Source organism: Mammaliicoccus sp. F-M27 (assembly GCF_022387115.1).
Lineage (GTDB): Bacteria > Bacillota > Bacilli > Staphylococcales > Staphylococcaceae > Mammaliicoccus > Mammaliicoccus vitulinus.
In genome coordinates, this window is sequence record NZ_JAJNIE010000002.1 from 230,685 (window position 1) to 402,632 (window position 171,948).

A 171,948-nucleotide genomic window follows, 5' to 3' on the forward strand; every position below is an offset into this window, starting at 1 on the left:
TATCTTTATCAACATATTGTGGTTTATTAAGGTTAAATTTATGAATTGGAGCAATCAAACCATCTAATCCATTGATATTAGATAAATAGAATTCTACAGAATAACTTGCTAGAACATCGTCAGCATCAAGGAACATCACATATGGCGTTTCTACATTATCCAATGCAACATTTCTAGCATGCGCGTGCCCATGATTATTTTCTAATTTTATAAAATTAATTTCTTTATCGAAATCACTAATTTCTTCTTCTATGATTCTCGTTGAAGAGTCTGTTGAACCATCATCAACTATAATTAAATTAAAATTTTGATTTCTTTGGTTTTTAAGACTGTTTATACAATCACTAATATGTTCTTCGTTATTATAATAAGTAATAATAATAGATAATTTATTCAATTCATATCTCTCCATTTTTCACTTGAATTAAGTCTTCAATTCATTTATTAATTCTTGATAATTCTTTATTGCACATTCTAAGCTAAATCTATCACTTAATTTTACATCTTTCATTTGTTTATTACTAGCATTTTCCATTGCTATAGCTAGTTCATCTATATTATTTTTTTCTACAAGTATACCATTTTGATGATTATCAATTAGTTCGCTAGAACCATATTTAATATTATAAGAGATTACAGGGCAGCCATAATTGATGCTTTCCATTACCGTTAACCCAAAACCTTCAAATTTACTAGTTAGAATGGATGCAATAGATTTTTCGAAAACCTCTTTAGGCTTGTCAGTATATCCTTTAAATTCAATATATTCTTCAACACCTAATTCTGACGATAATTTTTTCAACTCATCTACTTCACCTTGCTCATCTTTCCCATAAATCATAAGTTTAGTATCGTAACCTTTTTTAATGTATATACTGAAAGCTCGTATAATATGGTTAACTTGCTTTTCTTTTGAAATTCTACCGATATAACAAAATTGATTCTCTTTTCCAAAATTTTTATTAGTCCTAATTGTTTCTACAAAGTGTGGAATCACTTTGAATTTTTCTTTTTCTATTTCAAACTCTGATAATATATCATTTTTCTGATAATCAGTTAAAACAATGTATTTATCGATAACTTCTTTACTATTGAATGCAAGCTTATATGAATTTCTAATATTATCATCAGTAAAATGCGTACTGTGAAACACTAAAACTCTTTTTAGGTCTTTTTCACAGTCAATTAAAGGTTTATCTAATAATCTAGCATCATTAAAAACGATATTACCATCTTCAAACACATGATTAAAGTAATATGTGAACATATCCTTCTCTGACTTAAAATATTTATATGGCTGATTATTTTTCAGTAAAATAATATATATTAATGTAGTTTTTTTAGAATCAGCGTAATACTTCTTTAAATATATACTTCCATTTTTATCATAAAATTCTTCATATAATTTCACATCGTTATTTATAGAAAAGTTTGTAATTCTATGTAGATTACCATTTTTAGTATATTCACGTCTCTCGATTCTCTTTTTAGATAATGGAGACATATAATCTTCAAATCTTAAAACATTTGTGTTTTCATAAAACTTTCTATATAAAACGTATTCATCATCTCTGTAGTATCTTACAATACTATCTTTAATTTCTTCTTTTAGACCAGGGATTTTTACACTAGTCGTTTTGACTTTTTTACTGAATATTGTTTTTGTTGGAATTTTTTCTAATAATTTATTACCTGATAACCATTCATAAAGATTCTTAATTACTAATTTTTCCGTTATGATCTCTCTTTGCTTAAATTCTTCATATACATATAAATAATGAGGATTATAATTTGTAACATGAATCGTTGACTTTTCATTCAAATTTTCTTCTAAGAACTTAAGTCTGTATAATAAAGACTTTGTTCTACCACCATGAACTAAAGGTAAAGTTGAAGTAATAGTATGTATCAAAGATATCTCCCCTTTTACAAATCTATATTTTATATTCCAAATGGAAACTGATTGTAAAAAAACCTCACTCAAATAGAGTGAGATTTTGATATATTAAGCTAATTGAATGTTAATTCTCTACAATTAGTATTCCACATTTATCCATATAATTCAACATTTAAATTTTATAAAACTCTTATCTTTCCTACATTACATCAACATTTGTGGATTGATATCAATCTCCAATGATAATTTGTCCTTCAAATATTGCTCATGGTAATAATCGTCTAGATATCTCAAAGCTGTTAATAAGTCTGGTTCGTTTTTGAATTTTATAAGAATTTGGAATCTATGTTGATTGTTTATTCTTGATAACGGGCTTGGTGACGGTCCTAATACAAAGGATTGTGTTGTGACCTGTTGTACAAGTATTCCGTGAATATGCTTGGATGCTTGTAATACTTTTCTTTTATCGAAATGACTAATTGTTAAATTTACAAGATAGTAATATGGTGGATATTTACCGACTTGTCTAAATTTCATCTCTTTTTGATAAAATGATAAGAAGTCATTTTTCGTAACGTCTAGAATTGCGTAATGATCAGGGTTGTACGTTTGAATCATTACTTCTCCTTGTTTTTCGTGTCTGCCTGCTCTACCTGCTACTTGTGTTAACAATTGGAATGTCTTCTCACTTGATCTAAAGTCTGGCAAGTTTAGCATTGTATCTGCATTAAGCACGCCTACTAACGTGATGTTTTCAAAGTCTAAACCTTTCGCAATCATTTGTGTACCTAATAAAATATTGGCTTCTTGATTACCAAAAGCTGTTAGCAGTCTTTCATGTGCACCCTTTTTAGAAGTTGTATCGACATCCATTCTAATCACTTTAGCACGGTCAAAAGTTTCATAAATAATTTCTTCGACTTTTTGAGTACCTACACCCATTTGTCGAATATGTTCACTTTCACAACTCGGACATTTTTGTGGCATTGCTTCACTATACCCACAATAATGGCATTTCAAGTCATCATGTGTCTTATGATATGTTAAAGAAATATCACAGTTTGGACATTGTGGCACGTGTCCACAATCTCTACATAATACGAATGACGAATGCCCTCTTCTATTTAAAAAGAGAACAATTTGCTCACCTTTATCAATTCTCTCTTGGATTGCTTCAGTTAAATCCTTCGAGAACATTGATCTATTGCCTTCTTGCAATTCTTCTCTCATATCGATCAATTCAATTTCCGGCATTTTTTGTTGATTTACGCGATCTGGCAATCCTAGATATTGATATACATTTCTTTCAGCTCGAGCAAAAGTTTCTAAACTAGGTGTCGCTGACCCTAATACTACTGGACAATTATGGTATTCACTTCGCCATATAGCGATTTCTCTAGCATGGTACCTCGGATAATCTTCTTGTTTATATGTTGCTTCATGTTCTTCATCTATAATAATGAGACCTAGTTTTTCAAATGGTGCAAAGACACTTGATCTAGCACCTACTGAAACACTTGCTTTACCATCTCTAATCTTTTGCCATTCATCATACTTTTCACCTTTGGATAGTCCTGAATGTAACACTGCTACTTCATCGCCAAAGCGCGCTTTAAAACGATTGACCATTTGTGGTGTTAACGCGATTTCAGGTACAAGCATGATTGCTTGTTCACCCTTTTTCAACACATTTTCAATGGTTTGCAAATAAACTTCTGTTTTACCTGAGCCTGTTACACCATGTAATAAGAAAGTCTTAGATTCATGCGCTTTAACCGCTTCATCAATTTGAGTAAACGCATCTTGCTGAGCTTCAGTTAAAGCTTTATTATGTTCTTTTTCAAATATACGATGTTCATATGGGTCTCTATTTACAATTGCTTCGAATTTTTCTAGAACTTGATTTCTAACTAGCGTATTTATACTAGAATTAGAAAAACCTTCTTCTTTTAAAGTTTTTAACATGACATCTTCATGTCTATGTTCAATTAAATAATTGATGATATCTAATTGTTTTTCTTTTTTACGTAAAGATTCAATGATTTCATCTAATCTGTCTGTCGGTAACAGTCTTACACATGTTGCGTATTTTCTCGTTAATTGTTGCCCAACGATTGTATCTTTCGTTAATGCTTCAGATTTCACATACCCTTCAAGTTCAGCTACAATTTGAAAGTTTTGTGCTTGATCAAAAGTTAAAATGCCATCTTTATTAAAATGATTTAAGTATTCAGCTGGAATAGCTTCTGGGTCATTTACACAATAGACCTTTTGATATTTAGCTTTAACAGCACTTGGCAACATTATTTCTAAAGCGGAAATGCGTCTAACAAGATGAAAATTAGACATCCATTCGCTTAATTCAATTAATTCTGCAGTTAATTCTGGTTTAAAATCTTTCACTCTAATAAGTGATTTCAATTTAGATTCATCAATATCACTTGATAATTCCTCACTGATGCCAATAACAAATCCTTGAATTTTTCTTGGACCAAAAGGTACTTCAACTCTAACGCCAACTTTAACAATATCTTCAATATCTTGGGGGATGATATAATCGAAAATTTTGTCGACATTTTTAGCTGGAATATCCACTACAACATTTGCAATCAATCTTCCCACCTACTAGTGATTTCATTTAATATTTTAAACGCTATTTTTTGTTTTGATTCTTTAGCTAAAGGTACACGATCTCCGTTTGCAAAAAACATTTCTACTTCATTGTCTGCTGATCTAAATCCAATTTCTTGGTTCGCTACATGATTAGCAACGATGACATCAGCATTTTTCTTTTTCAGTTTACCCATAGCATAAGCTTCAACATTATCTGTTTCGGCAGCGAATCCAACTAAATATTGTTGTTCTTTATGTTCCCCTAAATATTTCAATATATCTGTTGTTCTTTTAAAAGTAAGCTCTAAATCGCCGTCTTTCTTTTTCATTTTGTTATCTGACTTTTCAACGGGTGTATAATCTGCAACAGCCGCCGCTTTAATAATCATATCCATATCATGCATTCTCGCTTTTACTGCTTGAAACATTTCTTCAGCGCTTGAAACTTGAATAAACTCTAACCCTGTTGGTTGCGTTAAATTTGTCTCACCGCTGACTAATATGACATTTGCCCCTAAATCTCTTGCTGCTTCCGCTAAAGCATATCCCATTTTACCGCTTGAACGATTTGTGAAATATCTTACTGCATCTACTTTTTCTACTGTCGGACCAGCTGTAACTAAAACATTTTTCCCTTGAAGTGCGAAGGTTTGTGGATTTTTTTGTTCTTTAAAATAATCATCTATAATTGTTAATATCGTAATGGGTTCTTCCATTCTACCTTTTGCAACATAACCACATGCTAAATAACCCTCTCCGGGTGCAATAAATTTATATCCATAACTTCTTAAACGTGACATATTTTCAACGGTTGCAGGGTGCTCAAGCATATGCACGTTCATAGCAGGTGCAATAAATACTGGAGCAGTTGTTGCAAGTAAAGTGGAAGTCACCATATTATCAGCAAGACCATTTGCTAACTTGCTAATTGTATTTGCTGTAGCTGGTGCGATTATGACAGCGTCTGCCCAGTCAGCTAACGTTATATGTTGAATTTCACTTACATCTTTTTCATCAAAAGTATCTGTATAAACATGATTACGACTAATTGCTTGAAAAGCTAATGGTGTAACAAATTGTTGTGCATGCTCTGTTAACATCACGCGAACACAATAACCATTTTGAGTTAGTTTACTCGTTAAATCTATAGCTTTATAGGCAGCTATCCCACCCGTTACAGCTAGAAGTATATTCTTCATTTGTGTACTCCTCCGATAAATTCGATTCTTAATCTTAATATTTATTATACATCCTTTAAAATAGACTGTCATGAATCTAAATTACATCATTTCATTTAAATAAAAAAAGACCTTTTATGAATGGTTATAATTCCCATTCATAAAAGGTCTTCAGTAAATAATGATCATTAGTCTTCTAGTTTAGCATACACTTTATGTGCTGCGATTTCTTCGAGTGCTTGACCTACATTTTTAAGCGAACGATATTCATCTAATAATAAACTATCAGGATGTTCTTGCAATTCGCGTGCTCTTTTAGCTGCAGTTGTTACAACTAAATATTTAGAATTAATACTGTCTTTTAATTCATTTTGTGGTGGATATAACATTATTTCTTTGCCTCCAATATCATTTTTCTATAGCGTGCTTCAACTCGTTCTCTTTTTAAATGTTCTGCTTCTACGATTGATTGAATACGTGCTTTAGCTAATTCAACTTCATCGTTCACAACAACATAATCGTAAAGATTCATCATTTCTACTTCTTTACGTGCTTCTAAAATACGATTTTTAATGATTTCATCTGACTCAGTACCGCGTCCGACCAATCTTTCTTTCAAATGTTCTAAACTCGGCGGTGCTAAGAAAATAAATAATGCCTCAGGAAATTTCTTTCTAACCTGTTTAGCACCTTCAACTTCGATTTCTAAAAATACATCATAACCTTTATCCATCGTATCTCTTACATATTGTACTGGCGTACCATAGTAATTACCTACATACTCAGCATACTCTATAAATTGATCATCAGCAATTAAAGCTTCGAATTCTTCTCTAGATTTAAAGAAATAATCTAAACCATCTGTTTCACCTTGGCGCATCTTTCTCGTTGTCATAGAGATAGAATATTTAAAATCAGTACTTGGATCATCAAAGATTGATTTACGTACCGTTCCTTTACCAACTCCAGATGGGCCAGAGAGCACTATCAGTAACCCTTTTTCAATGTTCATGTCAAACGACCTTTCCTAATGAATACTAACGATTTATTATCATTTTGTTTTTTATATCTTACCATATTTCATTTCTATATGGCTAGAGAGGTTGTAAAGATTAAACAGAATTATACTCATTTAACCCCTAACATGTTACAATAAATTGACTTTTGATAAAGGTGGAAATGCAAATGGCTTTTGATGGCTTATTTACAAGAAAGATTGTTGAAGATATTCAATCGCTCGTTACAGGGCGAATTCATAAAATTACTGAACCAAGTTCAGATACAATTATTTTAACAATTCGAAGTGAAAGAAAAAACAAACAATTATTATTATCGACACATGCTAATTTTAGTCGATTTCATTTAACTACAGAAAAATATGACAATCCATTTGATCCACCAATGTTTTTAAGAGTGTTACGAAAACATTTAGATGGTGGTATTGTACAAAGTATTACGCAAATTGGAAACGATAGATTAGTAGAAATTGATATTCATTCAAGAGATGAAATTGGTGATCTAAGAAAACGTACTATTATATTAGAAATTATGGGCAGACATAGTAACATCATTTTAGTTGATGGAGAGCGTAAAATTATTGATGGTTTTAAACACCATACGCCTAATACGAATACTGCTCGTACAATTATGCCTGGGTTCAAATATGAATATCCACCTACTGTAAAAAAACTTAATCCTTTTGAAGTAGAGGATATTAATAAATATATTGATTTTAATTCAGGAAAAATAGACCGACAATTATTACAACAGTTTGAAGGATTTAGTCCACTTATAACAAAAGAGATTGTTTCTAGAAGATCGTTTATGAATCAAGAAACATTAGTAGAATCTTTTAATGAAGTGATGAACGAAGTAAAACAATCACCTAAACCTGTTATATATCGTGATGATTCAATAGGTAAAGAAACTTTTTATTTCATGCCGTTACACTCATACGGAAATGGTTATATGACATTTGACACGATTCATGAATGTTTAGATCGATTTTATGAATCACGTGGCGAAAGAGAACGCGTAAAACAACGTGCACTTGACTTAGTGAAAATAGTTGATCAGCATTTACAAAAAAATCGTCATAAATTAGAAAAATTAATTAATGAAAAAGAAGCTGCGCGTACTAAAGACGAACAACAATTATATGGTGAATTAATCACAGCCAATATGTATCAAATTAAACAAGGTGATAAAACTTTAGAAACAATCAATTATTATAATAATGAACCTATATCCGTACCTTTGAATCCAACTAAATCACCTTCAATGAATGCGCAGTCTTATTACAAACAATATAATAGACTTAAGACAAGAGAAATTGAATTAAAAAAACAAATCAAACTTACTCAGTCTAATATTTTATATTTCGAGTCTTTAGAGCAACAACTTGCGCATATATCTGTAGAAGATATAGATGATATAAGAGAAGAATTAGAAGATCAAGGTTTTGTCAAAAAACGTAAAAGTAAGAAAAAGAAAAAATCAAACAAAATTACAATTACGACATTCATTTCATCGGATGGCCAAACGATATTACTTGGTAAAAATAATAAACAAAATGATTATTTAACACATCGAGTAGCTCGAAAAAATCAATTATGGTTCCATACGAAAGATATTCCAGGTTCACACGTTGTCATTCAAGAAGATGAGCCAACACAAACAACAATAGAAGAAGCGGCAATGATTGCTGCATATTATTCTAAAGCAAGTCAATCTGGCCAAATACCTGTAGACTATACTGCTGTCAAAAACGTCCACAAACCAAGTGGCGCGAAACCAGGTTTTGTAACATATGACAACCAAACAACACTTTACGTCACAACAGATTATGACGATATTAAAAAATTATTAAAATAATAAAATAAATCACCCAAACCGTTAGATTCATTTTCGGATTGGGTGATTTTTATTTTGTAAAGTGCATGCTTACCTATATGCATATCTATTGTTGTTCAGGTAATGCTAATTGGAAATTAACGCCATATTTATCTTGTACCCATGCAAATTCTCTAAAAGTTGGTGGTAATTCAGTTTTTGGCATAAGAATAGCGCCACCTGATTTTAATTTTGAATAAAGATTGTCCATTTCTATCGCTGATTCACATGTTACATATAACGACATTGCTGGATTCATTTCAATTTCTACACCATTAAGTTAATCTTTTTACTACATGATAAATAAACATAAAAAAACACCCTACCTAGTTTCCGCTAGATAGGGTTTTACAATATAGCATGTGACTTGATTTTTCGGTAATCTAGTCTAGCAGTATATAGATTATACTACGTTATGTGGTAGTAAGATATGTGAATTTAAGAGAATGTACCCCATGCTGCACCGACTCTATTTCCTTTGCCGTCTGATTTACCGATTGGCATGTAAACTGTTTTGCCACTATGCACTTCCCAACTAATCCAAATATATCCCTCGTAGTCTTGGACCTCATCATAATTAACTGATTGGTTATATTCTAATGCACCAGCTACTGGATTGTGAATACTTGGTCCTGTGTATCTCGTTACAATACCTTGTGTGGCTTTACATGTGAATGTACCTTTTTCTGCTTTGTACAATATACCCCACTTATTCTTTTTATAGCCGTTAACTTTTTTAATTCCTTTTTTCTTAGCTGGTTTAACTTTCTGTTTTTCAGTAGGAATTGTTGTTCTGTCTGGCACATCATTACTTGCAGGACTACCAGCTTTTAGTGACGGATCATTGTAATACTTTTTAATCTCTTTAATGAAGTAATCTTTTAATTGATTCACAACTGATAATGGTGCAGCACCTTGAGTTACTGGATTCCAACCTGCGTGCAACGTCATTGAACGATGTGGACATGCTGTTGGTACAAACTCACAATGAAGTCTAACTGTTGAGCGATTAACTGGTAATCCATAATACAGCATATCAGTAGCTGCTTTTTTAAATGTCGCTTGTTCATTAGCCATAAAGTCTTTATTACTAGCGTTCATTGATTCGTTGACTTCATAACCGATATATCCATTATTGCCGTCTGGACTAGCTGTATGCCACGCTACACTATAGGTATCAATAGCACGCCAAACTGTGTGACGGTCGATGTAATAGTGTGCTATGCCAGCCTCATAACGTGCTACAGATGCGTTGCGTAAGTTATTGTAATCTTGTTTAGCGGATGAGTTGCCTGCAGTATTATGAATAACAACGCCTTTAACGCCACCACTACGCTTAGCCATGTTGTAATTAATCGTGTGATTGATTGTTTCTATTTTAGTAGACTTCTTGCTTGCGCCTTTTTCAGCATCTTCATATGGTGGTCGAATGACACCTATAAAGTTAGTGTATTCATGATCCTCAATAAACGCTGCTGGGCTACCTGTTGTCAAACTCTCGTTATACCAGTTCTGGTCAATACTGTTAAAATATTTACCGTTTGCTTCTGTAACAATGCCTGTATGACCATACTCTCCACCAAAAACAAATATATCTCCAGGTTGCGGTATTTGATTTTTACCTTTGATAACTTGGAAACCTTTAGGAAACTTAAAATCAATGAAGTCTTTAGCGTTACCAGTCGGATGCACGCCCCAATGTTCTTTAGTAAATGCGATGACAAAATCTGCACATTGCGAGCCGTGTTCCTTATCCATATCTAATCGTTTACCAATATTCTTAACTGCCCATTTAACGCCATCTTGTTTTTTCACTTATAAATCACTCCTTTTATATAGTAAAAAAGCCGACTAATTAGCCGACTTTATTTCATGCCTTTTTGTTTCAACATTTCTTCTTGTTTCTTAGCTTTATCAGTTACGATAAATGTATTCTTATACACACCATAGAATGTTAATGCTATTGGTATGCCTGTATTAAGCACGTTTACCCACGCATCAACCTTATGTGGATTAATCCATTCAGCACTTATTCCAGATGCGTTTAACGCTAAATATAAAGCTCCTAAGAAACCACCGACTAATGCAATGAACTGTTTAGCTTTATCTTTATCCATTGTTATCCTCCTTAAATTAAAAAGACTACCATGATCGGTAGTCTAATTATTTTTCTTCTTCTATTCCTACGCCTCACTTATGAAATACAATGTGTTGTTATCTTTAGTTGCTAGTTGGTTGTATTCATCTCTTGTGTAAATTTTAGGACTAGCTAGCACAGAATCTCCTTTGTCCCCTTTATCTCCCTTATCGCCAGTAGCGCCACGCTCACCAGTATCACCCTTAATACCTTGAATACCTTGAATACCTTGAATACCTTGCTCGCCTTTGTCCCCTTTGTCGCCCTTAGCGCCTTGCTCACCAGTATCGCCTTTTTCGCCTTTGAACATAGCTTTATTAGCAATTAACACTTGTTCGATTTTATCGCCAATTAAATCAATATTAATTTCTCTTGCAATACGCTCGTCAATACCACTACTTAAAATGGTAAAACTAAAATCTGCGGCATGAATTAATTGCGTTTCACTTTTTAGCCTTAATGTTGCTCTAACTATGCCCACATGTTTAATAACATTTTCTCTAATTTTGTATTCAAACTGTCCTTGATTTTCTGTTGATATATCTACAGGTTCATTAATGAATATTGAACCATCTTTCATAAACAAACTTAATATAGGTGTTAGTCCAGTATCAACTAGGTTAATTGGTTCATTATTGTGTTCAATGTAAAAACATATAGATGCACTGTTCTCATCGTCTGAATAGAATTGAGCACCACTGTCCCCTAAATTTACATGTTTAGCTGAAATCTTTATTTTTATGTCTTTATTTTTATATATCGCCATGTTGAACCTACCTTCTTTTAAATTTTGAAAGACTACCAATTGGTAGCCTTAATACTATTCTTCTTCCCATGACCATTCTTCTGTTGCCATGATTTCTTGTGCTTCACTTGTTTCTACAATTTGTACTTTATCATTAGTTTCTAAATCGTGTACTAAAATTTCAGCATATTCTAAATGACAAATCGTTTTAGTACCGTCTTTCGACTTACGCCAGTACTCTGTGTTGTACCCTAACTTTTGGAAAAATTCTAAATCTGCAATAACAAATTTCATATTATAACCCCCATCTTTCTTTTTCTAATTTATAGTTGTGTTGAACTTCTTGGTCTGTGAGTATACGGTCATATATCTTGATTGATTTCAAAGAGCTTTTATTAGTATCGTTATATGCCTTAGCAATATTTAATTCGTTTAAAAAATTAGATATATTTGAATTTATTGTACCTGATAGTAAATTAACTTTATTACCATCAACATAAACGTTTTGAGTCATATCAGTACCACCAGTTAAAGTAACTGTTATATGTTTATTTAATTCAGAAATGGAATAATAAGTATGTTGAGTTGTAGTGTCATTTGCAATATGGACATCTAACATCCCTCCATGTATTAATACTGACATTTGTTTAAGGTTTGCATCCCTTAAATACACTAGGTATTGCCAATTTTTTGATTTATCTATATCTCCTATATTCAATTCAATACTTATATCTTTAGAATTTCTTTTAATGCTATTTACACTCGTTATATGGTCATCAACACCATCGAACTTTAAACCTTTATCGCTATACCCACTTTCTGAGGTAAAGTTAAAATTTTTAAGTGTAGCATCGTTATTATTTCCACTAATATCTTTTAGTGTGTCTTTATACTGACTATTATTACTTGTGGCTTTCATATCATAATAAAGCATTAAACCATCTTTAACTGGATTAGGATATAACAACTTATTACCTTGATAGATGAACGGGATGTTTTTATCCCCTAATTTAACTTGTGTCATATTCCTACACCTCACTTATAAAATATAATGTATTACTATCTTTAGTTGATAATTGATTGTATTCATCTCTCGTGTACATTTTAGGAGGGACTACAAACTTATCTTTATTGCTTAGTACAGTATTTCTAACCATATCCTCTAAAACATCAACATGTATCTCTTTCCCGATTGCACCCGTAACACCACTATCTTTAATAACAAAGTAGAAATTAGCAACATGTACAGACTCTATACTATTTTCTAGGAATAATTTACAGTCCATTTTACCTTCGTGTCTAATGACATAATCAGATACTTTATACTGGATTAATCCTTGTTCAGCTAAGATTATTTCTATTGGTTCTTTCGTGAATATACTACCATCTTTAGCGTATAAATCTAATCGTGGTAGCATATCAGTATTACTAAAGTTAATAGGCACGCCCTGTTGATTTTTTATGCTAATTCTAATTGATGCTGTGCCATTATCTTCTGTGTAAAAATTAACGTTGATATTACCTAATTCAGCGTCTCGTTCATTAATATTTGTTTCTATGTCTTTATTTTTATAAATTGCCATTTAACCACTCCTTAGAAAAATATTTGTGCGAATCCTAAAGCCCCAACAATAACAGTTCCTAATGTACCGATTATTGCGACCCATAATTGCACATTACCTCGTTTACGATCCGATACTGAATGTTCAATATTATCTACACGTTTAGTAGTTGTTTCAACACTAAACTCTACATTTTTAATACGATCATTATATCCGTCCATCTTTTCATCAATTGATTCTAAAATACGGTTTGTTTTCTTGCTCGTTTCAGTTAATGCTTGTGTACTAATTGACAGGGTGTTTATAGTGAGTTTTAAATCATTGTGCATTTCCATGTGTTTGCTATCAACATCTTTAATACGACCCGTTAGCTTGCTTATATCAGCTATATGGTCAGTTTTTAATACATATCTATTTTCGTCTGGCATAAATCTCAGCACCCCCGAAAAACGCAATCACACCACATATTGCAGACAACGTGGCGAATTGCATAGGTGTTAGCCAATTAATTGCATTGAATAAACCTGCGCTTGTCATCATTAAATACATAAATGAACATGTCACGCCTCCTAAAAACAATACCCAATGAAAAAGGCGATTACGTTTAGGCATCAACCAACTTGAATAAATCAAAAATAAACTTGATATAGCCATCAATATCCCCCATATCCAAATAGGCATAACTTGATGTAAGGCTTTATAAAATTCCGAATCCTTTAATACTGCTTCTTGTTCAATTGCGAAGAATAAACCACGCCATAAGCTGAATACACCTAAGCCAAACAGTAATGTACTTGAAATAATTTCAGGTAAGGACATTTTGTTCATACAACACCCACTCTCTGTAATTTATTTGTCTATATAAAAAGACACTGAAATTAATCAGTGCCTTGTGTTTTATTCCAGATATTTTTCACCTGTGATTAATGCATATTCTTCTTTGTCGATGACTTCCATATCAACAAACCATTTTATCTGTTCGTTAGTATAACAACCCCAACCGTACATCGTTTTAATATCTTCAAACTTCGGGAATAACATTTCCATCTAAATTCTCCCCTTTTATATTTTCTATTTCTTGCTTTACTTCTAAAATCTGTTGAAATAAATCGGCATTTTGTTGTGACACTTGCATAACCATCATATTAGCTTGAACTAACTGTACTTGCATTTCAGCGAACATTTTACGAAGTTCTTCGTCATTACTAGGTTTTTCGGTGATTGGTGGTAAAATAGGTTGTTCTTCGTACTCTGTATAGTTTTCGTTTAACACTATTTGTTCGTTTGAATATCTATACTTATTAGGTTTGAAATCATCTATAAAATTACTAGGTACAATATCATCATTAATTTCAATACTGTTATCAATGTTACCGATGATTGCATAAGATAAAATTAACTCATTATCCACTTTTATTTTCATTAATATACACCTACAATTTCTCTGTATTCAATAGCATTAGAATTTGAAATACCTGTGTTTGTTTCTGGTAAATATGTGTGGTTATGTCTAACACTCAATTGCGTTGTATTAATTACATCTAATGCAGTTTCAAAAAACCTCGATGCACCACCATCTGCATCAGAAAGGTTAAAATCTTGAATAACGATTCTTTCCATCCCTTCAACAAATCTTGATGTATTTTTAGTACCGCCAATGCTGTAATAAACAACATATAACATTTTATAATTGGTATATGGCTCTAATAAATCTATCACCGTACCTTTTTCGCTTACGTTACCTTTCCACAAACTTTTAAAATTGGCGTTTAATTTATCATCAAAATAAGTAATAGCATTATTATATGCAGTATCTGATTTTAATTGTGCGCCATTTTGCGTTTCCATATCTTGCGTTAAATCATGCAACCCTTCCCATGTTCCATTAACTTTTTGTATGCTATATATTTTGTATGATCCTACTGGCGTGAAAACTAATTGTCCGTTGTCAACGTTAGTAAAATTAGCTGTTATATAACCGTACGGTGTTTCGTCAATTGGTCCATTAGTAGAACTGTTAATATAATACAATCCCGATTTAGTGATTGTTTCACCGACATTCATGAAGTCAATTGTTTCAATTTGTATACTGTGCCCTTCATCATCAGTAACGGAATGTTTTTGCCATTCTGTTGTATCTGCATCTTTAACATACCCTCCAGCAATAACGTCACTATTGAATTGGTTTATCTTACCGTCAATGTCGTCACGTATTTGAGTTAGGTTAGTAACGTATTGTGTACCTTCTGTTGTAATTTCTCCTAACTTATTAGTAGCCAAAGTGTTTAGTTCGTTCAAACTACTTGTCTTTGCGATGCTAATATCTGATAACCCTTCATCTTTTGCTTGTATAATTTTAGCAACGTAGTCCTCTGCGTTCGCTATTGCTTGTTCTATATCATACGCACGTTGTTTCAATTGTTCTTCTAATTCGTCAAATTCAATGATGTAATTAAGTTTTGTTTCACCATCAAAATCATACGCCAACGATTCCTCGATCACAAAACTAAATATGCGTTCAGCTACAATCGCTTGTGTTTCAGTCGTTGATTTTCTTGCAACATACACTTGAGCAGTAACTTTTCCAGATAAAGTTATAATATCATTTGGTACTTGTACGGATATTTTCCCGTTCATACCATCTGTTATTTCTAATGGCAAACGTATTTTTAAACCTTTTGAATGAATAAATACAATGCTTGAAGTAATGTTATCATTGCCAAGTAATAAAGGTTTGTTGTTTTGTGTAACGATAAATTCAAATATAGAAGTATTACGATCAGCAGTAGAAAAAGCAACATTTAAGTCACTTCTAATTTGCTTAAAAGGTGTTGTTTCTAATACGAGTTTAGCTTTTTTGTTTGGTGCAGCATTAAAATTTACCATTCATTTATGCCTCCCCTTTAGTTTCTTTTTTGAAGATGTTGTTTGCAGAACTTACGTTATAGTACCCAATGTACGTTGAGTCACCGAACAAACGAACAGTGCCACTACCACCATTATTAAATGCTACGAAGTTCGTTAACACTGTACCGTATATAGCAAATGAGTTCGAACTTCCCCAGAAGTCATTACCCTCTATACGACCATTTCGGCAATCATGAACATATAAACCACCACGATTTACTTCATCGCTTGTTTGTAAATTAGCGTTCAATATTTTATTGTGTGTTAGGTAGACGAAGCTAGAATTTTGAACATACATTCCGTTTCTGCCTGTACTGTTTATCGTGTTGTTAGTAATGTTTAAATGATTGGTTTTCATAGCATATCCAGTATGTTGTGATTCATTAATAAATATGCCTTCTGTTTTTATATTCTCGATATAATTGTTATCAATAAACACATTGTGACTTGCTGCAATATTCATGCCGCGATAACTGTAAGCCATATTATTTCCTTTAATATGAATGTGACGACATAAGTTCATCACAATATTTTGACCTTGATCGTTGTTATCACATTTAAATGTATTATCATTTATTCTGATATTGCCTACATAACCAATGCTACCGTTATGTTCTTCACCGTATACACCAACCGCAGTCTTTTTATAATTCTTAAATACATTATCTTTAATCGTGTAAATATCTCCACCTTGCGATTGTTTACTAGGTACACCATTTACATCGTTGGCACTACTCGTATTACCTTTAACGGATGAAATACGAATACATTCGCTATTGTTTTCGAATGTATTACCAGACATTTCAACATTATTCCATTTGAAAGGTTTGATACCGATTGTACAATTTTCAAATGTATTATTAGTGATTTTGATATTCTCTTGATATATATTATGAACACTTGCATGATTTCCAATAGCGACATCAAAGCCACCAGCCAAATTAGATGGTTTAAATGTACAACCAGTTATCACGACATTCTTACAAGGTGTTCCGTCCCAAACACCAGGACCGCCTACGCCACCACGCATAATTTCACTTAGTTGTATTGCCTCTTTTTCTTTTGCAGTGCTAGGTAATAAGTTCTTATGACCTTCAAATACACAATTAATAATTCGTAGATTATTTACGCCATTTATATCTAACACATGATATGTTAGGTTATTTCTGAATTTAACGTTTGTGAATGAAATATTGTCAGCATGTCTGATGTTAATCATGTTTGCCGACTCAACGGGATATTTACTCAATTGTTCTAAGTTGTTATCTAACGTACCACCTTTTATATGAATATTACTTGGTCCGTCATATCCTGAATAAGACTCGTTATTTCTTCCGTAATCAAAAAGAACACCCGTTGCACCTCGTAAGATGACCGCGTGTTCGTCCATTTTGATTGTTGTATTTCCAGATATAGAGACACGTTTATTGATTAAATACGTCCCATTTTTGATGATTAATGTACCAGCTTGAGCGTTGCCTATTTCATCTAAAGCTTGTTGTAGTAAAACGTCAACACCAACATTCCCTGTCTTATCTGGATTGTATGTGTCAAAGTTGATTTCAACGAACTTCTTATTAACGCCTTCTATTGTTTCATTTACGTTATTGAAATCATGCAATAATCGTTCTGATAATAATCCATGACTACCACCATCAATCGATACACGACTATCCGTAACTTCTTTTACACCGTCACCGTCAACGCCTGTTACTAAGTTTTCTATTTGAGATAGTCGATAAGTTAACAGTTTGTCTAGCGTCGTATTACCATGCGTTATTTGTGTACTATTGTGTGCGTTATTTTCAGTTGTGCGGTGTTTAATATTTTGTTTAAGAATTTCGTTATGACCATGTTCTATCTTTGTGTAGTTGTCTATATTTTGGCGTCTGAACGATTGATCTAATTTATTACTTAAATTTTTTCTAAATTCAAATTTAACACCTCCTAATTATTTAAAAAACTAACTTCTTGATATATATAATCTCCTGTAGTCCAACCGCTGTCAGAATCGTTAGGGTAAAATGTCATTGTGCCATTCGCTTTAATAAACACCTGTACAGGTAGTCGTGCAGTACTCGTTCTCAATGTGAATGATTGAGCGTTGCGTATTAATCCACTAGGCAAATTAACGACTGCACCGCTTGAGATGTTGCGCATATTAAATCTTATATAAAATGTTTCGACACCTAATAAGTTGATAATACGATACGCACAAACAAAACCATTGTATTCACTTGTCATGAACTGTGTATTTTTTTGTATAGGTTCATCAACATCATATTCAATCCACCCTGTATCGCTAAACTCTATTTCTGGTACATTATCAAACACAACATTTTCTACATATTCATCCAAACCGACCACGCCATTTACATGCGTTTGTGGATATTCATAGTCTCCAGTCATTTGATTGCGTTTTGTGACGATTGGTATTTCAATCTCAGCCATCAATTATCACACTCCCTACAATTGGTTCTTCAAAGTATCTATCAGCGTTATATATATTATTAATATTCGCTCTATTGATTGCTTTATTTACATTTTTGATACGGTTATTGATTACTTGCTGAATTTTGATAATATCCGTCTTATTATTAGAGAAACCAATTTCGTCTGGTACATTCATATAAGGATGCGCCTTTTTCAGACTCACAACCTTAACAGACGTATCAAATTCCATTGGTTCATGTATAAACCAGACTTCATCACGTTCGAACACTTTTTCTGTATCAATGTAGTTCGTTGTGAGTTCGACTTCTGGTTCGTCATTTAATTGTGATTTCAATAAATTCGTTAGTTCAGTTTCGCTCGTTATCTTATCGTCAAATACGTCTGGTGCTTGTCTATGACCAAACACACTGTAATTAGGTGATTTATAACTCGTTAACGTATGATAGACGTCTGTGCCTTTTAAAACAGCTGTTAAATTCAATGTTGTGGACTTTTCGGTTCCAACATACATGACTGGCGCGGTTTTATATTCTTTAACGTTCGGATCAGCACCCCGATGTACTGCTTTGAAAATATGTGTGCCTTTCTTCAAGTTCTTCGCAATCACAATCGATTCAGAACGTGCAGTGTGGCTATAACAACTATAGCGCCCTATATAATCCCCATCTAAATAAACATCAAGTAAACCACCACGAGATAGTTTTTTAAGTGACCATATTAACGTTTCGTTACCCCATTTACAGTTGAACGTCTTTTCATAACTAGCACCGATGACTTGCGTGCGCCATGTGCCTTCCTTGAAAAAAGTACCGTTATATTTTAAATTTGGTGGCTTGATTGGGTTATAGTTTTTAGTTTCAGTTTTATTCTTTTTCTTACCATAACCTTTAACATAAGTTTTTAAGTCGTTTGTATTAACCGATACGTCTACTTCGTCATTGTTCAATTGATAGCGAATAACTAACTCTGATTGTTTATAAAACGTTTCTTCATCATAAATATAAATTTTCTTGTTATCAGCGAACATGATATAGTTGAACGTTTCAGCACCTTCGACTAAAAACTCGATGCCGTTTTTGTCGCCTAAATCATCAATTACTTTAGTATCTGGAAAATACCCTTTGACCTCATAGGTATAGCCTAGCTTGTTGCCACGAAAGCCAAAGTCTAAATATTCTCGCAAAGTGTATTGAAGTTCTTGCTCTGTTTCATCTTCTGAATTAAGTTCTTCGTTTACGATATCCTTGCTAATATAATGGTTCTGAAATTCATACATGATATGGTGTGCAGTAACATCGTTTGTATGAATGTTACCAGTCATTTTAGGATTGGTATTTTTGATAACATAGGTTTGTCCTTCGTATTCAATAAAACTTTCGTTTTGTAACATGTTGTAAATGTCTTTATTGTGACTCGTCATGTATGCGGTGAATGATACTGTACGACTATTATTGCGTTCATATTCATAACTAAATGACTCATAATAGAAATCAAGCAACAATTCCGACATGACGTTTTTTAAATCAGTGACAATAATATCCATATGAACACCTACCTATAAATAAATGGGAAAATAAATTCAATTTCTGCACCAGTTATATCCCCCCACGTTTCAAATTTGTTGATACCAGGCGCTAATGTAATCAAACCATGATTAGTTGACCGTCCACACCTTATTTTCTCCATATTCACATGTAAAAACGGATAACCACCTTCCAACGTTAACGGCGTGCTTTTCGTAATTGCTTTTGTGTATTTGAATATATCACCAGTTGTTGTATTAACTAAATCAAAACCGTTAGGTGCATTAATTCGAATAATTATTTTTAACTTGTGTCTCATACGTGGATTAATAATGTCGTTCGAACCATTTAAAATTTCGAATTTAGCCCTCTTATGACTATATGAAGTATTTTCATCTGGTAATAATCCACTTTCAAATTGCCAGTTATCACTCATTAAACTAAATTGGTCAGTGTCATATAAAGATTCGGAATAACCTTTGTATACATTAAAAGTTATTTCGAACTCTCCGAACTTATGACCAATGTCTGTTATTGAATTTTCTTCACAGTACACCGCATACTTTTTAGCTGGCATATCAGAATGAACAATATAATAAGGAGTGCGTTTGAATAACACACCCCTCAATTTTTGTTTTAACAACTTGTAATCTTGTGTATCTACACCTCTATAAAAGAAGCGCAAGGTAAGACTGAAAGGACCAAACGAAGCAGGTCCTAACATAACACCATCCGTACCTTGTGATTCAACCGAATTTACTTTTAATTCAACACCTTCTTCATTGGCATCTAGGAATATAAGTCCATCCATATCAGTCAAAACAGTTGTTGAATCATCATCGAACATTTTTACCCATTTTTCCATTAAGTTAATCCTCCTCCCATTTGATAAGAAAGTTGACGAGAGCGAAAGGCTTGTTGCCTACTTACATCACGTTCACCCATTACTGGTTTGTCTGCGATGCTTTGATTACTCAACGCTATCTTAGTTAAGATGTTAATTTGTTCTTGTTGTTGTTCGATTTGTTTAGCAAGCATTTGTAATATTTCTGCATCTTGATTATTACCAACGTTGCTTGGCATACTCATTTGGTTAGGTCGTTTATTACTTGAACCTTTGCCTTGAATTTTATTTGCTGCGATTGCTAACATCTTCATAGCGTCAGTTTTCTTGGATGGATCAGTTGGAATAACAAACTCTGGATATCCACCTTCAGCAAGATTATACATACCACTTTGATTAATAAGTCCACCAGTAGCGTAACCATGACCACGACCTATAACGCTTAGTAGTCCGCCTTTACCGTATCGTGATTTAGAGTAGTTCATACCAGCTACAAGGTTATGAATCGGATTGAATATGTTACTCATTCCATTTCCTTTGTAAGCGTTGAAAGTGCCTGGTTTAACTTGTACAAGACCTTGCGCTCTACCGTCTGCTAATCCATCAGTACCACCAATAGCTTTAGGATTACCACCAGATTCAGTTTGAATTTGTTTCATCCATGCGTCAATATATTTCTTAGTAACGGGTAGGTTAGCTATTTTTAATGCAGTTCTTACGTTATTTAGTAAGCCGCCACCACCAGATGAACCACCTTTACTTTTAAGGAATGCGACTGGATCTTTAGTGTTACTATTCGTCAAAGCATTTGATGCTGGATCTTCAATTTGAGTGTGTAAATGAGCGCCTGTTGTATTTGCCCCACTGTTACCAGTTCGAGCAAATGTATCACCCTGTTTTACACGACCTGTTTTAAGAACATCGCTTAAATGCAGATAATACTGTGCAATTTTACCGTTGAGTAATTGGGCTACTGTTCCCCCACCAACATCGTATTGTTTTCTTACAATACCACTTGTTGGCGCTTGTATTTTTTCGTTAATATGAGGTGTATCAATACCATAGTGACGACCACCATTGATTGATAAAGGATAGCCTGCCAATGGTTTATTTGGACTATATCCGTAACTAATACCATGTTTTAAGATACTAGAACCGTCAACATTACCATATCCACCAGCATCATCAAACCAACTCATAACTTTCTTAACTAAACCTTTTTTAAGTCCAGCAAAGCCATGTTTCATAAAGCTTCCATATACACCTTTGATACCAGAGAAATTAACGCCAAATTTATCAAGTGTCATTTGCACTAATTTACCAGGATTCTCAACGTAATCCCATACTTCTTTAGCTTTAGCAGCGCCTTCACCTGCTAATTCTCCACCTTTTTTAGATACCGTTTTAACAGTTGCATCTGTACTAGCTTTAAGTACATTTTTAACGTTATTCATACCTTGCATAAATGCGGAAGGTTTTTTCTTTTTACTTTTCGTTCCAGAACCTGCACTAAATTTAGGTATATTACTAAACATTTTTTGGGTATCTTTACCGTTGATTACTTCCATACCTTTTCTAAGTGGTAAGACAACGTTACGACCTTTAGGTGCATACATTGATCCGTCTTTGTCTCTAATTAATTCTTGGTGACCATTAGAACCCTTACCATTGCCGCGCCCTTTATCATTGACCATAGCTAAGGTGCTTTCTTGTAATTGCCCTTTAGAGTTTGTTCTAACGCCATTACTACCACCAGTACCAGTAGATAATCGTTGTATTTTATCTTTGATTAGTTTCTTATCCATGATTTTTTTAGATAGCCAGTTAACACCATCAATCATTTTGTTAAGTCCACCAATAGCACCGTTAGCAATGCCGTTTCCGACTTTGGTTGCTAAACTCTTGAAACCACTTACTGAGTCTCCTAAGAAACCTTTTAATTTATTTATCCAGGACTTACCTTTGTCGTGCATAGCTTTGAAACCATTAACAACATTATCTCTTGCGCCATGAGCTAAACTCGTAACTCTATTCTTAATACTCGTGAATAAGTTTTTAGAAGTATTTAATAATTTGTTTAATATATTTCGAACACTATTAAACATACCAGAAAACTTATTACGAACATTATTCCAAATGGATTGTGCTATTTTAGTAATACTGTTCCTTAAAGCCGACCATAAATTCCGTGACCACTTACTCAAGTTTGAGAAGATTGTTCGTGTTGTTTTTGATAGTCCGTTGAATTTATTTCTGATATTGTTCCAAATAATCTGCGCTAGTTTAGTAATTGCATTTTTTAGGCTAGTCCATAAATTACGACTCCACTTAGATAAGTTTGTAAATATGTTGCGTGTTGATTTGAATAAACCACTAAATTTAGTACGAACGTTAGTCCAAATACCCTGTGCAAATTTAGTTATTGCATTTCTTAACGCAGTCCATAAATTACGTGAGAATTTAGAAAGGTTAGTGAAAATTCCACGCACCGACTTGAACATACCAGTGAACTTAGTACGAACTGCGTTCCAAATTCCTTGTGCGGATTTAGAAATGAAGTTTCTGATGAATGTCCACCCTTTAGCAACCACACCACGTAAAGCTACGAGTCCGACTTTAACAACTTTGAGTATTTTACCAACAAACCATAATTGAACTAGATTCCACGCCAATTGCACTGCGCCTCTTAGTATTTGCACAATACCTTGCCATACGCCTTTCCAGTTACCTGTGAGTAAGGCAGAGAATACTTTAACAACACCTAGTATAATATTCAAAGCGCCTTGTATAACACCTTTGATATTGTTCCATATAGAAACGACTAACATTTTTATAGCTGGCCATAACAATTTCATCAAGTTCCATATCAATGTCATAATTGGCTTGATTACATATGACCAAATGAATTTAAAGACTGTCGATATAACGTTTCCTATCGTTTTGACGGCTTGCGTTATTTCAGCACCATTCTTAGACCAGAACGCACTAATTTGCGATCCAATTGAAACTGCAAAGTTTTTAACTGCGTTAACTACTTGGAAGAATATAGTTTTAACTTTTGTAGCAAAATTCGTCAATCCTACAACTACGTTCGGTGGTAATATCTTACTTAGTGTTATTACGCCATCTTGACCGTTGCCTTGAAATAGTTGGAAGAAACCTTTGACAATACTACCTATTCTTATAAACGTTTGTTTAACGCCGTTTAAAGCTCTATTTACGACATTTCTAAATGTTTCTGAATTCTTGTAGGCAATCACAAATGCAGCACCTAATGCTACTATTCCTGCAACTACCCAACCGACTGGACCGGATAGTAACGTTATTGCACTACCTAACATTGGGAATTTAGTGGTTAGAAACGTTATAAGTCCACCAGCTTTTGCTACAGCAGCAAGGAATGGTGCTAAATAAGTCATTGCACTTCCTAAAACGCTAATGAAAGCGCCAAACACAAATACTAATGGACCAATAGCGGCAGCTAATGTAGCTAATACCACCATCGTAATTTGCATACCTCTCGACATACCATTCAGTTTTTCAACTAGCCAGGTTATCGTGTCAGCTAACTTCCTCAATACTGGTGCAAAGATGTTACCGATAATAATTCCAGCAGACTCAAAAGCACCACTTAATTGTTCGAGTGATCCTTTTAAATTATCTTTCATTCTATCTGCAGCTTTCTTACTTGCGCCATCCGAATTTTTTAATTCATTACTGAATTTCTTGATTTTACTAGGACCTGCATCAATTAAAGTTAAGAATCCACTCGCTGCTTCTGTTCCTACTATTTGAGAAACAGTCGCCAGTTTTTGTTCTTTCGACATACCTTGCATACCATTTTTAAATTGTTCGATTAGTTTAGGCATGCCAACAAAGTTGCCTTTGCTATCTGATAAACTAATGCCCATTTCTTCCATAACTTTAGCGCTAGCTTTTGTAGGCTTAGCTAATTTAATGAATGAAGCACGTAACGCAGTACCAGCTTGTGAACCTTCCAAACCTGCGTCTGACATAATGCCAATTGCAGACGAAGTATCTTCTAACGATACGCCTAACGATTTAGCTGGAGGACCAGCGTATTTTAAGGCATCACCCATGTAACTAATATCTGCTGCTGACTTGTTCGCTGCCATTGCTAGTAAATCGGCTACATGACTAGAGTCTTTAGCTTCTAATCCAAAAGCGTTTAATGATGATGCCATGATAGTAGCAGTTTCTGCCATATCTGCACCACTTGCTTCAGATGCCGAAATAACACTAGGCATAGCTTTCATTATTTCTTGAGCGTTGAACCCTAACGCCGCTAATTCTTCCATACCCTGTGCTACTTCACCTGCTGACTTACTCGTTTTTGCACCTAAATCAACTGCTTGGTCACTCATAGCCTTAAGTTCACCTTTGCTCGATTCAGCAATTGCACCAACTCGTGACATCTGTCCTTCAAAGTCTGCCGCAGTTTTTACAGCTAAACCGAAGCCACCAACGATAGGTGCAGTCACGTACATTGACATGTTACGCCCTACGCCTTTCATAGCGTTACCAGCATTTGTAAGTTTAGGTCCCATTGACTCAAATTGCTTACTTACTTTGCCCCATCCACTACTTGCTACACGTTGCGCCTCTCTAGCTTCTTTCTGAAAATCTTTAAACTCTTGAGCAGTCTGTCCTAATTCTTTTTGGAGATAGTTTTGTGTATCAGCTTGCTTACTTATTTCTTGCCTTAACTCTTGAGCACGCTTACTATTATGTCCTTGTTCTTTTGATACTAATTCATATTGCGTTTTTAAATCTTTTAAATTCTTCTTAGACAAATTCAAAGCGCCATCGAGTTCACGAACTCTATTCTTATAAGAAGTCATACTTTTTTCACTATTAATGAAATTATTTCGACTTAATTTTAAATCTGAACTCAACCCTCTGAAGCTTCTTTTGATTTCAGATAGCTTGCGATCAATACCCATATCATTTAAGCCAATATCAATCTGCAAACCTCTAATTCTTTCCGCCATTTCCTCACCTGCCTTCTTTTACAAATTAAGTGAAAGCATTTAACACTTACATAATTAAGTAAATGCAGAAATCATTGACTCCTGTTTCTTAACCGATTTATTTTCTTGCGACAAATCGTCCATGACAAAGTTGAACGGTAAATCCAATACATCACTGATAGATAAATCGCCGTTCTTCGTCATATCCTTAACAACTTTTTTGAGGTTGTTTTTATGGTCGTCCCAAGTTTTTATTTCAACGTTTTCTAAATCAGTTTCGCTAATTCCTTTTTTCTAGCATCGTCCATAGCACCACTAGCGATAAACTCAATTTGTTGTTGAAGCGTTTCAGTTGCATCTGGTGCATGTAGTCCGTTTCTTAAATCTTTTGCAGTGAATTGTTTGTTATAAATTTTTACGATCATATCAAGCATAATATCCATGTTTTCTTTTTCTGATTTATCTTCTAAACCACTCATTACGTCCGTTGCTTCATATACTAAATTGAATGGAATAAATGCTGGTGTGATATATGTGTCATATTTGATTTCGCCTTTTTCGTCTACTTCTTTAACTAATCGGATAAAATTACGTTTCATGTTTAATTACCTCTTTCTTAATTTGTTTTATTTTTTCTTTATTTTGCAAAATAAAAAAGGGGACATTTAGCCCCCTTTATTTGATTATTCTTCTATCTTCTTGATTAACACTTTACCTTGCTTGTTATCTGTCGTTGATAATTCAAGCAAACGATCATGACTTACTTTTTTGTTGGCAGGCTTTGGAAATGTATCGCCTACGTTATATGCCTTGCTTTTGTCCTGTAAATCTTCAAAATAATTAACAACTTCATATTTATCTTTCTTTACAGTTTTTTTAGTCATAATTAAGCACCTGCGCCTTCAGGTTCGCCAGCTTCTGGATGTGCAGTACCAAATACTTTATTCCAAATCGCATCACGCATAACTGTTGAACCTTTTTCGTCATGTCCTAAAATCATTGTTTGAGGTGTTTCAAACCCATCAACGTCAGCTTGCATAAACTCACCAGTTGAAGCATCTTGTGAGAACTCAACACCATCCTCTTTTGTTGCACCAGATAATTCTGGGAATGTGAACATACCTTTAGGTAAGCCAACATATTCAACTGCGCCAGACTCCATAGTTTTAGCAAACACAACAGCTACATATGGTGGTGTATCATTACCAACACCGACGATGCCATCTTCCGATTTAGATAAGCCAAATAATGAAACTCTATCTTCTAATGGAAGTTTGTGGAATGTTGATTCAACTTCAACTGTTCCGTTAGCTACTGCCATTTCTGCTACTACGTTATCACCGTATGCTTTTTCAATTGATTGTTCTTTAGATACTGAAATTTCTTGTAAGAATTTAACACGTTCTGGTTCAGTTCCACCTTGTACGCCTTCTTCACCATGAACTTTGTAATAAAAACCTGTTAACCCTGTAAATGAGTTATAACTTTTCTCTGCCATTTATCTTCACTCCTATAATTTGTAGTATTTTTTTCCTTCGAATCTTCTAGTTCCTCTGTAAATCTGAAAATCTTTTATATACTCTGGTTTTGCAGAACTTGACTGAACAAAACCCATTTCTTTTCTTAACGTTCTTTCAATTGCATGTGTTAAATTAGTGCATAAAAAGCGAGCATTTCTACCTGTTTGGTGTTTTACAAAAACATCAATTTGGTAAAAATACTCATGTGTTAAATTGTCGTTATCCGCAAAGTCTTTTGGAGTTGGTTCATCTAATGGATCTATTACTATAAACGTATCTTCTATACTTTGTGCTTCTGGATATTCGAAAAACTTAATGTTCTTCATTGCTACGTTGTTTGTTATAAACTCGTTTTTTTTGAGCGCTTCGTATATTTCCATCGTTACATCTGGCAATACTTCCATTATTTCATCAACTCCCTTTGCAATAACATCTTGACTGTACGTGTGTACGTGTCTTGGAATTCTCTAAGCGCATTATCAATAGCACCTTTACCTTTAGGGTTAACCCATTTACCTGATCTGTCATAGTGACCAAATTCGTTTAAGTGGATAATTCGATAACGGTCTTTAGGACCACGCCAATGTACTTTAACTGTACGAACGCCACCTATCCACTCTGGTTTAGATAGTTTGATTTCATCTACCGTTGCCCCTGTATCTTTAAAGGTTGCCATGTCACGCTTTAACTTACCTATAAAGGCGTTACCACCAACTATTAATGATTGGTCAATAATTTTATTCGTTTTCTTTCGTCCTAATTTGCGTTCAAGTTGAGTTTCTAACTCTTTCAAACCTTGTAGTTTTACCGTCATCTTTTCAACTCCCCAACGATTTTCAGTTCCTTTTCTTCCTCGTCTAATAAAATATCTTTTATTTCATAAAAACCATAGTCATAAAAAGGATGTCTTATTTTAAACTTTTCGTTAGTTTTAGGGATATATTCACCGTTAGTGTCTAAAATTTTGATAGTAACTAAATCATTCGAACGCGTTGATTGGACGACCTCAATATCTTTTGTTGATGAACTGTACACATTAGCGTAAGATTCAAAAACCTTAACTTCCGAATCATTATCCGCTTCTGGTCCTTCATTAGATATACGATAAAATTCAACAATCTTATTTCGAGTTCCAGTATTAACGCGTTTATGCTTGAAGTTGTGACGTATCACTGTCATCACTTCCAATCTCTGATAACTCAATACCTAATGAATGGATTTGGTGTACAAAACGTTCGTCAAAGTATTCAATAGCATCGTGGTAGGCGTATCTTGTACGTTCAATAACAAGTTCTTTACCACGTATATTCTCATCTAAATTAAAATGACCACATTTATATTGAATATCTGCGTGAGATTGATTCAATAACGATGTGATCATAATATCCTCTGAACTATGCGTGATTCTTAATCTTTGTTTAAAGTCTTGCAAAATCTCGTTGGTGATCATAATTTAACACCTCCGAATTAAGCACCTGCGCCATCATCAACTGGCGTTTCACCGATCGCTAAGTCATAGATAGCAGATACATTATTATCTTCTGGCATACCGTGTGCGAAGTGTTTAGAAATATAAACATCACAATCTTCTAATGCTAACGTTTGGTCATATGATTTAATTTCAACATTACCAGTGTGAACAGCAGTGTAACGTGAACCAACAACTGAAATTACTTTGTTTGCATCCACAAATTCTGAAGCTACAACATTAATGTTAAATGGTAATGAAGTTACCCATGAGCCGTTTTGTGTTTGGATAGTGTGTTGCGCTTGTACTAAGAATTGGTCAGCAGGGTTAACTACTAACGTAACTTGTCCAGCAACGTTTACGTTCTTACCATTTTCTTTTGTTGAGTGGAACGTCATCACATTTGCTAACTCACGAGCAGTCGTTTGTGCATCTTTGAAAGTTAGTGAGCCTTTTGATGCTTTGTCAGTTACGCCTGTAATGTTTCCATCCTCATCTTTAGTAAGGTCTTTAGTTAAACCGACTGGTTGGTTTACAGCAGAACCTCCACCTTTTACAACGCCTTCTTCAATTTTTAAACCAATTGCTTCAGCTAATTGTAAACGTACAAAACGTTCAACCCATTCAGGACCGAATTGTTTTAAGTCTTTTGGTACGATTGCGAAAGCTGTTAATTTGTTTTGTGAGAAGTTAACTTCACTGAAATTAGCAGAAATTTGACCTTGAATCTTACCGAAGATTTCTCCCCAAACTGCTTGTCCGTCTGGATCAGCAAGAATTAAGCGTGTGTTGATACCACTAATATTAAAATTAATTTTAGATAATAACGGACGTTCCGTTTGCATATCTTCAAATACACGCTCAACAGTTGTTTCTGGTAATAATTCTTTCTTTTTGAAACCATCGTAATCCGCATCATCTTCTACTAAGTTAGTAAAGAATTGACGTTCTTTCGCAGTTAATACATTGTTGCCACGAGCGATTTTAACATTTAAATCATTGTTAGCGTCTGCACTTTCTTTTTTAGCCATATTGATAATATCAGCTTTTAATGCTTCAGAATAAGCAGCCATATATTCACCTTGCTTAGCTTCTACTACCTCTGATTCTGCACCCTCACGAGCTGCGACTAAATACTCATTGCGTAAATTTTCTACCTTCTCATTTAGAGAATCTTTAAATTGAATTGCCATAGTATTATTCCTCCTATAAATACCTAATTTGTTTAGGTTTTTCGTTTTTAATTTGTTTTAATAATTCATCATATTTATTTTGTAATTCTTCATATGATTGTTTGTCCGTATTGTCTTTAGCGTCTTTAGGTGTTTCAACCATCTCTTTAAGCATTTTAGGTACGTTTTTAAAGCGATTAACTTGTTCTTTATTAATTGATGCTACAGCTTGGACTGGCTCGTCTATGACGTCTACAAGCCCTAATTCGTATGCTTCACTTGCAGTTAACCAACTTTCATCGTCCATTAATGCTTTGAGATATTCTCTATCTAGTTCTGGGTTTTTTGCGATATACGAGTTGATTACTGATTCATTAATCTTTTCTAAGTCATCAGCCATCTTTCTCATATCGTTAGCATTGCCTATAGATACACTCATTGCGTTGTGTATCATCAGCATACTATTTGAAGGCATTATTACCTTATCACCAGACATTGCGATTACAGAAGCTATAGAAGCCGCTAAACCGTCAATATGAACTGTTACACTTGCTTTATGTTGTCGTAACATATTAAAAATCGCTACACCATCATAAACAGATCCACCAGGTGAATTTATGTGAACATTCAAATTGTCAACTTCGCCTAATTCTTTTATAGCGTTTCTGAATGATACAGCAGACGTATCAACGTCACTAGCACGCCAATCATCTGGCACAACTTCGCCATAAATATCAATGCGAGCTTCATTATTCGGTAACTCGATTACATTAAAAAATGTTTTTTCATTCGTCATTATTCTTTCTCACCACCTTCCACTGCATCTACACTTTGGTAGTTTTTAGTTATGAGGTATTTATCGAGTTCTGGATCATCTGCTTTTTCTTCTCCGAGTTTTACTCTTATTTCGTTACGTGTAAATGTCCCACTCGCTACCAACTTATCAATAGACTCTGCACGTTCAAAGACAGATTCCGTAGACATCGGTTGGAAGAAAATACCTTCACCTTTAATAATTTTTTCTTTCTCAAAAAACTTGATATTAAATTCATCCGTTATTTGTTTAAGGATAGGATTAACACCAAATCTCATGAAGTTTTTAGTCGCTTCTTTGGTATCTGCCATATCGCCTTTTATTAATACCGTTGGAATGTTTAAGGCAGCGGCCACTTTCTCGATATATCCATTTAAAACTTTATCTATATCATCTGTAGACGTTTTAACGCTACTTGTCGAATGTTCTTTATACTCCATGCCATCTTGTAAAGGAACAATAGCAAGTGAGTTGTTTCTAAACTGTGACGTTAATTTATCAACATAGCTTTGAACACGTTTCGTTTGTTCTTCTGATTTACCACCAATCATTTTAATTGGCATAGTTGCCCTAATTTGATTAGCGTGCATTTGATAATCAACTAAACGACCAAACAAGCTGCCGTAATCATCAAATAAACCATTTATAATGCCCGACATTTCTTCGTTAGAATATTCTAAGTAAATAACTTCACTCATTTTAAAAGTTCTATTAAACTCGAAGTCTTTCACAATGACATGCTTAAACATATTTTCATATACAGCATATTCAACTTGTTCGAAATCATCGGCGATTATAAATTCATCATCGTCAGACTTGATAATTAAAACTTCATTGTCATAAATCAATTTATAAACAACGTTTTGCCAAAATCTTGTAGAGTTCATATTTTTGTTAGCTTGATGATTCAACAAAAAAACAAGGTTATCATTCAACTTTTTATCAGTTGATATAACTTCGAATTTACTTTGACTTATTGTATTAGCAATCTTGTTGATACATATTTGTATAGCTAACTTTTTCAAGTGTATTCTACTGAAATTATCTTCGATTAAATCTAAATCATAAGACCAATCCAACATTTTATTTCTATTAAAAACTGAATCTAAGAATCCCATATTTTATTTCACACCTCCTTCTAGTCCTAAAAAACAATCTCATCTAACATGAAATCGCCGTAATCCATTTCTAATATTTCAGCCGCCTTATACATTGCGTTCACAAATGCCATGAAACCATCTGTCTTACGTTTATGTTGGTCTTTCTTAACGTATTCTTTTAAACCGTCTGGCTTTATTTGCACTAACACGTTCCATGTATACCATCGCATGAGAGGATTATCGCCATATATAATACGATTGTTAGCGAAAGCATCTTCTATTCTAGGCGCTAATAAACCATGTATTGATCTAGGACGTCTGATAATCTCTATTTCAAAACCTTCTGCTTCAAATAATGGTCTTAAGAACTCCATTTTGTAGTTATCTGCAACAATTAAATTAATGCCGTATATTTCTCGCATTTGAACAAACCAGTTAACTACGATGTTAGGGTTTATTGTAGGACCATCTAATATTGTTAAGTGACCTTGTTCAGCCCACTCATAAATCGGCGGGTTTAATTTAGCCTTAACCAAATATTCTTCTAGTGCAAAGGAGTGTGTTTTCCAAATGTATTCATTTGTTTCATTATCTTTAAATAAAATGCCACACGCTGCAAAGTCCCTTACACTTGCGTAATCTATCGCAAATACACCAGGCATACGTGTGACATCTGGAATTGGTCTATTAGTTGCTTCAAGTTCTGCTTCTGTACAAACTGACTTCTGTAAATCTTCTTCAGGATAGTTCATACGCTTCGTAACGAATTCTTCTCTATTAGAAGGATTTTCAGGTAACTCGTCATACTCTTTCTTAACTTCACTCATTAATGTACGTGCATAACGTGATAACGGCTTGTGGAACATTGGGTTAGCTTTTTGCCACATGTTCACGTCATCAATTTCTTTTGTATCATCTACACGACATATGAACGGGAAGAATCTAATGAGTTCATTTTTATTTTCACCTTCGAGAATGTTTTTGGATCGTTCTTTCAACGTGTCCATGAAACCACCACGAGTAAAGCCGTCTGTTCCGATATAAAATGTTCTGCCCCATTCAACTTTTCCAAGTCCACCACGTTTGACGTTAACCATTTTTGCGTTTTCGTATATATGCACCTCATCAAAGATGATACAACCCTCACGACCACCATCTTTTGTTTTAGCGTTCGATGTGTTGAATTTCAAAATCGATTTAGTAGTTAAGTCTTTTATTTCTGTTTTAGATAAATAAAACGGTGCATCTGGTGTGTTTTGTGTAACAAACAAATCTTGTTCGTCAATCATGTCATACACTTCATTGAATGAAGTTTTAGCTTGATCTTCTGAATTGGCTACAATTGTAATATCATACTTTTTAATGCCATGATATTTCGTCTGCATGAAATTACTTAGTGCGCTAATCAAACCATTCTTACCACCACCACGACCTAAAGTCCAAAAGTGTTCGGTAAACAAAGGTTCAATATATTCTTCTTCTAAATCTTCATCATAAAATTTGATGTATAAGAATACGAAAGCGATTAAGAATTTTTGAAATGGTTGCAATGGAAAGAAGTATTTTTCAGTATAAGCAATCGCATTATTAATCATTTCTTCATTGAAAAACAATCTTTCATCAGTCAGTATTTGTTTTTCAATAAATGCGATTAATAAAATGCGTTCTTGATTTAGAATGATTCTTCCTGACTTCCACGCTTTAATGTAATCATCAACATAAGTGTTTAATATCACAATAAATCACGAGGACTCTTTATTTCCTCAACCACTTCTGCTTTATCAAAGCCAAACGATTTTTCAATCGCTAATAACGATGTACTGATCTTATTCTTTTCCGCAACTGCTGGATTAGCTTTCAAGAACGTCTGGGAGGCATTTACGGTTTCAACCATCGTGCCATGTTCTTCAATGTTTTCATCCAACTTATAAAAAATATTGAGTAAATTAATATATCGCTCGACTTTCTCAAGTTGCACTGGATTATCTTTTTCGATTTTTGTTAGTAGATAATCTCTTATTTTCTTCTCGTTTTCCATATATACCCCCCTGACGTATACTTTTTATACCTATCTTGTTTGATTTAACACCCATTCACCGTTTAATTAGAAATTTTATTTTTGCAATTTCTTTTCCCGGGGGATATTATTTTTTTAAAAATTTACTTTTTATTTTTATACAAATTATTTTTTTAAAAAAGTTTTTTATTTTAAAATTATTTACCAACGCTCATCATTCATATACCACTCATTCTTTTTACTTTGGAAACGATCATGCTTCTTGTTATGGCATCTAATACATAAAGTTTGTAAGTTATTACTATCTAACTTTAAATGTGGATGCGTTTCAATCTCTTTAATGTGATCTATCTCCAATAGCTTTCTACCATCTTCACGCTGTTCGTATATAGTGAACTCGCCATTAGCTTTACAATGAACACATTCATATCCATCACGTTCGAGTATCTCTTTACGCTTCATACGCCACGCTTTAGTACGATAGAACTTTAACCTATTAGCTTTGATAGTGTAATCATCTTCGAATAACTTCATCATCTATTACTCCTCACTATGAGTTAGGCTCATCAGTCCAGATACATTACAACCATAATGGATCACATACCTTTCAGCTTGAGTAAGCAAAACAAAAAGGACCATACTCGATTGAGTACAGTCCGTTGATAGGTTATAGATATTAGATTACTTGTATATAAAAAGGAGATGATTGAGTATGGTTAATTGTTATCTATAACCTTTCTATGCTACTAATATAACTAACTTTATTGCGCAATTCACTAATATGGCAATTGCGTTTAGTCAAAGTGTATCCAACCAATACGTTCAGCAGTATCTCTCATGATCTGGTTACGCATACGAATAACTGAATACTGACTTAGCACTTTGTCATCTTCTCTACGCTTAGTTAACTCATGCGCTATATCTCCCCACTCGTATATAAGTAAGTCCTTCTCCCAATATCTAAAGTCAATGATACCTTTTTGTTCTGGTGTAGCTTTCTTATACACGTCCTCAATCGCTTGTATAGTAGCTTGTAAGTTACGGTACTTCATATCTTGATGTAGCTTAACTACTTCACTCTCTACTGGGTTACTCGGTATGTTTGATTTACCTCCACCTTGATTAGTATCTTCAGGTTGGTATAGTAATTCATATCGTCTATATAACAATTGTCCTTTTAAGTTCTCGTAGTTTATCCAAAATTGTTCAAGTTTTGGGATATCTTCTTTACCTAGTTTCATGTGAGTCCTCCTCATTCTGCATATCCTTAATCACGATCATTACAATCAATTCATCGTTACGCTCTATCAAGTCTTTATTTAGTTTAAGCATCCACATTGAATTAATGGCTAGTATGATTGATATAATTATCCATAATGTCATCTACTCACTCCCTATAATGTATTCACAAACGCTAAGCACTGTTCTTGTCCCATATACTTATCTTCTGCATGCTCTCTGTTGTCGATAATTGTCGGCACAGTCATGATTAAAAATCTCATCGCTAGTTCTGGTGTTTTTTCTGCATCTATATATTCTATCTCTATATCCTTCTTACTCAACGCATCTTTTACCTGCGGACACTTTGTACAGTGTGAAGTCGTGAACATGTATAATTTACTCATTTTATTATTCCTCCATTAATTTTCTGTTATCGCCATAATAATTAGCGCTAATACGATCACTACAAATATTGTTGCTGCAATTAACATTAGTAACGCCCCATTCCCGTAAACCATGTCTCTGCTTCTTTATACTTATCTGATTCATAATCTATTGGTGCATCTACGCTATCGTTCACACTCGCATACTTATATGACCTCTTAACGTATGTGTATAATGCTAATACTGATATTGATAATGTGATTAATATTAGTTTCATTTCCACTCACTCCTTATTTAGTATCTGCTTAACTCGTTCTAGGATATCTAGGTGACTTCCGCCACCCTTATCCTTACAAGTCTGCTTGCTTGATAAAACTTCCATCTTTACTCATAACTCCTGTTCTATCTTTAATCTCTCCATACGCTTGTTCTAAGCACTCCTGTAAACTCATACCATTTTGTTGAGCCAATATAACCAATGTAACGATAACGTCTCCTATACCATCTCTAAGTTCGTCTATATCATTCCTACACAACGCTGCTGCAACCTCGCCCATTTCTTCTGAACTCTTAGCATATTGTGTAAAACCATTACCTTTATCTAGTCCTTTATCTATTGACCATTGCTCAACTTGTTTAATTAACTGATCCATTTTTTCATTCTCCTCATTCATTGATTTATTCTTTGTTCTCTATATTTAGTTTTTACTTTCGATAATCTTTACAATAACTGCCGATGCACCTGCTGCTACTAACGGAATTGTTTTCTTTGCAATATCTGTTGCACCTTCTCTGATTATTTTTACAGTTGTTGGGTTAATTTTCGCCATCGTTCCCACTCCTATTCATTTGTAAGTCATATAACACATTGCCAAACTCATTCGTTGCATCTCGACTATCCATTTCAGAAAGTTCTTTTGCTAATTCTTGCTGTGCTTTGAATGATATTAGTCCTTGTTCACCATTGTGTAACTTGATATATGTTTTAATTTTACTTTCTTTATGATCTTTCCATATTTTTTCATAATTCACTTTAGCCATTCTGATCACGTTCCTTATCAATCACATTTAGTGGTTTCTTTTGTTTGTGTACTTCAATTCTATTTTCGATTCTGTTAATAATTATTGAAAAGCCATCAAAATCATCATCTTGTAAATAATCTTCTATTTCTTCTCTATTTATTGAAAATAATTGTTGTCCGTCTTGGTACATAAATGATTTAACTTCTTTCATGAGTATCAGCCTCCAACTCATCTGTATTAACACCAATATCATCTAACATATGTTGGTACTGAATATATCTAGCACTAGCATTGATAGCTAACTTACCCTTGATTAATCTAGCGAATACTTTTAACACTCTGCGATAATTTGATACATCTTCGATAAGTGAATCACGCTCACGCTTATACTGAATACTTTCTGCGACTGCTTCTTTTAACCCAGCCGTTAACTTGTCATGCGCTGTTTTATAATGATCGAGTTGTTTCTCTAACTCTGCGATTGATTCTCTTGTGTGTTTGATTGTGACCATTCAGTTAGCCTCCTTAACATCTTCATTTTCTTCTTGTGATATGTTTCTTATGTGATTGCATAATAATTTCGGTATTATTGAACGCTCAACAGAACTCTTTAATCCTTGTGTCCCCGTCCTACTTCCTCTAGGCGCTGAAACGTGACAAGGTTGTCCGTTTTTACACATAGCTTTAAAGTTTGGGTTAGGGTGATTAGTCCATATATCTGTTGGTTTCATTCGGGTATCGCCATATTGGCAATATGTTACTGTATATCTCGTTAATCCTTGCATGAAGTCCATTTTTCTTAATCCACCACGTGGGTTTTCGATAAACCAATATTTAGGCTGCAACTCTTGTATTAATCTCAATACATTTTTATTAGTTATGTCACAAAATTTAGCGTAATCTGATTTAGGTAATAAATTCCCTGTAACTTCATCTCTTGTTCTATGGTGTGATATTCCAGCTATTGAATAACTTGTACAGTCGGGTGATGCCCATATCACATCAGGTCTACCAAATTTATCTAATACTTCATCAGCAGTTAATTGTGAAATATCAGCATATAAATCTATATTTTTATGTTTTTTATCCCATTCAACACTAAAAACTTGATGTCCTTCTTCTTCAAATGATTTTCCTACCGATCTAGTACCAGCGAATAATTCTAAAATCTTCATGTGCGTCCCCCTTATACTTCAAATATGTCCATTTGTAGATTTAACTCTTGTTCTAACAATAATCCCTTATCTGCTTTAAATTGATTCAATTGACTATCCGTTAATATATGCTCTTGTTTAACAAATGGTGTCTGTGGCATACCTAGTAAAGTGTTCGTAACTTCACCAGGTATCACAGTAAACATTTTGCGTCCTTCTACGTTATATAGGTTGTATTTATCAAGTAGTCCCATTCACTCACTCATCTCCAATTCATCTACTGGTATTTTCACTGCTATTAACGAACCTTCACACTTTTTACGTTTAATCAACAAGTTCATATATGCCGTTGTTGCTAGGCGTTGTACTGTCAGAACCGTTACACCCATTTTCTCTGCACATTCTTCAGCTGTACCATGACAAATGATGTCATCACCTTTATACACAACATACTCAAATAGTTGTCCTTTCTTAGGTCTTGCCATAATCTACACCTCGCTTCTCAATCTGTTGGCAAATGATGTGTTTTCTTCCACATATTTTCTCTGTTTCTTAGTTAACGGTAAGCCTTGACGCATCATTGAAATAATATCGCTCTCACGTTCTTCAATTTGTATTTGTTCCATCGTTTTCCCTTTAGGTCTATTATTGTTATAAGGATTATCCTTAACTGCTGGTGTAATGATTGCTTCTTCCCATGACCAACCCTTATTAATGCGAGAATAAAAACCACTGTATGTTACTTTCGCTTTATGCTTATGTTCTTGATAATAATAAGATGATGATTTACTAAACTTTTCGCCATATTTATCGTTAATCATTTGGAAAATCATATCTTCTTCTGCCGTACGCTCTTTATCTCTCAACGTTATATATATTTTATATAGCATTGATGTACTGCTAGTTGGATTGATTTTGAACCCCATTATGCCCACCCCTTAAAATATGAGTAAAATAACTCATTATAATATTTACTGCGTGGTACTGGTTTGCTTTCAGCCTTCTTATAATTAACTTTCTTAGTTTTCTTTTCTGACCAGTCAATCACTGGTGCGTAATGTGCTTTTCTACCGTACATTTTCCATCTTCTCCTTAATCAACCCATAATATTTCTGGTTCGAGATTTTTTATTTTTCCATCTATTAGGTCGTACATTTTGTTCTCCGCAAGGTTTTGTACATACTGTTCCGCATCTTCTGTTGTATTAGCAGGTACTTGCATTTCAACACGTATTGTAGCTGTGGTATTTACTACTACATTTTTATATTTTCGTTCCACTGGATCACTCCTTAGCTTTCTTGCGTTCTCGTCTAACCTTTTTCAACTCGTCATAGTCTATCCAGTCTTTGCCTGTATACTTAGGTGCTTTACATATCCACGTAAGTTCTACGTCTTGATATTTGTATCTGAATAACTTAGCTTTTAATTTAGCTGTTTCAGTTGCCATTCCTTTTACGTCTATGACTTCGATTAGTTCACCATTCTTCCATAATGCAAAATCTGCTATATATTCTGTTTTACGCTGCTTATCTAATTTAGGTATCAACTCATATCTTGGCTGTACCTCTATTCGGTCAAACTTGCCTACGTTGATTTGTTTCTCTAGGAATTTGTAAAATTCACATTCAACCGTGCTATCAAACGTTATCCCGTTATATTCAACTTTCTTAGCGTTGTATTTACTCAAGTTTTCCACCCTTTAACATTTTATTTAGACGCTCATCCACCGACACCCACGAGTCTTTTAGGTGGTATTTAGCATTGAAGCTATCCATTCCCATGTTGTGCTGCGTCTGATGATGCGAATGGCATAATGCCAACACTTTGTTATCTGTATGATCTATTTTTCGTCTGTTCCGTCCTCTACCGACTGCGTGATAATGTGCGAGTTCTGAATTGGGTTTCCCGCATATCACACACTTTCGATGCACCGTAGCTAGATACAAGAACGTTTGGTCATTTTTCATCAAGTCGCTTGTCTTATAATTCAGTGGTATGTCATTTTGAAACACCCACGCAGTTATTACATCAATTAGTTCGCTAGCTATATGTCTTGTCGTATCTGTTAAACTAATTGGTTCATATCCTTTTATCATTTCTAAGTAGAATTGAAATTGTTGTCTTAAATCTCCTTGTGGTTGACCAGTGAATAAGTAAATGTCATTCAGTAATGCAAATATCTTCTTACGTTGTTGTATCGTTATTTTCTTGCCGTCTATCACTTCTAAGCTCACATCTAACGGATAACCGTTATCTATCATACGCAACGAATCGCTATCTAACGCAACGTTGCGTACAACTACATCAAAACTATTATTATTGTTCTTGTATTTGTCTATATACATCATCAAAATCAACTCTTTCAGCTATATAAGGGTTGCCAGATTTGTCGAAAATATTTATACCTTTATTAAAATGCTCGCTAATGTAATTGTGTCTCTGTCCTAAATATCCACTTGCTAATCGTTGATTTAGAAAGTACTTTTCTTCACCATTTAATGTATTAATTAATTTGATTCTTTTTGAACTTTTATTCAAATTATTTCTATGCGCATGAAGATTGTTTTCAGCGATTGTACACCACTCTAAATTCTCTGATTTATTATCACTAGGGTTACCATTTATATGATTTATACAATCTTTATTAGGTACTTTTGGTATAAATGCTGATGCAACTAATCTGTGTATAAAAAAATCATGTGTTTTTCCGTCTTTCCACAAACTAACTCTTTTGTGTTTTCTTTTTATGTCTTTTCCTTTTAATATTTTTTCTTTTAATAACCTTGATGTCCCGTCACTTCTTTTGGTTTTATAAGTTAATCTTTTAACCCTTCCATGATCACTAACTTCATAAATACCTTCGTAGCCCACAACATCTTTCCAAATTTCTGTCATATAATCACCTCATCAAAATGGTAAATCATTTTTATTCACTTCTGGTTCTGAATTAGCGAATGGACTAGTAGCTTGTTGTTTAGGCGCTGCCTGTCCTTGATTGCTACCTTTTTTCTCAACGAATGTTATATCTCTTACAACTAAATCATTCGTATACACCTTTTGACCTTGTTTATTATCATAGCTACCTGACTGCCAACGCCCACTTATTCCGATTTTGTTACCTTTACTAAAGTGTTTTGATAGCATTGTTGCTTTATTTCCAAATGCGATGCAAGGGATGAAATCACTCTCATATTCACCTGTTTGCTTATCTTTGAATTGTCTTTGTACTGCCACCATAAAACTCGCTACGTTACCTTCTTGTCCTTTTAATTCAATATCTTTCACTAGATTACCCATAATATTTACACTATTCATTTTGTCATTTCTCCATTTCGTCATATATTTTATTTTTTACTTCATCGTAATTGTCTAGCTCATTTATTAGTCCGTTACCGATCATTTCTTTCATTGTTACGCCAAACTTTAAGTAGTAACCTTTCACAAGTGGATTTCTCTCGTTCTTATATAGATTTCTAGCGAGTTCTAAAGCTCTTTCTACCGTAAACACCTTACGCATCTAAGAACCTCTGTATAGGCTTGTAGAAGTCTAGTTTGACTGTTCCTACTTGACCATCTTTATTTTTAGCTACAATACACTCAACCTCTGATTTACCAAACGAGTCAGGAACTTCTGGTTGGTTGTAGTAATCATCACGATAAAGTAGCATAATCACATCGCCATCTTGTTCAAGTCCTCCCGCTTCTTTTAAGTCAGACATCATAGGTCGTTTGTCATTTCTATGTTCCACGCCCCTACTTAATTGTGCTAATGCAATGATGATTGCGTTCGTTTCTTTCGCTAGTATTTTTAATTCTCTTGAGATTGTTTCCACTTCTAATCGTCTATCTTTAAAGTTTCCATCAGCCTTCATAAGCTGAACATAGTCAATGATTACTACATTCTGTTTGTCGTTATTCGATATAATGTTTCTAATCTTCTGTGGCGTTATATTATTGTTATCTAATATTTTGAAATCTAATTTTTCATATATACCTATCTGGTCAATCACTTTTTCAATATCTTCATCAGTTAATAAGTCGGCATTTTTAAACTTATGAAGCTGAACCTTCGATAATGATGAAAGTAATCTGTCGGTTATTTTGCGCTCGTTCGTTTCGAGTGAAACAAATGTTACTGCACATCCACTGATAGCGAAGTTAGTACCTAAATTTATCGCTAAAGCAGTCTTACCAGCGCTTGGCCTTGCGCCAATCATATTTAACTGTCCTGGTTGGAATCCGTCGATCAATGAATCTAAGTTGTTGAATCCAGTTTTTAATATATTCGGTTTCGTATTTCCCATTAAGTCGTCCATAACGCTTAATAGAGTATCTTTTTTGCCATCCTTTTCTTTTATAACCAATTCGTCCATAGACTTCATTACATCGTCCATATGAGCTTTATTTTGCAAATTAGGACTATTCTTATATAATTCTATCGCTTTGATTCGTTCTCTTTGCTTATACGCTTCTAAAACATCATGTTGATATTGGTCAAAGAATACTTTTGCGATTAAATCTTCATCAAGTAACATCCTTACTCTTTCTGGACTAATGAAGTCATTAGGATGTGCTTTAGCTTTAGCGTACAATCCATGCTTATCAGCTTTGCCTTCACGTTTGAAATATTGAATACATAGTTTTAACTCGTAATCTTCAAACATATCTTCTGTTAAAGCTAATTTGGTATATAAGTCTGGATATTGGATTAAAGAGGCGATAACTAAATCTTCGTTATTCATCATTGTCACCTGCCTTTAACCTAGCCATCATCTGTTGCATACGTTTTAAATTTTCTTCTCTACGCTTACGTTTTTCTGGGTCTTTCATTTCTTCTTGCACGATTTGTTTATCTCTCTCAATTTTCTTTTTATAATCATCTGCAGGATTATATTCATCTTTAACTAAGAAATCACTTATGGTTGGTGGATATTTATTGTTTTCAATATATTTATTTAATTTATACTTAGTTTTTTCGTAGTTACCTTTTTCTACAATATCTATCCATGTAATAGCTTTTTCTTTAGTAAAATTAATGTTGTTGAATACCGTTGCGATTAACTTAACTATTTCGTTAGCTTCTTCTCTGGTCATTACAACACCTCATCAAATAACTTTTCTTCATCATTAGGATTACGATTAGATGGTTTAGTTTTTTCATCTTGATTAAGATATTTATCAAAGTTAGATCCTCTAAATAATGTTGATGGTTGTAAATAACTTTTCATCTTGTCATCATTAATCCATTCATTAGTTTTTATATCTATTACTTTCATAAAGTCATCTAACTTATATCCTTCATTGAATCTAGCTTTTATTAGTTTTCTATTAGATACAGATTTATAACTAAACCTCTTATTAACTTTCTTATTAAGGTATTCAATAATGGTTTTATAAGGTGTTGCGTCAGATTCATCTGACATATTAATATTCTCTGTAGTAATCTCTGTAGTAATCTCTGTTAAGGATTTGCTAGTTTCTTCACTATCCATTGTTAAGTTTCTTAACTTTCCATTGTTAAGTTTCTTAACTATCCAGTCTTGTAGCGTGTTCAAGTCTATTTTGTAGTGTAAAGTTGGTGCGCCATTAGCTTTTTTAAGTGCTGTATCGACTATATTTAACTCTTTTAATTTATCGGTAGATCTTCTGACTTGATACTTCGATAAATGCAATTCTTCTTCCCACTCTTTATACGATTTGTAAAAATAACCATCATTTCTTTTTGTTCTATCCGACCAATAAACCATTTGATTTAATAAAGCCGCTGTCGGATAATCTTTAGTTATTTCTAAATAGATTACTGGTATTGGGATAACATTACTTTGACCACTAAATTTAGTTATTATTGAAGCTATATAATTTCTATTGCTTGCCATCAATTATCACCTCGTTTGCTATCAATCAACACATTCAATTGCTTAATCATTGGATTAATTTGTGCCTCCGTTATTGAGTCATAATCAGTTATTTTCAGCCATTGCATAACTTTCTGTTCGCTTGCATCATCGCCACCAATTTCAACTGCTTGTTTGATTTTGTCTTGCAAGTCTTTAATGTGTTCTAGCTTAGCTTTAGGTGACTCTGGCATTTCTTCACCGTTATAAATGTAGAGTCCTAATCCATGTAGTGCTGCTGCTTTAACAAAACAACGCTTATGAGCTTTATTGATGTCAAATGTAGTTGCAGAACCTTTTGGTAACGATTTGTTCTTAAAGTCTAATACTGGCAGTAATTCAGTTTCAGTTTTACCTTTGACAGTCACGGATACTTGTACAAAATATCCTTCTGGTGTAGCAAGATATGGTACAAAAACTTGTTCGTTTGCGATGTCTGGATGTGGGAATGTGTGAGTTTCTATTTTGTAGTCTGGATCAACTGATTTTAGTTGTTGATGCGCCCATGACCATGACAGATAACTCAACCCGTTCTTCTTCTCTATGTGTTCATTTACGTTCATTTCGTTTAATTGATTAAATAATGATTCAGTCAATTTCCATTTCCTCCTCTATGTCTATATCGACGTGTGTATGCTTTATAACGCTATGGTTAGTTAAGTCGATAGATAAGTCCTCTATACCTGTAAACGCTCGAGCATCGCCTTTATATGTCGAATACTTAATAGTTGGCACGTTACTTGTTGGTTTGTTCGTCACCCATAGATATTCTTCTTTGAATTTGATTAGATATGTGATAGTCTCTTTGCGTTTCTCACTCATCTGTAATCAACCTTTCACCAGTGATGACATCTTTCATATACTCGAATGTGCGCATTATATGTGCATCACTATGCCATTCGTAAATTGTGAGTGACTTGTTATGGTAATCATATCTATCATCAAAATGTGCAACGATTATTCCAAACTGTCCGTCATCAAAAATCTTAGTCATAACATCAACTTCTGAGTCGGAATAAATTTGCTTAATGATTAGATCCGATGCTAAATTTGCTAATCTACTTTTATCCATACTTGACGACCTCCTGTATTTAGTTGTATTCTTTAAGTAATTAAATTTAGTAATATTTTCGACTCTTACTGTCTGCAAACAGTAGGAGTTTTTATATTGTTAATTGAAAATTTTCTTCCATACCATACTTAACTAAGAATTTTTGTTTGTTCATTATTTCGCTTTTAGCAACGAATGATGACAAACGTTTAACTTCATCAACAATTAGTACATAAGGCTCGTTGAACCATTCAACGATTGGATAAATTGATTCATCACTTTCGACAGTTCCGACTTGCGTGCAAACTTCATTATCAAAAATTAATTCATTTTCTAAATTACGATTAATTGAAATTACTTTCATATTATTACTCCTCCATTTCCTTCAAACTTTCGTCCCACATTGCAAACGCTATGCCTGTTACTAACCACATCAATAATGAATGTTCAACTGGTGTTGTACTGAACGATGCTATGATGAAGAACTCGACTACTACTAACAATGTAAGCATCGGATATTTTAATATGTTCCAAGTTGTTGTCATTTCTTATCCCTCCTTGTATTCCAGATTAGTAGCACTTGCTCGATGATTTCTTTATCCGTTACGACAAACCCTTTTGTCTCAAATGGTGTGCCGTCTTTACGAAAACATTCAACTTTGTAATCTTTCATGGTAATCACTCCTTATCATTAAGAAATTTATTAATGAAATATTGTTGACCTTTTCCAGTAATCTTTGTTGTTCTAGTAATTTGACTTGAACCGTCTGGGTTATTAATTGTTCTCTTTTTGATATCCATGATTTCTAAATCAGCGCTTCTTTGTGTTGGTAAGTTGTAATTCTCACCTTTTTGTTTAATGAGATAACCGTTATCTCTTAACCACTCGAATAATCGGTTTTGTCCAATATCTACACCATTTTGTTTAAGTAATTTTGCTAACTCTCCTACGAGAATGGAACTCGTGCTTCCTGCTACTGAATCAGCGAATAACACTTTCGGTTTGTCACGTTCAATTTGTAGCTGTAATTGTTTGTTTGTGTTGTTTGCGATTTTTAATGCTCGTTGCATTATCATTTCAGGACTATTCCATGCTTTTTCAATTTGAATGAAATACTGTCTGGCTTGTTTACCTTTTTCGCTTCTTTGGATCATTGCTATTTCTTTTGCTGTATCTAAAGTTAGTGCGTGGTCTGTCACGAATTGAAAACCACCATTTGCGATTGGACAATTTTGTCCAACTGTAGAATAATCAACATTTTTTTCGAAACCATACTCACTCATTCTTTCGAACCATTTCTTATAAGGTGTTTTAACTTCTAAAGCTCTGTGCAACTCTCGACCACTTACTGCGATTTCTCCGTTCTCTTTCTCTTGAATATTGAACATTTGCCCAATGGCATTTTTAGTTTGCAAATCTTGCATCCTGCTTCCTCCTGTTCTCTCATCAGCACCCACATACAACATTTAGTTATCGCAATGACCATTTAATGTATTTTGGTGTGGCTCATATCATCGCCGACTCTCGCTCGTAAATGCTCTATGTGAGTGCTGAATTTGTTTTACTTATTAATGTAATTCGGTTTTTCCGAATCGACACCTAAAAAAATATTTGCTACTTTAATATCTAACGCTACTGCTAATTTCTCAACTGTGGAATATTTAGCGTTGTGTAAGTTCGCTACGTCTTTTTCATAGTTGATGATCGTGCGTTCTGTAACGCCTGTCATTTCTGATAGTTTACTTTGACTGTAACCTCTTAACGCTCTCCACTGTCTTAATGTCAAAACTGTTTGCTCGTTCATTTCTGTATCACCTCGCTTGTCTTGATTACTATATTACATTACGGCTTTTCCGAAGTCAAGACTTTTATATCATTTTTTCCGAAAATTAATTTCGGTAAAACTGTTTTCTTTTTCATGCTTTAGTGTATAATATAGGTATAAACTAATTAGGAGTGATGAAAAATGTTCAGTGAGAATCTAAAATATTTGCGACAGAAACATAATATGGAACAAATCGACTTAGCGCATAAGTTAGGAAGAAAGAGTGCATCCAGTATTAGTGAATGGGAAAAAGGAAAATATACACCTAAGATGAAAACCCTAACTGAAATCTCTACATTATTTAATGTGAACATTGATGATTTAATGACGAAAGATTTACGATTAGATAACGATAGTTACAAACCAACTACGATTGCAGCACATCTTGATGGAGAAGTTGATGACCTTAATGAAGATGAAATGCAAAAAGTATTAGAATATGTGAAATTTTTGAAATCACAACAAGGGAAATAGCATCACTTCGGTGGTGTTTAATATAAATATAAAAAAACGGGGGAATACGTTATGGCAAAGAAAAATTATACTGATGTAGCTTTAAACAAAGATAATGAAAAATGGTTTAACAAAATTGAGGAGTTAAGTATACAATTACAAAATGAAAAAATATCTAAACGTGAAAAAAAGAAAATAGAGAAAGAAATCGAACAGAATAAAAAATATATTATCAAGAGTGATTTTTGGTTTAAAAAAGCAGAGTCTTTTGAAAAAAATGGGGAAATGTTAAAACAAACTGGTAAGTCTATGCAAAAAGTTGGATTAAAAACTACTGCTATTGTTTGGACACCCGCTCTATTTGCTGGGTACAAAGTATACCAAAATATCAAAGGTAGCACTGAAACACCTGAACAAGATTTGATTGAATTAATAAAACGTTGTGAAAAAGATTATAAAGATGGAAAAATTGATGAACGAACTATGAAAGAGTATATTGTCAAATTTACTCAAGAAGAATATAGAGCGTAACCTCATACTATGTGGGGCTTTCTTATAAGGAGGAATAAACTTGAAAACCGCATTGTATTTAAGAGTATCCACGCAAGAACAAGCTACTACTGGATATAGCATTACAGGACAAGAGGATAAGCTACGAGCCTATGCTAAGGCTAAAGGGTTCGGTAATATCAAAGTATTTACTGATGCTGGTTATAGTGGATCTAATACTAAGAGACCAGCGCTAGATTTATTGATCAAAGAAGTTGAGCAGGGTAAAATATCTAACATATTGATTTATAAATTGGATAGATTGAGTAGATCACAAAAAGATACACTGTATCTAATTGAAGAAAAATTCTTGAAGAATGATGTAGCACTTATCAGCTTATCGGAATCGTTCGATACTTCTACCCCATTTGGTCGTGCAATGGTCGGTATGCTATCTGTATTTGCTCAATTAGAGCGTGAGAACATAAAAGAACGTATGATAATGGGTAGAGAACAAAGGCTTAAAAAAGGCTTATGGCATGGCGCTGGTGGTGGATCAGGTAAGGTGGCGGGATATGATTATAAAGATGGTAAACTTGTCATCAATGAATACGAAGCATTGTTCGTTAGACGTATGTTTCAGTTGTATGTTGAAGGCGAAGGCTACTTCAACATATATAAAAAGTTGAGCAAGGAAATGCCAGGTGTTATCAAAGATCCTAGCAACATTAGTAAGCTACTTAAAAACTCAGTTTATATAGGTATGATAGATTACAACAGTAAAACGTATAAAGGCATACACGAACCAATAATTGACGAGCATACATTTAATACTGTACAAAAGTTAAGACAAACTAGGACGGTTAATAGGGATATGAGCATAACACGTTACCTATTACCTAAACTGTTGAAGTGTGGATATTGTGGCGAGAATATGATTGGTAAGACGGGATCTAAGAAAAAAGACGGAACTTACTACACTTATTATTGTTGCTATTCAAAAGAAATTAAGCGAAGAAAAAAAGTTATTAATAGTAACTTCAGTCATGAATGTGAATCGGTCTATCACACTGCGCAATTAGTCGAGGATAAAGTGATTAATGAAGTGAAGAAATTAGACTCAACGAAGATTATTCGTGATTACGAAACTAAAAATGACGACCATATAATATATGAAAAGCAAATTAAAGATATTGATACTAAGATTGAAAAGTTGATGAATCTATATATTGATAGCAACATTGATAAGAAAACGTTAGATGTTAAACACAAAGAATTAGGAGATGAAAAATGTCTTATTGAAAAAACAATGCGTGATTCTACAGTAGATGTTAATAAAGAAGTAGTATTGAAGCATCTAAGTAATTTTAAAGATATTGACTGGGTAGATGACCGTGAAGCATTGAAAAACTCGCTACACATACTGATTAAAGACATACGCATATATAATGATTCTATGAAGGTAAACTTTAATATCTAATATGTAGTAACAAGACTAACCATTACTTTGATCAATCGCCATAAAGATTTGTCCATTTATTTTAAAAATAGAATGTTGTACTGTACCTGGCTCTCCAGGTCCATCCTCGCCATATTTAACCATAGTTAAAATTTCACTGTCTTGAAAAATGGATGTATAAAAGTTAATAGCTTCTTCTGCTTCACCATTAAACATTAAAAAGGTCGTTATTTTTGGTATCATATAATGAACACTCCAATATCATATTTTAAAAATTTCTTATATCTTATATCTTTTAGTATAATCGTAATAAGAGCCAAAGACAAAGGAGAGATTTTATGTCATTTTCATTATTGTTACCTATCGTCATCATGCTCGCTGTTATTATAATCGGGTATGTCTTCATTAAACTATTTATGGACTAGTGTTATACAAAAAGCCACGATGCAAAATCAAATTTTGCATCGTGGCTTTTAATTATTTTATTTAATAGCTTATAAATCGATTCCGAACAACCAAGGTACCATAAACATCACGAAGCCAACGATAATAACACAACTGATTAAGTTTAACCAAAATCCTGTTGTACCCATTTCTCGTATCGTCACTTTATCTGTGCCGAATACAATTGCGTTTGGAGGCGTACCTACTGGTAACATAAACGCACAGTTTGCTGCCATTGCAGCTGGAATCATTAATGCTAAAGGATGCACATTTATACCTACTGCTATTGTAGCTAATATCGGTAATATCATTGTAGCAGTAGCTGTATTGGATGTGATTTCTGTTAGGAATAATACAAATAACGTTACAATAGAGATGATTAAAATAATATTTATGCCTTCTAATCCAGAAATTTGTTTACCCATCCATTTGTCTAATCCACTTTCTGTAATAGCTGATGCTAAAGCTAAACCTCCACCGAATAGTAACAAAATACCCCATGGTAAGTCTTTAGCAATTGACCAATCTAAAATTCTAGCAAATTTTCTTCTAGCCGGTATTAAGAATAATATAACAGCTATAAACATAGATATCGTTCCGTCTTTAACTAATTCCGTAAAAGGTAACTGTGTTAATAAGAATTCTCTTGATACCCATAAAAATGCAGCTAAACAGAATAATGTAAATACAACTTTTTCTTCATATGTTGTTTTACCTAATGCCTCTAATTCTCGCGTAATAATTTTTTTACCGCCGGGCAATTCTTTCATATCATGTTTAAACATAACAAAATTTAAATATGCCCAAGTAATTGCTAATAGTATGATGACAGTTGGCACACCCATTATCATCCATTGCCCGAAACCTATTTCTTCACCAAATATTTTTTCATACTGACCTTTTAAAATAATTAAAGGAGGTGTTCCTATTAAAGTTCCAAGCCCACCTATCGTACCAGCATAACCAATACCTAAAACAAGTGATTTTTCAAATTGAGTTAAACTATGGTTTTCATTTCCATTGGCTGTAAGCTCATTAGCCTCTTTAATAATCGCCATACCAATTGGAATCATAATCATAACAGCCGCTGTATTTGATACAAACATTGAAAGTGCACCAGTTGCAATCATAAAGCCTAGTAAAATCCTACCAGTACTTGTACCTATACTTTTAATAATGACAAGTGCAATTCTCGTATGTAAATTCCATCTTTCCATCGCAATCGCAATAATAAACCCACCGAGGAATAAGAATATAATATCATTTCCATAAGCGCTAGATACTGTTTCACTATCCATCACGCCCCCTAATGGAAATAAGAATAAAGGCATTAAACTCGTAGCGGGAATTGGAATAGCTTCTGTTATCCACCATACTGCAATCCATAAAGTAGCTGCCATAACATATACACCAGTTTGACTTAATCCATCTGCCTTGAAAAATAGCAATATTACTAAAAATAGTAAAGGTCCTAATATCAATCCAATTAATTGAGCTGTATTATAAGCTTTCAATTCAGGATCCGGCTTATTTTGAGACTTTAATGCATCAGATGAAAAGAATTTCAACATCTCTTTAGTTCTTCCACTTTCTTTCCAAAGCTGTTCAGTAATTTTTTTCTTTTTATTACGCATATTATTACGCCCCCTTTAGTGTATTTGTTAACATTTTAACAAAGTTTATACAAAAGTAGTACTATTTTCTGAATATTCTATAATAATTATTAATAAAATCACTAAATTATTTCAAATAATAATATAACAAAAAAGGCTGAGACAATTTATTGTCCCAACCTCATACTTAAGGAAATTTCAGCAAAGCTTTCCTATAGTGTCATGTGTTAATTTTGATGCTTTTGATCTTCAAAGAACCCTTTTTTCTCGAGTTCTTTTTTAATGCTTTTAAATATATTTTTGTCATCTAAATCATATCTTCTTTGTCTATTAACATTCGTATTATTTGAGTATCCAGTGCGTTCATACAAATTATGATCTCTTACTTTATAGTGATTAAAGTCAGTCGTTTTTTCAGAATCTTTTTTTAGAAAATCATTAATATGTCCCCATTTTTGTATCTGCTCTTCTTTTTCTTCTGCAGATAGTTTATGTTGGCTTTTCATAAAGACCCCCCTTATCTTGACTTTATTATAAAGTATCTTTCCACGCTTTTAAAGTTTTTATATCTTTATTTTGGATATACCCTTCTTTTTCAGCAACAGAAATAAGTTCATCATAATTTGATAGTGTATAGAAAGGAACATCAATTGATTTGAATGCTTCTTCTGCTTTTTTGATGCCATATGTAAAGATTGCGAAGACGCCTACAACTTCTGCACCATCTTCTACTAAAGCTTCTACAGCATTAATTGATGAGCCACCTGTAGAAATTAAATCTTCAATTACAACTACTTTTTTCCCTTTGCTTACAGCACCTTCGATTTGATTACCTTTACCATGGCCTTTACTTTTAGATCTCACATAACTCATCGGCAATCCTAATTGATCTGCTATGAATGCAGCATGTGGAATACCTGCTGTTGCCGTTCCTGAAATAATTTCAACATCTTGTGCATATTCTTTAATTAATTCAATAAGTTCTTTATAAATCGTTTCTCTTATTTCTGGATAAGCTAAAGTGACCCTATTATCACAATAAATTGGTGACTTAATGCCAGAACTCCAAGTATACGGATTTTCAGGTGATAGTGTAACAGCTTTAATTTCTAATAGTGATTGCGCAATATTTTGTGTCATATATTATCCTTCCCATCTTTGTAATATTTCATGATATCGTGAAACTGGATTTTGATGCTGAGTGATAGAACGCCCAACTACTATATGTGTTGATCCAAAGCTTTTAGCATCTTCCGGTGTCGTTACTCTTTGTTGATCGTGCGTTTTGTCAGATTCTAAACGTATACCAGGTGTTACTTTTAAAAATGCTTTTCCGATATGTTCTTTAATAAGGTTTGATTCTAAAGGTGAACAAACGACACCATCTAAGCCAGCTTGTTGCGTCATTTTGGCAAAATGAACGACAGAATCTTCTACTGATGTTTGGATGTTTTGCTCATTTCGCATTTGTTCTTCAGTCGTTGATGTTAATTGTGTAACAGCGATTAATTTGGCTTCTGGATTTGTTGAACGTAATCCTTCAAGTCCTGCTTCCATCATTTTCACGCCGCCAGCTGCATGTACGTTTATTAGATCAATATTATATTTACCTAACCCTTTTAAAGCGCCTTTTACTGTATTAGGAATATCATGTAGTTTTAAATCGAGAAAGATATCATGACCTCTATCTTTAATCATTTTTAAAGTTTCAGGACCATTTTGTAAATAGAGTTCCATTCCTACTTTCACAAAAAGGGGCTCGTCGAATAAATCTAGAAACTGTTCAACTTCTTCTAGAGTTGCAAAGTCTAAAGCGATAATTGGTGAATTTTTCATTTATTTCACAACTCCTTGTTGATTGTAAGTTCTTCCTTTAAGTTCAGTAATGTGTTGCACGCCAAGTTGATCGAGTAATGTTGGCAATTCATCTATAATATCTTTACAAACAGTAGGATTTTCGAAATTAGCTGTACCTACAGCGACTGCATCTGCCCCAACTGATATATAATCTATGACATCTTGAGCAGTTCTTACACCACCCATTGCGATGATTGGTATATCAACGTTTTGGCTAACTTCATAAACCATTCTCAACGCTACAGGTTTAATTGCAGGACCGCTTAATCCTCCAATTATATTGCTTATGATTGGCTTACCAGTCTTAGCATCTATTCTTAAACCAACTAATGTGTTGATCATCGTAATACCGTCTGCATACTCTGCAATTGCTTTAGCCATTTCAACGATATTCGTAACATTTGGTGATAATTTCACATATACCGGAACTTCTGAAACTGCTTTGACTTTTCTTGTTAACTCACGTGCTACTTCTGGTACTGTACCAAATTGTATGCCACCTTCTTTAACGTTCGGGCATGAAATATTCAATTCTAGTGCATGAACATTTGGCGCTTGTGAAATATGTTTAGCTACATAAACATATTCTTCTTCAGTTGAACCAGCTACGTTTGCAATAATCGGTACATCGAATTGTTCTAAAAATTTCAGTTCATGTTCTATTATATGCTGTACACCTGGATTCTGTAGACCTATCGCATTAATCATACCACTAGCTGTTTCAGCAACTCGAGGTGCTTCATTACCATATCTAGAATGTTGCGTTGCTGCCTTAATCATAATAGAACCGAGTTCAGACAAATCATAAAATTGGCTGAACTCTTTTCCAAATGCAAAGCACCCACTTGCTGGCATAACCGGATTTTTCAAATTCAAACCTGGCAAAGTTACATTTAATCTACTCATATGATCACAGCTCCTTTTTCAAATACTGGTCCATCTGTGCATACTTTAACATAACCCGCTTCATCATCAGTATGACAAACGCAAGCATAACAAGCGCCAATACCACAGCCCATGCGTTCTTCAAGTGAAATATAACCTTTAACATCACTTAATTGCTCTGTTAAAGCTTTAAGCATTGCTTTTGGTCCACAGCTATAAAAAATGTCGAAGGGTGTTTCGATATGATCAATAACAGTTGTAACAAATCCTTTAGTACCTAAGCTGCCGTCCACAGTTGCAATATACGTCTCACCTAGTGCATTAAATTCATCAATATAGAAAGCATCTTTATCACTTTGGAATCCTAACACATGAATTGTCTTTATACCTCTTTGATTCAGCTGTTTGGATAATTCATAAAGTGGTGGCACACCAATACCGCCTCCTACTAATAAAGCAGTATTTTGTGCTTCTTCTACAGGAAATCCATTACCTAACGGTGCAATTACATCAATTGGATCACCTGATTTCAAAGTAGAAATCATTTCAGTACCATGACCTTCTCTTCTAAAAAGCATCGTGAAAGTGCCTTCTTCACGATTCACTTCGCAAATGGATATAGGTCTTCTCAACATATGTTCAGTACCTGTACCAGCTTTAATATGAACAAACTGTCCTGGTTTTTTCATGTTTTTCGTAAGATCTCCATGTACTTTCAATTCGAAGATGGCGTCTGCTATTTGATTGTTAGATACAACTGTCATTAATTTGGACATCATAATCCCCCTCTACATTTGTTCCGTTTTAAATGTCATGCTTTCAATCACATCTGCTAAAGCATTAGCAGTATCTAATGAAGTTAAGCAAGGTATGCCGTTCTCAACCGATTCTCTTCTAATTTGGAAACCATCTCTTTCGTATAATTTCCCTTTCGTCATCGTATTCACAACGATTTGAACTTCACCTTTTTGAATGACGGATAGTAAATCGTGTTCTCCACCAATTTTACCTACAGTGTATACTGGAACGCCTTGTTCTTTAAAGTATTTAGCTGTGCCTGATGTACCAAAAATGCGATAACCAATTTCATGGAATCTTTTCGCAACCATTAAAGCTTCTGCTTTATCTTTATCGCTTACTGTAAATAATGCTGTACCTGTATCTTGTACTTTTAACCCACTAGCTGTTAAACCTTTGTATAACGCTTTTTCTAAAGTGCTATCTTTACCCATCACTTCACCAGTTGATTTCATTTCAGGTCCTAAAGTGATATCAACATTTTTAAGTTTACTAAAGCTGAATACCGGTGCTTTAACATACACGCCTTCTTTATATGGTACTAATCCACTTTCATAACCTTGTTCTTTTAATGAAATGTTAACAATGGATTTTGTAGCAATTTTAGCCATTGGAATATCTGTTATTTTGCTTAAGAAAGGTACCGTTCTACTTGCTCTTGGGTTTACTTCTAGTACAAACACTTCACCTTTAGAAAGTACAAACTGAATATTGATGAGACCAATGATGTTTAAACCTTTAGCTAATTTTGTTGTGTAATCTACTAATAAATCGATTTCCTCATCCGTTAAAGTTTGAGGTGGATAAACAGCTATTGAGTCACCTGAATGTACGCCGGCTCTTTCAATATGTTCCATAATACCTGGTATAACAACCGTTTCTCCATCTGATATTGCATCTACTTCGATTTCTTTACCCGTTAAGTAACGGTCAATTAACACTGGATGTTCTGGACTAGCTTTAACAGCTTGTTCCATATAATTTCTCAATTCTGGTTCTGCATAAACAATTTCCATCGCTCTTCCACCAAGTACATATGAAGGTCTGACTACAACTGGATATCCTATAGCATTGGCATTATCAATTGCTTCTTGAACTGAAGTCGCTGTTTTCCCTAGTGGTTGAGGTACATCTATTTTTTGTAATAATGCTTCGAATTCTTTTCTATCTTCTGCTCTGTTTAAATCTTCAAGCGTTGTTCCAAGAATTTTAACACCTTTTTTAGAAATTTTGTCTGCCAAATTGATAGCTGTTTGTCCACCAAATTGTACAACTACGCCTTTAGGTTGTTCATGGTTAATGATACTCATAACATCTTCTTCAGTAAGTGGTTCAAAGTATAATTTATCTGATATAGAGAAGTCAGTAGATACTGTTTCAGGATTATTATTAATAATAATCGCTTCGTATCCAGCTTCTTGTATAGCCCAAACTGCATGGACTGTAGCATAATCAAATTCCACACCTTGTCCAATACGTATCGGTCCTGATCCAAGCACAATAATTTTTTCTTTCTCTGTAACTACAGATTCATTTTCTTGTTCATAAGTACCGTAAAAGTATGGTGTTTCAGATTCAAATTCTGCAGCACAAGTGTCTACTGTTTTATAAACAGGGTTGAGGCCATTTTCTTGTCTTAAGTCATAAATTTCACGCTCTGATTGTTCCCATCTATGTGCAATCACTTTATCACTAAATCCATATTGTTTAGCCCATTGTAACGCTTCTAGGTTGCCTTTATTGTCTTTTAAGCCGTGTTCAATATCGATAATATGTTTGAATTTATTTAAGAAGAAATAATCAATTTGAGTTAATTCATGAATTCTTTCTAAAGATGTTCCGCGTCTAATCGCTTCCCCTATAAAGAACAATCTTTCATCATCTTGTGCTTTAATTCTTTCTTCAATAAAATCAAGTTCAAATTCGTCACCATTTGGTAATCCTAAATGATGCACGCCATACTCTAATGAACGAATAGCTTTTAGTAGTGATTCTTCGTATGTTCTACCTATTGCCATTACTTCACCAGTAGCTTTCATTTGTGTCCCTAAAACACGTTCCCCTTTTTCGAATTTATCGAATGGGAATCTTGGGATTTTAGAAACAACATAGTCTAATGCAGGTTCAAACGCTGCGTAAGAAGTCCCAGTAACTGGGTTTAACATTTCATCTAAAGTCATGCCAATTGCAATTTTAGCTGCTAACTTAGCGATTGGATAACCTGTTGCTTTCGAAGCCAATGCTGACGATCTTGATACACGTGGATTTACTTCGATAATATAATAGTCTAGAGAATGTGGGTCTAATGCGAGTTGTACGTTACACCCACCTTCAATTTTTAATGCGCGAATAATTTTTAAAGACACATCTCTTAACATTTGATACTCGACATCAGATAACGTCTGGCTTGGCGCAACTACAATTGAGTCACCAGTATGAATACCTACAGGGTCAATGTTTTCCATATTACAAACAACGATTGCATTATCATTTTTATCTCTCATCACTTCATATTCTATTTCTTTAAATCCTGCGATTGATTTTTCTAATAAACATTGTGTAACAGGGCTGTATTTCAAACCATTTTGAACAATTTCTCGCAGTTCTTTCTCATCATTACAAATTCCGCCACCTGTTCCACCCATAGTAAATGCTGGTCTAACAATAAGTGGGTAGCCGATTTTATTAGCGAAGTTTAAAGCGCCTTCTAAATCATTTACGATATCACTTTCTGGTACTGGTTCATTAAGCTCATTCATGAGTGTACGGAATAAGTCTCTGTCTTCCGCTTGTTCAATTGAAGTAAGTTGTGTACCTAATAAACGCACATTATTTTCTTCTAATACGCCATTTTCATGTAATTCAATTGCCATGTTTAAACCAGTTTGTCCACCTAACGTTGGAAGTAATGCATCTGGTTGTTCTTTACGAATAATACGACTTACAAAGTCTAGCGTTAATGGCTCAATGTAAACTGTATCAGCTATTTCTGTATCAGTCATAATTGTTGCTGGATTAGAGTTCACTAAAATAACTTTATAACCTTCTTCTTTTAGTGCTAGGCATGCTTGAGTTCCTGCATAGTCAAATTCTGCAGCTTGTCCGATGATGATTGGACCTGAACCAATTACTAGGATGGATTTAATATCTGTTTGTTTAGGCATTGATTGTACGCTCCTTCGCTTTATGTAATTTAATCATTTCAATAAATTCATCGAATAAATAGTTTGAATCGTGCGGTCCAGGTGATGCTTCTGGATGATATTGCACTGAAAATGCTGGATATTTTTTATGTCTGAGTCCTTCAATAGATTTATCATTTAATGCTATATGTGTTACTTCTAAATCTGTGTTAGCGATTGAATCTTCATCTATTGCATAACCATGGTTTTGACTTGTTAAATCAACTTTACCAGTTTCTAAATTTTGTACTGGATGATTCGCACCTCTATGTCCAAATTTCATTTTATATGAAGTTGCACCTTGAGATAGTGCAAATAGTTGATGGCCTAAACAAATTCCGAAAAATGGTATTTTTCCTACTAATTTCTCGATTGTTTGTATCGTTTCTTGAACACTCTCTGGATTTCCTGGACCGTTAGAAACCATGATACCGTCTGGGGAAATATTCATAATTTCTTCTATAGAAGTTTGATACGGTACCACTGTCACATCGCATCCTCTTCTATTTAATTCTCTCACGATATTTTCTTTTTTACCGTAATCTATGAGTACGATTTTATAACCGTCACCTGTAGAAATATAAGGTCTAACTGAAGATACTTGTGCTACTTCATCAGTTGGCAACGGCTCTGAATTTAAACGTTGAACTAATGTATCAATTTCATCCACGTTGTCTGTGAAACCTGCTTTAAGCACGCCAAACTTTCTAATTTTACGCGTTAAACTTCTTGTGTCTACACCTGAAATACCAGGTATATGGTAGAATTTCAATGTTTCATCTAATGATTTCGTCGATCTAAAATTACTTGGATAGTCACATGCTTCTCTCACCACTACACCATTTAAAGTCGGACTTAATGATTCAAAATCATCTCTATTAATGCCGTAATTACCAATAAGAGGATACGTAAACGTAATGATTTGCCCAGTATAAGATGGGTCTGAAATCGTTTCTTGATAGCCTGTCATAGCAGTATTAAATACAATTTCACCTACAGTTAAATCATCTGAACCTAACGTATATCCTGTATAAGTCGTACCATCTTCTAATACTAAGTAACGTTTGTTTTTCATTTTATATTTCCTCCTTATAGACGATTTTACCATTACAAATTGTTAAAATCGGATAACCTGACACGACCTCTCCAATAAATGGGGTATTACTACTTTTAGAAGCAAATTCCTCAGCAAGTATTGGTCTTTCTGTTTCTAAATCAATAATTGTTATATCAGCGTAACTTCCTTCTTCTAAACGACCATACGGTAAGTTGAAAGTATCGCTCGGTTTAGTTGTTAAGAATGCTACAAGTTGTTCTAAAGTGAATTTACCTGTTTTAACGAAGTGTGTATAAAGTAATTGGAAAGCTGTTTCACTGCCCACTATACCAAATGGTGCGTCAATCATTGAAACTTCTTTTTCTTCTTTAGCATGTGGTGCATGATCTGTCGCAATACAATCAATTGTTCCATCCAGTAAACCTTCTATTAATGCATCTCTATCTTCTTTTGCTCTTAACGGTGGATTCATTTTATAAATCGCATCGTCTCCAGGTACATCTTCTTCAGTAAGCAATACGTGATGAGGTGTAACTTCAGCCGTTACTTTAATACCAGCTTTTTTAGCATCTCTTATGACTCTTACACTTTCCTTAGTAGAAACATGACAAACATGATAATGACAGTTCGCAGCTTCTGCTAATAATACATCTCGTGCTATTTGAACTGCTTCGCAAATTGATGGAATGCCTGGTATATTTAATGCTTCACTGCGTTTACCTTCATGCATCGCGCCACCATATATTAATGAATTATCTTCACAATGTGCAACAATTGCTTTATCAATTTTAGCCGCTTCTTTCATTGCTTCATACATCATAGATGCAGTTTGAACACCTACACCATCATCTGTAAATTGGAACATGCCTCTATCTTTTAAAGCTTTAAAATCAACATGTTCTTTACCCGCTTGTCTTACTGTAATCGATGCATAAGGTAACACTCTTACAACAGCATGTTCATCTATAATGTTATGCAAACGGTCTAAATGTTCAACTGAATCAGGTACTGGTTTCGTATTTGGCATAGGACATACCGTCGTAAACCCACCTCTTGCTGCTGCTTTTGTTCCTGTTTCAATTGTTTCTTTATGCTCTCCACCAGGTTCTCTCAAATGTACATGCACATCTACAAATCCTGCAGAAATAAAATGTCCTTTCGCATCAATTGTTTCTTGATTTGTAACTTCAATATAATCATCTATTCGTTTAACTTTACCGTCTTCGATTTCAATTTCTTTGTTAATGAGTTGACCTTCTGATAAGATTTTTCCATTTTTGATTATAAGTGACATTTTACTTTTTCCTCCTTGTGATTAAGTACATCATATATACATGCCATTCTAATGAACACGCCATTCTCCATTTGCTTAAATATTCTTGATTTTGAACTTTCTACTAATGAACTATCTATCTCAACACCTCTATTAACAGGTGCTGGATGCATGACAATCGCTTGTTCAGGCAGTTTTTCATATCTCTCCATTGTTAAACCGTACGCTTCATGATATTTTTCAGTGCTAAATGTTGCACCTGATTCGTGTCTTTCATTTTGTACTCTCAATAACATACATACATCAACTTCTTCTATTACATCATCAATGTTAACATATGGGACATTTGAGAAGTCTGATTTCCACTGATCTGGTGCAGAGAACACGACTTCTGCACCTAACTTCGTTAAAGCTTCTGCATTACTTCTTGCTACTCTTGAGTTTTTAATATCTCCTGAAATAAGTATTTTTAAGCCTTCAAAGTAACCATATTCTTCATAAATAGTCATAATATCTAGTAAGCATTGAGTTGGATGTTGTCCACTACCATCTCCTCCATTTAATACTGGAATATTAAGCCCTTCTAAAGAATCATAATAGGCATTTTCACTATGTCTAATGACGAGTGCATCTACACCAATTGATTCTAATGTTTTGCACGTATCATATAAAGATTCTCCCTTTTGAACTGAAGAAGTACTTGTTTCAAAAGGTATAACTTCTAATCCTAACTTTCTTTCAGCCATTTCAAAACTACATTTCGTCCTAGTGGAATTTTCAAAGAATAAATTCGCGACCGTCATGCCTTTTTCAAATGGTTTAACACCATTTTCTTTAATATTTTGTGCTTTTGTAATGATGTTCATGATGTCATCTTTAGTTAGATCAGTCATAGTTAATAAATTTTTCAAGTGACACGCCTCCTGAGCATTATTTTATTTTCTTAGGCAATATAACATTGAGCAAGATACCCACTGTTGCAGCTAAAGCCATACCTTCAATGTTTAAATGAATGCCGATACCTGTGAAGTCTAAATGTGCTTTACCAATTCCTAATACTAGAATTACTGAAGCTATAATCAAATTTCTATTATCACCGAAATCGATGTTGTTCTCTACTAACATTCTTAAACCGCTTGATGCAATAATACCGAATAACAGAATGGATACACCACCCATTACTGGTGTAGGGATTGTAGAAATCATAGCTGTAAACTTACCTACAAATCCTAAAATTAAAGCAAGTGTGGCTGCACCACCAATTACCCAAATACTATAAATTCTTGTTATAGCTAATACGCCAATGTTCTCACCGTATGTCGTACTCGGTGGTCCACCGATAATTGAAGACACCATTGTGGATACACCATCACCGATTAATGATCGATGTAAGCCTGGATCTTTAAAAAAGTTTTTTCCAACAATTTTATTGATAACAATTTGGTGGCCAATGTGCTCACTAACTGTTACGAAAACAATTGGTAACATGATTAATATAAGTCCCCATTGTATAGATGGTGTGTAATCATGAAATGGCACGTAAATGTCAGGCATTTGTATCCATTTAGCTTTTGAAATTGGACTCAAATCTATAATTCCGAATAATAATGATGATATATATCCAACAATTATCCCAATAAGTACTGGAATAATTGATAAGAAACCTTTAAAGAATACCGAGACAATTATTGTTGTTATTAATGTTATAAGCGCTACTGTAATGTAAACACCACTATAGCCTTCCATTGCATTAGAATCTGTATACATTGCCATATTAACCGCAACTGGTGCTAAACCAAGTCCGATTACCATAATAACTGGTCCAACTACAACTGGTGGTAATAAGTTTAACAACCAATTTGTTCCTGTTATTTTAATAATGATGCCAATAATGACATAAAGCACACCACTCATAAATAGTGCGACCAACATTTCACCTAAGTCATGTGTCTTAAGTCCCACGATTATAGGTGTTATAAAAGCAAAGCTTGATCCGAGATATGCAGGTATTTTACCTTTCGTAATCAAAATATAAAGCAATGTTCCAAGTCCTGAAGCGATAAGTGCTGCTGAAACAGGCAATCCTGTTAAAAATGGTACAAGTACCGTTGCTCCAAACATTGCAAACAAGTGTTGCGAGCTTAAGAAAAACCATTGCGATGCTTTTGGTTTTTCATTTACATCAAGTATTGGCTCGACGGTGCGTTCAAACATTTCTTCGTTGTGTGACATTTTCATTCTCCTATTCAAAAAAAGATCCCTTCACAAGATATGCAAAGGGATCTATGGGTACAGTGACACCTATCGTAATAGATGTATCCTGTCTCATATAAACTCCTTTGCCAGTCTCTCGTACTGATTTAAAAGGATTTATTTAATTTAATTTTACAGCTGTTTGATTATCGAATTCTTCTAGTTCTACAACAATTGATTCATTAGAAGATGTTGGTACGTTTTTACCAACATAATCAGCTCTAATTGGAAGCTCTCTATGGCCTCTATCAACTAAGGTAGCTAGACTTATTTTTCGTGGTCTCGCATGATCTAATATAGCATCTAATGAAGCTCTGACAGTTCTACCCGTGTACAAGACATCATCAACAATAATGACATGCTTATCATTAATATCAACATCGATATTAAATGATTTCACTTTAATTGCATCATGCTGATTTTGAACATCATCGCGATAATGTGTCACATCAATTTCACCTGTTGGCACTTGAACTTGTTCAATCGCTTCGATTTTTTTCTCGATTCTATTCGCAAGAAATACGCCTCTTGTCTTAACACCTAACAAGACGATATCTTTAGTACCTTTATTCTTCTCAAGTATTTCATGTGACATTCTTGTTAATGCTCTATTTATAGCAGCATCATCCATGATTAACCTTTCAGCCATATTCAATCTCCTTCCACAAAAAAATACTCACGTCTTTAGAAGACATGAGTATATACTGGTACCTATAAATAGGTCCACACGTACATATTAAGTCTTCTCAGCCTCTCTGGACTGTCTGTTAAAGACGATTTAATTGTTAAACCTATACTATCGTTTTTTTCTGTTGATGTCAAAGTTTATATTGAATTAATTAAGTATTTTTACACGTTCGATTTATTTTTTATCTTCGTGCTTTCTTAATTTTTCTAATATTGTTGCAAAGTATTCAGGTAGTGGTGCTTCTTTTTCGATATATTCACCTGTGACTGGATGCTCAAAACCTAATAAACCTGCATGAAGTGCTTGACCGTCTATATTCATCGTCTTTTTAGGTCCATATTTTGGATCGCCGACCAATGGGAAGCCAATATGTTTCATATGAACTCTAATTTGATGAGTACGGCCAGTTTCTAACTGACAATTTACTAATGTATATTTTTCGAATTTATCAATAACATTAAAATGTGTCACTGCTTCTTTACCATCATCTACAATAGCCATTTCTTGACGTTCTCTAGGATTTCTTCCTATTGGAGCTTCAATCGTTCCAAATTCATGTGGTATATTTCCGTGAACGAGCGCAGTATACTCTCTTGTCACCGTTTTATTAACTAATTGTTCAACAAGGCCTCTATGAGCAATGTCATTTTTAGCAATCATTAATAAACCTGAAGTATCTTTATCGATACGATGAACAATTCCTGGTCTAATTTCACCATTAATTCCAGACAAATCATTAATAACATGCATTAAACCATTTACTAAAGTGCCTGTATAATGTCCTGGTGCTGGATGAACGACCATGCCTTTAGGTTTGTATACTACCGCTACATCTTTGTCCTCATAATATACTTCAATACCTAAATCTTCTGCAACGATGTCTACTTCTTCGATGACTTTTTCAGTAGCAACGATTACGTCGTTTAATTTTGTTTTGTAGTTAGCTTTAATAACACTGCCATTTACTTCAACTAAACCTAATCTAATCCAGTCTTGAATTTGGTTCCTAGACCAATCTGGGTTTAATTCAGGTAATAACTTATCTATTCTAACGCCTTTTTCACTATCTTTTTCAATCTTAAATTCAAATGTATTCAAGCTTTTTCCTCCTTACCTTCAAATAAAATCACAATGATTAGTACAATTACGCCTATTGTCAAAGCAGCATCTGCTACATTAAATATCGGAAAATTATAACTAAAGATATATGTATCAATAAAATCAACAACTTCGCCTCTAAATAAACGGTCTATAAAATTACCAATAGATCCTGCAATTAATAAACTTAAACCAAGTTGTATAACAGGTTGACCATATCCTTCATTTTTAAAGAACATAAATAAAATAACAAGTACAACAACAGTAACGATATAAAACAACCACATTTTTCCTTGTAAAATCCCCCAAGCAGCACCTTGGTTTCTATGAGACGTTATATATATAGCATTACTGATTACTTTTATAGAGTCACCAACTTCTAATGATTTAACAATTAAAAGCTTAGTAAATTGATCAATTGCTATTAATAATATAATAAAAGTACTCCATATCGGTATATTGTAACCTTTACGCATCTATATTTCACTCCAATCTTGATTATTTTACCACATAATACGACTGGAATGTTAATTTCATAAACAATGAAAAGCACAAATCAACTCATTTTGATTTGTGCTTTTCTGAATTCTTATACTAATGTTTTAACAACTGATTGACAACGTGGGCATAGATGATCAAGTTCACCAACTGAACCTAATTCATCTGAGTAATTCCAACAACGTTGACATTTTTCTCCGTCAGCATGTTCAACTTTTACTTTAACATATTCGTAAGCTTCACCGTCTGTTAATTCATCAACTACATCAACTTTTGATACGATAAATAGTTGTTGTAAGTCTTGGAACTGACTTAAGAATTCTACAGTATTAAAGTCTTCTGAATTTGAAAGTGTGATATGCGCTTCTAATGATTTACCAATAACTTTTTCGTTACGCGCAACTTCTAAAGCTCTGTTCACATCATCTCTTACTTTCATAAGTTTAGACCATTTTTCAACTAAATCAATATCAACTTCATGTGGATTAGGCATATTCGTTAAATGAACACTTTCTTCTTCTACGTGTGGAATATGTCCCCAAATCTCATCAGCAGTATGTGGAATAATAGGTGCTAACACTTTAGTTAACTTCACTAATGTTTCGTTTAACACGGTTTGCATACTACGACGTTTCAATGAATCAACTTCTTCGATATATAAAATATCTTTACCATAATCTAAGTAGAAGTTACTTAATTCTACGTTAATAAAGTTTTGAATATCTTGGTAAATATCTAAGTAATCAAATGCTTCATAATGAGATAACGTTCTACCAATAAATTGATTTAATCTGTTATGCATATATTGATCAATTTCAAGCATGTCTTCATATTTAACGCTATCTGTAGCAGGATTGAAATCACTCACATTACCTAGTAAGAAACGGAACGTATTTCTAATTTTACGATATACGTCAGAAGTTTGTTTTAAGATGTCATTTGAGATACGTACATCTGCTAAGTAATCTACACTACTTACCCATAATCTAGCAATATCGGCACCCATTTGCTTAACAATTTTATCTGGCACGATAACGTTACCAAGAGATTTACTCATTTTCTTACCTTCTCCATCCATAACGAAACCATGTGATAGTAACATTTTATATGGAGAAATACCTTTAGTTGCTACAGATGTTGTAATTGAAGAGTTGAACCAACCTCTATATTGGTCACTACCTTCTAAATAAATATCTGCTGGGTATGATAATTCAGGACGTGTTTCTAGAACACCTCTATGTGTTGATCCTGAATCAAACCAAACGTCCATAATGTCTGTTTCTTTAGTGAATGCTCCATTTGGACTACCTTCGTGTGTAAATCCTTCAGGTAATAAATCTTTTGCATCTCTTTCAAACCAAATGTTTGAACCATGCTCTTCAAATAGATTTGCAACATGATTAATTGTTTCGTCTGTCATGATGATATCGCCATTTTCAGCATAGAATACTGGTAATGGTACACCCCATACTCTTTGACGCGAGATAACCCATTCTCCTCTATCTCTAATCATGTTATATAATCTCGTTTTACCCCAATCAATTTTGAACTTCGTATCATCAATTGCATCTAAAATATCTTGTCTTACTTTGCTGATAGATGCAAACCATTGTTCTGTTGCTCTAAAGATAACTGGTTTTTTAGTACGCCAGTCATGAGGGTATGAATGTTTAAAGAATGAAAGTTTTAATAGTGCGCCAACTTCATCTAATTTTTCAGTAATTGTTTTGTTTGCTTTATCGTAAAATTGTCCTTCGAATTCACCAGCTTCTTCAGTGAATACACCTTTGTCATCAATAGGACTAATAACGTCTAAACCATACTTTTGTCCTACAACATAGTCATCTTCACCATGTCCAGGTGCTGTGTGAACACAACCTGTACCAGCATCAGTTGTAACATGGTCACCTAGAATTAATAATGATGTTCTATCGATAAATGGATGTTGAGCTGTTACATACTCTAATTCAGAACCGCTAAATTCTTTCTCTCTGACGATTGTTTCTTTATTCCATTCTAACGCTTCACAAACTGTATCTAATAAAGCTTCTGCAACAACATATTTTTTACCTTCAACGTTTACTTGAACATAATTTAATGTTGGATTTACAGCAATTGCAACGTTAGATGGGATTGTCCAAGGTGTAGTTGTCCAAATAACAAACGCTGCATCTTCATCAACGATTCCTTTACCATCGACTACATTAAATGCTACATATATTGAAGGAGATTTTTTATCTTGATATTCAATTTCTGCTTCTGCTAATGAAGATTCACTTGAAGGAGACCAATATACTGGTTTTTTCCCTTTATAGATTAATCCTTTGGCAGCCATTTCACCAAACACTCTAATTTGAGCTGCTTCGAATTCAGGTTTCAAAGTAATGTATGGGTTATCCCAATCACCATTAACGCCTAAACGTCTGAAGTCTGCTTTTTGTAATTCAATTTGCTCTAATGCAAACTCTTTACATTTTTCACGGAACTCCGCTATAGACATTTCTTTTCTTTTAACACCTTTGTTCGTTAAAGCTTGCTCTATTGGTAAACCGTGTGTATCCCAACCAGGAACGTATGGTGCATAATAACCAGACATTGATTTTTGTCTAACGATGATGTCTTTCAAAATTTTATTTAAGGCATGTCCCATATGTAAATTACCATTTGCATATGGTGGTCCATCATGAAGAATAAATGGTGTATTCCCTTTATTTTTCTCTAAAATTTTATTAAATAGGTCTTTCTCTTTCCACTCTTCTTGAATTTGTGGTTCTTTGTTTGGCAAACCACCTCTCATTGGAAAACTTGTTTTAGGCATTAGTAACGTATCTTTGTAATCCATAAGTCTTAATCTCCTTCATCATTTAAATTAAAATAAAAAACTCTAAGTTGAAATAATAGGGACGACTTTAATCGCGGTACCACCCTCATTAACTCAACTTAGAGTTCACTCATCAACAATATATCATTTTGTAAACAGGTGATACCTAAAGATTTGAATTCATTAGGCTCTCACTATCCCTAATTCGCTTAGCAATTCATTATTCTTTAGACGTATCCTCTTCACTTTTAACTGATTGATTATTTATCTGTTCTTGATTATTTTCTTCTTCTTTATTCAAAATGTCAATATTTTCTTCAGTAACTTTTTGTTGATCGACATCATAATTCAGTAAATAATCCCAATCTTCAGTTTTCAATAAATCTAATTGCGCTTCTACTAACATGCGGAAACGAGAGCGGAACACTTTAGATTGACGTTTCATATCTTCAGTTTGGAAACTGATATGACGCGCTTTTTGAAGTGCATCGTTAATGATTTGATCAGAACGACCTTCTGCTTCTTTAACAATAGCATCTGCTCTCAAAATAGCCGTATGCTTTGTTTCTTCGCCTGCTTTTTGTGCTTGTAATAACGCTTCAGATATTGTATTTTCAACCGCTTTGAAACGGTTGATATTTTCATCTTTATCATTTATTAAAGTTTGTAATTGTTCTTTATCAGCTTTTAACTTTTCAATTTCATTACTTAAAGTCTGTAAGTATTCACGTACTTCTGTTTCATCTAATCCTTTATGGACTCTACTGAATTCTTTTTGTTTGATTTCTTCAGGGGTAAATGCCATAAGTTTTCCTCCTCAGCACTATTTAAACAAAGTTCGATAAGTTATTCTTATCTTGCCTTTTTTAGACTCTCCATTGTTTGCTATGATCAAAGCTCGACCGTATCCTTTAATAGATAATAAGTCATTCTCTTCGACTGTAAAGTCTACTGATTCAATTTCTCTATGATTCACTTTAACACGTTTACCTTCGATAAGCTTTTTACTTATCGTTCTACTTGTGTTTGTAATATGTTTAATGATTACATCAAGTCTCATCGCGCTAACTGTTATATCATGAGTAATCCAATTCTCACTTGATTGTATCATATTTCCGAATGGAATAGAACTCAATTTGATTCCAGCGCCTTTAATCTTTGTTAATTCCATCATAATATATGATTCAAATCTTTTTGTCAAAACAAACTGTATGCGATCATTGACAATAATATCGCCAAGTTGGTTTCTATCTATCCCAAGAGACATAATAGTTCCTAAAACATTTCTGTGCGTCAGTTTAACAAACTTAGAAGGATATGTAAGTTCAATCAGAACAATTTCATAATCTTCTTCTGTTGGAACAAAATAATCTGGCGCAATGATTGCACGTTTTCTTTCTAATTTATCATCCCCACCAAAATAATGTACGTTCAGCTCGTCAAATCCTCCAACGATCGTTTGCAAAATATATTGTTCTCTAGGGTCTAAAAAATCTGTTAATACATGTTGGTAATTTCTTTCAGCGATTTCACATTTATTTAAAAATAAATCAATTTCTTCTTTTTCTTCTTTTCTAAAGTGTTGATATATATCCATTTTTACACCTCTAATTATATAAAAAATAGGATGTGACATTTCGTCTCACCCTACTGTCATTCATTGTTCATTTATAAAATAGGTACTACAGGCACAATCATATTAAATATATTGATTAAACCGACATAGAATAAACTCAAAGTAATAAATGCCACTATTGAAGATATATCTAACATACCTAAAGGTGGAATGATTTTTCTGAATGGTTCTAAAAACGGTTCATATATTTTCCCTAAAAATTGTCCAAATGCGCCTTCTCTAACACCTGGTAACCAAGATGTAAGGAAATAAACGATCATACCATATTGATAAATTTTAACTATAAATAATACAAATCCTAAAATTGTACTTAATAATCCACTATCCATATCTTATTTCCTCTATTCTTGATAAGGTTCAACTTGCTCTAATTGTTCAGTTATAGATCCTGCTACTTCAACGTTATCAGGTGTACATAAGAAAATATCAGTACCAACTCTTCTAATGTCGCCACCTATAGCATAAACAGTACCACTTAAGAAATCTATAATTCTTTTAGCAGATACTTTATCAATGCGCTGTAAATTTACTAATGTCGTTCTTCTGTTTTTTAACTCATCAGCGATATCTTGTGTATCAGAAAACACTCTCGGTTCAAATAAGCACATTTTAGAACTTTGCGCAAAATCCATATTACCACTCATGCTAACCACATTCGTTTGAGATGAATTTGTACGTTTTTCAGTCATGGCCTCTTTCCTTTCAGGTTTTTTAAAATCACGTGAACGCTGTGATTGATATCTTGTTGTATTTGTTTTTTGTGTAGGTATACTTTGAATAGATTGTTGATTCGTTTTTTTGTCTTGAGTTGATGGTTCTTGTTGTGGTGTTTTGCTTTGTTCTCTCTCGGGTTCTTCGTAAACTTCTTCTTCTTCGTCAACTACGAAGAAACCTTTAAATACATCTTTAATTGCCATAATTTACACTCCTATTCACCAACTAATTTAGTCCCAATTCTTACGTATGAAGCACCTTCTAAAATTGCTTCGTTAAAATCATTACTCATACCCATAGATAATTCTGTACATGGCGCATGTGCTAAATTTAGTAACTGCACTTTATCTTTTATTGTTCTTAGTTGATTAAAATATTGTCTTAATTTTGATTTATCTTCAGTCAAAGGTGCCATAGTCATTAAACCAACTATCTCAATATGTTTAAAAGTTTCAAGTTCTTTAATAAATGGAATCACTTCTTCAGGTGAAATACCATGCTTAGATTCTTCACCAGAAACATTCACTTGAACAAAACATTTTACAACATGATTAGCACGTTTATCAATTTCTTTAGCTAATTTTATTCTATCTAACGCATGTAAATAATCAATTTCATTGATTATTTCTTTAACTTTTCTTGTTTGTAATGAACCAATAAAGTGCATTACAGCATCATCAGGTAGATGTTTTTTCTTCTCTAAGAAACCTTCTATTCTATTCTCACCAAAATTTTTCAATCCAGCTTGATAAGCTTCTATAGCTCGGTCTATTGTAACATATTTTGTCACAACAATCACTTGAGGTGTCGTTTCGAATGCTGATTCTTTACTACTATTACAAATTTGTGAATTTATATCGATCAAATTTTCTTTTACTGATTTCAAAGTTTTACCTACTTTCTGCCAATAAATGCTAACATTCTACCGGTCTTACCTTTTTCTACCCTATATGAAAAGAATAAATCTGTTTCACTTGCAGTACAATGGTTCGTTTTAACAATATGCTTCGGACTGATGCCGTAATGAATAGCTAACAACTCGTTAGCAAGCTTTAAATCAATACCGTATTTATCATGTCCTCTTTGTTCTGTATATAAATGAGCGTCTATAGGTAAAGTTGTGAATTTATTATAAATATCTTCATTTATTTCATAACTATTAGAAGTAGATGGACCAATAACGATTCTTAAATCGGATTTATCTCCCTTAAATTTAGCAATCATTTCTTTTAATATTTCAGAATAAGTCCCTCTCCAACCAGCGTGACAAATACCAACATACTCATTTTTAATATCATACAAATAAATAGGCACACAATCAGCAAAACACATTGTTAATAGTAAATCAGATTCATAAGTATATAGTCCATCAATACCATCCAGTTCATTTGTTAATTCATTAATATTTTTACCTTTATCTGTTGAAAATACTTCTTGTACTTTGTTTTCATGTGTTTGAATTGGAAAGACCCAATTTTCACGACTGAAATCAATTTCATCAGCTAATATGCTTTGGTGTTTTGTAACATTTTCTGGCTTGTCATCTATATAACGTGCCATATTGAAAGCATTCTCCGGATATAAACTATAACCATCTCGACGTGTTGTTATGCCAAGTGTTATATCAGATCTGTCATCGATGTCATATGCCAAATAATGTTTATGCTGACTAAATATCTCTTTCATTTCATCTCTCCTAACAAAAAAAGTCACCAGGACTTAGCCTGATGACTTTTTAAGTTCATTTATCGTCTAGAGCGTCTAGAACGTCTATCTTCTCTATTTCGAATGAAACTTGGAATATCACTATCATCAGTTGATTCATTTGCTGATTTATTTTCAAATGAAGCTGTTCTACCTAGTGATTCCCCTTCTTCTCTTTTAGAAGTAGGTTCTTCTGTAGTTCCACCAAATGCTCCACCAGTTTGAGGTTTGCGAGCACTAGAAGGTTTGTCATTGAAACCAGTAGCAATTACAGTAACGACTAATTCGTCTTGTAATTCTGGGTTAATAACTGTACCAAATATCATATTCACATCTTCATCTGCTGCGTCTTGTACAATATCTGCTGCTTCTTGAGCTTCAAATAGTGATAATGACTCTCCACCAGTAATGTTCATTAAGACACCTTGAGCACCAACTATAGATGTTTCTAATAACGGTGAAGAAATTGCTTTTTTAGCAGCTTCGATTGCTCTGTTTTCACCTGAAGATACACCGATACCCATTAATGCTGAACCTTGGTTAGACATAATTGTCTTAACGTCTGCAAAGTCTAAGTTAACTTCACCTGATACAGCGATTAAATCTGAGATACCTTGTACACCTTGGCGTAATACGTTATCTGCTTCTTTGAACGCTTCCATCATAGGCGTTGATTTATCAACGATATCTAATAAGCGGTCATTTGGTATAACGATTAGCGTATCTACTGCAGCTTTCATAGATTCTACACCAGCAGCAGCTTGAGTTTGACGTTTACGACCTTCAAAGCTAAATGGACGTGTTACAACACCAACTGTTAAAGCGCCCATTTCTTTAGCGATTTTAGCAACTACAGGTGCCGCACCTGTACCAGTTCCGCCACCCATACCAGCAGTAACGAATACCATATCAGCACCTTGGATCGCATCTTCTATTTGTTCACGTGATTCTTCAGCAGCTTTTTTCCCGATTTCTGGGTTAGCTCCTGCGCCAAGTCCACGCGTTAATTTTTCACCAATTTGAATTTTAGATGAAGCTTTTGATAAATTTAAAGCTTGACCATCTGTATTAATAGAAATAAATTCTACATTATTCATACCGTGATCTATCATACGGTTAACAGCGTTATTACCTCCGCCACCAACACCAATTACTTTTAAAGTAGCTAAATGATTAAATCCTTGCTCAAATTCTAACATTTATTATCCTCCTAATCTTTATGACCCATCAATCAAATAACGATTTCATTAATTTTTTAAATACACTAGGCTTCTCTTCTTGACTATCCGATTCATAATCAGCTTCGGAGTAATTGTCTGTACCAGAATTTGAAGCTTTTGCGTCATTATTTTTATCTTTGTTTGTTTTTTTCTTAAACCATTGTTCATATGGTTTAGCTTTAGTTTCTTGATTTACATCTTCGTATGTTTCTTCTTCAACATTATCGATATCATAATTATTCATTGTAACATAATCTAGTAGCTCATCAAAGTTTATTCCACTAGATATTGTAGATATACTAGAAGTAAATTCAGGTTTACGTATACCCATTTGTGACGGTGTATGTACACGTACTTTTTCATTGACCATATCTTGTAATAGTTCTTTAATTCCAAGTAGGTTTGAAGTACCTCCAGTCACAATAAATCCACCATTAACATTTGTTATACCCATGTCTTGTAGTAAATCGAATATTTCAAAGAATATTTCTTCTACTCTAGATTCGATAATTTCACTAAGCTCTTTTTGAGTAAATTGTGCGTGACCATCTTCATTGACTTGCTCAACGCTAAAAACATCTTGGTCTGATGCAGAATCATAAAATGCATGTCCATATTGTTGTTTAATCTTCTCAGCGTTGTCATATGTAGTATTTAACGATTTTGCGATATCTGTTGTAATACTTCTACCTGCCATCTCAATCGTATCAGCATCAACAAGATTTCCTCTTTCATAGAAACCTACTTGAGTTAAATCTTCACCTATATCAATTACACAAGCACCTAGTTCTACTTCAGTTGGCGATAGTATAGATTGATAATTATAAGCATCTGAAAATACTTCTAAAACATCTACTCCACATGATTCAACACATTTAATTATATTGATTAAAAGTGATTTTGATGTTGCAATAACGCCTGCCTCTACTTTTAATGATTGAGTTGCTACCATTTCTTTAGGGTCAGACACTTCATGCAAATCATCGACAATAAATTTCATTGGAAATACGCCGATCACTTCAGTTTCTGGAACGTCATTTAAATCTCTAATCCCGTCTAATACTGATTCAATATGACTTCCATTTATTTCAGTTTCTGTTCCTTCAAAAGGTATTTCAAATTTCTCGTCGTATATTTCTGTATTCACGATAGGCATTTTCAAAAATACTTCTTTAATGTCTACACCAGAAGCAATCGCTGCTTTTTTGATTGTATCTTTAATTGCTTGTTTAGCAATATCAAAATCATCAATACAACCATTTCTTATACCATTCGTATACGTTTGCCCTGTACCTATCACGTTAATGCCATTATGAAACTTTTCTCCTACTATTACTTTTACACTCGATGAACCTATATCTAAACTGATATAATAATGTTCCTCCATCGATAGGCACCTCCTCTAACACATGATAATCAAATTTACACTATTATTAGTTTACATGATAGATGATTTAATGTGAACTAATTATAGGTTTATTTATTGATTTTTTTACTTATTCTTCCGATTTCTCAGATGATTTTGATTCTTCACCTGATTTATCCAATTCTTTAGATAAATCTTGCAGCGCTTTGTCTAATTTTTTTTGTTCAGTTTGAGTATTTTCGTCTTGTTCAGACTCTTTTTCAGAACGTTCTTTTTGTTGTTCTTTTGATTCATAAGGTAAAAACGTCACGCCAACTTGCAAATCTACAAATCCAGGTATTTTTAGCGCTCCAGAGTTATCTCTTTCTAATTTATCAGAAATACTCGGATAATAGTTAATTTTGCTCGCGAAAGTTTGAATATCTCCAACAACTTCGACATTATCTGTCATAAACAACTGTATTCTATTTTCATTATTTTCACCTGGTTTATAATTCACTTCTGAAATCATCGCTTTAACTCTAGGTTTAACTTTCTTTAATTCAGGAATTAATTTTTCTAATTTTTTCGAACTAAAATCATTTAAAATAGGAACATCAATTGGTAAATCAGTCGATAATTTTTTCATAGTTGATCCATTTTCTAACAAAGGCGTATATCCTTTTTTACTTTTAATCAAACCAATTGGTTCATACTCTTTCACTTCAACGGTTAAATCATTTGGGAAGTGTCTTTTAATTTTAACACTTTTAACACCTTCGATTTTTTCTACTTTTGTTGTCATATCACTTTTTGACAAATTATAAATTCTAGAATCAGATTGAATATTCAAGGCTTTTTCAATATCTTTTTTTGCTACGATTTCTTCGCCTTTAATATCAACTTGATCAACTTTACTTATATCTGTAAACATATAAATAACAATCAAAATGACAAGGAGTATAACACCTATGAATACACCTAATTGAATTTGACGTCTACGTTTTCTTTTTTTTCTTATAATATTCAAACGTTCGTCTTCAGTAGTCGTTTCAAATTGCAATATATCCTCATTATTATCAGAACTTTTATTCACGGTTGTCACTCCTTTTTATACAATTTCTAAAAAGTTGGTAAATGTTTTTGGAAACTTTCGATGAATTCTTCACCACGCGCTTCAAACGTATCATATTGGTCCCAACTCGCACATGCAGGCGATAATAATACAACATCATTTGACTGGATATAATCTTGTATCTTATCGACAGCATCTTTCACATCATTTGCTTGTATAACTTCTTTACCTTGACTTGCACCTAATGTTTTAAGCTTGGTTTTTGTTTCTCCAAAAGTAACCATCAATCGAACATTGTCCATATAAGGTATCAAATCGTCAAAATCATTACCTCGATCCAAGCCTCCACACAACCATATAATTGGAGAATTAAAGGCACTCAAAGCAAATCGAGTAGCTAAAGTATTCGTTGCTTTAGAGTCATTATAATATTTATTTCCTCGATTATTACCAACATATTGTAGTCTATGCTTAATACCAGAGAATGTTGTTAATGTATGAACAATAGATTTAACATCTACTCCAGATAATAAAGCAGCTAGAACAGCTACAAGTACATTTTCTAAATTATGTTTACCCGGTAAAACAATATCATTCTTATGAATAATTCTGACATCTTTATAAACGACGTAATCATCTTCTATATAAATACCATCAACTTGTTGTTGAGTAGAGAAATAAAGAATTTTAGATTTTATGTCATCTTTATTGATGAGATGTCTTTGCTCATAATTAAAGATTAAATAATCATCTTCAGATTGATTTTTAAAAATATTCTTTTTAGCATTTTGATACTCTTCCAAATTACCGTGATAATCTAAATGAGCAGAATATATATTCGTAACAATTGCAATATGAGGTCTGTAATTAATCGTTCCTAAAAGTTGGAATGATGATAATTCGGTTATGAGGTAATCGTCTTTTGTAACTTCTTGTGCTACTTTCGATGCAACTACACCAATATTCCCAGAAACTTGTCCATTAACTTTACTATTTCCAAACATGTCCCCTATTAAAGAAGTCACAGTTGTTTTCCCGTTCGTTCCCGTAATACCGATAATAGGTGCTTCAGAAATATAATAACTCAATTCAACTTCTGTAATGATATCTAACCCTTTATTAACTGCTTCTTGTAATAAAGGAATACTATATGGAATACCTGGATTCTTAACCACTAACGGATTATTATCCAGTAAACTAATTGGATGCTCTCCGCTAATCACGTCAATACCTTGGTTAATCAATTCAAGCGCGTGAGGATCAGAAGTTAAATCTTTACCATCATTCACAGTGACATTTGCACCTAGTTTATGGCATAATTTCGCACTTTCATACCCACTCTTAGCTAAACCTAATATGAGTACATCTTTTCCTTTTAATACATCATATTCCTTCATATCACATTACTCCAATCCATAAACCAATTGCACCTGTAATGATACCTGTAGCCCAGAATACTAAGACAATCTTCCATTCACTCCAACCAACTAGTTCAAAGTGATGATGCAATGGACTCATTTTAAATATTCTCTTACCTGTAAGTTTATATGATGTAACTTGTAACATTACTGACAATGTTTCAATTACAAATACTAAACCTATCAATAACAAAGTGATTTCTTGATTAAGCATAATTGAAATTGTCGCAAAAATACCACCTAATGCTAAACTTCCTGTATCTCCCATAAATACTTTTGCTGGATATTTATTATAAATTAAAAATCCAATCAAGCTTGCTAACATGACTAAACAGAATAAACCTATTTCTGGTTTATCTAAGATAAACGATAAAACTGCATAAAAACCAAATGCAATGATAGATAAACCTGTTGATAGGCCATCCAATCCATCTGTTAAGTTTACAGCATTACTGAATCCAACTTGCCAGAACACAATAAATATTATGTAAAAGATAGATAAAGGTAATGACCAATCGGTAAATGGTATATTGATTGCAGTTTCAAAATCATAATTCGGTAAAATAACGCTCACAATATAAAATATAATCGCAATCGCAATTTGCGCGAAGAATTTTTGTTTACTTGTTAAGCCTTGATTATTTTTTTTAACGACAATAATATAGTCGTCTATAAAACCAATTAAACCGAATCCAATTGTTACAAATAGCAATAGAATAAGTGGACCTACTTGTTCTACATAAAATAATGCAATGATTGTAACAATAATAGTTGAAAGTAAAAATGTTAACCCACCCATTGTTGGTGTGCCTGTTTTTTTCATATGACTCTTTGGTCCTTCTTCTCTTATACTCTGACCAAACTTTAATTTTTTAAGTGTTGGAATTAAAACTGGCACGAGTATCAAAGTCAATAAAAACGCAATGACAGGTAGCGTAAAATTCATAATTGTTCACCTTTTCTTTTATTTTTTTATCGGGAATCTAGTGATTTTATGAATCACTAGATTTCTCTTCTTTACTATCATCTTTACTTTCCTTTGTATCTTTAGAAGCATCTTCTTCTGGTACTTGCCCTATAGAATCATCACCATTTGGATGATTATTCGAAAGTGTGAATTTCACTTTTGTACCAGCTTTAATCGTTTGATTTCCTTCTATTGATTGTTCAGACACATAACCAGAACCCTCTGTTTCCACATCGATTCCAGTAGCTTCTTGTAGTTTCAAGAGATCACGTTTAGTCCATTTCTCAGTATCTGGCATCGTCATTTCTCCGTCAGTAACAAGCAAGATTCTTTCTTTGTCTTGAACATTTTTTCCTTTAAGAGGCAATTGTTTCTTAACTTTTTGACCATTGCCGATGACAATTGGTTCTAATTTCTTACCTTTAATTGCATCAGTTGCTTTTTGAATACTCATGTTGACCACATCCGGAACTTCTGACGATTTATCCTTAGTCTTTCCTTCTGTTTCTTCAACATCTAAATATTTCAATGTGTTTTCCATAATAGGATTAAACCCTCTTGAAACACCGTATTCATATGCTTCTAAGTCACGCTTTTGCGCCAATGACATACCTGCATAAACAACTACTTCTGGATCTTTTGCAGGTGCGTAACCCATGAAACTAACAAAATAAGGGTTTGCGCCATTAACATAACCACCATTTTTTGTATCTGGAACTTGAGCAGTACCCGTTTTACCTGCTACACGATAGCCATCAATTTGGTAATTTGTTGCGTGGCTTTCTTTACTATTTACGACTTTATCTAATTCATCCATTGTTTTTTGAGCAGTATCTTTAGAAATTGGATTGCCGACGACTTTTTTATCGCCTTTTTTAATTGTTTCATTATTTTCTTTATTTTGAATTGATTGTACATAATAAGGTTCTAACATATTACCTTGATTTAATATTGCTGTTTCAGCTTGCAACATTTGTACTGGTGTTACAGTAGTTGATTGTCCGAATGCAGATGTCTTTCTTTGAAGTTCATTGTCAAACGCAATATTACCTGGCGCTTCACTATCGAACAAGCCTCCTGTTTTCTTACCGAAACCAAACTTTTCATAGTAAGCTTTCGCTTTATCTTCTCCAACTAAATCTTGTAATTTCATCATGAGTGTATTAGCTGAATAAGTAAATCCAGTAGTCATAGGTATATTGCCCCAACCATCATCGTTCCAATCGTAAATTTTAAATCCATCAATTTCTCTATGACCAGATTTGAATTTTTTCTTAGGTTCAAACTTACCTTCTTCAATTGCTGCAGCAAGTCCATATGTCTTAAATGTAGAACCTGGTTCATATGTATTTTGATATAAATCATTCGCCCATTTTTTACCAAAATCTTTTTTTGTATCCGGATTAAATGTTGGACGTTGACTATAACCTAATATTTCTCCAGTCTTTGCATCCATTACGACAGCAAATAAGTCTTTAGGTTTATATCGATCATCCATTTCATTAAGTGCATTTTCAACGAATACTTGAATATTAGAGTCTAAAGTCAAGTGCACGTCATCACCATTTTTAGCTTTAATACTGTTTTCACTGTTTGGTACGAGCATGCCCCATATATCTTGTTTATATGAATTTTTACCTTTTTTACCACTTAAATAACTATCAAACACTTTTTCAGCACCTGCAACGCCTTTTAATTGGTTTGTTTCTTGGTCTTTATCTGCTAGACCAATAAGATGAGATGCAAAGTTTCCATTAGGATAAAATCTTTTTTTCTCAGTTTCAAATGTAAGACCAGGTAATTTTAATTTTTCAATTTGCGTTTTTTGTTTATATGTTAAATCTTTACCTTTTTGTCCAAACTCAACTTGAAAGGCTTTTTTTGTCTTAAGTTTACTTAATATGTCTTTTTCATCCATATCAATGATTTTAGATAACGCTTTAGCAGTTTTTTCTTTATCTTTAACATGCCTTGGCTTATCGCTACCTTCACTCATTTTTTTATCTAAAATTGCTACTAATTTATAGCTATCTGTATCTTCAGCTAAAACTTTCCCATTTCTATCATAAATTTTTCCACGTTCTGGCTCTGCAACTGATTGTCTTAAATATTTTTCACTGGCCCTGTAAGTTAAATCTTCACCAGCAGAGTGTCCGCTGATCATTAAATATGAATATCTTACAGCCAATATAAAAAAGAGCAGTCCGAAAAAGCTTACTAAGAGGACTGCTCCTATTTTATTTTTCTTTATTTTAATTTTTGGCATCACTACGCACTACCTTTACATTGTCATTATTCAACTTTAGACCGTAGTCTTCAGCTTTTTCGTAGATGCGCTCGTATGACGATTGTTTCATAGATTCCGTCTTCAAATCACTATTAGTTGTTTGTTGTTGTTCAATTTTACTGTCTAATTCTGCAATTTGAGTCTTATTGTTATACGCATCCATTTTTAAAGATAGCATATAAATACTTATCAACGCAATCATAGTTATTAATGATATGTATACGACTTTTTCGATTCTAGATATACCTACAACTTTGGTCCTTGTAACTTTTTTCTTCTTCGGTTCGAGTTGTGGCTCTTGCCACTCATTTGGATATATTCTTTCTACTGCCATTCAATTGCCACTCCTCTGCTTACTTCAAAATTTCTGCTACTCTTAACTTCGCACTTCTTGCTCGTTTGTTTTGCTCAAGTTCTTGATCATCAGAAATAATTGGTTTTCTATTTACTCGTTTCAATTTCGGCTTGTACTCTTCCGGTATAACCGGCAATCCCCTTGGTACATCTGGTCCTTTTTCATATTCTTGAAAGACTTGTTTACACAAACGATCTTCTAAAGAATGGAACGTAATTACCGAGATTCTTCCGCCAACTTTCACGTGTTGTATTGCAGCTTCAATTGATGTTTCAAAAGCACCTAATTCATCATTCACTGCAATTCTCACTGCTTGGAAGACACGTTTTGCTGGATGTCCACCTTTTCTACGTTTAGCAGCTGGAATACCTTGTTTAATTAAATCCACTAATTCGAAAGTCGTTTCTATAGGTACTTGTTCTCTTCTTGCTTCAATCTTTCTAGCTATTTGTTTAGAAAACTTCTCTTCACCATATCTAAAAAAGATTCTCACAAGTTGTTCATATGACCATTCGTTTATCACTTCATAAGCAGATAATGATTGTGATTGATCCATTCTCATATCTAACTTAGCATCATAGTGATAACTAAAACCTCGTTCAGGTGTATCGAGTTGTGGACTAGATACGCCTAGGTCATATAGTACGCCATCTACTTCACTAATATGTAATTCTTCTAATATATGTTCTAAATTTCTAAAGTTGTCTTGTACAAAAATTATTTTATGCAAGTGATCTTTTAAAATCTCTTTAGCATGCTCTAGCGCTGTTTCATCTTGATCGATTGCAATCAGTCGACCTTCGTCACTCAATTGTTCAACCAGGTATAAACTATGCCCAGCTCCACCTAATGTACAATCAACGTATGTACCATCGGGTTTAATATCTAGCTTGTCTACTGTTTCTTTTAATAGTACGGATACGTGATGAAACATTTAATTCACTCCTAAAAATCAAAATCAATGAGATCTTCCGCAATGTCCTCAAAATTGTCTTCAGATTCATCATAAAAATCATTCCACGTAGCTCTATCCCAAATTTCAATTCTATTAGAAACACCAATTACAGTACATTCTTTACTTAAATTAGCGTAACTTCTTAAATTTTGAGGAATATTAATACGTCCTTGTTTGTCTAACTCCACTTCAATAGCACCTGAGAAGAACATTCTCATAAATTTACGGGCATCTTTTTTTGTAATGGGTAAGGTTTTGAGTTTTTCTTCAATGCGCGCCCACTCTTCAAGAGTGTAGCCAAACAAGCATTTGTCTAGGCCTCTAGTGATAATAAAACGTTCGTTCAAATCATATCTGAATTTAGAAGGCACAATTATACGACCTTTTATATCCAATTGATGTTGATATTCACCCATGAACATTTTATTTCACCTCACCTTATTTATAATTTACCACATTCCCCCACAATCCTCCACTATTTATGCAAGTTTTCTTAAACTTTGTGTAAATAGTTAAAAAAACACCCAATTTACGATTTCGTAAATTGGGTGCTAAACATTGATTTGACTATAGTTCAAGCGTGATATGTTCAAAAGTGTAACGAAGTGGTGGATAAGTGGAGGGACTGAACATAGTAATCCCAAATTGATTCATTAATTGGATAGGATTCCACACTCTTTCTTGTAGTCCGTGGTGGGGATGTAATGTATTCTCCACTATTTCAAAATGTCTCATACTAATTTCGTTTTCTCTTTCTACATTTAACATGTATCTATCTATCAAATACTGGTATTGATGCTGATGAATCTGGTTGTTCTTTTCGACTAATTTTCTGTTTTGATAATTATCACCAATTTGATTGATAAGCTTTTGATGGAAACTTGATTGAACTACTTTTATTTCTTCAATTTCTCTCAATACTTCATCAGACGCTTTTTCTCTAATAAACTTATCTTTGTCATCTTTAATACCGTTTATCAACAGGTTATCTAAATCCAGTTCGTAAGTATCTATACACTTCTTGCTTTCTTGAGTAAGATAACTAATACGCATTCTCGGCGTAACGATAGGCATTTCAATATTTAACGTTTTAAATACCTCTTTAAGTTCGCCCCAATATATAATTTCACTTGGGCCACCAATAAAGCTTAACGTATTAAATAAATATTCTTCCATTAAAGGTCTTGTGACAACGTTATTAGAAAATCTTTCAGGATGTTTTTCCAACACACTGATTAATTCATCTTTGCTAAAAGTTATATCCGTATCCTTGCTTAAATAATATTTTTCATTTTCATACATAAGCAATTGTCTTTTCTGATTGTAGTCATAAAACAAATGTACGTTACTATCTGTTAAAATCATACGTTTTTTAATAACATTAGCAAATTGATCTTGCGTGTTACGGAAGGCATTATCTATCTCTTCACGTTTTTCGATTATTTCTTTAAATAATGGTATCTCGATTGTTCTTAATTTTGAATAGCTCGCATCAATTAATAATAAACCATGCTCTTTAAACACTTCATTCGTCATAACCTTAAAGATATCGCTCCATGAATCAGATGCTTCTATCGCATCCGTAACCATTTCTTTAACAGCCTTTGAATGATTTGTTTCCCCTATAGCACTAAACATATCGCTTAAAGCATCCATGACAAGTTCTTTATCGAACTGATACTGAGACACGCTTTTTTCAGGAGGTTCTAAAGTGCTGTATTTCACTTTGTTTAACTGCCTAGAAACACGGTCATAAGCAAAAGTATGATTTATTTCATCAAAATCATGATCCTCTCCTGCTATCCAAAAAACTGGCACAACTGTTGTGTTTAATTTTTCACTTTGTTCATTCGCTAAAATTATTATAGAAATAATTTTATGGAAAGTATAAAGCGGCCCAGTAAATAAACCTGCTTGTTGACCACCAATTATAACTTTGTGACCATTTCTTAAATTCTCAATATTCTTAAGCTGTGCTTCTGTCAGTTCTAAGTCAGACATATAACTATGAATCACTTCTGACAATGCTTTTTCTCTACCATTAGAATTTAATTTAGCACGTCTTTCAAATTCAGATTGTTCTCCAGGTTTATATTCATAAAAATTCAAAATTTCATCGCTTTGATTTGTATATCTATCTATAAAGCTATTTTGTTGATCAATTACAGTCTTCTTACAGTCCATACGAGTCTTTCTCCTTCAAAATTAATTACTACCAATAGTATAAAGATTGTAGTTAAATAAAACAATCTAACGGCTTATAATTTAAAATTTTATCTAAATGAAGTATAATTGAGAAAAGAGCAAGGGGGATTATCATGGCTAAAGTAGTACATTTACAAATTAATTACAAGACTGAAGAAGCATTTGAACAATTCCGTAACTTCGGTAACGAAGGTTTATATATGGTTGAAGAACTAAAAGGAAAAATGATAGATGCTAGTTCAGATTCACCATTTTATGGTATTTACGTTGGGGACAAGTTAGTAGCGCGAATGTGTTTATATAAACAAGTTGAAATCGAAAAAACTTACTTCCCACAATTTAATGATTACCTTATATTATGGAAACTTGAAGTAATTAGAGATTATCAAGACAGAGGATATGGTAATCAGTTATTAGATTATGCTAAGAGTTTCAAGTTACCTATCAAATGTATCGCTCGTAACCAATCTAAAGACTTTTTCTTGAAGCATGGTTTCCAAGATATAGAACAACAAAACCAATCTGGCGAAGATATTGTCATTTGGACTCCAGATAATTAATAGCTTAAAAAACAAAAAGCAGAGAAGACACTTTTAAAGTGTCTTCTCTGCTTTTTTGATAAACAATGCATCTTTAATTAAGATCGCAGCAAAGTATATGCAATTACGAAAACTAACATCATAATGATTGCTATTGCATGTGTCTTCTTGAACATGTACATAATTGCTAAATATTCTCTAATATATGCATTAGGATAGAAATAAGACTTTGAAGATCCACCTGTTACAGTCGCATTGATATTTAGTTTCTTAGATAAAAACGCCGCTCTCAATATATGAAAATGATTCGACACAATTGTAGCAATTGCTCCTTTTTTATACTCGTCCATTACCTTCATTGAAAAAACTAAATTTTCTTCGGTATTTGTAGACGCATCTTCCATTATAATCTCTTCATTTCGAATACCTTGATCGACTAAGTATCTTCTCATTGCTTCCGCTTCACTAATTATTTCATCGGGTCCTTGCCCACCACTTACGATAATCATTGTATCTAAACTTTTCTTTTTCAATTTAATAGCTTTGTCTAGTCTCGCTTGTAATAACGGTGTCACTTTTTCACCAATGATACCTGCACCTAGAACTATGATAAAGTCACCCTTTTTTCTTTTAGCTACACCGCTTAATATCCAAGAGTATAAGTTATGAAGGATGAAGAATAAATTTAAATAATAAAACAAACATGAAATGACAATAACGATAAGCCCATTTAAATCGTCAACTAAGAAATGTGGTTTAAAGATAATAATTAAAAAGTTAATAAGAATAAATGTGCCATAACCTAAGACAATCATGTTCGTGACGAATCTGCCTTCGTTTGCAATCTTCTTCTTTATATTCAAAAGTGACAAGAGCATGACGACAATGACAATTAAAGCATAAATGATATTTGACATTAAAAGATAAATAATATTCATATGCAAATTTAAAAATGGAATTAAAACTTCTACAACAATGCTGGTAAATAAACTTACAAGAAAAATCCCAAGCAAAAAAACGTTCTTATATTGCCTAAAGTCTACAATATAACTAATGATGAGCAACATTAAAAAGAATAATGTAATGAACATGATTGTCACCTCCTAATATATTATTTCAACAATAAAAGTATATCATCATCGTGAATATTATACATATTTAATTATTTTCAGAATTTTCAAAATAAATATTGAATTAGGTCAACACAGCTGATATAATATTTCACATTACCAATATACATACAGGAGGCAATTTATCATGGAAAACAAAAGTTCAAGAAAATCAGCAGCGGTTGAGACATTAGATGAAGGTGAATCCCCATTTGGTCATCAGTTTGGCAATAAAATGTTAATCATGTCATATGATTCATCCAAAGGTTGGTCTTCTCCACATATTAAACCTTATGCGCCCATTACAATTTCTCCAAGTGCACAATGCCTTCATTATGGACAAACAGTATTCGAAGATATGAAAGCATATATTATTAAACATTCAATACATATATTTAAGCCTCAAGAACATTTAGAAAAATTCAACCTTTCTTTAAAAAGAATAGAAATGCCAGAAGTAGAAGTAGAAAGTGTATTATTAGGGTTAAATCAATTACTCAATCAAGAACAACAACTATTTGAAGAAAATCATAATCATTCAATTTACATTAGGACATTTATGTATGCATCCGAAAGTAAGCTAGGCGTTAGCAAATCTGAAACTTACGAGTTTATAGCATTCTTATCACCATTAACTTCAAGTACAAAATGCCATATCCCAGAGCCTATTAAAGTTTATGTTGAAGATAACTATGTTAAATCCGTTCCTGGAGGCGCGGGATACACTCAGTATGGAGGCAATTACGCCTCAACATATGCAGCTACGTCAATGGCGACACAGCTAGGATATGATCAAGTATTGTGGTTAGATGGAATCAATAGAAGCTATATAGAAGATATAGGTAATATGAATGTATTTTTCGTCATCAATCAGCAAATCATAACACCTGAATTAAATGGTAGTATCGTTCCAGGAGTTACACGCCAGTCAATAATAGAACTCGCAAGAGAACTCGGATATCAAATAGAAGAACGTAAAATAGGCATTGAAGAAATAAGTGAGCGCTACAAAGAAGGATCATTAACAGAAATATTTTGTACAGATACTTTACATTCACTAACACCAGTAAGTGAAGTTAAATATAAAAGTGATACATTAATTATAAATAATCATAAGACCGGACCGATCACACAACATTTATTTAAAACTTATAGCTTCATACAAAATAAAACACTGCCTGACATACGTAACTGGAATTATTCAATACAACGAGAACCTACAACAATATAAAAACAAAACACTCTATCCGAAATTTCAAATTTCGGATAGAGTGTTTTGTATATTATTTATAGTTTTTTATAACTCTAACGATTATAGCTACCGTTGGAAATAGCATTAACACTAAAACGATATAATAAATATTAACAACAGCATTCTCCCATGACATTGAAACAATAAATCCAAGTGCCATTAATAAAATTAAAATTACAATATTCATAACCATGCTTATGATAAGTTCTTTAAAACTAGATTTGCTTTTATAATCGAATATTTGCTTCCAAAAATTTATATATGTCATCAGTAATCCTCCATTTTTTCAAAGAATATAATCATTTAGATTTATTAAAAATCCGTCATAATAAAATTAAAAATATCCAAAACTGTATTACTAAAAATCCTGTCATTAATATTAATTAATATACTAATGCGCAAGTGCAATAACTTAGATTGACTTTTTTAGTCGAACGTTCATTTTCAATACGCTATAGACATTTTCACCTCTTTATTTTATTGTATTTTAACTCTAAAGTAGCACTTGAAAATACATTTTATTACATTTATTCATTTATATCAATAGTATTTATTAAAAATCTTAAAAATACTAAATTATATAAAGTTTTTATATACAATTGTATTTATTGGTATTTATGTAAAGGTTCAAAATAGCTTATTAACTTTAAAGTTCTTAACTGATCACTCAACCCTGCTCCACCCTCGTTCATATTTCCCTTTAACTGTTTTAGACTAAATCATTTATTTCATATTGTGTTTGCTTTGAATTTAATAGACATATTGTTATCATGAGCTTGAGGTGAGACAAATGCATACAGATAACAAAAAAGAACTTGAATTCAACATTTTCAATATTGATATAAAAGTTGTTACATTTTATAAGTTCCTATATCAAGTTAACGATATAATCCTTGCAATGTTCTTTATAGTGGGTAGTTTCCTATTCTTTAATGAATCTACTACTTTTGCTGGCACTGTTTTATTTGTTATTGGTAGTTTTCAAATGCTAATTCGTCCTTTAATTGCGATATCAAGAGATATTCATATTAGTAAAATCAAAAAAATAAATAAATTAATATGCAACTATACTTAACTACTCATCATAAATCGGACTATTTTGACACGCATTAGACACTTTATAAGGCTTTGAATTCGGATTGGATTGTGGGGATAAAATAAAAAAATACCACCCATTGATATGAGTGGTTAACATTACTAATAATGCATATATAATCATTATTTTTTAGTCTAATTAGAATCAAATGCCCATTCAAAAAAAGATAAGCAAGATAACTAAAAACAGAAATGATTATGTTCTTAGACCAATCTATTTCATCACCAACGATTATATTTAGTAATGTTAATAATAAAAACATGAGCGCTGCGTAAGCAATACCTTTTAATATATTCTTCATTTTTAAAACCTACTTTTCAAACTTTTTATCTACACTTAATGAACAAGATACTTCTATATAACCTATATTAGTTAATAGACCAGGTACACTTCCTTTAATACCTAATTTAGTTAATTTTATCCTTAATTCTGTATATTGCTTTTGTCGTTTCTGCCTCTGCAGTTACCACCAAATCTAGCAACTCGTCAGTTGCTACTATTCCAGAATCATTAAATGCAACTCTTTCAGTATTTTTCATTTCGTTTAATGCTTTTTCTTTTCTTAGCTCTGCTAATTCTTGCTACAACTTTTCATTCTCACATTCTGTTTTTTGGTCTTTATTCATTTTTGCTAACTTTTTGGCTTCTTCAACCGCATCTTGGACTTTTTTGTCTGTATTTTTCTTTTCTTTTGCTAGTCGACGTTCGATAATTTCATCAACTTTTTTCTGTTGTTCTGGTGTAAAAGTTACTTCTTCTTGCTTGTCTTGTTCATCTTTAGAATCATTATTATCATTGGTATTTTCGTTTGTTCCTTCTTGATTGGAAAAGAATTGTAAATTAAGCTTAAGTTTATTTTTTTCCATAAAATATACCTCCATTTATAGTCCGTCGACTCTATATTCCATACAAGCTTTTAAAGTCATCAGCACGTTTTGGACATAAAAAATAGCCATTACATTGTTGTAATAGCTTAAAAAAGTGTATAAAAATAGCGCCATAACCATTAATTTTCGGTTAGGTGCTTAATCTAAAGTTTCAATCGACTTTATTTTGCTTTCATCGAAGTCATATAATTGAAATCCAGTAGCCAAATGTATAGAAGGTTCCCCACTGTTATTAACTATTTCATCATCGTAATCTGTAACTTCACCAATAAATTGTTTTCCATTCGTCAATTCTATTCGTACCTTTTTTCCCACATAAGTCCATAGTTTCATAACTTATCCTCCTTTTCGTACGGTACAATATGAGTTCCAGTTTTTGAGTAGTGCACCTTTTAACGCCGTAAGTACGTTTTGGACATAAAAACACCCCGAATGTTAGGTTTTTACTCTAACTTTCGGGGTGCAGTACACAATTAAGGTGGGTTTTGTTATTAATAAAAACCAAAAACTTTCCCTGCTACCCCCAAAATAGCGATAAGTGTTCCAATAAACCATTTCATTTGTGTGTTCTTCATTTCAGAAATTTGAAGTTTTATTTTATCTTCTATTTTCATAGGTAGGTCATCTATTTTATGGTTTAGATTATCGAATTTATCGTCGATTCTTTTCTCGAACTGTTCAAATTCTTTTCTACTTATATATTCATTCATATTTAACACCTCATTTGAACTTATACTACCTGCACTATATTGATGAAAATCTAATCCACTAGCCTTTGATAATTCTTTTAAATCTTTTGTTATTCTTTCGTCCCTATTTTCTAATTTAAATTTATCAAGTCTACTAATTTTTTCGTTCGCCATTTTCTAGATTACCTTTCATAACATTAAAGTATGCATTAGATGTATTATCTTCAATAGTTAACTTAATAGAATGAATACCCTCTTTTTCGAATCTCAAATTATTAAAGCGAGCATTAGTTTCAAAGACATTTAAGTGTTTTTTATCTCCATTCTCTTCATCCATCTTTTTCTTATCAATTTTTACAGTAGTATTAAAAATAATTTTATCATCAGGATCTATTAACTCAAATTGTAAAGTATAAGTTTTTATTTCATCTATACCTATTATCCCAAATGATACATCAAAAGAATAGTTATTAGGTAATACTTCTAAATTCAAATATGACATAGGGCTATCTATAACCAAATTACCACTTGGATTATTAAAAACTTCTACTGATGGAACTACCCATGCTACTTTTGCCATGATTTTACACCCCTTTTCAGTATAATTAAATATATATTACTATAAAATTTAATTGTGCAAAATATAGAACGTGAATCGAACAACCATCTATTCATTTAGGTGGGGTAAATTAAAAACTTTTACCTTCACGATAATAATCTAAATCCGTCAAATAAATCCGTTTTAATATTTCATCTTCATATGAAATTTAAGGGTATTCTTTTTCAGTTTGAATAACTAATTGCATAAATTCATGTTCAGTAGAAAAATTGGCTTTGAAGATAATTCTATTGCACCATATGCATTAAGACATACACATACATGTTACTTATTAAGTAAGTACATTCCAATCGAATACATTAGTAATAGTATCTACTTCACTTTTATTTTTTACACCAAAAGCTAAATGATTCAATCCAATCCTTTTTCTGTGATAACCGTATTCTTTATATTCTTCTTCTACTTTAACGAATACTATATAAACATCATTTAGTTTTAAACTAAATCCATTTTCCCATTCTTAATATAATTGGTATCCTAATATTTTTAATAACTCTTCATATTAATTAGTTTATATATAAAACCCCATCACTCAAAGTGACAGGGCAAATTATGAAGTTCTAAATAAATCATTTATTCAATTTTAAGAAAATGATGTAAAATAAAACTAATATTGCAAAACCAACCACAAAAAGAAAAATCGATAAATAAAAATTATAGTCGTGTAATAAACCACTTGAAATAATAAAAATAGTTCCTAATACTAAACAAATTGAAAATATATATGCTATTTTATTTTTATTTTCTGGTCGCACCTTTTCATGATCGATTGATGCAATAATTTTTAAGTTTTTAGAGTATGCGACATATATTGCCATTAAAATAGATACTAAAAAGCAACTAATAGAGATTACTATATCAAACATAATCAGTTAATCCTCCTTTTTACTGAATATACGTAGTTTTGCTTTATTCCTATATTATATACAATAGACATAAAAATAACCCTACCTAGTTTCTACTAAGTAGAGTTTAATAATAGAACTATTTATTTTAGTTATATGATATATCCTTTAATATAATACCCACATGTTCATCAATATAATTAGTCTTTTGTTGCAACTTATAAATTTCGATTTCTTTATCTTTATTTAACATATTAAAAATAAAGCACCCACAACTTAATGTAGGTGCTTTAAACAGGTTTAAGGATAGTTTGGTCCAGTTACCAAATATAACAAGCTATATCTATATATAAAGAAATCCCGTTGCACCATCGTTACGAATAACGAGATACAACGGGATATTGGTAATTTACGTCCTGGGAGGGAGTTTAATACTCTTTATAACCATTGAAATGACAACGTTCGTTAAATTATTGGGGACTATATGGGGATTAAAAGTATTTTACATAACTCGAAAATATGTTATAATATACTTGTAGGAATATCCTACACAATAGTTTTAGGGATAAGCAGCCGTTAGAATCTATGATAATTGAATTGCTATAGACCGTTGGGTACACGGTAAAATTTACCCAAATAACCTATAAATACCTAATTTGTTTAGGTGTTTCGTTTTTAGTTTGCTTTAATAAGAAAAGGGCGTCCCTTAATTGGGGCACCCTTTTTATTTATGTTATTTTAGTTGTAGCAAAAATAGTAAGTGTTTCATTCTTACCATTATCATTTGAAACTGATTTTATATCATATTTTTTATTCTTGTATTTAATAGTCATCATCGTATTTATACCTTCTCTATATCGTATGATAAAGCGTATAGGTTGTTCGTTAGCCGTCAATTGATACAGATCAAACTCTGTACCTTTCAAAGTCTTAATATCCGTCCACGGTTTCGCAATAACAACTTCTTCTGTGTCGCCTGCTTCTGGTCCTTCGCTTTCTCTTAATTCTGTAATTTCAATTCTATTATTAAAATGATATGCCATTATATCCCCTCTTTTCTGTGTTACTCAAAGCGATTTCTAGGCAAGTTAGCCTATAACTACCCACATAAAAGTATTTCGAGGCGTCAGAATCACAATGAGCAACGTGTATTTTTGACCTGCGTACCCAATATGACAACGCAGGCATTACATAGCCCTTAAAAACTGTTCGAAGTTATCAAACAATCCTACATAAGCATCTAATAATGAAGCTGTACCATCAATTCGACGTTTAGGAGATTGATTTTTAATCGGTACAATATTTCCATTTCTATCAGTTTCCACACCTGTGTTCGTTAAGCACCATTTCAGAATAGGGTGATTATTGTAATTAATTTTCTTCTTCTGCAAGTCTGCACCCATATTTTGCATTGGTAAACTTAACGTTCTAGCACCCTGTTGCGTTCTAATCATCTTAAAGCCGTACGCTTCCATTTCATCTACCCAATACCTAGCAGAATAATTATCGTAATATATCCACAGTGGCGTTATATCGTACTCGTTAAGCATTTCAAGAAACCAATCTGTAATGTCTGAATAATCTATCGTGTTACCACTACATAACCTTAAATAGCCTTGTTCGTGCCATTTATCGTATGGTATTTTATCTTCTTGAACACGCTTTTGCAGGTTATCATGTGGTAGCCAATACATCTGATGCACATACCTAATTTCAGTTTCTGGATCTACAAATAATAATGTGGCACAACTTAAATCCGTAGTTATGGATAAATCAGCACCACCAATGGCATAAGTGCCTGCGAAGTCTTTAATATCGAATGTATCTTCATTGTTAATATCTTCAAAAGTTAGCCATGCACTATTTGTTATTTCTCTTATATTGAAGTCCTTAGTCAAGATTCCCGTTAAATCACTTGGATTATTCTTAGCTCTAGCAACTTTACGCTCTAAATCTTCAACTCGCTTAGATATACCTAGTGCAGGGTTTGCCTTTTGCCATCTATCAGCCATTTTAAACTCTGCCTTATGGTCTAACTCATACATAATAGGTAAGAAGTTATCATCTTCAAAATTGCCATCTACCACGTTACAAGCATATTCATATAAGTCATCGAATATTGTACCTCTATGAGTACCAGCAGTAGTTATCATAATTAATAAAGGCTGTGTACGTGCAGACTGTGACTGTTTCATAACCTCGTATAAGTTACGATCTTGTATCGAGTGTAATTCATCTATAACCACAAGATGAGCGTTAAGCCCATCAAGTGAATTAGAGTTTTTACCTAGTGACATCATCTTACTGAAATTATGAGCGAAATATAAATCACTCTTACGCTTACGGATATTCTTGTTTAAATCTGGACTTTGCTTAATCATCTCATGAGCTTGGTCAAATAGTATGTTCGCTTGGTCACGCTTAGAAGCGACTGAATACACCTCTGCACCACTTTCACCGTCTGCCATAAGCATGTACAACGCAATCGCACCTAGCATTGTTGACTTACCGTTTTTACGTCCGACAAAGAAAAAGGACTCTGTATATCGACGATACCCTGTATCCTTGTCTATGAAGCCGAATAGAGCCGAAATGTAGGCTTTCTGGAATAACGCTAACTTTAAAGGCTTACCAGCTAACTCACCTTTCGAGTGCTTACAGAACGCTTCTATGAACTTGATAGGGCGATTTGCTTTATCTTCGTCAAATACATACTTGTCATGATGTTCTATATCTTGTACTAATTTCTGATATTGTTTGTAGATCCTTTTAGAAACAACAATATTCCCCTTCTCCATTTCTTGCCAATATGTCACAATGTGATTAGTCACTCGTTACAAACTCCATGAACGCATCTTTTTCATTAGTCGATACTGGCATTAAGGATAGGAGTTGTTTAATTGTTGCGTTGTACTTCGTCACTGTAGCGTTGTAGGACTTCATAGCTGGATTTTCTTTAAGATATTCCTGTTCCCCTTGCTTGAATATATATGTTGCACCATGAAACTGTACGGTAACTTTGAGTTCTTCCATCGTTTCTTTCATGAATACAAGTTCTTCCAGCAAATCATACGCTACTGGCTTATTCTGTACCTCTTGTTCGTCAATTATATTCTTAAGTTTTTCTAAATTAATAGAATTATATATATTTTTCATTTAATATTCTCCTTTATATAAGTTTAGGCTACCCTAAAAGATTCTAAATATCGTTTGGAGGATAAGTTAAGCCCATCATCGTTTCCGAACGATTATTTTTTTATTTTTTTAACTCGGGGGCATAAATTATTTTTTATTTTTTTATTTCTATAAATTTTAAATTATTTTATTATTAAATTTCCATTTTCATCAAATGATAATCCTTTTTCTGTTATGCTGCTTCCGAAATGTTCTTTGTTGTGACACTCAATACATAACGCTTCCAATTTATCCCAGTTATAAGTAATCATTGGATCACTCACATTTGATTGGTTTAACCAAACTTTATGATGACATATTGTTGCTAGTCCTCCACATCGCTCACATATATAGTGTTGAGAAGCCATGTAACCATTCCTACACTTAATCCATTTAGTTGTACGATAGAATGATTGTTCTACACTTCTAGCCATCGTATGAACGCCCTAACGCTGTTAATGATACAAGTAAGCCATCTATAGTACGCTTGAGCCTTTCGCTGTCTTGTGTGTGTGGATCAAACCATAACTGTAGTATGAACTTAGCTGTTGTTTGTGCTAATGGATTAGACTCATCTTCCCAATCTTTACCAGTTGTTAAGTATAAGTAATCTGGTATGGCTTCTATTAATGGTTTGATAATATCATCGTTATAATCTCCATCTACTCGTAATGCGTTGCGTCCTTCTTCAATAGTTATAATCATCTGTACACTTCCTTTTTATTATAAGAAAGGACACCAGCTACAACTGATGCCCTAACTGTTTATATTTTATGCACCTGTTGATGCTGATAGTTTAACGAATGCTTCATCTACTAACACACGAGTGTCTGCAATCGCCATTGCTCTATAATCAACTAATCCACTACGGAATGATGATTCTCTTGATTGTTCAAGCATTAAGCCTTCTGGTAAGTTATAGCCTAGATAATTGAAGTTACCTAGTAAGATAGTTCCATCTTCGATATTGTCATCGACTACAACCTCTTTACCTAGAATATGACCAATTGATTCATTCTGTGCATCTGCAATGAATAGTGGGCGTTTGTTAGCATCTACTAAACTATATACAGTGTTGTATAATGTTGCGTTACTCATAACGAATTTAGCACCTGCAGAATAACCACGCTTCAAGATTGCTAATGCTTTAGTGAAGTCTGTATATTCACCTGTTAAGTCAACACTGTTTGTAGTGTCCCATGTAACGCCAGTTAATACGCCTTCTCCTTGATTAACACCTGTACCATTGATTAAAGCATAGTCGATTGCTTCAACTACTGCACTTGTTAATTCTTCTACTAGATATGATTCAAATGCTGAAATTGACATCGTCTTAGCTTTCACACTGATTGAGAATACTTTAATGATTTCATTACCATCAAATTGTACTGATGCTGTAGTAGGATTGCCTGACTCTACTTTAGCACCTTCTGTATGCCATTCTGCTTTAGCTGACGGTGTACCGATTGGAATACTAATCTTAGTTGGAATGTTGAATGATCTAACATGACTAATTAATCCACCTTGTGTACGTGCCTTAGAAATCACTTCATTCAAAGTTTGTTCTGGTAACACTGCTGATGAGTTACTAGATGATGAGAAGCTATCTGCTCTATGTTCTGCATCTTGTTGTGCCATTGCAGTATTGAAAGCACGTGTTTCAACTTCTGATAAGTTTTGTCCTAACATTTGTTTAAAGAACGCTGAACGATATTCTTCTGACCCGAAAATGTTTTCTGGTGATACTTCATGTTGCCCTTTGATTTGTGTACCTGTAATTGGATTGTATGAGCGTTGCTCTTGGTTTTCTTTATTCATTGATTCATTCTCCTTGTCTTTTATGTTTTCTTTAGCTTGATTAAGTCCTTCGATTTCAATATTTAATTTAGTAATATCTGCTTCGGGATCGTTCTCGATTGTCCCTCTGATTTGTCCTGCTCTTGTTTCAATATCTTCTATACTTGAGTTACGGTAATAATTAAATGATTCTTCAACTGTATTAAAATTCATATTATTTAATCTCCTTTATTAATAGTTTATTTAGATTAATCTGTGCTTGTTTATATTGTTCATGTCTTAATTCTGCATCTTGAATTTGGTTTCTTGCTTCGACAGATGTCTCGGCGTATGCAGGATAATTCACGATTGAAAACTCAAGCACCTTATCAATCTTGTTAATCGTTCTTGTACGTGTATTCACATCGTATTGACTACCGTCACTTACTGTGAACCCAAATGAGACGCCACTCATATCGCCCCGTTTTACTGCCGTATAAACAGAGCGTGCTTCTTCGGTATCGGGTAAGGTTGCCCTAAAATGCATACCGACTTCATCATTCCAAATTTCCATCGTCTTAGGTGATTTTGCTAATGGTATACGATTCATATCATGTGACACTAATAACCGTGTATCATTGAGCTTTAAACCATCTAACGCATTACGTTTTATAATTTCAGTATAAGAGCCTGTAGGTGTATTGATATTAGTTGGTTTATTAAAAACAATTGCAGTACCCTCAAGTACCATTTCGGTACTTTGGTCATCTGTCTGAATTTCTGCTGATCTAATTTCCTTCATTGCTGACGTCCCCCTTATCTTGCATCTGATATTGATTGATGATGTCTTTATCGACATAGTTTAATGATTGAATACGTTTGTCCCCATCTTCCACATTAGGCAGGTTTAATAGGTCTAACGCTTGGTTTACGGTCAATACGCCTAGTGGTAACAATTCCTTGATTACATTCGTCTTAGACTTGTTAGAAGCATATTGTAATTTAGATGATTCAAAGACAATGCGATTATTAAACGCTTTTTCTCTTTCGCTGAATACTTTATCTGATAATTCCAACGCTAACTGTATTGAGAATGGCTCGATAATTGATTCAAAGAACGCTTGCCAACCATCTTCCGTATATGTGCCATTCACGATTGATTCATTAATACCGAGATAGTCATATATTTTCTGTTTAACCACTTCAATTTGAGATGTATCTATTTGAACATCTGATACATTTAACGGCTGATATTCCATTGATGTATCTACGGGAATTACGCCACCATTATTTGCCATTGTGAAATAGTTATTCATAAACTCGTCTTTTGCTTCTTTCAACTTGCTAGGGCTTAATGCTTGCGTATACTTCACTATGCCCCGTATTTGAGCCGAGTTCTTAATCGCTTCATTCATACCCTCATTTTGCGTTTGAGCTAACTGTAAAGCTCCCATGATAGCTGAATTGTCATCACCTAGTAATTCATTACTGTTAAAGTGACGGCGTAACACTGCTACCTCGTTCATATGCAAGATGACTTTATCCCCGTTACTGAATAAGAATTTCAGATATACCTCATTGTTAGCATCGACCACATACTCTACGTTGGTTGGTGATAATGGATATAGTCCCGATAAATTGCCCCTGCTGTCCTTTTGTACAAGTATGAAAGCATTGTTATACAAGAAGTATTGCGTTGCTACTTTATATAAAAAGTCATAACCACTCATGAATGGATTAGGTCTGTCCTGTAGTAAACGATTGATTTTAGAATTAGTATCTGGCTGCTTAGAATTATTGATGACATGCTTACCAGATAACTTCGCAATGTGACGTGCGATTGAATCTACGGCAGATCTATATATATCATTCTGGTATGCGTCCCCTGTAAATTGTGAGAATGATTTATAACCACCATTCAACATTTCAAAGTTCTTCATTTGTTGCTCTTGTACCTTTTCAATTCCTAATATTTTATCTATCCATTTAGGCATTTTCTCACCCTTTGTTTTTATTTAGAACATTTGTTCTATTATCCGTACACACGTTCGATTATAAGTTGCTTATATTATACCATAGTGGGGTATATAAAGCTAGTTTTGTCAATGGTTATAGCGATTTAAATCTTTCCACTTTTTATATCAAATCTAATATCTTCTAAAATTCTGTTGATACATTGTAATGCTTCAGGTATTCCCGAGACGTCTCTTTGATTTCGATCACTGCCACGATATTTATTCGCTAATATTTCTGATTTAAATTGATAACTCCAAATCATAATGTGAACAAATTCTCCATTCAATAAACGGTGAGGATATAGCTCTATTTCAGCAGTGCTATTAGGTGCAACATTTAACCACATCTCGTATTCGGTATCTATTTTTATTGATATTCCAGATTCTCTAATAATTTCCCTTAACTTATTCCATTTCTCATTAGCGATTTTCTTTTCAACTGTTCTTGCTTTATTTATATACTGTTTTCGAATTTTCTTCATTTTATTCTCTCCTTTTTTATCTGTCCCACTGTCCCAATGTTAGGCCACCATGTGGGACACCTTTGCCACTTACTCCCCCAACGGTTTGAGCTCGTCTGTCCCACTGTCCCGGTATTTTTCCCCAACACTTACAGAAATCATATACATACTTTTTTATACTTTTACCCTTATTTTTATGGGACAACAGGGACACCTACACCATAAAACCTACTCCCCCAACGGTTTGAGCCGTCCCATTGAGTGTCCCATTGCTGTCCCATTTAGTTATTTATGGGACACCTCATATAAATCTTGATAATATTCTTTCATATCTATTTCAAATCCATATTGACGGCCTATACTTTTTCCGAATCTCAACCGTTTTTTAGTATCATTACAATAAATAATTTTTCTTAAAGCATCGTCAATTTTTCTTAAGTTATGTGGCTGTGGCTGGTCATCTTTTTTCATCATGACTTTCCATATTTCCAAAGAACATACTTTATCACGCCACATACATGCACCTGGTTTATTTAATCCAACTTGTATAGTCGAACCACCTTCAAAAGTTTTGATGTCGTCCTCACTTATTGATCTTTCCATCATTGAACGCATATTATATATTGGTTCCTCCCAATAATTAGATGGTATAGGACGTTCAAGAAATGCTTCAATCTCACCCACTAGAGCATCTTTTTCAGAATGTTCTTCTTGCATTTTAATGGCCATTTCTGCAGCTTTTTCATCTAACAATAATGTTTTATCTATAGGGTTCTTATCAAAATAAACTTTGGCTTCTGCATACATTTGTTGAACAACTTCTTGTGTTAAATCATCAAATGGACTTTTAGTCGCTTTACGTTTGTCAGTGGTAACTGGCCAAAATCTTCTGTTGCCTGTCTTGTCCTTCAAAAATTCATAGTTATTAGTCGTTCCAATAAATACGCATTGTCTAAGGTGTCGCTCTACACGACGGCCATATGATGGACGATAAACGTCTGTTATTGCACTTATAAAACTCTTAATTTCTTCAATAGTAGATTTACCGAAAGCTGATAATTCTTCAATTTCACATATCCAAGATCCTTGTATTTTTTTTAGAGCTTCATCACCTGCAAATGATTTGATAGATTGGTTATACCAATTTCCACCCATTTTACTTGCTAAGGTTGATTTACCGTCACCTTGACCGCCATATAGTACAGTCATGCTGTCGAACTTAATACCAGGATTATATATTCTTGCCACTGCACCCATAACCCATTTCTTTGCAACTTGTCTATTGTAATGCGTATCAGATGCACCTAAATAATCAATAAATAACGTTTCAATTCTTTCTTTGCCGTCCCATTTTTTAGATTCAATCATTGATTGGATTGGGTGAACCTTGTTATCATAAGCACCTTTATCAATTACTTCATTTAAAATATCTGTACTAAACTGAATGTTATAGCGTTTATCAATATGAGATTTTATTTGTATGGTATCTAGGTCTGACCAATAATAATTTCTATCACCCTTTGACCTCCAATATGGCAAACGTCTTAATTTTGTTATTTTTTCAAAAGAATCATATTGCAACATATCTTTTAAATCTTCATCATTTTGTAGTATGAGTTCACCGTTAGTAGTTGTTTTCTTATAAGCACCTGTTTGTGGTGATTTCCTTAAATCATTTATCCAGCTTTCCTTTTGTTCTATTATTTCGTTTGTATCTTCGTATAATGCTGTGATTTCATCAGGTAACCCCATTTAATCCCTCCTCTGATCTATCTTGTAATGCTTTTTATATATAGATGTGTATGTTTTATTAATCTCTTTATCCTCTATTGGTGGATTACATTGTTTAGCCCAAGAATATGCTAATCCATATACAAGTTCTTTTGATAATCTTTTTCTGAATAGTAATCCAATAAGAGAAGCAAGCGAGCCATTACGCTCGCCTTTTTCTACACCCATTGCAATGTTCACCCAATGGTCTGTCGTCCTTTTAGCTTTCAATTCAATCACATTATTTTTATTCATCTGGTCATCAAGAATTTTTATCAGATTTTCCGACTTTAAAAAATGTGTATCTTGATAATCAAATATATATGGTGCTTCTTTATGCTTCTTAACACCTTTGGCTTGTGCCTGCGATATTGTATAGCTGAATGGATCGCACTTTATATTTAAAGACTTCTCAATAAGCTCTATTGCAGGCTTATAGTATTTAGGTTCTATAGGTTCATCTAAAGGAATGATGAGCCTTACACGTGGTAATTCTGGCGTATGGTTATAGCTTGTATGTGCTACATAACTAAATTTCAATACTTCTTTAAATTTGGCCATAATATCCATTTCTGCCGTTAAATCATCAAAATCAAGAACAAGAGCAGTCCTATTAATTACATTGTCATTTTTTCTATATGGTGCTTTCATTTCAGCAAAGAGGTATAGACCAGAATCATATTTATCTGAATCGCTTATGCTGAATACTGCAAGCCACCTACATAATTCTTGAAAATTCATTTTATTTTCTTTGATATGCGATTCTGAATTGAGTGTTTTGTAATGTTGTAGTATAATTAAGTTATCTGAATTGGACTTAATGTCTATAATTTTCATAGAGGTTTAATCACCTTTCTTGTTATGTTAAAATTTAAATAGAATGTTTAAAAAATTTACTTTCTCGCCTTTACTGATTGCCGTCAGTATCGGCGTTTTTTGCTACCTCGTATAAATTGTGGTAAGTGAACCCTAGCATTCCAGCGCTCAAAACTATCATGTAAATAGAACTTAACGGGTCTAGTCCTTTAGATACAAGCAACGCACCACCACAAGCCGTATAAATCGTTAGTATAAGTTCTTTCATCTATTTCACCTCTTTCAGCTTATTTGGGTCTAATCCGAACGCATAAGCTAATTTCGATATTGCCCACTCGAGAAGAAATTCTGTATCTTCTATCGTGTCTAGTTCTTCACCAGCTAACGATTCCAATACATAACTTACGTTGAACATTTCACTTGAAGTAAGTTGGTAGCGTTCTATTAATTGGTAACAATTTCCAATCATATAAGTTACTAGGTTATTCAAAAATGAATGTCTGCTTACTTTTTTACCTGTAACTTGAGTTGTGATACTTTCAATATCTTCAACTTTCAAAACTCTGTAAATATCAGTTAACTTCTCTTGAATTACTTCCTGTTTTGCGTTTAGCATTTTATTCAGCCTCCATTAGTTGTTTTTTATTTGTGCCTTCCCAAACTTCAATTTGAATCTTATCTGATAACGACGCCATAAAATCATTTAAAACAGTTTCAGCATTTACACCAGATTTAACTTCTTTTGTTATTTCTGAATATTTTGTATTGAGCCATTTCACGATTTCCACTTCATACTCTGAACGTCCATACAAGTAAGCTTGTTTCTCACGATCATTTAATTCATTAAAATAATTGTCTGCCATTCTGTTCCCTCCTATTTATTCTTTCTATTGAAAATACTGATACTGTGTTCATCAAAATACTTATATGCTTTATTCATATGCACTTTGTACTTGTTTCCAGACGCCACAGGGTAATGAATAAATTTCTCAAGATCCTTTTTATATCTCGGATTGAATAATATATTCTCTTTTAAAAATTGTGGGCTACAATCCAGATGTTCTGCTAACTCTTTCAGACTGATAAATTTACCTTCCGTATGATTGTTTAATAATTGTTCATACTCGATTTTAGTTATTAAAATAAAATCTGCTGGTATGTTAATTGTTGCGTTTAAAGTTTGCTGCACGGTCTATACCTCCTCTTTCACTTTGAAAGTGAACAAATCTTCAATATCAACATTTAAATGATCCGCTATTCTTTTAGCCATTTTCGGACTTGGCATTGCTTTCTCATTCATGATTAAACTCAAATAAGAAATTGAAATCTTACTTTCTTTTGAAAAACTTCTTAAACTATAACCATGCCTAGCCATGCAAACTCTTAATTCTGGGATATTAACTTCTACATTCATTTTTTTTGCCTCCTCTTGTAACCTTTTCAAGTAACATTTGCTGGGTACATTTATAATATATACTAATAATGATAACATTACAAGTTTTATTTTGAATTTGTTACTCAAATGCGTAACATTTACGTTCATTTTCTGCTAATATAGATATTAAGAGGTGATTTTAAATGAATTTTGATGGAACTTTAGGAAATAGAATAAAAGAAATTAGAAAAGAAAATGATATGACATTAAAAGAATTAGGCGAAAAAGTTGAAGTCACGCATGCTTTCTTATCAAGAATAGAAAACAACAAAGTTAAACCGAATGACGATTTGTTAATAAAGCTAGCAGAGGTACTTGATTATAATAATAGTCAAGATTATCTAAATGAATTTAGAGTTTTGAATGGTTTTTATAATCAAATTGATGAAACAAGCGATTTTTATAATGAATTAAAAGCAAGTGGTCGTTTGGAAGTTGAATTTTTTGACCCTGAAGATGTTGACGAAGATATAAAACAAATAAAAGGTATCGATAAATATCTTAAAAAGAGAAATCATAAAAGATTGGTCGAGCACCCCTATTATAAATTGAACTATTTATTAGATACTAAATACAAAGTTTTTTATGACTTGAAATTAAATGATTATGAAGGCAAAACAGTTACTATAGAATTACCAACAGATTTTAAAGATGAATTGTATAAGGCAATTAACACTAAAGTAATTGAATTAATAAAGAATTATCCAGAGTTATTATTAAGTGTTTTTGATGAAGAAGCTATGAAACAATATAATAAATCTAAAGAAGTAAAAGAAAATGAAGTACTACAAAATCTAATGAAAAATAATGTTGACCTCGAAAAAATTTCCGAATTTATGAGTAGTATCTTTAGCGAAGGAAAAATATATTAAAGGTGATTAAATGGCTAGTTATGAAAAACGTGGTAAGTCGTGGCGTTATGTATTTTATGCCACAATAGACGGCAATAAAGAGAAGATTCAAAAAGGTGGCTTTCGTACCAAACAAGAGGCACATGCTGAGGCTGTTGAATTAGAGTCCTATTACAGAAAAGGGATTGTATTAAATAATAAAATTGTATTTGCAGATTATTTCAAGTCCTGGTATGAAACAAATAAAAAGGATAAAGTGACTCAAAAAACATATGATCGTTATGTCATCGCACATAGGTACGTTGAACAACATTTCCACCATACACTATTAACTGAACTAAATAGAATGGATTATCAAAAGTTCATTAATGAGTATGCTGCCAACCATTCTAGTGATAGCACACGCAAGTTAAATAGTTATATACGCAATTGCTTAGATGATGCTATACATGATGGACTCATACACAAGAACGCTACATATAAAGCCAATACAAAAGGCTCTGTGGCATCTAAAGATGAAAAGGATAAATACATTAGTCATAGTGAGTTTAAACGTTTAAAAAGTTACCTAGAAACAAAAGAGAGTATGTCCTCAATTCTGTTGCTTGTGGCAATGGTAACTGGTGCTAGATTTTCAGAAATTCAACATATGAAACGTGATGACTTTAATTTACCAAATAATCAAGTTCATATTCCAGGGACTAAGACACAAACGTCTGACAGAATCATAAGTATGGATCTAAAAACTTTGAAACGTGTAAGAAACTTTATCAATAATCGCCCACAAGATATAAATGGATATGTATTTTCTGAACATGGCACACTGATAAGCAATAACGCAGTAAATAAAGCCCTTAAACGCTCGTGTAAGCATTTAGGTATCAAAGATATAACAATACACTCATTAAGGCATAGCTTATGCTCTGTGTTGCTACATGAAGGGTGTTCTATACATTATATTTCTAAACGTCTAGGACACAAGAATATTAATGTTACACTATCCATATATTCACACTTATTAGAAGAAACGTATCAACGTGATGATGAACAAGCCATAACATTTTTAAATAGCATATAAAAAAACACCCACAACTTAATGTAGGTGTTTTAATTTCGTTTGGGGATTATTTGGGGATTATAATTAAATATACTTTAATATTCTTTATATCCTCATTCCACCAAACCATTGGTATTAAGGGCTTTATGTATTTTAATAATACTCTTTAAACCCTACTTAGCGTCCTGGGAGGGATTCGAACCCCCGACCGACGGCTTAGAAGGCCGTTGCTCTATCCAACTGAGCTACCAGGACATCTTCAACACAAGAATAATTATATCTAATCGGCGCTGATTTATCAATACCTTTTAAAAAGAAAAAGGTTTATTAAATCGCTTTACAAGTATTATTACATGTTTGATATAAATGTTCTGCTTTTATTCCATGATTACGATGTCATTTACTTTAACTGCATTTGCTTTATCTGCTTTACATATCGATTGATCTTCAAATATTTCTAGTACACTAGCGTGAACAAGTCCTTGTGCAGTTAATACATATATATTTTCACTTTTATGCAAATCATTGTCTTCATTTTTATTAATACAAAATTTTTCTTGATTAATAACTGATGTTACATGTGTTCTATTCATTTTAACACCCTCCCGATAACATTACAGCTCCTACTTATTTACAATAAATTAACGACATTAATAATTATAAAACAATTTGACTTTAATTGAAAGTTATTCTAATTATTTATTAAAGAGGCTGGAACATTAACATCTGAGATACTGACACCTATGGGAATCGTATGCGAGAGAGACTACAGGCTCGAACCACACCCCTAGGCAAGCACGCACTTTCAAAATCGTGAGATTTTAATAAAAAAATATCTTCACTAGGCTATAACCTAATGAAGACACTTTTTTATAATGCTAAAATTTGTTTATCTATTTCTTCATGCTTTCTATTTAAAAATGTTAGACTAGCATTTTTAAGTTCACGATCAAATTCTATCATCGCATATGTTTCTTCCCATCGACCTCTCGTTTGAGAGATACTTCCTGGGTTTATGCAATACACGCCATCAATTAATTCACATAAAGCTACATGACTATGACCATAGAATGCGAATTTAGCACGTGCATTTTTAGCGTGCGCACTCAATACATTTCTAGAACCTTTAACTTCGTATCGATGTCCATGCGTAAAGAAGTATGGTACGTCTTGCATCTTACCTTGATCTTCTATTGGGAAACGTGGATCAAAATCACAATTTCCTTTTACTCTTTGATATAAGCTTAATTCAGTATCATCATAATCAAATTCTGAATCTCCTAGATGTAGAAATAAATCCGCTTCTCTATATTTATCATATATTTCATGTAGAACCCCTTGCTCTCCATGATTATCACTGACAACTATCCATTTCATTGGAATCTCTCCCCTATATCTTCGTTCATTAATTTAATAGCATTTCCTCGATGGCTAATTGCACTTTTTTCTGCCGCTGTTAATTCTGCCATCGTTCTATCTAATGATGGTACGAAGAAAATCGGATCATAACCAAATCCATTTTCACCTCGTTGTTCGTCTATTATTTCACCTTGTGCTTTACCGATATAAGCAAGCGTATCTTTACCTGGTTCACTAACAGCTATAGCACACACAAATTCTGCTGCTCTATCTTCTACACCTTTTAAATTATTTAATAATTTATTAATATTATCTTGATCATTTTTTTGTTCTCCAGCATATCGCGCTGAATATATGCCTGGTTCACCGTTTAAAGCTTTAACCGATAGTCCGCTATCATCTGCTATAACGATTTTATTAAGCTGTTTTGATGCTGATTCTGCTTTTAAAACAGCATTTTCTTCAAATGTTGTGCCCGTTTCATCTACATCAAAATCTGGATCAATTTCAGAAATACCTATAACATTCGCTTTAGGAAAAATTGCTTTAAAGTCATTTATTTTACCTTTGTTGTTTGATGCGACAATGATTTCATTCATGTTTATCTCTCCTTACAAAGTTATTCTTTCTACTTTAGCATCTTTTATATGTAACCATTCTTTAATTGTTCTCGTTATATGCTCTACATCACCATTTGCAAAAAATTTATGCTTAGGATTTGGCGTATAATAAGAATGCTCATTACTAAATGTTAATAAAGCACTGACCTCCCTAGCAGTCTCCAAACCTGAAGATATAATGGTCTTCCCATCATCAAAATATTGGTGGATCGCATCATATAATAATGGATAATGCGTGCAACCTAATATCACCGTATCTGAATCATCATAACGCCATTGTTTAAGTGTTTGATGTATAACAATACTTGTTATCGTTGGGTCTTTGTACCTCATTTGTTCTACTAATGGGACGAATCCTGGACATGCTATACCTTTAACTTCTACTTGTGGATTTATAGACTTTATACTTCTTCTATATGCTTCAGACTTGATTGTGCCTTCTGTTCCTAATACAAGCACACGATTATTATTCGTTGTCATAATGGCTGTTCTAGAACCTGGATCAATAACGCCTATAACAGGAATCGATAACATCTCCTGTAATGGCTTTAAAGCTACTGCAGTTGCAGTATTACAAGCAATTACAAGCATTTTAATTTCCTTTTCAACTAAAAATTCAGCTAACTGAATTGTAAATGCTTTTACTTCTTCTTTTGATCTTGGGCCATAAGGACATCTCCCTATATCACCTAAATAAAATATCGTTTCGTTAGGTAATTGTCGCATTATTTCTTTAGCTACAGTTAACCCACCGATACCTGAATCAATTACTCCTATTGGTTTATTCATTTATCTTCACTTCTCATTCTTTTTAACATAATCTCTAAAGCTTCATTAAATTTATTTTTATCTTCATCGTCCATCACCGATAAAAGTTCTTCAGTATATAATTGTCTTGCGTGAACGACTTCATCAATCAATGCTGTACCTTTTTCTAACAACTTAACATGGAATACTCTTTTATCTTCTTCAGATTGAATTCTTAAAACTAATTCTTTTTGTTCAAGTTTATCAATGATATCGGTTGTCGTCGAATATGCTAAAAATAATCTTTTTGATAATTCACCTATCGTTAATTGTTTATGTTCATTTAACCATTGTAATGCTATAAATTGTGGTGGTGAAATTTCATATACTTTTAACTGTCCTCTTGATCTTAATTTAGTTCTTTCTACAATATGTCGTAACGAATATTCAATCTGTTTAGTTATTTCTTCCATTGTTGTTTGTACCTCTTTTCACTTAAAACTTATATTCTTTATAATAACACATACATATATTTGCAGTTAATTAATTGGTCTATTTTCCCCTATTCAAAATAGCAAAAAACCTTTAAAACCAACTTTATAATTGGCTTTAAAGGTTCTTGAGTTAAAATATTTAGTTAACTTCGTGATCTGATCCGAAGAATGATTTAAACATTTGGAATGTCGCTTCTCTGTTCATAGCTGCAATAGATGTTGTTAAAGGAATACCTTTTGGACAAGCATTAACACAGTTTTGTGAACTACCACATTCTTGAATACCACCATCAGACATTAATGCTTTAATTCTCTCATCTTTAGTCATACTACCTGTTGGGTGTAAGTTGAAAAGACGAACTTGAGAAATTGCTTGAGCACCCATGAAATTATTATTCACATTAACGTTAGGGCATACTTCTAAACATACACCACAAGTCATACATTTAGATAACTCATAAGCAGTTTGACGCTTTTTCTCAGGCATACGTGGACCGGCACCTAAATCATAAGTACCATCAATCGGAACCCATGCTTTAACTTTTTTCAAGTTATCAAACATACGAGAACGATCGACTTGCAAGTCACGTATTATTGGAAATGTCTTCATTGGTTCTAGCTTAATCGGTTGTTCTAACTGATCAATAATTGCTGAACATGATTGACGCGCTTTGCCATTGATAACCATAGAACAAGCACCACATACTTCTTCAAGACAGTTCATATCCCAAGTGACTGGTGTTGTTTTTTCACCATTTGAAGTAATTGGATTTCTTTGTATTTCCATCAAAGCTGCAATTACGTTCATATTTGGTCTATAAGGAATCTCAAATTTTTCTTCGTATGGTTGTGATTCGCCATTTTCTTGACGCTTTATAATAATTGAAATTGTTTTGTTTTCTTGTTTTTGACTTTGTTCATTTTGTTCAACTGTTTGAGTGTCTGCCATTATTATTTACTCCCTTCAGATTTCTTAGAGTAATCTCGTTTACGAGGTTTAATGTGACTAATATCCACTTCTTCATATGAAAACTCAGGTGCTTCTTCTGGTCCTCTGAACTGAGCAATAGTCGTTTTCAACCATTCTTCATCATTACGTTCAGGGAATTCTGGTTTATAGTGTGCCCCACGAGATTCATTACGATTGTATGCACCAATTGTAATAACTCTTGCTAGAACTAACATATTCCATAATTGACGTGTGAAGAATACAGCTTGGTTACTCCATGTTGAAGTATCTTCCATATCAATATTTTGATATCTCTTCATTAATTCAACAATTTTCTTATCTGTTTCGAGCAGTTTATCATTATGACGAACAACAGTAACGTTTGCAGTCATTATTTCTCCTAATTCTTTGTGCAACTTATAAGCATTTTCAGTACCTTTAAGATTTAGAAGATGGTCAAACTTCTCTTGTTCTTCATCAATACGTTTTTGGAATATTTCTTCACCTAACTCAGTGTATGATGTTTCAATATTTTTAACGTATTCCATTGCGTTTGGTCCTGCAACCATACCGCCATATATTGCTGATAATAAAGAGTTAGCCCCTAATCTATTACCACCATGTTGAGAGTAGTCACATTCACCTGCTGCAAATAAACCTTTAATATTAGTCATTTGATCAAAGTCTACCCAAATTCCACCCATTGAATAATGGACAGCTGGGAAAATTTTCATTGGGACTTTACGAGGGTCGTCACCAGTGAATTTTTCATATATTTCAATTATACCACCAAGCTTAACATCTAATTCATGTGCGTCTTTATGTGATAAATCAAGATAAACCATGTTTTCACCGTTAATACCAAGTTTTTGGTTTACACACACATCAAATATTTCACGTGTTGCAATATCACGAGGTACTAAGTTTCCGTAATCCGGATATTTTTCTTCTAAGAAATACCAAGGTTTACCGTCTTTATAAGTCCAAATACGTCCACCTTCACCACGTGCAGATTCACTCATCAATCTTAACTTATCATCACCAGGTATAGCTGTTGGGTGGATTTGAATAAACTCACCATTTGCATATTTAGCACCTTGTTGATAAACGACAGAAGCTGCAGAACCAGTATTAATCATTGAGTTTGTAGACTTACCAAAGATAATACCAGGACCACCTGTTGCCATAATGACAGCATCTGATCCGAATGCTTCTATCTTAGAATCTGTTAAGTTTTGAGCTACAATACCACGAGCTGCATCTTCATCATCTTTAACGATTCCTAAGAATTCCCAGCCTTCATATTTTGTAACTAATCCTTTAACTTCATAACTTCTAACTTGTTCGTCTAATGCATATAGTAATTGTTGTCCAGTTGTTGCACCTGCAAATGCAGTCCTATGATATAAAGTACCACCGAATCTACGGAAATCTAATAGACCTTCTGGCGTACGGTTAAACATAACACCCATTCTGTCTAATAAATGTATGATACTAGGTGCTGCTGCAGTCATATTTTTTACTGGTGTTTGGTTAGCTAGAAAATCTCCACCATACACTGTGTCATCAAAGTGAATTAAAGTAGAGTCACCTTCACCTTTTGTATTAACAGCTCCGTTAATACCACCTTGTGCACAAACAGAGTGTGAACGTTTAACAGGTACTAATGAGAATAAATCAACATGTGCACCTTTTTCTGCAGCTTTAATCGTTGCCATCAAACCTGCTAAACCACCACCGACAACAATAATTTTGTTGTTTGCCATAAAAATTGTCACTCCCCTAAAAAGTATAAATCCTATACGAATGCAAATATAGCTCTTAAGCCAATAATACTAATTACGATAAATACAAATAAAGTTACATATGTCATAACACGTTGTGATTTAGGTGATTGTGTAATTCCCCATGTGATGAAGAATGACCATAGACCATTTGAAAAATGGAATATAACACTTAATACACCCACAACGTAAAGCGTTACAGAAATAGGATTAGATAAAATATCTGATACCATATCAAAATCAACATGATGACCTAATGCAGCTTGAATACGTGTTTGATACACATGTACAGCTATAAATATAAATGAAATTATGCCAGTTACACGTTGTAATAAAAACATCCAGTTTCTGAATAATGAATGTCTTCCTACATTTTCTTTAGCTGTAAACGCTATGTATAATCCATAAATAGCGTGGAATAGTATAGGAATATAAATAACTACAACCTCTAACACTATTTTAAATGGTAAATTCCACATAAAATCAGACGCTTTATTAAAAGCCTCCGGGCTAATAGTTGCAAAGTGGTTAATTAATAAATGCTGAATTAAGAATATTCCTATAGGAATTACACCTAATAATGAATGAATACGACGTAAAATAAACTGTTTTTCGCTTGACGCCAAAAGAAGTCCCCCCTAACTTTAATCTATGGCTCTATCGTTATATTATAGATATCATAACCTGAAAACGATTACATATATCCTAAAAAAAATTCGATGAGCATTACATGTATATTGTAACATCATTAAGTAAGAATTTGGGCATGAGAATTATTCTCATACCCAAATATATTCATTTTTTATTGTAAATTTACTCTTTAATTACTAAGCTTATTTACTAAGTTTTGGGCAACTTTTTCTGGAAGGCCAATTTTAATAAATTCTTCTATATTTGATTCACGCATTTTCTTAATAGAACCAAAATGTTTCAACAATGATTGCTTTCGTTTCGGTCCTATTCCTTCTATTTCATCTAACGCAGATTTTAAAGTTGTCTTTTGTCTCGTCGATCTATGAAAACTTATGGCAAATCTATGCACTTCATCTTGGATACGTTGAAGTAAATAAAATTCTTGTGAGTTTTTCTTTAGTGGTATAATTTCTGCTTGCGCACCATAAAGTAATTCTGACGTTTGGTGTTTATCATTTTTACTTAATCCTGCTATTGGAATATCGAGTCCTAACTCATTCTCTAACACATTTCTTACTGAAGACATATGTCCTTTACCACCATCAACAATGATCAAATCTGGTATTGGCAGGCCTTCTTTTAATACTCTAGTGTATCTTCTTCTAACAGCTTCTTGCATAGATTTATAATCGTCAGGTCCTTTGACAGATTTAATTTTGTATTTACGATAATCTTTTTTACTCGGCTTACCATCTACAAAGGTAATCATTACAGATACAGGATCCACACCTTGTATATTAGAGTTATCGAAAGCTTCAATTCTTATAGGTGTCTGTATACCCATAGCTTCCCCTAAATTTTCTATAGCTTTAACAGTTCTAGATTCGTCTTTAGCAATAAGTTCGAATTTATTTTTCAATGAAATACTCGCATTCTTAATTGCCAAATCCACCATTTCTTTTTTCTTACCTCTTTTAGGTTGAATAACCTTTGAATCAACTACTGACTCTACAGTTTTAATATCCACATTCATTGGTATGTGTATTTCTTTAGGCGTTAAATGTTGATTTAAAGTATAAAACTGACCTATAAATGTATAAAATTCTTCTTCAGCAGTTTGTATGATTGGAATCATAGAAGCTTGTCTTTCTATTAATTTCCCTTGTCTAATAAAGAATACTTGAATACACATCCAGCCTTTATCTACTGAATAACCAAATATATCTCTCATTGTCATATCGGATGACATCATATTTTGTTTATAATTCAACATTTCTATATGTTGAATTAAATCTCTATATTCTTTAGCTTCTTCAAATTTCAACATTTCACTTGCTGCGTTCATTTTATCATTCAAGTCATTAACAATCGTTTTATCATCGCCATTTAAAAAGTCTGTAATCTCTTTAATCATCGCCTGATATTGAGCTTGCTCTACAGGATATACACATGGACCTAAACATTGTCCTATATGGTAATATAAACAAACTTTATTCGGCATCGTTACACATTTTCTTAAAGGATAAATTCTGTCTAGTAATTTTTTCGTTTCATGTGCTGCATAAGCATTTGGATATGGACCAAAGTATTTACCTGAATCTTTTTTCACCGTTCTCGTCACGATTAATCGTGGGTGCTTTTCTTTCGTTATTTTAATAAACGGATAACTTTTATCATCTTTTAATAATATATTGTATCTAGGTTGATGCTTTTTTATAAGGTTCAACTCTAGTAATAATGATTCAATTTCACTAGATGTCACAATAAATTCGAAATCTCTTATTTCTCCGATTAATCGAGTTGTCTTTTCATCATGTGCACCTGTAAAATAGCTTCTCACTCTGTTTCTTAAACGCTTTGCTTTCCCAACATATATAACAGATTGATGTCTATCTTTCATAATGTAACAGCCTGGATCAGTAGGCAGTACATCTAGTTTTTGTTTGATTCTTTTTTGGTAGTCTTCCACCTTTTTCACCTACCTTTTTATAGTAATTATATCAACAAAATTTAGTTTAACCAAAACATACGTTCTATACTATATTAGAAATAACCATAAGTTTTTACAATAGTTACGCAAAAAAACTGTCTACAAAGTCTTTCACTTTGTAGACAGTCTATGGTTACCTTTACACGTTTATATTAATAGTGTTTAGATAATACTTGTTCTAGTTGTTCTTTAGGTTGGAAACCTACTACTTTATCTACAGCTTCGCCATCTTTGAATACGATTAATGTTGGAATACTCATTACTTCATATTTAGCAGCTGTTGCTTGATTTTCATCTACGTCTAATTTAACGATATTAGCTTTACCTTCAACGTCTTTAGCCAAATCTTCTAATACTGGCGCGATCATTTTACAAGGTCCACACCAAGGTGCCCAGAAGTCCACTAAACTTACGCCTTCTTTAATTTGTTCGTCAAAATTTGCATCTGTTGCTTTTACTAATGCCATTGGAAAAATCCTCCTTGTTAACTTATGATAATGAGAGTATAGCACGCTTTATTTAGCAATGCATGTTGTTTGCTCAATCTGTATTGTAATAGATGTTGCACTTGGAATCAATTACTTAAATTGTGGTTTTCTTTTAGTGATAAATGCATTTATACCTTCTTCTGCATTTTCACTTTCAATAATATCAACAAAATGCCTTTCTTCTATTTGATCACTTTCTAGTGATAAATCTAAATTAGACATTTGTTTAATCACTTTAATAGAATTTAAAGACTTAGAAGCAATACTATAAGCTAACTTTTCAGTTGCTTTTTCTAGTTCTTCTTTATCTTCAACAATTTCATTGAACAAATGCTGAATGTCATCTAAATTGACATTCTCACCAGTTAAAGCAACTTGTAACGCTTTATGTTGACCGATCATATAAGACAGTCTTCTGACGCCACCAAATCCAGGAAATATACCTAAATTAATTTCAGGTAATCCTACTTTCGTATCTTTCGTAATCAACCTCATATCGCATGCTAAAGCGAGTTCAAATCCGCCACCTAAACACACACCATGAATAGAACTTATAACTGGTTTATGACAAGTTTTGATTAATCTAAATAATTTAGCACTTGTTGATGCGAGATCTAGTCTTTCATGTTTAGTTAAATCTGGGAATGATTTAATATCTGCACCAGCAGAAAAACATTTTTCATTCCCTTTAATGACGATAACTTTTATATGATCATCAAATCCTTGAGTCTCTATTGCCTCAATAATATTTGTTAAAACTTCTTCATTCAAAGCATTAACAGGACCATGATTTAAATGAATAAAAAGAACTTGGTTCTCTACATGTGTTTTAATCAATTTAATAACCACCTCTATAAGAATATTAAATAAGCAATACCTGCAATAAATGTTAAAGCAGAAATAACGAGCAACACTTTTGCTAGTTTATACATATCAAAATTATCCAATATGTTTCCTCCTTATTTCAATGTCACAACTGTAACACCAAACCCACCTTCTGATGGCATGCCTGTTCTATAAGAATCTACTGAACGATGTCTTTTCAGATGGTCCGTTACACCTTTTTGTAATGCTCCAGTACCTTTACCATGAATAATGTTTACAGTACTGTAATTTGAAAGAACAGCTTGGTCGATATATTGATCTAATTCTACCATAGCTTCATCATAACGATAGCCACGTAAATCTAAGTCCATTTTTATTGTTGAACGGTTCGTTCTTGGTACGACTTTACTTGGTTGTTGTTTCTTTTTATCAAGTTTTTCTAAATCTTTTACTTCGATTTTCATTTTTAATATACCCATTTGAACGACTACTTCGTCATCATTTACAACATCAATCACTTCACCTTTTTGACCATAAGATAATACTTTAACGTCATCGCCTTTTTCAATTTTATCATGACGCTCTTTTTTAACATTTTGTTTAATTGATTCAGCTGTATATTGATTGTCTAGTCGTTTTTTTCTTTCAATGAGTTCGTGTTCTTTAACATTAGCGGCCGAATTGTCTCGCATATCTCTCAATTCTTGTAAAATTGTTTCAGCTTCTTTTGTTTTCTGTTTTACTTCTTGATTTGCTTTATTTCTTGCTTCGTCCATTAATTGTGTTTTGAAATTTTCGAAACGTTGTAATTCATGAGCTAATGATTGATGTAGTTCTGTTGATTCTTGTTTTAATTTCTCAACTTCAATTCTATCATTTTCTACAGACTTCGCATTTTTTTCTAGAGATTCAATCATCACATTAATTTCTTTTTCATCTTGACCAATTAAAGATTTTGCATGGTTAATTAATTCATTCTTTAATCCTAATTTTTTCGAAATTTCAAATGCATTAGATCGTCCTGGTATGCCCATTAATAATTTGTATGTTGGTCTTAACGTTTCCACATCAAACTCAACACTCGCATTCATAACTTTATCACGATTATAACTATATGCTTTAAGTTCAGGATAATGTGTTGTAGCCATAATTAAAGCATCTCTTTCAATTGTGTAATCAAGTATGCTCATCGCTAAAGCTGCACCTTCACTCGGATCAGTACCTGCACCAAGTTCGTCAAATAAAATTAAAGAATCTTTATCAGCTTGATCTATAATATTGACGATGTTTTTCATATGAGATGAGAATGTTGAAAGCGACTGTTCTATAGACTGTTCATCACCAATATCACAAAATACTTTTTTAAAAATCGTAATAATTGCGCCATCTAATGTAGGGATCAACAATCCTGACTGAGCCATCAATGTAATCAAACCTACTGTTTTAAGTGTCACTGTTTTACCACCAGTATTTGGACCTGTAATAATAACAGCGTTTATATTTTCTTTAAATTCAATTGTATTACTAACTACTTCAGTTTTGTTAATTAATGGGTGTCTCGCTTTTGGTAAATAAATTGCTCTATCATCTGATAAAACAGGTTTTGTCGCTTTAATTGTTGCCCCAAATTTTGCTTTAGCTGTTATAAAGTCTAAGTGTCCCATGACTTTCGTGCTCGACAATAGTTCATAACCCACTTCGCTAACCAACTCAGTTAAGATATAAAGCAATCTATCTTTTTCTTCTTTCTCTTTAGCTTTAACTTGTGATATTTGATTGTGCATTTCTACTATTGCACTTGGTTCAATATATAAAGTTTGTCCTGATGCAGATTGGTCATGCACGATACCACTGAAATCATGGCGATATTCAGCTTTAACCGGCAGTACGTATCTATCATTCCTAACCGTTAAAATAGAATCAGATAATTTCTTTTGATTGGCTGATGATTTTACCATTTGTTCTAATCTTGATTTAATGCGATCATTCGTTTTTTTAATTTGATGTCTTAATTCTGCTAACTTCGGACTCGCAGTATCAAATAAATCGTGTTCATCACATTGTTCACTAATTTGATTGAGTAATTCACTCAACACAGGTAGTTGAGCAACATATCCATCAATGATTGGATAAAGAATATCTTCATCTTCGTCAACGATACTTGCATAGAACGTTTTAAATCTATTTTGAACTTGAATATTTCGTTTAATTTGATTCAGTTCTTCAACATTTAGTAAACTACCGATTTCAGCTCTTCTAACAAAAGATTTAATATCTTTTAACCCTGAATAACCTGGCACTCTATGTTTATTATATATTTGAGTCATTTCATCTGTTTCATTCAAACTATGTTGAACTGTTTCCATTTCATCACTTGGTTTAAGTTCATTAATGAGTCGCTCTGCAATATCACTTGTTGCATGAGCAGATAATTGTTGAATAATTAAGGGATACTCAAGAACTTTTAATGTTTTTTCATTCATACTATCTTCCCTCTTCTTTGAATACTTTTATTTATTAGATTTAATCCATTGTTTAAATTCTTCACGTGTTTTAGCATTGATTACTTGTGATTGTTTTACCCAACCTTTTTGTGCTGTACCGACACCATATTTCATAAAATCAAAATGATCAATATGATGTGCATCAGTATTTATTGTAATCATTAAATCAGGATTGTTTTTCAACACTTCTGCATTTAAATCTAATCTTTGTGGATTAGCATTCAATTCTAATACTGTGTTTGTTTCCTTAGCCATTTTAACAAGTTGTTCAATATTTACTTTGTATCCTTCTCTTCTACCGATAATACGACCAGTTGGATGTGCAATATGTCTTACATATTTGTTTTCACATGCCACTTTAAGTCTATTCATAATTTCTTCTTCCGTTTGATTAAAACTTTGGTGAATAGCTGCTATGACATAGTCTAGTTCTTTCAAAACTTCATCAGGATAATCTAGCGTACCATCTGGCTTAATATCCATTTCTGTTCCGCTATAAATATCGATTTCTTTATACTTTTCATTTAACGCTTTAATTTTTTTATTTTGTTCTAATAAACGTTCTATTGATAAACCATTAGCGACCGCTAAACTTCTAGAATGATCTGTGATACAAATGAATTGATACCCACGTTCAATAGCCGCTTCAATCATTTCTTCTAATTTAAATGCACCATCACTATATGTAGTGTGCATATGAATATCTCCATTGATATCTTCTAATTTAATAATATCTTGGATATTTTTATCAAACTCCGTTCCATCTTCTCTCATAGTTGGAGGAATGTATGGAACATTGAAATGGTCATATATTTCTTTTTCACTTTGATAAGTAATAACGTTACCATTGCTTTCTTCTATACCATATTCACTCACCTTTTCATTTCTTTGTTTGGCGAGTTGTCTAATTTTAATGTTGTGGTCTTTTGATCCAGTGAAATGTTGTAAAGTGTGATAGAACGCTTCAGGTTTAATGAGTCTAAAATCAACACCTATGACTTCATCTCCAATTAACAAATCTAATGAAACTTTCGTTTGTCCAACTGCAATTTGCTCTTTAATTTCTGGGAATTTTAATAATAGTTGTTGTACTTTCGACTCATCTTCTGTAGAAATAATATAATCTAAATCTTTGCTCGTTTCTCTCATTCTTCTAAAACTACCCGCTACTTGATATTGAATAATTTCATCAATGCCATCCAAAAATTGATTAATCACTTCGTGTGCTTTAATGATTGTATTAATTGGATATCTCTCAGGTCTTTGTCCTAAAACTTTTGCTTCTTCTAAAAGTTTTTGTTCTGTTTTTTTAGCAAAGCCAGATAATGCAGAAACTTGATTATTTTCACACGCTTCAATTAAGTCTTCTTTATTTTTAATATTTAATTCTTTATATAGTTTAGCAATTTTTTTGCTACCTAATCCAGGTATTTTAAGCAATGGTATTAATCCTTCTGGAATTTCTTCTTTAAGTTCGTCTAAGTAACTTTGAGTGCCATGATTAATATATTCATTAATCACATCACCCACTCCTTTACCAATACCTTTTAAAGTTGTAACGTCTTCTATTTCATTGATCGTTCTTTCATCTGTTTCTAAAGATTGACTTGCTTTTCGATAAGCAGAGACTTTGAAAGGATTTTCTCCTTTAATTTCCATATAAATTGCGATTGTTTCTAACATTTTTACGATATCTTTTTTAGTTAACATATCTAATCCTCCGTAAAAAAAGTCATAGGTTGTCCCATGACTTTTTTTAATATAAATTCATTTAATTTGCAAGCCATTTTACTAATTGTTCAGATAAGAATGGTGTCTTCGATAATATCACATTTCCAATAGATGATTGATGGAATGCATCAATAAATGATGGAACTGGAATAACTGCAATTGCAGCTAACATAATAATAACGACTAAGTACGCCTCTATAAAACCAAGTGCCATACCAAAGTATCTTGCATATTTGCCTCCAAAATCCATTTGGTGATAAAAATCAAACACTGTTGCTACAATTTGTAAAATCACTTTAGTAAAAACAAATAAAATGAGAATCGCCATAATATTATAAAATGCATTCTCATTATTAATATTATTAAATATAGTATTTTTCCCTTCCGTAGACGCACTAGGGTAAGGCAAAATTAAATGCAGTTGTTTACTAAATGGTGCATAACATATAGTGGCGATTACCAATGAACAAATAGTACCAATAGCGTGTAGTGACTGGAGTACTAAACTACGTCTATAGCCAATGATGACTCCTAATATTAAACATAAAATTATAAATAATGTAATCATTCTAAATATCCTTTATTTTTTAATTGTTTGATTTCTTCTTTTAACTTTTCATTTTCCTCTTCTAATTTAACATATTCATGCATAACATTAACAGCCGTGAGTACAGATTTACGCGTAGTATCTAATCCAGCATTCAGCTGTCCTAACGCTTGAATCTTCTCATCAACTCTTCCAGCTACATATCGAATATGCGAAGGATCGTCTTCACCAATTATTGTATAATGTTGATCATTTATAACTACTGTCACTCTGTTTTTGTTTTCACTCATTATACTACCCCTGTTCAAATTATAAATGGAATTTCTATATATTTAATCATACTATATTATACATGACATATGTTCATTTGTGTATGGATATCCACTAAGTTCATCTGAGAATATTCGTTTATATCATAAATTTGTGCTACTCTATTTATAGAAAATATATTAAAGGCAGGACACAAACTTGGCAAATATCGTAAAAAAGATTGATTCTCAAACAATCAATAAAATAATAAAACAATATAATATGGACACTGAAAACCTACCAACTGGTACTTTAGCTCGTAAAAAAATAAAAAGCACACAAGTACAAATATATCGTTCTAAAAAAATCATGTTTCAAGGTAAAGATGCTGAACAAGTTGCAAGTTCAGTATTAGGAGAAAAAATTATGCCTTCTACTCCTAGTAAATCTATTCCAAATAAAATACATACCTTCGACTTACACAATACAATTGGTAGTGATGAAGCGGGCAGTGGTGATTATTTTGGACCTTTAACCGTGTGTGCAGCATACGTTTCTAAAAAGAATGCTAAAATATTAAAAGAAATAGGTGTGATGGACTCTAAATCATTAACGGACATAAAAATAGTAGAACTAGCAGAACATATTATTCAAATATGTCCACATTCATTAATCGTACTTGATAATCCCAACTATAATACGAAGCAATTAGAGGGATGGAGTCAAGTTAAAATGAAAGCTGTCTTACACAATCAAGCGATCAAAAATGTCATAACGCGCGTAGAGGAATCTGAATTAGAACAAATTGTAATCGATCAATTTGTCCAAGCCAGTACATATGAAAAGAATATTATAGGTTCAATGCCACGAAAAGACATTACATTTTTCGAAACAAAAGGTGAATCAAAATCTATCGCAATCGCTGCTGCAAGCATCATAGCAAGATATGCATTTGTTAAACATATGGATAGATTAGCTCAAGAATTAAACGTCATCATACCAAAAGGCGCAAGTAATAAAGTAGACTTACAAGCAGCCAAAATCGTTCAAAAATATGATATTAATCAGCTTGATGCAATAACTAAAAAACATTTTAAAAATAGAGATAAAGTATTAGATCTCATAAAACGTAAAAGGAGAAATTAGTATGTTACTCATAACACTTAGTTGGCAAGTTATATTAGCCATTGTTATTATCTGCTACTTAATCTGGTTTATCGGCAAACAACTTATCAAAATCACAAATAAGAATAAAAAATAAGTAAAAACCACAGTAATCTGCAAAACTTACAGATTACTGTGGTTTTATTAAATATATACGTGTTTCATATGTTCGAATTAATTATGCTCTTAAAGTAGCACCTTGTTGTTCTAATGCTTCTAATATTTGATTATGAACTGATGAAACTTTTTCTTCTGTTAAAGTTTCAGTAACATCTAAATAATCAATTCGAATTGCTACTGACTTCTTACCTTCTTCCATATGTTCACCTTCATAAACATCAAATACTTCAGCATGGTTCAGTATATCAGCACCATTTTCATTAATTGTGCTAATTAATGTAGATGCCGTTACTTCAGTATTTACCACTAATGCTATGTCTCTAGATACGCCAGGGAATCTAGGAATAGCTTCATATTCTATTTTACCGACTGGTTGTTCTAACACTTTTGTAAAGTTTAACTCAAAAACATAAGTACGGTCTAAGTCATTTTCTTTTTCTACCTTAGGATGCAATTCTCCTATTAAACCTACTACTTCATCATTTAATTTAACGTACGCTGTTCTACCTGGATGCAACAAGTCTAATTTCGCCGCTTCAAATGTGAATGAAACGTTTAATTGCTCTGCAATACGTTCTACAATCCCTTTAACTAAAAAGAAGTCTACAGGTTCATCTTTTTGTTGCCATTTATTACCTGTATATTGACCCGTTAATATACCACTTAAAAATTCAACTTCTGTAGGTAATTGATTTTCTCCATTACTATAGAAAACTCTGCCTAGCTCATATAATGCTACGTTTTTATTTTTTCTAGCTACGTTATAACGCGTTGCATCTATTAGTCTTGGTAATAAACTTTGACGCAATACGGCTTGATCTTCACTCATAGGCATCATAAGTTCTACAACTTCTTGTTCCTCAAGTGCGTAATCTTTAGCAACATCTTTATGAACTAATGAATACGTAATGGCTTGATCTAATCCAGCACCTTCAAGTATTTCTTTAACTTTACGTGTTTTAAGTTGATTATCTGTTAAATATCCAGCTGTTGTACTTTCAAAGTTTGGTAAAGTTGATGGTAATTGATCGTATCCATAAATTCTTGCAACTTCTTCTATTAAGTCTGCTTTAATAGAAATATCATTTCTTCTTGAAGGAACGTTAACTTCAAATGAATCTTCTGACACGTTTGTCGCAAATCCTAAACGGTTAAAAATAACATTTATCTCTTCAGTTGAAAGTTCAAATCCTATTAATTGATTTACATCATGAGTAGAGATTTCAATTGTTTTAGATGTTTCAGGTAAAGTACCATCTGACACAACTTCACTGAGTACTGTGCCACCTGCAATATCTTGTAACAAGAATGCTGCTCTATTTAAAGCATCTATAACTCTTTCACTTGCGATGCCTTTTTCGAATCTACTTGATGCTTCACTTCTTAAACCTAATCTTCTTGAAGTTTGTCTTACATTTGTAGCATTAAATATCGCACTTTCTATAACGACATTTTGTGTTTTGTCTGTTACTTCTGAGAAATCTCCACCCATAACACCAGCAATTGCAATCGGTTCTGAACCATTTGTAATGACAACATCAGAAGCAAGTAATTCTCTTTCAACACCATCTAGTGTAGTGATTTTTTCATTTTCTTGTGCATAACGCGCAACAATTTGTTCTGATCCAATGTGATCTTGGTCAAACATATGTAGAGGTTGACCATATTCTAATAGAATATAATTCGAAATATCAACTACATTATTTATTGGACGAATTCCAGCTTTCATTAATCTTGATTGTAACCAAGTTGGTGATGGTGCAATCGTAACATTCTTAACTACTCTAGCTGCGTAATAAGGTATCGCTTCTTCATTTTGAACCGCAACACTAATCTCTTGAGTTGCTTTTTCTGGCGCTTCAGTTAAATCTGTATTTGGATATTTTATTTCATTACCATACAGTGCACTCACTTCATGTGCTGCACCTAACATACTTAAACAATCTGCTCTGTTTGGTGTTAAATCAAAGTCCATCACTTCATCATTAAGCAATAAAGCTTCTAAAGCATCGCTACCAGGAGTCGGTTCATTAGAAAATACATAGATTCCGTCAGCATATTTTTTAGGCATGACATTAGCATCTAAACCTATTTCTTGTAAAGAACAAATCATACCTTCAGAAACTTCGCCTCTTAATTTCGCTCTTTTAATTTTAACGCCACCAGGTAAACGTCCACCAACTCTAACTACAATTACATATTGGTCTACATCAACGTTAGGTGCACCACATACGATTTGTACGGGTTCTTCTTCCCCAACATCTACTTTACATATATTTAGTTTATCAGCTTCAGGATGTTTTTCTTTTGATACAACATGTCCTACAACTAATTTTTTAATATCTTCACCGTATTTTTTAATGCTATCTACTTCTATACCACTTCTTGTTATTTTCTCAGCTAATGCATCTATATCAGCATCTATTTTAATATATTCATTTAACCATTCTTTACTCACTAACATTATGCTTCACCACCATCTTCTACAGGCTTAAATTGCTCTAAAAATCTCACGTCATTTGTATAGAAATGTCTAATGTCTTCAATTCCATATTTCAACATCGCCATTCTGTCTGGTCCTAAACCAAAGGCAAAGCCTGAATATTTACTTGAATCAAATCCTGCCATTTCTAATACGTTTGGATGTACCATACCTGATCCTAGTACTTCAATCCATCCAGTTTGTTTACATACATTACAACCATGACCTTTACATTTAAAACATGAAACATCCACTTCTACAGAAGGTTCTGTGAATGGGAAGAAACTTGGTCTTAGTCGAATTTCACGATCAGCACCAAATAGTTTACGTGCTAATAATTCTAACGTTCCTTTAAGATCACTCATTTTAATATTTTCAGCAACAACTAAACCTTCAATTTGCGTGAATTGGTGACTATGTGTCGCATCATCAGAGTCTCTACGATATACTTTACCCGGACAAATAATTTTAACTGGTCCAACGCCATTACGCTTTTCTAAAGTTCTAGCTTGAACTGGAGAAGTATGTGTACGCATTAAAATTTCTTCTGAAATATAGAAAGTATCTTGCATGTCACGTGCTGGATGTGATTTTGGTAAGTTTAAAGCTTCGAAATTATAATAATCTGATTCTACTTCATAACCTTCAACGATTTCATAACCTAATCCTATGAATAAATCTTCTAAATCTTCATTTATTTTAGTAAGAGGATGTTTCGCACCTAAAGTCACTTTTCTACCAGGCAATGTTACATCAATCGTTTCGTTTTCTAGTTGTGCATTTAAGGCTTCTTCTTCTAAAAGCACTTTTTTAGCTTCAATTTCTATTTCAACTGCTTTACGCACTTCATTAACGAATTGGCCAAATTCAGGTCTTTCTTCTTTAGGTAATGCTTTCATTTCTTTCATAAGACCTGTTATAACACCTTTTTTACCTAAATAATTCACTTTTACATCTTGTAACGCTCTTTCAGCTTTTGCCTCGTTAATTCTTACAAGGGCTTCTTGTCGTAATTCAGATAATTTCTCTTGTAATGACATATATATCCTCCTATTTAGTCGAAAAAAAAGACTTCGCCCCCTCATAATAGAGGGACGAAGTCTTCCGTGGTACCACCCAAATTTATACATACTTATGCATACACTTATATGTTGATAACGGATCTACATTCCGACTTAAATTTCTTTAAGTAGCTAAAAGGATGAAAAAAATTAAGTTACGACATAGGATCTCTCAGTCTAGAATCCTTTCCCTAATTATGCGTATCCATTAATTTACGTCCCTTTATAAGCTCATATTGATTATGAAATCATTATATTAAATATTATATCTTTGGTCAACCTTTCAAATGGTAAAGTAATATGCCACAAGATACAGCAACATTTAAACTTTCAGCTTTTCCATAAAGAGGAATGTTGAGGTTTTCTGTAGTTTGGTTCAATAATTCTTCTTCAACTCCAGCACCTTCGTTACCCATGATTAAAGCGAAGTTTTCTTGGCTTTCAATTTCTTTATAGTGAACTGCATGATTCAAACTTGTGCCATAAGTGTTACCTTCAAATTTTTCGATAAATTCATAAATATCTTCTTCAACTACTGGTAAGTGAAATACACTACCTTGAGATGCGCGCAATACTTTATCTTGATAAGGATCTGCACTGCCTTTTGAATATACAACAGCGTCCATTCCAGCAGCATCAGCATTACGAATCAATGCACCCATATTGCCAGGATCTTGCACTCTATCTAGCACAAGCACTTGTTTAAAATTGCTTATTTCATATGTTGGAAGTTCAACGACAGCAAAAATCCCTTGTGGTGTTGTTGTATCCGATAAAGATTCAGCCACTTTAAAGTTGATAACGTATGACTCATCCGCATATTGAACAATTTGATCGTCAACTCTTGAATAATCAACAGCTAATAAAGAAACGATTTTAAGTTTGCTATTATAAGCTTCTTCAACCAGATGGAAACCTTCAATTAAAAATTGACCTTGTTTAACACGTTCTTTTTTCTTCTTTAGCTTATTCATTTGTTTAATTTTATTATTTTGTACTGAAGTAATCTCTTCCATAAAAACTCCTCATGTTCTATATAGACTTATATACCTAGTATATATGAAAAAAACCTAATTTAATAGAATATCTTTCATAATGCATACATACCACGATATTCACTATTGCCCTTTTAAAATTTCATAAAAAAAGACTGCCGATAATATCGACAGTCTGAAACGTCCTTATTCAGGATATTTACATATAACTTATTATTTAGAAACGACTTCTTTACCTTTGTATGATCCACAAGCTTTACATACACGGTGAGATAATTTCATTTCTCCACAGTTTGAACATTCTACCATACCTGGTACTGAGATTTTGAAATGCGTACGACGTTTTCTCTTAGCTGATTTTGAAGTTCTTCTAGCTGGAACTGCCATGTCTTATTCCTCCTTAAATTTTATAAACACTTGTCCGATTATTTTTCGTCATCGAAGAATTGTTGTAATTTTTGAAGTCTTGGATCAACTGATTTTTCAGTTTCTTCCACTGAATCATCGGTTGACTCAAATTGATCTTCGCCAATAACTTCCCAACCATTGCCTGCCATTGATATATTCTCACTTTCTTCAGAGAACACTTGTAATGGTTTCTCTAAAATGACAAGTTCTTCAATAATCGGTAATAAATTAATCATGCCACCTTCGAGTTTATGCCTCAAATCGTCATCATCTTCATCATTACTTTCACTGAACTCGTCTAATTCAAATATTTCTACGGATGTAGTATCGAATGGTAGCTCTACTGGCTTTAAAGTACGGGCACATGGTAACGTCAATACACCACTAATGTCAAGATTGACAATTATCTCATGCATTCGCACTTGAGCGTCTCCTGTTACTTTTATTGGAGATATATCGATAAGTTCATCTACCCTATCGGTAAGATAATTCATATCGATTTCTTTATCAAAAGTAAATGGTTCGTTTTGGTTTTTTTTAAGTTGCGTTATTGACCACTTCATCTGGGTTCACCTCTTACAAACACAAAAATTATTGTAACCTTAACGACAATGTTTGTCAAGATTTTTTCTTAACATTCATTATCTGATACAATACTAATGATGAAGTGAAACGGGAGGAAATGCAAATGAAAAGTGTTGCTTTAATTACTGAATACAATCCATTTCATAATGGGCATGTTTATCATGCGGAGTCTTCTCGAAATAAAACGAATAGTGATGTGACAATTTCTATTATGAGCGGTTCTTTTACTATGCGTGGAGAACCTGCTATTTTAAATAAATTCAAACGTGCTGAAATGGCGATTCAATATGTAGATTTAGTCGTAGAATTACCACTTGTATATGCCATTTCTTCAGGTGACTTGTTTGCAAAAGGTGGCGTCCAAATTGCAGAACAACTTCAATGTGATGCATTATCTTTTGGAAGTGAGTCAGGAAATATTGAAGATATAAAAAGTGCCATTCACCAAATTGAACAATTGACTAAAGATGACAGATATCAAAGCATGATTAAAGAAGGTAAATCCCATCCTAGAATTATTGCTGAATTAGTTCAAGATACGCACTTACTTAAAGGATCTAACAACCTTCTCGCTATAGAATATGTTAAGCACATTATGCAAAATAACCTATCCATTAAACCTGTTACGATACAAAGAAAAGATAATATGTATTTAGATCCAGACTTAAATAGAACGACGCATATTTCAAGTGCAACCTCTATCCGAAATGCTTATTTTAATCATGAAGAAAATTATAAACTCAGTTTACCTCAAACAAGTTCTGAGATTTTAAGTCAATCTAATGGTCTCAATTGGGAGCATTTCTTCACTTTATTAAAATGGACTATTTTAAGATCAACCCATGAAGAATTAAGAGAAATCTATATGATGACTGAAGGTTTAGAATATAAAATCAAAAAAGAAATTAAAGATAGCACCAATTTTGAAATGTTTGTCAAAAGGCTAAAATCAAAAAGGTATACTTGGACACGATTACAACGTCTGTTGACCGCTATATTATTAAATATTAAAACAGTCGACGTCATAAATTATGAACCATCAGCAATTCGTGTACTCGCAATGTCTCAAAAAGGTCAGGCATATTTGAAATCCATTAAAGATCAATGTCCCCTTCCGATTATTACAAATGTGAATAAACAATCCGCATCTTATTTCACAAATGAAATAAAAGCTACAGAGTTATACCAAATGATATCAGGTGACACCGCAACAGATTTCAACCAGCCAGTATATATCAAAGGTCTGGGACATAAATAACCATTCTCAAAATAAAGATTTCTCATTAGGTTAGTCTAGTGAAGAGATCTTTTTATATTTTAAAATCTTACGATATTTAAATGAAACAAGCAAAAAAGACAAAAAACAAACCAAACGTTTGTCCACGTTTAGTTTGTCCACGATATGACGCATGATAAATATCATGCGTTTTTGATTATGATTCTTTATTTTTAATTTTTTCTTTTAATGCTTTATTTACATTTTCAGGTACGAATTCTGAAATATCGCCATGAAATTGTGCTACTTCTTTTACAACACTTGAACTGATAAATGAATAATTATTATTTGTCATCATATATAATGTTTCAATATCATCATCTAGTTTCTTGTTCATAGATGTCAGTTGCATTTCATATTCAAAGTCACTAACAGCTCTAAGGCCTCTTACAATAGTTGTAGCATTAATTTCTTTACAAAAGTCAACGAGCAAACCATGAAATGAATGGACCACTATATTCGGTACGTCTTTTACCGCTTCTTCGATTAGAACAACGCGTTCATCGGTTGTGAACAGCCCTTTTTTAGATGAATTCTTTAATACCGATACATGAATCTCATCAAATATTTTAGCGCTTCGTTTAATGATATCAATATGTCCCAATGTAATTGGATCAAAGCTACCTGGAACAACTGCTATTCTCTTAGTCATTGTTTTCTCCTTTTGTTAGCAAAATTACGTGAGTAAGTCCATATTCATATTTCTTGAGAACCTCAAACTTACCTGTATCTATTTTTTCACTTTTATCAAATTCGCAAATTATTGTACCATTTACATTTAATAAGTCAAATGCTTCGATTTTTTCTAATGAACGATTAATTAACTCTTTCTTATATGGTGGGTCTAAAAATATATAATCAAATTTTATGTCGCGTTTATTTAAAGCTTTCAAAGCTCTATTTGCATCATTTTTATAAACTTCGAATTGCGTATCTGGTATATGTAATGTATTTAAGTTTTCTTTAATTATTTTTGTAGCTTTAAAATTACCATCTACAAAAATAACCTTACTTAATCCTCTAGATAATCCTTCGATACCTAAACCACCACTACCTGCGAACAAATCTAATCCTAATCCTTCTATGTCTTGTAGAGCATTAAAAATATTTTCTTTCACTTTATCAGTGGTCGGTCTAGTTGATTGACCATCTATCGTTTTTATATGTAATCTTTTATATTTTCCACCTATTACTCTCAATTTTAATCATCACTTTCTTTATTATTAATTATTATTTATACTTAGTGTTGTAGTATATTAACGAAAACGAGGGTTATAAAAATGAAACAATCATTTATCGTCATTGGTCACGGTCTAACAGATTTATTTGAGTTCCAAACATTAATTGAATACAATCACGAACGTATTTCCGACATTTTAATGTTGCACACACCATTATCTCAAGAAAAATTATCTTCTGCATGTATCATTATGAAACCAACAGAAGGTAAGCATTTCCAAGCCATTTATACAATTTTAGATGGATTTAAATATCCATATCCAGAATCTAATAAAAAATTCGATTTAATTACTGAATGGGCAAATGAATATAATATCCAAATTAAAGGGTTGGATGTAAAGCCTCGCTCTGATTTTGCAGAAGATGAACTTTACTTCGCTTATTTAAAAGGTGTATTACGACTTGAGCGTTATTTGCCACCACTTCAGTAAATTAAAAATTCAAATATTCTTTTTTATCCGTTTTAGTATTTGAATAATCTCTTTTAACGTATTTAAATGGTGATACGTTAACATCTTTAACATATTTAAGTTTCATTAAGTGTTGAACAGTATCATCTATTTTATCTTCGTTAGTATATAACATGACATACTGCTCTTTTTTATTTGAATGATATATATTACCAAATTTACGCAGTTGTCTTTCGTGTTTCATATTTTTTAAATATACAATTATACTAATTCGTTCAACTAGCTCCATTACAATATCCTCCTTACGCTTTTTATTTTTATATTAGCATTTTATAGAAGATGATGGAAGAAGATAACTTCATACAACAAGTGACTTGCTTTTCTATCTTATACCAATTTGATAGAATATATATGAGTCTTTATTTGCATTTCGAAAGGATTGGATAAAATGTCAAAAAATAATTTATTAAAAACAACAGGTCTTATCGGAGGCATCGTTGCGGGTTCATGGGTAGTTACAAAATCTACTTCAAACGTTAAACCGCGCAAAATCAAACCATTCTTCACACAACCAGCTCCGTATGTCTTTGCACATCGGGGAGGTATGGCTTTAAGACCAGAACACACACGTTTAGCTTTTGATCATGCATTAAAGTATGAAGTAACTGGATTCGAAGTCGATGTACGTCTTACTAGAGACGAAGTACTTGTTGTCACACATGATGACACTGTAGATAGAACGAGTAATGGTTCTGGCTTTGTAGGTGATCACACATTAGAAGAATTACGACAATTAGATTTTGGTTATCACTTTAAAGATATCAATAACGAACATCCATATAGAGGGGATGACAAAGCTAAAATTGTTACTTTAAAAGAACTATTAACTGAATATCCAGATGTATTGGTTAATATCGATATTAAAGATCATCCTGAATCATACACAGGAAGTTTAGCACCTTCTCATTTATTCCGAGTTATTTCTGAATTAAAAGCTGAAGATCGTGTTAATATTACAAGTTTTTATGATGAACAAATAGAAAGATTTAACTTATATGCACAAGATTCTATTTCATTAGGAACTGGTCAAAATGAAGTGACAAAAGCATTTTTAGCTTATCACTCAGGGTATGGTCACACTTACCAACCTAAAACAGATACTTTCCAAATACCCGCACAATCTAAAGGGCTACCCTTAGATTCTAAAGGATTTATTCAATTTTTAACTTCACTTAATATTTCCGTTGCTTATTGGGTAATTAATCAAATAGATACAATGGATGACCTAATCCAAAAAGGTGCACATACAATTGTAACTGACCGTCCAGATACGGCACATTTTTTAATTAAAAAACAGTATTAAAAAGAAAAGGAACTTTCTACTAGATATAATCTAATGGAAAGTTCCTTTTTTATTATCTTAAGATGAACATCCGCAAGAGCCACCAGTTGAACAACTATCACCATGGCTGTCACTACTGAAAAATGGATTACCCGTATCAACTTTAACATTGTTTGAAACAGAGTAAGATACAATGCTTATAACCTCGTCTAATAAGTTTTGTAGTGCTGTTTCTTTAGTTTTGAAGTTAGATACTACAGGATGCATTTCATATGCTCTTTTTTGCTGTCTCGTTTCTTTCATAACTCTATTATAATCAGGATGATATCTTCCGAATCGCAGACAATCATCATAATGTGATTTAATTTGATCAAATTTCTGTTTTAAAATTCTCACTTCTAAATCTGTTTCAAGTCTATATTTTGCTTCTTGATATTCTTGATAAATATCTGATTCTTTTATACATGCACTGAGTTCATCAGATTGATCTAGTATGTGAACTGTTTCTACTGTAAACATAATATGAGACCTCCTTATTTTTTATTCTCTTTAAAAACAAGTGAATAGTATTCGCGTGAATTACCAGCACCAAACTCATCATATTGACTACCTAATAATTTTTCTCTATAAGTATTATTATTCAACCAACTATTAATTAAACTTGGTACATCATAGTAATTATATGCTAAGTTTTGGTTAATTGCTTCGTATTCAATTTTTTGATTGTTGATATGTTTCATTATACCATCTTCTAATGATTTAACCGCTTCTTCTTCATCAACATCATCTTCTATTAAGTCGGCTTCTAATTGCGTAATGTATGTTAATTGATCATTCATTTCTAAAGGTTTAACACCCTTCATTTTTCTGATTTCATTTACAATTTCAAGAAGAGATAAATCTTTATTCATGTGTGATTGGAAGTTTTGTTTATCTGTTCGATTGAGTTTGTGATCTTTATCTCCTGATATTTTCGACATTGAGAATGGTGCGTTTTCAATAACAACATTTGAATCCATAAATTGTACACCCATGACTTCATTTGTTTCACTATCGATTAAGACTTGAGCATACACATTGCCATATTTAATCAGTAACTGTGTCTTTATATCTCTTTCTGAAAGCTCAAGTTGATATTTACCGTATGAACTATCGACAACAGGTTCCATATCTATATTTGTTCCATTAAAGAATTTTGTAGCATCTTGTTTGATTTTTATCGGAGAAACATTAACTTTGTTTCCTGTAGCAAATACTGATGAAACTTTATTATTTTTAGTCGAAACTAAATAATAATGTTCTTTATTTTTAAAGACATAATTTTTTCTATCATGCTCTGCCTTATATACCCTATCTGGTTGGCCTAAATCGTTAATGACGTCGTCTATATTTTTATAAATATATGTACCTACGCCCTCTTTCAACTTGGCATTGCCAGTTGATTTTTCAGCTTGTTGCTCATAATAATTTTCATTTGCTTTGTCATGTGAATAGTTAGGATTCTTCAAGACATCAAATTCTAATTTAGGCGAATAGAATAAATAAAAGAGTACAATGATTAAAATAGTTATTGCTACAACTTTAATAATAATATTTTTCAACTATTTACCTCCTCTTTTATTTCTAACATTAATTATATCATTTTACAGTAAAACTTTTAGTTAAATCAATCTAAATCTTAATATTCTTGTTAAATTTAAATGTACATTGCAACATTGAAGCTTTTATCATAAAATATACATAAAGGTACATAGAGGGAGGAAAAATACATGGTATTTGATAATACAGGTCTTGAAAAGGTAATCATTGAACAAGAACTATTAAAAGATGTTATGAATAAGCATGGTTTTGCTGCTGGAGGACATTGGGATTATGAACGCATCACTTATGATTTTAAATACGAAATAAGTGAAGGTATTTATTACTTAAGAATTCCAGGTTATGCACTTAAAGGGGACATCGGTGCTAATAACGCAACAATTCAATTAATGGATCCTTATCTAGGTAAACATTACTATCCAACTGGTGTAGAATACGGTGATGACGAAGTTTATCCAGATAATTTAGTTGCACATTGCAATTTATTAATTGAACGTATCACGTCAGAGATTAAAGCATTAAACACATTAAGTGCTCATTAATTATACAATTCCAAAAGATATAATCGGAGACGTGATTTTTCACGTCTCTTAATTTATATCTAAGTTAAGTAAAGAGGTCATAATTATGAAAAAATGGATAAACAAACGTAACGTCAGTATATTTATCATCATATTTCTATTTATACTATTTATTTATTTTATTATTCCAATATCCATACCTTTAATTTTAGCACTCATTATTGCGCTTGCATTAAATCCTTTAGTTAACAAATTGACACATAAAATTAATAGTCGAAAATGGAGCGTAGCGCTTATATATTCACTTATGATTACAATAACAGGATTTGTTATATATTTATTTTCAACAAAGTTAATTGATCAAATCGTGCTATTTATAAAAGATTTGCCTAATAAAATAAATATCTTAATAACAATTATTGAACAATACGATGACAAAATGAAAGCCGTGCTACCTGATGAAATGGCTGTAACGATCAATAAAGAACTCCAAAATTTTGTCGCAACATTGAGGGATTCCATCACGCATTATTTTAGCGTACAAAATATAACAGAGGTTGTTTCATCGTTACCTGGATTTATTATCAGTCTTGTAGTATTTCTTGTAGCACTATTTCTATTTATGTTAGAAATACCGAACATTCATAACTTCATAAAAAAACACTTATACCCTTCAACTTATAGAGAAGTGTTTAAAATATATAACAAAATTGGACATTCTATAATCGGAATGCTTACAGCAAGTATTGTTTTAAGCTTTATTACATGGGTGTTTACTTATGTAGGACTCCTCATAATCGGAGTGGACTCAGCATTTGTCATTAGCCTGTTTATATGGTTTATTGACTTGCTACCAATCATTGGCGCGACAGGTTTAACAATACCATGGGCTATTTATGCATATATCGTTGGAGACCCTACTTTAGGTATTCAACTGATTATACTTTCTATTATATTATTAGTACAAAGAAAGATATTAGAACCAAAAATATTTGGTACAGGTGTTGGTTTAACACCGCTACCTACTTTAATCTCAATGTTTATCGGATTAAAATTACTAGGATTTTTAGGATTTTTTGTCGGTCCATTATTTTTAATCATTATCAAAACAATTTTAGAATCAGGATTTATTAAAACAGACTTTAAAATATAAAAATAAGAGTCTGGCACATACTATTTCCCCGGGCGTCAGCACTTTACAAAATCAGAAATATAAAAAACACCCAATCCGAAAATGATTCCAACGGATTGGGTGTTTTATTTTAAGTTGAGATTTATGTCCAAAACTCTTTTAATTTAATGTCCTAAGATTGCTTTTATCATTGAAGTTGTTTCGCCACCGTGGTAGAAAACATATAATAATAAATAAACTGCAACACCTGTAATGGCTGTAAAAAACCATATTATAGATGTAATTGGTCCAAATTTACGATGTTGGTCCAATTTGTTTTTCAATCCTAAATATATTGTGTATATTCCCATCATTGCCCCAACAGTAGCAAGCGTAATGTGGAAAATTAAGAAAACAGTATAATAAATTTTGATACTATCGGGTCCGCCGAAAGAAGTGTTGCCGATAAATATTGTTCTACTAGCATAAATTGTGAAAAATATTATGGCAGCAACTGCAGCAGACAACATAAATTTTTTATGTGTTTCTATTTTTTTTTGAGAAATAAAATACCATCCTATAGCTACTAAGACTGCACTTAATACTATAAAAGTTGTACTAATTGTAGGTAATATAGGTAAGTTCATTTTCATACATCCTATCTGAATTGTTTGTATAAAGCTCTTTGTTCTTGTAATTTTTTCAAGCTATCATCGGTAATCTGTTTTTCATTTTTTCGTTCATAACGGAACCATTTTATAAATATGATATATAAATAGATACCGAATACGATTTCTTGCATTACTTTCATAATGACGCCACCAGTTTGCTGGTCTTCTAATGGTGTAAAGTTTGTGAAGTATTCAGGACCAGATAAGCCTGTACCTTGGACGACAGCGTTCAAAGTATCTGCAGGTACACATAGAGTCATTGCGCCTAACCATGCCTCTCCTGACGTGTATGTGTCATACATAGCGTTTCCACTAAAGATAATTAAACCACATGATGGTGTTAATAACACGCCGATGAAGAAAATATAAAGTATCTTTTTGATATTAGACATATGATTTTCTTCAGGTATATGTCTATTAAATATTGGATGCCACATAAACCAAGCACTAATGAATAAAATAATAGTGTATAAATCATGCAATACAACATCTTGTTTTAAAGTATCTAATACTAATGGTATATGGTATACAGAGAACAAACCATTAAAAAGAAATATCGCTAAAATAGGCTTAGTAAATAAATGAACTATTTTATTGATAACAGGCAGTCCTTCTACGTATTTCACAATGTATTCAGGAATCGCAAAGAATAACATTGGCGCAATAATTAGAAACAGCACTGCCATTTGAAGCATATGAAAACTAAATATAATGTGAGAAAGCAGATCTATCGGTCCACCTTCTAATAAATATATAGATAGCATCAATATGACAAATAAAATTGCCTCTCCTTTTTTTAATGGTCTACCTCCTGGTATATCTTTATACCATTTCCCACAAATCAAAAAGTATAAAACAATAACGCATAATACCCCTACAAAAAAGAACGGAGTCCAATTTGCCCAAAATCCAAATATTGATATTGAGGTTAAGTTACCCATAATCACACTTCCTCATAAAGTCATTACTCTTATTATAAAATTTAATGCTCAGTTAAACAACCCAACTATATAAATAGTTATGACAATGATATGACCAAATAATGAAAAGGATAAAAAGACTCAAAAACTTATATAACAAAGTTTTTGAGTCTTAAAATCATTATTTTGTTTTAACAAATAATGGATCGCCTAACCATACAATATAGATAAATGTTACAACAAATGATAATCCAAAGAATATACCTGTAATCATAAACAATTTGGGCACACCATGTTTTTCAGCTTTCATATGCATGAAATAATAGAATTGTAACACGACTTGTAAAACTGCTAATCCTAAAATTACTGGAATAACAAATTCTTTAGGAAGTTCTGCAGCTACTAATGCGAAAGCAATAAATGTAACAAAAATCATAATCGAAAAGTTCGTAACCTGCATACGCATTTCTTTTGTACTTTTACGCTTTTTATATGCTTTTAGTAATTGTGCGTCATGATTTAATTGTTGGCTCATATTATCCTAACGCTCCCATCAAGTATACTACTGTAAAGATAAACACCCATACAACATCAATAAAGTGCCAATACAAAGCAGCAGTATTAAATTTATGTGCATTATAAATACTTAAACCTCTACCCTTATTACGGATGACAAGTAATGACAACCATACTAGACCAATAACTACGTGGAAACCGTGTGTTCCTACTAAGAAGTAGAATGCACTACCAAAGGCACTTGAACGGAATGTATGACCTTGATGTACGTATTCCACGAATTCATAAATTTCTAGTCCTAAGAATCCTAAACCTAATAATACGGTAATGCCTATCCATATAAACAAGCCTTTAGCATTAAAGTTACGCATGTGATATAAAGCATAAACACTTGTTAAAGATGATGTTAATAATAACATCGTCATTACGAACGCTAATGGTAGATGGAATAAATCTTTAGCTAATAAATGATCTTCACTTGGCACAGCATCCTTCAATGCTAAGTAAGTTGCAAATAATGAAGCAAATAATGCAACCTCTCCACCTAGGAATATCCAAAAACCTACAAGTTTATTTTTTCCTTCCATTGATGCTGTTTCAGGATGTTCTGGCCAATTGTCAGCAGTAAATTTAACTTCTTCATGTGACATTAACGTTCACCTCTTTCATACTCTAATAACTCTTCTTTAGAAATATGATGACCGTGATCATCTTTAAGTGATCTTACAATCATACTTCCTGCAGTAATACCTAAACCAAGAATAAGTACGTATACTGCCCAAGGTTTTTCATTTAAATCTTTCACTGCATCTAAAGCCCATTCTTTACCATCTGCAAAATACATTGCACCAAATGATGCTACAAATAGTCCGAAAGCTTGCATAAATGGAACTATTGAATTATTAGGCATGTGTATCTCATCAAGAGATTCAGCAGGAAGTATTTTTCCATCACCTTGTGTTTTTTCAACCCATAATGCATCTAAACCACGCACTAAAGGTGTTTGTGCAAAGTTGTAATGCGGTGTAGGTATTGGCAATGACCATTCTAGAGTACGGCCATCTCCCCAAGCATCTCTACCAACTTTTTCACCTTTAATCAATGTCATAACCACGTTAGTTAGTAAAATAACGACAGCTACTGCCATAAATAAAGCACCAATTGAAGATACTAAGTTTGGAATATCATATCCTTGTCCTGGTAAATATGTAAATACTCGACGAGGCATACCCCAAAGTCCTAAGAAATGTTGGATTAAGAATGTTAAATGGAAACCAATTAAGAATAACCAGAATGAGATTTTACCTAATTTTTCACTTAACATTTTTCCAGCTATTAACGGGAACCAATAATGTAATCCACCTAATATTCCAAGTACAACACCACCAACGATAACGTAGTGGAAGTGAGCAACGATAAAGTATGAGTCATGTAATTGATAGTCAGCAGGAGCTGATGCTTGCATGACACCTGTTACCCCACCCATAACGAATGATGGAATGAAGAATAGTGAATATAACATAGGTGTTGTAAATTCTACACTACCGCCCCAAACAGTGAGCAACCAGTTAAAGATTTTAACACCTGTTGGTACTGCAATTGCCATAGTCGCAACCGCGAAAATAGCATTGGCAACTGGGCCTAAACCTACTGTGAACATGTGGTGAGCCCATACCATGAATCCTAAGAAACCGATTAATACTGTTGCGAATACCATCGCTGAATAACCAAACAAACGTTTTCTAGCGAACACAGGTATAATTTCTGAGAATATACCAAATGCTGGTAATACTAGAATGTAAACTTCTGGGTGTCCAAAGATCCAGAATAGATGTTCCCAAATAATTGTGTTACCACCTTGAGAAGCAACAAAGAATGATGTCCCAAACATTCTATCGAATATTAATAAGAAAAGACCGATAGTTAATGGTGGAAACGCAAATACGATTAATGTTGAAGCAACAAATGTTGTCCAAGTCATTAAAGGCATACGCATATACGTCATACCAGGTGCTCTCATGTTAACAATTGTTGCTACAAAGTTGATACCAGCAATTAATGTACCAGCACCTGAAATTTGTAGACCAAGAGCATAGAAGTTAATTCCATGTCCTGCAGATTCAAGAGACAAACTTGCATAAGATGTCCAACCTGCATCTGGTGCGCCACCTAAGATCCAAGATAAATTTAAGAATATTCCACCAAATAAGAATAACCAAAAACCTAATGCATTTAAAAATGGAAATGCAACATCTCGTGCACCAATTTGTAATGGAACAACAGCATTCATAAAGCCGAATAGCAATGGCATGGCAGCTAAGAATATCATCGTTGTACCGTGCATCGTTATAATTTCATTAAACAGACCAGCTGACACAAAGTCATTTTCTGGAACTATTAACTGGATACGGATTAACATTGCTTCTATTCCACCAACGGCAAAGAATAATCCCCCAGCAATTAAATATAAAATAGCAATTTTTTTGTGGTCAACTGTTGTTAAATAGTCCCAAACAGTTGATCCAAACCCCTTTTTACTTTGAGTAGACACTAGAGTAACCTCCCTTTCAATTCTTACTTATCAACTTTTCTTTCCATTAAGTAGGCAGATAAAGCATCAATGTCTTCATCAGAAACTTTGTATTGACCAGTCATTTTATTACCAGGTTTAACACTTTCTGGGTCTTTAATCCATTTCTTAAGGTTTTCTTCATCATGTTTTAAGTAACCAGCAATTAAATCACGATCACCAAAGTTAGTAAGGTTAGGTCCTTTAGCACCTTCTCCTGTTGGTGTAACAGCGTGACATCCGGCACATGATTTATTAAATACCTTTTCACCTTCTTTAGCTTGACTACTCGTAGCAGCTACAGGCTTATCAACAGATTTCATATCTTTAACCCATTTGTCAAAATCATCTTGTGGTAGGGCTTTCACTTTAAAGTCCATTAATGCATGTGATGGTCCACATAGCTCAGCACATTTACCATAGAATAGATTTTTAACTTCTTTAGCTTTTTTATCATTGAATTCTAAGTAGAACTTATTAATACCTTCTACGTTAGTATCCAGTTTCCCTCCAACTGCAGGTACCCAGAATGAGTGTTTAACGTCAGCAGAATGTAATCTGAAGTAAACTTTTTTATCTGTTGGTACTACAAGCTCTTGGCTGGTAACAATTTTTTCATTTGGATAACTAAACTCCCACCAATAAAGGTTAGCAGTCACATCAATAACAAGTTCCTTACTTTTACCTTTTTCATCTACTTTATCTATTGCTTTCGTATCTCCAAGAGAGAACGTAAGCATAACAGTAGGAATAGCAAGAATAATAAGTAAAATGATTGGAATGATTGTCCAAACTAATTCTAATTTGTGATTTCCTTCCACATCTTTAGGCACAAAATCTTCACCTAATTTTTTTCTGCGGAATTTAATCATTGCTAATAAGAAAATAACAACAACTATAACAATAACAAGCAACATAATGCCTATTGAAAGCATTAATAAAAAGAATTGTTTATCAGCAACTTCACCAGCTGGTCGAAGCACTGATAAATGTGGTTCGCCACAACCCGCTAAAATAAATAGCAGTGTAGCAAGCAAACCGAACATTTTCGTGTTTTTTAAACGTGTCTTCATTCGTTTAACCCCTCTTTCATGCATTCATTCATATTATTTATATCAATTGTATAACAGTAACTAATACCGTCATTACAAAGAAAATAACAAGATAATTTAATGAAAAAACAAACATACTCGTAGCCCATTTTGATTTGTTTATTTCTTTTTTAAATCCATATAAAGCTAATAACATCCACGCTAAATTGAGTATTGTTGCAATAACAATAAACACAATACCTAGTTGAGCCATCAAGAACGGTAGTGGCAATAAAAGAACTACCCAAAGTAACATACTTAATCGCGTTCTCTTGAAACTTTTAACTGATGGTAACATCGGTATATTAGCTAAGGCATATTCGTCTTTACGACGATAAGCTAAAGCATAAAAATGAGCAGGTTGCCATGCAAATAACACTAAAAATAGCGTCCATGCTAATGGGCTTAATGCTGGATCAATACTCGACCAACCAATTAGTGGTGGTATTGCGCCAGGAAAACTACCTACTACAGTATTCCATACGGTATGTCTTTTAGACCAAATTGAGTACAATACGACATATCCAAATATACCAAGTAATCCAATTATCCCTGTTGGAATATTAATCATGAATAATAAAATTTCACCCACAACCATTAAACCAAAACTTAATTGAATTAAATGGCGATCACTAATTCGTCCATTAACAGTTGGTCTCTTTTGTTTAGACGGCATGATAGAGTCAATATCCTGGTCGTAGTAATTATTGATAGCACAAGCTCCACCCATAATGAGTGTTGACCCTGCAATCATTAATAATACAACAGGCAAACTTTGGAAGAAGTTAAATCCACCAAAAACTATTGCAAGCCATGCACCTGCAAATGTTGGGATCAGATTCCCTTGAACAAGGCCCATTTTAATGATGGCTTTAATTTCATATAACGTGAGACGTCCTGTATCCATTTCTTTTTCAGAAGTCACACTATATTGATTTTGTTGCAATTTTGTCCCTCCTTCCATTATCTTTCACATATAACTCAATGATATATGAAAATTGTCACATAATCTATACATTTTTGAAACAAAATTTTGACATTTTATTACTTGTAATCAGTTCGCATAAAAAGTCATTATTGTGTAACATTTACAATGCTCATTCATTGTTATACTATAGATATTAGTGTTTAAATTATAATCGTATTAAGGTAATAATAATTGTTAATACGTTGTTCTCTTAAATTCTATCATATTTTTAAATATAAATAAGGTTTATTTTTGAATATAGCCCATTTTATAGTACTTTAAATATGAATTTAAATTTTACTTGAGGTGTTCGTATTGTTTACTGATAAATTTTTAAAATGGCTATCGACTTTAGCGACAATTGTCATGTTATTTGTCCAACTAGGTGGAGCTTTAGTAACAAAAACAGGATCTGCTGATGGCTGTGGGAGTTCTTGGCCGTTATGTAATGGGTCTTTCATTCCTTCAAATTGGCCAATTGAAACGATTATTGAATTAGCTCACCGAGGTGTATCTGGATTAGCACTTATATTAGTATGTATGCTCGCATATATAAGTTGGGTCAAAATCGGATATATCAAAGAAGTTAAGCCGCTTTGCATAACAAGTATTGCATTCATTTTTGCACAAGCTCTTATAGGTGCAGCTGCAGTTATTTGGCAACAAAATGATTTCATTTTATCTTTACATTTTGGAATATCGCTCATTAGTTTTGCTTCAGTATTATTACTTACATTGATTATTTATGAAATTGATCAAAAATTCGAAGCAAAAAGTTTAATAATAGATAATTATTTAAAATTTCACACTTACGCTGTAACAACTTTCATTTACATCGTCATTTATTCTGGCGCTTTAGTAAGACATGCAGATGCAAGTTTAGCATGTTTAAGTTGGCCGCTTTGTCAAAATGGTAATGCAGGATTACCTCAGAACTTTTATGAATGGGTTCAAATGTCCCATAGATCATTAGCATTTATCATATTTATTTGGATATTATACATTTTCATCTATGCATTTAAAAATTATGCACAATATCGTGTCATTAAATATGGTTGGACTTTAGCCTTTACATTAGTTTGTTTACAAGTTACAACTGGTGCTTTATCAGTCATAACGAGAGTGAATTTATTTATCGCGTTATTACACGCTTTATTTATTACAATGTTATTTGGATTATTATGTTATTTCATCATGTTAATCGTACGATCAAAACGAAAAAATTAATCATTAAAAAGAAGGCTTGGGTTATAAATACCCAAGCCTTCTTTTTTGTATCTTATTCTGATTTATCTATCGTTATGATTAAATCGTGTGTTTGAATACTATCACCTGCTGATACGTAAATATTACTGATTGTTCCATCATATGGTGCTTGAATTGTTGTTTCCATTTTCATAGCTTCAGTAATAATTAATGCATCACCTTGTTTAACTTCATCACCTTGTTTAACTTTAACTTCAGATATTGTTCCAGGCATTTGCGCTCCAATGTGAGATTCATTGCTTAAATCTGCTTTTTGAAGTACTGCTTCTGAAACTTTTACATGTTCATCTTTAACATATACTTTTCTTGGCTGACCATTTAATTCATAGTATACCCAACGATGTCCATCTTCATATACATGACCAATAGAAAGTAATTTAACGATAAGGATTTTACCTTTATCTATCGTAATTTCTACTGTTTCATTCTTAGCCATACCAAACAAGAATGTCGGCGTATCTAATAATGACAAGTTACCAAAACTTTCGTACGTCTTAATATATTGCTCATAAACTTTAGGGTAAATTGCATAACTTATTAAGTCTTGTTCTGTCACTTCACCTTGTTGTTTAGTTTGTAGCTCTTCACGTAAAGCATCAAAATCAACAGGTTCTAATAATTCTCCAGGTCTTTGTTCGATTGCTTTTTGACCTTTTAAGATTACTTTTTGTAATTCTTTATTAAATCCATTTACTGGTTGACCTATTTCACCTTTGAAGAATGATACGACTGATTCAGGGAAATCTAATGAGTGACCTCGCTTAATAACACTTTCTTCATCTAAGTCATTTTGGACCATGTATAAAGCCATATCACCTACAACTTTTGAAGATGGTGTAACTTTAACAATATCTCCAAATAATAAGTTAACACGTTTATACATGTCTTTAACTTCATTAAATCTTTCACCTAAACCTAAACTTTTAGCTTGTTGGCTCAAGTTCGAATATTGTCCACCAGGCATTTCGTGTTGATAAATTTCTGTATGTGGTGAACGTATATCACTTTCAAAGTCTGAATAATAATTACGAACTGTATCCCAATATTGAGATAATCTTTCTAGTCCATCTATATTCGTTCTTACATCTCTTTCGTTACCACTTAAAGCATAGTATAAAGAGTTAGCAGAAGGTTGAGATGTTGTACCACTCATACTTGCAACAGCTGTATCAATTACATCTACCCCTGCGTTAATAGCACTTTGATATACTAATAAACCATTTCCACTTGTATCATGTGTGTGTAAATGAATTGGAATATCTATTTGTGTTTTTAACTCACTGATCAACTCATATGCAGCTTTTGGTTTTAATAAACCGGCCATATCTTTAATTCCAAGAATATGAACACCTTCACTTTGTAATTCTTTAGCTAAGTTGATGTAATAATCTAAAGTATAGACACTAGATCTTTCCGGATTTAAAATATCACCCGTGTAACAAATAGCTCCTTCAGATATTTTACCTGATTTTTGTACCGCTTCGTTAGCTACTTTCATTTGATCTAACCAGTTTAGAGAGTCAAATATTCTAAATACATCTATTCCTGCGTCCGCACTTTCTTTAACAAACTTTTCTATAACATTATCTGGATAGTTTTTATAACCTACAGCATTTGATGCTCTTAACAACATCTGGAATAAAACGTTCGGAATTTTTTTGCGCAATCTCGTTAAACGTTCCCAAGGATTCTCTTTTAAGAAATTATACGCTACATCAAATGTTGCGCCACCCCACATTTCTAAAGAAAATGCGTCATTTAAATATTTCGCAGTTTCAGGTGCAATTTGCAACATATCATACGTTCTCATACGTGTTGCCAATAATGATTGATGTGCATCTCTAAATGTTGTATCTGTTAACAATACTTCATTTTGCTCTTTTAACCACTTGCTCACACCTTCAGGTCCTTGTTGCTCTAATATTTGTTTAGTACCTGATAAAGCTTTTATTTCTTCATCCGTTACTTCTTCTATTTTAAATTTTTCAAAATGTGGTTTTTCCCGTTTTTCAACACTAGGGAAACCATTAACGGATATATTTCCAATATATTGTAATGTCTTAGTTCCTCTATCTCGTGATGGCGTTATATCAAATAGCTCTGGATTGATTTCTAAGAATTTAGTTGTATATGTTCCTTTGGCAAATTTCTCATGGTTAACGACATTATATAAGAACGGTATATTCGTTTTAATACCTCTTATTCTCATTTCTTTCAGTGAACGTAACATTTTTTCAGTTGCTTGTCTTAATGACATTGCATGAGTTGAAACTTTCACTAATAGCGAGTCATAGTATGGTGAGATTTCTGCGCCTTCAAATCCATCACCAGCATCTAGTCTAACTCCGAAACCACCACTTGAACGGTAAGCAATAATTTTACCTGTGTCTGGCATAAAGTCATTTAATGGATCTTCTGTCGTAATACGACTTTGAATTGCAAAACCTAAAGTTGTAATATCTTCTTGTTGTGGCATTTCAATTTTATCACCGAATAAAGGTTCGCCTTCAGCTACTAATATTTGAGTTTTAACGATATCTACACCCGTTACCATTTCAGTTATTGTATGCTCAACTTGCACACGTGGGTTAACTTCAATAAAGAAGAACTCATCTCCTGAAACTAAAAATTCTACCGTACCTGCGTTGACATAACCAATTTTTTTCATTAAATCTAATGCAACATTACAAATACGATGTCTTAGTTCATCACCTAGTGATACAGATGGTGCTACTTCTACAACTTTTTGGTGTCTACGTTGAACGGAACAATCTCTTTCATATAAATGAACAAGATTTCCATGTTCGTCACCTATTACTTGTACTTCAATATGTTTAGGTTGATCTATGTATTTTTCGACATAAACTTCGCTATTACCAAATGATTTTCCTGCTTCAGATTTAGCACGTTGGTATGAATCTTCTAATTCACTTGCGTCGTTTACGATACGCATACCTTTACCACCGCCACCAGAGATCGCTTTAATAATTACTGGAAATCCGCTTTGTTTAGTAAATTCTTCAACTTCTTCAAATGATTCTACAGAACCTTCAGTCCCAGGTATAACTGGCACACCAGCTGCAATAGCCGTTTCTCTTGCTTTAATTTTATCACCAAACATATCTAAGTGCCTTAGTTCTGGCCCTATAAATTTGATGCCTTCTTCAGCACATCGTTTGGCGAACATTTTATTTTCACTTAAGAAACCATATCCTGGATGTATCGCATCAACATCTGCTTTTTTAGCTACTTTTATAATCGCTTCTATATTTAAATAACTTTCTGTTGGTCCTAGATTTTCATCAACTAAATATGATTCATCCGCTTTATACCTATGTAAAGCACCTAGGTCTTCATTAGAATAAATTGCTACCGTTTCTATATCTAATTCTGTTGCTGCTCTAAAAATTCTGATTGCAATTTCGCCTCGATTGGCTACTAATAATTTGTTTATTTTGCTCATGTTTGGAGGCTCCCCTCAATGTATTTGAATATTCTAAAAACAATATATTACTCTATTATATTAAAAAAACGGATTATATTCTACTATAATCCGTTTTTTTCATATAATTTATTAATTTCACTGATTAAATATGCATTTTATTTGTTTCTATGAGATTCATCAATTCTAATTTGTTTTGCCGTTAAAAGTAATATTCCAGTAGCTATACTTAAACTCAACATGGACGAACCACCGAACGTCATAAATGGTAATGGGACACCTGTTAATGGAATCGTTCCAGAAATACCTGCTAAGTTTACAAATGTTTGTACGCCAATATAACTTGAGATCCCTACACATACAAGTTTGAAGAAATATGAATCTGTAAGTGCAGCATATAAAAATCCTTTATATACAATAAAGAACAATAATCCAAGAATAAATAATACACCGACTAAACCTAATTCTTCAGCAATAACTGCAAAGATAAAATCTGTATGTGGCTCAGGTAAGTAACCTAACTTCATAATACCATTACCTAATCCTTTACCAAAAATGCCACCATTGCCGATTGCTAACAATGAATTAGCTAAATGATAACCGATGCCACTTTCATAATTAAATGGATTTTCTAATACGTGAAAACGGTCTGCTTGGTGCTGGGATAGTATACCGCCTTTAAATATAATACTAAAAATGATCAATAATACTACACCAGCAAAAATGGGACCCGACCATTTTAAAATAGCTTTAATACCTATACCAGAATAAGCGAAAATACATAACACTATCATACATAATATAAGAGCTTGTCCAGTATCATTTTGTAGTAAAACTAAACCAATACAAGTACCAATTAAAAATAATGGCATCATGAGTGCGAGCTTAAACTGTTTGAGTCGATTTCGTCTTCTATCAATAATAAAAGATAAATATAAAATCATCGCTACTTTAAGAATTTCTGAAGCTTGTAAATTCATAAAGCCAAGATTAATCCAACTTTTCGCACCATTTATCTCAGTACCAATTAATAATGTCAGTATTAACAATCCGAAAATCGTAAATATTACAATTTGTTGTACACGTTTATTTTTCAAAATATTAATGTGCATAAAGTATGACATGAAAAACACTATGGAAAATCCAGCAATACAATACACTAACTGTCTTACGAAAAAGTATGTACCTGATACAGGTAATCCACCTGTTAACGTTCCTTTTGTAGCTGCTACCATACTTGCACTATAAACCATCACTAAGCCAATGAAAGATAAAATGATATACGTAATTAACAATGTGAAATCTATGTATTTCGAGTAATTTTTAATGTAGCGAAAAAACATCTTAATATAGTCCATCTACTCATTCCAATTCTAAAAAAATAAGTCTAAAGAAAGATTTCTCCTCTCTAGACTTTGTATCATTTAAGCATTTGTGAAAGCATCATGCAATTTAGATAGTTCCTTTTCTAAACTTGCCATAAGTGTCTGACCCTTTTCTCTATCAACAAGTCCAATTTGTACTGCAAAATCTACTTCCTTTTGAAGACCAAACATTTGCGTATCTAAAACTTCCTCATATAAAGGACATTGTGGCATAGTTAAATTGTCCATTTGTACCTTTATTAACTGGAGGATTTTTTCAGAATCGTTATATAATTGGTCATATGCCTTTTGACAAATTTCTGAATCGTTATGCATGACATACTCCCCCTTAATCTTTTTAGTTTCTATACTTATAAAATTTTAGACTAGAAATGTGAAAATTGCAAGCGAAAACAGAAGGTTATTAATTACAAATATGTTAAAATTAAAATGTGAGATTGATAGGAGTGAAAAAAATGATACAAATTAAAGGGAATTCAAAATTTAATATTACTTTAGACGCAACAACATGGATCTTTGACGATCGTAAAGTGAAAATTGAAGATTTAGAACAAGGCATTTTCAATGGAGAAAGACCAATTGAATTTGAGAACAACGTAGCATGGAACCGCGCTATTTTAGAAGGCGCTACAATGCCTCCTACATTAAATAGTGAAACAACTTATAAAAAACGTTCGTTTTTACAAGAAAGTTTTGTAATCAATGCAATGCCTTTCATAAAAAATTCAGAGCCGAATGAAAATGCTACAAAAGTTGTTTTAAAAAATGACAAAGAATCTATAGATATTCCAATTGAACAATGGCCGTATTTATTTTTCCACTTTTCAAATGAAGGAAAAATGATATACAAAGATGGGAAAATTGATGCATTCACTTACGACCAAGAAAATGGTTACCAAAATAAATTCAGCTATGTAGCTGAAATCGAGGTTGTATAACCATGATTATGAAAGTAAAATGCGTTATCTGTGATTCAGTCGTCAACTTAGATTCTAAATCTAAAGAAGCAAAAAGACTAAGAAATCACCCTATTCGCACATTCATGTGTGATGATTGTAAAGCTAGATTAGATAAACCTAAAGATTAAAATAAATAAGTATATCACGCTACTGAGATACTCAGTATTCAAAGTGATATACTTATTTTTTTGTAACTATACTGTTTGTCTCTAATTATATATACAAAAAATGTCGACAAAGTCTAATAAAAGACTTTGTCGACATTCTGAAAGGCCACCCACAAGTGAGCTACCTTTTTACTGTTGTTTTTCGCCACTTCGTTCTTTATGAAGTCTGTAACGATATAGACCTAAAACAATTGCTGCTATTATTAAACTTTCTCCTACAGGTAAAAATACTGCAAGGAATGTTAATAATAGACAACCTAGAAACAGTAATATATAGATAATAATGTTCTGCCAAAACTTAAGCTTTCTTGCAAACCCTAGATTATAAACAATCGCACTTAATGCGAATATTGTTAATAACAAAAGCCACATACCAAGTTCTGGGTTCTCATCTACTCTAAATAACTTACCAAAAAATGAAAGCCTGTCTGTCGGATTAACACTTACATTTTTAGCAACTAAGAGCATCTATATCACTCCTCATCGGATATTTTGTTTCTCTTTTGATCTCTTTCTCTTTCAGATTTATCTAGAATTTTCTTTCTTAGACGAATAGATTCTGGAGTTACCTCTAATAATTCATCATCATTCAAGTATTCTAACGCTTCTTCAAGTGTTAAAATTCTTGGTTTTTTCATAGTAGTTGTTTGTTCTTTATTAGCTGAACGAATGTTGTTTGCAGCTTTAACTTTTGTAATGTTTACAGATAGATCATTCTCACGATTGTTTTCTCCAACGACCATACCTTCATATACTTCTGTACCAGGTTCCATGAAGTTGATACCTCTATCTTCAAGGTTCATAATCGCATAAGTACTTGCTACACCTTTATCGATTGATACTAGAACACCATTTCTTCTTCCACCAATACGTCCTTTAATTTTTGGACGATATGAATCGAATGTATGGTTAATAATTCCGTAACCACGAGTCATTGACATAAATTCAGTTGAGTAACCGATTAAACCACGTGCAGGAACCATAAATGTTAATTTAGTTTGTCCATTTTCGTTCGATTGCATATCTAACATTTCACCTTTACGAGATCCTAAAGATTCGATGATAGCACCAGTATATTCATCTGGCACGTCAATTTGTACACGTTCATAAGGCTCTGATTTAACACCGTCTACGTCTTTTACAATAACTTGAGGTTTAGAAACTTGTAGTTCAAAACCTTCACGTCTCATATTTTCAATTAAAATAGATAAATGCAGTTCTCCACGTCCAGCAACTACCCATGAATCAGGTGAATTAGTTGGTGTTACACGTAAAGATACATCTGTTTCTAATTGCATTTCTAGTCTTTCTTCAATTTTACGAGCAGTAACAAAAGTACCTTCTTTACCAGCAAATGGTGAATTATTTACTGAGAAAGTCATTTCTAATGTTGGTTCATCAATACGTAAAATAGGTAATGCTTCAACATTATTTTGAGGTGTTACTGTTTCACCAACGTTGATATCTTCCATACCACTTAATGCAATTAAATCACCAGCGTAAGCTTCTTCAATTTCAACACGGTTTAAACCGAAGTAACCGAATATTTTAGATACTCTGAAGTTTTTGACTGTACCATCAATTTTCACTAATGAAACTTGTTGTCCTACTTTTATTGTACCTCTAAATACACGACCAACACCGATACGTCCTACATAGTCATTATAATCTAATAATGCAACTTGAAATTGTAATGGCTCGTCTCTATTATCAACTGGGGCTGGAACATAATCTAAAATTGTTTCATAAAGACATTTCATGTTCTCATCTTGTTTGTCAGAATTCAAACTAGCTGTACCACTTAATGCTGAAGCGTATACAACTGGGAAATCAAGTTGTTCGTCATTAGCATCTAATTCAATAAATAAATCTAATACTTCATCTACAACTTGTTCTGGTCTTGCAGAAGGTTTATCTATTTTATTTACGACTACTACAGGTTTTAAATCTTGTTCTAGCGCTTTTTTAAGTACGAAACGCGTTTGTGGCATTGTACCTTCATAAGCATCTACAACTAAAACGACACCATCAACCATTTTCATAATACGCTCAACTTCTCCTCCGAAGTCAGCATGTCCAGGTGTATCTAATATATTGATACGGTGATCTTTATAATCTATAGCCGTATTCTTAGCTAAAATTGTAATTCCTCGTTCTTTTTCTATATCATTTGAATCCATCGCACGTTCTGCTACATGTTCATTTTCACGAAAAATACCTGATTGTTTTAACAATTCATCTACTAAAGTTGTTTTTCCGTGGTCAACGTGGGCTATAATTGCAATGTTACGTACATTCTCTCTTAAATTAGTCATGCAAGAAATTTTCCTCTCCGATTTAAAATTAATCGACTTTTTATTCGACTTATATTTATAACCAGATAATTATAACACAAATCATTAGAAAAATAACTATTATTGACCATATTTACTCAAATTTCCTTATTTTTTATATGAGTTGTTTAATATTAACTGGTTGATTTTTATTAAAATGTAACGCATAATAAAGTTATGAAAACGGTTAAAGGATGGATATAAATGAAAAAATCTAAAGCAATTTTTGTACTACTTGCTTTAATTGTAACATTTTTCCTTTTAGTGTTTAGCTTTGCATTAGCTGAAGGTTCTATATTATTTATGCTATTAGCAGTATTGCTAATCGTCGCGACTATGGGATTTGGTTTTACACTTAAAAAGAAATACCGTGAAAACGGCTGGCTATAATTTCAAACAACATAAAATTAAAAGATGCGATATGACTTCGCATCTTTTTTATTTTATCTATTTATATTCACTTATGACTTCCCTCGAAATCTTTCAGTATGAATTTGTTCTAATAGAGGTTTATGAGGTAAGAAATATTCATTTAGCAGCTCATTATGAATAGCCTTATTACCTATCAAAATAGAATTTGCTTCTAATATATTTAATTGCTCACCTAATTGATTCGTTACAACAGCTCCTACCTCTTCAACGATAATTAAACCACCTGAAAAATCCCATGGTTGTAATCTCATTGTTAAATAAGCGCTTGTAATACCTTTAGCGACATTTGCAAAATCTAACGCCGCTGATCCATATGCTCTTGTACTTCTAGAATTGTCTACAATAGGAACATATATACCTGAAAGCTTTTCTTTAGTTAACCATAATGGATTCGTGGAAATTAAACTTGTCTTTAATTCAGTATCTTTTAACGGTTTTAATGGTTCTTCATTTAGCCATGCCCCTTTACCAGCTAAAGCGTGATACATCTTATCATTCATAACGTCGTATACAAATCCAGCATACTTTTCACCATCTATATATATACCGATTGAAATCGCAAAATTCTCTTGTTGATGAACGAAATTCAATGTTCCATCTATTGGATCAACTATCCATAACACACCACTTGTATCTTGAATATCTTTACCATGCCCTTCTTCCCCTAAAATTCTGTGTTCAGGGTATGTAGACATAATTTGATTAAATAATTTTTCTTCTGTTTCTTTATCTATGTTCGTAACTAAATCGTTAGGATTTGATTTCGTTTCAATTTGAATTTCTTCATCAATCGAATCACGAATAACCTTACCGGCTTCAGCTATAATTTGATATGCAAATTTGTATATTTCCATGACAAGACCTCCTATGTTATTTTTATATTAGCATTGTTCTTTATATATTCAAAAAAAATTATGATAAAATATACATATGTACCACAGTTACAAGGAGGACAACTATGACTAAGTATACTTTTAAACAAAAGGATTTTAAAGTTTTTAGTGTTGAAGGTTTAGAAAACAGGATGCAAGCACTAGACGAACAAGTAAGACCTCAATTAAATGCTTTAGGCGAAAGATACAGCAATTATTTAACTGAACAAACAGGTGATACATTCTATTATCATGTTGCTAAACATGCTCGTAGAACCGTGAATCCACCAAAAGATACGTGGGTTGCGTTTGCTACTAATCAACGTGGTTACAAAATGTTACCACATTTTCAAATAGGTTTATTTGAGTCTCAATTATTCATTATGTTTGGTGTGATGCATGAAAATAAAAATAAAGGTCATATGGCAGACTTTTTAAATAAAAACATACATTTACTTGAAGCACTACCAAGTGACTATTCATTATGTTTTGACCATTATAATATTGATAAATCACCAATTGATTCATTGTCACAAGAAGATTTAAAACATCATATTAAAAGACTTAAAGATGTTAAAAAAGCTGAGTTTTTCGTAGCTAGAACACTCGATCCTAAATCAGAAGTATTAAATTCTGATAAATCGTTCACAGCATATTTAGACGATACATTTAATGAATTAATAAAATTCTATAGTTAATCATTACCTATTTTCCATAAGACAAAACAATCCTCCCAATCCAAATGTAAAATTTAGCGGATTGGGAGGATTTTGATTTGTGTCGTAAGATAATTTAGCACTAATCTATATAACTGTAATGTTCTTTAAAATAATTGATTTAATAAATGTATGGATCATCGTCTTTTTTCTTTTTATCTGTTTCTTCTATACGATTTTGTTGCTGTTCATTTGAATCAAATTCGTTTTCGTTTTGATTTTGATCATGCTTTAAATCATTTTGGAAGTTTACATCTTCAAATTGATTGTTTGTTTTATTTTTTCTCACAAATAACATTATACCTGCAATAATCAATAATAAGAATGATATAACGTTTAGTGTAAGGATTGAAATTAATCCTGCTACTACTGCTAATACACCTGATAAAATTCTTTGTTTTTTAACAAATACAATCGCAACAACTGTTAATAAGATGCTTATTATAAGTATCACTATTGCAAAATTCCCAAATGCTGAAAATCCGTTTAACATTTGATCTGCTGTAACTGAACTAGGTACATCTTGTGAACCTTGGATTTGCTCATTAAATGACTTTTCAAATTCTGATTTAAACTCAGGTGTTTTGGAAAAAGTTTTAATTATAAAAGCAAATACGATACCAATTAAAGAAAAAATAGCACCTAATATTAATAATGTATATTCAATAGTTCTTTTCATTGAAATCCTCCTAAAATTTGTCACTTCTAATTATCTCAATCTACTCTTTATTTTTCAACCTTATTTATCATTTTTTGCAACTTCTTGGTCAGAACTATTTTTTCCTTCAAAATATTTTTTCTGTTGTTGCATTCGTTTTTCGTAATTATTTCTTCTTTCTATTGTAGCATTTGGTTTTTCTTTTTTAACTTTCTTTTCTTTCTTTTGTTTCCCAAGATTTTCTTGATATTCATCTGATTGAGTCGTTTCATAATTATACGGATCTTGTTTCCTTTGACTTAAATCTTCTTGATGCTCTAAATCTTCTTGGTCAAGCTCGTTCTCATCATTGTATGATTCGTCAATTTGATCTTTTTGTTTTTTATGCTTTTGATGCTTTTTACGACGAGATAAAACTTCTTCGCTGTTAGAAGCGTCGTGATAAGTCTCTTCTTCAGTTTTTTGTTCTATAGGTTCTTCTTGTTTTGTATTTGATTGATTTGAACCTATTGTTTGATCATTGTATGGCTCTGGTTTTTCTTGATGCTTTCTTGCAGGTTGTAATGGTTGAGTTTGTCTAGGTTGTTGATTTACACTTTCACGATCACCTTGAAAATATTGTTGTTGCCCCATACCTTGGATAGGTAATATTTTGTCTTTTCTTACAAATAATAAAATACTTACTATAAAGAAAAAGAGTGGAACTAAAACAATAAATAATGGAATAGTAATAACTGCTAAAAGTAAAAATACAATACCTGAAAATATTCTCCATCTCATCAATACTAATCCTATAAAAGAAAAAATTAAAACAATTATCAAATAAATTATGAATAGCCATATTCCATTTTGAATATTGAGTGCAACTTCGCTCGCAGATAATAATTGACCATTAGCTGTGATATTAATATTTAAGCGATTAATCAAAGTTTCTAGTCTATTTAAATTGTCAGGATTATTTAATACGACAAGTGCAGCAAATAGAGACAATGCTGTAATACCTAACACTATTATCCAAGCTAGCCATCCAAAGAACTTCTCTGCGCCTCTACCAACTGGCTGTTTCACATGTTCTACATATGAATTCATCATATTTACCTCCTCTATAATGAATTGGTTTTAATTATAACAAAAAAAGGGCCTTGTTTCTCACAAAGACCCTTTATAAACATTAATTTAATGACATCTTAAATTTAAGAAATGCTTCATTATATTCTGAAATATTTTCTTTACCTAAATCTTGATAAACTTCAAGCTTGTTTCTAAGAGTTGAATCAGGATAAAATCGTTCATCTTCTCTAACACTTTTATCTAGAAGATCAAATGAAGATTTATTCGGTGTAGCATAACCAACCCATTCTGTATTTTGTTTACCATTTTGTTCGTCTAATAAGAAATCAATAAACTTATGTGCACCTTCCACGTTTTGAGCAGTTTTTGGAATAACGAGATTATCAAACCATAAGTTTGAACCTTCTTTCGGTACAACAAAGTCTAATTGGTCATTTTCAGTCATAATATCCGCGGCCATTCCACTCCATACAACTGCAACATCTGATTCATTTTGAACCATCATCGTATTAATTTCATCTCCTACAACACCTCTTACATTAGGAGATAGTTTAATTAATTTATTTTGAGCTTTTTCAAGTTTTTGTTCATCCGTTTCATTCAAGCTTTCATTCATACTATTTAAAGCAAATCCAATTCCTTCTCTTGCACCATCGACAATTAACACATCATCTTTTAATCGTTTATCCCATAGGCTATTCCAAGAATTGAAATTGATACCTTTCGTTTTTTCAGGATTATACAATATTCCGACAGTACCCCAAAAATAAGGAATTGAATATTTATTTCCAGGATCAAATGGTAAATTCATGAATGACTTATCCATATTTTTTAAGTTTGTTAATTTATTATGATCAATTGGAATCAATAACTTTTCTTTCTTCATTTTTTGTACAGTATATTCACTTGGTACTGCAACGTCGTATGATGTACCACCATTTTTAATTTTAGCCATCATGGCTTCATTTGAATCAAATGTTTCATATACGACTTTTATACCTGTTTCTTTTTCAAATTTCTTTGTCAGCTCAGGATCTATATATTCTCCCCAATTATATACGTATATAACATCTTTTTTTCCTTTAGAAGGTGGCGGATCAATCAATTTAGTTGATAGCATTAATAGTGATCCAGCGATCAACGAAATACCAACTAATTGCATTAATTGTTTCATCTTAAACTGCCCCCTCTTTTTTCAACTCTTCTTTGTTGACCACTTTTTATGAAATAATAACCTAAAATCAGTATCATAACTAAACCAAATAGCAATGTAGAAATCGCATTAATTTCCATCGTAATACCTTTTCTAGCCATTGAATAAACTTCGACTGATAATACACTAAATCCACTACCCGTAACGAAGAAACTTACTGTAAAGTCATCTAAAGAATATGTTAGCGCCATAAAGAAACCACCGATAGCGCCAGGAAGTATATGAGGAATAATCACTTTAATAAGTGTTTGCCATGAAGATGCACCTAAGTCTCTAGCTGCATCAATCATAGATGTATTCATATCATATAGTTTCGGTAACACTAATAGAACGACTATAGGCACACAAAAAGCAATATGTGAAATTAATACTGACCAAAATCCTAGTCCCATACCTGTGAAGTGTCCAATCACAGTAAATAATAATAAGAAGGAAGAACCGATGACTACATCAGAGCTAACCATTAATATATTGTTTAAAGTTAATAAGCCAACTTTCAATTTTTTATTTTTCAAATAGTAAATACCAATCGCGCCACAAATACCAATTACAGTTGATATACTAGCTGCTAATAACGCAATCGCTATCGTATTCACAATTATGACAAGTAAACGTTTATTTTGAAATACTGATATATAATGATCAAGCGTAAATCCTTTGAATTGTGTCATATTCCCCGCATCGTTAAAGGAATAATAAATTAAAAAGAATATTGGTAAGTATAGAAATATGAGTATAAATGTAAAATAGATTTTTCCAGTTATTTTCATACTATACCTCCTTATTCTCTGATTTAGATTTTGTCACAATGAGTATAAATGCCATTGCTAATATTAAAAACACTGCAATCGTTGAACCCATTCCATAATTTTGTGTCACTAAAAACTGCTCTTGTATAGCGGTACCTAAGTTAACCACTTTATTTCCTGCAATTAATCTCGTAATCATAAACAAAGATAATGCAGGTATAAATGTAATTTGTATACCTGTTTTGACGCCTTCTAAAGTTAATGGCACGATTACCCTTCTAAAAGTTGTTAAAGGGCTTGCACCTAAGTCTTTAGAAGCTTGTAGTAAATTCTCAGGTATTTCGTCCATCGAATTAAAGATGGGTAATAACATAAAAGGTATATAAATATATACAGAAACGATGATAAAGGCTGTACTTGTAAATAATAATTCAGTAGAAGGCACATTAAAGACGTTTAAAATTTTGTTTAATAATCCATCATGGCTTAAAATACCGATAAAGGCATACGTTTTTAACAATAAATTTATCCAAGTTGGTAATATGACAAGTAAAAGTAATATTTCTTTATACTTAGCGTTTCTCAATATGAGTGCTAAAGGATAACTAATGATTAAACAAAAGAACGTAATAATAAATGCATACCATGCTGAGCTTAAAGTCATTTCCAAATAACTACTTGTAAAAAAGTTCTTATAATTTTCAAAAGAAAAGTGTCCATGAATATCTAATAAAGAAGAATAAAAAATCATAGCTATAGGTACAATAATGAACAATACAATCCATATCATATAAGGTACAAGTAATATTGATTTTATTTTACGCATTGCCATCTTCCTCATAACTTTCAATTCGACGATCAAATTCTTCTTCAGTTTCACCAGGTAACATAATATGAATGGCTTCAGAGTCAAAATCTAATCCGACAGTTTCACCAATTGTTGCTTTTTTAGTCGATTGTATAATCCATTCATTACCTTGAACATCAAAACAACATATTTCATAATGAACACCTCTAAATAATTGAGAATCTACGACTGCAGAAATACGGCCTTCACTTTCTGATTTTATCGTAATATCTTCTGGACGTATGACAACATCAACTTTAGCATCTTTTTTAAAGCCTGCATCAACACATTCATATGAAATGCCATACATTTCGACTTCATAATCACGTTTCATAACACCGCTCACGATATTCGACTCTCCAATAAAATCTGCAACAAATCTATTTACAGGTTCATCATAAATATCAACGGGCGTACCACTTTGTTGAATTTTACCGTCCTTCATTACAAATATGTAGTCACTCATTGCTAAAGCTTCTTCTTGATCATGTGTAACAAATATAAACGTAATCCCTAACCTTTGTTGTAATTCACGCAATTCATACTGCATTTCAGTTCTTAATTTTAAGTCTAATGCTGATAGAGGTTCATCTAAAAGAATGATTTCTGGTTCGTTAGCTAACGCTCTTGCTATAGCAACTCTTTGCTTTTGACCACCACTCATTTCAGTAATATTACGCTGTTCATAACCTTCAAGCTTTACTAATTTTAAGGCTTCTTTTACTTTTTGCTGAATATCTTTTTTATTGAGTTTCTTTATCTTTAGTCCAAATGCTACATTATCGTACACATTCAAATGTGGAAATAAAGCATAATCTTGAAACACCGTGTTAACTTTTCTGTTATTAGCTGGTACTTTATTGATTATTTTATTGTTGAATAATATGTCACCATTAGATGGCGTTTCAAATCCTGCTATCAACTTTAAAATCGTTGTTTTTCCACATCCTGAAGGACCTAATAATGTGTAAAATTCACCTTCTTCAATTTCAAAACTGACATCATCTAATACTTGAGTATTATTAAATTTTTTTGAAATATTTTCAAACTTTATGATGGGCTGTTTCATGCCTTACCTCCTATAAATACGATTCTGTAGCAACTATTAATACTTCTGCATCTTTAGTTGATTCATTCAAGAACTGATGCTCTTCATGAGCTTTAAAATAAAAACATTCCCCACTTTTAGCGGTGTATGTCTGTTTTCCTATTTTCAATGTTATATAACCTTTTTTAACGTAAGCAAATGTCTCTGATGATGATGGACTAAATGATTTATATTTCGAATTACTTTTCAAAGTTATAATGACTGGTTCCATTTCAAATTCATTTGAATCAGGTACTAACCATTTAATCTTATATCCAAGATCAAATTCATCATATATCGTTTGTTCATCTAAAGGATAATGTATACGAGCTTGATATAATTTTTCATTAAAAAATTCGCTTGGCTCTACACCTAATACGTCTAATATATTCAGAAAAGTTTCCATAGAAGGAGAAGATAAATTTCTTTCCAGCTGTGAAATATAACCTTTTGACAAATCTGTACGTTCACCTAATTCTTCTTGAGTTAAATTTTTCTGATACCTTAAATTTTTAAGTTTTTCTCCTATATTCATAAATCCCCCAAAAAATGTGTTGTTTACTTTTACTAAACATTAAGTTTAGTACCTTTAATAAAATAACAGAAATTATTTTATAGTTCAACACTTTTTTGGGGGATATCAATATTTTATTTAATTGTAATGTTTGATTCTTCGTTATTTTCATTTAACGCTTTTACTGCTTTATAACCATCGTAACCACTTACTTCTTTAAATTCTTTATAAATATTATTTTCATCTGACTTTCCTGGAACAATTTTTTTGAAGTTTTTATATGCTCGTTTAAATTGTTCTTTGTCAGTACTACTTTCATATGCATCTTCAATATGATTGAAAAACTCTATCACTTGAAGTATTTCTTCTTGCGTCCAATCAACATCTATTGGATAACTATATTCCATTTTACCTTTCTCCTTTATAAAAAAAGAATCACTGAATGAACAGTGATTCTTTAGTATTGTCAATTATTACATTGTATGAATAGGTGTTCCAAGAGCTACTTCTGCAGCTTCCATAGAAATTTCACCTAATGTTGGGTGAGCATGAATAGTTAATGATACGTCTTCAGCAGTCATTCCTGTTTCAATTGCTAAACCTAATTCAGCAATAATATCTGAAGCGCCTGTACCAGCAACTTGTGCACCAACTAATAATCCATTTTCTTTTAATGTTACAAGTTTAACGAAACCAGCAGTTTCATTTAAAGCTAATGCACGGCCATTGGCAGCGAATGGGAATTTAGCAGCTTTCACTTCTAATCCTTCTTCTTTAGCACTTGCTTCTGAATGACCAACTGTTGCTAATTCTGGTTCTGTGAAACATACTGCAGGAATTGCTAAGTAATCTACAGCAGATTTTTCACCAGAGATAGCTTCAGCAGCTACTTTAGCTTCGTAACTTGCTTTATGAGCAAGTGGAGGTCCAGCAACGATATCACCGATTGCATAGATGTTTTCAATTGAAGAACGACTTTGTTCATCAACTTCAACTAATCCACGTTCTGATAATTTTAGACCTAATTCTTCTAGACCTAATTCGTCAGTATTTGGACGACGTCCTACAGTAACTAATACATAGTCAGCTTCGATTTCTTTTGTTTCTCCGCCAGCTTCGTAAGTAACTTTTACGCCATTATCAGTTTCTTCAGCAGATTTAGCCATTGCTTCAGTAACGATTTCTACACCTTTTGCTTTAAGACCTTTTTTAACGATTTGAGTCATTTGTTTCTCAAATCCACCTAAAATATCTTTTGCACCTTCAAGGATTGTTACTTCAGAACCAAAGTTAGCATAAGCAGTACCTAGTTCAGAACCGATATAACCGCCACCAACTACTACTAATTTTTTTGGTACGTCTTGAAGTGCTAAAGCACCAGTTGAATCGATCACACGTTTACCGAATTTGAAATTAGGAATTTCAATTGGACGTGAACCTGTAGCAATAATTGCATGTTTAAACGTATAAGTTTGAGAAGCTTTTTCAGTCATAACTTTTAAGTTATTTTCATCTACAAAATACGCTTCACCTTTAACTACATCAATTTTGTTACCTTTCATTAATCCAGCAACGCCGCCAGTTAATTTATTAACTACGCCATTTTTGAACTCTTGAACTTTTTCAAAATTTAATGCAACTTTCTCAGCAATAACACCCATGTCTTCTGAATGTTGTGCATTATGGAAACGGTGTGATGCTGATAATAAAGCTTTAGATGGAATACAACCAACGTTTAAACAAACGCCACCTAATTCACCTTTTTCAACGATTGTTACTTTTTGTCCTAATTGTGCTGCACGAATTGCTGCAACATATCCACCAGGACCTGCTCCAATTACAATAGTATCTGTTTCAATAGGAAAATCTCCAACTACCATTTTTACCCCTCCATTAATAATAATTCTGGATTATTTAATAATCTCTTAATATGGTTCATAGCATTTTGTCCAGTAGCACCATCAATTTGTCTATGGTCGAAACTTAATGATAATGATAACACAGGTGCTGCTATAATTTCTCCATCTTTAACGATAGGTTTTTGAGCAATACGACCAATACCTAAAATTGCAACTTCAGGATGGTTGATTACTGGAGTGAACCATTGTCCACCTGCTGAACCAATATTACTAATCGTACAAGTTGCGGCTTTCATTTCGTTAGCTTGTAATTTACCGTCACGTGCTTTAACAGCTAATTCGTTAATTTCATCTGAAATTTCGAACATTGATTTATGATCAGCATTTTTAACTACTGGTACTAATAAACCACGATCAGTATCTGCAGCTATACCTATATTATAGTAATGTTTATGAACAATTTCACCATTTTCTTCATCAAATTCAGTATTTAATGCTGGATATTTCTTAAGTGCTGATACTAATGCTTTAACAACGTATGGTAAGAATGTTAATTTAGTACCTTGCTCAGCAGCAACTTCTTTGAATTTTTTACGGTGATCCCATAATTCTTGAACATCAATTTCATCCATTAATGTTACGTGAGGAGCAGTTTGTTTAGAGTTAACCATTGCTTTAGCAATTGCTTTACGCATCGCTGGGATTTTCTCACGAGTTTCAGGATATTCTCCTTCTGGTACTTGTGGAGTTTGTACAGATTGAGTATCTTCACTTGAAGATTGAGCTTCTTCTGCAGCTGGTTGTTCTGATTTAGAACCGCCGTTTAAGTATGCTTCAACGTCTTCTTTCAAGACACGTCCATTTTTACCTGAACCTGAAACAGCTTTAATATTTACATCGTTATCACGAGCAAATTTACGAACTGAAGGCATAGCGATTACGCGTTTAGAATCATCAACATCTTCTGATTGAGTTTCAGCAGTTGCTTCTTCTTTAGATTCTTCTTTCGCTTCTTCTGCTGGTGCTTCTTCTTCATCGTCATCATGGCCTTTGAATTGTATACCTTCTGCATCTGGTGCATCAATTTTAACAATTGTATCACCAACAACAGAAACAGTTCCTTCTTCAACCATAACTTCTTCTACTTTACCTGAAACAGGTGATGGAATTTCAACGACTGATTTATCATTTTGAACTTCACATAATACATCGTCTTCTTGAATTTCGTCTCCTGCTTTAACAAACCATTTTACAATTTCACCTTCGTGGATACCTTCTCCGATATCTGGTAATTTAAATTCGAATGACACGATTTTTTCCTCCTAAATATTAAATCCGTATTTTAATGCGCATTAAAATTCTAATGTTTGTTTAGCTTGCGCTACGATATCTTTTTTGTTTGGTAACCAAACACCTTCAGCTTGTGTGAATGGATAAATAGTGTCAGCAGCAGCTACACGTGCAATAGGAGCTTCTAATGAAAGAACAGCTCTTTCAGAGATTTCTGCTACAACAGTTGAACCAACGCCAGCTTGTTTTTGAGCTTCTTGAACTACAATTACGCGGTTTGTTTTTTCAACTGATTTCACAATTGTTTCAACATCTAAAGGTTGAACAGTGATTAAGTCAATTACTTCAACTGAATAACCATCTTTTTCTAAGTCTTCTGCTGCTTTTAATGATTCTTGAACCATTGCACCATAAGTGATGATTGTTAAGTCAGTACCTTCACGTTTAACTTTAGCTTTACCGATTTCCACTTCATATTCCTCTTCAGGTACTTCTTCACGGAATGAACGGTATAATTTCATATGCTCTAAATATACAACTGGATCATTACTGCGGATTGCAGAAATTAATAATCCTTTAGCATCATATGGATTTGAAGGAATAACAACTTTCAAACCTGGAGATTGCGCCATTAAACCTTCTAAGTTATCAGCATGTAATTCTGGTGTATGAACACCACCACCGAATGGAGCACGGATTGTTACTGGAGCTGTTTTTGAGTTACCTGAACGGAAACGATGACGAGCTATTTGACCAGCAATTGAGTCCATAACTTCAAATACGAAACCAAAGAATTGGATTTCCATGACAGGACGGTAACCTTCAAGCGTTAAACCTAAAGCTAGACCACCAATACCTGATTCAGCTAGAGGTGTATCAAATACACGATCTTCACCGAATTCTTTTTGTAAACCTTCTGTTGCACGGAATACACCGCCGTTTACACCAACGTCTTCACCGAATAATAGAACGTCTTCGTCTCTTTTCAATTCGTTTTGAAGCGCATTGTTAATCGCTTGAATCATTGTCATTTGTGCCATGACTTATTTCGACTCCTTCTCTTTGTAAATTTCATATTGTTCAGCTAAATTATGAGGCATTTCTTCATACATATTTTCCATTAAGTCTGTAACTTTTTGTTTAGGTGTACCGTCTGCCTCTTTGATAGCTGTTTTAATTTCTTCTTTTGCTTTTTCCATAACTTCATTTTCTTTTTCTTCAGACCATAAGTTTTTAGCTTCAAGATATTTTCTGAAACGAACTAATGGATCTTTCTTTTCCCAATCTGAATCTTCATCAGATGTTCTATAACGAGTTGGGTCGTCACCAGCCATTGTATGTGGACCGTAACGATAAGTTAAAGTTTCAATTAGAGATGGGCCGTCACCATTTACAGCACGGTCACGAGCTTGTTTAGTCACTGCATATACAGCTAATGCATCCATGCCATCAACTAATACACCTGGAATACCAACTGCTACTGATTTTTGAGCTAATGTTTTAGCTGCAGTTTGTTTGTCACGTGGTGTTGAAATCGCATAGTTGTTGTTTTGAATTACGAAAATTGCAGGTGCTTTGTAAGCAGACGCAAAGTTAATACCTTCATAGAAGTCACCTTGTGAAGAACCACCATCACCAGTGTAAGTGATTGCTACATTTTTCTTACCACGTTTTTTAAGACCTAGTGCTACACCAGCAGTTTGAATAAACTGTGCACCGATAATAATTTGTGGACTTAAAGCATTAACACCTTCTGGGAATTGGTTACCAATAAAGTGTCCACGTGAGAATAAAAACGCTTTAGTTAATGGTAAACCATGCCAAATTAATTGAGGTACATCACGATAACCTGGAAGTACGTAATCTTCTTTTTCTAAAGCATAATGTGAAGCTAATTGTGAAGCTTCTTGACCTGCTGTTGGAGCATAGAAACCTAAACGACCTTGTCTATTTAATGAGATAGAACGTTGATCTAGAACACGAGTCCAAACCATTCTTTCCATTAATTCAACAAGTTCTTCATCTGATAAGTCTGGTAATAAGTCATTATTTACGACGTTTCCTTCTTCATCTAACACTTGAACCATTTCAAAATTAGACTCTATTTCATTTAAAGTCGCTACTGCATCGAATTGGGCTTTTTTTCTCGGAGCCATTCAATTCACCATACCTTTCCCTATATTAAATAATCATTTCTTAATTAGTTTAACATAAATCTGTTTTACTGTTAAATAAAAAATACTAACATTACAAAAAGCCCTGTACAAAAGGTTTTTTAAAAACTGTATTACAACATATTTGCATCTGTACTAATACAAATTATTCGTTTAAAATAGCTGAAACATCTTTCTTTTCTTGTTGTACTTTTTTAAGATTGTTTTGATATTCCGTTACTACTTTTTCGGTCTTTTTGTTTACTTCTGCTAATTTTTTAGAGCGATCGTTCGCGCCTTCTTGCGTTGCATTGTCATCAGATAGATAGCTAAATAATTTTTCTTCTGTATTCAGCACCTCTTTATAACCTTTGATTACTTTATCATGTACTTTATATTTCTCATCCAAAGCTTTCTTTAAATCAGCAGCTTCTTTTGATTGTTCTTCATCTTCTATTGCTTTGTAATCATTTTTAGAAGATTCGTATATTTTTTTAGATTTATCCATTGCTTCTTTTTCATCATTTATGATTTTTTCTCTATTTTTAATATCATTTGTAATCTCTTCAGCTTTAGATTTAAATTCTCCATCTTTAGCTTTATTGAGTTCTTCAATTTTCTTAACCTTTTCTTTTTCAGCTTTCGCCATTTTTTCGTTTAAATCAACAATTACTTTTTCTTCTTGGTTAGCTTTTTCTACCTTTTTATAAAAAGCCTCAAGTGATTCTTTAGATTGACCACATGCTGATAAAATGACTGTGGTTGCTAGTGTTAATGTTAAAAATTTCTTGCCAATCATTTATATTGCCTCCTTACATGTCTATAAACATGTTACTCTGTTTTTTTTATTTATACAATTAATAATAGATGTAAAAATGAATAGTTTTTGATATATTTTATATGAGGAAGGTGCATGAAAATGATAACAATGGAAAATATTATTCGTGACGGCCACGAAACACTTAGAAAAAAAGCCGCTGAAGTAGATTTACCAATTTCAAATGAAGAGAAAGAAACGTTAAATGATATGCTAGAATTCCTAAAAAATTCTCAAGATGAAGCATTAGCTAAAAAATATGGATTACGTTCAGGTGTTGGTCTTGCTGCGCCACAAATAAACGTTTCTAAACAAATGTTAGCAGTTTATATTCAAGATGATGGCAAAGGAAATTCAATAGAACTACAACTGATCAACCCTAAAATTGTTAGTCATAGTGTACAAAAAGCGTATTTAAACGGCGGTGAAGGATGTTTAAGCGTAGATGAATCCAAACCAGGATTAGTACATCGAAACTTTAAAGTAACAATACAAGCCTATGATATAAATGGAGATCTATTCAAAAAAAGATTCAAAGGATATCCAGCAATCGTATTGCAACATGAAATCGATCATTTAAATGGTGTAATGTTCTACGATTATATTAATCAAGAAGATCCATTCAAACCGTTAGAAGATGCAGTTGAAATAAACTAATAATCAAATATCAATATCGTCATATAAAAACACATCAATCCATTAAATTTTCTAATCGGATTGATGTGTTTATTTTTTTAGAGATTTCAAACAAAATACTCGTTACATAAATTCGTCTCTACGCTCTATAAAATGTATATTTTTTTCTTTTAATGCTTTTTGGACTGTTGTAAGTTCGTCTAAGCTTAACCATTCTGGATCTTTATTGTGTCTAATGTAATGTGGGTCTTGTTTAACATTATTGACCATTTCATCATAATTATAAATCATGACAACTTCATTTTTACGTATATTAAATTCAATGCCTTTAAATTGTTTGTCAGATCTTTCTTTTTCACCTTCAACGGTTCTAATAATACGTTCCACTTTATCCATATGTTTCACTTCCTATTCTTCTATCAATCCTAATTCTATACATGCGTTGTATATGCCATCTTCATCAACTGACGTTGTTTCATAATCACAAACTGTTTTTAAAGCGTCAACAGCATTCCCCATTGCCACTCCACAGCCTACTTCTGAAATCATTTCGATATCGTTAGGTCCGTCTCCAAATGCTATGACTTCACTTAATGAAAATCCTAATTTTTCACTTAATTCTTTTATTCCTTCTGCTTTTGATCGATCATTCGGTACAACGTCTCGACTTAGAAGGTGCCATCTGTAAAATTTTAATGAATTAAATTGATTATCGTATTTGTCATCTTCATCATCACCATGAAAAATAAGTGCTTGATAAACTGGATGATCAAGATAATATGTATTGTGATATTCAGGGTAATCCATTTTTAATGACCCTAAACTTTCTGATATGTCATTATGACTTTCGACATTTGCGTAAACAGTCGTTTCTCCGAAAAATACTAACGGATGATTATTTTCATGTGCTTTGTCTACTATATTACTTAATTCTTCTTTATTTAACGGATGTTTGCCAATAATTTCTCCGTTATAAACGACAATTTGTCCATTTAATGAAACAAATGTTTCTATTCCAGTTTCTTTAATAACTTCTTTAAACATGTAAGGCGCTCTTCCCGTTGCAATAGCGACTATATGCCCTTTTTCTTTTAATTTTGTTATGGCAGTAATTGTAGATTCGGGTATTTCTTTATTTTCATCATAGATTGTTCCATCTATGTCAAAAAATATTAATTTCTTATCCAACTTTGATCGCCTCCTTAAATCTATTTTAGTCCATATTCAATATATATGAAAGATTTAGTTAAAAAACTTTATTTATCTCTAATTATCATGTAAAATGAACTTATTAAAAAGGTATTTATATATATTCATATAACTACTTTTAAAAATGTACGGGAATCAAAATTCAACATTGACTCACCCTAGACTTAAAACTAGGGCTTTATTTATGTTAATTAACCTAGGAGGATTTATATATGTCAGTATTTAAAGTATTTTTTCAAGAAGATAAAAGTGAAGTAATTGTACGTGAAAGTACACAAACAAAGTATTTCGAAGGACAAACTGAAGAAGAAATTAGAAAATATTTAACAGACCGTAATTACAATATCGAATTTGTCCAAAAATTAGAGGGCGCTCATTTAGATTATGAAAAACAATCAGATCACTTCAAAGTGGAGAATATCTAGATGAAACCTCTACAAAAAAATGAAGTAGGCGTATACGCACTGGGTGGTCTCGGTGAAATTGGTAAAAACACGTACGCCCTCGAATATCAAGATGAAATCATCGTGATTGATGCGGGTATAAAATTCCCAGACGATGATCTTCTTGGTATCGATTACGTGATACCGGATTATACGTACTTAATTCAAAATAAACATAAAGTTAAAGCTTTATTTATTACACATGGACACGAAGACCATATTGGTGGCGTTCCATTTTTACTCAAACAAATGAACGTTCCAATTTATAGTGGTCCACTTGCTTTAGGACTTATTAGAAACAAGTTGGAAGAACACCATTTGTTAAAAACAGCTCAATTAAATGAAATAGACGAAGATTCTGTTTTTGAATTTAAACACTTCAAAATTTCTTTCTATTTAACGACGCATAGTATCCCAGAAGCTTATGGTATTATTGCAGACACACCAGAAGGTAAAATTGTTCATACAGGAGATTTCAAATTTGATTTCACACCTGTAGGTAAACCTGCTAATATCGCTAAAATGGCTCAACTTGGTGAAGAAGGCGTTCTTTGTTTATTATCAGACTCTACAAACTCAGAAATTCCTAATTTTACTTTAAGTGAAAAAGAAGTAGGACAAAATGTCGACGAAATTTTCCGTAAATGTTCTGGTAGAATTATTTTCGCAACATTTGCATCTAATATTTACAGAGTTCAGCAAGCTGTTGAAGCTGCTGTTAAATACAATCGTAAAATTGTTGTCTTCGGTCGTTCTATGGAGAATAACATTAAAATCGGTACCGAATTAGGATATATTAAAGTACCACCAGAAACATTTATTGAACCTAACAAAATTAATTCCGTTCCTAAACATGAAATTCTTATTTTATGTACAGGATCTCAAGGTGAACCTATGGCAGCATTATCTCGAATTGCCAATGGTACACATAGACAAATAAGTATTATCCCTGATGATACAGTTGTCTTCAGTTCGTCACCTATTCCAGGTAACACTAAGAGTGTTAATAGAACAATAAACTCTTTATATAAAGCCGGTGCTGATGTTGTTCACGGAAAATTATCCAACATTCATACATCAGGTCACGGTTCACAAGATGAACAAAAATTGATGTTACGTTTAATTAATCCGAAGTACTTTATGCCAATTCATGGTGAGTACAGAATGCTTAGAAAACATAGTGAAACAGCGATTAACTGTGGTGTAGAACCTGACAATATATTCGTTTATGAAATTGGCGATGTCCTAGCGCTTACGAAAGATTCAGCAAGATATGCTGGACGTATACCTTCTGGCAACGTATTTGTTGATGGTAGTGGTATAGGAGATATCGGCAACGTCGTTATTAAAGATCGTAAAGTGTTATCTGAAGAAGGTCTTGTAATCGTTGTTGTAAGTATTGATTTTAAAACGAAGCAATTACTTTCAGGTCCAGATATCATCTCTAGAGGATTTGTTTACATGAGAGAATCAGGACATTTAATTTACGATGCACAACGTTTAATCAAAAAATCAGTCATTGAAAAGTTAAATAATAACGAAAAAGTAGAATGGCATCATGTTAAATCTACAATTACTGAAGCATTACAACCATATTTATATGAAAAAACAGCTCGTAAACCAATGATTTTACCAATCATTATGAAAATTAAATAATAATAATAAAATGACCGACAACGTCTTCTGACATTGTCGGTCATTTTTCTATATTTCAAAGATTATTCATTTACGAGTTTTTTCTCAAATCTATTTAAATCATTATCATGACCTATTACAATCAATATATCATGATATTCTATTTTTTCATTTGGATCAGGGGCAACGATAATATCTTTACCTCTTTTTACTGCAATAATATTAATGCCATAATTCGCACGAACGTCTAGTTCTAATATCGAACTCCCAGCAAGTTTCTCCCCTGCTTTTATTTCAACGATAGAATATTCATCTGACAGTTCTAAATAGTCTAAAACTGAAGCACTAGCGACGTTATGGGCAATTCTACGACCCATATCTCTTTCTGGGTGTACAACTGTATCTGCACCAATTTTGTTTAATATTTTAGCGTGATAATCATTTTGAGCTTTAGCAGTAACTTTTTTAACACCTAGTTCCTTAAGTATTAATGTAGTCAGTGTACTTGCCTGTATGTTCTCTCCAATCGCTACAATCACATGATCAAAGTTTCGTATACCTAGACTCTTCATTACCGCTTCATCTGTTGTATCCGCAATAACTGCATGTGTGGCGATATCACTATATTCATTCACTCTTGCTTCATCAGCATCAATAGCCATGACATCCATATCTAAAGCGTTTAACTCTCTAACAATACTTCCACCAAAACGACCTAAACCTATTACTACATATTCCTTACCCATGATACGCCTCCATACTATAGATTGTTATTTCTTTTTGCCTTTAACGTAATCTGCATCAAAGATAAATAATCTTAATAATAATATTAGCGATGGTACGAGTAAAAGTAAACCTAAAATAAATACGATTACAAGCGATAAGGCCATTTGATCATTTACGACCGCTTTATCAATGTTGATAAATGGATCTAAAAGATATGGTAATTTACTCAAACCGTAACCGAAAAATGCGGTACCGAATTGTAGTAATATCATAATAAATGCTAACCCATGTGCTTTCTTAAAGTAAATGAGTGCAACTGCAATAATGAAAAATACGACACTTAAGCCAAATAACCACCAAAAGCTCCCAACTGCATTATTAAAGTGGTCTTCATTATGTTGTCTTAATGATAAGAACACAAATTGACAAATGATAATCATTGGAACAGCCCATATAAGGAACCATTGTCTCAATAAATGATACGCTTCAGTGTCTTTTGCTTTATTCGCATAATATGTCAAGAAACCTGAAGAAATATACAATACAGAGATAATTGCTAAAAATACAACTGACCAAGCATAAGGACTTAATAATAAATCAAGCCACTCTAAATGGACGCCCTTACTTGTTTCTGTAATATACCCACCTTCAGCAATCGTTAATATTGTTGAAAATGATGCAGGTATAAGTAATCCTGTTGCACCGTATAAGAATAACCATGATAATTTGCTATCTTGACCGTAGTTTTCAAATGCGTAAAAACTACCACGAATGGATAGAAGTATCAATGCAACACTTCCTGGTATTAATAGCGTTGATCCAAAGTAATAAGCTGAATCAGGAAAGAATCCAACTATACCTACAAAGAAGAATACAAAGAATACATTGGTAACTTCCCATACTGGGTTTAAATATCTTGAAATTAAATTGTTAATGATATGATCTTGTTTCGTTAATTTTGCATGAAAAGCAAAGAATCCAGCACCGAAATCTATTGCACCGATGATGATATAACTATACAAAAAGAGCCAAAGTACTGTAATACCTATATATTGATAATCCATTATACTTCACCCTTTCTGTCTATTATTTTATTCACATCATCAGTTGCTTTACTGTGACTGAACATTCTAATAAGGACATAACTTGATGAAATGCCTAATATTAAATAAAGAATTGCAAATGCTATAAACACAAGACTTAAACCGTCAGCATGAGTTGCTGCTTGTGCAACTTTTAAATAACCTCTTAAAATCCATGGTTGTCTACCCATTTCAGCTAAGAACCATCCAAACTCTATAGCAAACATTGCTAATGGACCAGTCAAAACAGCTAAATATAGTATTGGTTTACTAAATTGAGACCATTTTTTGAACCATTTTAAGGCAATGAATAATGCTGAAACGACAAAACAGTAAACACCAAAGAATACCATTAAGTCGAAGAAGTAATGAATGATAAGCGGTGGTGTCTCATCTTTTTTAAATTCATTTAAACCTTTAACTTCTGTATTAAAATTACTATCTGATAAGAAACTCAAAGCTCCTGGAATTTTAATAGCACCTTTAACTTCTTGTTTATCTTCATCTACTAAACCAAATAATACAAGGTCAGCTTTAGATTCACTTTCAAAATGCCATTCCATGGCTGCTAATTTTTCCGGTTGTTCTTGATGTAAGAATTTTGCAGATAAGTCACCTGCAAGCATCGCAAGTAAGCTCGCTATAAGCCCTACTGTCATTGTAAGTTTTAGCGCTTTTTTATGATATTCTTTATCATCAATAAATTTATTTTTAATTAAACGATAAGCTGCGATACTTGCTAAAATAAATGCTGCTGTCATGAAAGCAGTTGAAATGACATGAAATGCTCTCACACCAAATGATGCATTAAACATCGCTGCTATTGGATCGATATTCATTAATTTCCCATTAATAAAGTCAAAACCACTAGGCGTATTCATGAAAGAATTCACGGATGTAATGAAAAATGCTGAGAAAGTACCACCAATAATAACTGGTAAATTAATTAAAAAGTGTGTCCACTTCCCTTTAAATCTATCCCAAGTATACAAATAAATACTTAAGAAAATAGCCTCAAAGAAAAAGGCAAATGTTTCCATGAATAATGGTAGTGCAATGACTTGCCCACCCAATTGCATAAATGATGGCCACAATAATGATAATTGTAACCCTATAATCGTTCCTGTAACTACTCCGACCGCTACAGTAATCGTGTAACCTTTAGACCAACGTTTTGCCATTGCAATGTACATAGGATTATTTTTTTTAATTCCTATGAATTCAGCAATCGCAAACATTAAAGGAATTCCCACACCAATTGTTGCAAATATGATATGGAATCCCAAGGTCATCGCAGTCAGTAAACGACTTATAACTACTGCATCCATAATATTCCTCCATTCAACGTTTGTGATTTATATCACAATTTATTCTTATTATACAACATTTTAAACATTAGTAAAATGTTTAACATTTACAAAGTAATGACAAGTTCATGTCAGTATTTATACATAATCGTTGAACACTGTAAGAAATCATTATAATATGACTATATAAAGTCGAGGTGAAAGAAATGAATAAAGTTACTATTTATACTCAAGACCAATGCCCTCCTTGCCAATTTGTAAAACAATATTTCAAGGAAAAAGAAATTGATTACATTGAAAAAAATATAAAAAACAAACAGTTTAAAAGTGAATTAATAGATTTAGATAGCTTTTCAACACCTACTGTTCTGATTAATGATAAAGTTTTTTACCAAGTTGATATAGATTCTTTCAATAAAGAATTAGGTATAAACTCATGAGCATTCAATTCCCTAGTTCTAAAATAAAAATTGTAAAGCACGATCTACAAAGTAATCTTAAAAACAATTTGAAAGTTGTTCATATTTCAGATTTACATTTAGGTTATTATTCTGATTTAAAAGATTTACATCAACTCGTACTTCTCATTAATCAACAAGAAGCTGATATCGTTTGTTTTACAGGTGACTGTTTTGACAATATTAACGATGTTTCATTTGATCCTTATCTAGTTATACCTTTATTTAGAACTATTCAATCAAAATATGGAAAGTTTTTTGTTCCAGGTAATCATGATTATGGATCAAATGGCATTGATATCATACTGGACATCATGAATAAGTCTAGTTTCCAATCACTTTTAAATGATTATTTTAAAGTTAAGACACTAGACGGTAATATTTTAATTCATGGCATAGATGATATATGTTTCGGCCAACCTAATTTCAATAGTTCATTCCAAACACCAGATGAGCACGTCGATTATAGAATAGGACTAATGCATGAGCCAGACAAAGTTAAATTGTTAGATCCTTATATCAATTTAGTATTATCTGGTCATACACACGGTGGTCAAGTCCGTATACCCAAAATAGGTGCTATATATACGCCTACTTTTGGCAAAAATTATATACAAGGTTTATATCATATTAGAAATGAGCAATATCTCTTTGTAACTAAAGGAATAGGCATGACAAGATTACCTATTAGAATATTTTGTTCACCTGAAATAGCTGTCTTTAACTTGAAACCTAATCATACTCAGTAGATATCATTAACATTAAGTGAATATAGTTAAAATAAAAGATTTCTTCATTAGGTTATAGCCTAGTGAAGAAATCTTTTTATATAGAGGAATTTCAAGGTTTTGAAAGTGCATGCTTGCCTAGGGGTATGGTTCGAGCCTGTAGTCTCGCGCGGCATACTATTCCCCCGGGCGTCAGCACTTTACAAAATCGTGAGGAATATTATAAAAATTTATTGCTATTTATCATGTGAAGCCTGACTTGATAAATTCAACGGCTCTATTTATCATGTGGACCTAGACTTGATAAAATCAACGGCTCTATTTATCATGTGGACCTCGACTTGATAAATTCACGGGTAAATCGCACGAAGACTCATAAAATAAAGTAAAAAGAGCGCAA

At 32.8% G+C, this 171,948-nt stretch carries 201 protein-coding genes, 1 tRNA gene and 4 pseudogenes (1 of these 206 cut by a window edge); 26 read left to right on the top strand and 180 right to left on the bottom strand.

All coding sequences use genetic code 11. From position 1 onward, the window contains the following. The 6 genes from LQ598_RS03470 to gmk all read right to left on the bottom strand — a co-directional run. Nucleotides 1-397, bottom strand: the 5' portion of a protein-coding gene (locus LQ598_RS03470; protein WP_239745173.1) for a bifunctional glycosyltransferase/CDP-glycerol:glycerophosphate glycerophosphotransferase. The gene continues 1,766 nt to the left of window position 1, outside the view; only the first 397 of its 2,163 coding nucleotides appear in the window; the start codon lies at nucleotides 395-397; its stop codon lies beyond the left edge, outside the window. A 27-nt stretch (nucleotides 398-424) separates the two neighbouring features. After that, nucleotides 425-1,912, bottom strand: coding sequence for a glycosyltransferase (locus tag LQ598_RS03475; protein ID WP_016911045.1), 1,488 nt, complete (start codon nucleotides 1,910-1,912; stop codon nucleotides 425-427). 189 nt (nucleotides 1,913-2,101) lie between these two features. Further along, the gene (gene priA, locus LQ598_RS03480) at nucleotides 2,102-4,510 is read right to left on the bottom strand and encodes a primosomal protein N' (RefSeq protein WP_239745174.1); all 2,409 of its coding nucleotides are present in this window, start codon (nucleotides 4,508-4,510) and stop codon (nucleotides 2,102-2,104) included. Next, nucleotides 4,507-5,709, bottom strand: coding sequence for a bifunctional phosphopantothenoylcysteine decarboxylase/phosphopantothenate--cysteine ligase CoaBC (coaBC, locus tag LQ598_RS03485; RefSeq protein WP_169034694.1), 1,203 nt, complete (start codon nucleotides 5,707-5,709; stop codon nucleotides 4,507-4,509). Before coaBC ends, priA begins: the two co-directional genes overlap by 4 nt. 167 nt (nucleotides 5,710-5,876) lie before the next feature. Next, a complete protein-coding gene (rpoZ, locus tag LQ598_RS03490) occupies nucleotides 5,877-6,077 on the bottom strand; it encodes a DNA-directed RNA polymerase subunit omega (RefSeq protein ID WP_016911048.1) in 201 nt (66 codons plus the stop codon). After that, nucleotides 6,077-6,700: a guanylate kinase gene (gene gmk, locus LQ598_RS03495; RefSeq protein ID WP_016911049.1), complete on the bottom strand. Its 624-nt coding sequence runs from the start codon at nucleotides 6,698-6,700 to the stop codon at nucleotides 6,077-6,079. Before gmk ends, rpoZ begins: the two co-directional genes overlap by 1 nt. A gap of 173 nt (nucleotides 6,701-6,873) precedes the next feature. Between gmk and LQ598_RS03500 the strand changes: the two genes are divergently transcribed. Further along, the gene (locus LQ598_RS03500; protein WP_239745175.1) at nucleotides 6,874-8,562 is read left to right on the top strand and encodes an Rqc2 family fibronectin-binding protein; all 1,689 of its coding nucleotides are present in this window, start codon (nucleotides 6,874-6,876) and stop codon (nucleotides 8,560-8,562) included. Between the two features lie 85 nt (nucleotides 8,563-8,647). On the opposite strand, the pseudogene LQ598_RS03505 reads toward LQ598_RS03500, so the two are convergent. From LQ598_RS03505 to LQ598_RS03795, 62 genes and pseudogenes are all read right to left on the bottom strand, one after another. Then, nucleotides 8,648-8,860: pseudogene (locus LQ598_RS03505) on the bottom strand (VOC family protein); the annotation flags it as partial. Nucleotides 8,861-9,018: 158 nt separating this feature from the next. Then, nucleotides 9,019-10,395 (bottom strand): SH3 domain-containing protein, encoded by a 1,377-nt coding sequence (locus LQ598_RS03510; protein ID WP_239745176.1) that lies wholly within the window; start codon nucleotides 10,393-10,395, stop codon nucleotides 9,019-9,021. Between the two features lie 50 nt (nucleotides 10,396-10,445). Continuing rightward, nucleotides 10,446-10,697: a phage holin gene (locus LQ598_RS03515; RefSeq protein ID WP_239745177.1), complete on the bottom strand. Its 252-nt coding sequence runs from the start codon at nucleotides 10,695-10,697 to the stop codon at nucleotides 10,446-10,448. Between the two features lie 66 nt (nucleotides 10,698-10,763). Continuing rightward, a complete protein-coding gene (locus LQ598_RS03520) occupies nucleotides 10,764-11,483 on the bottom strand; it encodes a BppU family phage baseplate upper protein (protein WP_239745179.1) in 720 nt (239 codons plus the stop codon). A 54-nt stretch (nucleotides 11,484-11,537) separates the two neighbouring features. After that, nucleotides 11,538-11,756 (bottom strand): hypothetical protein, encoded by a 219-nt coding sequence (locus LQ598_RS03525; RefSeq protein WP_239745180.1) that lies wholly within the window; start codon nucleotides 11,754-11,756, stop codon nucleotides 11,538-11,540. 1 nt (nucleotide 11,757) lies between these two features. Then, nucleotides 11,758-12,486, bottom strand: coding sequence for a LamG domain-containing protein (locus LQ598_RS03530; protein ID WP_239745182.1), 729 nt, complete (start codon nucleotides 12,484-12,486; stop codon nucleotides 11,758-11,760). 4 nt (nucleotides 12,487-12,490) lie between these two features. Continuing rightward, complete coding sequence (locus LQ598_RS03535; RefSeq protein ID WP_239745183.1) at nucleotides 12,491-13,045, bottom strand: BppU family phage baseplate upper protein; 555 nt, start codon at nucleotides 13,043-13,045, stop codon at nucleotides 12,491-12,493. 11 nt (nucleotides 13,046-13,056) lie between these two features. Next, complete coding sequence (locus tag LQ598_RS03540) at nucleotides 13,057-13,452, bottom strand: hypothetical protein (protein ID WP_239745185.1); 396 nt, start codon at nucleotides 13,450-13,452, stop codon at nucleotides 13,057-13,059. After that, a complete protein-coding gene (locus LQ598_RS03545) occupies nucleotides 13,436-13,852 on the bottom strand; it encodes a G protein-coupled receptor family protein (RefSeq protein ID WP_239745187.1) in 417 nt (138 codons plus the stop codon). Before LQ598_RS03545 ends, LQ598_RS03540 begins: the two co-directional genes overlap by 17 nt. A 69-nt stretch (nucleotides 13,853-13,921) precedes the next feature. Continuing rightward, nucleotides 13,922-14,071, bottom strand: a complete 150-nt coding sequence (locus LQ598_RS03550; protein WP_239745188.1) for an XkdX family protein — start codon at nucleotides 14,069-14,071, stop codon at nucleotides 13,922-13,924. Then, nucleotides 14,046-14,447 carry a DUF2977 domain-containing protein gene (locus tag LQ598_RS03555; RefSeq protein ID WP_239745189.1) on the bottom strand — a complete coding sequence of 134 codons (402 nt, stop codon included), beginning with the start codon at nucleotides 14,445-14,447 and terminating at the stop codon, nucleotides 14,046-14,048. The genes LQ598_RS03550 and LQ598_RS03555 overlap by 26 nt, the downstream gene beginning before the upstream one ends. Then, entirely contained in the window at nucleotides 14,447-15,910 is a 1,464-nt protein-coding gene (locus tag LQ598_RS03560) for a BppU family phage baseplate upper protein (RefSeq protein WP_239745190.1), read from the bottom strand. Before LQ598_RS03560 ends, LQ598_RS03555 begins: the two co-directional genes overlap by 1 nt. A 4-nt stretch (nucleotides 15,911-15,914) precedes the next feature. Continuing rightward, nucleotides 15,915-17,552, bottom strand: a complete 1,638-nt coding sequence (locus tag LQ598_RS03565; RefSeq protein ID WP_239745191.1) for a right-handed parallel beta-helix repeat-containing protein — start codon at nucleotides 17,550-17,552, stop codon at nucleotides 15,915-15,917. Nucleotides 17,553-17,878: 326 nt separating this feature from the next. Then, the gene (locus LQ598_RS03570) at nucleotides 17,879-18,382 is read right to left on the bottom strand and encodes a hypothetical protein (RefSeq protein WP_239745192.1); all 504 of its coding nucleotides are present in this window, start codon (nucleotides 18,380-18,382) and stop codon (nucleotides 17,879-17,881) included. Then, nucleotides 18,375-19,928, bottom strand: a complete 1,554-nt coding sequence (locus LQ598_RS03575) for a prophage endopeptidase tail family protein (RefSeq protein WP_239745193.1) — start codon at nucleotides 19,926-19,928, stop codon at nucleotides 18,375-18,377. Before LQ598_RS03575 ends, LQ598_RS03570 begins: the two co-directional genes overlap by 8 nt. An 8-nt stretch (nucleotides 19,929-19,936) precedes the next feature. Next, nucleotides 19,937-20,773 carry a phage tail domain-containing protein gene (locus LQ598_RS03580; RefSeq protein WP_239745194.1) on the bottom strand — a complete coding sequence of 279 codons (837 nt, stop codon included), beginning with the start codon at nucleotides 20,771-20,773 and terminating at the stop codon, nucleotides 19,937-19,939. Continuing rightward, nucleotides 20,773-25,764: a phage tail tape measure protein gene (locus LQ598_RS03585; RefSeq protein ID WP_239745195.1), complete on the bottom strand. Its 4,992-nt coding sequence runs from the start codon at nucleotides 25,762-25,764 to the stop codon at nucleotides 20,773-20,775. The genes LQ598_RS03580 and LQ598_RS03585 overlap by 1 nt, the downstream gene beginning before the upstream one ends. A gap of 54 nt (nucleotides 25,765-25,818) precedes the next feature. Next, nucleotides 25,819-25,947 carry a phage tail assembly chaperone GT gene (gene gpGT, locus LQ598_RS13765; protein WP_275590088.1) on the bottom strand — a complete coding sequence of 43 codons (129 nt, stop codon included), beginning with the start codon at nucleotides 25,945-25,947 and terminating at the stop codon, nucleotides 25,819-25,821. 62 nt (nucleotides 25,948-26,009) lie between these two features. Next, entirely contained in the window at nucleotides 26,010-26,342 is a 333-nt protein-coding gene (gene gpG / locus LQ598_RS03590; RefSeq protein ID WP_239745197.1) for a phage tail assembly chaperone G, read from the bottom strand. A gap of 84 nt (nucleotides 26,343-26,426) precedes the next feature. Further along, nucleotides 26,427-26,627, bottom strand: coding sequence for a hypothetical protein (locus LQ598_RS03595; RefSeq protein WP_239745198.1), 201 nt, complete (start codon nucleotides 26,625-26,627; stop codon nucleotides 26,427-26,429). 2 nt (nucleotides 26,628-26,629) lie between these two features. Beyond that, entirely contained in the window at nucleotides 26,630-27,241 is a 612-nt protein-coding gene (locus LQ598_RS03600; RefSeq protein ID WP_239745199.1) for a major tail protein, read from the bottom strand. Between the two features lie 12 nt (nucleotides 27,242-27,253). Beyond that, entirely contained in the window at nucleotides 27,254-27,667 is a 414-nt protein-coding gene (locus LQ598_RS03605) for a hypothetical protein (protein ID WP_239745200.1), read from the bottom strand. Continuing rightward, complete coding sequence (locus LQ598_RS03610; RefSeq protein ID WP_239745201.1) at nucleotides 27,667-28,077, bottom strand: hypothetical protein; 411 nt, start codon at nucleotides 28,075-28,077, stop codon at nucleotides 27,667-27,669. Before LQ598_RS03610 ends, LQ598_RS03605 begins: the two co-directional genes overlap by 1 nt. Further along, a complete protein-coding gene (locus tag LQ598_RS03615; RefSeq protein ID WP_239745202.1) occupies nucleotides 28,074-28,442 on the bottom strand; it encodes a hypothetical protein in 369 nt (122 codons plus the stop codon). Before LQ598_RS03615 ends, LQ598_RS03610 begins: the two co-directional genes overlap by 4 nt. Beyond that, on the bottom strand, nucleotides 28,411-28,713 hold the full coding sequence (locus LQ598_RS03620) for a phage head-tail connector protein (protein WP_239745203.1): 303 nt from the start codon (nucleotides 28,711-28,713) through the stop codon (nucleotides 28,411-28,413). Before LQ598_RS03620 ends, LQ598_RS03615 begins: the two co-directional genes overlap by 32 nt. Before the next feature lie 17 nt (nucleotides 28,714-28,730). Further along, nucleotides 28,731-29,924, bottom strand: coding sequence for a phage major capsid protein (locus LQ598_RS03625; protein WP_239745204.1), 1,194 nt, complete (start codon nucleotides 29,922-29,924; stop codon nucleotides 28,731-28,733). 13 nt (nucleotides 29,925-29,937) lie between these two features. Continuing rightward, nucleotides 29,938-30,699, bottom strand: a complete 762-nt coding sequence (locus LQ598_RS03630) for a head maturation protease, ClpP-related (protein ID WP_239745205.1) — start codon at nucleotides 30,697-30,699, stop codon at nucleotides 29,938-29,940. Then, the gene (locus tag LQ598_RS03635; RefSeq protein WP_239745206.1) at nucleotides 30,699-31,835 is read right to left on the bottom strand and encodes a phage portal protein; all 1,137 of its coding nucleotides are present in this window, start codon (nucleotides 31,833-31,835) and stop codon (nucleotides 30,699-30,701) included. The genes LQ598_RS03630 and LQ598_RS03635 overlap by 1 nt, the downstream gene beginning before the upstream one ends. A gap of 26 nt (nucleotides 31,836-31,861) precedes the next feature. Beyond that, on the bottom strand, nucleotides 31,862-33,553 hold the full coding sequence (locus LQ598_RS03640; protein WP_239745208.1) for a terminase TerL endonuclease subunit: 1,692 nt from the start codon (nucleotides 33,551-33,553) through the stop codon (nucleotides 31,862-31,864). Then, nucleotides 33,550-33,855: a P27 family phage terminase small subunit gene (locus tag LQ598_RS03645; RefSeq protein WP_239745210.1), complete on the bottom strand. Its 306-nt coding sequence runs from the start codon at nucleotides 33,853-33,855 to the stop codon at nucleotides 33,550-33,552. Before LQ598_RS03645 ends, LQ598_RS03640 begins: the two co-directional genes overlap by 4 nt. A gap of 180 nt (nucleotides 33,856-34,035) precedes the next feature. Then, complete coding sequence (locus LQ598_RS03650) at nucleotides 34,036-34,371, bottom strand: HNH endonuclease (protein WP_239745212.1); 336 nt, start codon at nucleotides 34,369-34,371, stop codon at nucleotides 34,036-34,038. A 257-nt stretch (nucleotides 34,372-34,628) separates the two neighbouring features. Then, the gene (locus LQ598_RS03655) at nucleotides 34,629-35,075 is read right to left on the bottom strand and encodes a transcriptional regulator (protein ID WP_219926139.1); all 447 of its coding nucleotides are present in this window, start codon (nucleotides 35,073-35,075) and stop codon (nucleotides 34,629-34,631) included. Continuing rightward, nucleotides 35,062-35,217 (bottom strand): hypothetical protein, encoded by a 156-nt coding sequence (locus LQ598_RS03660; protein ID WP_239745214.1) that lies wholly within the window; start codon nucleotides 35,215-35,217, stop codon nucleotides 35,062-35,064. The genes LQ598_RS03655 and LQ598_RS03660 overlap by 14 nt, the downstream gene beginning before the upstream one ends. Nucleotides 35,218-35,228: 11 nt before the next feature. Beyond that, nucleotides 35,229-35,459, bottom strand: coding sequence for a glutaredoxin family protein (locus tag LQ598_RS03665; protein WP_239745215.1), 231 nt, complete (start codon nucleotides 35,457-35,459; stop codon nucleotides 35,229-35,231). An 86-nt stretch (nucleotides 35,460-35,545) separates the two neighbouring features. Then, nucleotides 35,546-35,716: a hypothetical protein gene (locus tag LQ598_RS03670; protein WP_239745216.1), complete on the bottom strand. Its 171-nt coding sequence runs from the start codon at nucleotides 35,714-35,716 to the stop codon at nucleotides 35,546-35,548. A 73-nt stretch (nucleotides 35,717-35,789) separates the two neighbouring features. Beyond that, nucleotides 35,790-36,092, bottom strand: a complete 303-nt coding sequence (locus tag LQ598_RS03675) for a MazG-like family protein (protein WP_239745217.1) — start codon at nucleotides 36,090-36,092, stop codon at nucleotides 35,790-35,792. Between the two features lie 45 nt (nucleotides 36,093-36,137). Then, complete coding sequence (locus tag LQ598_RS13770; protein WP_275590089.1) at nucleotides 36,138-36,269, bottom strand: hypothetical protein; 132 nt, start codon at nucleotides 36,267-36,269, stop codon at nucleotides 36,138-36,140. Beyond that, nucleotides 36,256-36,480 carry a hypothetical protein gene (locus LQ598_RS03680; RefSeq protein ID WP_239745218.1) on the bottom strand — a complete coding sequence of 75 codons (225 nt, stop codon included), beginning with the start codon at nucleotides 36,478-36,480 and terminating at the stop codon, nucleotides 36,256-36,258. The genes LQ598_RS13770 and LQ598_RS03680 overlap by 14 nt, the downstream gene beginning before the upstream one ends. After that, entirely contained in the window at nucleotides 36,473-36,673 is a 201-nt protein-coding gene (locus LQ598_RS03685) for a hypothetical protein (protein ID WP_239745219.1), read from the bottom strand. Before LQ598_RS03685 ends, LQ598_RS03680 begins: the two co-directional genes overlap by 8 nt. Beyond that, complete coding sequence (locus tag LQ598_RS03690; protein WP_239745220.1) at nucleotides 36,660-36,974, bottom strand: hypothetical protein; 315 nt, start codon at nucleotides 36,972-36,974, stop codon at nucleotides 36,660-36,662. The genes LQ598_RS03685 and LQ598_RS03690 overlap by 14 nt, the downstream gene beginning before the upstream one ends. Beyond that, nucleotides 36,975-37,637, bottom strand: coding sequence for a DNA cytosine methyltransferase (locus LQ598_RS03695; protein WP_239745221.1), 663 nt, complete (start codon nucleotides 37,635-37,637; stop codon nucleotides 36,975-36,977). Between the two features lie 11 nt (nucleotides 37,638-37,648). Then, entirely contained in the window at nucleotides 37,649-37,870 is a 222-nt protein-coding gene (locus tag LQ598_RS03700; RefSeq protein WP_239745222.1) for a DUF3269 family protein, read from the bottom strand. Then, nucleotides 37,871-38,101, bottom strand: a complete 231-nt coding sequence (locus LQ598_RS03705) for a hypothetical protein (protein ID WP_239745224.1) — start codon at nucleotides 38,099-38,101, stop codon at nucleotides 37,871-37,873. A gap of 3 nt (nucleotides 38,102-38,104) precedes the next feature. After that, nucleotides 38,105-38,542 (bottom strand): hypothetical protein, encoded by a 438-nt coding sequence (locus tag LQ598_RS03710; RefSeq protein ID WP_239745225.1) that lies wholly within the window; start codon nucleotides 38,540-38,542, stop codon nucleotides 38,105-38,107. Further along, nucleotides 38,542-38,694 carry a hypothetical protein gene (locus LQ598_RS03715; protein ID WP_239745227.1) on the bottom strand — a complete coding sequence of 51 codons (153 nt, stop codon included), beginning with the start codon at nucleotides 38,692-38,694 and terminating at the stop codon, nucleotides 38,542-38,544. The genes LQ598_RS03710 and LQ598_RS03715 overlap by 1 nt, the downstream gene beginning before the upstream one ends. A gap of 14 nt (nucleotides 38,695-38,708) precedes the next feature. Beyond that, nucleotides 38,709-38,894 carry a hypothetical protein gene (locus LQ598_RS03720; RefSeq protein ID WP_239745228.1) on the bottom strand — a complete coding sequence of 62 codons (186 nt, stop codon included), beginning with the start codon at nucleotides 38,892-38,894 and terminating at the stop codon, nucleotides 38,709-38,711. A gap of 4 nt (nucleotides 38,895-38,898) precedes the next feature. Beyond that, nucleotides 38,899-39,303, bottom strand: a complete 405-nt coding sequence (locus tag LQ598_RS03725; RefSeq protein ID WP_239745229.1) for a DUF1064 domain-containing protein — start codon at nucleotides 39,301-39,303, stop codon at nucleotides 38,899-38,901. Further along, the gene (locus LQ598_RS03730) at nucleotides 39,296-39,964 is read right to left on the bottom strand and encodes a putative HNHc nuclease (protein WP_239745230.1); all 669 of its coding nucleotides are present in this window, start codon (nucleotides 39,962-39,964) and stop codon (nucleotides 39,296-39,298) included. Before LQ598_RS03730 ends, LQ598_RS03725 begins: the two co-directional genes overlap by 8 nt. Next, nucleotides 39,933-40,511, bottom strand: coding sequence for an NUMOD4 motif-containing HNH endonuclease (locus tag LQ598_RS03735; protein ID WP_239745231.1), 579 nt, complete (start codon nucleotides 40,509-40,511; stop codon nucleotides 39,933-39,935). The genes LQ598_RS03730 and LQ598_RS03735 overlap by 32 nt, the downstream gene beginning before the upstream one ends. A 12-nt stretch (nucleotides 40,512-40,523) precedes the next feature. Continuing rightward, entirely contained in the window at nucleotides 40,524-40,931 is a 408-nt protein-coding gene (locus tag LQ598_RS03740; protein WP_239745232.1) for a single-stranded DNA-binding protein, read from the bottom strand. 4 nt (nucleotides 40,932-40,935) lie between these two features. Further along, nucleotides 40,936-41,133, bottom strand: coding sequence for a hypothetical protein (locus LQ598_RS03745; protein WP_239745233.1), 198 nt, complete (start codon nucleotides 41,131-41,133; stop codon nucleotides 40,936-40,938). Then, a complete protein-coding gene (locus LQ598_RS03750) occupies nucleotides 41,126-42,358 on the bottom strand; it encodes a DnaB-like helicase C-terminal domain-containing protein (RefSeq protein WP_239745234.1) in 1,233 nt (410 codons plus the stop codon). Before LQ598_RS03750 ends, LQ598_RS03745 begins: the two co-directional genes overlap by 8 nt. Continuing rightward, nucleotides 42,351-42,710 (bottom strand): hypothetical protein, encoded by a 360-nt coding sequence (locus tag LQ598_RS03755; RefSeq protein ID WP_239745235.1) that lies wholly within the window; start codon nucleotides 42,708-42,710, stop codon nucleotides 42,351-42,353. Before LQ598_RS03755 ends, LQ598_RS03750 begins: the two co-directional genes overlap by 8 nt. Then, entirely contained in the window at nucleotides 42,710-43,492 is a 783-nt protein-coding gene (locus tag LQ598_RS03760) for a conserved phage C-terminal domain-containing protein (RefSeq protein ID WP_239745236.1), read from the bottom strand. Before LQ598_RS03760 ends, LQ598_RS03755 begins: the two co-directional genes overlap by 1 nt. Next, nucleotides 43,492-44,106, bottom strand: a complete 615-nt coding sequence (locus LQ598_RS03765; protein WP_239745237.1) for a Sak single strand annealing protein — start codon at nucleotides 44,104-44,106, stop codon at nucleotides 43,492-43,494. Before LQ598_RS03765 ends, LQ598_RS03760 begins: the two co-directional genes overlap by 1 nt. Then, the gene (locus tag LQ598_RS03770; protein WP_239745238.1) at nucleotides 44,099-44,332 is read right to left on the bottom strand and encodes a DUF2483 family protein; all 234 of its coding nucleotides are present in this window, start codon (nucleotides 44,330-44,332) and stop codon (nucleotides 44,099-44,101) included. Before LQ598_RS03770 ends, LQ598_RS03765 begins: the two co-directional genes overlap by 8 nt. Next, nucleotides 44,325-44,582: a hypothetical protein gene (locus LQ598_RS03775; protein ID WP_239745239.1), complete on the bottom strand. Its 258-nt coding sequence runs from the start codon at nucleotides 44,580-44,582 to the stop codon at nucleotides 44,325-44,327. The genes LQ598_RS03770 and LQ598_RS03775 overlap by 8 nt, the downstream gene beginning before the upstream one ends. A gap of 91 nt (nucleotides 44,583-44,673) precedes the next feature. Beyond that, the gene (locus tag LQ598_RS03780) at nucleotides 44,674-44,925 is read right to left on the bottom strand and encodes a hypothetical protein (protein WP_239745240.1); all 252 of its coding nucleotides are present in this window, start codon (nucleotides 44,923-44,925) and stop codon (nucleotides 44,674-44,676) included. A 4-nt stretch (nucleotides 44,926-44,929) separates the two neighbouring features. Then, nucleotides 44,930-45,106 (bottom strand): hypothetical protein, encoded by a 177-nt coding sequence (locus tag LQ598_RS03785; RefSeq protein ID WP_239745241.1) that lies wholly within the window; start codon nucleotides 45,104-45,106, stop codon nucleotides 44,930-44,932. Further along, a complete protein-coding gene (locus tag LQ598_RS13775) occupies nucleotides 45,103-45,234 on the bottom strand; it encodes a hypothetical protein (protein ID WP_256933982.1) in 132 nt (43 codons plus the stop codon). The genes LQ598_RS03785 and LQ598_RS13775 overlap by 4 nt, the downstream gene beginning before the upstream one ends. 5 nt (nucleotides 45,235-45,239) lie before the next feature. Continuing rightward, nucleotides 45,240-45,986, bottom strand: a complete 747-nt coding sequence (locus LQ598_RS03790; protein ID WP_239745242.1) for a phage antirepressor KilAC domain-containing protein — start codon at nucleotides 45,984-45,986, stop codon at nucleotides 45,240-45,242. A 137-nt stretch (nucleotides 45,987-46,123) separates the two neighbouring features. Next, nucleotides 46,124-46,366, bottom strand: coding sequence for a helix-turn-helix domain-containing protein (locus tag LQ598_RS03795; protein ID WP_239745243.1), 243 nt, complete (start codon nucleotides 46,364-46,366; stop codon nucleotides 46,124-46,126). Nucleotides 46,367-46,528: 162 nt separating this feature from the next. Here LQ598_RS03795 and LQ598_RS03800 point away from each other — a divergent pair, with 162 nt between their 5' ends. The 3 genes from LQ598_RS03800 to LQ598_RS03810 are packed head-to-tail and all read left to right on the top strand — an operon-like array spanning nucleotide 46,529 to nucleotide 48,809. Beyond that, nucleotides 46,529-46,861, top strand: coding sequence for a helix-turn-helix transcriptional regulator (locus tag LQ598_RS03800; RefSeq protein WP_275590090.1), 333 nt, complete (start codon nucleotides 46,529-46,531; stop codon nucleotides 46,859-46,861). A 51-nt stretch (nucleotides 46,862-46,912) separates the two neighbouring features. Continuing rightward, nucleotides 46,913-47,371 (top strand): hypothetical protein, encoded by a 459-nt coding sequence (locus LQ598_RS03805; RefSeq protein WP_203153491.1) that lies wholly within the window; start codon nucleotides 46,913-46,915, stop codon nucleotides 47,369-47,371. A gap of 40 nt (nucleotides 47,372-47,411) precedes the next feature. Further along, nucleotides 47,412-48,809, top strand: coding sequence for a recombinase family protein (locus LQ598_RS03810; protein WP_239745245.1), 1,398 nt, complete (start codon nucleotides 47,412-47,414; stop codon nucleotides 48,807-48,809). Nucleotides 48,810-48,827: 18 nt separating this feature from the next. Here the strand turns inward: LQ598_RS03810 and LQ598_RS03815 are convergent. From LQ598_RS03815 to bshC, 32 genes and pseudogenes are all read right to left on the bottom strand, one after another. Beyond that, nucleotides 48,828-49,031, bottom strand: a pseudogene (locus LQ598_RS03815) (VOC family protein); the annotation flags it as partial. Nucleotides 49,032-49,282: 251 nt separating this feature from the next. Further along, nucleotides 49,283-50,866: an SLC13 family permease gene (locus tag LQ598_RS03820; RefSeq protein ID WP_481817245.1), complete on the bottom strand. Its 1,584-nt coding sequence runs from the start codon at nucleotides 50,864-50,866 to the stop codon at nucleotides 49,283-49,285. Nucleotides 50,867-51,072: 206 nt separating this feature from the next. Beyond that, on the bottom strand, nucleotides 51,073-51,351 hold the full coding sequence (locus tag LQ598_RS03825) for a hypothetical protein (RefSeq protein WP_239745246.1): 279 nt from the start codon (nucleotides 51,349-51,351) through the stop codon (nucleotides 51,073-51,075). Between the two features lie 25 nt (nucleotides 51,352-51,376). Then, the gene (gene pyrE / locus LQ598_RS03830) at nucleotides 51,377-51,985 is read right to left on the bottom strand and encodes an orotate phosphoribosyltransferase (RefSeq protein ID WP_239745247.1); all 609 of its coding nucleotides are present in this window, start codon (nucleotides 51,983-51,985) and stop codon (nucleotides 51,377-51,379) included. 3 nt (nucleotides 51,986-51,988) lie between these two features. Further along, nucleotides 51,989-52,681, bottom strand: a complete 693-nt coding sequence (gene pyrF, locus LQ598_RS03835; RefSeq protein ID WP_016911055.1) for an orotidine-5'-phosphate decarboxylase — start codon at nucleotides 52,679-52,681, stop codon at nucleotides 51,989-51,991. Beyond that, nucleotides 52,682-53,608 (bottom strand): dihydroorotate dehydrogenase, encoded by a 927-nt coding sequence (locus LQ598_RS03840; RefSeq protein WP_239745248.1) that lies wholly within the window; start codon nucleotides 53,606-53,608, stop codon nucleotides 52,682-52,684. It abuts the gene before it with no gap. Next, entirely contained in the window at nucleotides 53,605-54,363 is a 759-nt protein-coding gene (locus tag LQ598_RS03845) for a dihydroorotate dehydrogenase electron transfer subunit (protein WP_103322458.1), read from the bottom strand. The genes LQ598_RS03840 and LQ598_RS03845 overlap by 4 nt, the downstream gene beginning before the upstream one ends. 12 nt (nucleotides 54,364-54,375) lie before the next feature. After that, nucleotides 54,376-57,549 carry a carbamoyl-phosphate synthase large subunit gene (gene carB / locus LQ598_RS03850; RefSeq protein ID WP_016911058.1) on the bottom strand — a complete coding sequence of 1,058 codons (3,174 nt, stop codon included), beginning with the start codon at nucleotides 57,547-57,549 and terminating at the stop codon, nucleotides 54,376-54,378. Further along, nucleotides 57,542-58,642: a carbamoyl phosphate synthase small subunit gene (locus LQ598_RS03855; RefSeq protein ID WP_119596124.1), complete on the bottom strand. Its 1,101-nt coding sequence runs from the start codon at nucleotides 58,640-58,642 to the stop codon at nucleotides 57,542-57,544. The genes carB and LQ598_RS03855 overlap by 8 nt, the downstream gene beginning before the upstream one ends. 1 nt (nucleotide 58,643) lies before the next feature. After that, complete coding sequence (locus LQ598_RS03860; RefSeq protein ID WP_239745249.1) at nucleotides 58,644-59,918, bottom strand: dihydroorotase; 1,275 nt, start codon at nucleotides 59,916-59,918, stop codon at nucleotides 58,644-58,646. Then, complete coding sequence (locus LQ598_RS03865) at nucleotides 59,906-60,808, bottom strand: aspartate carbamoyltransferase catalytic subunit (RefSeq protein WP_239745250.1); 903 nt, start codon at nucleotides 60,806-60,808, stop codon at nucleotides 59,906-59,908. The genes LQ598_RS03860 and LQ598_RS03865 overlap by 13 nt, the downstream gene beginning before the upstream one ends. Before the next feature lie 19 nt (nucleotides 60,809-60,827). Then, the gene (locus LQ598_RS03870; protein ID WP_016911062.1) at nucleotides 60,828-62,129 is read right to left on the bottom strand and encodes a uracil-xanthine permease family protein; all 1,302 of its coding nucleotides are present in this window, start codon (nucleotides 62,127-62,129) and stop codon (nucleotides 60,828-60,830) included. Nucleotides 62,130-62,271: 142 nt separating this feature from the next. Next, nucleotides 62,272-62,799 carry a bifunctional pyr operon transcriptional regulator/uracil phosphoribosyltransferase PyrR gene (gene pyrR, locus LQ598_RS03875; RefSeq protein WP_016911063.1) on the bottom strand — a complete coding sequence of 176 codons (528 nt, stop codon included), beginning with the start codon at nucleotides 62,797-62,799 and terminating at the stop codon, nucleotides 62,272-62,274. Between the two features lie 213 nt (nucleotides 62,800-63,012). Continuing rightward, nucleotides 63,013-63,936 carry an RluA family pseudouridine synthase gene (locus tag LQ598_RS03880; RefSeq protein WP_239745251.1) on the bottom strand — a complete coding sequence of 308 codons (924 nt, stop codon included), beginning with the start codon at nucleotides 63,934-63,936 and terminating at the stop codon, nucleotides 63,013-63,015. Beyond that, nucleotides 63,933-64,412 carry a signal peptidase II gene (gene lspA / locus LQ598_RS03885; RefSeq protein WP_103322454.1) on the bottom strand — a complete coding sequence of 160 codons (480 nt, stop codon included), beginning with the start codon at nucleotides 64,410-64,412 and terminating at the stop codon, nucleotides 63,933-63,935. Before lspA ends, LQ598_RS03880 begins: the two co-directional genes overlap by 4 nt. 113 nt (nucleotides 64,413-64,525) lie before the next feature. Then, entirely contained in the window at nucleotides 64,526-67,276 is a 2,751-nt protein-coding gene (gene ileS / locus LQ598_RS03890) for an isoleucine--tRNA ligase (RefSeq protein WP_107536482.1), read from the bottom strand. A gap of 199 nt (nucleotides 67,277-67,475) precedes the next feature. After that, nucleotides 67,476-68,060: a DivIVA domain-containing protein gene (locus LQ598_RS03895; protein WP_239745252.1), complete on the bottom strand. Its 585-nt coding sequence runs from the start codon at nucleotides 68,058-68,060 to the stop codon at nucleotides 67,476-67,478. Nucleotides 68,061-68,078: 18 nt separating this feature from the next. Continuing rightward, the gene (locus LQ598_RS03900) at nucleotides 68,079-68,852 is read right to left on the bottom strand and encodes a YlmH family RNA-binding protein (protein WP_100215588.1); all 774 of its coding nucleotides are present in this window, start codon (nucleotides 68,850-68,852) and stop codon (nucleotides 68,079-68,081) included. A gap of 71 nt (nucleotides 68,853-68,923) precedes the next feature. Further along, entirely contained in the window at nucleotides 68,924-69,220 is a 297-nt protein-coding gene (locus tag LQ598_RS03905) for a YggT family protein (RefSeq protein WP_016911069.1), read from the bottom strand. A 12-nt stretch (nucleotides 69,221-69,232) separates the two neighbouring features. Next, a complete protein-coding gene (locus tag LQ598_RS03910; RefSeq protein ID WP_016911070.1) occupies nucleotides 69,233-69,808 on the bottom strand; it encodes a cell division protein SepF in 576 nt (191 codons plus the stop codon). An 11-nt stretch (nucleotides 69,809-69,819) separates the two neighbouring features. Then, entirely contained in the window at nucleotides 69,820-70,491 is a 672-nt protein-coding gene (locus LQ598_RS03915) for a YggS family pyridoxal phosphate-dependent enzyme (protein ID WP_016911071.1), read from the bottom strand. 8 nt (nucleotides 70,492-70,499) lie between these two features. After that, nucleotides 70,500-71,291, bottom strand: coding sequence for a peptidoglycan editing factor PgeF (gene pgeF / locus LQ598_RS03920; protein WP_239745253.1), 792 nt, complete (start codon nucleotides 71,289-71,291; stop codon nucleotides 70,500-70,502). Between the two features lie 59 nt (nucleotides 71,292-71,350). After that, the gene (gene ftsZ, locus LQ598_RS03925) at nucleotides 71,351-72,508 is read right to left on the bottom strand and encodes a cell division protein FtsZ (RefSeq protein ID WP_103322448.1); all 1,158 of its coding nucleotides are present in this window, start codon (nucleotides 72,506-72,508) and stop codon (nucleotides 71,351-71,353) included. A 28-nt stretch (nucleotides 72,509-72,536) separates the two neighbouring features. Beyond that, nucleotides 72,537-73,916, bottom strand: a complete 1,380-nt coding sequence (gene ftsA / locus LQ598_RS03930) for a cell division protein FtsA (protein ID WP_016911074.1) — start codon at nucleotides 73,914-73,916, stop codon at nucleotides 72,537-72,539. Between the two features lie 109 nt (nucleotides 73,917-74,025). After that, nucleotides 74,026-74,970, bottom strand: a complete 945-nt coding sequence (locus LQ598_RS03935) for a cell division protein FtsQ/DivIB (protein WP_239745254.1) — start codon at nucleotides 74,968-74,970, stop codon at nucleotides 74,026-74,028. A 26-nt stretch (nucleotides 74,971-74,996) separates the two neighbouring features. Then, the gene (murD, locus tag LQ598_RS03940) at nucleotides 74,997-76,346 is read right to left on the bottom strand and encodes a UDP-N-acetylmuramoyl-L-alanine--D-glutamate ligase (RefSeq protein WP_016911077.1); all 1,350 of its coding nucleotides are present in this window, start codon (nucleotides 76,344-76,346) and stop codon (nucleotides 74,997-74,999) included. Between the two features lies 1 nt (nucleotide 76,347). Continuing rightward, the gene (gene mraY / locus LQ598_RS03945) at nucleotides 76,348-77,313 is read right to left on the bottom strand and encodes a phospho-N-acetylmuramoyl-pentapeptide-transferase (RefSeq protein ID WP_016911078.1); all 966 of its coding nucleotides are present in this window, start codon (nucleotides 77,311-77,313) and stop codon (nucleotides 76,348-76,350) included. A 46-nt stretch (nucleotides 77,314-77,359) separates the two neighbouring features. Continuing rightward, nucleotides 77,360-79,600 (bottom strand): penicillin-binding protein, encoded by a 2,241-nt coding sequence (locus LQ598_RS03950; protein WP_239745255.1) that lies wholly within the window; start codon nucleotides 79,598-79,600, stop codon nucleotides 77,360-77,362. Beyond that, on the bottom strand, nucleotides 79,587-79,955 hold the full coding sequence (gene ftsL / locus LQ598_RS03955; protein WP_239745257.1) for a cell division protein FtsL: 369 nt from the start codon (nucleotides 79,953-79,955) through the stop codon (nucleotides 79,587-79,589). Before ftsL ends, LQ598_RS03950 begins: the two co-directional genes overlap by 14 nt. A 19-nt stretch (nucleotides 79,956-79,974) precedes the next feature. Continuing rightward, complete coding sequence (gene rsmH / locus LQ598_RS03960; protein WP_103322444.1) at nucleotides 79,975-80,910, bottom strand: 16S rRNA (cytosine(1402)-N(4))-methyltransferase RsmH; 936 nt, start codon at nucleotides 80,908-80,910, stop codon at nucleotides 79,975-79,977. A gap of 11 nt (nucleotides 80,911-80,921) precedes the next feature. After that, nucleotides 80,922-81,353 carry a division/cell wall cluster transcriptional repressor MraZ gene (mraZ, locus tag LQ598_RS03965; RefSeq protein WP_016911082.1) on the bottom strand — a complete coding sequence of 144 codons (432 nt, stop codon included), beginning with the start codon at nucleotides 81,351-81,353 and terminating at the stop codon, nucleotides 80,922-80,924. Nucleotides 81,354-81,498: 145 nt separating this feature from the next. Next, on the bottom strand, nucleotides 81,499-83,115 hold the full coding sequence (gene bshC / locus LQ598_RS03970) for a bacillithiol biosynthesis cysteine-adding enzyme BshC (RefSeq protein WP_239745258.1): 1,617 nt from the start codon (nucleotides 83,113-83,115) through the stop codon (nucleotides 81,499-81,501). Between the two features lie 134 nt (nucleotides 83,116-83,249). Here bshC and LQ598_RS03975 point away from each other — a divergent pair, with 134 nt between their 5' ends. Continuing rightward, nucleotides 83,250-83,696 carry an N-acetyltransferase gene (locus LQ598_RS03975; protein WP_239745259.1) on the top strand — a complete coding sequence of 149 codons (447 nt, stop codon included), beginning with the start codon at nucleotides 83,250-83,252 and terminating at the stop codon, nucleotides 83,694-83,696. Nucleotides 83,697-83,773: 77 nt separating this feature from the next. On the opposite strand, the gene LQ598_RS03980 is transcribed toward LQ598_RS03975, so the two are convergent. Further along, nucleotides 83,774-84,766 (bottom strand): YdcF family protein, encoded by a 993-nt coding sequence (locus LQ598_RS03980; protein ID WP_239745260.1) that lies wholly within the window; start codon nucleotides 84,764-84,766, stop codon nucleotides 83,774-83,776. Nucleotides 84,767-84,932: 166 nt separating this feature from the next. Here LQ598_RS03980 and LQ598_RS03985 point away from each other — a divergent pair, with 166 nt between their 5' ends. Continuing rightward, nucleotides 84,933-86,015 carry a branched-chain amino acid aminotransferase gene (locus LQ598_RS03985; RefSeq protein WP_239745261.1) on the top strand — a complete coding sequence of 361 codons (1,083 nt, stop codon included), beginning with the start codon at nucleotides 84,933-84,935 and terminating at the stop codon, nucleotides 86,013-86,015. A 52-nt stretch (nucleotides 86,016-86,067) separates the two neighbouring features. On the opposite strand, the gene LQ598_RS03990 is transcribed toward LQ598_RS03985, so the two are convergent. Then, nucleotides 86,068-86,304: a hypothetical protein gene (locus LQ598_RS03990; protein WP_239745262.1), complete on the bottom strand. Its 237-nt coding sequence runs from the start codon at nucleotides 86,302-86,304 to the stop codon at nucleotides 86,068-86,070. A 522-nt stretch (nucleotides 86,305-86,826) separates the two neighbouring features. Here LQ598_RS03990 and LQ598_RS03995 point away from each other — a divergent pair. Further along, on the top strand, nucleotides 86,827-87,111 hold the full coding sequence (locus LQ598_RS03995; protein ID WP_239745263.1) for a YrhK family protein: 285 nt from the start codon (nucleotides 86,827-86,829) through the stop codon (nucleotides 87,109-87,111). 428 nt (nucleotides 87,112-87,539) lie between these two features. On the opposite strand, the pseudogene LQ598_RS13930 reads toward LQ598_RS03995, so the two are convergent. The 4 genes and pseudogenes from LQ598_RS13930 to LQ598_RS04015 form a co-directional block, all read right to left on the bottom strand. Further along, nucleotides 87,540-88,013, bottom strand: a pseudogene (locus LQ598_RS13930) (DUF4355 domain-containing protein). A 144-nt stretch (nucleotides 88,014-88,157) separates the two neighbouring features. Beyond that, nucleotides 88,158-88,352 (bottom strand): LSm family protein, encoded by a 195-nt coding sequence (locus LQ598_RS04005; protein WP_016911404.1) that lies wholly within the window; start codon nucleotides 88,350-88,352, stop codon nucleotides 88,158-88,160. Between the two features lie 158 nt (nucleotides 88,353-88,510). Next, entirely contained in the window at nucleotides 88,511-88,882 is a 372-nt protein-coding gene (locus tag LQ598_RS04010) for a hemolysin XhlA family protein (RefSeq protein WP_226908846.1), read from the bottom strand. Next, nucleotides 88,863-89,288: a DUF6941 family protein gene (locus LQ598_RS04015; RefSeq protein ID WP_107537414.1), complete on the bottom strand. Its 426-nt coding sequence runs from the start codon at nucleotides 89,286-89,288 to the stop codon at nucleotides 88,863-88,865. The genes LQ598_RS04010 and LQ598_RS04015 overlap by 20 nt, the downstream gene beginning before the upstream one ends. 247 nt (nucleotides 89,289-89,535) lie before the next feature. Here LQ598_RS04015 and LQ598_RS13935 point away from each other — a divergent pair. Further along, nucleotides 89,536-89,640, top strand: a pseudogene (locus tag LQ598_RS13935) (site-specific integrase); the annotation flags it as partial. Between the two features lie 256 nt (nucleotides 89,641-89,896). On the opposite strand, the gene LQ598_RS04020 reads toward LQ598_RS13935, so the two are convergent. The 17 genes from LQ598_RS04020 to LQ598_RS04100 all read right to left on the bottom strand — a co-directional run bounded on the left by LQ598_RS04020 (nucleotide 89,897) and on the right by LQ598_RS04100 (nucleotide 101,598). Further along, nucleotides 89,897-90,193, bottom strand: coding sequence for a hypothetical protein (locus tag LQ598_RS04020; RefSeq protein WP_016911409.1), 297 nt, complete (start codon nucleotides 90,191-90,193; stop codon nucleotides 89,897-89,899). A gap of 707 nt (nucleotides 90,194-90,900) precedes the next feature. Then, complete coding sequence (locus LQ598_RS04025) at nucleotides 90,901-91,215, bottom strand: phage head closure protein (RefSeq protein WP_016911411.1); 315 nt, start codon at nucleotides 91,213-91,215, stop codon at nucleotides 90,901-90,903. A 144-nt stretch (nucleotides 91,216-91,359) separates the two neighbouring features. After that, nucleotides 91,360-92,970: a terminase large subunit gene (locus LQ598_RS04030; protein WP_275590095.1), complete on the bottom strand. Its 1,611-nt coding sequence runs from the start codon at nucleotides 92,968-92,970 to the stop codon at nucleotides 91,360-91,362. Between the two features lie 25 nt (nucleotides 92,971-92,995). Further along, nucleotides 92,996-93,328, bottom strand: a complete 333-nt coding sequence (locus LQ598_RS04035; RefSeq protein WP_239745265.1) for a hypothetical protein — start codon at nucleotides 93,326-93,328, stop codon at nucleotides 92,996-92,998. Nucleotides 93,329-93,489: 161 nt separating this feature from the next. Beyond that, entirely contained in the window at nucleotides 93,490-93,780 is a 291-nt protein-coding gene (locus LQ598_RS04040) for an HNH endonuclease (RefSeq protein WP_239745266.1), read from the bottom strand. Next, entirely contained in the window at nucleotides 93,773-94,051 is a 279-nt protein-coding gene (locus tag LQ598_RS04045; protein WP_239745268.1) for a head-tail connector protein, read from the bottom strand. Before LQ598_RS04045 ends, LQ598_RS04040 begins: the two co-directional genes overlap by 8 nt. Nucleotides 94,052-94,117: 66 nt before the next feature. Next, complete coding sequence (locus LQ598_RS04050) at nucleotides 94,118-95,356, bottom strand: phage major capsid protein (RefSeq protein ID WP_239745269.1); 1,239 nt, start codon at nucleotides 95,354-95,356, stop codon at nucleotides 94,118-94,120. Nucleotide 95,357: 1 nt separating this feature from the next. Next, on the bottom strand, nucleotides 95,358-95,924 hold the full coding sequence (locus LQ598_RS04055; protein WP_239745271.1) for an HK97 family phage prohead protease: 567 nt from the start codon (nucleotides 95,922-95,924) through the stop codon (nucleotides 95,358-95,360). Beyond that, nucleotides 95,911-97,116 (bottom strand): phage portal protein, encoded by a 1,206-nt coding sequence (locus LQ598_RS04060; RefSeq protein ID WP_239745272.1) that lies wholly within the window; start codon nucleotides 97,114-97,116, stop codon nucleotides 95,911-95,913. The genes LQ598_RS04055 and LQ598_RS04060 overlap by 14 nt, the downstream gene beginning before the upstream one ends. A gap of 125 nt (nucleotides 97,117-97,241) precedes the next feature. Beyond that, nucleotides 97,242-97,619 (bottom strand): hypothetical protein, encoded by a 378-nt coding sequence (locus tag LQ598_RS04065; protein ID WP_239745273.1) that lies wholly within the window; start codon nucleotides 97,617-97,619, stop codon nucleotides 97,242-97,244. A gap of 264 nt (nucleotides 97,620-97,883) precedes the next feature. Next, the gene (locus LQ598_RS04070; RefSeq protein WP_239745274.1) at nucleotides 97,884-99,350 is read right to left on the bottom strand and encodes a virulence-associated E family protein; all 1,467 of its coding nucleotides are present in this window, start codon (nucleotides 99,348-99,350) and stop codon (nucleotides 97,884-97,886) included. Further along, the gene (locus LQ598_RS04075; protein ID WP_239745275.1) at nucleotides 99,351-100,205 is read right to left on the bottom strand and encodes a primase alpha helix C-terminal domain-containing protein; all 855 of its coding nucleotides are present in this window, start codon (nucleotides 100,203-100,205) and stop codon (nucleotides 99,351-99,353) included. A gap of 70 nt (nucleotides 100,206-100,275) precedes the next feature. Next, complete coding sequence (locus tag LQ598_RS04080) at nucleotides 100,276-100,452, bottom strand: hypothetical protein (RefSeq protein WP_239745276.1); 177 nt, start codon at nucleotides 100,450-100,452, stop codon at nucleotides 100,276-100,278. Then, nucleotides 100,453-100,800 (bottom strand): hypothetical protein, encoded by a 348-nt coding sequence (locus LQ598_RS04085; RefSeq protein ID WP_239745277.1) that lies wholly within the window; start codon nucleotides 100,798-100,800, stop codon nucleotides 100,453-100,455. It lies immediately after the preceding gene. A 1-nt stretch (nucleotide 100,801) separates the two neighbouring features. Next, nucleotides 100,802-101,047, bottom strand: coding sequence for a hypothetical protein (locus LQ598_RS04090; protein WP_239745278.1), 246 nt, complete (start codon nucleotides 101,045-101,047; stop codon nucleotides 100,802-100,804). Nucleotides 101,048-101,058: 11 nt separating this feature from the next. Next, nucleotides 101,059-101,373, bottom strand: a complete 315-nt coding sequence (locus LQ598_RS04095) for a DUF771 domain-containing protein (protein ID WP_239745279.1) — start codon at nucleotides 101,371-101,373, stop codon at nucleotides 101,059-101,061. Between the two features lie 3 nt (nucleotides 101,374-101,376). After that, a complete protein-coding gene (locus LQ598_RS04100; RefSeq protein ID WP_239745280.1) occupies nucleotides 101,377-101,598 on the bottom strand; it encodes a helix-turn-helix domain-containing protein in 222 nt (73 codons plus the stop codon). Between the two features lie 164 nt (nucleotides 101,599-101,762). Between LQ598_RS04100 and LQ598_RS04105 the strand changes: the two genes are divergently transcribed. Both LQ598_RS04105 and LQ598_RS04110 read left to right on the top strand, forming a co-directional pair. Beyond that, nucleotides 101,763-102,491, top strand: coding sequence for a helix-turn-helix domain-containing protein (locus LQ598_RS04105; RefSeq protein ID WP_239745281.1), 729 nt, complete (start codon nucleotides 101,763-101,765; stop codon nucleotides 102,489-102,491). 10 nt (nucleotides 102,492-102,501) lie between these two features. Further along, on the top strand, nucleotides 102,502-103,548 hold the full coding sequence (locus tag LQ598_RS04110; RefSeq protein WP_239745282.1) for a site-specific integrase: 1,047 nt from the start codon (nucleotides 102,502-102,504) through the stop codon (nucleotides 103,546-103,548). Nucleotides 103,549-103,708: 160 nt separating this feature from the next. On the opposite strand, the gene LQ598_RS04115 is transcribed toward LQ598_RS04110, so the two are convergent. The 16 genes from LQ598_RS04115 to zapA all read right to left on the bottom strand — a co-directional run bounded on the left by LQ598_RS04115 (nucleotide 103,709) and on the right by zapA (nucleotide 118,488). Continuing rightward, nucleotides 103,709-103,782 (bottom strand) — tRNA-Arg (locus LQ598_RS04115). Nucleotides 103,783-103,904: 122 nt separating this feature from the next. After that, nucleotides 103,905-104,120, bottom strand: a complete 216-nt coding sequence (locus tag LQ598_RS04120) for a hypothetical protein (RefSeq protein ID WP_107537256.1) — start codon at nucleotides 104,118-104,120, stop codon at nucleotides 103,905-103,907. A gap of 277 nt (nucleotides 104,121-104,397) precedes the next feature. Further along, complete coding sequence (locus LQ598_RS04125; protein ID WP_107537257.1) at nucleotides 104,398-104,904, bottom strand: YfcE family phosphodiesterase; 507 nt, start codon at nucleotides 104,902-104,904, stop codon at nucleotides 104,398-104,400. Continuing rightward, nucleotides 104,901-105,485: an XTP/dITP diphosphatase gene (locus LQ598_RS04130; RefSeq protein WP_107556853.1), complete on the bottom strand. Its 585-nt coding sequence runs from the start codon at nucleotides 105,483-105,485 to the stop codon at nucleotides 104,901-104,903. The genes LQ598_RS04125 and LQ598_RS04130 overlap by 4 nt, the downstream gene beginning before the upstream one ends. A 12-nt stretch (nucleotides 105,486-105,497) precedes the next feature. Continuing rightward, nucleotides 105,498-106,295, bottom strand: coding sequence for a glutamate racemase (gene racE, locus LQ598_RS04135; RefSeq protein WP_016911433.1), 798 nt, complete (start codon nucleotides 106,293-106,295; stop codon nucleotides 105,498-105,500). Continuing rightward, a complete protein-coding gene (locus tag LQ598_RS04140) occupies nucleotides 106,292-106,726 on the bottom strand; it encodes a MarR family winged helix-turn-helix transcriptional regulator (protein ID WP_016911434.1) in 435 nt (144 codons plus the stop codon). The genes racE and LQ598_RS04140 overlap by 4 nt, the downstream gene beginning before the upstream one ends. 160 nt (nucleotides 106,727-106,886) lie before the next feature. Next, entirely contained in the window at nucleotides 106,887-107,696 is an 810-nt protein-coding gene (gene sdhB, locus LQ598_RS04145) for a succinate dehydrogenase iron-sulfur subunit (RefSeq protein ID WP_016911435.1), read from the bottom strand. Between the two features lie 2 nt (nucleotides 107,697-107,698). Then, complete coding sequence (gene sdhA, locus LQ598_RS04150) at nucleotides 107,699-109,462, bottom strand: succinate dehydrogenase flavoprotein subunit (protein WP_016911436.1); 1,764 nt, start codon at nucleotides 109,460-109,462, stop codon at nucleotides 107,699-107,701. Nucleotides 109,463-109,494: 32 nt separating this feature from the next. After that, nucleotides 109,495-110,106, bottom strand: a complete 612-nt coding sequence (locus LQ598_RS04155; RefSeq protein WP_107556852.1) for a succinate dehydrogenase cytochrome b558 subunit — start codon at nucleotides 110,104-110,106, stop codon at nucleotides 109,495-109,497. 194 nt (nucleotides 110,107-110,300) lie between these two features. Next, nucleotides 110,301-112,082: an excinuclease ABC subunit UvrC gene (gene uvrC / locus LQ598_RS04160; protein ID WP_107556851.1), complete on the bottom strand. Its 1,782-nt coding sequence runs from the start codon at nucleotides 112,080-112,082 to the stop codon at nucleotides 110,301-110,303. 173 nt (nucleotides 112,083-112,255) lie between these two features. Further along, nucleotides 112,256-112,570 carry a thioredoxin gene (gene trxA, locus LQ598_RS04165; protein WP_016911439.1) on the bottom strand — a complete coding sequence of 105 codons (315 nt, stop codon included), beginning with the start codon at nucleotides 112,568-112,570 and terminating at the stop codon, nucleotides 112,256-112,258. A 111-nt stretch (nucleotides 112,571-112,681) separates the two neighbouring features. After that, nucleotides 112,682-113,428, bottom strand: a complete 747-nt coding sequence (locus LQ598_RS04170) for an enoyl-CoA hydratase/isomerase family protein (RefSeq protein WP_016911440.1) — start codon at nucleotides 113,426-113,428, stop codon at nucleotides 112,682-112,684. 122 nt (nucleotides 113,429-113,550) lie between these two features. After that, nucleotides 113,551-115,899, bottom strand: a complete 2,349-nt coding sequence (locus LQ598_RS04175) for an endonuclease MutS2 (protein WP_016911442.1) — start codon at nucleotides 115,897-115,899, stop codon at nucleotides 113,551-113,553. A gap of 27 nt (nucleotides 115,900-115,926) precedes the next feature. Continuing rightward, nucleotides 115,927-117,630: a DNA polymerase/3'-5' exonuclease PolX gene (polX, locus tag LQ598_RS04180; protein WP_107559307.1), complete on the bottom strand. Its 1,704-nt coding sequence runs from the start codon at nucleotides 117,628-117,630 to the stop codon at nucleotides 115,927-115,929. Nucleotides 117,631-117,691: 61 nt separating this feature from the next. Continuing rightward, nucleotides 117,692-118,219, bottom strand: coding sequence for a CvpA family protein (locus LQ598_RS04185; RefSeq protein ID WP_107556849.1), 528 nt, complete (start codon nucleotides 118,217-118,219; stop codon nucleotides 117,692-117,694). Continuing rightward, on the bottom strand, nucleotides 118,216-118,488 hold the full coding sequence (zapA, locus tag LQ598_RS04190) for a cell division protein ZapA (protein ID WP_103322280.1): 273 nt from the start codon (nucleotides 118,486-118,488) through the stop codon (nucleotides 118,216-118,218). The genes LQ598_RS04185 and zapA overlap by 4 nt, the downstream gene beginning before the upstream one ends. A gap of 178 nt (nucleotides 118,489-118,666) precedes the next feature. Between zapA and rnhC the strand changes: the two genes are divergently transcribed. After that, entirely contained in the window at nucleotides 118,667-119,593 is a 927-nt protein-coding gene (gene rnhC / locus LQ598_RS04195) for a ribonuclease HIII (protein WP_107556848.1), read from the top strand. A 196-nt stretch (nucleotides 119,594-119,789) separates the two neighbouring features. Here the strand turns inward: rnhC and pheT are convergent, their stop codons facing one another. From pheT to LQ598_RS04220, 5 genes are all read right to left on the bottom strand, one after another. After that, nucleotides 119,790-122,195 (bottom strand): phenylalanine--tRNA ligase subunit beta, encoded by a 2,406-nt coding sequence (gene pheT, locus LQ598_RS04200; protein WP_107559305.1) that lies wholly within the window; start codon nucleotides 122,193-122,195, stop codon nucleotides 119,790-119,792. After that, nucleotides 122,195-123,253: a phenylalanine--tRNA ligase subunit alpha gene (pheS, locus tag LQ598_RS04205; RefSeq protein WP_016912837.1), complete on the bottom strand. Its 1,059-nt coding sequence runs from the start codon at nucleotides 123,251-123,253 to the stop codon at nucleotides 122,195-122,197. The genes pheT and pheS overlap by 1 nt, the downstream gene beginning before the upstream one ends. A 296-nt stretch (nucleotides 123,254-123,549) precedes the next feature. Then, a complete protein-coding gene (locus LQ598_RS04210; protein ID WP_016912838.1) occupies nucleotides 123,550-124,290 on the bottom strand; it encodes a TrmH family RNA methyltransferase in 741 nt (246 codons plus the stop codon). A gap of 192 nt (nucleotides 124,291-124,482) precedes the next feature. Continuing rightward, nucleotides 124,483-124,656 carry a 50S ribosomal protein L32 gene (gene rpmF, locus LQ598_RS04215; protein ID WP_016912839.1) on the bottom strand — a complete coding sequence of 58 codons (174 nt, stop codon included), beginning with the start codon at nucleotides 124,654-124,656 and terminating at the stop codon, nucleotides 124,483-124,485. A 38-nt stretch (nucleotides 124,657-124,694) separates the two neighbouring features. Continuing rightward, a complete protein-coding gene (locus LQ598_RS04220; RefSeq protein ID WP_016912840.1) occupies nucleotides 124,695-125,240 on the bottom strand; it encodes a YceD family protein in 546 nt (181 codons plus the stop codon). Between the two features lie 125 nt (nucleotides 125,241-125,365). Between LQ598_RS04220 and LQ598_RS04225 the strand changes: the two genes are divergently transcribed. Continuing rightward, nucleotides 125,366-126,520: a nucleotidyltransferase gene (locus LQ598_RS04225; RefSeq protein WP_107556846.1), complete on the top strand. Its 1,155-nt coding sequence runs from the start codon at nucleotides 125,366-125,368 to the stop codon at nucleotides 126,518-126,520. Between the two features lie 175 nt (nucleotides 126,521-126,695). Here LQ598_RS04225 and coaD read toward each other — a convergent pair whose 3' ends face one another. Both coaD and rsmD read right to left on the bottom strand, forming a co-directional pair. Next, nucleotides 126,696-127,190: a pantetheine-phosphate adenylyltransferase gene (gene coaD, locus LQ598_RS04230; RefSeq protein WP_016912908.1), complete on the bottom strand. Its 495-nt coding sequence runs from the start codon at nucleotides 127,188-127,190 to the stop codon at nucleotides 126,696-126,698. Beyond that, entirely contained in the window at nucleotides 127,183-127,737 is a 555-nt protein-coding gene (gene rsmD / locus LQ598_RS04235) for a 16S rRNA (guanine(966)-N(2))-methyltransferase RsmD (protein WP_107559303.1), read from the bottom strand. Before rsmD ends, coaD begins: the two co-directional genes overlap by 8 nt. An 81-nt stretch (nucleotides 127,738-127,818) precedes the next feature. On the opposite strand from rsmD, the gene LQ598_RS04240 reads away from it, so the two are divergent. After that, entirely contained in the window at nucleotides 127,819-128,208 is a 390-nt protein-coding gene (locus LQ598_RS04240; protein ID WP_016912906.1) for a DUF7147 family protein, read from the top strand. A gap of 1 nt (nucleotide 128,209) precedes the next feature. Here LQ598_RS04240 and LQ598_RS04245 read toward each other — a convergent pair whose 3' ends face one another. Continuing rightward, nucleotides 128,210-128,476 carry a DUF2129 domain-containing protein gene (locus LQ598_RS04245; RefSeq protein ID WP_107556843.1) on the bottom strand — a complete coding sequence of 89 codons (267 nt, stop codon included), beginning with the start codon at nucleotides 128,474-128,476 and terminating at the stop codon, nucleotides 128,210-128,212. A 159-nt stretch (nucleotides 128,477-128,635) separates the two neighbouring features. Between LQ598_RS04245 and LQ598_RS04250 the strand changes: the two genes are divergently transcribed. Next, nucleotides 128,636-129,550, top strand: coding sequence for a glycerophosphodiester phosphodiesterase family protein (locus tag LQ598_RS04250; protein ID WP_016912904.1), 915 nt, complete (start codon nucleotides 128,636-128,638; stop codon nucleotides 129,548-129,550). A gap of 57 nt (nucleotides 129,551-129,607) precedes the next feature. Here LQ598_RS04250 and LQ598_RS04255 read toward each other — a convergent pair whose 3' ends face one another. Further along, entirely contained in the window at nucleotides 129,608-130,048 is a 441-nt protein-coding gene (locus LQ598_RS04255; protein WP_103322634.1) for a YlbF/YmcA family competence regulator, read from the bottom strand. A gap of 14 nt (nucleotides 130,049-130,062) precedes the next feature. Continuing rightward, the gene (locus LQ598_RS04260; protein ID WP_107556842.1) at nucleotides 130,063-131,130 is read right to left on the bottom strand and encodes a CAP domain-containing protein; all 1,068 of its coding nucleotides are present in this window, start codon (nucleotides 131,128-131,130) and stop codon (nucleotides 130,063-130,065) included. A gap of 168 nt (nucleotides 131,131-131,298) precedes the next feature. Here LQ598_RS04260 and LQ598_RS04265 point away from each other — a divergent pair, with 168 nt between their 5' ends. Together LQ598_RS04265 and ytvI are read left to right on the top strand one after the other, a co-directional pair. Then, entirely contained in the window at nucleotides 131,299-131,670 is a 372-nt protein-coding gene (locus tag LQ598_RS04265) for a YugN family protein (protein WP_016912901.1), read from the top strand. A gap of 85 nt (nucleotides 131,671-131,755) precedes the next feature. Next, entirely contained in the window at nucleotides 131,756-132,802 is a 1,047-nt protein-coding gene (gene ytvI / locus LQ598_RS04270; RefSeq protein ID WP_103322632.1) for a sporulation integral membrane protein YtvI, read from the top strand. Between the two features lie 143 nt (nucleotides 132,803-132,945). Here ytvI and LQ598_RS04275 read toward each other — a convergent pair whose 3' ends face one another. The 7 genes from LQ598_RS04275 to cyoE form a co-directional block, all read right to left on the bottom strand. Beyond that, nucleotides 132,946-133,407, bottom strand: a complete 462-nt coding sequence (locus LQ598_RS04275; RefSeq protein ID WP_016911334.1) for a DUF420 domain-containing protein — start codon at nucleotides 133,405-133,407, stop codon at nucleotides 132,946-132,948. An 11-nt stretch (nucleotides 133,408-133,418) separates the two neighbouring features. After that, nucleotides 133,419-134,372: a cytochrome c oxidase assembly factor CtaG gene (gene ctaG, locus LQ598_RS04280; protein ID WP_107556841.1), complete on the bottom strand. Its 954-nt coding sequence runs from the start codon at nucleotides 134,370-134,372 to the stop codon at nucleotides 133,419-133,421. 160 nt (nucleotides 134,373-134,532) lie between these two features. Then, on the bottom strand, nucleotides 134,533-134,886 hold the full coding sequence (locus LQ598_RS04285; protein ID WP_016911332.1) for a cytochrome C oxidase subunit IV family protein: 354 nt from the start codon (nucleotides 134,884-134,886) through the stop codon (nucleotides 134,533-134,535). 1 nt (nucleotide 134,887) lies between these two features. Further along, the gene (locus tag LQ598_RS04290) at nucleotides 134,888-135,517 is read right to left on the bottom strand and encodes a cytochrome c oxidase subunit 3 (protein ID WP_016911331.1); all 630 of its coding nucleotides are present in this window, start codon (nucleotides 135,515-135,517) and stop codon (nucleotides 134,888-134,890) included. After that, entirely contained in the window at nucleotides 135,517-137,418 is a 1,902-nt protein-coding gene (gene ctaD, locus LQ598_RS04295) for a cytochrome c oxidase subunit I (protein WP_016911330.1), read from the bottom strand. The genes LQ598_RS04290 and ctaD overlap by 1 nt, the downstream gene beginning before the upstream one ends. Nucleotides 137,419-137,441: 23 nt before the next feature. Next, the gene (gene coxB, locus LQ598_RS04300) at nucleotides 137,442-138,509 is read right to left on the bottom strand and encodes a cytochrome c oxidase subunit II (RefSeq protein ID WP_016911329.1); all 1,068 of its coding nucleotides are present in this window, start codon (nucleotides 138,507-138,509) and stop codon (nucleotides 137,442-137,444) included. 37 nt (nucleotides 138,510-138,546) lie between these two features. Then, nucleotides 138,547-139,434: a heme o synthase gene (gene cyoE, locus LQ598_RS04305; protein ID WP_220453611.1), complete on the bottom strand. Its 888-nt coding sequence runs from the start codon at nucleotides 139,432-139,434 to the stop codon at nucleotides 138,547-138,549. 375 nt (nucleotides 139,435-139,809) lie between these two features. On the opposite strand from cyoE, the gene LQ598_RS04310 reads away from it, so the two are divergent. Next, nucleotides 139,810-140,721 (top strand): COX15/CtaA family protein, encoded by a 912-nt coding sequence (locus LQ598_RS04310; RefSeq protein ID WP_107556838.1) that lies wholly within the window; start codon nucleotides 139,810-139,812, stop codon nucleotides 140,719-140,721. A 52-nt stretch (nucleotides 140,722-140,773) separates the two neighbouring features. On the opposite strand, the gene LQ598_RS04315 is transcribed toward LQ598_RS04310, so the two are convergent. From LQ598_RS04315 to LQ598_RS04325, 3 genes are all read right to left on the bottom strand, one after another. Beyond that, a complete protein-coding gene (locus LQ598_RS04315) occupies nucleotides 140,774-144,223 on the bottom strand; it encodes a pyruvate carboxylase (protein WP_103322629.1) in 3,450 nt (1,149 codons plus the stop codon). A 137-nt stretch (nucleotides 144,224-144,360) separates the two neighbouring features. Then, nucleotides 144,361-145,560 carry an FtsW/RodA/SpoVE family cell cycle protein gene (locus LQ598_RS04320; protein WP_107556837.1) on the bottom strand — a complete coding sequence of 400 codons (1,200 nt, stop codon included), beginning with the start codon at nucleotides 145,558-145,560 and terminating at the stop codon, nucleotides 144,361-144,363. 66 nt (nucleotides 145,561-145,626) lie between these two features. Next, entirely contained in the window at nucleotides 145,627-145,902 is a 276-nt protein-coding gene (locus LQ598_RS04325; protein ID WP_016911324.1) for an Fpa/YlaN family protein, read from the bottom strand. 140 nt (nucleotides 145,903-146,042) lie between these two features. On the opposite strand from LQ598_RS04325, the gene LQ598_RS04330 reads away from it, so the two are divergent. Further along, nucleotides 146,043-146,525, top strand: coding sequence for a hypothetical protein (locus tag LQ598_RS04330; protein ID WP_016911323.1), 483 nt, complete (start codon nucleotides 146,043-146,045; stop codon nucleotides 146,523-146,525). 5 nt (nucleotides 146,526-146,530) lie between these two features. Then, nucleotides 146,531-146,674: a DUF2197 domain-containing protein gene (locus LQ598_RS04335; protein ID WP_083840514.1), complete on the top strand. Its 144-nt coding sequence runs from the start codon at nucleotides 146,531-146,533 to the stop codon at nucleotides 146,672-146,674. A 168-nt stretch (nucleotides 146,675-146,842) separates the two neighbouring features. On the opposite strand, the gene LQ598_RS04340 is transcribed toward LQ598_RS04335, so the two are convergent. After that, entirely contained in the window at nucleotides 146,843-147,181 is a 339-nt protein-coding gene (locus LQ598_RS04340; RefSeq protein WP_016911321.1) for a YlaH-like family protein, read from the bottom strand. A 5-nt stretch (nucleotides 147,182-147,186) separates the two neighbouring features. Continuing rightward, nucleotides 147,187-149,028, bottom strand: coding sequence for a translational GTPase TypA (gene typA, locus LQ598_RS04345; RefSeq protein WP_239745283.1), 1,842 nt, complete (start codon nucleotides 149,026-149,028; stop codon nucleotides 147,187-147,189). A 222-nt stretch (nucleotides 149,029-149,250) separates the two neighbouring features. Between typA and LQ598_RS04350 the strand changes: the two genes are divergently transcribed. Next, complete coding sequence (locus LQ598_RS04350) at nucleotides 149,251-149,436, top strand: DUF5325 family protein (RefSeq protein WP_016911319.1); 186 nt, start codon at nucleotides 149,251-149,253, stop codon at nucleotides 149,434-149,436. A gap of 71 nt (nucleotides 149,437-149,507) precedes the next feature. Here the strand turns inward: LQ598_RS04350 and LQ598_RS04355 are convergent, their stop codons facing one another. Further along, entirely contained in the window at nucleotides 149,508-150,332 is an 825-nt protein-coding gene (locus tag LQ598_RS04355) for an inositol monophosphatase family protein (protein WP_239745284.1), read from the bottom strand. 104 nt (nucleotides 150,333-150,436) lie between these two features. On the opposite strand from LQ598_RS04355, the gene LQ598_RS04360 reads away from it, so the two are divergent. Beyond that, nucleotides 150,437-151,048: a YktB family protein gene (locus tag LQ598_RS04360; RefSeq protein ID WP_016911317.1), complete on the top strand. Its 612-nt coding sequence runs from the start codon at nucleotides 150,437-150,439 to the stop codon at nucleotides 151,046-151,048. Nucleotides 151,049-151,187: 139 nt separating this feature from the next. Here the strand turns inward: LQ598_RS04360 and LQ598_RS04365 are convergent, their stop codons facing one another. The 13 genes from LQ598_RS04365 to LQ598_RS04425 form a co-directional block, all read right to left on the bottom strand. Further along, the gene (locus LQ598_RS04365) at nucleotides 151,188-151,745 is read right to left on the bottom strand and encodes a DUF4064 domain-containing protein (RefSeq protein ID WP_107556834.1); all 558 of its coding nucleotides are present in this window, start codon (nucleotides 151,743-151,745) and stop codon (nucleotides 151,188-151,190) included. Between the two features lie 60 nt (nucleotides 151,746-151,805). Next, nucleotides 151,806-152,816: a DUF4064 domain-containing protein gene (locus LQ598_RS04370; RefSeq protein WP_107556833.1), complete on the bottom strand. Its 1,011-nt coding sequence runs from the start codon at nucleotides 152,814-152,816 to the stop codon at nucleotides 151,806-151,808. Between the two features lie 79 nt (nucleotides 152,817-152,895). Further along, entirely contained in the window at nucleotides 152,896-153,969 is a 1,074-nt protein-coding gene (locus tag LQ598_RS04375; RefSeq protein WP_107556832.1) for an ABC transporter substrate-binding protein, read from the bottom strand. Further along, a complete protein-coding gene (locus LQ598_RS04380) occupies nucleotides 153,966-154,778 on the bottom strand; it encodes an ABC transporter permease (protein WP_103323343.1) in 813 nt (270 codons plus the stop codon). The genes LQ598_RS04375 and LQ598_RS04380 overlap by 4 nt, the downstream gene beginning before the upstream one ends. 1 nt (nucleotide 154,779) lies before the next feature. Beyond that, a complete protein-coding gene (locus tag LQ598_RS04385; RefSeq protein WP_016911312.1) occupies nucleotides 154,780-155,583 on the bottom strand; it encodes an ABC transporter permease in 804 nt (267 codons plus the stop codon). Then, complete coding sequence (locus tag LQ598_RS04390; RefSeq protein ID WP_239745285.1) at nucleotides 155,576-156,673, bottom strand: ABC transporter ATP-binding protein; 1,098 nt, start codon at nucleotides 156,671-156,673, stop codon at nucleotides 155,576-155,578. Before LQ598_RS04390 ends, LQ598_RS04385 begins: the two co-directional genes overlap by 8 nt. Nucleotides 156,674-156,683: 10 nt before the next feature. Next, entirely contained in the window at nucleotides 156,684-157,226 is a 543-nt protein-coding gene (locus tag LQ598_RS04395) for a helix-turn-helix domain-containing protein (protein ID WP_016911310.1), read from the bottom strand. A gap of 113 nt (nucleotides 157,227-157,339) precedes the next feature. Continuing rightward, nucleotides 157,340-157,612, bottom strand: a complete 273-nt coding sequence (locus LQ598_RS04400) for a UPF0223 family protein (protein ID WP_016911309.1) — start codon at nucleotides 157,610-157,612, stop codon at nucleotides 157,340-157,342. Between the two features lie 66 nt (nucleotides 157,613-157,678). Continuing rightward, nucleotides 157,679-159,085 (bottom strand): dihydrolipoyl dehydrogenase, encoded by a 1,407-nt coding sequence (lpdA, locus tag LQ598_RS04405; RefSeq protein WP_016911308.1) that lies wholly within the window; start codon nucleotides 159,083-159,085, stop codon nucleotides 157,679-157,681. A gap of 2 nt (nucleotides 159,086-159,087) precedes the next feature. Further along, nucleotides 159,088-160,374 carry a dihydrolipoamide acetyltransferase family protein gene (locus LQ598_RS04410; RefSeq protein ID WP_016911307.1) on the bottom strand — a complete coding sequence of 429 codons (1,287 nt, stop codon included), beginning with the start codon at nucleotides 160,372-160,374 and terminating at the stop codon, nucleotides 159,088-159,090. A gap of 42 nt (nucleotides 160,375-160,416) precedes the next feature. Continuing rightward, on the bottom strand, nucleotides 160,417-161,394 hold the full coding sequence (locus tag LQ598_RS04415) for an alpha-ketoacid dehydrogenase subunit beta (protein WP_107556831.1): 978 nt from the start codon (nucleotides 161,392-161,394) through the stop codon (nucleotides 160,417-160,419). A gap of 3 nt (nucleotides 161,395-161,397) precedes the next feature. Next, complete coding sequence (pdhA, locus tag LQ598_RS04420) at nucleotides 161,398-162,510, bottom strand: pyruvate dehydrogenase (acetyl-transferring) E1 component subunit alpha (protein WP_016911305.1); 1,113 nt, start codon at nucleotides 162,508-162,510, stop codon at nucleotides 161,398-161,400. A 163-nt stretch (nucleotides 162,511-162,673) separates the two neighbouring features. Continuing rightward, nucleotides 162,674-163,306 (bottom strand): YkyA family protein, encoded by a 633-nt coding sequence (locus tag LQ598_RS04425; protein WP_016911304.1) that lies wholly within the window; start codon nucleotides 163,304-163,306, stop codon nucleotides 162,674-162,676. Nucleotides 163,307-163,426: 120 nt separating this feature from the next. Here LQ598_RS04425 and def point away from each other — a divergent pair, with 120 nt between their 5' ends. Further along, the gene (gene def, locus LQ598_RS04430; protein ID WP_026023192.1) at nucleotides 163,427-163,981 is read left to right on the top strand and encodes a peptide deformylase; all 555 of its coding nucleotides are present in this window, start codon (nucleotides 163,427-163,429) and stop codon (nucleotides 163,979-163,981) included. Nucleotides 163,982-164,083: 102 nt separating this feature from the next. On the opposite strand, the gene LQ598_RS04435 is transcribed toward def, so the two are convergent. Then, nucleotides 164,084-164,356, bottom strand: a complete 273-nt coding sequence (locus tag LQ598_RS04435; RefSeq protein WP_016911302.1) for a hypothetical protein — start codon at nucleotides 164,354-164,356, stop codon at nucleotides 164,084-164,086. 12 nt (nucleotides 164,357-164,368) lie between these two features. Then, the gene (locus LQ598_RS04440; RefSeq protein WP_016911301.1) at nucleotides 164,369-165,148 is read right to left on the bottom strand and encodes a Cof-type HAD-IIB family hydrolase; all 780 of its coding nucleotides are present in this window, start codon (nucleotides 165,146-165,148) and stop codon (nucleotides 164,369-164,371) included. 233 nt (nucleotides 165,149-165,381) lie between these two features. On the opposite strand from LQ598_RS04440, the gene LQ598_RS04445 reads away from it, so the two are divergent. Next, nucleotides 165,382-165,594, top strand: coding sequence for a DNA-dependent RNA polymerase subunit epsilon (locus LQ598_RS04445; RefSeq protein ID WP_016911300.1), 213 nt, complete (start codon nucleotides 165,382-165,384; stop codon nucleotides 165,592-165,594). Then, entirely contained in the window at nucleotides 165,595-167,268 is a 1,674-nt protein-coding gene (gene rnjA, locus LQ598_RS04450; protein ID WP_103323341.1) for a ribonuclease J1, read from the top strand. Nucleotides 167,269-167,330: 62 nt separating this feature from the next. Here rnjA and LQ598_RS04455 read toward each other — a convergent pair whose 3' ends face one another. From LQ598_RS04455 to LQ598_RS04465, 3 genes are read right to left on the bottom strand one after another with little or no spacing between them, the layout of a single operon-like run. Beyond that, the gene (locus LQ598_RS04455; RefSeq protein WP_016911298.1) at nucleotides 167,331-167,993 is read right to left on the bottom strand and encodes a potassium channel family protein; all 663 of its coding nucleotides are present in this window, start codon (nucleotides 167,991-167,993) and stop codon (nucleotides 167,331-167,333) included. A 24-nt stretch (nucleotides 167,994-168,017) separates the two neighbouring features. Then, the gene (locus tag LQ598_RS04460) at nucleotides 168,018-169,037 is read right to left on the bottom strand and encodes a cytochrome d ubiquinol oxidase subunit II (protein ID WP_016911297.1); all 1,020 of its coding nucleotides are present in this window, start codon (nucleotides 169,035-169,037) and stop codon (nucleotides 168,018-168,020) included. Further along, nucleotides 169,037-170,383, bottom strand: a complete 1,347-nt coding sequence (locus tag LQ598_RS04465; protein WP_016911296.1) for a cytochrome ubiquinol oxidase subunit I — start codon at nucleotides 170,381-170,383, stop codon at nucleotides 169,037-169,039. Before LQ598_RS04465 ends, LQ598_RS04460 begins: the two co-directional genes overlap by 1 nt. Nucleotides 170,384-170,568: 185 nt before the next feature. Here LQ598_RS04465 and LQ598_RS04470 point away from each other — a divergent pair, with 185 nt between their 5' ends. Then, nucleotides 170,569-170,802, top strand: coding sequence for a glutaredoxin family protein (locus tag LQ598_RS04470; RefSeq protein WP_016911295.1), 234 nt, complete (start codon nucleotides 170,569-170,571; stop codon nucleotides 170,800-170,802). Continuing rightward, nucleotides 170,799-171,569 carry a metallophosphoesterase gene (locus tag LQ598_RS04475; protein ID WP_107537296.1) on the top strand — a complete coding sequence of 257 codons (771 nt, stop codon included), beginning with the start codon at nucleotides 170,799-170,801 and terminating at the stop codon, nucleotides 171,567-171,569. The genes LQ598_RS04470 and LQ598_RS04475 overlap by 4 nt, the downstream gene beginning before the upstream one ends. Nucleotides 171,570-171,948: the final 379 nt, after the last annotated feature.

What these genes read in the sequence shown, in the direction of transcription:
- LQ598_RS04285 (WP_016911332.1), bottom strand. Translation starts at nt 134,886, where the DNA reads ATGAGCCAACAATTAAATCATGACGCACAATTACTAAAAGCATATAAA.
- LQ598_RS04090 (WP_239745278.1), bottom strand. Translation starts at nt 101,047, where the DNA reads ATGGCAGACAATTATTTTAATGAATTAAATGATCGTGAGAAACAAGCT.
- sdhB (WP_016911435.1), bottom strand. Translation starts at nt 107,696, where the DNA reads ATGGCAGACACTCAAACAGTTGAACAAAATGAACAAAGTCAAAAACAA.
- LQ598_RS03910 (WP_016911070.1), bottom strand. Translation starts at nt 69,808, where the DNA reads ATGGCAATTAAAGATGTATTTAAAGGTTTCTTCGTAGTTGACGAAGAA.
- LQ598_RS03845 (WP_103322458.1), bottom strand. Translation starts at nt 54,363, where the DNA reads ATGTCCAAATTAATGACAGTTGTATCTAACAATCAAATAGCAGACGCC.
- LQ598_RS04380 (WP_103323343.1), bottom strand. Translation starts at nt 154,778, where the DNA reads ATGAAAATAACTGGAAAAATCTATTTTACATTTATACTCATATTTCTA.
- LQ598_RS03650 (WP_239745212.1), bottom strand. Translation starts at nt 34,371, where the DNA reads ATGATGAAGTTATTCGAAGATGATTACACTATCAAAGCTAATAGGTTA.
- pyrE (WP_239745247.1), bottom strand. Translation starts at nt 51,985, where the DNA reads ATGACACAAAATATTGCGCAATCACTATTAGAAATTAAAGCTGTTACA.
- LQ598_RS04045 (WP_239745268.1), bottom strand. Translation starts at nt 94,051, where the DNA reads ATGATTATAACTATTGAAGAAGGACGCAACGCATTACGAGTAGATGGA.
- ftsL (WP_239745257.1), bottom strand. Translation starts at nt 79,955, where the DNA reads ATGGCAGTAGAAAGAATATATCCAAATGAGTGGCAAGAGCCACAACTC.
- carB (WP_016911058.1), bottom strand. Translation starts at nt 57,549, where the DNA reads ATGCCTAAACAAACAGATATTAAATCCATCCTAGTAATTGGTTCAGGT.
- LQ598_RS03680 (WP_239745218.1), bottom strand. Translation starts at nt 36,480, where the DNA reads ATGGCTAAAGTGAATTATGAAAAAATATGGAAAGATCATAAAGAAAGT.
- LQ598_RS04355 (WP_239745284.1), bottom strand. Translation starts at nt 150,332, where the DNA reads ATGGAAATATACAAATTTGCATATCAAATTATAGCTGAAGCCGGTAAG.
- pgeF (WP_239745253.1), bottom strand. Translation starts at nt 71,291, where the DNA reads ATGAAAGAGATATTTAGTCAGCATAAACATTATTTGGCATATGACATC.
- LQ598_RS04385 (WP_016911312.1), bottom strand. Translation starts at nt 155,583, where the DNA reads ATGCGTAAAATAAAATCAATATTACTTGTACCTTATATGATATGGATT.
- LQ598_RS03820 (WP_481817245.1), bottom strand. Translation starts at nt 50,866, where the DNA reads ATGCGTAATAAAAAGAAAAAAATTACTGAACAGCTTTGGAAAGAAAGT.
- coxB (WP_016911329.1), bottom strand. Translation starts at nt 138,509, where the DNA reads ATGAAGACACGTTTAAAAAACACGAAAATGTTCGGTTTGCTTGCTACA.
- gpGT (WP_275590088.1), bottom strand. Translation starts at nt 25,947, where the DNA reads ATGACGAAGAACGGCGATTTATCTATCAGTGATGTATTGGATTTACCG.
- LQ598_RS04320 (WP_107556837.1), bottom strand. Translation starts at nt 145,560, where the DNA reads ATGGACTATATTAAGATGTTTTTTCGCTACATTAAAAATTACTCGAAA.
- LQ598_RS03760 (WP_239745236.1), bottom strand. Translation starts at nt 43,492, where the DNA reads ATGGCAAGCAATAGAAATTATATAGCTTCAATAATAACTAAATTTAGT.
- LQ598_RS03585 (WP_239745195.1), bottom strand. Translation starts at nt 25,764, where the DNA reads ATGGCGGAAAGAATTAGAGGTTTGCAGATTGATATTGGCTTAAATGAT.
- LQ598_RS04100 (WP_239745280.1), bottom strand. Translation starts at nt 101,598, where the DNA reads ATGAATGTAGAAGTTAATATCCCAGAATTAAGAGTTTGCATGGCTAGG.
- typA (WP_239745283.1), bottom strand. Translation starts at nt 149,028, where the DNA reads ATGACTAATTTAAGAGAGAATGTACGTAACATTGCAATTATAGCCCAC.
- LQ598_RS03705 (WP_239745224.1), bottom strand. Translation starts at nt 38,101, where the DNA reads ATGGCAAGACCTAAGAAAGGACAACTATTTGAGTATGTTGTGTATAAA.
- LQ598_RS03620 (WP_239745203.1), bottom strand. Translation starts at nt 28,713, where the DNA reads ATGATCACCAACGAGATTTTGCAAGACTTTAAACAAAGATTAAGAATC.
- murD (WP_016911077.1), bottom strand. Translation starts at nt 76,346, where the DNA reads ATGAAGGAATATGATGTATTAAAAGGAAAAGATGTACTCATATTAGGT.
- LQ598_RS04330 (WP_016911323.1), top strand. Translation starts at nt 146,043, where the DNA reads ATGATACAAATTAAAGGGAATTCAAAATTTAATATTACTTTAGACGCA.
- LQ598_RS03690 (WP_239745220.1), bottom strand. Translation starts at nt 36,974, where the DNA reads ATGGTCACAATCAAACACACAAGAGAATCAATCGCAGAGTTAGAGAAA.
- LQ598_RS03710 (WP_239745225.1), bottom strand. Translation starts at nt 38,542, where the DNA reads ATGGGGTTCAAAATCAATCCAACTAGCAGTACATCAATGCTATATAAA.
- LQ598_RS03625 (WP_239745204.1), bottom strand. Translation starts at nt 29,924, where the DNA reads ATGGCAATTCAATTTAAAGATTCTCTAAATGAGAAGGTAGAAAATTTA.
- LQ598_RS04210 (WP_016912838.1), bottom strand. Translation starts at nt 124,290, where the DNA reads ATGGAAGAGATTACTTCAGTACAAAATAATAAAATTAAACAAATGAAT.
- zapA (WP_103322280.1), bottom strand. Translation starts at nt 118,488, where the DNA reads ATGAGTGAAAACAAAAACAGAGTGACAGTAGTTATAAATGATCAACAT.
- LQ598_RS04075 (WP_239745275.1), bottom strand. Translation starts at nt 100,205, where the DNA reads ATGAAAATTATAGACATTAAGTCCAATTCAGATAACTTAATTATACTA.
- LQ598_RS03695 (WP_239745221.1), bottom strand. Translation starts at nt 37,637, where the DNA reads ATGAAGATTTTAGAATTATTCGCTGGTACTAGATCGGTAGGAAAATCA.
- ctaG (WP_107556841.1), bottom strand. Translation starts at nt 134,372, where the DNA reads ATGGGTAACTTAACCTCAATATCAATATTTGGATTTTGGGCAAATTGG.
- LQ598_RS04455 (WP_016911298.1), bottom strand. Translation starts at nt 167,993, where the DNA reads ATGGGTAAGGAATATGTAGTAATAGGTTTAGGTCGTTTTGGTGGAAGT.
- LQ598_RS04265 (WP_016912901.1), top strand. Translation starts at nt 131,299, where the DNA reads ATGGTATTTGATAATACAGGTCTTGAAAAGGTAATCATTGAACAAGAA.
- LQ598_RS04375 (WP_107556832.1), bottom strand. Translation starts at nt 153,969, where the DNA reads ATGAAACAATTAATGCAATTAGTTGGTATTTCGTTGATCGCTGGATCA.
- LQ598_RS04010 (WP_226908846.1), bottom strand. Translation starts at nt 88,882, where the DNA reads ATGGCGAACGAAAAAATTAGTAGACTTGATAAATTTAAATTAGAAAAT.
- LQ598_RS03615 (WP_239745202.1), bottom strand. Translation starts at nt 28,442, where the DNA reads ATGACAGTGATACGTCACAACTTCAAGCATAAACGCGTTAATACTGGA.
- LQ598_RS03975 (WP_239745259.1), top strand. Translation starts at nt 83,250, where the DNA reads ATGGCTAAAGTAGTACATTTACAAATTAATTACAAGACTGAAGAAGCA.
- LQ598_RS04290 (WP_016911331.1), bottom strand. Translation starts at nt 135,517, where the DNA reads ATGTCACATGAAGAAGTTAAATTTACTGCTGACAATTGGCCAGAACAT.
- coaD (WP_016912908.1), bottom strand. Translation starts at nt 127,190, where the DNA reads ATGACTAAGAGAATAGCAGTTGTTCCAGGTAGCTTTGATCCAATTACA.
- LQ598_RS03575 (WP_239745193.1), bottom strand. Translation starts at nt 19,928, where the DNA reads ATGGATATTATTGTCACTGATTTAAAAAACGTCATGTCGGAATTGTTG.
- LQ598_RS03855 (WP_119596124.1), bottom strand. Translation starts at nt 58,642, where the DNA reads ATGAAAAACAAACGTTACTTAGTATTAGAAGATGGTACGACTTATACA.
- LQ598_RS03600 (WP_239745199.1), bottom strand. Translation starts at nt 27,241, where the DNA reads ATGGCAGAGAAAAGTTATAACTCATTTACAGGGTTAACAGGTTTTTAT.
- LQ598_RS03735 (WP_239745231.1), bottom strand. Translation starts at nt 40,511, where the DNA reads ATGACAGAAATTTGGAAAGATGTTGTGGGCTACGAAGGTATTTATGAA.
- LQ598_RS03790 (WP_239745242.1), bottom strand. Translation starts at nt 45,986, where the DNA reads ATGCAAGATTTGCAAACTAAAAATGCCATTGGGCAAATGTTCAATATT.
- LQ598_RS04015 (WP_107537414.1), bottom strand. Translation starts at nt 89,288, where the DNA reads ATGGCAAAAGTAGCATGGGTAGTTCCATCAGTAGAAGTTTTTAATAAT.
- LQ598_RS03530 (WP_239745182.1), bottom strand. Translation starts at nt 12,486, where the DNA reads ATGACACAAGTTAAATTAGGGGATAAAAACATCCCGTTCATCTATCAA.
- LQ598_RS04460 (WP_016911297.1), bottom strand. Translation starts at nt 169,037, where the DNA reads ATGGATTATCAATATATAGGTATTACAGTACTTTGGCTCTTTTTGTAT.
- LQ598_RS03840 (WP_239745248.1), bottom strand. Translation starts at nt 53,608, where the DNA reads ATGAGTAGATTAAATGTAACTTTGCCAGGTTTGAATTTGAAAAATCCG.
- LQ598_RS13770 (WP_275590089.1), bottom strand. Translation starts at nt 36,269, where the DNA reads ATGGCGAAAATTAACCCAACAACTGTAAAAATAATCAGAGAAGGTGCA.
- rnjA (WP_103323341.1), top strand. Translation starts at nt 165,595, where the DNA reads ATGAAACCTCTACAAAAAAATGAAGTAGGCGTATACGCACTGGGTGGT.
- ileS (WP_107536482.1), bottom strand. Translation starts at nt 67,276, where the DNA reads ATGGATTACAAAGATACGTTACTAATGCCTAAAACAAGTTTTCCAATG.
- LQ598_RS04470 (WP_016911295.1), top strand. Translation starts at nt 170,569, where the DNA reads ATGAATAAAGTTACTATTTATACTCAAGACCAATGCCCTCCTTGCCAA.
- LQ598_RS03700 (WP_239745222.1), bottom strand. Translation starts at nt 37,870, where the DNA reads ATGGGACTACTTGATAAATACAACCTATATAACGTAGAAGGACGCAAA.
- LQ598_RS03555 (WP_239745189.1), bottom strand. Translation starts at nt 14,447, where the DNA reads ATGAAAATAAAAGTGGATAATGAGTTAATTTTATCTTATGCAATCATC.
- LQ598_RS03745 (WP_239745233.1), bottom strand. Translation starts at nt 41,133, where the DNA reads ATGCGTAAGGTGTTTACGGTAGAAAGAGCTTTAGAACTCGCTAGAAAT.
- LQ598_RS03670 (WP_239745216.1), bottom strand. Translation starts at nt 35,716, where the DNA reads ATGAAACTAATATTAATCACATTATCAATATCAGTATTAGCATTATAC.
- LQ598_RS03860 (WP_239745249.1), bottom strand. Translation starts at nt 59,918, where the DNA reads ATGTCACTTATAATCAAAAATGGAAAAATCTTATCAGAAGGTCAACTC.
- rpmF (WP_016912839.1), bottom strand. Translation starts at nt 124,656, where the DNA reads ATGGCAGTTCCAGCTAGAAGAACTTCAAAATCAGCTAAGAGAAAACGT.
- LQ598_RS04365 (WP_107556834.1), bottom strand. Translation starts at nt 151,745, where the DNA reads ATGAAAAGAACTATTGAATATACATTATTAATATTAGGTGCTATTTTT.
- LQ598_RS04415 (WP_107556831.1), bottom strand. Translation starts at nt 161,394, where the DNA reads ATGGCACAAATGACAATGATTCAAGCGATTAACAATGCGCTTCAAAAC.
- pheS (WP_016912837.1), bottom strand. Translation starts at nt 123,253, where the DNA reads ATGTCATTACAAGAGAAATTATCTGAATTACGACAAGAAGCCCTTGTA.
- LQ598_RS03715 (WP_239745227.1), bottom strand. Translation starts at nt 38,694, where the DNA reads ATGTACGGTAGAAAAGCACATTACGCACCAGTGATTGACTGGTCAGAA.
- LQ598_RS03610 (WP_239745201.1), bottom strand. Translation starts at nt 28,077, where the DNA reads ATGACGGTAAAACTACAAGGTTTGAAAGAGTTAGAAACTCAACTTGAA.
- rpoZ (WP_016911048.1), bottom strand. Translation starts at nt 6,077, where the DNA reads ATGTTATATCCACCACAAAATGAATTAAAAGACAGTATTAATTCTAAA.
- trxA (WP_016911439.1), bottom strand. Translation starts at nt 112,570, where the DNA reads ATGGCATTAGTAAAAGCAACAGATGCAAATTTTGACGAACAAATTAAA.
- LQ598_RS03515 (WP_239745177.1), bottom strand. Translation starts at nt 10,697, where the DNA reads ATGGATAAAGATAAAGCTAAACAGTTCATTGCATTAGTCGGTGGTTTC.
- LQ598_RS04445 (WP_016911300.1), top strand. Translation starts at nt 165,382, where the DNA reads ATGTCAGTATTTAAAGTATTTTTTCAAGAAGATAAAAGTGAAGTAATT.
- pheT (WP_107559305.1), bottom strand. Translation starts at nt 122,195, where the DNA reads ATGTTAGTGAGTAAAGAATGGTTAAATGAATATATTAAAATAGATGCT.
- LQ598_RS03685 (WP_239745219.1), bottom strand. Translation starts at nt 36,673, where the DNA reads ATGAAAGAAGTTAAATCATTTATGTACCAAGACGGACAACAATTATTT.
- LQ598_RS03895 (WP_239745252.1), bottom strand. Translation starts at nt 68,060, where the DNA reads ATGGCATTTACCCCTGAAGAAATCAAACAAAAAGAATTCAGTAGAGTC.
- sdhA (WP_016911436.1), bottom strand. Translation starts at nt 109,462, where the DNA reads ATGGCAAACAACAAAATTATTGTTGTCGGTGGTGGTTTAGCAGGTTTG.
- LQ598_RS03560 (WP_239745190.1), bottom strand. Translation starts at nt 15,910, where the DNA reads ATGGTAAATTTTAATGCTGCACCAAACAAAAAAGCTAAACTCGTATTA.
- pyrR (WP_016911063.1), bottom strand. Translation starts at nt 62,799, where the DNA reads ATGGCTGAAAGGTTAATCATGGATGATGCTGCTATAAATAGAGCATTA.
- LQ598_RS04105 (WP_239745281.1), top strand. Translation starts at nt 101,763, where the DNA reads ATGAATTTTGATGGAACTTTAGGAAATAGAATAAAAGAAATTAGAAAA.
- LQ598_RS03805 (WP_203153491.1), top strand. Translation starts at nt 46,913, where the DNA reads ATGGCAAAGAAAAATTATACTGATGTAGCTTTAAACAAAGATAATGAA.
- LQ598_RS04395 (WP_016911310.1), bottom strand. Translation starts at nt 157,226, where the DNA reads ATGAATATAGGAGAAAAACTTAAAAATTTAAGGTATCAGAAAAATTTA.
- LQ598_RS04005 (WP_016911404.1), bottom strand. Translation starts at nt 88,352, where the DNA reads ATGAAACTATGGACTTATGTGGGAAAAAAGGTACGAATAGAATTGACG.
- LQ598_RS04370 (WP_107556833.1), bottom strand. Translation starts at nt 152,816, where the DNA reads ATGATGAATTCATATGTAGAACATGTGAAACAGCCAGTTGGTAGAGGC.
- LQ598_RS03520 (WP_239745179.1), bottom strand. Translation starts at nt 11,483, where the DNA reads ATGGCGATATATAAAAATAAAGACATAAAAATAAAGATTTCAGCTAAA.
- LQ598_RS13775 (WP_256933982.1), bottom strand. Translation starts at nt 45,234, where the DNA reads ATGAAAGATTACAAAGTTGAATGTTTTCGTAAAGACGGCACACCATTT.
- LQ598_RS04465 (WP_016911296.1), bottom strand. Translation starts at nt 170,383, where the DNA reads ATGGATGCAGTAGTTATAAGTCGTTTACTGACTGCGATGACCTTGGGA.
- pyrF (WP_016911055.1), bottom strand. Translation starts at nt 52,681, where the DNA reads ATGAAAAATTCACCAATTATCGCTTTAGACTTTGCAACTCTAGAAGAA.
- LQ598_RS04350 (WP_016911319.1), top strand. Translation starts at nt 149,251, where the DNA reads ATGAAAAAATCTAAAGCAATTTTTGTACTACTTGCTTTAATTGTAACA.
- LQ598_RS03595 (WP_239745198.1), bottom strand. Translation starts at nt 26,627, where the DNA reads ATGACTAAAAAAACTGTAAAGAAAGATAAATATGAAGTTGTTAATTAT.
- lspA (WP_103322454.1), bottom strand. Translation starts at nt 64,412, where the DNA reads ATGCGTAAAGGTTACAATATACCGATATGGAGTACTTTTATTATATTA.
- gmk (WP_016911049.1), bottom strand. Translation starts at nt 6,700, where the DNA reads ATGAACATTGAAAAAGGGTTACTGATAGTGCTCTCTGGCCCATCTGGA.
- LQ598_RS04360 (WP_016911317.1), top strand. Translation starts at nt 150,437, where the DNA reads ATGACTAAGTATACTTTTAAACAAAAGGATTTTAAAGTTTTTAGTGTT.
- LQ598_RS03990 (WP_239745262.1), bottom strand. Translation starts at nt 86,304, where the DNA reads ATGACATATATAAATTTTTGGAAGCAAATATTCGATTATAAAAGCAAA.
- LQ598_RS03905 (WP_016911069.1), bottom strand. Translation starts at nt 69,220, where the DNA reads ATGGATAGTGGATTATTAAGTACAATTTTAGGATTTGTATTATTTATA.
- LQ598_RS03540 (WP_239745185.1), bottom strand. Translation starts at nt 13,452, where the DNA reads ATGCCAGACGAAAATAGATATGTATTAAAAACTGACCATATAGCTGAT.
- LQ598_RS04040 (WP_239745266.1), bottom strand. Translation starts at nt 93,780, where the DNA reads ATGGCTAGAAGTGTAGAACAATCATTCTATCGTACAACTAAATGGATT.
- LQ598_RS04110 (WP_239745282.1), top strand. Translation starts at nt 102,502, where the DNA reads ATGGCTAGTTATGAAAAACGTGGTAAGTCGTGGCGTTATGTATTTTAT.
- LQ598_RS04340 (WP_016911321.1), bottom strand. Translation starts at nt 147,181, where the DNA reads ATGCTCTTAGTTGCTAAAAATGTAAGTGTTAATCCGACAGACAGGCTT.
- LQ598_RS04025 (WP_016911411.1), bottom strand. Translation starts at nt 91,215, where the DNA reads ATGGCATATCATTTTAATAATAGAATTGAAATTACAGAATTAAGAGAA.
- racE (WP_016911433.1), bottom strand. Translation starts at nt 106,295, where the DNA reads ATGAATAAACCAATAGGAGTAATTGATTCAGGTATCGGTGGGTTAACT.
- LQ598_RS03740 (WP_239745232.1), bottom strand. Translation starts at nt 40,931, where the DNA reads ATGAATAGTGTAAATATTATGGGTAATCTAGTGAAAGATATTGAATTA.
- LQ598_RS03535 (WP_239745183.1), bottom strand. Translation starts at nt 13,045, where the DNA reads ATGGCAATTTATAAAAATAAAGACATAGAAACAAATATTAATGAACGA.
- LQ598_RS04250 (WP_016912904.1), top strand. Translation starts at nt 128,636, where the DNA reads ATGTCAAAAAATAATTTATTAAAAACAACAGGTCTTATCGGAGGCATC.
- LQ598_RS04390 (WP_239745285.1), bottom strand. Translation starts at nt 156,673, where the DNA reads ATGAAACAGCCCATCATAAAGTTTGAAAATATTTCAAAAAAATTTAAT.
- LQ598_RS03635 (WP_239745206.1), bottom strand. Translation starts at nt 31,835, where the DNA reads ATGGGATTCTTAGATTCAGTTTTTAATAGAAATAAAATGTTGGATTGG.
- LQ598_RS03780 (WP_239745240.1), bottom strand. Translation starts at nt 44,925, where the DNA reads ATGAAAGTAATTTCAATTAATCGTAATTTAGAAAATGAATTAATTTTT.
- LQ598_RS03500 (WP_239745175.1), top strand. Translation starts at nt 6,874, where the DNA reads ATGGCTTTTGATGGCTTATTTACAAGAAAGATTGTTGAAGATATTCAA.
- LQ598_RS03980 (WP_239745260.1), bottom strand. Translation starts at nt 84,766, where the DNA reads ATGTTCATTACATTATTCTTTTTAATGTTGCTCATCATTAGTTATATT.
- LQ598_RS03545 (WP_239745187.1), bottom strand. Translation starts at nt 13,852, where the DNA reads ATGAACAAAATGTCCTTACCTGAAATTATTTCAAGTACATTACTGTTT.
- LQ598_RS04085 (WP_239745277.1), bottom strand. Translation starts at nt 100,800, where the DNA reads ATGCTAAACGCAAAACAGGAAGTAATTCAAGAGAAGTTAACTGATATT.
- LQ598_RS04125 (WP_107537257.1), bottom strand. Translation starts at nt 104,904, where the DNA reads ATGAAATGGATAGTTGTCAGTGATAATCATGGAGAGCAAGGGGTTCTA.
- LQ598_RS03570 (WP_239745192.1), bottom strand. Translation starts at nt 18,382, where the DNA reads ATGGCTGAGATTGAAATACCAATCGTCACAAAACGCAATCAAATGACT.
- LQ598_RS03665 (WP_239745215.1), bottom strand. Translation starts at nt 35,459, where the DNA reads ATGAGTAAATTATACATGTTCACGACTTCACACTGTACAAAGTGTCCG.
- LQ598_RS03800 (WP_275590090.1), top strand. Translation starts at nt 46,529, where the DNA reads ATGTTCAGTGAGAATCTAAAATATTTGCGACAGAAACATAATATGGAA.
- LQ598_RS03770 (WP_239745238.1), bottom strand. Translation starts at nt 44,332, where the DNA reads ATGAGTGAGAAACGCAAAGAGACTATCACATATCTAATCAAATTCAAA.
- LQ598_RS04050 (WP_239745269.1), bottom strand. Translation starts at nt 95,356, where the DNA reads ATGAATTTTAATACAGTTGAAGAATCATTTAATTATTACCGTAACTCA.
- LQ598_RS04225 (WP_107556846.1), top strand. Translation starts at nt 125,366, where the DNA reads ATGAAAAGTGTTGCTTTAATTACTGAATACAATCCATTTCATAATGGG.
- cyoE (WP_220453611.1), bottom strand. Translation starts at nt 139,434, where the DNA reads ATGGATACAGGACGTCTCACGTTATATGAAATTAAAGCCATCATTAAA.
- polX (WP_107559307.1), bottom strand. Translation starts at nt 117,630, where the DNA reads ATGTTAACTAAAAAAGATATCGTAAAAATGTTAGAAACAATCGCAATT.
- mraZ (WP_016911082.1), bottom strand. Translation starts at nt 81,353, where the DNA reads ATGTTCATGGGTGAATATCAACATCAATTGGATATAAAAGGTCGTATA.
- LQ598_RS04035 (WP_239745265.1), bottom strand. Translation starts at nt 93,328, where the DNA reads ATGAAAAATATATATAATTCTATTAATTTAGAAAAACTTAAGAATATA.
- LQ598_RS03985 (WP_239745261.1), top strand. Translation starts at nt 84,933, where the DNA reads ATGGAAAACAAAAGTTCAAGAAAATCAGCAGCGGTTGAGACATTAGAT.
- LQ598_RS03645 (WP_239745210.1), bottom strand. Translation starts at nt 33,855, where the DNA reads ATGGAAAACGAGAAGAAAATAAGAGATTATCTACTAACAAAAATCGAA.
- mraY (WP_016911078.1), bottom strand. Translation starts at nt 77,313, where the DNA reads ATGAATTTTACGCTACCTGTCATTGCGTTTTTATTGACTTTGATACTC.
- LQ598_RS04400 (WP_016911309.1), bottom strand. Translation starts at nt 157,612, where the DNA reads ATGGAATATAGTTATCCAATAGATGTTGATTGGACGCAAGAAGAAATA.
- LQ598_RS03655 (WP_219926139.1), bottom strand. Translation starts at nt 35,075, where the DNA reads ATGAAACTAGGTAAAGAAGATATCCCAAAACTTGAACAATTTTGGATA.
- LQ598_RS03785 (WP_239745241.1), bottom strand. Translation starts at nt 45,106, where the DNA reads ATGACAACAACTTGGAACATATTAAAATATCCGATGCTTACATTGTTA.
- LQ598_RS04240 (WP_016912906.1), top strand. Translation starts at nt 127,819, where the DNA reads ATGAAACAATCATTTATCGTCATTGGTCACGGTCTAACAGATTTATTT.
- LQ598_RS04255 (WP_103322634.1), bottom strand. Translation starts at nt 130,048, where the DNA reads ATGTTTACAGTAGAAACAGTTCACATACTAGATCAATCTGATGAACTC.
- LQ598_RS04065 (WP_239745273.1), bottom strand. Translation starts at nt 97,619, where the DNA reads ATGAAGAAAATTCGAAAACAGTATATAAATAAAGCAAGAACAGTTGAA.
- LQ598_RS03950 (WP_239745255.1), bottom strand. Translation starts at nt 79,600, where the DNA reads ATGCCAAAAATTAAAATAAAGAAAAATAAAATAGGAGCAGTCCTCTTA.
- LQ598_RS04060 (WP_239745272.1), bottom strand. Translation starts at nt 97,116, where the DNA reads ATGCCTAAATGGATAGATAAAATATTAGGAATTGAAAAGGTACAAGAG.
- rsmH (WP_103322444.1), bottom strand. Translation starts at nt 80,910, where the DNA reads ATGTTTCATCACGTATCCGTACTATTAAAAGAAACAGTAGACAAGCTA.
- LQ598_RS03870 (WP_016911062.1), bottom strand. Translation starts at nt 62,129, where the DNA reads ATGTCACACAACGAAGAAATGTTTGAACGCACCGTCGAGCCAATACTT.
- LQ598_RS04220 (WP_016912840.1), bottom strand. Translation starts at nt 125,240, where the DNA reads ATGAAGTGGTCAATAACGCAACTTAAAAAAAACCAAAACGAACCATTT.
- LQ598_RS03730 (WP_239745230.1), bottom strand. Translation starts at nt 39,964, where the DNA reads ATGATGTATATAGACAAATACAAGAACAATAATAATAGTTTTGATGTA.
- pdhA (WP_016911305.1), bottom strand. Translation starts at nt 162,510, where the DNA reads ATGGCTCCGAGAAAAAAAGCCCAATTCGATGCAGTAGCGACTTTAAAT.
- def (WP_026023192.1), top strand. Translation starts at nt 163,427, where the DNA reads ATGATAACAATGGAAAATATTATTCGTGACGGCCACGAAACACTTAGA.
- LQ598_RS03795 (WP_239745243.1), bottom strand. Translation starts at nt 46,366, where the DNA reads ATGAACGAGCAAACAGTTTTGACATTAAGACAGTGGAGAGCGTTAAGA.
- LQ598_RS03630 (WP_239745205.1), bottom strand. Translation starts at nt 30,699, where the DNA reads ATGACGAATGAAAAAACATTTTTTAATGTAATCGAGTTACCGAATAAT.
- LQ598_RS03660 (WP_239745214.1), bottom strand. Translation starts at nt 35,217, where the DNA reads ATGACATTATGGATAATTATATCAATCATACTAGCCATTAATTCAATG.
- LQ598_RS03825 (WP_239745246.1), bottom strand. Translation starts at nt 51,351, where the DNA reads ATGAAAAGCCAACATAAACTATCTGCAGAAGAAAAAGAAGAGCAGATA.
- LQ598_RS04130 (WP_107556853.1), bottom strand. Translation starts at nt 105,485, where the DNA reads ATGAATGAAATCATTGTCGCATCAAACAACAAAGGTAAAATAAATGAC.
- LQ598_RS04325 (WP_016911324.1), bottom strand. Translation starts at nt 145,902, where the DNA reads ATGCATAACGATTCAGAAATTTGTCAAAAGGCATATGACCAATTATAT.
- LQ598_RS04140 (WP_016911434.1), bottom strand. Translation starts at nt 106,726, where the DNA reads ATGGAAGAAATAACTAAACAGATTGAATATTCGTTACGACATATTGTA.
- lpdA (WP_016911308.1), bottom strand. Translation starts at nt 159,085, where the DNA reads ATGGTAGTTGGAGATTTTCCTATTGAAACAGATACTATTGTAATTGGA.
- LQ598_RS03900 (WP_100215588.1), bottom strand. Translation starts at nt 68,852, where the DNA reads ATGGATATATATCAACACTTTAGAAAAGAAGAAAAAGAAGAAATTGAT.
- LQ598_RS04185 (WP_107556849.1), bottom strand. Translation starts at nt 118,219, where the DNA reads ATGATTACATTATTTATAATTTTATGTTTAATATTAGGAGTCATCATT.
- LQ598_RS03775 (WP_239745239.1), bottom strand. Translation starts at nt 44,582, where the DNA reads ATGGATAAAAGTAGATTAGCAAATTTAGCATCGGATCTAATCATTAAG.
- LQ598_RS04070 (WP_239745274.1), bottom strand. Translation starts at nt 99,350, where the DNA reads ATGGGGTTACCTGATGAAATCACAGCATTATACGAAGATACAAACGAA.
- LQ598_RS03525 (WP_239745180.1), bottom strand. Translation starts at nt 11,756, where the DNA reads ATGAAATTTGTTATTGCAGATTTAGAATTTTTCCAAAAGTTAGGGTAC.
- ytvI (WP_103322632.1), top strand. Translation starts at nt 131,756, where the DNA reads ATGAAAAAATGGATAAACAAACGTAACGTCAGTATATTTATCATCATA.
- LQ598_RS03550 (WP_239745188.1), bottom strand. Translation starts at nt 14,071, where the DNA reads ATGGAAATGTTATTCCCGAAGTTTGAAGATATTAAAACGATGTACGGT.
- LQ598_RS04080 (WP_239745276.1), bottom strand. Translation starts at nt 100,452, where the DNA reads ATGAAAGAACTTATACTAACGATTTATACGGCTTGTGGTGGTGCGTTG.
- ftsZ (WP_103322448.1), bottom strand. Translation starts at nt 72,508, where the DNA reads ATGTTAGAATTTGAGCAAGGATTTAATCATTTAGCTACTTTAAAAGTA.
- LQ598_RS03580 (WP_239745194.1), bottom strand. Translation starts at nt 20,773, where the DNA reads ATGGAAAAATGGGTAAAAATGTTCGATGATGATTCAACAACTGTTTTG.
- LQ598_RS04055 (WP_239745271.1), bottom strand. Translation starts at nt 95,924, where the DNA reads ATGAAGGAAATTAGATCAGCAGAAATTCAGACAGATGACCAAAGTACC.
- LQ598_RS03675 (WP_239745217.1), bottom strand. Translation starts at nt 36,092, where the DNA reads ATGGATCAGTTAATTAAACAAGTTGAGCAATGGTCAATAGATAAAGGA.
- ftsA (WP_016911074.1), bottom strand. Translation starts at nt 73,916, where the DNA reads ATGGAGGAACATTATTATATCAGTTTAGATATAGGTTCATCGAGTGTA.
- LQ598_RS04020 (WP_016911409.1), bottom strand. Translation starts at nt 90,193, where the DNA reads ATGTTTGATATAGTAATCTCTATTAGTTGCTTTTTAGTATCTATTTTA.
- LQ598_RS04275 (WP_016911334.1), bottom strand. Translation starts at nt 133,407, where the DNA reads ATGAACTTACCTATATTACCTACAATTAGTACAACTTTTATAGTATTA.
- bshC (WP_239745258.1), bottom strand. Translation starts at nt 83,115, where the DNA reads ATGGACTGTAAGAAGACTGTAATTGATCAACAAAATAGCTTTATAGAT.
- LQ598_RS03995 (WP_239745263.1), top strand. Translation starts at nt 86,827, where the DNA reads ATGCATACAGATAACAAAAAAGAACTTGAATTCAACATTTTCAATATT.
- coaBC (WP_169034694.1), bottom strand. Translation starts at nt 5,709, where the DNA reads ATGAAGAATATACTTCTAGCTGTAACGGGTGGGATAGCTGCCTATAAA.
- LQ598_RS04120 (WP_107537256.1), bottom strand. Translation starts at nt 104,120, where the DNA reads ATGAATAGAACACATGTAACATCAGTTATTAATCAAGAAAAATTTTGT.
- gpG (WP_239745197.1), bottom strand. Translation starts at nt 26,342, where the DNA reads ATGAAACGTAATTTTATCCGATTAGTTAAAGAAGTAGACGAAAAAGGC.
- LQ598_RS04425 (WP_016911304.1), bottom strand. Translation starts at nt 163,306, where the DNA reads ATGATTGGCAAGAAATTTTTAACATTAACACTAGCAACCACAGTCATT.
- LQ598_RS03755 (WP_239745235.1), bottom strand. Translation starts at nt 42,710, where the DNA reads ATGACCAGAGAAGAAGCTAACGAAATAGTTAAGTTAATCGCAACGGTA.
- LQ598_RS04315 (WP_103322629.1), bottom strand. Translation starts at nt 144,223, where the DNA reads ATGAGCAAAATAAACAAATTATTAGTAGCCAATCGAGGCGAAATTGCA.
- LQ598_RS04435 (WP_016911302.1), bottom strand. Translation starts at nt 164,356, where the DNA reads ATGGATAAAGTGGAACGTATTATTAGAACCGTTGAAGGTGAAAAAGAA.
- LQ598_RS04175 (WP_016911442.1), bottom strand. Translation starts at nt 115,899, where the DNA reads ATGAATGAAAAAACATTAAAAGTTCTTGAGTATCCCTTAATTATTCAA.
- LQ598_RS04475 (WP_107537296.1), top strand. Translation starts at nt 170,799, where the DNA reads ATGAGCATTCAATTCCCTAGTTCTAAAATAAAAATTGTAAAGCACGAT.
- LQ598_RS03605 (WP_239745200.1), bottom strand. Translation starts at nt 27,667, where the DNA reads ATGGAAGTATTGCCAGATGTAACGATGGAAATATACGAAGCGCTCAAA.
- LQ598_RS04245 (WP_107556843.1), bottom strand. Translation starts at nt 128,476, where the DNA reads ATGGAGCTAGTTGAACGAATTAGTATAATTGTATATTTAAAAAATATG.
- LQ598_RS04030 (WP_275590095.1), bottom strand. Translation starts at nt 92,970, where the DNA reads ATGGAGAAGGGGAATATTGTTGTTTCTAAAAGGATCTACAAACAATAT.
- LQ598_RS03750 (WP_239745234.1), bottom strand. Translation starts at nt 42,358, where the DNA reads ATGAATAACGAAGATTTAGTTATCGCCTCTTTAATCCAATATCCAGAC.